Below are 230,686 nucleotides of genomic sequence, written 5' to 3'. Positions count from 1 at the left end.
AGCAAACCGCCGCCGGAGATAAATCCAGAGAGATCCAGCGGCTTGAGACCGCTGTCCTCCATGCTCTTTTTAAACGATGCGACCTTGCCACGAATGCCCTTCAGCTCGGCGTCCAGTTTCTTGGCGCCCTGCATCACCACGATCATGTTCACCGTGGCCTGGATATTCGTCTGGCTCATGTTTATCTGTGTATTCGCCATCACTGCACCTGCTGCATCGCATTGATCCGTTGCGCGTGCTCCAGCGATTCGCGGAGCACATCCAGTGGCCTGGCCATCATCTGTTCGGGGTCAACCTTCCAGAACCAGGCCAGGTCATAGGCGACTGCGATCAGGTCGGTGATGGCGCCGACGCCGCACTCATGAAAAAACTGGCGACGGCCCAGCTCAGCGCATTGAGGTCAGCCAGGTCCAACTGGTTGACCGACGACGGCGGGATGCCGGCGCAGATCGCGATGTATTTGGCCGCGACGTCCATGTCCAAGCTCACTTCTTCGCTCTTGTCGATCTTGTACGGCAGCGCCTTTATCGCTCGAACTTCCTGCACCGTCGGACGGCGCAGGTTGAGTTCGGTCAAGGGCTCGCCGTGAGCTTCGATCGCAACTTGAAGCTTCACGGCGTCGCTCATTGCCAGGTCCCCTTGATGCCTTCGAATTTCAGTTCGATGGTGGCGTCATCGCCCTTGGAGGCCGGCTCTTCAACTAGATACGCACCGGCCAGCACGTAGACTTTGCCGTTGCTGAACTCGCAGGTGACGGTCATGTCGGAACCGGCTATCAGCTGTTTGAGCGGGAAGTCCGCGGTGTGCAGCGCTGTGACTTTAAACGACGGTGCGATATCGGTTTCCTTGTAGAAGCCGGGTACGACGGTTTCCCGTTTCACCGCCATCAAAGGCGCTTCGCAGCCGCCGTTGATGGTCAGTTGAGCGCCGTCCACTTTGACGTAGCAGGTGCCTGCAATCAGTTGACCCATGGTGTTTCTCCCTTCAAATAAAAAGCCCACGCGCGGTGGGCTGAAATCACACAGTCTTTACAGTCAGAGAACGGCAGCGATCACGCCGCGTCGTCGTACTGCAGACGGAATTGGTTGAGCAGCGCGAACACGCGCAAGCCGTTGATGTAGTCCGGCGGGAACAGCACATTGACCCGGCTCGGGTCCTGCACGTCGCGCTCGACGATCAGGTGCTGGGCGAACAGCTCGGCGTTTTCGACGTGGCCTTCCAGTTCGAGCTTGGCGTACTGGGCGATCAGCTCACCGCGAATAGTGCTCGGGGTCACAATCGGCTGGCCGGCGCCGAAACGGGTGCCGTCGGAAGCCAGTTTGTGGCGACCGTACTTGCTGGTAATCACGCTTTGCAGGCGCCGCACAATGAACGCCGACTGGTGCATGGTTTCGCTGTCCAGGTAGGAATTGTCGGCTTGGCCGTAGGCATTCTTCTGGTAGGTGGTGATCGAGCGCTGAATGCGCACGTAGCCGCCTTCGTAGTAGGCAGTGGCGATGCCGTAGTTCAGCAGCGACTGACGCTCAGTCAGGGTAAAACGTTCGCTCGCCGGAGCCGGATCGAGACCTGGCAGGCTACCGCTTTGAGTCGGACGACTGGCATCGGCGGAGATGAACACCGACGTGCGTGCAGCCAGTGCAGCGGCCTGAACCCAGAACGGTTGCGGTACGCCCGGTTCCAGCGCCTGAATGGTCATGTGCTGATCGTTACGCGCCTGACCAGCGGCAACCAGTGTTCCGATAGTGCCGCGCTTGGCGCTGTAGACGTGACCGAACAATTGCTTGGCCCAGGACCAACGACCGGTGCTGTCATCCATGACGGCTTGCCAGGTGTTGAGGGTCGACAGGTCCGACCACGGCATGCAGATGAACTCGAACGGCTCATCGCCCAGCGCTGCCACGGCTCCAACCTGATCCGGGACCCCGGCGCCGCCGGTCATGGCGGTGATTGCCGAGGTCAGGCCGGCCGGCGTTTCTTCGCCATTGCTCTTGCCCAGGCGATTGAATTGCAGGCTGATGTCGTTGCCGCTGTCGCCGGTCCACTTGGCACTCAGGGTCACGACACCTTCAGCCGCAGCGGCGGTGACCGGCAGATCGGCAGCTGCGTTGATTTTCAGCGCCAGCGTCGTTGCCGCTTGAGTCGCCGTCGCGCCGTTGACGATGGCCGCTTGAACGCGAACGCCACCCACATAGAGGTTGAGCACACCGCTTTGGGTGGCCGCGCCAGTCAGGGTCAGCACGCCTTTGGCAATGCTGCCTTCTGTGTTGTGCAGCGGCAGACACCAGATCTCGCCGACCGGATCGGTCTTGCGAAACGTCTCGTACATAGAGGCCAGCATCGAGCCTTGGCCACCGACGCTTTTGGCCAGCGCCACGCTGGACACCAGCACCAGCTTGCCGACGTCGGCCGGCGCAATGTTGTCGTTGACCTGGGCGACGATCAGACGGCGCATGGCCGAGGATGCGCTATTGGCCGTCGAGTTATCCATCTCGGCGTAGAACAGCGGAACACGAATGTCCGCGGGGATGTTGCTGAATCCGATCGCCATTATTGGGCTCCCTGTGGTTTTGCCGCTTTCACGGCTTTGGTAGTGATATCGCCATCAGCCAGACGTCGACGCCACCAGGCGTTGTCCGGCACTTCACGGCCCTCGAGGGGCAACAGATCGCCCGCTTCCGGGTCGGGCACGGCACGGCCTGGGGCCGGCAGCACGGTGATGCGTTTGCTCATGGGGTTACGTCTCCAGAGAAAGTCAGTTCCAGGCGCCCGTCGGGCCCCGGGCGTTTCAGATTGGGGTCCGCCGGATCGATCGCATCGACCCGCACCGTGACCCCGGTAAAGGACGACAAGCCGTCCAGTTCACGTTCGTGCCAGCTCTCCGCAGGCTGACCAGGCAGATTGCGGCCGAGCTGGAACTCGGTAAAAAAGCGCAGGCGATACAGCGCACGGCTGCTGTTAATGGAAACCAGTTCGCCACCGTCATACGCGATGGCCTGGTAGTCGCTGCCGGGCTTGAAACCCACCAGCGCACGCCACAGCTCGGCCCGCAGGTCGTGCATCAGATCCAGCGCTTTTGTAGCGTCCGTGGTGTCGAGCACCAGGGTCACTTCAAAGTTGTCGCGGATCGGTTGCAGGTTCAGGTTCTGCGCCACGCTTTTGCTCGCCAGATCGGCGATCGGTACGACGTAGGCGCAAGGGGTTTGCAGTGGGTTGTCGGCTTGCAGTGTGGTGAGGTCGATGCCGGCGGCCACGCGATTGGCGAGGGTTGGGCAGTGATCACGCAGTTGCGAAATCAGTGGAGTGATTTTCATGGGTTTTCACCGGGCATTAAAAACCCGCTGAGGGCGGGTTTGATTCAAAGGTACTGGCCATGGGAAACCCGCGTCCTTGCGGGGCGGATGCCGGTCGGCACCGCTGCTCGCCAATCCATTGGTCTTGGGTTTCAGTGATCCTGGCGAGAATCGCGCGGCGGCACTTCGCAAACGCCAATCCGCTTGGCCGCCCAGCGCTCATAGAGACCAATGGCCACGTCTGCCCCGGCCATCGCCGTTAGGCAGCCAAATGCGCAAGCGGCCCAGATCGACACGCCGGCGGCATACAGCAGCATGATGGCCGAGACCCCGCAGATAACGCAGGCTCCGGAGCGCAAGGCCAGACGCCGCAGCAGTGACCAGCCGCGGGCGCCGTCCTTGTCGGCGCGCCACATTTCGCCGGACACCCCGCCCACCAGGGCGAGGACGATGACAAGCCAGATCGGCATGTCCAGCAACGCTTGTTGCTCGTTTGTCATGTCACGCCTCCCGGGGTGATTGATGTGTGTTTTTTTCAAACGGTGTCTCTTGAGGTGCCTGACGATAGGTAGGCATTCCAAAAAGCCCGGCGCTTGCCGGGCTTTTCAGTAATGCGGTCCTGCGTTGTATTGCGATGTTAGAGCTTGCTTAAGGCTGTACGGGCCAAACGATGGTCAGCGGAAACCCAGGCTGTTTATTCACCTGATTGAAAGCGACGCAATATTCCTTGAAGGCCTGCAGGTAAGCCTCCTCTGCACCCGTGGCCACACCCAGGTCGACTTTGAATTGCAAGGCCGAAGACGCGACGCTGGCGGTGAGTTTGTCGAGCCGTTGAGTTCGTTCATTGCGCAGTTGCTCACCCAACACAGATTGCGGCCAAGGGAAACCGGAGTTGAACGTCCATACACCGTCTGTGTTGACTGCGTTATAGGAGTAGTCGACCTGACTGGTGACGGTGCCGGTCACATCCACCCAGAGTTGATCGGCGGGAAACTCATCTGTGATGGCGTTAACGGTTTCGTAGAGGTTGTCGACTTTTCCATCGACAACGCGGGCGTACTTTTTCATGTTCACATCCTTATTGATCGCCGGCATCCCGGCACGCTTTGATCTGCCTGACGGTAGGTAGGCATTCCAAAAAGCCCGGCGCTTGCCGGGCTTTTCAGTAATGCGGTCCTTCGCGTTGATCTTTCGGCGCTACTGGCGCGGTACGGATCCATTCAGATTGTTTTTCCGACCGCGGTCCCTGCCCGCCGGATAACTGCTTCTGGTGCTTTACGCTGCACACCCGGGTCAGTTGCCAACCCTCTGAACCGTTGAGGCCGGTTCATCGCTGCCTTTTGTGGTGGAACTAAAGAGCTTCGTTTCGAGCTGCTTTGTTGAGCGGCTTGAGACAAAGAATATGCATGGATGCATATACAGTCAATGCGTAAATGCATTTATTTATGCGTTAGAAATGCACTGACGCATGAATGCCCCTGCAAACAAAGGCGCTGACGGTTTGTGGCAGGCGAAAAAAAACCCGCTCGGTGGCGGGTTTTATTGCAGGGCAGTGAGGTTAACGGGCGTACATGCCCCACCAGAAGACGTGACCGAGGATGACGATTTGCTCTTCCTGGACTTCCTGAAAAGTGTAGTCCTCGTCCGGGTGTTCATCCCGATTGAAGCTGCGCAGGCGAATACCGGTCGGCAAGCGATAAAGCTGTTTCACCCGCAATTGGCCGTTGTGATTGATGGCATACAAGTCGCCATCAATGATGTCGCCAATCCCGCACTTGCCCGCATTCACGCCAACGGTGGCGCCATCGCGCAGCACCGGCAGCATACTGTTGCCGCGCACGGTCACGCATTTGGCCTGATCGAATTGCACACCGTTATGGCGCAAGCTGCGCTTGCCGAAGCGCAGGCTAGAGCGTTCGCTTTCTTCGATAACGAATCTTCCTGATCCAGCAGCCAATTCAACCTCGCGAAGAAAGGGGACCGACACCTCGTCATCATCGACGGGCGTGTCGTCGTCCCACAGACTTATGTCCTTGAGTTCGGAATGCAATTGATCGCGCCCGGTATTGGCGATGGCAGCGACATCCGCGCGCCCGCGCAACTGATCGGTGCTCACAGCGAAGTACTCGGCGATCTTCGAAATGTGTTTATCCGAAGGGTCGACGATCTTCCCGCTGAGGATTCGCGAGAGAGTGGATTGAGGCACGCCGGTGCGACGGTGAAGCTCCGTGGGGGAGATCCCGTGCTGATCGAGCAGCGCTCTTAAGACGGTAGAAACATTGCGTTTTTGCATAACGGGCATAGTGCTTGAACTTTTTTCGGAAGACAAATGCTGATTCGCATAAATCATGCATAAACATCAGAAATGTGCGGCAGGGCTTTCATGCCTGCGTCCGGCAGACCGCTCATGTTAACCTTGCGCCCATCGCGGAAAAGCCGGGCTGATGTCCCTCCTTTGCCCTACACCTTTCAACGAATTTGCCTGATATCCGATGAATAAAGCACTGTCCGATCTGTCCTCCCACACGCCAATGATGCAGCAATACTGGCGCCTGAAGAACCAGCACCCCGACCAGCTGATGTTCTACCGCATGGGCGACTTCTACGAGATCTTCTATGAAGACGCGAAGAAGGCCGCCAAGTTGCTGGACATCACCCTGACGGCCCGTGGGCAGTCGGCCGGTCAGGCGATTCCGATGTGTGGGATTCCTTACCACGCCGCCGAAGGCTACCTGGCGAAACTGGTGAAGCTCGGCGAATCGGTGGTGATCTGTGAACAGGTCGGCGATCCGGCCACCAGCAAGGGGCCGGTGGATCGTCAGGTGGTGCGGATCATCACGCCGGGCACGGTCAGTGATGAAGCGCTGCTGGATGAGCGTCGGGACAACCTGATCGCGGCGGTGTTGGGTGACGAACGTCTGTTCGGTCTGGCGGTGCTGGACATCACCAGCGGCAACTTCACCGTGCTGGAAATAAAGGGCTGGGAAAACCTGCTGGCGGAGCTGGAGCGGGTCAATCCGGTGGAGCTGATGATTCCCGATGACTGGCCAAAGGACCTGCCGGCGGAAAAACGTCGCGGGGTTCGTCGCCGTGCGCCGTGGGATTTCGAACGCGACTCGGCACTGAAAAGCCTTTGCCAGCAATTCTCCACCCAGGACCTGAAAGGCTTCGGTTGCGAGAACCTGACCCTGGCCATCGGCGCCGCCGGTTGCCTGCTCAGCTACGCCAAGGAAACCCAGCGCACCGCCCTGCCCCATTTGCGCAGCCTGCGCCATGAACGCCTGGATGAGACCGTGGTGCTGGACGGCGCGAGCCGTCGCAACCTGGAACTGGACACCAACCTGGCCGGAGGCCGCGACAACACGTTGCAGTCGGTGGTAGACCGTTGCCAGACCGCCATGGGCAGCCGCCTGCTGACCCGCTGGCTGAACCGTCCGCTGCGGGATCTGACCGTATTGCTGGCGCGACAGACCTCGATCACCTGCCTGCTCGACGGTTACCGTTTCGAAAAACTGCAACCGCAGCTCAAGGAAATCGGTGACATCGAGCGGATTCTGGCGCGGATCGGCCTGCGCAATGCCCGTCCTCGCGACTTGGCTCGCCTGCGCGATGCGCTCGGTGCATTGCCAGAATTGCAAGTGGCGATGACTGAACTGGAAGCGCCGCACATCATTCAACTGGCGAAGACCACCAGCACCTACCCGGAACTTGCGGCGCTGCTGGAAAAAGCCATCATCGACAACCCGCCGGCGGTGATCCGTGACGGCGGTGTGTTGAAGACCGGTTACGACGCCGAGTTGGACGACTTGCAATCGCTCAGCGAAAACGCCGGGCAGTTCCTGATCGACCTGGAAGCACGGGAGAAGGCTCGCACCGGCCTGTCGCACCTGAAGGTTGGCTACAACCGCATTCACGGTTACTTCATCGAGTTGCCGAGCAAGCAGGCTGAATCGGCCCCGGCCGACTACATCCGCCGCCAGACGCTCAAAGGTGCCGAGCGATTCATCACGCCGGAACTGAAAGCGTTCGAGGACAAGGCGTTGTCAGCCAAGAGCCGCGCCCTGGCCCGCGAGAAGATGCTGTACGAAGCGCTGCTCGAAGACCTGATCGCCCAGTTGCCACCGTTGCAGGACACCGCCGCGGCACTGGCCGAGCTGGACGTGCTGAGCAACCTTGCCGAGCGTGCGCTGAACCTCGACCTGAACTGCCCGCGCTTCGTTGACGAGCCGTGCATGCGCATCTCCCAGGGTCGCCACCCGGTGGTCGAGCAAGTGCTGACCACGCCGTTCGTGGCCAACGACCTGAGCCTCGACGACAACACGCGCATGCTGGTGATCACCGGTCCGAACATGGGCGGTAAATCCACCTACATGCGCCAGACCGCGTTGATCGTGCTGCTGGCGCACATTGGCAGTTTCGTGCCGGCAGCCAGTTGCGAATTGTCTCTGGTGGACCGGATCTTCACCCGGATCGGTTCCAGCGATGACCTGGCGGGCGGGCGATCGACTTTCATGGTCGAAATGAGCGAAACCGCGAACATTCTGCACAACGCCACCGAACGTAGCTTGGTACTGATGGACGAAGTCGGTCGCGGCACCAGCACCTTCGATGGCCTGTCCCTGGCCTGGGCTGCCGCCGAACGTCTGGCGCATCTGCGGGCTTACACGCTGTTTGCCACCCACTACTTTGAGCTGACGGTGTTACCGGAAGCCCAGCCGCTGGTGGCCAACGTTCACCTTAATGCCACCGAGCACAACGAGCGCATCGTGTTCCTGCACCACGTGCTGCCCGGGCCTGCCAGCCAGAGCTACGGCCTGGCAGTTGCGCAGTTGGCCGGTGTGCCGAGTGAAGTGATCGTGCGTGCTCGCGAGCACCTGGGCCGACTGGAAGCGACTGCTCTGCCCCATGAAGTTCCGAAACCAGCCAGAGGCAAACCGGCCGCGCCGCAGCAGAGCGATATGTTCGCCAGCCTGCCGCATCCGGTGCTGGATGAACTGGCTAAACTGGATCTGGATGACATGACACCGCGTCGCGCGTTAGAAATGCTCTATACACTAAAGACACGGATCTAACGCACTTGCCTGCAAGCTGTTAGAATCTCGCGCGGTTTGGGATGCTGCAGGCTAATAGCCTGGCCTGCAGACTATCGCTCCCAAACCTGGCGACCCCAACAAGAAGGGGCTCCGCTGCCGCCGCCTGAGGAGAAAATTAGAAATGACCTTCGTCGTCACCGACAACTGCATCAAGTGCAAGTACACCGACTGCGTAGAAGTCTGTCCGGTGGACTGCTTTTACGAAGGCCCGAACTTCCTGGTGATTCACCCGGATGAGTGCATCGACTGCGCATTGTGCGAACCAGAATGCCCTGCCGTGGCCATCTTCTCTGAAGATGAAGTCCCGGAAGACATGCAGCAGTTCATTCAGCTGAACGTTGAGTTGGCCGAAATCTGGCCCAACATCACCGAGAAGAAAGAATCGCTGCCCGACGCTGAAGAGTGGGATGGCGTCAAAGGCAAGATCAAAGACCTCGAACGCTGATTTCCCCCGCGTTCTCGAAAAGGCCCCTAGGGGGCCTTTTTGCTTTTCTGCAGGAAAAAAAAAGGGGCGGTTTGACCCGCCCACATTTTTTCCCTATTCCCTGTGTTCCTTTTCATCGTCCTGATGAATCGCTTCCCTGCGATGTCCATTCCCCTCATCCTTGAAGGGTGTGTCTGTCCGTTGACACAGTTCAGATACTAGAGAGTTCCCCACCAAGCGCAATCGCTCCCAATCCGCACAACTCTCTGTCATATGCTTTTAATCTTTATTAATAACCATATAAATCAATTAGATAACTCGAGCAGACGTATCAGATGAGCGACTGCCACACTGTAAAAATAACGAACACTTACGAAAGAGTAAGCAAAGACTTACAGCGCGAAACTACAATCCTGAGGCGCTTGCCAGCCATCTCCCAGGCATTAAAAAACCCCGAACCAGTCGAGGTTTTTTAATGCTACTCAAGCGCGTTGCTTACTGAAACAGCGACTCGCTCGACAGGCCGTTCTTCTCGAGAATCTCCCGAAGACGTTTCAGGCCTTCCACCTGAATCTGTCTGACCCGTTCCCGGGTCAGGCCGATCTCCAGGCCCACGTCTTCAAGTGTGCTGCTCTCGTGACCGCGCAGGCCGAAGCGGCGTACCACCACTTCGCGTTGCTTGTCGGTCAGTTCCGAAAGCCATTGATCGATGCTCTGGGACAGGTCGTCATCCTGCAACAGCTCACATGGATCGGTTGGTCGGTCATCTGTAAGGGTGTCCAGCAGGGTTTTATCCGAATCCGGACCCAGCGAGACGTCGACCGAAGAAACCCGCTCGTTCAAGCCGAGCATGCGCTTGACCTCTGCCACTGGTTTTTCCAGCAGGTTGGCGATTTCTTCGGGTGAGGGTTCGTGATCGAGTTTTTGGGTCAGCTCTCGTGCAGCCCGCAGGTACACGTTGAGCTCTTTGACCACATGGATCGGCAACCGGATGGTCCGGGTCTGATTCATGATTGCGCGCTCGATGGTCTGACGAATCCACCAGGTTGCGTAGGTTGAAAAGCGGAAGCCGCGCTCAGGATCGAATTTCTCCACTGCCCGGATCAGTCCGAGGTTGCCCTCTTCGATCAGGTCCAGCAGCGACAACCCACGATTGACGTAACGCCGGGCGATTTTCACCACCAGCCGCAGGTTGCTTTCAATCATGCGTTTGCGCCCGGCCGGATCACCACTTTGCGACAGACGCGCAAAATGAACTTCTTCTTCCGGGGAGAGCAGCGGGGAAAAGCCGATTTCGTTGAGGTACAGTTGCGTGGCATCAAGTGCCCGCGTGTAGTCGATGTACTTGTGTTGCTTTAGCGAAGCGGAGTGTTTGGATTTGGCACGAACGGAAGGTGGAGCAGCCCCTTCATCATTCGACATCGAATCCGTAGCGATGCCGGTCTCCATAAGGAGAACCTCATCGTCGATGTCAAACTCCGGCACTTCTTTACTGAGAGCCATTGTTATAGTCCTTTGGTGAGTTCGACCCCAAGCTCAAGCGGCGCCTTTATCCTTGGCAACGCTGGAGCCTGTCCCCTCTACGTGACGGAACAGGCTGGTAACAAATCAACGACGTGGCAGGAACTGCAGTGGATCTACAGGTTTACCTTGTCGGCGAATCTCAAAATGCAGTTTCACCCGGTCTGTACCCGTTGACCCCATTTCGGCAATTGTCTGTCCGACCTTGACCTGCTGCCCCTCCCGAACCAACAGCCTGCGGTTATGTCCGTAGGCACTGACGTAGGTGTCGCTGTGTTTGATGATGACTAATTCGCCGTAGCCCCTTAAGCCACTCCCGGCGTATACCACCGTCCCATCAGACGCAGCTAAAACAGGCTGTCCCAAATCCCCGGCGATATCAATTCCTTTATTCAAACTACCGTTTGAGGAGAACTTTCCAATCAGAATGCCATTAGATGGCCATCCCCAGCCGGTCGGGGCCGGGCCGGCAGGAGGCATCGGAGCGGGGGTCGGCTTGCTGGCGACGGACGGTGCAACCACCGCTGTGCTGGTGGTTGCGCCATTTGGCTGGCGCCGGATTACCGTGGTTTTCAGCGACGACGAAGGCGTTGAATCGGTAGCACTGGCTACCGCCGCCGACGTTGATCCGGTGCGACCGTCAAAGCGAATTGTCTGACCCGGATGGATCGTATACGGCGTAGGAATATTGTTCCGTGCGGCGAGGGCTTTGTAGTCCCAGCCGTAGCGAAAAGCGATCGAGAACAACGTATCTTTTGGTCGAACGACGTATTGACCCGTGGTCACCGCCGGACGCTGGGCGACGGACTTGTTGCGATCGACGACACGCACGTCACTCGTTTTGGAACTGGAGCAACCGACCAGCAAGGTGCTCAAGACGAGGCCAGTCACCAGGCGCTGAAAGCTCTTTGTACCCATACGCTGCGCAATGACTGTGAGACTCACCCGCCGCTCCCTTTTTGGTGGCTGAAATAGTGGATTGCCGTGTTTCGGCACGAAATGTCGCAAGTATAACGGGCCGAACAGGCTTTACCTTTAATGAAGCGAAATCGCTTCGCGCACACGTTTGCTGCCGGCCGATGAATCCTGTTTAACCCATCTATGCCGCTGTAAGACCCGGGCAATCGAAGAGAATTCAGCGTACTTGAACAAATGCTCAGGCCAGCGGCCCGTTGAGCAGTGGCACGAAGCGAACCGACCCCAGAACACGACGTGAAAAGCCTTGTTCTTCGCGGATGATCAGCATCAGTTGCTGCACCTCACCGGAGCCGACAGGAATCACCAGTCGCCCGCCAGGCGCCAATTGATCCAGCAACGCCTGGGGTACATCGGTCGCCACTGCGGTCACGATAATGCCGTTGTATGGCGCCAGTGCCGGCCAGCCTTCCCAACCATCGCCCCAGCGGAACACCACGTTGCGCAGATTCAGCTCCACCAGGCGTTCCTTGGCCCGGTCCTGCAACACCTTGATGCGCTCCACGGAGAACACCCGTTCAACCAGCTGCGACAGCACCGCCGTCTGGTAACCCGAGCCGGTACCGATTTCCATCACCTTGTCCAAGGGACCGGCCTCCAGCAGCAGCTCGCTCATGCGCGCCACCATATAAGGCTGGGAGATGGTCTGGTTGTGTCCGATCGGCAGGGCCGTGTCTTCGTAGGCGCGATGAGCCAGCGCTTCGTCGACGAACAGGTGACGCGGTGTACGACGGATGACTTCCAGCACCTTGGCGTTGGAAACCCCTTCCTCATACAGACGCTGAATCAGGCGCTCGCGGGTTCGTTGCGAGGTCATTCCGATGCCGCGACGCAGAATATCGTCTTGTTCACGAGCCATTAGCGCAACCCCTCCAACCAGCCATCGAGACTTCTGAAGGCATCATTGAAGGTGCGATCCAGTTGCAGCGGAGTAATCGAGACAAAGCCCTGCATCACCGCATGAAAGTCGGTGCCCGGGCCACCATCCTCGGCGTCCCCGGCGGCGGCGATCCAGTAACCGGACTTGCCGCGCGGGTCGACCACTTTCATCGGTGCCGCAGCACGTGCGCGGTGCCCGAGGCGGGTCAGCTGAATACCGCGAATGTGGTCCAGCGGCAAATTGGGAATATTCACGCTCAGTACCGTACGCGGTGGCAAGTCGAGGTCAGCATGAGCCTCGACCAGTTTGCGCGCAAAGTAAGCGGCCGTGGGAAGGTTCTCCACTTGCCGTGAGACCAACGAAAAGGCGAACGAAGGACGCTCAAGGAAACGGCCCTCGAGTGCCGCCGCAACGGTGCCGGAATACAGCACGTCGTCGCCCAGGTTGGCGCCCAGGTTGATGCCGGAAACCACCATGTCCGGTTCGCGCTCCAGCAAGCCGTTAAGGCCCAGGTGCACGCAATCGGTGGGTGTGCCGTTCAGGCTGATAAAGCCGTTGGCCAGGGTTTGCGGGTGCAACGGACGGTCGAGCGTCAGCGAACTGCTGGCGCCGCTTTTGTCCTGGTCCGGGGCGATAACCACGCACTCGGTGTAATCCGCCAGCGCAGCATAAAGCGCGGCGAGACCGGGTGCGGCTACCCCATCGTCGTTAGAAATCAGAATACGCATGGGCTGTCCGTCTGCCCCACCGGCACCAGATCAACAAGCTCGCGCACCAATACGGTGGCAAAGCATCCGGCCGGGAGGACGAATTCCAGTTGCAGAATGTCAGGCTCCGGATAATGCCACGTCAACCCACCAATGGGCAGCCGCAGGATGCGACGTTCGTGGTTCATTCCGGCGTTAATCAACCAATCGCGCAGATCCGCTTCGCGAGCGGCGATTGCCTGCTCCAGTACATGGACAGCGCCGGTCGCCGGCGAGTCACCTTCGCCCCACTGGGGACCGGTCGGGTGCAGGTCGAGAATTGCCAGGCGCGGGTCGCTGCACTCGGCTTCACCTGCCGGAAAAAAACTGCGGCTGTCGGTGAAGGCCAGCAGATCGCCAACCTGCGCTTGCTGCCAGGTGCCATCGGCCACACGCGCCGCCAATACCTGGTTGAACAGGAAGCTGCGGGCAGTGGAGAGCAGACGCGAACGGACATTGCGCTGCTCAGGCAACGCCTTGCGCGCGGCCCAGGCACGGGCATCGACCACGTTACCGCCATCAAAGCCGAAACGCTGGGCACCGAAATAATTGGGAATACCTTGCTTGGCGATCAGCTGCAGCCGCTCTTCAATCGCGGCTTTGTCGCCAGCGAATTGCGTCAGGCGCAAGGTGAAGCCATTCGCCGAATGGGCACCGCGTTGCAGCTTGCGCTTGTGCCGACCGGTCTTGAGGATTTTCAGCGTGTCGTTTTCGGCCGCCGACAAATCAGGGTCGGCCTTGCCCGGCAGCTGCACGCTGAACCACTGGCGAGTCAGCGCCTGACGATCCTTGAGGCCTGCATAGCTGACGGTGCGCAATGGCACACCCGCCGCCTTGGCAATGCGCCGTGCCGCTTCTTCGGTATTGAGACCGCGCTTTTCCACCCAGATCCACAAGTGTTCGCCATCGCCACTGAGGGGGATATCGAGTACTTCATCGACCTGAAAATCTTCTGCGGTGGCTTTCAGAACCGCCGTACCGAGGGCGTCGCCATAGGCTCGCGGGCCGAGCAATTGCGCTTCGTTCATGCGCGCAGCAACAAGGCAACGGAATGCACGGCAATGCCTTCTTCGCGACCGACAAAGCCAAGCTTTTCGGTGGTGGTAGCTTTCACGTTCACTTGATCCAACTCAACTTGAAGATCCGCGGCAATCAGCGCGCGCATCGATTCGATATACGGGGCCATTTTCGGCGCCTGGGCGACGATGGTGTTATCGACGTTGCCGACTTTCCAGCCTTTGGCGTGGATCAGTGCGACGACGTGACGCAACAGCACGCGGCTGTCGGCGCCCTTGAATGTCGGGTCGGTGTCCGGGAAGTGCTTGCCGATATCACCCAGCGCAGCGGCGCCGAGCAAGGCATCGCTCAAGGCGTGCAGCAGGACGTCACCGTCGGAGTGAGCGAGCAGCCCGAAGCCGTGTGCAATGCGCACACCGCCCAGAGTAATGAAATCGCCTTCAGCGAAACGATGCACATCATAGCCGTGGCCAATACGCATAAAAAAACGCCCCGATTTTTGTCAGGGCGTGATTCTACCTGCATTAGGCGCCTAGAGCGCGTGCGTGATGCTGCAAGTGGTCGTCAATGAAGCTGGCGATGAAGAAATAGCTGTGGTCGTAGCCCGGTTGCAGGCGCAACGTCAGCGGATGACCGGCCAGTTTGGCCGCCTGTTGCAAGGCCTCAGGCTTGAGCTGAGTCGCCAGGAAATCATCACGGTCACCTTGATCGACCAGCAACGGCAACTTTTCGTCGGCCTCGGCGATCAGTGCGCAGGCATCCCATTCGCGCCACTTCGAGCGGTCTTCGCCCAGGTAGCGGGAAAACGCTTTCTGCCCCCACGGGCAATCCATCGGATTGTTGATCGGCGAGAACGCCGACACCGATTGGTAACGCCCCGGATTGCGCAAGGCGCAGACCAGCGCCCCGTGGCCACCCATGGAGTGACCGCTGATGCCGCGCTTGTCCGACGCCGGGAAATGGGCTTCGACCAATGCCGGCAATTCCTGCACGACATAGTCATGCATCCGATAGTGCCGGGACCAGGGTTCCTGCGTGGCATTCAGATAAAACCCGGCACCAAGACCGAAGTCCCAGGCGCCGTCCGGATCACCTGGCACATCGGGTCCGCGAGGGCTGGTGTCCGGCGCAACGATGATCAACCCAAGCTCGGCGGCCATGCGCATCGCGCCGGCCTTGTGCATGAAGTTTTCGTCGGTACAGGTCAGGCCGGACAACCAATACAGCACCGGCAACTTGCCGCCCTGCTCCGCCTGCGGCGGCAGGTACACGGCGAACACCATGTCGCAGCCGAGGACATCGGAGCGGTGCTTGTAGCGTTTGTGCCAGCCACCGAAGCTTTTCTGGCAGGAGATATTTTCCAGGCTCATGACCGACCTCAGAAATGGATGACGCTACGGATGCTTTTGCCTTCGTGCATCAGGTCGAAAGCCTTGTTGATGTCTTCCAGGCCCATGGTGTGGGTGATAAACGTATCCAGCGGGATTTCGCCGGTTTCGGCCATCTCGACGTAGCTTGGCAATTCGGTACGACCGCGCACGCCGCCGAATGCCGAACCGCGCCAGACACGACCGGTCACCAGCTGGAATGGACGGGTTGAGATTTCCTGGCCGGCACCGGCCACCCCGATAATCACCGACTCACCCCAACCCTTGTGGCAGCACTCAAGGGCCGCACGCATCAATTGCACATTGCCGATGCACTCGAAGGAAAAGTCGACGCCGCCGTCAGTCATGTCGACGATGACTTCCTGGATCGGACGGTCGAAATCTTTCGGGTTCACGCAGTCGGTTGCACCGAGCTGCTTGGCGATCTCGAACTTCGCCGGGTTGATGTCGATGGCGATGATGCGACCAGCCTTGGCCTTGACCGCACCGATGATGGCTGACAAACCGATGCCGCCCAGACCGAAAATGGCGACGGTATCACCTGGTTTTACCTTGGCGGTATTGAGGACTGCACCGATACCGGTGGTGACACCGCAGCCCAGCAGGCAGACTTTTTCCAGTGGTGCTTCTTTTGGAATTTTGGCGACGGAGATTTCCGGCAGCACGGTGTACTCGGAGAATGTCGAGGTCCCCATGTAGTGGAAAATTGGCTGGCCCTTGTAGGAAAAGCGCGAAGTGCCATCCGGCATCAGGCCCTTGCCTTGAGTCGCGCGAATCGCCTGACACAGGTTGGTTTTTCCCGACAGACAGAATTTGCACTGACGACATTCCGGGGTGTACAGCGGGATCACATGGTCGCCGACCGCGACGGAGGTCACGCCCTCACCGATCGCCTCAACCACCGCGCCACCTTCGTGACCGAGGATCGACGGGAAGATGCCTTCCGGGTCAGCGCCCGACAGGGTGTAGGCATCGGTATGGCAGACACCGGAGGCCACCACTCGCAACAGAACTTCACCGGCCTTGGGCATGGCGACATCGACTTCGACGATCTCGAGGGGTTTCTTGGCCTCGAAGGCAACGGCAGCGCGCGACTTGATCATGTGGATTCTCCAGTGAATAAAAACGAGACAAGGAGTGTAATACAGCGCGCTACGAGGAATAATCCGGGCAAAAGCAAAACATTATTGCCACACAGGGATAATCCTGGATGTCTGAAAACCGCTGGGAAGGAATCGACGAGTTCGTCGCCGTGGCCGAGTGCAGCCAATTCACGGCGGCGGCGGAACGCCTTGGAGTTTCTTCCTCTCACATCAGCCGACAAATCGCACGCCTCGAAGAGCGCCTTCAGACGCGACTGCTTTACCGCAGCACTCGCCGGGTGACGCTGACCGAAGCCGGGCAAACCTTTTTGCAACATTGCCAGCGCTTGCAGGACGGTCGCGAAGAAGCCTTGCGCGCGGTCGGCGACCTGACCAGCGAGCCTAAGGGCATGCTGCGCATGACCTGCGCCGTGGCGTATGGCGAACGCTTCATCGTGCCATTGGTGACCCGTTTCATGGGCCTTTATCCACAACTGCGCGTCGACATTGAATTGAGCAACCGTCCTCTCGACCTGGTGCACGAAGGGCTGGACCTGGCAATCCGCCTCGGGCGTCTCCAGGATTCGCGACTGGTCGCCACGCGCCTGGCACCACGGCGGATGTATTTGTGCGCGTCGCCGTCCTACGTGGAACGGTATGGTCGCCCACACAGTTTGTCGGAACTCAGCCGCCACAATTGCCTGATCGGCAGTTCGGACATGTGGCAACTGGAGCAGAACGGGCGGGAATTTTCGCAACGGGTGCAGGGAAACTGGCGCTGCAACAGTGGGCAAGCGGTTCTGGATGCGGCACTACAGGGTGTCGGGTTGTGTCAGCTGCCAGACTATTACGTGCTGGAGCACCTGAAAAACGGCGAATTGATTTCATTGCTGGAGGCGCACCAGCCACCGAACACGGCGGTTTGGGCGCTGTATCCACAGCAGCGGCATCTGTCGCCGAAGGTGCGCAAGTTGGTGGATTATTTGAAGCAAGGGTTGGCTGAGCGGCCGGAGTATCGAACTTAGCTCGGATTGCCGCTTTCAGTGACAGTTTTGCTGACTGATAGAACGCCATCGCGAGCAGGCTCACTCCTACAGGGAAATTCATTCCAATGCAGGAGTGAGCCTGCTCGCGATGGCGGTTGAACAGCCAATGAGCAACTCAGCGGCGATTAGCCCAACGCTGACGAAGCCATTCAAGATCTTCAGGGCGAGTAACCTTGAGATTATCGGACCGCCCTTCAATCAGACGCGGCGCCAACCCAGCCCACTCCATGGCCGACGCTTCATCAGTCACCAAGGCATCCGCCACCAGACTGTCCGCTAATGCCCGATGCAACGCGCCGAGGCGAAACATCTGCGGCGTGTACGCCTGCCAGATCACGCTGCGATCCACGGTTTCAACCACACGACCGTGCTTGTCGACCCGTTTGAGCGTATCGCGGGCAGGAACTGCCAGCAGCCCGCCCACTGGATCGTCCGCCAACTCACCCAGCAACTTATCAAGATCATCACGCGAAAGATTCGGCCGTGCAGCATCGTGAACCAGCACCCAGTCTTCATCGTCAGCACCTTGAGCGTGCAGATGCAGCAAGGCATTGAGCACTGACCCGGAACGCTCGTCGCCGCCCTCGACCCGCTGAATACGCGGATCGGCAGCACACGCCAGGTTCGGCCAGTAGGGATCATCAACAGCAAGACTGACCACCAACCCCTTCAGGGCAGGATGATCAAGGAAACAGCCAAGGCTGTGTTCTAGAATAGTGCGCCCGCCCAATTGCAAGTATTGCTTGGGACGGTCTGCGGCCATACGGGCACCGACGCCCGCGGCAGGAATCACGGCCCAGAAGGCCGGTAAAGAGTTATTCATTGAGCCAACTGGTAAAGGGTTTCACCGTCCTTGACCATGCCCAACTCATGACGAGCCCGCTCTTCCACGGTCTCCATGCCTTTTTTCAACTCGCTGACTTCGGCGTCCATGACCCGATTGCGTTCCAGCAACCCTTCGTTCTCAGCGTGTTGATCTGCGATCTGCTGAGTCAGCTCAGCCACTTGCGCCAGACTGCCATTTCCCACCCACAGGCGGTATTGCAGGCCAGCCAGCAGCAAGAGCAAGACGAGGAACAACCAATTGGGACTGCGCATCGAATATCAGGTATCCAGTGAAAAAAGACAGCCATGCCAAAACTTTGAAGCTTCTGATAGCACGAAGCCTGGAAGACCCAGGCTTGTGCTTATAAGGCATCAGATTAGTGGCAAATCCATCGCTGTAGCGATTTTTCCGACACAATCCGGTGTCTTTTTACCAGTTAACGATTAACCGCGGAATTCGCTGCGACCGTTGTACTTGGCTTTGCCATTCAACTGCTCTTCGATACGCAGCAATTGGTTGTACTTGGACACGCGGTCCGAACGGCACAGGGAACCGGTCTTGATCTGGCCAGCCGCAGTGCCCACCGCCAGGTCGGCAATGGTCGAGTCTTCGGTTTCGCCGGAGCGGTGCGAGATCACGGCGGTGTAACCAGCGGCCTTGGCCATCTGGATGGCTTCCAGGGTTTCGGTCAGGGTGCCGATCTGGTTGAACTTGATCAGGATCGAGTTGGCGATCTTTTTATCGATGCCTTCTTTCAGGATCTTGGTGTTGGTCACGAACAGGTCGTCGCCCACCAGCTGGGTCTTCTCGCCGATCTTGTCGGTGAGGATTTTCCAGCCAGCCCAGTCGGACTCGTCCAGGCCGTCTTCGATCGAGATGATCGGATAACGCTCGGTCAGGCCTTTCAGGTAGTCAGCGAAACCTTCGGCGGTGAACACCTGGCCTTCGCCGGACAGGTTGTATTTACCGTCTTCATAGAATTCGCTGGCCGCGCAGTCCAGTGCCAGGGTCACGTCGGTGCCCAGCTTGTAACCGGCGTTGGCCACGGCCTCGGAGATCACTTTCAACGCGTCTTCGTTGGAAGCCAGGTTCGGTGCGAAACCACCTTCGTCACCCACTGCGGTGCTCAGGCCACGGGCCTTCAGAACAGCTTTGAGGTGATGGAAAATCTCGGTGCCCATGCGCAGACCTTCCGAGAAAGACTTGGCGCCAACCGGCTGAACCATGAATTCCTGGATGTCGACGTTGTTATCGGCGTGCTCGCCACCGTTGATGATGTTCATCATCGGAACCGGCATCGAGTAGACACCCGGGGTGCCGTTCAGGTTGGCGATGTGCGCGTACAGCGGCAGGTCCTGGTCCTGTGCGGCGGCCTTGGCGGCGGCCAGGGAAACGGCGAGGATCGCGTTGGCGCCCAGGGAGCCTTTGTTTTCGGTGCCATCAAGCTTGATCATCGCGTGATCCAGTGCTTTCTGGTCGCTTGGGTCTGTACCCAGCAACAGATCGCGGATCGGACCGTTGATGTTGGCAACGGCTTTGAGTACGCCTTTGCCCAGGTAACGGCTCTTGTCGCCATCACGCAGCTCGAGCGCTTCACGCGAGCCAGTGGAAGCACCGGACGGCGCGCACGCGCTACCGATGATGCCGTTATCGAGAAGCACGTCCGCTTCCACGGTGGGATTGCCACGGGAGTCGAGAACTTCACGACCTTTGATGTCGACGATTTTTGCCATTGTTGTAAACACTCCAAAGTTGACGAAAACGACGCAGCTAGAGGAAATCTTTTACCGTCGGCAAGTGGTGTGCAGCAGGCAGACTTGCGGACGATAAGGCTCAGGCCCGAGGGCCTGAGCAACAAATCGTGCGGTACTTTACCGGAGAAATGAGGTTTACGCGGTCTCTACCGTCGGAAAACTCTTCACCAGTTCGTCCAGGGCTTTGAGCTGGGCCAGGAATGGCTCCAGTTTGTCCAGGCGCAAGGCGCAAGGGCCGTCGCACTTGGCGTTGTCCGGGTCCGGGTGGGCTTCGAGGAACAGACCGGCCAGCGACTGGCTCATGCCTGCCTTGGCCAGGTCAGTGACCTGGGCGCGACGACCACCGGCGGAATCGGAGCGACCACCGGGCATTTGCAGCGCGTGGGTCACGTCGAAGAACACCGGGTATTCGAACTGCTTCATGATGCCGAAGCCAAGCATGTCGACGACCAGGTTGTTGTAGCCAAAGCTCGAACCGCGTTCGCAGAGGATCAACTGATCGTTACCCGCTTCCACGCATTTGCTCAGGATGTGTTTCATCTCATGCGGGGCGAGGAACTGGGCTTTCTTGATGTTGATCACCGCGCCGGTCTTGGCCATCGCGACCACGAGGTCAGTCTGGCGCGACAGGAAGGCCGGCAGCTGGATGATGTCGCAGACTTCAGCGACGACCGCGGCCTGGTCAGGCTCGTGGACGTCGGTGATGATCGGCACGCCGAAGGCTTGCTTGATGTCCTGGAAAATCCGCATGCCCTCTTCCAGGCCGGGGCCACGGTAAGAGGCCACGGAGGAACGGTTGGCCTTGTCGAAGCTGGCCTTGAACACGTAAGGGATACCGAGTTTCTCGGTGACCTTTACGTATTCTTCGCAGACCTGCATCGCCATGTCGCGGCTTTCCAGCACGTTCATGCCACCGAAAAGCACCATTGGCTTGTCGTTGGCAATCTCGATATCGCCTACACGGATGATCTTCTGCGCCATCGGATTTACGCCTTCTTCTGGTGTTGAACCAAAGCTGCTTTAACGAAACCGCTGAACAACGGGTGACCGTCGCGTGGTGTCGAGGTGAACTCAGGGTGGAACTGGCAAGCGACGAACCATGGATGATCCGGGGCTTCAACCACTTCGACCAGCGCGCCATCACCGGAACGACCGGAGATTTTCAGGCCGGCTTCCATGATTTGCGGCAGCAGGTTGTTGTTCACTTCGTAGCGATGACGGTGACGCTCGACGATCACGTCCTTGGCGTAGCAATCGTGCACCAGGGAACCCGGTTCCAGCAGGCAATCCTGAGCGCCGAGGCGCATGGTGCCGCCCAGGTCGGACGATTCGGTACGGGTTTCGACGGCGCCGGTGGCATCTTCCCACTCGGTGATCAGACCCACGACCGGATGACCGCTGGCGCGATCGAACTCGGTGGAGTTGGCGTCTTTCCAGCCCAGCACGTTACGAGCGAACTCGATCACGGCCACTTGCATGCCCAGGCAGATGCCGAGGTACGGAACCTTGTTTTCGCGAGCGTATTGAACGGCGGTGATCTTGCCTTCCACGCCACGCAGACCGAAGCCGCCCGGTACGAGGATCGCGTCGACACCTTCCAGCAGCGCGGTGCCCTGGTTTTCGATGTCTTCGGAATCGATGTAGCGCAGGTTGACCTTGGTGCGGTTGCTGATGCCGGCGTGACTCATCGCTTCGATCAGCGACTTGTAGGCGTCCAGCAGCTCCATGTACTTGCCGACCATCGCGATGGTGACTTCGTGTTCCGGGTTCAGCTTGGCGTCAACCACCGCTTCCCACTCGGACAGGTCCGCGCTGCCGCATTGCAGGCCGAAACGCTCGACGACGAAATCGTCCAGGCCTTGAGAGTGCAGGATGCCCGGGATCTTGTAGATGGTGTCGGCATCTTCCAGCGCGATCACCGCACGTTCTTCAACGTTGGTGAACTGCGCGATCTTGCGACGCGACGAGATGTCGATCGGGTGATCGGAACGGCACACCAGCACGTCTGGCTGCAGGCCGATGGAACGCAGTTCCTTGACCGAGTGCTGGGTTGGTTTGGTTTTGGTTTCGCCGGCAGTGGCGATGTACGGCACCAGCGTCAGGTGCATCAGCATCGCGCGCTTGGCGCCGACTTCGAAACGCAATTGACGGATCGCTTCGAGGAACGGTTGCGACTCGATGTCACCCACGGTGCCACCGATCTCGACCATCGCCACGTCAGCATCGCCGGCACCCTTGATGATGCGGCGCTTGATTTCGTCGGTGATGTGCGGGATTACCTGGATGGTTGCACCCAGGTAATCACCACGGCGCTCTTTGCGCAGGACGTGTTCGTAGACACGGCCGGTGGTGAAGTTGTTGTTCTGGGTCATGGTCGTGCGGATGAACCGCTCGTAGTGGCCCAGGTCCAGGTCGGTCTCGGCGCCGTCGTGGGTGACGAACACTTCACCGTGCTGGAACGGGCTCATGGTGCCCGGGTCAACGTTGATGTACGGGTCCAGCTTCAGCATGGTGACCTTAAGTCCCCGCGCCTCCAGGATGGCCGCCAATGAAGCCGAGGCAATGCCTTTCCCCAATGAAGAAACAACACCGCCCGTGACGAATATGTAGCGCGTCATGAAAAACCCTAGAAGTCTGCGTTAAAGCGGTCCGAGCCGCCGGGGAAAGCGAAGGAAGGCCGAAGCCCCCGATCACCTGCATTAATCACAGTGCACCTTTCAAAAAAACCGCCGCGTTGGGACAGACCGGCAGATGAAACACCGGTACGTTGCTCGCTACACATTTTTTGGAATCGCCCAGCAAAGACTGCTTGGTAATCGGCAACTTCTGTAATTCAGGCGAATCCACAGAAGTTGTATCAAGAAGGGAGCGTAGTCTACCGGAAAGCCCCTTTCAGCTCAAACCTTGATCTTCGCTCAGTGGGTCCCAATGCAAATGCCAGCCCTCCTGCTCGTTGCCATCGAGGCCCCGCAGGTTGGCCACCGCCAGCAATTGCGCGTCCCGGTAAAGCAGCGGCAATCTGCCACGGACGAAGCCCGGAACCCCGCGTTCGTTGAGCAAACGCTTGAGATCCCGGTGGCCGCGCTCAGGCAGATTCATGACCTCGCCTCCTTCACGATAGCGGATTTGCAGCGGGCCGGCGGGGATTTGGCCGGTGATCGTAAGCTCGCCGTTTTCCGGTAAAACCAGCGTTGTCGAAGGATCAGTCCAAAGGCCGACTGGGGGGGGAACGCGCAGCCAACGACCCGACAGCCACCAGATACGCCCGCCCGCCCGATGCAATTCGCCCTCCGCCAATCGCCAGACCGGACGGGCATCACCCGTGGCATCGCGCAAATCATTCCAACCCGACCAATGGTCGCTATCCGGCAGCCGCGTCAATGCTGCAAGCCAGTGACTCAATGCGTTGCGCTGGCGCGCGGCAGAAAGCCTGACCAGCGGCACCAACTCCAGGGATGGCAGACCCAGCCAATCGAATTCATTGGCGGTATTGGCGCTGGCCAGATCGATGTGGGCCAGCTCATCGAGCAACCCCTGAGCTTCGCTCAGATGCGCGGCAGTGCGAGCCATGGTTGCCGTCGCTTGCGGCCAGCGCTCGGTCAATACCGGGAACACTTGATGCCGCAGGTAGTTGCGTGAGAACTGGCGGTCCTGGTTCGAAGGGTCCTCGATCCAGCTCAACCGATGCTCGGCCGCATAAGCCTCAAGCTCGGCGCGTGTGACATCGAGCAACGGACGCAAAAGATGCCCGCGACCCAGGACCCGCTCGCGCGGCATGCCCGACAAGCCCCTCACCCCTGCCCCGCGCAACAGCCGAAACAACAGGGTTTCCGCTTGGTCGTCCCGGTGCTGCGCGGTGAGTAGCAGCTCATTGGCTTGAGTGGCTTCAACGAAGGCGCCATAGCGCGCATCCCGGGCGGCACGCTCAAGGCTGGCGCCGGGCTGAACCTGAACGTGAACCACCTGCAGCGGCACACCCAGCGCGTCACAGACCGACTGACAATGTTGCGGCCACGCATCAGCCGCAGCCTGAAGGCCGTGGTGAACATAAATGGCGCTGAGCGCCGGCAGGGATTGGGTTTTTGCGAGGTGGGCAAGGAGGTGCAGCAGGACGGTGGAGTCGAGTCCGCCGGAGAAGGCGACGCGCCAGGTTGTGGCGTTGCGCCACGGCGCGAGATTCAGCAGAAGCCTGGTGGAGAGATCACGCGTTGGCAGACTCATATCGATCACTTCGCACAAATCAAATGTGGGAGCGAGCCTGCTCGCGATGGCGGCTTAACATTCAACTTATCTGTTGGCTGTTATACCGCTTTCGCGAGCAGGCTCGCTCCCACATGGGTGAAGCGCGGTCAGATCAGAGACCGTAGCTCATCAGACGCTCGTAACGACGGGCCAGCAGCGCCTCGTTATCGAACTTCTTCAGCATCGCCAGTTGCGAGCTCAGCTCGGCACGGATCGAAGCCGCCGCCGCTGCCGGATCGCGGTGAGCGCCGCCCAATGGCTCGCCGATCACTTTGTCGACGATGCCCAGGCCTTTCAGGCGCTCGGCGGTGATGCCCATGGCTTCAGCCGCGTCCGGCGCTTTCTCGGCGGTTTTCCACAGAATCGAGGCGCAACCTTCCGGCGAGATCACCGCGTAGGTCGAGTACTGAAGCATGTTCAGTTGATCGCAGACGCCGATCGCCAGCGCGCCACCCGAACCACCTTCACCGATCACGGTGGCGATGATTGGGGTTTTCAGGCGGGCCATGACGCGCAGGTTCCAGGCAATCGCCTCGCTCTGGTTACGCTCCTCAGCATCGATGCCAGGGTAAGCGCCCGGCGTGTCGATGAAGGTCAGGATCGGCATTTTGAAACGTTCGGCCATTTCCATCAGGCGGCACGCCTTGCGGTAGCCTTCAGGACGCGGCATACCGAAGTTGCGGCGCACTTTCTCGCGCACTTCACGGCCTTTCTGGTGGCCGATGATCATCACCGGCTGATCGTCCAGACGGGCAATGCCGCCCACGATCGCAGCGTCGTCGGAGAAGTGACGGTCGCCGTGCAGTTCGTCGAACTCGGTGAAGATGTGTTCGATGTAGTCCAGGGTATACGGACGTTTCGGGTGACGCGCGAGACGTGCGATCTGCCAGCTGGTCAGCTTGCCGAAGATGTCTTCGGTCAGCGTGCTGCTTTTGTCCTGCAGGCGGGAGATCTCATCGCCGATATTCAGCGAATTGTCGTTACCGACCAAGCGCAACTCTTCGATCTTGGCTTGCAGGTCGGCGATCGGCTGTTCGAAATCTAGAAAATTCGGGTTCATAGGCGTCCGTCTTGGGTCGACGTCCAAGAGAGCTTGGGCCGGCCGGTTGTCTATTCGCGCCCTACCTTAAGGGACAGGCGCGTTCAGGTCGAGATTAAAAATTCTGGTCGAGATCGGGGCCTACAGACAGCCCCGACCGTCAACGGTATTGGAGGAAGACGTTGTCTCGCCCGAACTGGTCACGCAAGGCTTGAATCAACGCATCCGCCGGATCGATCCGCCAGGTCTCGCCAAACTGCAGCAAGGCCTTCGCATCGGGGCTCGTGTACTCCATGGTGATCGGGCACGCGCCGCGATGACGCTTGAACAACTCACCCAGCCAGCGTAGCTGATCGCCCTTCAAATCCTTGGTCTGCAGCTTCAGGCGCAGGCTTTCGGCGAGGTTGGTGCGCGCATCTTCCATGCTCATCACCCGCTTGACCCGCAGCCGCAGGCCACCGGAAAAGTCGTCGTTGCTGACTTCGCCTTCGACCACGACCATCGCATCGGTCTGCAACAGCGATTGCGCCGAATGGAACGCTTCGGCAAACAGCGAAGCCTCGATCCGCCCGGAGCGATCGTCGAGAGTGATGAAACCCATCTTGTCGCCCTTTTTGTTCTTCATCACCCGCAGGGCGATGATCATGCCGGCGACGGTTTGCGTATCACGAGCCGGCTTCAGGTCGATGATGCGCTGACGGGCAAAACGGCGGATCTCGCCTTCGTACTCGTCAATCGGGTGACCGGTCAGGTACAGGCCGAGGGTGTCTTTCTCCCCTTTCAGGCGCTCCTTGAGGGTCAGCTCCTTGGCTTTGCGGTGATTGGCGTAGACGTCGGCGTCTTCTTCAACGAACAGACCACCAAACAGGTCGACATGACCGCTGTCATGGGTACGCGCGGTTTGTTCGGCCGCCTTGATCGCCCCTTCCATGGCGTTCAGCAAGACCGCCCGGTTACGGTCGATATTGGCCTGATAGGCTTTCTGCTCGTCATGGAAATAAGGCCCCAGACGATCCAGTGCACCGCTGCGGATCAAACCGTCCAGGGTGCGCTTGTTGATTCGCTTGAGGTCGACACGGGCACAGAAATCGAACAGGTCCTTGAACGGACCGTCCTGACGCGCCTCGGTAATCGCCTCGACCGGGCCTTCGCCCACCCCCTTGATCGCACCGAGGCCGTAAATAATCCGGCCTTCGTCATTCACCGTGAACTTGAACTCGGAAGTATTCACATCCGGCGCGTCGAGACGCAGCTTCATGGTGCGAATTTCTTCGATCAAGGTCACGACCTTGTCGGTGTTGTGCATATCCGCAGACAGTACCGCGGCCATGAACGGCGCCGGGTAGTGCGTTTTCAGCCAAGCGGTCTGGTATGAAACCAGGCCATAAGCGGCGGAGTGGGATTTGTTGAAGCCGTAACCGGCGAATTTTTCTACCAGGTCGAAAATGTTACCGGCCAGGTCGGCGTCGATATTGTTGGTCTTGCAACCGTCAATGAAACCGCCGCGCTGCTTGGCCATTTCTTCCGGCTTTTTCTTACCCATGGCCCGTCGCAGCATGTCCGCGCCGCCGAGGGTGTAACCGGCCATGACCTGGGCAATCTGCATCACCTGTTCCTGATACAGAATGATGCCGTAAGTCGGTGCCAATACGGGCTTGAGGCCTTCGTACTGGTAGTCCGAGTGCGGGTACGCGAGTTCGGCGCGACCGTGCTTACGGTTGATAAAGTCGTCCACCATGCCCGATTGCAAAGGGCCCGGACGGAACAGGGCCACCAGTGCGATCAAGTCTTCCAGGCAGTCGGGCTTGAGCTTTTTGATCAGCTCTTTCATGCCGCGCGACTCAAGCTGGAACACCGCGGTGGTTTCAGCTTTTTGCAGCAGCTGGTAGGTCGGTTTGTCATCCAGCGGGATGAACGCGATATCCAGCGGCGGCTGATCGACCTTGGCGCGGTCGCGGTTGATGGTTTTCAGTGCCCAGTCGATGACCGTCAGGGTCCGCAGGCCGAGGAAGTCGAACTTCACCAGGCCGGCGGCTTCAACGTCGTCCTTGTCGAACTGGGTCACCAGACCGTCGCCGGCCTCATCGCAATAGATTGGCGAGAAGTCAGTCAGCTTGGTCGGCGCGATCACCACACCACCGGCGTGCTTGCCGACGTTACGCACAACGCCTTCAAGCTTGCGCGCCATTTCCCAGATTTCCGCGGCTTCTTCATCGACCTTGATGAAGTCGCGCAGGATTTCTTCCTGCTCGTAGGCTTTTTCCAGGGTCATGCCGACTTCGAACGGAATCATCTTCGACAGACGATCCGCCAGACCGTAGGACTTGCCCTGCACCCGCGCCACGTCTCGGACCACCGCCTTGGCGGCCATGGAACCGAAGGTGATGATCTGGCTCACCGCATTACGGCCGTATTTCTCGGCCACGTAGTCGATCACACGGTCGCGACCGTCCATGCAGAAGTCGACGTCGAAGTCGGGCATGGAAACCCGTTCCGGGTTAAGGAAACGTTCGAACAGCAGGTCATATTCCAGCGGATCGAGGTCGGTGATCTTCTGCACATAGGCCACCAGCGACCCGGCACCCGACCCCCGCCCAGGCCCGACCGGCACGCCGTTGCTCTTGGCCCACTGGATGAAGTCCATCACGATCAGGAAGTAACCGGGGAAGCCCATCTGGATGATGATATCCAGTTCGAAATTCAACCGGTCGACGTAGACCTGACGCTTGGTTTCGTAGTCTTCGGTGGTGTCTCGGGGCAGCAGAACGCTGAGACGCTCTTCCAGGCCATCGAACGAGACCTTGCGGAAATACTCGTCGATGGTCATGCCATCAGGGATCGGGAAGTTGGGCAGGAAGTGAGTGCCCAGCTTCACTTCGATGTTGCAGCGCTTGGCGATCTCGACGGTGTTGGCCAGCGCTTCGGGAATGTCGCTGAACAGCTCGGCCATTTCCTCGGCGCTTTTGAGGTATTGCTGATCGCTGTAATTCTTCGAACGCCGCGGATCGTCGAGGGCGCGGCCCTCACCGATGCAGACGCGGGTTTCGTGAGCGGCAAAGTCTTCCTGCTTGATGAAACGCACGTCGTTGGTGGCGACCAGCGGCGCACCGATCTTCTCGGCCAGCGCCACGGCGCCGTGCAACTGCTCTTCGTCGTTGGGGCGGTTGGTGCGCTGGATCTCCAGATAGAAACGATCCGGGAACACCGCCATCCATTCGCGCGCGAGGTTTTCCGCTTCTGCCGGATTGCCGCTGAGCATGGCCAGGCCGATCTCGCCCTCTTTGGCCGCCGACAGCATGATCAAGCCTTCGCTGGCTTCGGCCACCCACTCGCGCTCGATGATGACCGAGCCATTGCGCTGGCCGTCGATGAAGCCGCGGGAAATCAGTTCGGTGAGGTTGCGATAGCCGACAGCGTTCATCACCAGCAGGCTGATCCGGCTCAGGGCGTTGTCCGGGTCCTTGTTCGACAACCACAGGTCGGCACCGCAGATCGGCTTGATGCCTGCGCCCATGGCGGCTTTATAGAATTTGACCAGGGAACACATGTTGTTCTGGTCGGTGACCGCGACGGCAGGCATGTTCATGCCGACCAGGGTCTTGACCAGCGGTTTGATCCGCACCAGACCGTCGACCAGGGAATATTCAGTGTGCAGGCGTAGATGAACGAATGAAGCCGGCATAGTGATCCTGTCTAGAAACGTGAAGACAACAAGGCCCGGATTGTACCGGGCCTTGAGTAAAACATCAGCCTCGCGACTAACTCTCGATCAGGTTTTCGCGAGCCTCGTAAGCCAGGCGCACCGGGGCGAAAGAACGACGGTGAATCGGCGTTGGCCCCAATCGGGCCAGAGCTTCCAGATGAACGGGGGTCGGGTAGCCTTTGTGGCCGCCGATCCCGTAACCCGGGTAAATCAGTTCGAAAGCGGCCATTTCACGGTCACGGCTGACCTTGGCCAGAATCGACGCCGCAGCGATAGCCGGCACCTTGCCGTCGCCCTGCACCACCGCTTCGGCGCGCATGGACAGTTTCGGGCAGCGGTTGCCGTCGATCATCGCCAGTTTCGGCTGGATGTGCAGCCCTTCGATCGCGCGCTGCATGGCCAACATGGTGGCATGCAGAATATTCAGCTCATCGATTTCTTCAACTTCGGCCCGGGCGATGCACCAGCTCAGGGCTTTTTCGCAAATTTCGTCGTAGAGCTTTTCGCGGCGTGCTTCGGTGAGTTTCTTCGAGTCGTTCAGACCAAGAATCGGCCGATTCGGATCGAGAATTACCGCAGCCGTGACCACGGCGCCGCAGAGCGGGCCGCGACCGACTTCGTCGACACCGGCAACCAGATCTTCCACTTCAGCGACCAAGGTGAAATCCAGCCCCATTTGCATGCTTGTTTTACTCATTGTACTGGGCCAATCAGTTTCAGCACGGCATCCGCCGCCTGGTTGGAGGCATCCAGACGCAAGGTCCGGTGGATTTCGTCGAAGCCACGGGTCTGTTCTTCGCCACCCTCGATCAACGGTGACAAGGTCTGGGCCAGGGCTTCGACCGTTGCGTCGTCTTGCAGCAACTCGGGCACCAAAAGGCGTTGGGCCAGCAAGTTCGGCAACGAGATGTAGGGGCTTTTCACCATGCGCTTGAGAATCCAGAACGTCAGCGGCGCCAGGCGATAAGCGACCACCATCGGCCGCTTGTACAACAGCGCTTCAAGGGTCGCCGTGCCGGAGGCAATCAACACGGCGTCGCAGGCGGCAAGGGCCAGATGGGATTTGCCATCGAGCAGGGTCAGCGGCAGATCGCGACCGGCCAGCAACTCTTCAAGCTGCGCGCGGCGTTCCGGGCTGGCGCAAGGCATGACGAACCGAACGCCGGGGCGCAAGGCCCGCAGGCGTTGGGCGGTATCGAGGAACAACGCACCGAGACGGCCGACTTCGCCGCCACGACTGCCCGGCATCAACGCAACCAGCGGTCCGTCCGGCAAGCCGAGTTCGGCCCGAGCGGCGGCGCGATCGGCTTCAAGCGGGATCGCATCAGCCAGGGAATGCCCGACAAACCGCACCGGCACGCCCTTTTCTTCGTAGAATTTCGCTTCGAATGGAAACAGCGTCAGCATCAGGTCGCAGCCTTCGCGAATCTTCAGCACCCGCTTCTGCCGCCACGCCCACACCGACGGGCTGACGTAATGCACGGTCTTGATCCCGGCCTGACGCAGCTTGAGTTCGATAGTGAGGTTGAAGTCCGGGGCATCGATGCCGATAAATGCGTCCGGCTTTTCGGCGATCAGGTCGGCGATCAGCTTTTTGCGACGCGCCATCAGTTCACGCAATCGACCCAGCACTTCCACCAGGCCCATGACCGAAAGACGTTCCATCGGGAAATACGAAGTCAGGCCTTCGGCCTGCATCAGCGGACCACCGACACCGATGAACTCCACTGCCGGATGCTGAGCCTTGAGTGCGCGCATGATGCCCGCGCCCAGAATGTCACCGGAAGCCTCACCCGCCACCAGCGCAATACGCAGATTAGCCATGATTAACGTGTGATGCCGCGGGTCGAAGACTGGATGGAATCACGGAACACCGCGACTTCCGGGAACTGGTCCGAAGGTTCGGCCAATTCGGTGAGTGCCTGCTCAACCGTCAGGCCTTGGCGGTAAACCACCTTATAGGCACGACGCAGGGCGTGGATCGCGTCTTCGCTGAAACCACGACGGCGCATGCCTTCGAAGTTCATGCTACGGGCTTCGGCCGGGTTGCCGAACACCGTGACGTAGGCTGGAACGTCCTTGCCAATGGCGGTACCCATGCCGGAAAAGCTGTGGGCGCCGATGTGGCAATACTGGTGAACCAGGGTAAAGCCGGACAGGATAGCCCAGTCTTCAACGTGCACATGGCCAGCCAACGCAGTGTTGTTGACGAGGATGCAGTGGTTACCGATGACACTGTCGTGGCCGATGTGGGCATAGGCCATGATCAGGTTGTGATCGCCCAGGGTCGTTTCCGAGCGGTCCTGAACCGTGCCACGGTGAATCGTCACGCCTTCACGGATGATGTTGTGGTCACCGATGACCAGACGTGTTTCTTCGCCTTTGTATTTCAGATCGGGCGTGTCCTCACCTACCGAGGAAAACTGGTAGATGCGGTTGTGCTTACCGATTCGGGTCGGGCCCTTGAGAATCACATGCGGCCCGATCACTGTCCCCTCGCCGATTTCCACACCTGCGCCGACGATCGACCATGGGCCGACCTCGACACCTTCAGCCAGAACGGCCGTCGGATCGATGATTGCGCGAGGGTCAATCAAACTCATAGTTTGCGTTCCGCGCAGATGATTTCAGCGGAGCAGACTGGCTTGCCATCGACCGAAGCCTGGCACTCGAACTTCCAGATCTGACGCTTGCAGCTGATGAAACGGGCTTCGAGGATCAATTGATCGCCTGGAGTGACGGGCTGGCGAAAACGCAGCTTGTCGGAGCCGACGAAGTAGTAGAGCGTGCCGTCGGCAGGCTTCACGTCGAGCATTTTGAAACCAAGGATACCGGCAGCCTGAGCCATCGCTTCGATGATCAGTACGCCCGGCATGATTGGATGCGCGGGGAAGTGACCATTGAAGAACGGTTCGTTGATGCTGACATTCTTGTAGGCGCGAATGCGCTTGCCTTCCACATCCAGATCCACGACCCGGTCCACCAGCAGGAACGGGTAACGGTGAGGCAGGTATTCGCGAATCTCGTTGATGTCCATCATTTCGGGGGGAAGCCTATGTAAAGATTGGGAGCGCGCGACTGACGCGCACCCCTCTAGCAAATCAAGGAGGCAGTCTAGCGGCTGTGCACACTTGATATGGAAATGGTATCAGCCATCTGATGAAGCATTACCGTCAGGGGTCACGTCCCCTACACGCTTTTCCAGCTGTCGCAGACGTCGCGCGATGTCATCGAGCTGACGGATACGGGCCGCGCTTTTGCGCCATTCGGCGGCTGGTTGCATCGCCGTACCGGAAGAATAGGAACCCTTTTCGGTAATCGAATGGGTCACCATGGTCATCCCGGTGATAAAAACGTTGTCGCAAATTTCGATATGCCCCACCAGCCCAACGCCCCCGGCGAGCATGCAATGCTTGCCGATTTTGGTGCTGCCGGAGATCCCCACACACGCGGCCATGGCGGTGTGATCACCAACCTGTACGTTGTGGGCGATCTGAATCTGATTGTCGAGCTTCACACCGTTACCCAGTACGGTATCGGCCAGCGCACCGCGATCGATAGCGGTATTCACGCCAATCTCCACATCATCACCGACCAATACACCGCCGATCTGGGCGATTTTCTGCCAGACACCTTTCTCGTTGGCAAAGCCGAAGCCTTCGCCACCCAGCACGGCACCGGACTGAATCACTACCCGCTTGCCGATGCGCACGTCGTGGTACAGCGTGACCCGCGGGGCCAGCCAGCCGCCTTCGCCGATTTCGCTACGGGCACCGATGAAGCAATGCGCCCCCACGGTCACACCGGCAGCAATACGCGCGCCGCTTTCGATCACCGCAAAGGCACCGATGCTCGCAGCCGGATCAACCACTGCGTCCGCGGCCACTACCGCTGTCGGATGAATACCGGCCGGCGCCTTGGGCTTGGGATCGAACAGATGGGAAATACGCGCATAGGCCAGATACGGATCAGGCACCACCAGCGCATTACCGGCATAACCTTCAGCGTCAGCGGCCTTCAGCAACAGCGCTGCAGCCCGGCAGTCCGCCAGGTATTTTCGGTATTGGGGGTTTGCGAGAAAGCTCAACTGAGCTGGGCCAGCCTCTTGCAAAGTGGCTAGCCCAGTAATTTCTTTCTCCGGGTCGCCACGTAGCGTGGCGCCGAGGAACTCGGCCAACTGGCCGAGCTTTATAGTCGCTGTCATGGATTACTTCAGCTGATTCATGCGCTCGATAACCTGGCGAGTGATGTCGTACTGAGGTTTGACATCAATCACTGCGCCACGCTCGAAGACCAGGTCAAAAGCACCTTTCTTGATGACTTCTTCCACAGCGCTGTCCAGTTTCGGCTTGAGCTGCTTAAGCATTTCACGGTCGGCAACGGCTTTGGCTTCGTTCAGCTCCTTGGACTGGAACTGGAAGTCACGGGCCTTTTGCTTGAACTCGAGCTCAAGGCGTTCACGTTCGCCTTGCTGCATCTTGTCGCCGCCAGCCATCAGACGGTCCTGGATGCCTTTGGCGCTGCTTTCCAGCGTCTTGAGCTTGGACAGTTGCGGACCAAACTTCTTCTCGGCGTCCACGGCGTATTTCTTGGCCGCGTCGGATTCCAGCAGGGCCATCTGATAGTTCAGAACGGCGATTTTCATGTCGGCAAAAGCCGGACCTGCTACCAGTACGGTCGCCAGGAGAACCAATTGAGTCAACTTACGCACGATGTACTCCTACAAAATCCATTGTCGTTATTTTGGGGCAGACGCTTAGAACGTCTGGCCGAGAGAGAATTGGAACACTTGAGTCTCAGCGTCATCCGGTTTCTTGATCGGCATGGCCAACGCGAAGCTCAGAGGACCCAGTGCGGTGACCCAGGTCACGCCGACACCGACGGAACTGGCCATGTTGCTCAGGCTGATGTCGTTGCACTTTGTATTGGACGCCGAACCGTTTGCATTGGTGGTGTCTTTGCACTGCGAGTCAAAAACGTTACCCACATCCCAGAATACCGAGGTACGCAGGGAGCGTTGATCCTTGACGAACGGCAGCGGGAACAGAAGCTCTGCACCACCCTGGATCAGGACGTTACCACCAAATGGCAGCGGATCCTGGTCCGGATCGGCCAATGTACCCGGGTTCGTGCCACGGCTAGGCGTACTGCGCGGGCCCAGGGTGCTGTCCTTGAAGCCACGAACCGAGTTGAAACCACCAGCATAGTAGTTTTCATAGAACGGCAAGCCGTCGGTCGAACCGTAACCGTCGCCATAGCCCAGCTCGGTGTGCAGACGTACGGTGTAGTTATCAGACAATGGCTGGAACAACTGGCCACGGTAATCAAGTTTGAAGAACGACAGGTCGCTACCCGGAGTGGTCGTTTCCAACGTCAGGCTCTGGGAATGACCGCGGGTTGCCAACACACCCTTGTTCAAGGTGGACTCGGACCAACCGGCCGATGCCTTGAAGTTCAGGTAGTTGTCGCCTTCCTTGTTCACGAAGTCGAAAATCTCGTCAACGGTGTACTGACCGGTCTTGATCTTGTCCTGTTGCGCGCTCAGGCCAAAGGTCAGTCGCGACGTCTCGCTGATCGGGTAGCCGACGTTGACGCCAGCACCCAGGCTGTCTACGGCATAGCTGGCTACGTCGACATCAAGGTCTTTGTAGTCAGTGGTGCGATAGAAAGCGTTGTAGCCCAAGCTCACGCCATCAGCAGTCCAGTACGGGTCGACATAACCGAAGTTATAACGGCTCTGGTATTCACTGCGGGTCAAACCGATGCTGACCTTGTTACCGGTACCCAGGAAGTTGTTCTGGGTGATCGAACCACCGAGGATCAGACCGGCGCTCTGAGCGAAACCGACGCTGGCGGTAATGGAACCGGAAGCCTGTTCTTCAACGCTGTAGTTCACGTCAACCTGGTCGTCGACACCCGGTACAGCCGGGGTTTCGACGTTGACCTCTTTAAAGAAGCCCAGACGTTCAAGACGGGTCTTGGATTGGTCGATCAGGTAGGTCGAAGCCCAGCCGCCCTCCATCTGACGCATTTCACGGCGCAACACTTCGTCTTCGGACTTGGTGTTGCCACGGAAGTTGATGCGGTTGACGTAAGCACGCTTGCCCGGATCGACGGCAAAAGTGATGTCGACCGTGTGGTCTTCATCGTTCGGCTGAGGCACGCCGCTGACGTTGGCGAAGGTGTAACCCTCGTTACCCAGGCGACGGGTGATCAGCTCGGACGTGGTGGTCATCAGCTTGCGCGAGAACACCTGGCCTTTCTGAACCAGCAGCAGGGACTTGACCTGGTCCTCAGGGACTTTCAGGTCGCCGCTCAGCTTGACGTCACGAACGGTGTACTTCTCGCCTTCGTTGACGTTGACGGTGATGTAGACGTGTTTCTTGTCTGGAGTAATGGACACCTGGGTCGAAGCGATATCCATGTTGATATAGCCACGGTCCAGGTAGTAGGAGCGCAGACGCTCCAGGTCACCGGACAGTTTTTCACGGGCGTACTTGTCATCGTTCTTGAAGAACGACAGCCAGTTGGTAGTCTTCAATTCAAACAGGTCGATCAGGTCTTCGTCAGGGAAGACCGTGTTACCCACCACGTTGATGTGCTGGATAGCCGCAACGGTGCCTTCGTTGATGTTGACCTTCAGGCCGACGCGGTTACGCGGCTGCGGCACCACTTCGGTGTCGACGGTGGCGGAGTAGCGACCCTGGGCGACATATTGGCGCTGCAGTTCGTTACGCACACCTTCGAGGGTGGCACGCTGGAAGATCTCGCCTTCGGCCAGACCGGATTGTTTGAGTCCCTTCATCAGGTCTTCAGTAGAGATCGCCTTGTTACCTTCGATCTCGATACTGGCGACTGACGGGCGCTCGACTACCGTGATGACAAGGACGTTGCCATCGCGGCCCAGCTGGATATCTTGAAAGAACCCGGTTTTGAACAGCGCACGAGTGGATTCCACCAGGCGACGATCATCCGCCTGTTCACCGACGTTTAACGGCAAAGCACCAAAGACGCTACCCGCGGAGACCCGCTGGAGGCCATTGACGCGAATATCAGAGATAGTGAAGGACTCGGCGTGAACTTCGGCGATCATCAATACGGTGAGAACCGCAGTTAGCAGCAGACGTTTCATGAAGTCCTTTCTTATTCCAACTGGCAATAAACAAACTGCCGCAAAGTGCGGCAGATTCGCAATTCAGCGAAGTGTTACAGACGGCCCAAATCATTGACCAGAGCAAGCAACATCACCCCGACCACCAAACTGATACCGATCTGTATCCCCCAACCCTGCACCCGATCCGACAAGGGACGACCACGCGCCCACTCGATCAGATAAAACAACAAATGTCCCCCATCCAGTACAGGAATGGGCAACAAATTCAGAACCCCCAGGCTAATACTCAGATAAGCAAGGAAATTCAGGAAATCAGCGACACCCGACTGGGCAGAAGCGCCCGCCACTTTAGCAATGGTTATCGGTCCACTCAAGTTTTTTACCGAGAGCTCGCCGAACAACATTTTCTTTAGCGAATCGAGGGTCAGCACGCTCATGGTCCAGGTGCGTCGTGCACCCTCGCCAATTGCGGCCACGGGGCCATAACTGACCTCGCGAATCATCTCTGGTGGCCAATCAACCGCTTTCACCCCCGCGCCCAGATAACCGGTGGGCGCCTTGCTTTCGCCGCGAGCGGCCAAGGTCACAGGGACGTCGATTTGAGCACCATCACGCTCAACGCGCAGCATGATTTTGGTATCCGGATGCATACGGACCGTGTCGACCACCTGCTGCCAGTCATCAAGTGACTTGCCATCAAGTGCCAACAACCGATCACCGGTCTTCAGGCCCGCTGCCTGTGCCGGCCCTTTCGAGTCAAGCTCAGCCAGCACGGGCGGCAACGCCGGACGCCAAGGGCGAATACCCAGCGAACGAATCGGATCCGGTTCGTCAGCACCCTTGAGCCATTTATCCAGCATCAGCTCACGGGGTGAGTCCGCCGTGGAGCCCTGCTCACGCACCAGCAATTGAATAGAACCGCTCTCGCCAAGACGACGGATCAGCTGCAGATTCACTGCGGCCCAGCCAGAAGTTGGCTCGCCATCGATGGCAATAATTTCCTGACCAGCACCCAGACCGGCCTTGGCGGCGATACTGCCGGACTCGACCGCACCGATGACCGGCCGCACCTGCTCGCTGCCGAGCATGGCCAATACCCAGAAAAAAGCCATTGCCAATAAAAAGTTGGCGATCGGTCCGGCAGCCACGATGGCAATGCGCTGGCGGACCGATTTGCGATTGAAGGATTGATCGAGCTGATCGGCTGGCACATCACCTTCGCGCTCGTCGAGCATCTTCACGTAGCCGCCCAACGGAATGGCAGCCACCACGAACTCGGTGCCTTTCTTGTCGTGCCAGCGCAGCAGCGGCATGCCGAAGCCTACGGAGAAACGCAGCACTTTGACCCCACAGCGACGTGCGACCCAGAAATGGCCAAACTCGTGGAAGGTGACCAGCACGCCCAGTGCAACCAGGGTGCCGACAATCATATAGAGCGCGCTCATCTACTTTCTCCGCAATCCTGTCCAATGCCGCATGGGTCAACGTATTGCAGCACTTACCGCCCGTGACGACTCAACCATTGTTCGGCGAGTACCCGCGCTTTCGCGTCGGCGGTAAACACCGCCTCGAGATCATCCACCGCAACGACCGGCTCAAGGTTTAACACTTCCTCGATGATACTCGCGATTTCCGGGTAGCGAACCCGCTCGTCGAGAAACGCCGCGACAGCCACTTCATTCGCCGCATTGAGCATGGCCGGCGCGCTATTGCCGGCTTCGGCAGCCTGACGCGCAAGGCGCAGGCAAGGGAAACGCTCTTCATCGGGCGCCTGGAAGTCCAGTCGCGCGATGGCAAACAGATCCAGTGGCGCCACACCAGAATCGATGCGCTCTGGCCAGGCCAGGGCGTTGGCGATCGGCGTGCGCATGTCAGGATTGCCCAACTGGGCCAGTACCGAGCCATCGATATAGTCGACCAGCGAATGAATCACGCTCTGAGGATGAATCACCACTTCGACCTGGGATGGCTTGGCGTCGAACAGCCAGCAGGCCTCGATCAACTCGAGCCCTTTGTTCATCATGCTGGCCGAATCAACCGAAATCTTACGCCCCATGGACCAGTTCGGATGAGCGCACGCTTGCTCAGGGGAAACATGCACCAGTTCGGCCATCGGTGTCTGTCGGAACGGACCACCAGAAGCTGTCAGCAGAATCCGACGCACGCCCACCGCGCCAAGTCCGCGGGCGAAATCCTGTGGCATGCATTGAAAAATCGCGTTGTGCTCGCTATCGATCGGCAGCAGCACTGAACCGCTTTTGCGCACGGCCTGCATGAACAGCGCACCCGACATGACCAGCGCTTCTTTGTTGGCCAGCAGAATCTTCTTGCCCGCCTCGACTGCCGCCAGGGTCGGACGCAAGCCCGCCGCGCCGACGATGGCCGCCATGACCGCATCGACCTCAGGGTCGGAAGCCACCTGACACAGCCCCTCCTCCCCAACCAGCACGCGGGTCGAGAGGCCTGCGGCGCGCAAGTCGACCTGCAAGGCTCGGGCAGCGCCCACTTCCGGCACGACGGCAAACTGCGGCGTATGACGCACGCACAAAGCCAGCAGCTCACTCAGGCGAGTAAAACCGCTCAAGGCGAACACCTGATAACGCTCGGGATGGCGAGCGATCACGTCCAGGGTGCTCAGACCGATAGAACCGGTCGCCCCCAGAACGGTAATTTGTTGTGGGCGGCTCACGGTGCAGCCATCCACAACAACACGGCAAAGACCGGGATCGCGGCCGTGAGGCTGTCGATGCGATCCAGCACCCCGCCGTGGCCCGGCAGCAAGTTACTGCTGTCCTTGATCCCCGATTGACGCTTGAACATGCTCTCGGTGAGGTCGCCCACGACCGAGATGAAAACGATCACTGCCGCACCGATCAGGCCCATCAGCATTTGCACGAAACTCCAGTCGCGCACAAAACCAACGATCGCCGTGATCACCAGACTCAACAGCAAACCGCCGTACACGCCTTCCCAGCTCTTGCCAGGACTGACCTGCGGCGCCAGCTTGCGCTTGCCAAAGGCCCGGCCGGAAAAATACGCGCCGATATCGGCACCCCAGACCAGGACCATCACCGCCATGATCAACCAGTTACCCAAAGGTTGCTGCTTGATCTGGACCAGCCCCTGCCAGGCCGGCAGCAGGATCAGCAAACCGATCACCAGCTTGCAGGCGGCGCTGGACCAGTGCTCGCTGGAACGCGGGTAGGTCAGCACCAGATACGTCGCCACACCCCACCAGAGCACCGAAGCGCCCAATACCCAGGGCGCGAGCCCCGGCAGGATGTGCATGACAAACAACATCAAGGCGACCACAACCGCGTAGGCCACGCGAATCGGCTGGGCGTTGAAGCCTGCCAGGCGAGCCCATTCCCACGCGCCGAGGGTCACGACCAGCCCGATGAACAGCGCAAAGCCTGTGCCTTCGAGCAGGAAAAACCCGCACAAAGCGATCGGCAGCAGGATCAGCGCGGTGATGATTCGTTGTTTGAGCATTAAACCCGGGCTCCAGCCTCGACCTGCTCGCTCGTTTTACCGAAGCGACGCTGGCGAGAAGCGAAATCGGCCAGCGCGTTACGCATGGCGTCGTGTTTGAAGTCCGGCCAGAACAGGTCGGAGAAGTACAACTCGGCATAAGCCAGTTGCCAGAGCAGGAAGTTACTGATGCGGTGCTCGCCACCGGTGCGGATGCACAAGTCTGGCAACGGCAGATCGCCGGTGGCCAGACAGGTCTGCAACAGCTCCGGAGTGATGTCCTCCGGACGCAGGTGCCCGGCCTGAACCTCCCGCGCCAGACGCTGCGCGGCTTGCGCGATGTCCCACTGGCCGCCGTAGTTGGCGGCAATCTGCAGGACAAAGCGGTTGGCACCAGCAGTCATCGCCTCGGCTTCACGCATGGCCACTTGAAGCTCGGGATGAAAGCGCGAACGATCACCGATGATGCGCAGACTGATGTTGTTGTCATTGAGGCGCTTGGCCTCGCGACGCAACGCCTTGAAGAACAGATCCATCAAGGCACTGACTTCATCGGCCGGGCGCTGCCAGTTCTCACTGGAGAAGGCGAACAGGGTCAATACCTCGACCCCGGCCTCGGCACACACCTCAATCACTGCGCGAACTGCATCCACGCCCGCTTTATGCCCGGCGACACCCGGCATAAAGCGTTTTTTCGCCCAGCGATTATTACCATCCATGATGATCGCGACATGGCGCGGCACCGCGGACGGCGCAGTCTGCTTAGTCTTTTCCATGAAAACGCGACCCTTATACGGCCATCAGGTCTTTTTCTTTCTGTGCCAGATGCGCGTCGATTTCAGCCACATACTTCTTGGTCAAATCGTCGATCTCGCCAGTGGCGCGACGCTCTTCGTCTTCGCTGATTTCTTTTTCCTTGACCAGATCCTTCAGCGAGCTGTTGGCATCGCGACGGATGTTGCGCACGGCAACACGGGCATCTTCAGCGACGTCACGAGCCTGCTTGGTGAAGCCCTTGCGGGTTTCTTCGGTCAGGGCCGGCATGGAGATCAGCAACAACTCGCCCAGGTTGGTCGGGTTGAGGTTCAGACCCGCACTACCGATGGCCTTGTCGACGGCACCCAGCATGTTGCGCTCAAAGGCCACGACTTGCAGGGTACGGGCGTCTTTGACGGTGATGTTCGCCACCTGCTTGATCGGGGTGTCGGAACCGTAATACGGCACCATCACGCCTTCAAGAATGCTTGGGTGCGCCTGGCCGGTACGAATACGGCCGAAGTTGTGCAGCAGCGATTCCACGGATTTTTTCATGCGCTCTTGAGCGTCTTTCTTGATTTCATTGATCATTGTTGGCCTTCCTCGATCAGGGTCCCTTCAGCGCCGCCATGCACGATGTTCAGCAGGGCGCCGGGCTTGTTCATGTTAAAGACGCGCAACGGCATCTTGTGGTCGCGGCACAGGCAAATGGCCGTCAAATCCATCACGCCCAGCTTGCGATCCAGCACTTCATCGTAAGTCAGATGATCGAACTTCTCGGCATGCGGGTCTTTGAATGGGTCAGCGGTGTAGACGCCATCGACCTTGGTCGCCTTGAGCACGACATCGGCGTCGATTTCGATTGCTCGCAAGCAGGCTGCCGAATCCGTAGTGAAGAACGGATTCCCGGTACCGGCGGCGAAAATCACCACTTCCTTGGCGTTCAGGTGACGCATGGCTTTGCGACGATCATAGTGATCAGTCACGCCCACCATGGAAATGGCCGACATCACGATGGCCGAGATATTGGCACGTTCCAGCGCATCGCGCATGGCCAAGGCGTTCATCACAGTGGCCAGCATGCCCATGTGGTCGCCCGTTACCCGATCCATGCCGGCCGCGCTCAGCGCTGCACCGCGGAACAGGTTGCCACCGCCGATCACCAGACCGACCTGAACACCGATGCCGACCAGTTGGCCGACTTCAAGCGCCATGCGATCCAGAACTTTCGGATCGATCCCGAACTCTTCCGAGCCCATCAGGGCCTCGCCGCTAAGCTTGAGTAGAATGCGTTTATAGCGAGCCTGATAACCACTGCCCTGCTGAGCCATTGCGAATCTCTCCTGCGGCGTATTTTTAAAAATTCTTTGCGAGCTGTTTACAGCTGGCGTTCACTCTAGCTTGGCGCTGCTTCAGCGCCATCGGAACATGGCTTTGTAAGCCAGTTCCAAAGGGAAACCAATAAAAATTGGTGCCCCATCTGAAAAGAGGCTGCGCGCGTAAGCGGGCAGCCTCTTCAGGGCGACAGTTAAAAACCGTCTTATTGCTTGGCGGCAGCCAGCTGGGCAGCAACTTCTTCAGCGAAGTTGTCGACCGGCTTCTCGATGCCTTCGCCTACTTTGAAGTAGGTGAAAGAAACGATTTCAGCACCGGCTTTCTTGGCCAGTTCGCCGACCTTGATTTCAGGGTTCTTGACGAACGCCTGTTCAACCAGGCTCGCTTCAGCCAGGAACTTGCTGATACGGCCTTTGACCATGTTTTCAACGATGTTTTCTGGCTTGCCAGCGATCTTGTCAGCGTTGAGGGTCAGGAAAACGCCTTTTTCGCGCTCGACCGCTTCAGCGGAAACTTCCGATGGCAGCAGGAATTCAGGGTTGGTGGCCGCTACGTGCATGGCGATGTCTTTGGCCAGCTCAACGGTGCCGCCTTTGAGAACAACCGCAACACCGATCTTGTTGCCGTGCAGGTAACCACCAACAACATCACCTTCAACGCGAGCCAGGCGACGGATGTTGACGTTTTCGCCAACCTTGCCGACCAGAACCAGGCGATCGGCTTCTTGAGCTTCGATCAGCGGAGCGACATCAGTCAGCTTGTCAGCGAACGCTTTTTCAACGCTGGAAGCAACAAATGCCTTGAAGTCGTCTTGCAGGGCCAGGAAGTCAGTCTGCGAGTTAACTTCCAACAGAACGGCGGTTTTACCGTCTTCTTTAAGAGCGATAGCGCCTTCAGCAGCTACGTTGCCTGCTTTCTTGGCAGCCTTGATGGCGCCGGAAGCACGCATGTCATCAATGGCTTTTTCGATGTCGCCGCCGGCCTTGGTCAAGGCCTTTTTGCAATCCATCATGCCTTCGCCGGTACGCTCACGCAGTTCTTTAACCAACGCTGCAGTAATCTCTGCCATTTCAAAATCCTCTTGGATAGGTTTTCAACCATTCCACCCGATCAAACGGGCGATCAATTCTTCCCGACCCCATTTGTTAGCGGCTGCACGTTACAAAGGCTGTAGCTGCGCTGCCCACAAACGGTTTTCGAGGTGGCAAAAAGGGGGCCAAGCCCCCTTTTTGCTTACTGAGTCAACGCCAGGGCGTCAATTACTCAGCTGCAGCCGCCGGAGCTTCTTCAACGAACTGCTCGGTGCCGCCAGCAACGTGGTTGCGACCGCGGATGACTGCGTCAGCCATCGAACCCATGTACAACTGGATAGCGCGGATTGCGTCATCGTTGCCTGGGATGATGTAGTCAACGCCTTCCGGGCTGCTGTTGGTATCGACTACGCCGATAACCGGGATGCCCAGCTTGTTGGCTTCGGTGATCGCGATGCGCTCGTGATCAACGTCGATAACGAACAGAGCGTCTGGCAGACCGCCCATGTCCTTGATACCACCCAGGGAACGATCGAGCTTCTCAAGATCGCGAGTGCGCATCAGCGCTTCTTTCTTGGTCAGCTTGGCGAAAGTACCGTCTTCGGCTTGCACTTCAAGGTCACGCAGACGCTTGATGGAAGCACGGATGGTTTTGAAGTTGGTCAGCATGCCGCCCAACCAGCGGTGATCGACGTACGGCGAACCGCAACGTGCTGCTTCTTCAGCAACGATCTTGCCAGCGGAACGCTTGGTGCCGACGAACAGGATCTTGTTTTTGCCCTGGGCCAGACGCTCTACGAAAGTCAGAGCTTCGTTGAACATTGGCAGGGTTTTTTCAAGGTTGATAATGTGAATCTTGTTACGCGCGCCGAAAATGTACTTACCCATTTTCGGGTTCCAGTAACGGGTCTGGTGACCGAAGTGCACACCGGCCTTCAGCATATCGCGCATGTTGACTTGGGACATGATAGTTCCTTAATAAGTCGGGTTTGGCCTCCACGTATCCCAATGACCAACCAGCAGCATCAGCTGAAGGCACCCAGGTCATCGTGTCGACACGTGTGTGGATTTAAGCCTTTCGGGGTATCCCCGGAAAGCGGCGCATTTTATATCACAGGGATGCAAAAAACGGAACCCGGATTCTCAATTCCTGATGCGTGACTTCAACCGCGCACTTGGAATCGCCCAAGAATGCGCCAATCTATAGAGAGAAGCGATGCACAGAGGCTCAGATTTGCGCTGATCGTCTGTTAGAATTGCGTTTTTCAGGGCCGCGAAGATCGAACGCGCAATGCCCATTTCGTTTTAGCAAGCGCCATTGAGCGCAGAGAGAGCCTGTATGACCGTCACCCTCAAAACCCCCGAGGACATCGCAAAGATGCGTGTCGCCGGCAAACTGGCCGCCGATGTGCTGGAAATGATTGCCGAACATGTCAAGCCGGGGATCACCACCGAAGAGCTGGACCGCATCTGCCACGACTACATCGTCAACGAGCAGAAAGCCATCCCTGCCCCGCTCAACTACAAAGGCTACCCGAAGTCGATCTGCACCTCGATCAACCACGTGGTCTGCCACGGCATCCCGAACGAGAAGCCGCTGAAGGATGGCGACACCCTGAACATCGACGTCACCGTCATCAAGGACGGTTTCCACGGCGACACCAGCCGCATGTTCCACGTCGGCAGCGTGCCGGTCTGGGCCGAGCGCCTGTCGCAAGTGACTCAGGAATGCATGTACAAGGCCATCGAGATCGTCAAACCCGGCTGCCGCCTGGGCGACATCGGTGAAATCATCCAGAAACACGCTGAAAAGAACGGTTTCTCGGTGGTTCGCGAGTTCTGCGGCCATGGCATCGGCAAGGTGTTTCACGAAGAGCCGCAAATCCTGCATTACGGCCGCGCCGGCACCGGCATGGAGCTGAAAGCGGGCATGACCTTCACCATCGAGCCGATGATCAACCAGGGCAAGGCTGACACCAAGGTATTGGGCGACGGCTGGACCGCGATCACCAAGGACCGCAAGTTGTCGGCCCAGTGGGAGCACACCCTGCTGGTGACCGAGACTGGTTACGAGATCTTCACCTTGCGCGCCGATGACACCATCCCGCGCGTTTCGGCCTGATCCGAACCCAGGCAGCTCCCAGCCTTATAGATAGATAGGAAAGCCAATCGATGCCGCAGGTGGATCCCGAACTCTTCGACCGCGGTCAGTTCCAGGCTGAACTGGCCCTGAAGGCAAGCCCGATCGCGGCCTTCAAGAAGGCGATCCGCCAGGCCCGCGAGGTGCTCGACGGGCGCTTTCGCAGCGGCCGGGACATTCGCCGGCTGATCGAGGATCGCGCCTGGTTCGTCGATAACATCCTGCAAAAAGCCTGGGAGCAGTTCAACTGGAGCGAAGACGCCGACATCGCGCTGGTCGCGGTCGGTGGCTACGGTCGCGGTGAGTTGCACCCTTATTCCGACATCGACCTGCTGATCCTGCTGGACAGCGCCGATCACGAAGTTTTCCGCGATTCCATCGAGCGTTTTCTGACGCTGTTGTGGGACATCGGCCTGGAAGTCGGCCAGAGCGTTCGCTCGGTGGACGAATGCGCCATTGAAGCCCGCGCCGACCTGACGGTGGTCACCAACCTGATGGAAAGCCGCACCATCTGTGGTCCCGAGCGTTTGCGCCAGCGCATGCTTGACGTCACCAGCACCGCGCACATGTGGCCGAGCAAGGAGTTCTTCCTGGCCAAGCGTGCCGAGCAAAAGGCCCGTCACCACAAATACAACGACACCGAATACAACCTGGAACCCAACGTCAAAGGTTCGCCCGGCGGCCTGCGGGACATTCAGACGATTCTGTGGGTGGCCCGTCGCGAATACGGCACCCTGAACCTGCGAGCACTGGCAGGCGAAGGCTTTCTGGTCGAAAGCGAAAACGCCCTGCTCGCCTCGTCCCAGGAGTTTTTGTGGAAGGTCCGGTACGCGCTGCACATGCTCGCCGGTCGTTCCGAAGACCGCTTGCTGTTCGACCACCAGCGCTCGATTGCCGGGCTGCTGGGTTTCGAGGGCGATGACGCCAAGCAAGCCATCGAAAACTTCATGCAGCAGTATTACCGGGTGGTCATGAGCATTGCCCAGCTTAGCGACCTGATCATTCAGCACTTCGAAGAAGTCATCCTCGCCCCGGAAGACGAAGCGCCGCCGCAGCCGATCAACTCGCGGTTCCAGCTACACGATGGCTATATCGAAGCGCGCAACGACAACGTGTTCCGTCGCACGCCGTTCGCCATGCTCGAGATCTTCGTGCTGATGGCCCAGCAACCGGAAATCAAAGGCGTGCGCGCCGACACCATTCGTCTGCTGCGCGAGCACCGTCACCTGATCGACGACGATTTCCGCAACGACATTCGCAACACCAGCCTGTTCATCGAGCTGTTCAAGTGCAAGATCGGTATCCACCGCAACCTGCGCCGGATGAACCGCTACGGCATCCTCGGGCGTTACCTGCCGGAGTTCGGCTTCATTGTCGGGCAGATGCAACACGACCTCTTTCATATCTATACGGTCGACGCCCACACCCTGAATCTGATCAAGCACCTGCGCAAGTTGCAGTACACCCAGGTATCGGAAAAATTCCCGCTGGCCAGCAAGCTCATGGCCAAGCTGCCCAAACCCGAGCTGATTTACCTGGCAGGCCTGTACCACGACATCGGCAAAGGCCGGCATGGCGACCACTCGGAAATCGGCGCGGTGGATGCCGAAGCGTTTTGCCAGCGCCACCAATTGCCGGTATGGGACACTCGCCTGATCGTCTGGCTGGTGCAGAATCACCTGGTGATGTCGACCACCGCCCAGCGCAAGGACTTGTCCGACCCGCAGGTAATCCACGATTTCGCCCAGGCCGTCGGCGACGAAACCCGTCTCGACTACCTGTACGTATTGACCGTGGCCGACATCAACGCCACCAACCCGACCCTGTGGAACTCATGGCGCGCCAGCCTCTTGCGCCAGCTCTACACCGAGACCAAGCGCGCCTTGCGACGCGGCCTGGAAAACCCGGTGGACCGCGAAATGCAGATCCGCCAGACCCAGAGCGCCGCCCTGGACATCCTGGTGCGCGGCGGTACCGACCCGGACGATGTCGAACAGCTGTGGTCGCAACTGGGCGATGACTACTTCCTGCGTCACACCGCCGGCGACGTCGCCTGGCACAGTGACGCGATCCTCCAGCAACCGGCCGATGGCGGGCCGCTGGTGCTGATCAAGGAAACCACCCAGCGTGAATTCGAGGGGGGTACGCAGATCTTCATCTACGCACCTGACCAGCATGACTTCTTCGCCGTGACTGTGGCCGCGATGGACCAGCTCAACCTGAACATTCACGACGCCCGGGTCATCACCTCCAGCAGCCAGTTCACCCTCGACACCTATATCGTGCTCGACACTGACGGCGACTCGATCGGTGATAACCCGGCGCGGGTCAAACAGATCCGCGAGGGTCTGACCGAAGCCCTGCGCAACCCGGACGACTACCCGACCATCATCCAGCGCCGCGTGCCGCGTCAGCTCAAGCATTTCGCGTTTGCGCCACAGGTGACGATCCACAACGACGCTCAGCGTCCGGTGACGGTGCTGGAACTCAGTGCTCCGGACCGTCCGGGTCTGCTGGCGCGGATCGGCACGATCTTCCTCGAGTTCGACCTGTCGCTGCAGAACGCCAAGATTGCGACCTTGGGCGAACGCGTGGAAGACGTGTTCTTTATCACCGACGCGAACAACCAGCCATTGTCCGACCCGCTGCTGTGTACCCGCTTGCAAGATGCGATCGTTGAACAGCTGACCGTCAGTAACGAACCCGATATCAAATTGTCACGCATCAGTATCTGAACTCACAATTTTCCCCTGTGCGAGCGAGCCTGCTCGCGATAGCGGAGGGTCAGTCAACATCATCGTTTCTGACACACCGCCTTCGCGAGCAGGCTCGCTCCCACAATGAACGAGGCCCCCTCATGAACAACGCTCTGAACCAGTTGCAGCCCTATCCGTTCGAGAAGCTCCGCGCCCTGCTCGGCAGCGTCACGCCAAACCCGGAAAAGCGCGCCATCGCGCTGTCCATCGGCGAGCCGAAGCACCGTTCGCCAAGCTTTGTCGCTGAAGCCCTGGCAAGCAATCTGGATCAGATGGCCGTGTACCCGACCACCCTCGGCATTCCCGCCCTGCGTGAAGCCATCGCCGCCTGGTGCGAACGCCGCTTCAGCGTTCCGACCGGCTGGCTCGACCCGGCGCGCAACGTGTTGCCAGTCAATGGCACCCGAGAAGCACTGTTTGCGTTCACCCAGACCGTGGTCAACCGTGGCGAAGACGCGCTGGTGGTCAGCCCGAATCCGTTCTACCAGATCTACGAAGGCGCGGCGTTCCTCGCCGGGGCCAAGCCGCACTATCTGCCGTGCCTGGACGAAAACGGCTTCAACCCGGATTTCGACGCTGTCTCGCCGGACATCTGGAAACGCTGCCAGATCCTGTTCCTGTGCTCGCCAGGCAACCCGACCGGCGCGCTGATTCCGCTCGACACCCTGAAAAAACTGATCGCCCTGGCTGACGAATACGACTTCGTGATCGCCGCTGACGAATGCTACAGCGAGCTGTATTTCGACGAACAGACACCGCCGCCGGGCCTGCTCAGCGCTTGCGTGGAACTGGGCCGCAAGGACTTCAAACGCTGCGTGGTGTTCCACAGCCTGTCCAAGCGCTCCAACCTGCCGGGCCTGCGTTCAGGTTTTGTCGCCGGTGACGCCGACATCCTCAAGGGCTTCCTGCTCTATCGCACCTACCACGGCTGCGCCATGCCCGTTCAAACCCAACTGGCCAGCGTCGCCGCGTGGAATGACGAAGTACATGTGCGCGCCAACCGTGCGCTGTACCGCGAGAAGTACGATGCGGTGCTGGCAATCCTCAGCCCGGTGATGGATGTGCAGCGTCCGGACGGTGGTTTTTACCTGTGGCCGAATGTTGAAGGCGATGACGAGGCGTTCTGCCGTGATCTGTTTGTGGAAGAACACGTGACCGTGGTGCCGGGTTCTTATCTGTCTCGCGCAGTTGATGGCTTCAACCCGGGCGCAGGCCGTGTACGCTTGGCGCTGGTTGCGCCACTGGCAGAATGCATAGAAGCCGCAGAACGCATCCGCGCCTTTATTACGCGCCATAAATAACACTGACACCCCGCGCCATACCTCATGGCGCGGGGCTTGTTTATAAAGCCGAACTCACCCCGTTACAGACATTCAAATTACTTGAATGCACTTCTTACCAGTAGCACTTCTGCATACTCGAAATAAAAGAAACCACCCAGTATATATAGCCACTCCTAAATATATAACCACGCAAAAAACCTTTAGCATTCACAACGCACAACACAACACAACACCTTCAAACCAAAACATACTGAAACACCACAATATTCGCTACTTGTCTTTATATCGATTACTACTTATCGAACGCAGAACACACGTAACTGCCATGCGAGCAGTTTTTTGCGCCTTAAAAACATCAAAATATTTAAACACCCACAAGTAGCAATAATATATGAATATCCCAAAACCCTGCTGCCGCACTTACGGCCTCATCGATGCCGGCTCAACTACTAACACCTCCGAAGCACTCGATCACGAGGCTATTGGCAACTCCCTTTCCCGCACTACACGAAGCGTCGCGGCGCCTGCCAAATTCTGGACCAACGGCCAAACGCTGCGTATTGCTATCACACGCTATGACGAAGCCATGTTCCAGACCGTCGTCGCCGCCATCAACCAATGGGCGCCCCACGTAAACCTGAAATTCGAATTCATCGAGCTGGACGATAACGACGAGTTGTATGACGGGGACATACGAATATTACTGTCTCACTTCAAAGATGGCGCAGGCAGCTCTGTCATTGGGACAGACGCACGAAACATTCTCCCGCACCTGCCCACAATGGTGCTGGGCACCGACTACCAGTCTTCTTTTTTCACGGTAGCTGCCATGCATGAGTTCGGCCATGCACTAGGGGTTGAACATGAACATCAGCATCCCGACGCGCCACTGGACTGGAATTTATCCGCTCTCTATCGCGAATTCAAAGAACACGGCTGGACCGAAGAAGAGATTTACCGGAATGTCCTGAAAAATTTGATTACAGCCACACCCGGCAAACACCCTACGACCCGAAATCAATCATGCACTACGCCTTTCCTGCGAGTGTCATGTGGGACAAGATCGAAGTCCCTCAAAACAACCAACTGTCCGAGCAAGATATCAAGTTCATCAGCTCGGTTTACCCACGCTGAAAACCGTCAGGTCGACCCTTCGCTCACGCCTTCACTTGACCCAGGTTGGCCTCACTCAAATCCAGCTCACCCAACACTTCTCGCAACACGTCATCACCAATCTGGTGATGACGACTGAGTTTGTACAACTCCAGGCGCTGCGCTCGCAGCGCCTTCAACCGCAGACGCCGCTCCAGCAAGTCCATCTGAAATGCCAATGCCTGGGCCTCGGCCGAGTCATTGAAGACCTCCAGTTGATGCCGATATTCGGACATGATCCGCGCTTTGAGTTCGACGGCCAACGCGGCCTCGGCCGCATCCGCAGGCTTGGCTTCCTCGACTTCCAGCGCATGAATCGCCGCTTCAGCGGTTTTGCGCCAGGCATCACGCACTTCATTGCGGCGCTTGTCGTCAGGGCTTTTTTCGATGCCGCGCAGCAACAGCGGCAAAGCGATGCAGGCGGCGATCAGGGACAGCAGAATCACCCCGGCGGCGATGAAGATCAGCAGATCCCGCTCGGGGAATGCGTCGCCGCCCATCAGCAGCGGCACCGAAAGCACGCCTGCCAGTGTCACCGCCCCGCGTACGCCACCGACCGTCAGCAGCCAGCAGGAGCGCGCGGTCGGCACTTGAGTCACTTCGCCTTTACCGCGCAGGCGTCGCAGCAAAACAGACAAGCGCCAGATGCTCTGTACCCAGACAAACCGCAACAACAGCAGCACCAGAAAAATCGCCACTACGTCCAGACAGCGATACAGCAACGTCGGCCATAGCGATGTTTCGTGGCTGACCACCGCCTTGATGATGTCCGGCAGTTGCAATCCCAGCAGCAGGAAGATCAAGCCGTTGAAAGCAAACTCAAGCAACGACCAGACGCTGCGGTTGAGCAATCGAGTGCTGGTCTGGCGCGGGAGCAGGTCGAGCCAGCTCTGCATCATCCCCGCAGCCACGGCGGACAAGATGCCGGAAGCGCCAAGACGCTCAGCCAGCACATAAGCCGCGAACGGCAGCAGCAACATGAACACCACATGCGTCGCCGGATCATCCCAGCCGCGAGCGATCATCCAGGAACGCAGGCGTCCCACCAGCCAGCTCAAGGCCACACCGACGGCCAGGCCGCCGAGCGCCACCAGCACAAAGGTCACACTGGCATTCGCCAGCGAAAACACCCCGGTCACCGCTGCGGCCAACGCAAACTTGAACGTCACCAGGCCCGTGGCATCGTTCATCAACGCCTCGCCTTGCAGCATGTGCATCAGCGGCGTCGGCAAGCGGTTCTGGGAAATCGCCGAGACCGCCACGGCATCCGTCGGCGACAGCACGGCCGCCAGCGCAAAGGCCACCGGCAGTGGAATACTCGGTAACAACCAATGTATGAAATAGCCAGCGCCGACCACCGTAAACAACACCAGCCCCACCGCCAGGGTAAGGATCGGCCCGCGCAGGCGCCACAGTTCACGTTTGGGCATACGCCAGCCGTCGGAGAACAGCAGCGGCGGCAGGAACAGAAAGAGGAACAATTCCGGATCCAGCGCCACATGCAGACCCAAGGTCGGCCAGGCGAGCAACGCACCCGCGGCAATTTGCACCAAGGGCAACGGCAGCGGGATCACCCGTCCGATCAGGCGTGAAAGGCCCACCAGCATCAGCAGGATCAGGACGGTGTAGGCGGTTTGCATAAAGCGCGGTTCCCAGGTAATCGACAGCATTGAAGTGCCATATTAGCCGCTTAGACTGCGGGCTGACCGTTGCACCAATGTCGCATCACCCTGAAACAGCGCAAACCCAGCGGGCTTACGATGACTAAACGACCGCGGCCGCCGCGAAACCGTCCGGTCATGGCATAATCCTTCACCTTTTATTTCCAGCACCTGCAAAGGGGGCAATTCCTTGACCGTTTCAAGCAAAACGTTGCACCTTTTCGGCATCAAAGCCTGCGACACCATGAAAAAGGCGCGCACCTGGCTCGATGAACACGCTGTCAGCTATGACTTCCATGATTACAAGACGGCCGGAATCGACCGTGAACACCTGACCCAATGGTGCGACGAGCACGGCTGGCAAGTGGTGTTGAACCGTGCAGGCACGACCTTTCGCAAGCTCGACGACGAACGCAAAGCCGATCTCGACCAAGCGAAAGCGATCGAACTGATGCTCGCACAACCCTCGATGATCAAGCGCCCGGTGCTCGATCTCGGTGACCGAACCCTGATTGGCTTCAAGCCAGATATCTACGCGGCGGCGCTCAAGTAAGCCTGCCCGTTCAATTTTGTTAGAGGTATTTACATGTCCACTACCCTGTTCAGCCTGGCCTTTGGTGTCGGCACTCAAAACCGTCAAGGCGCATGGCTGGAAGTGTTTTACGCGCAGCCACTGCTTAACCCGTCGGCCGAACTGGTCGCGGCCATCGCGCCGGTTCTGGGCTACACCGAAGGCAATCAGGCCATCGCCTTCACTACCGCTCAGGCCTCGCAACTGGCTGAAGCGTTGAAAGGCGTCGATGCGGCACAAGCCGCCCTGTTGACCCGTCTGGCCGAGAGCCACAAGCCGCTGGTCGCGACCATCCTGGCCGAAGACGCTCAATTGACCTCCACGCCTGAGGCCTACCTCAAGCTGCACCTGCTGTCCCATCGTCTGGTCAAGCCGCACGGCCTGAACCTGGCGGGCGTGTTCCCGCTGCTGCCGAACGTAGCCTGGACCAGCCAGGGTGCCATCGACCTGGCCGAGTTGGCCGAGCATCAACTGGAAGCCCGTCTGCGCGGCGAGCTGCTGGAAGTGTTCTCGGTAGACAAGTTCCCGAAAATGACCGACTACGTGGTTCCGGCCGGCGTGCGTATCGCTGACGCGGCACGAATTCGTCTGGGCGCCTACGTCGGCGAAGGCACCACCGTGATGCACGAAGGTTTCGTCAACTTCAACGCCGGCACCGAAGGCCCGGGCATGATCGAAGGCCGCGTTTCCGCTGGCGTCTTCGTCGGCAAGGGTTCTGACCTGGGTGGCGGTTGCTCGACCATGGGCACCCTGTCGGGCGGCGGCAACATCGTGATCAAGGTGGGCGAAGGCTGCCTGATCGGCGCGAACGCCGGTATCGGCATTCCGTTGGGCGATCGCAACACCGTCGAGTCGGGCCTGTACGTGACCGCCGGTACCAAAGTCGCACTGCTGGACGAAAAAAACCAGCTGGTGAAAGTCGTGAAGGCCCGTGAACTCGCTGGCCAGCCTGACTTGCTGTTCCGTCGCAATTCGGAAACCGGTGCCGTGGAATGCAAAACCCACAAATCGGCGATCGAACTGAACGAAGCGCTGCACGCTCACAACTAAGCGGCGTCACACGGATTACCCTGTAGGATCGAAGCTTGCTCGCGGAGGGGCCCTTGAGGCCGCCAAAAGCTTCGCGAGCAAGCTTCGCGCCTACAGGTTCGGCGTAGACCAGACCATCAGGTCAGGTGTTCACCCGCCCATGTTGACCAGGGCCCGACAGCATGATGATTCTCTCTCCCTGGCGCGCCGACTTTCCGGCTATCGCCGGGCTCCAACGGCAAGACCAGACCTATCTGGATAACGCCGCCACCACGCAAAAACCTCAAGCCTTGCTGGATGCGCTGACGCATTACTACGCCAACGGCGCGGCCAACGTACATCGGGCGCAACACTTGCCCGGCGCCCATGCCACCCAGGCATTCGAGGCCAGCCGCAGCAAAGTCGCGCAATGGCTGAATGCCGGCGATTGCGGGCAGATCATCTTTACCCACGGCGCGACCTCCGCGCTGAACCTCCTGGCCTATGGCCTTGAGCATCTATTCAATCCGGGCGATGAGATTGTCATCAGCGCCCTGGAGCATCACGCCAACCTGCTGCCGTGGCAGCAACTGGCGCACCGGCGCGACTTGAAACTGGTGGTCCTGCCATTGAACGCCGACGGGGTGATCGACCTCGACGCCGCCACGCAGTTGATCGGCCCACGAACCCGTTTGCTGGCGGTCAGTCAGCTGTCGAATGTGCTCGGTGTCTGGCAGCCGTTACCCGCCTTGCTGGCGATGGCCAAGGCGCACGACGCGTTGACCGTGGTCGATGGCGCGCAAGGCGTGGTTCATGGTCGGCATGACGTGCAGGCGCTGGGTTGCGACTTCTATGTATTTTCCAGCCACAAACTCTATGGCCCCGACGGTCTGGGCGTGCTGTTCGGTCGCCATGAGGCGCTGAAACAACTGCGCCATTGGCAGTTCGGCGGTGAAATGGTGCTGGATGCGGATTACCACAGCGCACGCTTTCGCCCCGCGCCTCTGGGTTTCGAGGCCGGTACTCCGCCGATTGCCGGTGTGATCGGCCTGGGGGCGACGCTGGATTATCTCGCGGGGCTTGATCAGGACGCGGTCTCGGCCCATGAGGCGGCGCTGCATGACTATTTATTGAAAGGGCTTGAAGCGCGCAATGGCATTCGACTGCTGGGCAAACCGCAATTGGCGTTGGCCAGTTTTGTCGTCGAGGGTGTGCATAACTCTGACCTGGCGCATTTGCTGACCGAACAGGGCATCGCCGTGCGCGCCGGTCATCACTGTGCGATGCCGTTGCTCAAAAGCTTCGAACTGGCCGGGGCGATCCGAGTGTCGTTGGCGCTGTACAACGACTCCGAAGACCTCGAACGGTTCTTTGAAGCGCTGGATCAGGCGCTGGAGTTGTTGCGATGAGCTTACCGGCTGATGCCGTCATGGCACTCGACACCTTTCAGGCTGCCGCCGGTTGGGAGCAGCGGGCGCGGCTGCTGATGCAATGGGGCGACCGTCTGCCTGCGTTGAGTGATGTGGATAAAGTCGACGCCAACCGCGTGCATGGCTGTGAAAGTCAGGTGTGGCTGGTGGGTTCGTTGAATGACGGTCACTGGCAGTTTGCAGCGAGCAGCGATGCGCGGTTGATTCGCGGGTTGGTGGCGTTGCTGCTGGCGCGGGTCAACGGCTTGTCGGCGGATGAGTTGCGCCAGGTGGATTTGCCGGAGTGGTTCAATCAGCTTGGGCTTTCGCGGCAACTGTCGCCTTCGCGCAGTAATGGCCTCAATGCAGTGCTTCAGCGGATGAATGAGTTGGCTGGTTAATCGCCATCGCGAGCAGGCTCGCTCCCACATTGGAACGCGTTCACCTGTGGGAGCGAGCCTGCTCGCGATGAGGCCGACAGCTGCAACCTTAAACCTCAGGCTTGACCCGATCCGCCGGCCGCCGTACACCCGCCACAATTTTATCCACAGCCTTGGTCGCCGCGACCATGCCGAACGTCGCCGTCACCATCATCACTGCGCCAAACCCGCCGGCGCAGTCGAGCTTCACGCCATCGCCGACAAAACTTTTCTGCAAACAGATGCTGCCATCCGGTTTCGGGTAGCGCAGTTGCTCGGTCGAAAACACGCACGGCACGCTGTAATGACGCGTCACGGTACGCGAGAAGCCGTAGTCACGGCGCAGGGTCGAGCGCACTTTCGATGCCAACGGGTCATTGAAGGTGCGGTTCAAGTCGCAGACCTGGATCAGTGTCGGGTCGATCTGCCCGCCTGCCCCGCCGGTAGTAATGATCTGGATCTTGCGGCGCTTGCACCAGGCGATCAGCGCTGCCTTGGCATTCACGCTGTCGATGCAATCGATCACGCAGTCGATGTTTGGCGTGATGTACTCGGCCATGGTCTCGCGCGTCACAAAATCCGCCACCGCGTGCACCGTGCAGTCCGGGTTGATCCCGCGTAACCGCTCTGCCATCACTTCGACTTTGGGTTTGCCGACAGTGCTGTCCAGCGCGTGCAGTTGGCGGTTGGCGTTGCTGACGCAAACGTCGTCCAGGTCAAACAGCGAAATCTCGCCGACGCCACAACGGGCAATGGCTTCCGCTGCCCAGGAACCGACGCCACCGACACCGACGATGGCCACATGGGCTGCGCGCAGACGCTCCAAGCCGTCGATGCCATACAAACGGGCGATGCCTGCAAACCGCGGATCTTCTGTACTCATGACCATAACCCCAAAAACCGGCGCGCATTATAGGGCCAGACAGCGACAAGATCTAAGTTCCCGCGACAAGTGTAAGAACTTATGCGAAACGGGATTGCCAAACGTAGGGCATTTCCCTGTCAGCTATACGCTCAGGGAATGCCCGGTGTAGGATGCGCGCCCCTTGGCACACGCCGACCGGTCCTTCGTTCCACAGCCTTTGGAACCTGAAATAGCTATGTCATCGCGTAAATTTGGACTCAACCTGGTCGTGGTGCTCGCCATCGCCGCCTTGTTTACCGGCTTCTGGGCGCTGATCAATCGCCCGGTCACCGCCCCCAACTGGCCCGAACAGATCTCCGGCTTCTCGTACTCGCCGTTCCAGCAAGGCCAGTATCCGCAGAAGGAGCAATACCCGACCGACGATGAAATGCGTCGCGACCTGGAGATCATGAGCAAGCTGACGGACAACATCCGTACTTACTCAGTCGACGGCTCCCTGGGAGACATTCCCAAACTGGCGGAAGAATTCGGCTTGCGGGTCACCCTCGGTATCTGGATCAGCCCGGACGAGGAACGCAACGAGCGTGAGATCCTGCGCGCCATCGAACTCGCCAACACCTCCCGCAGCGTGGTTCGCGTGGTTGTAGGCAACGAGGCGATCTTCCGTAAGGAAATTACCGCCGCGGAACTCAGCATCATTCTGGATCGCGTCCGCGCGGCAGTGAAAGTGCCGGTGACCACGTCCGAGCAATGGCACGTATGGGAAGAAAACCCGAGCCTGGCCAAGCACGTCGACCTGATCGCTGCCCACGTCTTGCCGTATTGGGAACATGTGCCGATGGAGCAATCCGGGCAGTTCGTACTCGACCGTGCCCGTGATCTGAAAAAGATGTTCCCGAAAAAACCGCTGTTGCTGTCGGAAGTCGGCTGGCCGAGCAACGGCCGTATGCGCGGAGGCGCCGATGCGTCGCCGGCAGACCAGGCGATTTACCTGCGCACGCTGGTCAACAAGCTCAACCGCCAGGGTTTCAACTACTTCGTGATCGAAGCGTTTGACCAACCCTGGAAGGCCAGCGACGAAGGTTCGGTGGGCGCTTACTGGGGTGTTTTCAACGCCGCGCGCCAGCAGAAATTCAACTTCGAAGGCCCGGTTGTCGCGATTCCGCAATGGCGCGTGCTGGCGGTCGGCTCGGTGGTCCTGGCGCTGCTGTCCCTGACCCTGCTGATGATCGACGGCTCGGCGCTGCGTCAACGCGGCCGTACCTTCCTGACCTTTATCGCCTTCCTCTGCGGATCGGTGCTGGTGTGGATCGGTTACGACTACAGCCTGCAATACAGCACCTGGTTCAGCCTGACGATAGGATTTCTCCTTGCCTTGGGCGCACTCGGGGTCTTTATCGTATTGCTGACCGAAGCGCATGAACTGGCCGAAGCGGTCTGGACCCACAAGCGTCGGCGCGAATTCCTGCCGGTGGTGGGCGAATCGGACTACCGACCGAAAGTGTCGATTCATGTCCCTTGCTACAACGAGCCGCCGGAGATGGTCAAACAGACCCTCAACGCCCTGGCCAACCTCGACTATCCGGACTTTGAAGTCCTGATCATCGACAACAACACCAAGGACCCGGCGGTCTGGGAACCGGTGCGCGATTACTGCGCAACCCTGGGCCCGCGTTTCAAGTTCTTCCACGTCGCGCCACTGGCCGGCTTCAAGGGTGGCGCGCTGAATTACCTGATTCCGCACACCGCCAAGGATGCCGAAGTGATCGCGGTGATCGACTCGGACTACTGTGTTGACCCGAACTGGCTCAAGCACATGGTGCCGCACTTCGCCGACCCGAAAATCGCCGTGGTGCAGTCGCCGCAGGATTACCGCGATCAGAACGAAAGCACGTTCAAGAAGCTCTGCTACGCGGAATACAAAGGCTTCTTCCACATCGGCATGGTCACCCGCAACGACCGTGACGCGATCATCCAGCACGGCACCATGACCATGACCCGACGTTCGGTGCTCGAGGAACTGGGCTGGGCCGACTGGTGCATCTGTGAAGACGACGAGTTGGGTCTGCGGGTGTTCGAAAAAGGCCTGTCGGCGGCGTATTACCACACCAGCTACGGCAAAGGCCTGATGCCCGATACCTTTATCGACTTCAAGAAACAGCGTTTCCGCTGGGCTTACGGTGCGATTCAGATCATCAAGCGTCATACCACCAGCCTGCTGCGCGGCAAAGGCAGCGAGCTGACCCGTGGCCAGCGTTACCACTTCCTTGCGGGCTGGTTGCCGTGGGTGGCGGACGGCATGAACATCTTCTTCACCGTGGGCGCCCTGTTGTGGTCGGCGGCGATGATTATCGTGCCGCAGCGGGTCGATCCGCCGTTGCTGATTTTCGCCATCCCGCCGTTGGCGCTGTTCGTATTCAAGGTGGGCAAGATCATCTTCCTCTACCGTCGTGCGGTGGGGGTCAACCTCAAGGATGCGTTCTGCGCGGCACTGGCCGGGCTGGCGTTGTCGCACACCATCGCCAAAGCAGTGCTGTACGGTTTCTTCACCAGCAGCATTCCGTTTTTCCGCACACCAAAGAACGCCGATAACCACGGCTTCTGGGTGGCGATTTCGGAGGCGCGCGAAGAGGTGTTCATCATGCTGCTGTTGTGGGGCGCGGCGCTGGGGATTTACCTGGTAAACGGCATGCCGAGCAACGACATGCGCTTCTGGGTGACCATGTTGCTGGTGCAGTCGCTGCCGTACCTGGCGGCGCTGATCATGGCGTTCCTGTCTTCGCTGCCGAAACCGGTGGCCGAAGCCGCGACCGCACCGGCTGTCTAAATCAGTACAGATGCACTAAACGGCGGCCAATGGCCGCCGTTTTGCTTTAAGATAACCGCCATTTTGCGCGCCTTGCCTCAATTCCTGTAGGAGCGAGGCTTGCCCGCGAATGAAGCGACTCGGTGTAACAGATACACCTCACTATCGTTCTTCACGGGCAAGCCTCGCTCCTACAAATAAAGCTCCGGAGTCTTACATGACGGCCCACGCCGACCTTTCGCCGACCCTTCAACTCGCCATCGACCTGATCCGCCGTCCGTCCGTGACGCCGGTCGACGCCGATTGCCAGAAGCAGATGATGCAGCGCCTGGGCGATGCCGGTTTCACCCTGGAGCCGATGCGCATCGAAGATGTGGATAACTTCTGGGCGACCCACGGTAAACACGACGGCCCGGTGCTGTGCTTCGCCGGACACACCGACGTGGTGCCGACCGGCCCGGTGTCTGCCTGGCAGATCGACCCGTTCAACGCGCTGATCGACGAACACGGCATGCTCTGCGGTCGTGGCGCGGCCGACATGAAAGGCAGCCTGGCCTCCATGACCGTGGCCGCCGAGCGCTTCGTCGCCGACTACCCGGATCACAAGGGCAAGGTCGCGTTCCTGATCACCAGCGACGAAGAAGGCCCGGCGCACCATGGCACCAAGGCCGTGGTTGAACGCCTCGCCGCGCGCAAGGAACGTCTGGACTGGTGCATCGTCGGCGAACCATCGAGCACAACATTGGTGGGTGACGTGGTCAAGAACGGCCGTCGCGGTTCACTCGGTGCCAAGCTGACCGTTCGCGGTGTGCAAGGTCACGTGGCGTATCCACACCTGGCGAAGAACCCGATCCACCTCGCTGCCCCGGCCCTGGCCGAACTGGCCGCCGAGCATTGGGACCACGGCAACGATTTCTTCCCGCCGACCAGTTTCCAGATTTCCAACGTCAATTCCGGCACCGGCGCGACCAACGTGATTCCGGGCGACCTGGTGGCGGTGTTCAACTTCCGCTTCTCCACCGAGTCCACCGTTGAAGGCCTGCAAAAGCGCGTCGCCGACATCCTCGACAAACATGGCCTGGACTGGCACATCGACTGGGCATTGTCCGGCCTGCCGTTCCTGACCGAGCCGGGTGCATTGCTGGATGCCGTGGCGTCGAGCATCAAGGACATCACCGGGCGCGAAACCAAAGCCTCCACCAGCGGTGGCACCTCCGACGGGCGCTTCATCGCAACCATGGGCACCCAAGTGGTTGAACTGGGCCCGGTCAACGCGACGATTCACCAGGTCAACGAGCGTGTACTGGCCGCCGACCTCGATGTGCTGACCGAAATCTACTACCAGACCCTGATCAAGTTGCTCGCCTGATGCTCGCCTGCCCGATCTGCAGCGAACCGCTCAACGCGGTGGACAACGGCGTGGCCTGCCCCGCCGGGCATCGTTTCGACCGTGCGCGGCAGGGTTACCTGAATCTGCTGCCAGTGCAGCACAAGAACAGCCGCGACCCTGGGGATAACCTCGCCATGGTCGAGGCCCGTCGCGACTTCCTGAACGCCGGCCATTACGCGCCGGTGGCCAAGCGCCTGGCCGAACTGGCCGCGCAGTACGCGCCCCAGCGCTGGCTGGACATCGGTTGCGGCGAGGGTTACTACACCGCGCAAATTGCCGAAGCCCTGCCCAATGCCGATGGCTATGCGCTGGACATCTCCCGGGAAGCGGTCAAACGCGCCTGCAAACGCAATCCGCAGCTGACCTGGTTGATCGCCAGCATGGCCCGGGTGCCGTTGGCCTCGGGGAGCTGCCAGTTTCTCGCCAGCGTCTTCAGTCCGCTGGATTGGGAAGAAGCCAAACGCCTGCTCAGCCCCGGCGGCGGTTTGATGAAAGTCGGGCCGACCAGCGGCCACCTGATGGAATTGCGCGAGCGGCTGTACGACGAAGTCCGTGAATACACCGACGACAAGCATCTGGCCCTGGTGCCGGAAGGCATGGCGCTGCAACACAGCGAGACCCTGGAATTCAGACTGACGCTGGAAAAGGGTCAGGATCGCGCCAACCTGCTGGCCATGACGCCACACGGCTGGCGTGCCAGTGCCGAACGCCGGACGGCGGTCATCGAGCAGGCGGAGCCGTTCGAGGTCACCGTGTCGATGCGCTACGATTATTTCGTACTTCAATAATTTTTGGTCTTGAGCAACAGCTTGAGGCCGGCTAAATCCGCGAATGGATTTTTCAAGACCGCAGTGAGGACATCCATGCGCCAACCCGATATCGAGATTTACCTGAAAGACGCTGACGTCGACTACAAGGCCGTTGCAGACTGGCTTAGCGAAGCGTTGGGCCAGTGCAGTGAATGGGTCAAGAAGGGCCAGACCTACAAGTGCAAGGCCGGCAACGTGTCGGTCACCTGGCTGCCCAAAGCCGTGGGCAAATGGAACAGCCTGTTCCTGGACAGCGACCAGACCCCGTGGGAAGACGACATCGCCTGCGCCCGCGCCGCGTTTGCCGCACTGAATGTCGAAGTGCGTTGCGCACCGGGCAGCTGGGTTGAGGAAGAAGGTGAAGAAACGGCCGATCGCTGGATGCGCATCAGCGCTGACGGTGAAGAAGAAATCATCTGGAAAACCGCGTAATCCACGTTCCCACAAAACCTGTAGGAGCGAGGCTTGCCCGCGAAGCTTTTAGCGCCAGTGATGACGCCTTCGCGGGCAAGCCTCGCTCCCACAGGTTTTTTGTGTGATCTGAGGAGTGGGGTTACAAACCCACCACATCCTCTGCCTGCAAGCCTTTCTCGCCGGTCACCACGGCGTATTCCACCTGCTGACCTTCAGCCAGCGAGCGATGCCCTTCGCCGCGGATCGCGCGGTAGTGCACGAACACGTCCACCCCGTCCTCGCGCTGAATGAAGCCGTAGCCCTTGGCGTCGTTGAACCACTTCACATTGCCGGTTTCGCGCGTAGCCATGAATCGATACCCCCTTCTTTTTATTGTTGAGGCGCCGAGTATATGACAGGCGCCAAAACTCTCAACTCAACTTTACTTACCCGCTTTTTTGCCGATTTTCGACGAATACGGCACACTATCGGCCGCCCGAGCAATTGCTTGGTTTTACTCACTCACGCAGAAGCCGTATGACCCGTTCCCCGTTCCGCCGTCTTGTTTTTGGCACCCTGCGCCGACTGCTCTATCTCTGGGTTCGCTCGGAGACGATCAACCAGTCGTCGTTCACCCTCAACCTCGACCGCAGTCGTCCGGTGTTCTACGTCCTGCAAAACCCTTCGCTGACCGACCTGGCCGTGGTCGACACCGAATGCAGCAAAGCCGGCCTGCCCCGTCCGGTGCTGCCTGTGTCGGTGGGTAATCTGGTGGAACCCGCCGCATTTTTCTACCTGACACCGGAGCCCGACTGGCTCGGCCGACAGGACAAACGTGGTGCGCCGCCCACCCTGACCCGCTTGGTCAGTGCCCTGAGCCAGAACGCCGCCGAAGACGCGCAGATCATTCCGGTCAGCGTGTTCTGGGGGCAGTCACCCGACAGCGAATCGAGCCCGTGGAAATTGCTCTTCGCCGACAGTTGGGCCGTTACCGGTCGCCTGCGTCGATTGCTGAGCGTCATCGTGCTGGGGCGCAAGACCCGCGTGCAGTTCTCGGCACCGATTCACTTGCGAGAGCTGATCGACCACAACAAAGGCCACGAGCGCACGGTGCGCATGGCCCAGCGGATCCTGCGGGTACACTTCCGCAACCTGAAAGCCGCGGTGATCGGCCCAGACATTTCCCACCGTCGCAACCTGGTCAAAGGCCTGCTCAATCAACCGCTGGTCAAGCAAGCAATCCTCGACGAAGCCGAGCGCGAGAACATCTCCCCGGAGAAAGCCAAGGCCCAGGCCCTGCGCTATGGCAACGAGATCGCTTCGGACTACACCTACACCGCGATCCGCTTCCTGGAAGTAGTGCTGAGCTGGTTCTGGAACAAGATCTACGACGGCATCAAGGTCAACCACATCGAAGGCGTGCAGAAAGTTGCCCAAGGCCACGAAGTGATTTACGTGCCGTGCCACCGCAGCCACATCGACTACCTGTTGCTGTCCTATTTACTGTTCCGCAATGGCCTGACCCCGCCGCACATCGCCGCCGGGATCAACCTCAACATGCCGGTGATCGGCAGCCTGCTGCGTCGTGGCGGCGCGTTCTTCATGCGCCGCACCTTCAAGGGCAATCCGCTGTACACCTCGGTATTCAACGAATACCTGCACACTCTGTTCACCAAAGGTTTCCCGGTCGAGTACTTCGTCGAGGGCGGCCGCTCGCGCACCGGGCGCATGCTGCAACCGAAAACCGGGATGCTGGCAATTACCCTGCGCAGCTTCCTGCGTTCATCGCGCATGCCCATCGTGTTCATTCCGGTCTACATCGGCTACGAGCGTGTGCTGGAAGGCCGAACCTACCTCGGCGAACTGCGTGGTGCGAGCAAGAAGAAAGAATCGATCTTCGACATCTTCAAAGTCATCGGTGCGCTCAAGCAGCGTTTCGGCCAGGTGGCGGTGAACTTCGGCGAACCGATCAAACTCGCGGAATTCCTCGACAGCGAACAGCCCGACTGGCGTAAACAGGAACTCGGCCCGCAGTTCAAACCGGCCTGGCTCAACGAAACCACCAACCGTCTCGGCGAAAAAGTCGCACAGCATCTGAACGAGGCGGCGGCGATCAACCCGGTCAACCTGGTGGCCCTGGCGTTGCTGTCCACCACCCGCCTGGCGCTGGATGATCGCGCCATGGCGCGGGTGCTTGATTTGTATCTGGCGCTGTTGCGCAAGGTCCCGTATTCGCCGCACACCACGCTGCCGGACGGCGACGGCCGGGCGTTGATCGAGCATGTGAAGGACATGGACCTGTTGTCCGAGCAAAGCGATGCCCTGGGCAAGATTTTGTATCTGGACGAGCAGAACGCCGTCCTGATGACCTACTACCGCAATAACGTGCTGCACATCTTCGCCCTGCCCGCCTTGCTCGCGAGTTTCTTCCAGAGCGCCTCGCGCATGAGCCGCGAACAGATCCTGCGCTACACCCGGGCGTTGTATCCGTACCTGCAATCGGAGCTGTTCATTCGCTGGTCGCTGGACGAGCTGGATGGCGTGATCGATCAATGGCTCGAAGCGTTCGTCGAGCAAGGTCTGCTGCGTTTCGAGAACGACGTGTACCTGCGCCCGGCGCCAAGCTCGCGACATTTTGTGTTGCTGACGTTGTTGTCGAAGAGCATCGCCCAGACACTGCAACGCTTCTACATGACTGTGTCCCTGCTGCTCAACAGCGGCCAGAACAGCATCAGCGCCGAAGAACTGGAAGATCTGTGCACCGTCATGGCCCAGCGCCTGTCGATCCTGCACGGGCTGAATGCCCCGGAGTTCTTCGACAAGAGCCTGTTCCGCCACTTCATTCAAACCATGCTGGATCTTGACGTGCTCAAACGCGACGAAGCCGGCAAGCTGAGTTATCACGAACTGCTGGGCGAACTGGCCGAAGGCGCGGCGAAAAGGGTGTTGCCGGCGGAGATTCGTTTGTCGATTCGTCAGGTGGCGTTGCATCGCAGCGAAGATGCGGCGGATCAGGTCGCCCCTCAGCCCGAGGCTTAATGTAATCCCTGTGGGAGCGAGCTTGCTCGCGCCCACATTGACCGGAGATCGGCGATGAAAAAACTCTCTTTGTTGGCAATGACCACTTTATTGGGCGCCTGTCAGACGATGCAACCCGCCGCTAAAACCGCCCTCGATGGTGAAGTCTTCTACCTGCAACGCATTGCCCTGCCACCGAGCGCCACCTTAAGCGTCAGCTTGCAGGACGTGTCCCTGGCCGATGCACCTGCCGTGGTCCTCGACGAACAGAAAGGCCCGGTCAAAGGCCAGGTGCCGCTGCCGTTTCATCTGAGTTACGATCCGGCCCAGGTCAAACCCGGCCATCGCTACTCCGTCAGCGCGCGCATCGAAGTCGGCGGCAAACTGATGTTCATCACCACCGAACACCACGCCGTACAGCTGGATGGCAGCGATCCGCAGCCACTGAAAATCCGCGTCGACGCCATTCGCTAATGTCTCTTTTTTGAACAAGGAAGCCGCCATGCTCCGCCCTACCCTTCGCTTCGCCGGCCTGTGTGCAGGCTTGATGATCTCCGCCAGCGCACTGGCGCTGTCGCTCAATGACCTGTCGCAAAAAGACGCCACCGGTGGCCTCAAGGATGCCCTGACCCAAGGCGCGCAACTGGCCGTCAAACAACTCGGCACGCCGGGCGGCTTCAGCAACAACCCGGACGTGAAAATCGAACTGCCGGGCAAACTGGGCAAAGTCGCCAGCAAAATGAAACAGTTCGGCATGGGCGATCAGGTCACTGAGCTGGAAACCAGCATGAACAAAGCGGCCGAAACCGCCGTGACCCAGGCCCAGCCAATACTGGTGGATGCCGTGAAGAAGATGAGCGTCGATGACGCCAAAGGGATTCTCAGCGGCGGCAACGACTCGGCCACCCAGTACCTGAGCAAAACCAGCCGCGAACAGATTCGGGTCAAGTTCCTGCCGATCGTGAAACAAGCCACCGACCAGGTCGGCCTGGCCAAGCAATACAACACCTTCGCAGGCCAGGCAGCGACCATGGGCGTGCTGGATACCAAGAACGCCAACATCGAAAGCTACGTGACCGAGCAGGCACTGAACGGCTTGTTCGAGATGATCGGCAAACAGGAAGAAGCCATTCGCAAGGACCCTGCGGCGGCGGCGACGAGTCTGGCGAAGAAAGTCTTTGGTACGCTTTAATTCCAGGCAATTGAAACTCGCAAAAAAGCCCACTGGTCTTCACAGGTCAGTGGGCTTTTTCCGTTTGCGCTACTGGTGCGGATCAACCTGATCCAGAACGCGATTTACCGATAACTCCGCCAGCGAAATCATCTGTTGAACCGCCAACATAAGATTGCATGTCGGTCCGTTCAGACCGAAGGCTAACTCACTGGCCATCACATTTGCCGAAGCGAGGGTTTCGCAGGCGTGAGCCAAAAGGGTTTCGGAATCAACGTTGGGGGCGATGACGAAAACCGAGCTGGGACGACGGTCAGCTTTAGCCTTTTTTTCGGGTGGTGGCGCCAAATAGTGATCAAGAGCGCGAATTGCCGCGTCGTGGAGTTTTTTGGAATCGAGAAAGGCGTAAGGGGAAACCGGGTCGGTTTCTTTTTCCAGTTCTGCTTCCGTGTCTGGAGGATTTGGGCTGTCTTTAATCATCGTGTAACTCCTGAAGTAGTGGAGCTGTCACCGTTCGCTGCGAAACGAACATAAGGTGGCAGCTGTACGCAGGTTCGCAGACCGGGACTTCAGGAACCCGGCAGACCCGAAGATCTCCCGCGCACAGCCGCCATAACACAGGCATAAAAAAACGCCCGCTTTCGGATGGTGGACGCTGTGCGTCTGAAGTTTAACCGGGCTGCGAAACCCGGTCGCTGCTTTTTGCAGCGACACCCAAAAGCCTAGAGATCGCGCTTCCGACAGACAACCTGAAAATTTCGTGGGAAGGTTCTGATGTTTTGGCAGATCTTTAAACATAGTCGCCTGCCAGATCGCCATCGCGGGCAAGCCCGCTCCCACAGGGTTTTGTGTCGTACACGGTATTTGTATTCAGAAGATTAACTGTGGGAGCGAGCCTGCTCGCGAAAGCGGTCGTCCATTTGCGAAATGTATTGCCTGACACGACGCCATCGCGAGCAGGCTCGCTCCCACAATTTAGAGCGGTGAACGTCAGCAAGAGAGCGGGCGGCCCGAAGGCCGCCGAGATTACACCGACTCTTTCTTGATCCTGAACCACGCCGCATACAACGCTGGCAAAAACAGCAACGTCAGCGCAGTCGCCACGATCAACCCGCCCATGATCGCTACCGCCATTGGCCCAAAGAATACGCTGCGGGACAGCGGAATCATCGCCAGCACCGCCGCGAGCGCGGTCAGCACAATCGGTCGGAAGCGTCGCACCGTGGCTTCGATGATTGCTTGCCACGGTTTGAGCCCGGCGGCGATGTCCTGCTCGATCTGGTCCACGAGAATGACCGAGTTACGCATGATCATCCCGGACAACGCGATGGTCCCGAGCATCGCGACAAAACCGAACGGCTGACGAAACACCATCAGGAACAGCGTCACGCCAATCAGACCCAGCGGTGCAGTCAGGAACACCATCACCGTGCGCGAGAAACTGCGCAGTTGCAGCATCAGCAAGGTCAGCACCACCACAATGAACAGCGGCACGCCGGCCTTCACCGAGTTCTGGCCACGGGCCGAGTCTTCCACCGTGCCGCCGACGTCCAGCAAGTAACCGTCCGGCAATTCGGCGCGGATCGGGTCGAGGGTCGGCAAGATCTGCTGCACCAGCGTCGCCGGCTGTTCCTTGCCGTAGATGTCGGCGCGGATCGTCACGTTCGGCAGGCGATTACGGTGCCAGATGATGCCTTCCTCAAAGCCATATTCCAGCGTCGCGACCTGCGACAGCGCGACGCTGCGGCCGTTGTCGGTCGGCACCGCCAGGCTCGGCAACAACGACAGTTCGGTGCGCTCATGCAGGGTGCCGCGCAGCAGGATCTCGATCAACTCGTTGTCTTCGCGGTACTGGCTGACGCTGGACCCCGTCAGGGAGCTTTGCAGGAACTTCGACAGGTTCGCCGTGCTCACGCCCAAGGCCCGGGCGCGGTCCTGATCGACGTTCAGGTAGACGACTTTGCTCGGTTCTTCCCAGTCCAGATGGACGTTCGCCACGTGCGGGTTCTCGCGAACCTTGGCCGCCACTTTGCGGGCCAATGCGCGGACTTCCTCGATGTGCTCACCGGTCACCCGGAACTGCACCGGATAGCCAACCGGCGGACCGTTTTCAAGGCGTGTGACCCGAGAGCGCAAGGCCGGGAATTGTTCGTTGAGGGTTACGATCAGCCAGGTGCGCAGGGTTTCACGCTCCTCGATGGTCTTGGCCAGGACGACAAACTGAGCAAAGCTGGCCGCCGGCAGTTGCTGATCCAGCGGCAGATAGAAACGCGGCGAACCGGTGCCGACGTAGGCCACGTAGTTGTCGATACCGGCGTGATCCTTCAGCAAGGCTTCAAGGCGTTTGACTTCGTCGGCGGTGTTGCTCAGGGACGCGCCTTCGGCGAGTTTCAGATCGACCATCAATTCAAGCCGACCCGAGGCCGGGAAGAATTGCTGCGGCACAAAGCGGAACAGCACGATCGAGCCGATGAACAACACCACGGTCAGCACGATGACAGTTTTACGCCAGCGCACGCACCACTCCACCAAGCGCCTGACCCGTTGATAGAACGGCGTGCCATAAGGGTCGGGCTGACCCGTGCCATGTTTGGCGGCATGAATCTTCGCCAGGTCCGGCAGGAGTTTTTCCCCCAGGTACGGCACAAACACCACCGCCACAATCCACGAAGCCAGCAACGCGATGGTCACCACCTGGAAGATTGAGCGCGTGTATTCCCCAGTGCCCGATTGCGCCGTGGCTATGGGCAAGAATCCGGCGGCGGTAATCAGGGTGCCGGTAAGCATCGGGAACGCGGTGCTGGTCCAGGCGTAACTGGCGGCCTTGATGCGGTCGAAGCCCTGCTCCATTTTGATCGCCATCATTTCCACGGCGATGATTGCGTCGTCGACCAACAAGCCCAAGGCCAGCACCAACGCGCCGAGGGAAATCTTGTGCAGGCCGATGCCAAGGTAATACATACAGGCGAAGGTCATCGCCAACACCAGCGGAATCGCCAGCGCCACCACCATGCCGGTGCGCACACCGAGGGAGAAAAAACTCACCAGCAACACAATCGCCAGGGCTTCCACCAACACCTGAACGAACTCGCCGACACCGGTTTTCACCGCTGCGGGCTGATCGGAAACCTTGCGCAGCTGCATGCCGGCCGGAAGGTTTTTCTGGATGCGGTCAAACTCGATCTCCAGCGCCTTACCCAACACCAGAATATCGCCGCCGTCCTTCATCGCCACGGCCAGACCGATGGCGTTTTCCGCCATGAAGCGCATTCGCGGCGCCGGTGGATCGTTGAAGCCGCGACGCACGTCCGCCACATCGGAAATACGGAAAGTGCGATCACCGACTCGAATCGGGAAGTTCTTGATCTCATCGACTGTCTGAAAATTCCCCGAGACCCGTAGCTGCAATCGCTCGCTGGTGGTTTCAAAGAACCCGGCCGTGGACACCGCGTTCTGCTCTTCAAGGGCTTGCTGCACGGCGGCCAATGGCAGACCGAGCGTGGCAAGCTTGACGTTGGAGAGTTCGATCCAGATCTTCTCGTCTTGCAGCCCGAGCAGATCGACCTTGCCCACATCCTTCACCCGTTGCAGCTGGATCTGAATGCGGTCGGCGTAATCCTTGAGCACTGCGTAATCAAATCCATCGCCGGTCAGCGCATAGATATTGCCGAAGGTGGTGCCGAATTCATCGTTGAAAAACGGCCCCTGGATGCCCGGCGGCAACGTATGCCGAATGTCACTGACCTTTTTGCGAACCTGATACCAAAGGTCCGGTATTTGCACCGAATGCAGGGAGTCACGAGCAATGAACGTCACCTGGGATTCGCCCGGGCGGGAGAACGACACGATGCGTTCGTATTCCCCGGTTTCCATCAGTTTCTTTTCAATGCGCTCGGTGACCTGGCGCGAGACTTCCTGCGCCGTGGCGCCCGGCCAGTTGGTGCGGATCACCATGGCCTTGAAGGTGAACGGCGGGTCTTCGCTCTGGCCGAGTTTGGTGTAGGAAAGCGCGCCGACGACAGCCAGCAAGAGCATCAGGAACAGTACGATCTGGCGATTGCGCAGCGCCCATTCGGAAAGATTGAAACCCATCGGGGATTACTCCTTGTCCGCCAGATTGACCACGCGGTTGGAGCGATCCACCGGGCGCACTTGCTGCCCTTCAAGCAAAACATGGACGCCAGCGGCCACCACCCAGTCGCTGGCATTCAGGCCTTCGAGCACCGGGACGGTTTTTTCGCCGAAGGCACCGACCCGGACCGGGGTTTTCTTCAAGGTATTGTTGGCACTGACGACCCAGACATAGGTCGCGCCGTTTTCCGCCGTCAGTGCCGATAGCGGTACGGACAGCGGTATCACGTCAGTTGTCTGGACGAACACCCGGGCGCTCTGGCCGAGTTCGGCCGGGACCTTGCCGCCGGTGAATGAAATCCGGGCAGCGAAGGTGCGGGACTTTGGATCGGCAGCCGGCGACAGCTCACGGATACGCCCGGCAAAACGCTGATCGGGCTGGGTCCAGAGTTCTACCGAGACGGGCTGACCAACCTTGAAGCGGCCGAAGCTCTGCTCCGGCAAGCTGATCAACACTTCACGCTCGCCATCGGTGGCGAGGGTGAACACGGTTTGCCCGGCCGCCACCACTTGCCCGACTTCCACCGCACGCTTGGCCACCACGCCATCCTGGGGCGCTCGCAGCACCGCGTAGCTGGCCTGATTGGTCGAGACGTTGAATTCGGCTTTGATTTGCTTGAGGCGTGCTTCACCGGATCGGTAAAGGTTTTCGGCGTTGTCGTACTGCGAACGGCTGACCATCTGACGGTCCATCAGCGTTTTGTAGCGATCACGTTCGGCGCGCACCAGGCTCAGATTGGCCTCGGCGGCGGCCACTTGGGCACGGGTGGCTTCCAGTTGCAGGCGCACGTCCTGGGGATCGAGTTCGGCCAAAGGCTGATCGGCCTTGACCCGCTGCCCTTCTTCTACCAGTCGTCGACTTACCTTGCCGCCGATGCGAAACGCCAGGTCCGGCTCATAACGAGCCCGCACTTCACCCGGATAGCTTTCCATTGCCTGGGCCGAAGGCTCTGGCTGTACCACCATGGCCGGGCGGACAGTGATTTTCGGCGCCTCTTCGTGGCCACACGCAGACAATAGAAACGCCAGACACACTGGCAACGCGAGGGGCAAGGCATAGCGGAACATGGTGAAGGACCTTTCGCTAATGGTGCTTGGAATAATTATACTGGCGAGTATGTTATTAATAGCAAACTCACCAGTCCAGTATTAAAGCGAAGAATGTCGAACAATCTTTCAGCACCCAACGGCCCGGGCCGCCCCAAGGATCTGGCCAAGCGCCAGGCCATCCTCGATGCGGCGAAAATTTTGTTTCTGAGTAATGGTTACGCCAGCACCAGCATGGATGCCGTGGCGGCTGAAGCCGGCGTGTCGAAGTTGACGGTCTACAGCCATTTCAACGACAAGGAGACGCTGTTCTCCGCCGCCGTGATCGCCAAGTGCGAAGAGCAGTTGCCCACACTGTTTTTCGAGTTGCCGGACGGCATTTCGGTAGAAACGGTGCTGCTGAACATCGCACGCGGCTTTCACCAGCTGATCAACAGCGATGAATCGGTGAACCTGCATCGGCTGATAATGGCCTTGGGCAGCCAGGACCCGAAACTCTCACTGATCTTCTTCGAGGCCGGGCCACAACGCATGTTGCATGGCATGGAGCGGTTGCTGACCAAGGTTGATCAGAGCGGCGCGTTGAGCATCGATAAACCGCGCAATGCGGCCGAGCATTTCTTCTGCCTGCTCAAGGGCGCGGGCAATTTCCGCTTGCTGTATGGCTGCGGAGAGCCGGTGACGGGCGATGCGGCCGAGGAACATGTGCAGGAAGTGGTGGGGTTGTTTATGCGGGCTTATCGACCAGAGACAGCCTGATAAGGCTTGGTTGTCTGGTCTGGCGCCTTCGCGGGAAAGCCTCGCTCCGACAGGTTTAACGCAGGCCCTGTAGGAGCGAGGCTTGCCCGCGAATGGTGCAACGCGGTCTTACGGCTTGAGCGCTTTCTTCGGATAAATGTCATACCGACTGGATTTGCCGTCCAGCGCATGACTGGGCTTGGGTCCGGCAATACACGGTGCCTTGCGCGGACGCTTGACCACCACCCGATGGCTGGCCAGTGCCAATGCGGCCTCGAGCAGTGCCGGCGCATCGGGATCATCGCCGACCAACGGCCGGAACAGACGCATTTCCTTCTTCACCAACGCCGTTTTCTCACGGTGCGGAAACATCGGGTCGAGGTAGATCACTTGCGGCGGCTCGCCTTCCCAGTTGCGCATGACCTCGATTGAGTTGCCCTTGAGCAACTTCATCCGCGCCACGATTGGCGCCACGTCGAAATCCTCCGCGCCACGGGCCAGTCCATCCTCAAGCAACGCGCCAATCAGCGGCTGACGCTCGATCAGGCTCATCTCGCAGCCAAGGCTCGCCAGCACGAACGCATCCTTGCCCAGCCCCGCCGTGGCATCCAGCACACGAGGGCGCACGCCCTGGGCGATGCCCACCGCCTTGGCGATCATTTGCCCAGTGCCACCGCCGAACAACCGTCGATGCGCCGCGCCACCCTCGACGAAGTCCACCCGCACCGGCCCCGGTGCGTCCGGCCCCAGTTGTTGCAGCTGCAAACCTTGTTCGCCCACCTGCAACGCAAACTCGCCGTCATCCACGTGCAAAGGCAAGCCCAGGCGTTCGGCCCACTGCTCGGCTTGTGGCTGAAACGCCGGGGCGGAGGCCTCGACATGGATGCGGCAGGCCGCAGGTTGCTCAATCATGGGAAAACACGCTCAAAAAATTAATGATCGGCAAAAACGGCCGATAACAAAACTAACGAGCATTTTGCCAGAGCTGAGCGTCGACCGAGAAAAATGTCAGGCATTCAATCCACATCCGTAGGCTACATATCGCGTCATGGCGATTATGGCCTGCGAAATTCCCAGGCACTGAGCGGCGTCAGTCACCTGTGGCAGGATTTTTTTGCCCAGGCCCTGGCCGAACAGTCGACGGATGTGGTGCCGGCGTGTGGCACGTTTCCTCCGGTTGATCTCGAAAGCCCGGTGGAGCCGACCGTCGGCAGCGAACTGCTGGCGCACATCGTCAGCCAACGCGAATGCGATGTGAAAGAAACCGAAGTCAAACCACCCGAGCCGCTGTTCTTGCCGATTGCCGAGTTCGAAATGGACCTGGCCGACAAGCCTTTCCCGCCGTTCCCGGCTGAAGAAATCGTCGCCCAGCAGAAGCAACAAGACTTTGAAAGTGGCTGGGTGCGGCCGATCGTGCTCACCGCCGGTCAGCCTGCGCCAGAAGCCGGCCCGGCACCACAACCGCGTCCTCTGCACTTGCCGATCGCCGAATTCGAACTCGACCTGCTGGACAAACCGTTCCCGCCGTTCTCCCCCGAAGAATTGGTCGAGCAACAAAAACACTTCGATTTCGATACTGGCTGGGCTCGCCCGATCGTCCTGCAAAATCTGCGCATCGCCGCCTGACCTTCAACAAAAGCCCTCAGCGACACACCCACCACGGCCCGACATCGACATGAAAGTGATTGCGATGGGCGGCGTTGTAGTCCGGGCTCAACACCACACTGAACACGCCACAGGCGCCATCGCGGACCTGGCGCAGAAACTGGGCGTCCTGATTATCCTTGGGCCAATCCTTGAGCACGCTGATGGAGCGACCATCCGCCAGGCGGAAACCGGCGATGTCCAGCGCATCGGCGCTGGCGTGCTGGCTTCGCCTGCCGTTTTCGCGGCCATAGACGTTGCGACAGGCGAAGCTGCCAAGATGATCGACCCGGCTGACAGGCTGCCCATACACCGCTTGCGCGGCGGGTTGCAGGGCGTGGTGCTCGAACAGGGCAAACGACACCGCCAAACGGCAACTGGCGAGAAAACTGCTGCTCAACGCCACATCGCCGCCCTGGACACGCAAGGTGTTGATCAATGGGCACGTCGCGCCGGGGCTGTCGGCCTGATGCGCAACGCGTAAACCGGAGCTGCTCAAGGCCTGATCACACAATTGCGGATCATCGCGCAGGCGCATCAGTTTGTAGCGTGTCAGAAAGTTCGGGGCGGCCTTCACGTCCAGCGGCGCCCAAGGGTTCCACTGGGGTGGCAGCGAGATCCAGCCGCGCCAGACGCTCACGCCCGCCGCACCGATCATTAACAGCATCAACAACAGCCACCACCGAAACCGCATCGTCAGCCTTTGAACAATTGATTGGCCTTGGCATATGGCATCGACCGTGACGTGAACCCAAAGGTGCCCGACGTCTTGATCTCTTCGGCCGCGCGGTAAAACTCGCCGTAGGCCGCCAAGGCCAGGGCCGAGCCGACGCTGATGCGTTTGACGCCCATCTCGCTCAATTGCTCCACCGTCAATTTGAGCCCCCCGGACATCAACACGTTGACCGGTTTCGGCGCCACGGCGCGGACCACCGCCAACACGTCTTCAGCGCTGCGCAGCCCCGGCGCGTACAACACGTCGGCGCCCGCTTCGGCGAACGCCTGCAAACGGCGAATGGTGTCGGCCAGGTCAGGATTGCCGTGCAGAAAATTCTCGGCACGGGCGGTCAGCATAAAAGGGAAAGGAAGGCTGCGAGCCGCTGCGACGGCGGCTTCAATGCGCGCCACGGCATGTTCGAAACAGTAGATCGGCGCGTCTTCATGACCGGTGGCATCTTCGATCGAGCCCCCGACCGCACCGGCCGCCGCGGCCGCCAAAATGCTTTGTGCGCACTCAGCCGGGTCGTCCGCAAAACCGTTTTCCAGATCCACTGCCACCGGCAGATCGGTGGCCGCGACAATCGCTCGCACGTTCGCCAGCGTATCGTCGAGCGTCAACCCTCCATCAGGGCGTGCGTTGGAAAAGGCATAACCGGCACTGGTAGTCGCCAGCGCCTCGAAACCCAGGCTGGCGAGCATCTTCGCCGAGCCGGCGTCCCACGGATTGGGAATGACAAAAGCGCCCTCGCGTTCGTGCAGTGCTTTGAACGCCTGGGCTCGAAGGGTTTGCGCATCCATTGGCAGGCTCCTGGAAAGGGGAACGAATCCGCCTCAGAGCAGGCCAAGTTGCTCGGCGGCGGGTTCTCTGTATAGCTCAGGCAACGGCGGCAAGCCAGGCAAACGCACTATCAGTTTTGCGTGAAAACGTTGCGCCAGTTTGGCCGCCAGCAAGTTATCGGCAGTGTGCAGGAAGATGTAGGGCGTGCGGCCCTCTTCGATCCACATGGCGATTTTCTCGACCCACGGCTCCAGAAACGGATCGTTCGCCTCAAGCTGCGGATGGCCGATGAAACGCACCTGCGGAAACTGGGTAAACGCTGCCGGACGTGGCGGCACCCTGGGCTTTTTCGACTGGGCGTGGAGGACCGAAGGATCGGTCGACGTGCAACTGAACAGGGCTCGCGGATCAAGGCAGATGCGTTCTACGCCCCGATCCAGCAGCAGACGATTGAGCCGGCGCTCGCTATCGCCTTTGGCAAAGAACTCGTCATGCCGCACTTCAACGGCCAGCGGTCGCTCAAGTGCATCGATGAAGCCGGCCAGTTCGGGCAATCGGTGTGGCGTGAAGCTTTTCGACAGTTGCAGCCACAGGGGCGAAACCCGTTCACCGAGCGGGCTGAGCAATTGCAGGAAGGTGTCGGCGGCGGTCAGTTGCTCGCGCAGGTCACCGCCGTGGCTGATGTCGCCGGGAAACTTGGCGGTGAAGCGAAAGTGTTCGGGCATGATTTCGGCCCAGCGCTGCACGGTGCTGGCAGCCGGGCTCGCGTAGAAGGTCGTATTGCCTTCTACGGCGTTGAATACTTGGGAATAGAGATTCAGGAAGTCAGCGGGCTTGGCATCTGGCGGATAAAGATAATCGCGCCAGGCGTTTTCACTCCAGGACGGGCAGCCGAGGTAATAAGGCAGCCGCATCAGATGTACAGGTCGAGGCCCATTACATCGGTATCCCAATCGACAAAACCGGCGGTGCTCAAGTAACTGGCGAGTGCCGTGGCGACGCTTTTGCTCATGGCGCGGTGGTAGATCATGTCTTGCTGACGGGCCGGGAGATTGCTCAGGCGTTGCGCGGAAGCCTTGGCGGCACGGGCGGCCATTTGCTCTTCGGATGGGATTTCCAGCTCGCCGTCGATATCGACGTAGTCGTCATCCGCCACAGGGCCTTTGCGAGGCTTGCGCTTGAGGGGGTAGGACTGGGAGGAAAGGCCGTCTATACGCATAAGTACATGTCCGGTATCAGTAATGGCAGTTTAGTGGCACATAACCCACTTCGCAAACCACCGAGTGATAACTAGAACACAGAAATACGAAAAGGTTTAAAAGCCGGGGGATAAATCGACGATTGGCCGCAGTTGGAATGTTCATTGTGGCGAGGGAGCTTGCTCCCGTTCGGCTGTGCAGCCGTCGCAAAACCTGCCGGCTCGGTGTTGCTGATGGAATCCTGGGGTCGCTTCGCAACCCAACGGGAGCAAGCTCCCTCGCCACAACAGCATTGGGATCAACGCGCTTTCGGCGTCGCCACTTTGTCGCGCAGATAAACCGGCTGAGCCTCGTCCGCCACGATTGCCTCTCCACGCGCCCAGGCAAACCGCGCCAGCGTCAGCAGGTCTTCGGCGTGCGGCAGCATGCCTGCATCCTGCCCACTCAGATTGACAGCGATGCGCTCGGCATACCCCCACCCCGTGCCGGCGCCGAACCATTCACCGCTGGCATCAGCCGGCAATGCGGCCACTTCCGGCGCCAACACCGCTTCATTGCCGACCAGGCGCATCTCCCCCGCCGTTTCGCGGTAGCACCCCCAATACACCTCATCCATGCGCGCATCGATGGCGGCTGCGACCTGGCTGACGCCGTGTTCGCGATAAGCCCGTTGTGCCAGTACCGCCAGGTTGGAGACCGGCAACACCGGGCGATCCAGCGCAAACGCCAGGCCCTGCACCACACCAATGGCGATCCGCACGCCGGTGAATGCGCCCGGCCCACGACCGAAGGCAATGGCATCAACCGCTTGCAGGGTGGTCCCGGCGTCGGCGAGCAACTGCTGGATCATCGGCAACAGCTTTTGCGCATGCAGGCGCGGGATCACCTCGTAATGGCTCGTGACCTTGCCGTCATGCAGCAAGGCAACGGAGCAAGCTTCAGTCGCGGTGTCCAGGGCCAGCAAGGTGCTCATCGATGTTTCCGTAAGAGAGGTCAGAAAAAGTGCGCCAGTATAAACAACTACGGCCCGCAAGCGGGCCGTAGAAGATGAAGCGATTCAGACTTTTCAGTTCAGCGCTTCAAGCACCTTGCCGGTGATCGCTTCAACCGAGCCAACACCTTCGATGTGGCTGTACTTCGGTTTGCCTTGAGCGGTGGACAGCTCCTGGTAAAACTTCACCAAAGGCTCGGTCTGAGCATGGTAGACGGAGAGACGATGACGCACGGTTTCTTCGGTATCGTCCTTGCGCTGTACCAGCTCTTCGCCAGTGATGTCGTCCTTACCGGCAATTTTCGGCGGGTTGTAGACGATGTGGTACACGCGACCTGAAGCCTCATGCACGCGACGACCGGCGATACGCTGGACGATGTCCTCGTCCTTGACGTCGATCTCGACCACGTGATCCAGCTCGACGCCGGCTTTCACCAGGGCTTCAGCCTGGGGAATGGTGCGCGGGAAACCGTCAAACAGAAAACCGTTGGCGCAATCGGCCTGGCTGATGCGTTCCTTGACCAGATTGATGATCAGGTCATCGGACACAAGGCCACCGCTGTCCATGACGCTCTTGGCGATCAGGCCCAGCTCGGTGCCAGCCTTGACCGCGGCACGCAGCATGTCGCCGGTGGAGATTTGCGGGATGCCGAACTTTTCGGTGATGAACTTTGCCTGAGTACCTTTACCGGCCCCGGGAGCTCCCAGCAGAATGACGCGCATCGATGTGCTCCTCAATTTTTTATATAGATAACAACGGATTCGCCTCGTGGGGCCAATCTCAAAAACAGGGTCGTGACCGCCCAAACGGCCAAAGGCTGATCAAGATACACAGCAGGCCCGGACCACACAAGCCGCCGAAAGTCGGAGAAACCCGCGCCTTGCGTGACCTTGGGACGGGGTACTCCTAGTCGCAACCCCGTCATTAACTGTCGCTTGTCAGACCTTTTCAGCCCCTCGTCCACCGGCACCCGAAGCTCGCGCCGGGTGCCTTCCCCCCACGACGAAAACCTTAGCCGGTATTTCGCAAACCGGCAGCAATCCCCGCCACAGACACCAGCAGCGCCTGTTCTACCGGGCTGCCCTGCGCCACTTCCTGTTGCCGCGAACGCGCCAACAGTTCGGCCTGCAATAGATGAAGCGGGTCGAGATAGGTGTTGCGCAAGCGGATGAATTCGAGGGTGTCTGGGCTATGTGCCAGTAGCTGAGACTGACCGGTCAACCCGAGGACCACAGCGCACGCCTGCGACAATAGGTCGCGTAAATGCGCACCCAAAGGGAGCAAATCAGGCTCGACCAGACGCTCATCGTAGGATCGGGCGATGTCAGCGTCCGCTTTAGCCAGGACCATTTCCAGCATGTCGATGCGCGTGCGGAAAAACGGCCACTGTTCGCGCATCTGCCCCAGCAGCTCGCCCTCGCCACGTTCCAGCGCCTTGCTCAGCGCCGCTTCCCAGCCGAGCCAGGCCGGCAACATCAGGCGCGTCTGGGTCCAGCCGAAGATCCATGGAATGGCGCGCAGGCTTTCAATCCCGCCGGCGCGGCGCTTGGCCGGGCGGCTGCCCAACGGCAAGCGACCCAACTCCTGCTCCGGGGTGGATTGGCGGAAGTACTCGACGAACTGCGGATTTTCCCGCACCACGGCGCGGTAAGCCTTGACGCCGTCGGCGGCCAATTCGTCCATCAAATGGCGCCACGCCGGTTCCGGTGGCGGCGGTGGCAACAGTGTCGCTTCCAGCACCGCCGCCAAGTACAGATTGAGGTTCTGCTCTGCGATGTCCGGCAGGCCGAATTTGAAACGAATCATTTCCCCCTGCTCGGTGGTGCGGAAACGTCCCGCCACTGAACCGGGCGGCTGCGACAGAATCGCCGCGTGCGCCGGACCACCACCGCGCCCCACGGTGCCGCCGCGACCGTGGAACAACAGCAGCTCGACTTGCTGCTCGCGGCAGATGTCGACCAAACGCTCCTGCGCCCGATACTGCGCCCAGGCCGCGGCGGTGGTGCCTGCGTCCTTGGCCGAGTCGGAATAGCCGATCATCACTTCCTGCGGCCCTTGCAGGCGCGAGCGATAGCCCGGCAGCAGCAACAGCTTTTCAATCACCGGGCCGGCGTTGTCGAGGTCGGCGAGGGTTTCGAACAGCGGCACCACACGCATCGGCCGCAATACGCCGGACTCTTTGAGCAACAGTTGCACGGCGAGCACGTCGGAAGCGGCACCGGCCATGGAGATCACATAAGAGCCGAGCGAGGCCCCCGGGGCGGCAGCAATTTCCCGGCACGTCGCCAGCACTTCGGCGGTGTCGGCCGACGGCTTGAAGTACGCTGGCAGCAACGGCCGCCGATTGTTCTGCTCACGCACCAGGAAGGCGATGCGCTCTTCCTCGCTCCAGTCTTCGTAGCGACCGAGGCCGAGGTAGTCGGTAATTTCAGTCATCGCCGCCGTGTGACGGGACGAATCCTGGCGCACATCGAGCCGCACCAGGAACAGCCCGAAGGTCACCGCCCGACGCAGGCAATCGAGCAATGGACCGTCAGCGATCACGCCCATGCCGCACTCGTGCAAGGAGTGGTAACACAACTCCAGCGGATCCAGCAGGTCGCGGTTGTTTTGCAGCACATCGGCCGGTGCCGGGGTGGTGGCCGTCAAAGAGGCATGCGCCCAATTACGCGTGGCCCGCAGACGTTCACGCAACTGCTTAAGCACCGCGCGATAAGGTTCGGCGCTGTCCCCTGCCTTGGCTTTCAGTGCATCGCTGGCCTGTTGCATCGACAGTTCAGCGGCGAGGTGATCGATGTCGCGCACGTACAAATCCGCAGCCATCCAGCGCGCCAGCAGCAACACCTCCCGGGTCACGGCGGCCGTCACGTTCGGGTTGCCGTCACGGTCGCCGCCCATCCACGAGGCAAAGCGAATCGGCGCGCTTTCGAGCGGCAGATGCAGGCCGGTGGCGGCGTGCAGGGCTTTATCGGCCTTGCGCATGTAGTTGGGAATCGCCTGCCACAACGAATGCTCGATCACCGCGAAACCCCATTTGGCTTCGTCGACTGGCGTCGGGCGGGTGCGGCGGATTTCTTCGGTGTGCCAGGCTTCGGCGATCAGGCGCTGCAACTTCGCCTGGATCTGCTCGCGTTCGGCTGTCGTCAGGTCGCGATGATCCTGGGCGGCCAGTTGCGCGGCAATGGCGTCGTACTTCTGGATCAGCGTGCGGCGCGCCACTTCGGTCGGGTGCGCGGTGAGGACCAGCTCGATTTCCAGCCGTCCCAGTTGCCGGGCCAGGGATTCGGCGCTATGTCCCTCGGCACGCAGGCGCGCGAGCAGTTCCGGCAACACCCGTGCTTCAAACGGTGCCGGTTGCGACTCTTCCCGGCGGTGAATCAGCTGATACTGCTCGGCGATATTGGCCAGGTTGAGAAACTGGTTGAACGCCCGCGCCACCGGCAACAACTCGTCTTCGCTCAATTGGTTGAGGCTGGCGCTCAGCTCGGCGTCCATCGAACCGCGACGGTCGGCTTTGGCGCCCTTGCGGATCTGCTCGATCTTGTCGAGAAAGCCGTCCCCGTACTGTTCACGAATGGTGTTGCCCAACAGCTCACCCAACAGGTGAACGTCCTCGCGCAAGCGTGCATCAATATCGGTCATCAGCAGTTCTCCAGCGAAAATCCGGGTGTCTATGAATGCCATGCTCTGTTAACAGAGAGTGCCGCTCTAAAGCGCTTCTTACAAGCAGACGACGAAGGGGCGGTAAACCTTATGGGTTCGAGCTAGTCTGAAGAGTAAGCCGTACAACGGCTTGCCGCCGGCCACTGGCGGACACTCACACGCCTGCCACGAGCAGGAGCGAAATGAGGTTTTTATGAAAATCCGCGAACTTGCCCAGCATTGGGAAGAAAACGCCAAGGGTCGCCTGACCGACACCGGTTACAGGATTCATCTGGACATGGAAGCGGCCGCACGGCTGGCGGCGATTACCGAGATGTATCCCAAACGCCAACCCGAAGAACTGCTTGGCGAACTGATCGGCGCCGCGCTGGAAGAGCTCGAAAAGAGCTTTCCATACGTGAAGGGATCGACCGTGGTCGCCACCGATGAAGAAGGTGATCCGCTGTACGAAGACATCGGCCCGACCCCGCGTTTTCTCGCGTTGTCCCGTCGTCACTTACACGATTTGTCATCGAGCGATGACAAGCAGAAACACTGATCCCCTCGCCGAACCCTGTGGGAGCGAGCCTGCTCGCGAATGTGGTTGAACATTCAACGTTCCTGTTGGCTGATACACCGCTAGCGAGCAGGCTCGCTCCTACATTTAGCCTGCGTATCCCTTCGATAATTGCGTGTTCCCGAGCCTTGAAAAGGTCGGGCATACCGCTGCACATCGCCAAAGTTCCCGATTTAGAGCCTTGTCCGTTCGGTCAAAGTATTTTCGGGCGATAGGCCATCTTCTCTGAACTTTTGAAAAACCCCTCGGGTCACAGCCATTAACCACGCCTGGGACGGCCGTTTCAAAACACCCCCGGAAATTGACGGTTACGGCTCCTTGCCCAGCATGGATTTTAAGTTTTTCAGGAGTTACACCAATGGAGTTGAAGACCATGAAGACCCGAACTGCCAAATCCTCGTTCACCCACGTGCGTAGTCTGAAACTGGCTGCCCTGGCAATCGGCAGCAGCTTCGTACTGGCCGGTTGTGCTGGCAATCCGCCGACCGAGCAATTCGCCGTGACCCAATCGGCTGTGAATGGCGCCGTCAGCGCCGGCGGCACCGAGTTCGCCGCCGTGGAAATGAAGTCCGCGCAGGACAAGCTCAAGCAAGCCGAAATCGCCATGCACGACAAAAAGTATGCCGAGGCCAAAGTGCTGGCAGAGCAGGCTGAGTGGGACGCTCGCGTAGCCGAACGCAAAGCTCAGGCGATGAAAGCCGAACAAGCTGTGAAGGACTCTCAGAAAGGGGTTCAGGAACTGCGTCAGGAAAGCCAGCGCACCGTGCAGTAAGCGCGCATCCCGACACCAGACTTGAAGCTCTTATCGATAGAAAGGACGAATTATTATGCGTACACAATTGATGATCCCCGCTCTCTTGGCCGCAAGCGTTGCACTGGCTGCCTGCTCCACACCGCCTAACGCGAACCTGGAACAGGCCCGCACCAACTACAGCGGCCTGCAAGCCAACCCGCAAGCCAGCAAAGTGGCGGCACTGGAAACCAAAGACGCCAGCGATTACCTGGACAAGGCCGACAAGGCCTATATGGACAAGAAAGACCCGAACGAGGTCGACCAACTGGCTTACCTGACCAATCAGCGTGTTGAAGTGGCGAAGCAAACCATCGCCCTGCGCACCGCTGAAGCCAACCTGAAAAATGCTTCGGCGCAACGTGCCCAGGCGCGTCTCGACGCTCGCGATCAGCAGATCAAGCAGCTGCAGGACAGCCTCAACGCCAAGCAGACCGATCGCGGTACGCTGGTGACTTTCGGTGACGTGCTGTTCGCCACCGACAAAGCTGACCTGAAATCCAGTGGTCTGGTGAACATCAACAAACTGGCGCAGTTCCTTCAGGAAAACCCTGATCGCAAAGTGATCGTCGAAGGCTACACCGACAGCACCGGTACGGCTTCGCATAACCAGTCGCTGTCCGAGCGTCGTGCCGGTTCCGTGCGCATGGCGCTGGTGAAGATGGGCGTTGATCCAGCGCGCGTCGTTGCGCAGGGTTATGGCAAGGAATACCCGGTTGCGGAAAACACCAGCACTTCGGGTCGTGCGATGAACCGTCGTGTGGAAGTGACCATTTCCAACGACAACCAGCCCGTGATGCCGCGTTCGGCGATCAGCTCGAACTAAGCTTCACCCGCTTGTCTAGTCCTGAAATAGGTTTACACCTGTTTTCACTCTAACGCCCGATGCACCGCATCGGGCGTTTTGTATTCTAAAGAGAGGTGCGGCCGCTCCTGGTTGTAGATCGTGATGGCCTCTCGCACCATCTGTGTGGCCTGCGCAAAATCCGCAGGTCGGTGGATCAAGAACTCTGTTTTCAAGATGCCGTTGGCCCGCTCTGCCAAGTCGTTTTGGTAGCAGTCGTAGCCGTCGGTCATCGAGCAAGTGATGCCTTGCTTTGCGTGCATATCTTGATAAAGGGCCGAGCAGTACTGGGCGCTTCGATCCGAGTGATGGACTAGTTTCTGAACGCTTCGACGTCGCTTCAAAGCCATTCAAAAGGCTTGCACCACGGAGTTGGTGTGCAGACTTTCATGCACGTGATAGCCGACTATTTTTCTCGAAAAGACATCCGTCACTAAACTCAAATAGGCAACGCCATCACGGGTAGGCAGGTACGTAATATCGGCCACCCAGACCTGTTCTGGGCCGGTAGCGACTATTTGTTCCGGGCTTGATTTCAGCAGATTGGGGTGTCGGTGGAAGCGATGATGGCTGTCGGTCGTCTTGTGATACGCCCGTTTTCTGCGGACCAACTGGCGGCTTTCCCGCAAAACCGCGAACAAACGATCCCGGCCAACATGGAGCTCCTGTTGCTCCCGCTGCGCATGCATCATCGAATGCAGCTTGCGAGTGCCGATGCACGGTTGGCGAGCATGGACCTTCTCTACAAACGTTATGAGCTGCTGATCCTGGTCGGCCCGAGCCCTGTAGACCCGGTTGCGTTTCTAATAGGCCTGACGGCTTATTCCCATAAATTGGCAAGCCCTGCTGACACTCAGGGTTTGGGTTTACGCAACGACTTGCCGGGTCGCTTTTTTACGACAGATACGCCGTAGTCATTTTTCAGAACATCGACCACGGCTTCAAAGAATTGGGCTTTCTGAGTTGCCAGCGCCAGTTGTTCCTCGAGTTATTTGATTCTTTGCTCGGGAGTCAGTGGCAAGGTTGGCTCGTCCATAAGTCTGATCCTCTGGGAGCGAATGGAGGCGCCTTGACTCCAGTCCTGGCGACCATGTTTGCGTAACCAAACCAACACCGTCGACCGACCCTGAATCCCATAGCGCCGCTGAGCCTCTTTATAACTCAACTCGCCTTTTTCGACCTGGTCTACAACCGATAATTTAAAAGCCAGTGTGTAATCACGCTGACTGCGCTTCGTGCCCGTATGCATTGCACCTTCCTGAAAAGAAGTCAGAAGGTGTAAACCTTATTCAGGACGGAACAACTGAAACACAAAAGCCCCGCCTGAGTCGATCAGGCGGGGCCTTTTTTTAGCCTTCAGATTTGGCCACCGCATCACCGCCAACTGTTATTTCTGACAGTAGACATACTTTTCAATACAGCGAATATTAAACCGACCCCCATCCTGTTTCTCGAGAAAAGTGCATGAAGCTCGCTATATGTCTGGTGCTCTGCCTGATTCTATCTCAGACGGTATCCGCGCAAACCAATGTTGGCCCCCTGAAAAACGCCACAGCCAACAACTCGATTAATACGAACAATACTCTCGAAGATAGATTCGGCTATCGAGCGGATGATGCCGTGCCTAACGACAATCCGAAATTAACCGCCACGCCAAACCAATACCCAACGGTAGGTACGAAAAAATACCTGATGGTGGTCGGCCACTGGACTGATGGATACAGGTTCGATACTGAAAAGCTCTGGAAGCAAGCCTTCTCAGATGACCCTCTCTCGTTTCGCTCCTACATCCGGGCAGCATCGAAAGGTAAGCTTCTGGTTGATGGGCAAATGATCACAGCAGAGTTCGGTACACCGGCATGTGGGATTAAATCCATTTCGGAATTAGCAGCTGCAGCGGCAAAAACGCAGAATATTTCCTACGACTATCTCATCAGCTTCGCCGACTGCGGTGGTGGAGCAGTCGCTTGGCGTCCAGGAAACGCGATGGAGGTTTATGGCCAACCCCCCAATGCCCACGTTTTCAATCATGAGATGGGACATAGCTTGGGATTTTCGCACGGCCACACCTATAGCAACTGCCCCGTTGCTGATGATGTTATCCAGGCTCCCGATCAATGCACGGTCATCGGCTTTAGCGATACTGGCGACTCAGTGTCAGGGGGAGAAACACTCTATCCAGCACACAATCGTTGGTTTTCAGGATGGCTGAATAATTCACAGATCGCTGTCATCAACAACACCGGTCTTTACCGCTTGGGAGTGTTGGGTCAGGAAGGACCACAACTTTATCTGATCAATCGCCCGATAGCTCCAAACCAGATCGCCCTCGAATTTCGCCAGCCGACACCATTCGATAACTTCTCACCCGATGACAATCGGATGACGGGAGTCTGGATCAGATATACCTCCATGGAGGGCTCGGTGTTCAACTTTCAGCTAGATGCCACACCGGAGACTTCGACAGCGACAGATTCTGCCTTGCAACCCGCAAGGACACTGGAAGACGCCACGGCAAAGGTCAAAATCAAAGTCTGCGAGACCGACAAGACGGGGGCAACTCTTGCCGTTGCGCTTAATGGCCAAGGACTGCCGGATTGCACTACAACGGTTCCGGCTCCCATTATAGAAGCTCCCGTCTCAGACGCGAAAACAGGGCTTAAACCCGTTATCGGGGGTACCAGTTGGCCCGGGGCGCGTATTGTTGTGTCGAGTACCGAGACACCTGTCCAAACCCTCGGTGAGGCAGTCGCCGATGCGCACGGACAATGGTCGCTTCAGCTCGCCAAAAACCTTGACCAAGCAAGAACCTTTCGCCTCACCGGATATCAAGTTATCGACGGAAAAAGATCCGACTATATTCTCGATCACCCTATTCAAGTCGTCGATACGCCAGCGCCGCCGCAAATCCTGACACCCGCTATGAACATCCAGACTGGTCTGCGTCCGGTCGTGACCGGCACCGGCATCCCCGGGGCGACCGTCACCTTGCTTGAATACAACCAACCCAATTCGCCACTGGCCACAACTGTCGTGGACGGTTATGGAAAATGGTCGGTGCAGATCGACAATCCGCTACCTGCAAGAACCTTTCGCCTCACCGGATATCAAGTTATCGACGGAAAAAGATCCGACTATATTCTCGATCACCCTATTCAAGTTGTTGACACCATTCCGTAACTTTAATGCGACGCTTGCCCTTCCAGCAGGAAGAATTTTGGGGGCAATCCCCCCTTACGGAAAGAGCTTGCTCACGATAGTCCATAACATTCAACATCAACGTTGGCAGTCAAACCGCCTTCGCGAGCAGGCTCGCTCCCACATTGGATTGTTGGTCAGCGCGAGATTGGGTTATTGCTGAAGTTTCTGCGGAGTTTCTTCGCCCATGCAGCGCACGGCTTTTTTCTTGTTGTTGACCAAGACGCCCGTCAGGCCTTTCTGTTCAGTGTCAAACATCACCAGCACGCCATCGATGCACTGGGCCACTTGCGAGGCAGGCTCCAGGGAGACTTTGTAGTCCTCTCCCGGCACGGTCTTGATCATGGTGAAGTCGCTGAGCAGCAGCGCATCTTCCGGTTTGGCGAAGTGCAGGTAGCCGTAGAACCACAGGGCACCCACCGTGCCGAGGATGCTGCAGATACCGGTGATGATCAGCGGGATGGCGTTACGTTCTTCACTCATTGCGGACTCTCTGATGGTTCATCTTCTGAATTCGGGGGTGCCGGGTAGTTGGGGATTTCACCCAAGCGGCGCAGGCCGTTGAAATGCTGCGGGTCGTCGAGATAACGCAGCATGACCTTGCGCCAGACCGGGTCGGCAAATGTCTGCACATGACCACCGCGGGTCAATTGCAGCACGCGTGGCGGCGGCGCAGCTTGATACAGACGGATGCCGTTGGAAAGGGGCACGATCGGATCGTCGATGCTGTGGTAGATCAGTTTCGGTACGTCGTTGAGCTGCGCCATGGAGTTAATCGCGCTGTCACCGTCCGGCACCAGCCACGAGAGCGGCACCTGGAGCGCCCAGGTCAGCCAGGAATTGCTCAGGGCGAACCGGCCGATGCTGCGATAACTGGCGGGCACGCCGTCGAGGACGAAAGCCTTGAGTTGTTTCTGCCGTTCGGGATGTTGGACCAGGTAGTGAACCGCCATGGAACCGCCGAGGCTCTGGCCCAGCAGGATCAACGGCTTGCCTTTGACTTCCGGTGCCTGGTCGAGCCACTTGAACGCGGCGTCAATGTCCTGATATATCGCCGGCAGACTCGGTTCGCCTTCGGACAACCCGTAACCGCGATAATCGATCAACAGCACTTGATAGCCTTCCTCCGGCAACCACCAACTGCCGCCCAGATGCATCGGCAGATTGCCGCCATTGCCGTGCAGATGCAGCACCGTGCCCTTGACCTCGACACCGTTTTTCGCCGGCAGCCACCAGGCGTTCAGCCTGAGGCCATCGGCGGTGATCAGGGTCACTTCGCGGTAGTCGAGCTTGGCTTTTTCCGGGGTGAACAGTTGGCCCGGCTCGGGGTAGAACAGCAGGGAGCTGCAACCGCTCAAGGTCAGAAGAAGGCAAAGGATGCCGAGGATTCTCATCCGTTGAAACCTCGCAAGAATTGGAGTTGAACACATTCCCCTGTAGGAGTGAGCCTGCTCGCGAAGGCGGTGTGTCAGACAACATCAATGTTGAATGTTCGGCCGCTATCGCGAGCAGGCTCACTCCCACAGGGGATTTCGTGATCGTTAGAGAATGTTGGAGTAATCCGCTTCTATCCGGTCCAGGCTCAGGTGGTTGAGGAAGTTGGAGAAGCACATCCACGCCGACAGTGCGTTCAGGTCGCGGAACTGATCCGGCAAATACTTCGGCGGCACCACCAGCCCTTCGTCCACCAACTGACGCAAGGTACGCATGTCTTCCAGCGTGGTCTTGCCGCAAAACAGCAGCGGAATCTGTTCAAGCTTGCCCTTACGCACGGCCAACTGAATGTAGTTGTAAACCATGATGAAGCCCTTGAGGTAGGACAAGTCTTTGGTAAAGGGCAGGCCGGTCGGTATCGAACCACGGAACACCCGGCTGGCATTGCCGTAGCTTTCGGCCATTTCGAAGCCTTGCTCGCGGAAGAATTCGAAGACCTGCAAGAAGTCCGCGCCCTCCTCCACCATGTGAATGGCCCGGGTGCGGTTGGTCAGTTTGCGCAGGCGGCTCGGGTAGGACGCGAAGGTGATGATTTCCATCAGGATCGCCAGCCCTTCCTGGGTCACCGTCGACGACGGCGGGCCTTTGGACAGGAAGGTGCAGATCGGCTGGTTCAGCCCGTTGAGCGTGGTGCCGACGTGGACCAGCCCTTCATGAACTTCCAGGGCGCGCACGTCACGCTCGTTGAACATCGCGTCGGTGCGAATCTTGATGTAGTCGGCGCCGGCCGCCGCATCGGCGACAATACCGTCGGACTCGAACACCCGAATGGTCTCTTCGGCCTCGCCAAACACTTTGCTCAGCCGGGTTTGCAACAAATGCACGGCATCCTTGGCGGTGAGGATTTTCGGCTCGTCCTTCAGGTCACCCCGGCCATCGATGTTGTTCAGGTAATCGGAGAGCATCAGGCCGAGGTCGGACAGGGTCGGGTCACCGGCATGAAACGCGTCGGACGCAGCGCCGTACAACTCCTGGGAAATCAGGCCGAAATCTTCGGTGCCGCGCGCTTCGAGCATGCGCACCACCATCCGGTATTCCTTGCACATGCGCCGCATGATTTGGCCGACCGGGTTGAACTGGCCGAGCTGACGGGTGATGTCACGCTCGATGTTCTGGAACTCCAGCTTCACTTTGCTGGAATCGAACGACAGCGGCCGATTGAGGTAATAATCGCGATCCACAGCCGGCATTTCCTTGCCCTTGGCCTTGAGGAACCCCTTGCGGATGCTGTCGTCCCACTTGACCGCATCGAGGACGCGAATCGGCGTCTGCGCCAGCACAATGCGATCGGACAAAATGCGTATCGTCTGCTGGTAATCGTCCACCCGAAACTCCTGTAGAAAAACCGTTAGGTGCTGGCTTTATTTAACGTTGGCTTTGGCCAGGCGCTGATAGCGCACGGCCTCGACGAAGACATCGGAATTGGCCGGGTCATCCAGGTAGGCAAAGACCTGATCCATGCTGCTATTGATCAATACGCCGTCGCCATCATCGGTCTCGAAACCTTCACCGCTCAGGACTTTTTGTCCGAGGGCTTGATTGATCTGTTCGAGATCGAGGTTGTAGACCACCAATTCGTGCTTATCGGTCAGTTCAAACCCGGCGATGATGAAATGCCCGCCGAACTGCGCCGGCACCTTCGCCGACAGGTACCAGCGGCTGCCGTGGCGCGACACCGTAAAGGGGTAGGCCTCGCGCTCTTTGGGTTTGGCCTTGAGGTAGCTGACCGCCTGGTAACGACTGTCGCCCAGACGGGTCAGCTCCAGGTTCATCGGCTCGCCCCAGGCGTTGGTGCTGGTCCATTTGCCGAGCAGACCTTTGGGCGCGGGGTCGCTGGCGGGCAGTGGGTCCCTGAAGGTCACCAGACAGCCACTGAGCAGCAGGAACGACAAGGCGATCACAACGACACGCCAGGCTTTCATTCAACACTCCCTATGAACACACAGCCCCGAATGGTCACCGACCTTGCAGGAGCGAGTTTTGCCCGCGAAGGCGTTGTGTCAGTCAACACATAGGTTGAATGTTATACCGCCTTCGCGGGCAAGCCTCGCTCCTACAGGGTCGAGCGCCCCGCAGGAATTACACCGACGCCAAAACCAAATGCATGTAGCGGGTCAGGATACCGAGCATTTCGGCTTCGGCGACAGGCTCGGCGTCGTTGAGCAGGCCCTGATATTCCATCCGTCCGATAATCGCCGTCAACACTTTGGCATCCTGTTGTGGTTCGCGCGAACCCAATACCTGGAAAAGCTGGCATGTGCCCTGGAGCAGAATCTGCTGATGTGAACGTACCAGCTCAGCAAGGCGCGGGTTCAGCAGCGCTTCCTGGCGGAACGCCTGTTCGGCCATCAAGTGCTCGCGACGGTTGATCAGTTGCCGGTGAACGTAGTCCGACATCAATCGCGCAATGTCGTCCGCCAGCTGCGAGCGCGACTCGGGGCTGCCGTCGCCGCTGACCACCATCTCGCGCAGCAGGCCCTCGTTATTGATCCACAACTTGGCCATGAACGCGGCGCTGCGTTCCACGTACTGGGCGAAGGTATCGGTGAGCAAGTCATCGATATCCTTGAAGTAATAAGTGGTGGCCGACAGCGGCACACCGGCCTCGGCCGCTACCGCTCGGTGACGCACGGCCCGCACGCCATCGCGCACGACAATGCGCATCGCCGCATCGAGAATGTCCTGTCGACGCTGCTCGCTGCCCTGTCGGCTGGCCTTGCGGCCCTGGTACTGAACGCTTTCAGCGACCGCAGTGGCGACGCCCGCTGCACCTTCTTGAGCAATTGCACGGTTCACGACAGGTATTCCTCTCTAACTTCAAAAGTAACCATTTGATACGTTTGTACCAGACAGGCAATAAAAAGCCGCCTGTTATAGGCGGCTTTTTTATTGAAACACTTACGCTTGTGGCCGCATGTGCGGGAACAGGATCACGTCGCGGATCGACGGTGAGTTGGTCAACAACATCACCAGACGATCGATACCGATCCCTTCACCGGCCGTTGGCGGCATGCCGTACTCCAGCGCGCGAACGAAGTCGGCGTCGTAGTGCATGGCTTCGTCGTCGCCCGCGTCCTTGTCGGCCACCTGCGCCATGAAGCGCTCGGCCTGGTCTTCCGCGTCGTTCAACTCGGAGTAGGCGTTGGCGATTTCGCGGCCGCCGATGAACAGTTCAAAACGGTCGGTGACGCTTGGGTTGTCGTCGTTACGACGGGCCAGCGGCGACACTTCGAACGGGTACTGAGTGATGAAGTGCGGCTGCTCCAGCTTGTGCTCGACCAGTTCTTCGAAAATCATCACCTGCAACTTGCCCAGACCTTCGAAGCCCAGCACCTTGGCGCCGGCCTTCTTGGCGATGGCGCGAGCCTTCTCGATGTCCGTCAGGTCGTCAGCGGTCAGCTCGGGGTTGTACTTGAGGATCGAGTCGAACACCGACAGACGCACGAACGGTTCGCCGAAGTGGAACACTTTGTCGCCATACGGCACGTCGGTGCTGCCCAGGACCAGTTGCGCGAGTTCGCGGAACAGTTCTTCGGTCAGGTCCATGTTGTCTTCGTAGTCGGCGTACGCCTGGTAGAACTCCAACATGGTGAATTCAGGGTTGTGACGCGTCGAAACGCCTTCGTTACGGAAGTTGCGGTTGATCTCGAACACTTTCTCGAAACCGCCAACCACCAGACGCTTGAGGTACAGCTCAGGCGCGATACGCAGGAACATTTCCAGGTCCAGCGCGTTGTGGTGCGTCTCGAACGGCTTGGCTGCTGCGCCACCCGGGATGGTTTGCAGCATCGGCGTTTCGACTTCAAGGAAGTCACGCTTCATCAGGAAGCTGCGGATGTGCGCGATCACTTGGGAACGAACGCGGAACGTCTGGCGCACTTCTTCGTTGACGATCAGGTCAACGTAACGCTGACGGTAGCGCTGTTCGGTGTCGGTCAGGCCGTGGTGCTTGTCCGGCAGTGGGCGCAGCGACTTGGTCAGCAGGCGCACTTCGGTCATTTCAACGTACAGGTCGCCCTTGCCGGAACGGGCCAGGGTACCAACGGCTGCGATGATGTCGCCCATGTCCCAGGTTTTCACCGCGGCCAGGGTGTCTTCGGACAGGGTCTTACGGTTGACGTAGACCTGGATGCGCCCGGTCATGTCCTGGATCACCATGAACGAGCCGCGGTTGAGCATGATGCGACCGGCAACCTTGACCGGGATTGCAGCCTCTGCCAGCTCTTCCTTGGTCTTGTCCGCGTACTGTTTCTGCAAGTCTTCGCAGTAGTTGTCGCGGCGGAAGTCGTTGGGGAAGGCATTGCCCTTGGCGCGCTCGGCAGCAAGCTTTTCCTTGCGCAGGGCGATCAGGGAGTTTTCTTCCTGTTGCAGGGCTTGCGGGTCGAGTTGTAGGTCGCTCATGTCTTTAAATATTCCATCAGGTTCGTTGCCCCCGGCATTCGCCGGGGTTCGCGGGCAAGCCTCGCTCCTACAGGGTCGTATTGACCCCCGCAGGGCGTGCGTTAAAGCCCTTGTTTCAAGCTGGCCACCAGGTATTCGTCGATATCGCCGTCGAGCACCTTGTCGCAGTCACTGCGTTCGATGTTAGTGCGCAAATCCTTGATTCGCGACGCATCGAGCACGTAAGAGCGAATCTGGTGACCCCAGCCGATGTCCGACTTGGTGTCTTCCAGGGCCTGGGAGGCGGCGTTGCGTTTCTGCACTTCCTGCTCGTACAAGCGCGCCCGCAACATTTTCATCGCGGTGTCTTTGTTGGCGTGCTGGGAGCGTTCGTTCTGGCAGCTGACCACGGTGTTCGTCGGTACGTGGGTGATACGTACGGCCGAGTCGGTGGTGTTTACGTGCTGACCACCGGCACCGGAGGAGCGGTAGGTGTCGATGCGCAGGTCCGACGGGTTGATGTCGATTTCGATGTTGTCATCGATTTCCGGCGACACGAACACGGCCGAGAACGAGGTGTGGCGGCGGTTGCCGGAGTCGAACGGGCTCTTGCGCACCAGACGGTGCACGCCGATCTCGGTGCGCAGCCAGCCAAAGGCGTATTCGCCCTTGATGTGGACCGTGGCGCCCTTGATCCCGGCGACTTCACCGGCCGACAGTTCCATGATGGTCGCGTCGAAACCGCGTTTGTCAGCCCAGCGCAGGTACATGCGCAGCAGGATGTTGGCCCAGTCCTGGGCCTCGGTGCCGCCGGAGCCGGCCTGGATGTCCAGGTAGGCGTTGTTGGCGTCCATCTCACCGCTGAACATGCGACGGAATTCGAGTTTTTCCAGCGACTCGCGCAGGCGCTCGACTTCGGCAGCGACGTCATCGACGGCGGCCTGGTCTTCTTCTTCGGCGGACATCAGCAGCAAATCTTTGGCATCGGCCAGACCGCTGTGCATTTCGTCGAGGGTTTCGACGATCTGAGCCAGCAGCGACCGCTCGCGGCCCAGTTCCTGAGCGTACGACGGGTTGTTCCAGACAGCCGGATCTTCAAGCTCGCGATTGACTTCAGTCAGACGCTCATGCTTTTGATCGTAGTCAAAGATACCCCCGAATAGTTTCGGAGCGCTCGGACAGGTCCTTGATACTGTTAAGGATCGGGTTGATTTCCATGGCGGGCAGCACTCGTTGGCGAACTTTTGAAAGCCGGCGAGTATAACGTAATCAAGCTGTCACGGCAGCCCGCCTGGCGGCTTTAGGGGCGAATGATTAAAGCGGACGCCGAGTAATCTGTGGCGAGGCAGCTTGCTCCCGTTGGACTGCGCAGCAGTCCCCTTCTTTTTGCGCAGAAGAGGGGCCGCTTCGTGGCCCAGCGGGGCAAGCTCCCTCCCCCACAGGGGTATTTGCCATCCAAGAGATCAATATTCGCAATCTCGGTCGTCCGCTACTCGATGCCCACCTGATTGCGCCCATTGTTCTTCGCCAGGTAAAGGCCCTTGTCCGCCGCCGAGATCAGTTGCCGGCAATCACTGCCCGGCTGCGGGATCATGGTCGACAGGCCGATGCTGATGGTCAGGCCAGAGCCTTCGCTGGGGACAATGTGCGGAATCTTCAGCGCTTCCACGGTGAGGCGGAGTTTTTCCGCCACCAGCCGCGCCCCGCCCGGCGTGGTGTTGGGCAACACCAAGGCGAACTCTTCCCCGCCGTAACGGGCTGGCAGGTCCGAGGGCCGGGCGCTCGCGTCGCGAATCGCGGTCGCGACTTTACGCAGGGCTTCATCGCCTTCGAGGTGGCCAAAGCTGTCGTTGTAGGACTTGAAGTAGTCGACATCGATCATCAGCAGCGACAGCTGGCTCTGATCACGCAGGGAGCGGCGCCATTCCAGCTCCAGGTATTCGTCGAAGTGCCGGCGGTTCGAGAGCCCGGTCAAGCCGTCGGAGTTCATCAACCGCTGCAACACCAGGTTGGTGTCGAGCAACTGCTGCTGGCTGACCCGCAACGCGCGGTAGGCCGCATCGCGCTGCAACAGCGTCATGTAGGACCGCGAGTGGTAGCGAATTCGCGCCACCAGCTCGATGTTGTCCGGCAGCTTGACCAGGTAATCATTGGCCCCGGCCGCGAACGCCGCGCTCTTGATCAGCGGGTCTTCCTTGGTCGACAGGACAATGATCGGAATGTTCTTGGTCGCCGGATGATTACGGTACTCACGTACCAGGCTCAGGCCGTCCAGCCCGGGCATCACCAGATCCTGCAGGATCACCGTTGGCTTGATGCGGATCGCCTGCGCAATGGCCTGGTGTGGATCGGCGCAGAAGTGGAAGTCGATATTGTCTTCATTCGACAACCCGCGACGCACCGCCTCGCCGATCATCGCCTGATCGTCCACCAGCAACACCATGGCGGCGTTTTCGTCGGTCTTGAAGTCGTCGAGCTGTAGGTCAGTCATGTGCGGTCACCTGAATACTGCTTGGGCCAGGATTGCTGCGAAAAGTCTTCATTTTGGGAAAATCTCCAGCAATCGTGGCGCTATCTTGTCCAGTGGGCGAACTTCCACGGCGGCGTCGATGGCCGCTGCCGCTTTCGGCATTCCGTAAACCGCACTGCTTTGTTGGTCCTGCGCGATGGTCAGGTAGCCCTGTTGGCGCATGAGTTTAAGCCCCTGCGCGCCGTCGCGTCCCATGCCGGTGAGCAATACGCCCACGGCATCGCCATTCCAGTAACTGGCCACGCTCTCGAAAAACACGTCGATCGAGGGCCGATAGATCTCGTTGACCGGTTCGGCGGTATAGGCCAGCGTGCCGTTTTTCAGCAAGCGAATATGGTGGTTGGTGCCCGCCAGCAACACTGTGCCGGCCAAAGGAGGCTCGCCTTCCTGAGCCAGGCGCACCTTCAGGCCGCTGGCGCTGCTGAGCCATTCGGCCATGCCGGCGGCGAACACCTGGTCAACATGTTGCACCAGCACGATCGCGGCCGAAAAATCCCGTGGCAGCCCTTTCAGCAAGACTTCCAGCGCTGCTGGTCCGCCTGCCGACGAGCCGATCGCAATCAGGCGCTGGCGCGAGGCCGAGCTACGCAGCGGGCTGGGGGCCGATCGCTCACGATTGCCCTTGTCACCAATCAGCCAGCCGATGTTCATGATCTTGCGCAACAACGGCGCCGCTGCCTCCTGGGCATTGCCGACACCGAGGGCCGGGGTGTCGACCACGTCCAGCGCACCGTGACCCATGGCCTCGAACACCCGGTGCACGTTCTGCTGACGGTCAACCGTGACAATGACGATGGCGCAGGGAGTGTCGGCCATGATCCGCCGGGTGGCCTCGACGCCGTCCATCACCGGCATGATCAGGTCCATCAGGATCAGGTCCGGGGTATTTTCGGCGCAACGCTGCACCGCCTCCGCGCCATTGCCGGCGACCCAGACCACTTCATGCGCCGGTTCGAATGCCAGGGCGCGGCGCAGGGCCTCAACCGCCATGGGCATGTCGTTGACGATCGCTATTTTCATGCCCGCGCTCCTCCGATGAGCTCAACCACCGCATCAAGCAGGGCGTCGTCATGAAAACTGGCTTTGGCTAGATAATAGTCGGCTCCGGCGTCCAGTCCACGACGACGGTCTTCTTCGCGGTCTTTATAGGACACCACCATAACCGGCAGCGATTGCAGGCGATTATCCTGGCGCAGTAAAGACACCAGTTCGATGCCGTCCATGCGCGGCATATCAATGTCGGTGATCAGCAGATCGAAATCCTCCGAACGCAGGGCGTTCCAGCCATCCATACCGTCGATCGCTACGGCCACGTCGTAGCCGCGATTGAGCAGCAACTTGCGCTGCAACTCGCGAACGGTCAACGAATCGTCGACCACCAGAATCCGTTTGCGGGCCGCTTCGACGGCCTGGCTGCCCTGACGGGCAATCCGCTCCAGACGCCCGGTGTTGAGCAGCTTGTCCACCGAGCGCAGCATGTCTTCGACGTCGACGATCAGCACGACCGACCCGTCGTCGAGCAAGGCCCCGGCGGAAATGTCCTGCACCTTGCCCAGACGTTCGTCCAGCGGCAATACGACCAATGTCCGCTCGCCGATAAACCGCTCGACCGCCACCCCGTAAATCGCCTCGCGCTCGCGGATCACCACGACTTTCAGGGTTTGCTGACTGCTCGCACTCGCCGGACGCTGCAACAGCTGACTGGCAGCGACCAGCCCGACATGCCGGCCTTCGTACCAGAAGTGCTGGCGCCCTTCGACCTGAACAATGTCCGCCGGCTCCAGGTCGCACATGCGCTCGATGTGCGCCAGCGGGAACGCATACGCCTCGTCACCGACTTCCACCACCAGACTGCGCACCACCGACAGCGTCAGCGGCACTTCGAGATGAAAGCGGCTGCCCTCGCCTGCGGTCTGCTCCAGCACCACCGCGCCGCGTAACTGACGGACCATGTGCTGAACCGCGTCCAGGCCGACACCGCGCCCGGACACTTGCGTGACCGTGTCGCGCAGGCTGAAACCCGGCAGGAACAGGAACGTCAGCAACTCTTCTTCACTGAGCTGCGCGGCAGTTTCCGCCGGGGATAATTGCCGCGCGATGATGCTGCGACGGACCTTTTCCAGATCGACGCCGTGACCGTCATCGCTCAATTCCAGCACCAGCAGACCGGCTTGATGAGAGGCGCGCAGACGAATCAGCCCTTCTTCAGGCTTGCCGGCGAGCAAACGCTGCTCGGGGGATTCGATGCCGTGATCGACAGCGTTGCGCAGCAAATGCGTCAGCGGCGCTTCGAGCTTTTCCAGGACGTCGCGATCGACCTGGGTTTTCTCGCCCTCGATCTCCAGCCGCACCTGTTTGCCGAGGCTGCGACCGAGGTCGCGGACCATGCGCACTTGCCCGCTCAATACGTCGGCAAACGGCCGCATGCGACAGGCCAGTGCAGTGTCGTACAAGACCTGCGCCCGCTGACTGGCCTGCCAGGCAAACTCGTCCAGTTCGGCGTTTTTTTCCACCAGCAATTGCTGCGCTTCGGCCAGCAGCCGCCGGGCATCGCCCAGGGCCTCCTGAGCTTCGAGGCTCAAGGCATGTTCCTTGAGGTGGACGTTGAGGTTTTCCAGCGCCCGCAGGCCATTGTTCTGCATGCGCTTGAGGCGCTGCATCGTGGCCAGGTGCGGCTTGAGTCGCTGGGTTTCCACCAGGGACTTGCTCGACAGATCGAGCAGGCTGTTCAGGCGTTCGGCCGTGACGCGCAACACGCGTTCGCCATTTTCAGTGGTGCGCCGGAGCTTTCTCGGCGGTTCGACGGGTGGCGGTTCGGCGACCGGAATCAGTTCCTCGACTTTGGGCGCGAGTGCTTCAGGCTCCGGCTCGGACTCGGACTCGGTCATGAACGGGGCGATCGGCGTGCTGATCGGCGCGGCCAGCGCATTTGGATCCAGCAACCGCGCCATCAGTGCCACATAGGCCTCGATATCCGCCGATTCGGGATTGTTACTCGGCGTCGCAATGCGCATCAGCAAATCAGTGCCTTGCAGCAAGGCGTCAATGTGCTCGGGCCGCAGGTACAGGCGCCCTTCCTGCGCGCTGACCAGGCAATCTTCCATCACATGGGCGACGCTGACGCCGGCATCAACCCCGACAATCCGCGCCGCGCCTTTGAGCGAGTGAGCCGCGCGCATGCACGATTCGAGGTGATCGGCCTGGGTCGGATCGCGTTCCAGCGCCAGAAGACCTGCGCTCAGCACCTGGGTCTGAGCTTCGGCTTCGAGGCTGAACAGCTCCAGTAACGAGGCGTCGCGCAGTTGCTCGGGGGTCATGTGAGGCTCCGGGTCACGGCGGACAATAGCTGTTCTTCATCCAGCCAACGCAGGCTGCGACCCTTGAATTGCAACACGCCCCGGGTGTATCTGGCGCTGGCTTGGGTGCCGGACTGCGAGGCGGCCTCGAGAATGCGTTCGTCGATGGCGTGAATCCCGTCCACTTCGTCCACCGGCACCACCACTGGTCCGCCGTGGGCGGCGATGATCAGCATCCTCGGCATCACGCGCGCGCCTGACGTCACGCTGGCAGTGCCATCGAGACCGAGCAGTTCCACCAGTGACAGGCACGCCACCAACGCGCCGCGCACATTCGCCACGCCGAGCAAGGCCCGAGAGCGCTGGTGCGGCAACGAATGAATCGCTTGCAGCGGTGCCACTTCGACCAGGCTGCGAGTGGCCAGGCCCAGCCATTCTTCGCCAAGTCGAAACATCAGCAGCGAGCGGGTTTTCACGTCGATTTCCACCGCCACCGAGACCTGCTCGCGATCGTCCTGTTGCAAGGCGTAGCGGTCGAGCAAGCGCGTGGCCGCGGCGGAATACACCGCGCAGTTGCGGCAGTGAATGTGTTCGATCAGCAACGGGCAGGACTTGTCGCCGTGGATTCCGATGCGGTTCCAGCAATCATCGATGGCCTGGGCATCTTTATGGGTGAGGTTCAAAGTGTCGGAGGCGTTCATCGTTTACGCTCACTGTCGGCGGCGCGTTCGCTGCGGGCGGCGCGGTCCTGCAATCTTTTCGCACCCGCCGTGTCGCCCTGGGATTGCTGCAAGGCTGCCAGGTGCATCAACGCGTCGGGATGTTGAGGTTCGAGGTACAGGGCCTTGCGATAAAATCCCTGGGCTTCGAGCGCTCGACCAGCGACATCGCTGAGCAGTCCCAGCCAATAAAACACCTGGGCCACAGGCTCGTGGCTGCGCAAATAACCTTCACAGGCGGCGCGGGCTTCGGCACTTTTGCCTTCGTTGGCGAGGGCAGCGATGTTGGCCAGCAAGGCGGCAGCGTCCGAAGCTTTTGGCGTGACGACCGGCGGCGTGTGAGTTGCGAACGGACGATGGCGCACGGGCGGCGGAGTCACGCTACGCACCGGCTGACGCACTGGCAGCGGTGTCGGAACAAAGACTGGCAGAGGCTCGGGCGCGCTCTGACGACTGAAGGCAAACGACTGCGGGATGCCAATCGAGCGCATGCCGAATCGACCGAGCAAACTGCCTTCGGCCGGGCCGATAAACAGCACGCCGTCGACATGGGTCAGGCGCTTGAGCACTTCGAAGACTTGTTGCTGGGTAGGCAGATCGAAATAGATCAGCAGGTTGCGGCAGAACACAAAATCATAGGGTGGCTCGCTGGCCAGCAGCGCCGGATCCAGCAGATTGCCGACTTGCAAACGCACCTGTTCAAGCACTCGCTCGTTGAGGCGGTAGCCGTCTTCTTCGGCGCTGAAATGCCGCTCGCGAAATTCGATGTCCTGGCCACGAAACGAATTCTTGCCGTACAGCGCACGCTTGGCTTTTTCCACCGACAGCGGGCTGACGTCCATGCCTTCGACCTTGAACTGATGCGGCTTGAGTCCGGCATCGAGCAAGGCCATGGCGATGGAGTACGGCTCCTCGCCCGTGGAGCACGGCAGACTGAGAATCCGCAGCGCGCGCATGTAATTGATGTCGGCCAAACGCTGGATGGCCAGTTTCGCCAGGGTTGCGAAGGATTCCGGGTAGCGGAAGAACCAGGTCTCGGGAACGATCACCGCTTCGATCAACGCCTGCTGTTCGTCCTGCGAACCTTGCAATGTGTGCCAATACTCATCGGCCGTCAGCACCCTGGAGGCGGTGCTGCGCTGGCGCACCGCGCGCTCGATGATTGCCGGCCCCACCGACGTCACGTCGAGGCCGATGCGTTCCTTGAGGAAATCGAAGAACCGCTGATCGCTGCTCATGGCCCATCCTCAAGCAGCGCCGTGGCCAGAGGTGGTGAAGGAAACAGCAGCGCGCGCACCTGTTCATCGAGCAGATCGGCCACCCGCACCCATTGCAGCAAGCCTTGGGCATCTTCACGGACCGGCCCCAGGTACGGCGCCTGGCGATTGTCCAGGCCATAGGGCTTAAAGTCCGCCGGATTGCAACGCAAGGTGTCGGTGGCCTGCTCAAGAATCAGTCCGAGCAACTGTGAAGGCGTCTGCTCGTCCGGCCAATAGTGCACCAGCACCAGCCGTGTGCTGGTGCGCGATTGCGCCGGCTCGCCAAAGGTCAGCGCGCTGAGGTCGATCACCGGCACCACCGCGCCGCGATAGGCAAACACCCCGGCGACCCAGTCAGGCGCCTTGGCAATCGGCTTCAATGGCAGACGCGGCAGCACCTCGGCCACCTCGCGCGCCTGCAAGGCATAACGCTCGTTGCCGATGCGAAACAGCAGAAACAACGCGTGTCTGGCCGGCATCACCGTGCTGTGTTTGGCCGCGAGTTCGCTCATCAGACTTTGAATCGCGAGACGCCGCCCCGCAGCCCGACGGCCACCTGGCTCAGCTCGTCAATGGCGAAACTGGCCTGGCGCAGGGACTCGACGGTCTGGCTGCTGGCATCACCCAACTGCACCAGCGCGTGGTTGATCTGTTCGGCGCCGGTGGCTTGCGCCTGCATGCCTTCGTTGACCATCAACACCCGCGGCGCCAGCGCCTGAACCTGGTGGATGATTTGCGACAACTGCTCGCCGACCTGTTGCACTTCGGACATGCCGCGCCGCACTTCTTCGGAGAACTTGTCCATGCCCATGACCCCGGCCGACACCGCCGACTGGATTTCACGGACCATTTGCTCGATGTCATACGTGGCCACGGCGGTCTGGTCCGCCAGACGCCGCACTTCGGTGGCGACCACGGCAAACCCGCGCCCGTATTCACCCGCCTTTTCGGCTTCGATCGCGGCATTCAGAGACAGCAGATTAGTCTGATCGGCGACTTTGACGATGGTCACCACCACCTGGTTAATGTTGCCGGCCTTCTCGTTGAGGATCGCCAGTTTGGCGTTGACCAGATCGGCCGCGCCCATCACCGAGTGCATGGTCTCCTCCATGCGCGCCAGGCCTTGCTGCCCGGACCCGGCCGCGACCGAGGCCTGGTCGGCGGCGGTAGAGACTTCGGTCATGGTGCGCACCAGATCACGAGAGGTGGCCGCGATTTCGCGGGACGTCGCGCCGATTTCGGTGGTGGTGGCGGCGGTTTCGGTGGCGGTGGCTTGTTGTTGCTTGGAGGTGGCGGCGATTTCGGTCACCGACGTGGTGACCTGGACGGAAGAGCGTTGGGCCTGGGACACGAGCGACGTCAGCTCGGTCATCATGTCGTTGAAGCCGGTTTCCACGGCCCCGAATTCGTCTTTGCGTTCCAGGTTCAGACGGCCGCTGAGATCACCAGTGCGCATGATTTCGAGGATCTGCACAATCCGGTTCATCGGCGCCATGATCGCGCGCATCAACAGCAAACCGCAGAGGCCGGCGGCCAATACCGCGACCAACAGGGAAATGCCCATGATGACTTTCGCGGTGATCACGGCGTCATCAATGGCCGCGATGTCCTGGTCGGCGACCGCTTTGTTTTCGCGGATGATGTCATTGAGCTTCATGCGACCTGCGGTCCAGGCCGGGGTCAGTTGCTCGTTGAACAGTTTGATCGCGTCGGCTCCCTGATTGCGCTTGTGCAAGTCGAGCACAGCGGCCAGGACCTTGTTGTAATCGGCATGGAGTTTTTCAAAAACGGCGTATTCGACCTTGTCTTCATCCGTGGTGACGGTGGCCTGGTAGTTCTTCATTTGCTCCTGCAGATGAGCTTCGAAGCTTTTGAAGCTGTCGGCTTCTTCTGCGCTGAAACCCTGCCCCTCTTTCAAACCGAGCATCTCCTGGGTTCGAAGGTACGTGTCGACCCAGGCACTGCGAACCATCGAGCTGTAATACAACCCGGGCAACGCGTCCTCACGCACACTGGCTTCGCTGACCTCAATCTTCAAGAGCCGCGAATAGGAGACAACCACCATCAACAACATGATGGCGATAATCACCGCAAAGCTCGCCAAGATGCGTTGGCGCAACGTCCAGTTCTTCACGGGTCAATCCTCGGGCGATTCAAATGCCGGGGAGTATAGCTGAGGGTGTTTCATTTATAAGACGGGTGTCATGCTTCTATTTCGTCGCGATTAAAGCGAATTGGCAGGCGCGTGCGGTGAATGGATCACGGGATGAGAGAAGCAAACGCCTTCGCAAGCAGGCTCGCTCCATTGACCGGGTTGATCAATCGAACGCGGTCCCTTATGGGAGCGAGCCTGCTCGCGAAAAACGATGACACGGTTTAACTGACCTGACTGCGCAATTAAAGGGAAGCCTGCCGCACCTGCTTTTCCAGCTCCGCCTTCAATCCCGGCTCCAGCTTCAACTGCCGTGCCAGTTCATCCAGGTAGGACTTCTCCATGAAGCTCTCCTCATCCACCAGCATCACGCTGGCGATGTACATCTCAGCCGCCATTTCCGGCGTGCTGGCCGCGCGGGCGACTTCTGTCGGGTCGAGCGGCTTGCTGAGTTCGGCATGCAGCCACTGCTGCAATTCCTGATCGTTGTCGAGCTTGGTGAATTCGCCTTCGATCAATGCACGCTCGCGATCATCAACGTGGCCATCGGCTTTGGCCGCAGCCACCAATGCCTTGAGAATCGCCTGGCTGTGCAACTCAACCTGCGCAGGTGGCAGGCGGTCGAGTGTTTGCGGCTCGGTCTTCGGCGCGGTGCCCTGCTGGGCCTGCCAGTTGCCGTAAGCCTTGTAGGCAATCACGCCGAGCGCCGCGAGACCACCGTAGATGGCGACTTTGCCGCCGACATTGCGGGCCTTTTTGCTGCCGAGCAACAGGCCCATGGCACCAGCCGCCAAGGCACCACCGCCCGCGCCGGAGAGCAAACCGCCGAGGCCGCCCGAACCACCGCTGCCACCGAGCAATCCGCCCAATCCACCGCTGGACGACTTGTTTTGATTTGCGCCGGCCTTGTTCTTCATCAGGTCCTGACCGGACTTGAGTAGTTGATCGAGCAATCCACGCGTATTCATTTTGCCGCCTCCACGAAAGGGGTTAACCGGACACATAAGGCCACCAGCCTAGAACGAAAGTGCCCGGCGACCGGGGACGAGAGTGCTTCTGGATGTTGCCTGAAAAAAACGGGCCATCGATTAAAGCGATATACACTCAAGCGAATCTATAAAAACCGCCCACCGGGTAACTCCCCATGATGACCTTGCGTCAGATCCGTCATTTCATCGCCGTGGCCGAGACCGGATCGATCTCCGCCGCCGCGCAAACCGCGTTCATTTCCCAATCGACCTTGACCCTGGCGATCCAGCAACTGGAAGAGGAGATTGGCGTCGGCCTGTTCAACCGACACGCCAAGGGCATGAGCCTGACCCATCAGGGCCACCAATTCCTGCGCCAGGCGCACCTGATTCTGGCCACGGTGGACAACGCCAAACGCAGCCTGCAACAAAGCACCGATCAGGTCGCCGGGCAGCTGATCATTGGCGTGACCAGCCTGGTGGCCGGTTATTACCTTGCGGATTTGCTCACCCGGTTCCAGCGTGCCTATCCCAACGTCGAAATCCGGGTGATGGAGGACGAACGCCCATACATCGAACATTTGCTGGTCAGCGGTGAGATCGATGTCGGCGTGCTGATCCTGTCCAACCTCGAAGACCGCCATGCCTTGCAGACTGAAGTGCTGACTCATTCGCCACACCGGTTGTGGTTGCCGGCTCAGCATCCGCTGCTGGAACACGACAGCATCAACCTTGCCGATGTGGCCCGCGAACCACTGATTCAGCTCAACGTCGACGAAATGGACCGCAACGCCCACCGCATGTGGAGCGGTGCCGGGCTGCAACCGCGCATCACCCTGAAAACCGCGTCGACAGAAGCCGTTCGGAGCCTGGTGGCCGCAGGTCTGGGTGTATCGATCCAGCCCGACATGACCTACCGCCCCTGGTCACTGGAGGGCGACATCATCGAAGCCCGCCCGATTGCCGACCTGAGCCAGACCCTCGACGTCGGCCTGGCATGGCGTCGTGGCACGGCGCGTCCGGCATTGGTGGACCCGTTTTTGACCGTGGCCCGCGAACAACCCCACGGCGGGCGCAAGCCATCTATTTAATCGAACGCCACCTTCAGTATTTAGAATTTGTCGACCTCGGGCCCGCGCACTAGTCTTGCTCCATCAATAAGACGGCCGGGCCCAGTCACTGGGAGCACCATGGCCACACAAGAAAAGAGAACCCGAAAAATGGCTGGCGCGCAGACCCCGTTGTTCACCGCGTTGTTGATCGATGGCGAGTTGGTCGCGGGTCAGGGTTTTGTCGAACCGATCCTCAACCCCGCCACCGGAGAAGTGCTGACCCACATCGCCGAAGCCAGCACCGAGCAAGTCGAAGCCGCCATCCTTGCCGCCCACCGCGCCTTCGCCGGCTGGTCGCGGACCACACCGCAGCAACGCTCGAACCTGTTGCTGGACATCGCCAACGCCATCGAAAAACAAGCCGACCTCCTCGCCCGACTCGAATCCCTGAACTGCGGCAAACCGTTGCACCTGGCCCGTCAGGACGACTTGAGCGCGACGGTCGATGTGTTCCGCTTCTTCGCCGGCGCCGTGCGGTGCCAGACCGGCCAGCTCAGCGGCGAATACCTGCCGGGCTACACCAGCATGGTCCGGCGCGATCCGATTGGCGTGGTCGCCTCGATTGCGCCGTGGAACTACCCGATCATGATGGCCGCGTGGAAAATCGCCCCGGCCCTCGCCGCCGGCAATACGCTGGTGTTCAAACCGTCCGAACACACGCCGCTGTCGATTCTGGCCCTGGCGCCGGCGCTGGCCGAGATCCTTCCACGCGGCGTGATCAACATCGTCTGCGGCGGCGGTGAAGGCGTCGGCAGCCACTTGGTCAGCCATCCCAAAGTGCGCATGGTGTCGCTGACCGGCGATATCGTCACCGGGCAGAAAATCCTCCAGGCCGCCGCCAAGACGTTGAAACGCACGCACCTTGAGCTCGGCGGCAAAGCGCCGGTGATCGTCTGCAACGATGCCGACATTCAAGCCGTGGTCGAAGGCGTGCGCACTTACGGTTATTACAACGCGGGGCAGGATTGCACCGCGGCTTGCCGGATTTATGCACAGGCCGGGATTCACGACCGCCTGGTGGCGGAACTCGGCGCGGCGGTCAGCAGCCTGCGCTTTGCCGGTAAACGCGACGCCGACAACGAAATCGGCCCGCTGATCAGCACCCGCCAGCGCGACCGCGTGGCCAGTTTCGTCGAGCGCGCCCTCGGCCAGCCGCATATCGAGCGGGTGACCGGCGCGGCGGTGCATTCCGGTGCCGGCTTCTATTACCAGCCGACGCTGCTGGCCGGTTGCAAGCAGAGCGACGAGATCGTCCAGCGCGAAGTATTCGGGCCGGTGGTCACCGTGACCCGTTTCGATCAGCTCGAACAAGCCGTGGACTGGGCCAACGATTCGGAATACGGCCTCGCCTCCTCGGTCTGGACGCAGAACCTCGACAAGGCCATGCAGGTCGCGGCGCGGTTGCAGTACGGCTGCACCTGGATCAACAGCCATTTCATGCTGGTCAGCGAAATGCCCCACGGCGGCCTCAAGCGGTCCGGGTATGGCAAAGACTTATCCAGCGATTCGCTTCAGGACTACAGCGTGGTGCGGCACATCATGGCGCGCCACGGACAGCATCTCTGACTACGCTAATAACAAGCCGCTAACGGCATGCTTCACCACGTTCACAACTGCCCCGACCATAATTAAAGAAGAGGGAATTCCCATGTTCGTGCACAAGACCGCACTGCTCAGTGCAATCACCTCGGCGCTGCTGGCCAGCGCCAGTCTCCAGGCCGCCGAACCGCTGAAAGCCGTCGGTGCCGGCGAAGGCCAGCTGGATATCGTGGCGTGGCCCGGCTACATCGAACGTGGCGAAAGCGACAAGGCCTACGACTGGGTGACCGGTTTCGAGAAGGAAACCGGCTGCAAGGTCAATGTGAAGACTGCGGCGACTTCCGATGAAATGGTCAGCCTGATGGCCAAGGGCGGTTATGACCTGGTGACGGCGTCGGGCGATGCCTCGTTGCGGTTGATCGTCGGCAAGCGTGTGCAGCCGATCAACACGGCGTTGATTGCGAACTGGAAAAGCCTCGACCCACGCCTCAAAGATGCGCCGTGGTACGTGGTCAACAAGCAGACCTACGGCACCCCGTATCAGTGGGGCCCGAACGTGCTGATGTACAACACCAACGTATTCAAAACTGCGCCGACCAGCTGGGGCGTGGTGTTCGATGCGCAGAACCTGCCGGACGGCAAACCGAACAAGGGCCGCGTGCAGGCTTACGACGGCCCGATCTACATCGCCGACGCGGCGCTGTACCTGAAGACCACCAAGCCGGAACTGGGCATCAAGGACCCGTACCAACTCACCGAAGCCCAGTACAAGGCTGTTCTCGATCTGTTGCGCGCCCAACAGCCGTTGATCCATCGCTACTGGCACGACACCACCGTGCAGATGAGTGACTTCAAAAACGAAGGCGTGGTCGCGTCCAGCGCCTGGCCGTATCAGGTCAACGGCCTGATCAACGAGAAACAACCGATCGCCTCGACCATCCCGAAAGAAGGCGCCACCGGTTGGGCCGACACCACGATGTTGCACGCCGAAGCCAAGCACCCGAACTGCGCTTACAAATGGATGGACTGGTCACTGCAACCGAAAGTCCAGGGTGATGTGGCGGCCTGGTTCGGTTCGTTGCCAGCGGTGCCAGCGGCCTGTACCGGCAGTGAATTGCTGGGTGCCGAAGGCTGCAAGACCAACGGCTTCGACCAGTTCGAGAAAATCGCCTTCTGGAAAACCCCGCAGGCTGAAGGGGGCAAGTTCGTGCCTTACAGCCGCTGGACCCAGGACTACATCGCGATTATGGGCGGCCGCTAACACACCGGCCCCTGTGGCAAGGGAGCTTGCTCCCGCTGGGTGGCGAAGCTGCCCCAAAACCAGTTAATGCGGTCTATCAGAGAGGCCGCATCAGTCCTTTTGGGAGTGCTGCGCACTCCAGCGGGAGCAAGCTCCCTCGCCACAATAAGTTTTCCAACCAGAAAGTTGATTCAGATTTTTCAGAAGTCCAGGCAGGGCCGCTGTGACGGCCCTCGCCTTTTTGGAGCACCGCACCATGACGCTTGCAGTCCAGTTCACCAACGTTTCCCGTCAGTTCGGCGAAGTGAAGGCCGTTGACCGGGTTTCCATCGATATCCAGGACGGCGAGTTCTTCTCCATGCTGGGCCCTTCCGGCTCGGGCAAAACCACCTGTTTGCGCCTGATCGCCGGTTTCGAACAACCGAGCGCTGGCTCTATCCGAATTCATGGCGAGGAAGCCGCCGGGCTGCCGCCGTATGAGCGTGACGTCAACACGGTGTTTCAGGATTACGCGCTGTTCCCGCACATGAACGTGCTCGACAACGTCGCCTATGGCTTGAAAGTCAAAGGCGTCGGTAAAGCCGAACGGCAGAAGCGGGCCGAAGAAGCCCTCGACATGGTTGCCCTCGGCGGTTACGGCGAGCGCAAACCGGTGCAACTGTCCGGCGGCCAGCGCCAGCGTGTGGCCCTGGCCCGCGCCCTGGTCAATCGCCCTCGCGTGCTGCTGCTCGACGAGCCGTTGGGCGCTCTCGATCTGAAGCTGCGCGAACAGATGCAGAGCGAGTTGAAGAAGCTGCAACGCCAGCTCGGCATTACCTTTATCTTCGTCACCCACGACCAGACTGAAGCGCTGTCGATGTCCGACCGTGTGGCAGTGTTCAACAAAGGACGCATCGAGCAGGTCGACACCCCGCGTAACCTGTACATGAAACCGGCCACCACGTTCGTCGCGGAATTCGTCGGCACGTCCAACGTGATTCGCGGCGATCTGGCCAAGCAATTGAGTGGCAATCCACAGCCGTTTTCGATTCGCCCGGAACACGTGCGTTTTGCCGAAGGCCCGCTGGCCAGCCACGAGATTGAAGTCAGCGGCTTGCTCCACGACATTCAGTACCAGGGCAGCGCCACGCGCTATGAACTGAAACTGGAAAACGGCCAGACCCTGAACATCAGCCAGGCCAACGTGCAGTGGCTGGACGTCAGCGCCCAGCACCAGACCGGGCAACGCATCAGCGCACGCTGGGCGCGCGAGGCGATGGTCCCGCTGCACGACAACGTTGTCGGTGGGGTGTGAGATGACCAGCGTGGCTATCCCTCAAACCCCGGCCGGCGGTTCGCCGTTGCGCAGGTTTTCCAACCTGCTGTATCGCCGACCGAATTTTTACCTGTCGCTGCTGCTGGTGCCGCCGCTGCTGTGGTTCGGTGCAATTTATCTCGGCTCGCTGCTGGTGCTGCTGTGGCAAGGCTTCTACACCTTCGATGACTTCACCATGGCGGTCACCCCCGACCTGACCCTGGCGAACTTCGCTGCGCTGTTCCAGCCGTCGAACTTCGACATCATCCTGCGCACGCTGAGCATGGCCGTCGCCGTGTCGCTCGCCAGCGCGATCGTCGCGTTCCCGATTGCCTATTACATGGCGCGTTACACCACTGGCAAAACCAAGGCGTTTTTCTACATCGCGGTGATGCTGCCGATGTGGGCCAGTTACATCGTCAAGGCGTATGCCTGGACCTTGCTGCTGGCCAAGGGCGGCGTCGCGCAGTGGTTCGTTCAACACCTGGGGCTGGAGCCGGTGTTGCAATTCGTGCTGGGCATTCCCGGCGTAGGCGGCAGCACTTTATCGACCTCGCACCTGGGCCGTTTCATGGTGTTCGTCTACATCTGGCTGCCGTTCATGATCCTGCCAATCCAGGCTTCGCTGGAACGCCTGCCGCCGTCGTTGTTGCAAGCGTCTGCGGACCTGGGTGCCAAGCCACGCCAGACCTTCATGCAGGTGATTCTGCCGCTGTCGATTCCAGGCATCGCAGCTGGTTCGATCTTCACCTTTTCGCTGACCCTGGGCGACTTCATCGTGCCGCAGCTGGTGGGCCCGCCGGGCTACTTTGTGGGCAGCATGGTTTACGCGCAGCAGGGCGCAATCGGCAACATGCCGATGGCCGCGGCCTTCACATTGGTGCCGATTGTGTTAATCGCCATTTACCTGACTATCGTCAAACGACTGGGGGCCTTCGATGCACTCTGACTCTTCATCACAGGGGCAGGCTTCTATCGGATTAAAAATCGCAGCCTGGGGCGGGTTGGTGTTCCTGCACTTTCCGATCCTGATCATCTTCCTTTACGCCTTCAACACCGAAGAAGCGGCGTTCAGCTTTCCACCCAAGGGCTTCACCCTGCATTGGTTCAGCGTGGCGTTTTCTCGGCCCGATGTACTGGAAGCGATCAAGTTGTCGGCCGAAATCGCCGCCATCGCGACACTGATTGCGATGGTCCTCGGCACCCTCGCGTCGGCGGCGTTGTACCGGCGGGATTTCTTCGGCAAGCAAGGCATCTCGTTGATGCTGATCCTGCCGATTGCGTTGCCCGGGATCATCACCGGGATCGCGTTGCTGGCGACCTTCAAGACACTGGGGATCGAGCCGGGGATGTTCACCATCATCGTCGGCCACGCGACCTTCTGCGTGGTGATCGTCTACAACAACGTCATCGCCCGTTTGCGCCGCACTTCGCACAGTTTGATTGAAGCGTCGATGGACCTCGGCGCCGACGGTTGGCAGACCTTCCGTTACATCGTCCTGCCGAATCTTGGCTCGGCGTTGCTGGCCGGCGGCATGCTCGCGTTTGCGCTGTCGTTCGACGAAATCATCGTCACCACCTTCACCGCCGGCCATGAACGCACCCTGCCGCTGTGGCTGCTCAACCAGCTCAGCCGCCCACGGGACGTGCCAGTGACCAACGTTGTCGCGATGCTGGTGATGATGGTGACCATGCTGCCGATTCTCGGTGCTTATTACCTGACCCGGGGCGGTGAGAGCGTGGCGGGTAGCGGCGGGAAATAACCGAATAACGATTACTCCCTGTCGTAACCGAATCGAATGTGGGAGCGAGCCTGCTCGCGAAAGCGGTGTGTCAGCCAACATCAATGTTGAATGTTAAACCGCATTCGCGAGCAGGCTCGCTCCCACAGTTTGAACCGGTTCCTTCAGAGAAAAACAATAGTTTGAAGAGGACAATGCCATGCAAACCAAACTCTTGATCAACGGCCAATTGATCGACGGCGACGGCCCCGCCCAACCGGTGTTCAACCCGGCCCTCGGCCGTGTGCTGGTGGAAATCAACGAAGCCAGCGAAGCCCAGGTCAATGCCGCCGTACAAGCCGCCGACAGCGCCTTCGAAAGCTGGTCGCAAACCACGCCGAAGGAACGCTCGCTGCTGCTGCTCAAACTCGCCGACGCCATCGAAGCCCACGGCGAAGAGCTGGCCAAGCTGGAGTCGGACAACTGCGGCAAACCCTACAGCGCTGCGCTGAACGATGAGATCCCGGCGATTGCTGACGTGTTCCGTTTCTTCGCCGGCGCCAGCCGTTGCATGAGCGGTTCGGCGGGTGGCGAGTACTTGCCCGGCCACACCTCGATGATCCGCCGCGACCCGGTTGGCGTGATCGCCTCCATCGCGCCGTGGAACTACCCGCTGATGATGGTCGCCTGGAAAATCGCCCCGGCCCTCGCCGCCGGTAATACCGTGGTGCTCAAGCCGTCAGAACAAACCCCGCTGACCGCGCTGCGTCTGGCGGAACTGGCGTCGGAAATCTTCCCGGCCGGCGTGCTCAACCTCGTCTTCGGCCGTGGTCCTACCGTTGGCAGCCCATTGGTCACGCACCCGAAAGTGCGCATGGTCTCGCTGACCGGCTCGATCGCCACCGGATCGAACATCATTTCCAGCACCGCCGACAGCGTCAAACGCATGCACATGGAACTGGGCGGCAAGGCCCCGGTGATCATCTTCGACGACGCCGACATCGACGCCGCCGTGGAAGGCATTCGCACCTTCGGTTTCTACAACGCTGGTCAGGATTGCACCGCAGCTTGCCGCATCTACGCGCAGGAAGGCATCTACGACAAATTCGTCGAGAAGCTTGGCGAAGCGGTCAGCAGCATCAAGTACGGGTTGCAGGATGACCCGTCGACCGAGCTGGGGCCGCTGATCACTGCGCAGCACCGTGACCGCGTGGCCGGCTTTGTCGAACGTGCCGTGGCGCAACCGCATATCCGCCTGGTCACCGGTGGCAAGTCTGTGGAGGGGAATGGTTTCTTCTTCGAGCCGACGGTGCTTGCGGACGCTCAACAGGACGACGAAATCGTCCGTCGCGAAGTGTTCGGGCCCGTGGTGTCGGTGACCAAATTCACCGATGAAGCCCAGGTGCTGGGTTGGGCAAACGATTCGGATTACGGCCTGGCGTCGTCGGTCTGGACCTCTGACGTCGGTCGCGCGCATCGCTTGTCTGCCCGCTTGCAATACGGCTGCACCTGGGTGAATACGCACTTCATGCTGGTCAGCGAAATGCCCCATGGCGGTCAGAAACTGTCTGGCTACGGGAAGGACATGTCCATGTATGGGCTGGAGGATTACACCGTTGTGCGGCATGTGATGTTCAAGCATTAAAAGCTTCGCGGGCACGCCTCGCTCCTACAGGTTCGCCGCAGTACCTGTGGGAGCGAGGCTTGCCCGCGAAGGCATCACCTCGGTTTCAAGGTAGAAACCGGCACCAAGCACCATCAGGCTTCAACGCCAGAAAACCAAAACAATAACCACCGATCCGGGCAGCGCCTCCAAGGCACCGCCACGGTTTCGGACATCCGAAATCTGCCGATTTTCCGGAGCTGACACACCATGAGCGCATCACCCGAACTCTCTGTAGCCGTTGCCGACAGCGACTCCGAGCAGCTACGCAAGCTGGGTTACACCTCGAACTTCAACCGCAGCATGAGCCTGTGGGAAAACTTCGCCCTGGGCTTCACTTACCTCTCCCCGGTCGTCGGGGTTTATACCCTCTTCGGCCTGTGCCTGGCCGCCGGTGGACCGCCGATGTTCTGGGCTTATTTACTGGTCGGTTGCGGCCAGTTGCTGGTGTGCCTGATCTTCGGTGAAGTGGTCTCGCAGTTCCCGATTTCCGGCGGCGTGTACCCCTGGGCTCGTCGCTTGGTGGGCAAGCGCTGGGCGTGGATGGTCGGCTGGATCTACTCCATCGCCCTGTGCGTGACCATCGCTGCCGTTGCCGTCGGTGCCGGTCCGTACCTGGCCGCGATGATGGGCTTTGAACCGAGCAATAACACCAACATCGTCATCGCGCTGTTCCTGACGCTGTTCGCCACCCTGGTCAACCTCAGCGGCACCAAAATGCTGGCGCGGATCGCCATGTTCGGCTTCCTTTGCGAGCTGGTCGGCGCAGTGATCGTTGGCGTCTACCTGCTGATCTTCGAGCGTCACCAGTCGATCAGCGTGTTGTTCAACACCTTCGATATCAGCATTGACGGCTCGTACCTGCCGGCCTTCCTCACCGCCTCGCTGGCGGGGATGTTCCTGTACTACGGCTTCGAGGCCTGCGGCGACGTGGCCGAAGAAACCCCGAACCCAAGCAAGCAGATTCCGGTGGCCATGCGCATGACCATCTACATCGGCGGCATCGCGGCGATGTTCGCCTGCCTGGCGCTGATCCTCGCCGTGCCGGACATGCAAGCGGTAATCAACGGCACCGACAAAGACCCGGTCACCACCATCCTCAACAACGCCTTCGGCCCGGTCGGCTCGAAAGTGGTCATGGGCGTGGTGATGATTTCCTTCATCTCCTGCGTCATCAGCCTGCAAGCGGCGGCGAGTCGTCTGCTGTACTCCTACGCCCGAGATGAAATGGTCATTGGCAGCTCGCTGCTGAAGAAGATCTCGCCTGCGACACAAGTGCCTGTCGCTGCGCTGTTCGTCTCCGGCGTCCTGCCGGCCCTGATCATCATTCTCGGCTTCTTCCTGCAAGATGCGGTGGCCACCATCGTCAGTTTCGCGGCGATCGGCATCTATCTGGCGTTCCAGATGATCGTCCTCGCCGCGCTATACGCACGCCTGAAAGGCTGGAAACCAAGCGGCAAATTCACCCTCGGCGGTTGGGGGTGGGCGGTGAACATCGGCGCGCTGGTTTACGGTGTCGGCGCGATCATCAACATGGCCTGGCCGCGCACACCGGATGCAGCCTGGTATATCAATTATGCGATGGTGTTGAGTACGGCGATCGTTATTGGGTTGGGGTTGTTGTACATGTGGTTGGCCAAGCCGTATGACCACGGGACTGCGCCAGCGGGGGATGCGTGGAAGGTTAGTCGGTAATAGCCAGTGTCCAGCCCGCAGCGATGCCGGCTGGACGCTTGGTGTTAGATCGGCTGAAGTTTGGAGAGGGTTTCGAATTCGTCCATCAGCAAATGGATTTCGGTGCTCGGGTTGGGTTCGCCGCTGATGGCGACATCCTCGATAATCTTTGGCGCTAAAGCTCTCGCCTTTTGAAATGGCTCACCCAGGAGTTGGGCGAAATAATTGACATCTTCGCCCTTGGCGTACTTATCCATGTTGGGCTTTTTTCTGAGGCTCTTGGCGACCAGGTCGCCGGGAGAACGCTTCCCGACTGCACGGAAAGGCTTTCGATTGAATCCGAAGTGCAGAAGCAGCCAAAACTCAAAGCAAGGATACGACGCGATGACTTTGATTTTCGGATGCGGTCTCGCCAGATTGATGGCTCGCTCAAAACACAAATGCGTATCGCGATCCAATGCACAAAACACCTTGTCGAAGCCTTTCTGACGGGCGATAGCTGTTTCAACAATGCCGCTTGGGTGTGTGATGCCGCAGTGGGCAATTTCTACTAGAGCGCTGGCACGAAAATGGAATGCGGCCTCCTCCAGATATCGTTTTCCTGACTTGCTGTCTTCACAGAGAATCAGCACTTTGGGTTGAGGCTTGAACCGGGGTGCCTTCCGATCAAACAGCCGTATTGAACGCGCCATGTTCAACCTCGCCTTATCAACGGTAACCCACGATAACGGCCCTCAAAGTAGCGTTTTTCGACGTTTTCTCCTTCCCTGCCTTCAAAATCGTGAACCGAAAAAAGACAGGTCGCACCCTTAGCATCGCGTTCGGTAATCCAGAACTGATCGCGCCGAAGTGCTTTGGTATTCATTAGATGAGTGTCGTGGGTGGTAAAGATCAGTTGAGTACCTAGCCCACTGTCCAAGTGTTTCTCAATCAGACCATCGACTATTGAGGGATGAAGGCTGCTGTCCAATTCATCGACAGAAAGAATCCCGCTCCCATCGGCGTGATTGATCATGAACCAGGGCAGCCAGAAACCGATCAGGTTTTTTGTACCGCCGGACTCCTCTGAAAAATCGAACTCGGCTTTTCCTAAAAGGCTCGTATGCGTCAGGGTGACTTTGTCTTTTTGGGCCTCCGCAAAGAACTCCTTATGTGTGAGTTTTTTTGTACGGTGAAAAGATTCTGCGTCTTCGGTGTTGAGGTGAATAGCTGACACCGGGATATCCACTTCCTTTAGAAAGTCTCGCAAATTGCCAGTGTGATCCGAGGTCATCTTCAGAAATCTGATGGACGCAGCAGACAGCCCCATCATGTTGTTCTGCTCAATAACCAACAGACCTGATTGAAACCAGCTAAACGGGGCCCGCAACTGGGTCAGCTCTTCGCTACTGTTCGCCACCGCCTGTGAAATAAACAACATTTTGGGGCTCGTCAGGCGCCGCCATGCACTGTGGACTTCTTTACCACCCTCAAGACTTGCCCCAAAGACATATTGCTCCCCCTTCTCCCCAAAACGACGCTGATACAGCCGCGTTTCCTTACCGTTGGGATAGGAAATCAGTTGCTCCTCGATAATCCGCTGAGCCGTCAGGCGTAGAACAAAGCGATATCGGAGCCCGCGCTGAATGAAGTTGTACTCAAAGGAACTGGGTTCGTTTTGAAGTTGCGAGTCAAAACGAAATGGCGAGACCGGTAGCGGTTCATCATTTGAGGAAGGTAATGCGGCGAGCAGCTGTCCGATGATCCCCATCGCCCGGATGAGCGAAGATTTACCGGACGCATTCGGCCCGTAGATCGCAGCCACCTTCAACAAATCCGGTAGTTTTTCTCCATTTAAGGGCGGCGTAAACAGGTTGCGTTTTTTACTCAAGCGCGGCGTCGCAGCCATGGACAGGGTTTGCCTGTCGCGGAAGGAGCGATAGTTGGAAACAGAAAATTCAATCAGCATGCAGCGAACCCGCAGTTCAGTCCTGAAAGGCCAAAAAATAAAGGAAAAAACAGCCGTTCGGCGCAGTCGCACTGCACTTCACGCAAAAACAGGAAATTCCTACAGACCGAGCCTTCCGTTAGAAGCTCCAATTCCTACAACGCGCGGCGCCAGAGTAGACTTGGCGCCGCGAGCGCCTGAACGATAGGCTTTACCTCGTCGCTGCCAAATCAGCGACCCGGTGTCGAAGCCGGTAAATCATCAACATGGCGCATCCGCGCCCCCATATGAACTGGGGCAATTTTTTGCCTTTCAGTTTTGCTTTATGGTGGGCCGTGTGGCGCGGGCCTCTTGGCTTGCATGTTGATCGAGAATGTCCCGACTTCGAACGCCGCACGGTCCGCCACCCATAATCTGTCGAAGGATTAGTGGCGGCTCCCTTTTCAACATGGAGTCGAAAAATGCTCAAGCACCCGCTAAATCCGTCTGAAACCCATCCTCATTTCATCCCTACCGTCTTCACCCGCCACAACCGCTTCCTCCACGCCTTCATGCAGGACAACCAAGCCTGGTTCTGCGTCCAGGACCTCGGTCGCTTGATGGGCCGTCCGCTGGACCAACGTCTCACCCTGAAACTCGATCCCGATCAACGCCGATACGTCTGGTTGCTGAAGGATGGCAAAACCGTCGAATCGTTGATGGTCAGCGAATCGGGAATGTATGCGCTGCTAGTCCACCATTTCATCCCGGAAAACCGAAACCTGCGTCAGTGGCTAAGCAACGAAGTCATCCCGACGCTGCGCGAGTCGAAAGCGGCTGTGGATAACATTCCAAGTCTGAGCTCGTTGCAGTGGGCAGGCATCTCGGTGCCGCTGCTGCACTGGCAGCATCAAGCCTGGATCAAGTGGCGCGACATGCCGGATCTGATGCAGGTACAGCGACCGTTCACGATCGTGGGCACTTGCAGTTGAAGGCAGGGTGAAAAATGAAAAAGGGGCAGACTTTACAGTCCGCCCCTTGGCTTAGCGCTCAAAACCGCGAAACACTCCGCATCGCATCCACCAGATACCGCATCGCAATCCGGTCGTTTTCCGACAACTCGCGATACCGCTCCAGCAGCTTCATTTCGTCCGAACTGAGGCGATGCCTTCGCCGCCCGGTGGCCAGGCAAGGGAAGATTCCCAACATTTCTGTGATGCCTTGTACTTTCGTCATGGACGATGTCCTTCTATAAGCCCGAGAAAACTTCAAAAACCGCATCGCCCTATCCTTTTATTAGCCGCCGGCCTGAAGGGCAGAAACCGGTCATGAACACAGGATAGGAACATTCCCGGCGCTGAAAAGCGGTTTTTAGAGTAATTAGTCAAAAAAAGCAGAAATGCCCTATAAATCAGAAAGTGCTGTCGGAAAAATTCACCGACATGTCTTGTTTCATTGCCGCATCATCAAAGTGCTACCAATCATTTTTTCTCTGCAACCGAACGGTTTAAGCTATTTGTTATCTGTTTAAAGTCCGTTGCGTTTGGCCGAAGGCATGTCCGAACCGATATTTTTGATCCAGCACGTGCCAGGAACGGCGCGGGATTGTTCACGACAGGTTGTACTTATGCATCGCAGGAATTTGCTCAAAGCGTCCATGGCCATCGCTGCCTACACCGGTTTGTCGGCCACCGGCCTGCTCGCCTCCCGTGCCTGGGCGGCCAGCGGCACCGCTGACGGCGCAGCTCAGGCGTTCGATTTCGAGACGCTGAAGATTCAGGCCAAGCAACTCGCCGGCAATCGCTATCAGGACACCAAGCAGGTGCTGCCGCCGACGCTGGCGACCATGACGCCGCAGAATTTCAACGCGATCCGCTACGACGGCAACCACTCGCTGTGGAAAGACTTGAACGGTCAGCTGGACGTGCAGTTCTTCCACGTCGGCATGGGCTTCAAGCAGCCGGTGCGCATGTACAGCGTCGATCCCAAGACCCGCCAGGCCCGGGAAGTGCATTTCCGCCCTTCCCTGTTCAACTATGAAAAAACCACGGTCGACACCAAGCAGCTCACCGGCGACCTGGGGTTTTCCGGGTTCAAGCTGTTCAAGGCCCCGGAACTGGACAGGCACGATGTGTTGTCCTTCCTCGGCGCCAGTTATTTCCGCGCGGTAGACGCCACTGGCCAGTACGGTCTGTCGGCCCGCGGCCTGGCCGTCGATACCTACGCCAAGAAGCGTGAGGAATTCCCGGACTTCACCAAGTTCTGGTTCGAGACGCCGGGCAAGGACAGCACCCGCTTTGTGGTCTACGCGCTGCTGGATTCGCCGAGCGCCACTGGCGCCTATCGATTTGACATCGATTGCCAGGCCGAACGCGTGGTGATGGAGATTGACGCCCACATCAACGCGCGCACCGCCATCGAACAACTGGGCATCGCACCGATGACCAGCATGTTCAGCTGCGGCACCCACGAGCGCCGCATGTGCGACACCATTCACCCGCAAATCCACGACTCGGATCGCTTGGCCATGTGGCGCGGTAACGGCGAGTGGATCTGCCGTCCGCTGAACAACCCGGCGACCCTGCAGTTCAACGCCTTCGCCGACACCGACCCGAAAGGTTTCGGCCTGGTGCAGACCGATCACGAGTTCGCCAACTATCAGGACACCGTTGACTGGTACAGCAAGCGTCCAAGCCTGTGGGTAGAACCTACGACCGCGTGGGGCGAAGGCTCTATCGATCTGTTGGAAATTCCTACAACCGGCGAAACCCTCGATAACATCGTCGCGTTCTGGACTCCGAAGAAGCCGGTCGCGGCCGGTGATTCCCTGAACTACGGCTACAAGCTCTACTGGAGCGCCCTGCCACCGGTGAGCACGCCGCTGGCGCGGGTCAATGCGACCCGTTCGGGCATGGGCGGGTTTATCGAAGGTTGGGCGCCGGGCGAGCATTACCCGGAAGTCTGGGCTCGACGCTTTGCCGTGGACTTCAACGGTGGCGGCCTGGATCGCTTGCCGGAAGGCGCGGGGATCGAGCCCGTGGTGACCTGCTCGAACGGCGAGGTGAAGGATTTCAACGTGCTGGTGCTGGATGACATCAAGGGCTATCGGATTACCTTCGATTGGTACCCGACCAATGACAGCGTGGCGCCGGTTGAGCTGCGGTTGTTCATTCGCACTAATGACCGGACGTTGAGCGAGACCTGGTTGTACCAGTATTTCCCGCCAGCGCCGGATAAGCGTAAGTACACCTGAAAGCAATAGGTTGTCTGGGCTTGCCCCTTCGCGAGCAGGCTCGCTCCCACAGTTGATCTGCGGCGTACACAGAATTGTGCTCCATGGAGCTCCAGTGTGGGAGCGAGCCTGCTCGCGAAGGGGCCGGTCCAGACTTACAAAAATCCCGGCACAGAAACACAAAAGCCCCGATCACAGCGATCGGGGCTTTTTGCTTTTACAGCCGAATTCAGTCACGCAAATCCGACTCATGAATCGGCTGATCCCGATGGGTCGCCCGCTGATACTGCGCCGGCCAGATCGCCTTGCGACCGCCCAGATCATCATCGGCATGCAGCGGCCAATACGGATCGCGCAACAGTTCCCGCGCAAGGAAGATGATGTCCGCCTGGCAGGTGCGCAAGATGTGTTCGGCCTGGGCCGGTTCGGTAATCATTCCGACCGTACCGGTGGCGATGCCTGACTCCTTGCGCACCCGTTCGGCAAATCGGGTCTGGTAACCCGGCCCTGTAGGAATTTCGGCGTTGGCCGCCGTACCGCCCGACGAGACGTCAATCAGGTCCACACCCAGATCTTTCAGGCGCCGCGCCAACTCCACTGTTTCATCAGGGTTCCAGCCATCTTCCACCCAATCGGTGGCCGACACTCGCACAAACACCGGCAACTCTTCCGGCCAGACAGCACGCACCGCCTCGGTGACTTGCAGCACCAGCCGAATCCGGTTCTCGAACGAACCGCCATATTGATCGCGTCGCTGATTGCTCAGGGGCGAAAGAAACTGATGCAGCAGGTAACCGTGAGCGGCATGGACTTCGACCACTTTGAAACCGGCAGTCAGCGCTCGCTTGGCTGAGGCGACAAAGGCCTGAATGACCTCAGCAATCTCGCTTTCATCCAGCTGCTTGGGATGTGTGTGCTGCGGGTCGAAAGCAATCGGCGACGGCCCTACCGGCACCCAGCCGCCGTCTTCGGGTTTGACGCTGCCATGCTTGCCGATCCACGGCCGATGGGTGCTGGCTTTGCGCCCGGCGTGCGCCAGTTGAATACCGGCCACCGCGCCCTGAGCGGCGATGAAGCGCGTGATGCGTTGCAGGGGTTCGATTTGTTCGTCATTCCACAAGCCGAGGTCCTCGGCGGTGATGCGCCCGTCGGCCGTGACCGCCGTGGCTTCAGTAAAAATCAGGCCGGCCCCGCCGACGGCGCGGCTGCCGAGGTGGACCAGGTGCCAGTCATTGGCCAGCCCATCGACGCTGGAGTACTGGCACATCGGTGATACGGCAATGCGGTTGAGCAGGGTCAATTGACGAAGGGTATAGGGTTCAAGCAGCAGACTCATGGGGCACCTCTCGAATCAGTGGGCAGGCTCCAGGGTTCTGTTTGAAAAGTCGACGAGTGACAGGAAAAAGGCGCAGCACCCGCCCCCGCGGGCAAAAATTGGACAAGACGTCACAAGGATAATCAAGCAGTGCTTAGAGCCTAGTCGACATCGGGGGATGAGGGAGGGTTCCGAGGGATTCGGTGTCAGAAAGATCGCTATCGCGAACAGGCTCGCTCCCACAGGTTTTGTGCAAATCCTGTAGGAGTGAGCCTGCTCGCGAAGGGCTCAACGCGGTTCGATGTGGGCAATCATCAGCTGCACCGTCTCGTTCCCGCGAAACTCGTTGAGGTCGAGTTTGTAGGCCAATTCCACCCACTTGATGGTCGGATTCGGCCAAATGTCGCGGTCGATGCCGAAGGCAATGCCATCGAGCTTCACCGAGCCACATTCGCTTCTGAGCACCACTTTGAGGTGTCGCTCGCCGACGACGCGCTGTTCAACCAACTGAAACACGCCATGAAACAAAGGTTCAGGGAAGTGCTGCCCCCAAGGTCCGGCATGGCGTAGCGCACGGGCCAGTTCGAGATGGAATTCTTCGACCGCCAAAACCCCGTCCGACAGCAGACGCCCGGTCAGGTCTTCTTCGCGCAATTGCCGGCGCACTTCAGCGTCGAAGGCCTCGGCGAACAACGGAAAATTTGCTTCCGGCAAGGTCAGACCGGCCGCCATGGCGTGGCCGCCGTACTTGCTGATCAGGTTCGGATGCTGCGCGGCCACCACACTCAAGGCGTCACGAATATGAAAGCCCTGAACCGAACGCCCTGACCCTTTGAGCAAACCATCGCCAGCATCGGCAAAGGCAATGGTCGGACGAAAATAGCGCTCTTTCATACGCGAAGCGAGGATGCCGATGACGCCCTGGTGCCACTCGGGATCAAACAGGCACAGGCCGAACGGCATCGATTCGACCGGCAAATCCTTGAGCTGAGCCAGCGCTTCACGCTGCATGCCCTGCTCAATGGATTTGCGGTCCTGGTTCATGCCGTCAAGCTGCACGGCCATTTCCCGCGCCAACCCGGCGTCGTCGGTGATCAGGCATTCGATGCCCAGGCTCATGTCATCCAGGCGCCCCGCCGCATTCAGGCGCGGGCCGACAATGAAGCCCAGGTCGGTCGAGGTGATGCGTGCCGGTTCGCGCTTGGCGACTTCGAGAATCGCCTTGATGCCCGGACGGGCGCGGCCGGCGCGAATCCGCTCCAGGCCCTGGTGCACCAGAATCCGATTGTTGGCATCCAGCGGCACCACGTCGGCGACGCTGCCCAGCGCCACCAGGTCCAGCAGCTCGCCAATGTTCGGCTGCGGCGTGCTCGCGTACCAGCCGAGGCTACGCAAGCGTGCGCGCAGGGCCATCAATACATAGAAAATCACCCCGACGCCGGCCAGTGCCTTGCTCGGAAATTCGCACCCCGGCTGGTTCGGATTGACGATGGCATCGGCTAACGGCAGTTCGTCGCCGGGCAGGTGGTGGTCGGTGACCAGCACGCTCAGGCCTGCCTTTTTCGCTGCCGCCACGCCTTCGACGCTGGAGATGCCGTTGTCCACCGTAATCAGCAACTGCGGCGTGCGCGTCAGCGCCACCTCAACGATTTCCGGGGTCAGGCCATAGCCATACTCGAAGCGGTTCGGCACCAGATAATCGACATGTGCCGCGCCCAGCAGCCGCAAACCCAACACGCCCACGGTACTGGCGGTCGCGCCATCGGCGTCGAAGTCGCCGACAATCAGAATCCGCTGGCGCTGTTCCAACGCCGTGACCAGCAAATCCACCGCCGCATCCATGCCCTTGAGCTGCTGGAACGGGATCAACCGCGCCAGGCTCTTGTCCAGTTCCGCCTCGGATTGCACGCCACGCGCCGCGTAAAGACGCGTCAGCAGCGGCGGCAGATCGCCGAGGAATGGCAGGGTGTCGGGCAACAGGCGAGGTTCGATGCGCATGGGGTGACAGGTGCTTCTCTTGAATACGTAGGATAAAACCGGATCAAACGGACAAACGGCGAAAAATCAGCCGCGCTCGCCGCTCAGCCACTGCAACTGGACTTCATGCTGACCCCGGTCGTCGGTGACGAAAATCGTCCCTTCGCTGATCATCACGTCCCACTTGATAACGCGGGGCATGTCTTTGGCCAAGGTTTCCAGGATGTCCTGAGGCACGGCTGCGATGTGCACGTTTTTCAGGTTCTTGATCGCGGGGATCACTTTGGTTTCCCAGACGCGCAGACTGCCGTAAGCCAACAGGCTGGTGCGCTCGGTACGGCGCGAGCACCAGGTCAGGCGATCGGCGTCCGGCTGGCCGACTTCGATCCAGTGCAGGACACGGTCGTCCAGGCTCTTTTCCCACAGGGCCGGTTCATCCACGTCTGACAGACCGCGACCGAACGACAGTTGCTCGTTGTACCAGAAGGCGTAGGCCAGCAGCCGCACGGTCATGCGCTCTTCGGTTTCCGAAGGGTGACGGGCGATGGTCTGCTTCACGCTCTCGTAGACGCTGCGGTCGAGGTCGGTGAGGTTCAGTTCAAACTTGTAGGTCGTGGACGGCTGGGCCATGAACGGGCTTCTTGATACGAGGAAAGGCGGCAAGTCTAACCGATGCAGTAGGCAATCAACGAATAGAAGGCGATCAACCTTGGTCCTCTGACGTTGGGCTATGTTAAAAGGCTATATCCGCTCAGCCTTTGTCCTACAGGATCCAGCATGCCGCTCACCGCCAAACCGCTCTCAGGTCTGAAAGTCATCGAATTGGGCACCTTGATCGCCGGCCCGTTTGCCTCGCGCATTTGCGGTGAATTCGGCGCCGAAGTAATCAAGATCGAATCCCCCGACGGCGGCGATCCGCTGCGCAAATGGCGAAAACTCTACGAAGGCACCTCGCTGTGGTGGTTCGTCCAGGCCCGCAACAAAAAATCCCTGACCCTGAACCTGAAACACCCTGACGGCCTGGCAATCCTGAAAAAGCTGCTGGCCGAAGCGGACATCCTGATCGAGAATTTTCGCCCTGGCGTGTTGGAAAAACTCGGCCTGGGCTGGGACGTCTTGCACGCCCTCAACCCGAAACTGGTGATGGTACGGCTGTCGGGCTTCGGCCAGACCGGGCCGATGAAGGATCAACCCGGTTTTGGCGCCGTTGGTGAATCCATGGGCGGCCTGCGCTACATCACCGGTTTCGAAGACCGGCCACCGGTGCGCACCGGGATTTCCATCGGTGACTCGATTGCCGCGCTATGGGGTGTGATTGGCGCACTGATGGCGTTGCGTCACCGCGAGGTCAACGGTGGCCAGGGCCAGGTGGTGGACGTGGCGCTGTATGAAGCAATCTTCGCCATGATGGAAAGCATGGTGCCGGAGTTCGATGTGTTCGGTTTCATTCGCGAGCGCACCGGCAACATCATGCCAGGCATCACGCCCTCCTCGATTCACACCAGCGCCGACGGCAAGCATGTGCAGATAGGCGCCAATGGCGATGCAATCTTCAAACGCTTCATGCTGGTCATCGGTCGCGAAGACCTGGCCAACGACCCGGCGCTGGCCAGCAATGATGGCCGCGACAGCCGCCGTGACGAGATTTACGGGGTGATCGATCGCTGGGTCAATTCGCAGCCGCTGGACACCGTGCTCACGCAGCTGAATCAGGCCGATGTGCCTGTCAGTCGGATCTTCAGCGCCGAAGACATGTTCAGTGATCCGCAGTATCTGGCCCGGGAAATGTTCATGCAGGCCAAGCTGCCGGACGGCAAAGACTTCAAGATGCCGGGGATTGTGCCGAAACTCTCTGAGACACCCGGCGATTGCGCATGGGTCGGGCCGCAGTTAGGCGAGCACAACGCGCAGGTACTCAACGATCTTGGTTACGACCCGCAACAGATTGCCAAGCTGCGCGAAGACGGGGCCATCTAAGCTGAAACGCCTGCTTTCAACAGCCACTCACAACACCCGCAACTGGCGTACAGCGGCGGTATTGGGGCTATTGGCCGCGCTGGCGACACCCGTTTGGGCACAACCCAAAGCGACGCTGATCTGGTTACTCCGCGACTTGCCACCCACGATGATCTTTGAAGGTCCGAAAAAAGGTCAGGGGATTGTCGATCAGATCCTGCCGCTGTTGATAGCCGGGATGCCGCAATACGAGCACACCCTGATGCGAGTCAACCGGGCCCGCGCCATGCAAATGCTCCGCGAAGAATCGTTTACCTGCGATCCGTCACTGGTCTGGACCAAAGAGCGCGAACAATGGATTGCGTTCTCCATTCCGGCCTTCCGCGCGGTGAGCAATGGACTTGTCGTCCGCCGGGAAGACCGCGCGCAGCTGGATCCTTTTCTGATCGACGGCGAAGTCGATCTTGCGGCTCTGCTGGCCAGTGGCCAAAAGAAAATCGGGGTCGTCGCCGAGCGCAGTTACGGCCAAGTCCTCGACACGCTGCTGAAACTGGCGCCACCGGACGCACTGGCTCCCCATTACGGCAACGATGCCCTTGCCAGTCTGTTGCAGATGCAGCGCCTGGGCCGTTTGCAAATGGTTCTGGGGTACTGGCCGGAAATTCGCTATCAGGCTAATCGAGAGCACATCGCCGACGATCAGCTGGAATTTTACCCGGTGAAGGGCACGGGCAAATACCTGTCGGGGCACATTGGCTGCTCCGGTACAGTCCAGGGCCGCAAGGCCATCCAAGAGATCAATGAACTGTTACGCACCCTGCCCCATGAGCGACTGGACCAGCTGTACGCTGAGTGGCTGGACCCCGAAAGACGCAACGACTACCTGAAAGAAGCCAAAGCCTTTTTCGAGAATCAGGCTGGGCAATGACAAATCGCAGGCAAAAGAAACCCCGAGAAGTGGGGAGACGACTCGGGGTTAAACGTGGCCTACATAAAGACCAGTGGCAGCAAGCTACAAGCACCGGAGCACAATGCTTGATCCTGCTGTTACATGGTCTGACGACCTGAGCGCAGGAAGGTTCCCACAAAAGAACAATTCAATTTCGACTGGCCAGGACCTTATCCTGAGCCGCATTGCGCAGCGCCGCGATGACGCAGGGTTCCAGCCGTCCTTCGGCAATCAGCACGTCGCGGTGCAAGCCGTCGACGACATCCGTCAGCAGACGGTAATCGGTTAACTGGGCTTGGTTGAACGCCCGTTCGACCACGATCGCGCCGGTCGCATTCTTCAGTGTCACCAGGCATTCGCCATGGGCGCCCGACGGGGTCAGCTTGACCTGATACGGGCTCAGAGCCTCACCGAGCAATAGACTGATACTTTCCATCTCGATCACCACTCAATAGTCCGAAAACAAAGTGCCTGGGGTGTGTTCACAGTAAATGACCACCGACCCGAGAAGAAAGTTCTGGATTCCAGGTGCAGACGCGTCGGCGTCCCTGGTCGATAGAGCATGCACGGAAAAGATGACAGGGAAAAAACAGCCTGTTCACAGGTGCCTTGTCCGGTGACCGATATCAGTCCATCCCCCCAGCAACCCTCGCAATTGGCCGTCGACGCTGTAGAACGGCACCGTCCATTGGTAGATGTCCCTGACCCCGTTGTTGAACAGCAATTGACGTTCACTGAAGCGTGGCTTTCGAGTCTCCATCTGCGCCATGAATTCGGCATGCAGCAGCGCTGCGGTTTCCGCCGGCAGGACATCGAGCTCAACCAGCCGTCGCCCTTGAACCTGGTCAAAACGGGTGCAGAGGCTCTCCTCATAACTTTTGTTGCACATGATCAACCGCCCTTGCAGATCACGAACAAACATCGGATCGGGCATGGCGTCGATCAATGCATGCTGGAAAGCAAGCTGATCGCCCAGCCCCTTCTCAGCGTCTGCGCGCTGCTTGATGAGTGCCGCGAGCCTGCGATTCCAGAGCAAGGAAAGCAGACCGAACAGGCTGACGATAAACATGCCCCAGCAAAACCAGTGAGTCAGCTGCCGCCAGCGAGAAGGCGACTCGACGGGCGCGATACCGCTGAGCCATTTCAGGCGAATGGCCCGCAAGTCGGCCGCAGGGAAGGCCTCAAGCGCCTTGTTAAGAATGCTCAGCAGCGGCGACTGGCCTTTGCGTACCGCGAGGTGATCAGCCTCCCACTTGCCCTCCACGGCCCGGCCGACCTTGAGTTGCCCCAATGGATAGAGCTGCGCCCCGATTTCATTTTCGATGGTGGCAAAGGCTTCACCACTTTCAACCAGCGCCCTGGCCTCGGCGTAAGTCTTGACCGTGCGCAACTCTATCGCCGGGTAGTCGCGGCGAATCGTGCCTTCGAGTGCGTGCCGGGCCGGCAACACCAGCACTCTTTTAGCCAACTGCGCCAGGGAGTGCACGACCGGTGCGTCTGCCCGTCCGACAAACACCCATCCAGCGCCACCGAACGCATGACTGAAATCCAGGAACGCCTTACGCTCGTCATTCATCGCCAGCGTTGTGCTCATGTCCGCCTCGGCACTTTCCAGACGCCCGAGCAGTTGGTCGGTGGAAAACGACTCCTCGTGAACAAACTGCAAACCCGTCATGGCACTGATGCGATTGAGCAGATCGTTGTTCAGACCGCTCCACTGACCGTGTTCATCCTTGAACAGATAAAGCGGGTATTGCACCGACGAGACGATGACTTGCGGATGCTCGGCAACCCACCTCAGTTCCTGAGCATCCAGTTCGATGATTGCGCCGACGCCCGCCCCCCTGGACTCGGGCGTCGCCAATTGCGCGGCCGTCCCTGCTTGATCCAAGCCCAGGACGCCGATCAAAAACATCCAGCACACGGCTGGTTTGAACCCTCTGAAAAACCGCATTACCACTTCCTTCGCAATCAACTCGCCCATCCTTTCTGGGGCGAAAACACGACAAGTGTGGCATGCAGAAATGAGAAAGCCCGTCAGGAGACGGGCTTCAAAATGTGACAGCTTTGAGTGGTTACAGCGGCTTGCCGCGGTTGCCATGCTGACTGACAAAGGCCTGCACGGCTTTCAAATCATTCGGCAACACGGTGCAACGCTCATTTCGCTCGAACAAATCAGAAAGATGTGCAGGTAGTTCAAGCGCTTTTCCTACGCCGGCTTTCTCCACTGCATCCGGGAATTTGACCGGATGGGCCGTGCCGAGGATCACCATTGGAATATCCAGGCTACGACGGCATTCGCGCGCGGCCTTCACGCCGATGGCGGTGTGCGGATCCAGCAGTTCGCCGGTTTGCTCGTAGACTTCGGCAATGGTTTCGCAGGTTTGCGCGTCATCCACGGCCAGGGAATCGAACAATTTGCGGGCTTCGGTCCAGCGTTCCTGTTCGACGCTGAAACCGCCGCCCTGCTTGAAGCTGTCCATCAAACCGGCAATCGCTGCGCCGTTGCGACCGTGCAGGTCGAACAGCAGACGCTCGAAGTTCGACGACACCATGATGTCCATCGACGGCGACAACGTGGCGTGCAGGGTTTCCTTGACGTACTGGTTGCCGCTCATGAAGCGGTGCAGGATGTCATTGCGGTTGGTGGCGACGATCAACTGGTTGATCGGCAGGCCCATGTTGCGTGCCAGGTAACCGGCGAAGATGTCGCCGAAGTTGCCGGTTGGCACCGAGAACGATACCGAGCGCGCCGGGCCGCCCAACTGCAGGGCTGCGTGGAAGTAGTAAACGATCTGGGCCATGATCCGCGCCCAGTTGATCGAGTTCACCGCCACCAGACGCGTGCCCTTGAGGAAGCTCTGGTCAGCGAAGCTGGCCTTGACCATTTCCTGGCAGTCATCGAAGTTGCCTTCGATGGCGATGTTATGGATGTTCTCGCCGAAGATGGTGGTCATCTGGCGACGCTGCACTTCGGACACGCGGTTATGCGGGTGCAGGATGAAGATGTCGACGTTTTCGCAGTGCTTGCAGCCTTCGATGGCGGCCGAACCGGTGTCACCGGAGGTCGCGCCGACGATGACCACGCGCTCGCCGCGTTTTTCCAGCACGTAGTCGAGCAGACGACCGAGCAGTTGCAGGGCGAAGTCTTTGAACGCCAGGGTCGGGCCGTGGAACAGCTCGAGCACCCATTCGTTGCCATTCAGCTGACGCAACGGTGCCACGGCGCTGTGCGAGAACACACCGTAGGTTTCTTCAAGGATCTTTTTGAAATCGGCATCAGGGATGCTGCCGGTAACGAACGGGCGCATCACCCGGAAGGCCAGCTCGTGATACGGCAAGCCAGCCCAGGAAGCGATTTCTTCCTGGGTGAAACGTGGCAGGTTTTCCGGGACGTACAGACCACCGTCGGTGGCAAGACCGGCCAGCAGGACATCTTCGAAATTCAGGGCCGGTGCCTGGCCGCGGGTACTGATATAACGCATAGGGGCAAACCTTTGGTTTGAGCTTCAAGTCTCAAGCTACAAGCGGCAAGTAAAAGCCAGAGTGCCTTTGACTTGTCGCTTGAAGCTCGCAGCTTGCCGCTGCTTTTGTTTAGTTCAGGTGCTCGACGCGGATCCGGACGACCGGACCGACCACGCCTGCCAGGGCTTCCAGCGCGGCGATCGCGTCGTTCATGTGCAGTTCCAGCACACGGTGAGTCAGCAGGATCATCGGCACCAGACCGTCATGCTCTTCGACTTCTTTCTGCATGATCGATTCGATGTTGATGCCACGCTCCGACAGAATGCTCGCGACCTGGGCCAGTACGCCCGGATGGTCTTTCGCCTGAATGCGCAGGTAGTAAGCACTTTCGCACGCTTCGATCGGCAGGATCGGGTGCGCCGACAACGAATCCGGCTGGAAGGCCAGGTGCGGCACACGGTTTTCCGGGTCGGAGGTCATGGCGCGAACCACGTCCACCAGGTCGGCGATCACCGACGAAGCCGTCGGCTCCATGCCGGCGCCCGCGCCGTAGAACAGGGTCGAACCGGCCGCATCACCGTTGACCATCACCGCGTTCATCACGCCGTTGACGTTGGCGATCAGGCGATCGGCCGGGATCAACGTGGGGTGCACGCGCAACTCGATACCGGACGCGGTGCTGCGAGCGACGCCGAGGTGCTTGATGCGATAACCCAGCGCTTCGGCGTAGTTCACGTCAGCGGTGGTCAGCTTGGTGATGCCTTCGGTGTAAGCCTTGTCGAACTGCAGCGGGATGCCGAAGGCGATGGAGGCCAGGATCGTCAGCTTGTGGGCCGCATCGATGCCTTCAACGTCGAAGGTCGGATCGGCTTCGGCGTAACCCAGGGCTTGCGCCTCGGCGAGTACGTCTTCGAAGGTGCGACCCTTCTCGCGCATTTCGGTGAGGATGAAGTTGCCGGTGCCGTTGATGATCCCGGCGACCCAGTTGATGCGGTTGGCGGACAGGCCTTCACGGATCGCCTTGATCACCGGAATGCCACCGGCCACAGCCGCTTCGAACGCCACGATCACGCCTTTCTCACGTGCCTTGGCGAAAATCTCATTACCGTGAACGGCGATCAGTGCCTTGTTCGCGGTGACCACATGCTTGCCATTCTCGATGGCCTTGAGTACCAGCTCGCGGGCAACGGTGTAGCCGCCCATCAGCTCTATAACGATGTCGATCTCAGGGTTCGTGGCCACTTCGAAGACATCGTTGGTAATCGCAATACCGGTCGTTTGGAACTGAGGCTTTGGCGTGCGCATGGCAATTTGTGCCACTTCGATTCCACGCCCGGCACGACGAGCAATTTCCTCGGCGTTGCGCTGAAGTACGTTGAAGGTACCGCCACCGACGGTCCCTAACCCACAGATGCCTACTTTGACCGGTTTCACTGTGAACTCCCCATAAAACGGCCGACTCAAGGCCGGCCGTGAAAACAGCCGCATGCTCGCGGCTCTCTATTAATGGCCCGGCAAATGGTGCCGCCGGACCATGATCGTCAAAGGCTGGCCGTGACGATGCGAATTATTTCGCGCCCAGCGCCAGTTTGGCGACTTGTGGCGCAGGCTGGTAGCCCGGAATGACCTGACCGTCAGCCAAAACGATGGCCGGTGTGCCGTTCACGCCGATCGACTGACCGAGGGCGAACTGCTTGGAAACCGGGTTATCGCACTTGGCGGCCTTGATTTCCTTGCCGTCGACCATTTTGTCCATGGCAGCTTTCTTGTCTTTCGAGCACCAGACCGCTTGCAATTGTTCGTCACCCGGCGAGCCCAGGCCCTGGCGCGGGAACGCGACGTAACGCACTTCGATGCCGCGCTTGTTCAGCTCAGGCACTTCGGCATGCAGTTTGTGGCAGTACGGGCAGGTGGTGTCGGTGAACACGGTGATGTGCGATTTGGTTTCGCCGATCGCCGGGTAGACCACGGTTTCTGCAACCGGGATGGCGTTGACCAGTTTGGACACGCCCAGGCGTTCGGTCTTCTCGGTCAGGTTGACCGGCTTGCCGTCCTTGAGCTGGAACAGGTAGCCCTGCACCACGTATTGGCCGTCGGCGCTGGCGTAGAGCACGCGGCTGCCTTGCAGTTTGACTTCATACAGGCCCGGCAACGGACTGGCGGAGATGCTTTCTACCGGTACTTCCAGCTGGAGATTTTCCAGGCTTTTACGAATGGCTTTGTCGGCCGCGTCATCGGCGACGGCAAAGGTACTGACCAACGCAATGGCTGCGGCGGCGAAAATCTGGGTCAGACGCATGAGAACTCCTGAAGGCGGACAAATGGGACGATCAGAACGCCCGTGCCGAAACACCGGGTCATAACCGCCCATCGTGCAAACCGGCAAAGCCTACCACATAAGGCTCCTGTGGCCGAATGCGCCTGACGCAACACACATAATGGTGCGCATCTGATAACACGTGTTGTGGCGAGGGAGCTTGCTCCCGCTCGACTGCGCAGCAGTCGTAAGACAGGCACCTCGATTTTCCTGATTAGCCGTGGTCCATAGTTTTGGGTCGCTTCGCGCCCCAGCGGGAGCAAGCGCCCTCGCCACCGGTGATTTGTTCCATCCGTCAGCCGCGCGGGTGGTGTTTGGCGTGCAAGTCCTGCAAGCGTGCGCGGGCGACGTGGGTGTAGATCTGGGTGGTCGACAGGTCGCTGTGGCCGAGCAGCATTTGCACCACCCGAAGGTCGGCGCCGTGGTTGAGCAGGTGCGTGGCGAACGCATGGCGCAAGGTATGCGGCGACAGCGACTTGCCGATCCCGGCGACCTTGGCCTGGTGCTTGATGCGATGCCAGAAGGTCTGGCGAGTCATCTGCTCACCGCGCTGGCTGGGGAACATGACATCGCTGGGACGCCCACCGAGCAGTTCCTGGCGGCCATCGCGCATGTATCGCTCGACCCAGACAATCGCCTCCTCGCCCATCGGAACCAGGCGCTCCTTGCTGCCTTTGCCCATGACCCGCAGCACGCCTTGACGCAGATTGACCTGCTCCAGCGTCAGGCTGATCAACTCCGTCACCCGCAAGCCGCACGCATAAAGCACTTCGAGCATGGCGCGGTCCCGCTGACCGATAGCTTCGCTCAAGTCCGGCGCCTTCAGCAGCGCTTCCACGTCTGCTTCCGACAGAGACTTAGGCAAAGGCCTACCGAGTTGGGGCATATCGACGCGCAAGGTCGGATCGACCGCGATCAGCTTTTCCCTGAGTAGATAACGATAAAACCCACGCACACCGGAGAGGAATCGCGCCGTTGAACGGGGTTTGTAGTTTTGTTCCAGACGCCAGGCCAGGTGATCGAGGATCAACTCGCGGCCGGCGTTGATCAGCTCCAGACCCTTTTCCTGCAACCAGCCATTGAACAAGGCCAGGTCGCTGCGATAGGCATCGCGAGTGTTATCGGAAAGACCTTTTTCCAGCCACAGCGCGTCGAGAAATTGGTCTATCAATGGATGATCGATGGCGGGCATATAAGCTCAGGCAAGACCGACAGTACGGTCACGAAAGATAAATCGCAGGCAACAAAAAAGCAGCCCGTAGGCTGCTTTTTTCTGCATCGGAAGCTGGACTTAAGCCAGTTTTTCCTTGATGCGAGCTGCTTTACCGGACAGGTCACGCAGGTAGTACAGCTTGGCTTTACGTACGTCACCGCGACGTTTAACGGCCATGCTGTCGATTTGCGGGCTGTAGGTCTGGAAAGTACGCTCTACGCCAACACCGTTGGAGATTTTACGAACGGTGAAAGCACTGTTTACGCCGCGGTTACGCTTGGCGATAACAACACCTTCGAACGCTTGCAGACGCGAACGGTCGCCTTCCTTCACTTTCACCTGAACGACAATGGTGTCGCCCGGGGCAAAGGTAGGGATCTCTTTGGTCATCTGCTCTGCTTCGAGTGCAAGGATGATTTTGTTAGTCATGCTGTGCTCCTAAGGTAGATCGTCGGATCTACCATCGATACGTTGTTAACTATCGTCCCGCTCGCGGATGTATTCCTCGAGCAGCTTCTTCTCTTCTCCAGAAAGCGAGCGGCTTTCCAGAAGATCGGCGCGTCGTTCAAAGGTCCTACCAAGGGACTGCTGTAAACGCCAACGCCGGATATGCGCGTGATTGCCACTTAGCAACACGTCGGGAACACGCTGATCCGCATACACCTCCGGTCGGGTGTAGTGCGGGCAATCCAGCAAACCATCCGTAAAGGAATCTTCCTCGGCGGAGTCCGCATGCCCTAAAGCTCCAGGCAGCAGTCGTGTAACCGCATCGATCAGGACCATCGCCGGCAGCTCGCCGCCAGACAGTACATAGTCGCCAATCGACCACTCTTCATCGACATGAGCTTCAATAAAACGCTCGTCAATGCCTTCATAGCGGCCGGCAATCAGGATCAATGCATCCAGATTCGCCAACTCGCGTACCGCCGACTGAGTCAGTTGACGGCCTTGGGGGGACAGGTAAATCACCTTCGCCGCCTCCCCGGCTGCTGCCTTGGCCTGAACCAGAGCATCTTCCAGGGGCTTGATCTTCATCACCATGCCCGGACCACCGCCAAATGGGCGATCGTCCACAGTGTGATGCCGATCCGTCGTGTAGTCTCGCGGATTCCAACAGGTGAGCTGCAACAGCCCCTGTTTCACCGCACGACTGGTGATGCCGTACTCGCTGATGGCGGAGAACATCTCGGGAAACAAACTGATCACTTCTACGCGCAAGTTAGCCACGCTTAGAAGTCCGCATCCCATTCCACCTTCATCTCGCCTGCGGCAAGGTCGACGGCCAACACGCATTGCTCCGTATAGGGCAACAGGCGTTCGCGATCATCCAGGCTGCCAGCGCAAGGCTTGACCACCATTACATCATTGGCGCCGGTTTCCAGAAGATGATCGATTTTCCCGAGCAACTGCCCGAGTTGATCAATAACCTTCAGACCTTCCAGCTGGTACCAGTAGTACTCGCCGTCGGTCAATTCAGGGAACAGGTTGCGCGGCACGCAGATCTCATAACCGGCCAGAAGACGAGCTTCTTCACGATCATCAAGACCCTTGAGCTTTGCGACCAGGAACTTGTCGTTCCCACGTCCGCTGACCAGCTCGACCTGTTTCACATTGCCTTCGCGCTTGAGCGTCCAGGTTTTGTACTGCAACAGGTTTTCAGTCGGATCAGTAAAGGAATAAACCTTCACTTCGCCGCGAACGCCATGAACAGAATAAATCTTGCCGATAACGATCAAATCATCAGCAATGGCAGGCGTCGCGTTCATATTGCTCAGGCCGCAGCCTTAGATGCATCCTTCAACAACTGAGCAACACGCTCAGAAGGTTGTGCACCAACGCTCAGCCAGTAGGCTACGCGCTCTTGGTTCACGGACAGACGGACTTCTTGACCACGAGCAACAGGGTTGAAGAAACCAACCTGTTCCTTGTGCGAACCGTCGCGCGGGTTGCGGCTGTCGGTTACGGTCAAGTGGTAAAACGGGCGCTTTTTGGAGCCGCCAAGGGCAAGACGGATTGTTAGCATGTGAACATCGTTCCTGTAGTCGGTGCTGCAAATCTAAAGGCACAGCGGGCATAGGTGCCCGAAAGGCCGCATATTCTAAGGAATATCCGGACTTTTGCAAATGACTTTTTCCGGCGGCCTTCCGGTCGCCATCAAGATTTGCTATAGAGCCGTCGTTGAAAACGGCCAGTCAGCTCCCGCCAAGTGCGGGTTTGCTGGAGATCCCACTTCCGTGTGGGCTGCGCAAGAGCAAGCCCTTGCGCGAATTCTTTACATTTTCGGCATGCCGCCGCCGGGCAACATACCGCCCATACCGCGCATCATTTTGGCCATTCCGCCTTTGGCGGAGAATTTCTTCATCATCTTCTGCATCTGCTTGTGCTGCTTGATCAAGCGACCGATGTCCTGCACCTGGGTGCCGGAACCCATGGCGATCCGGCGTTTGCGCGAACCGCTGATCAGCTCAGGGTCGCGGCGCTCGGCCGGGGTCATGGAATTGATGATGGCTTCCATCTGCTTGAATTGTTTCTCTGCCGCGCCCTGGGCATTGCCCATCTGCGCCAGATTGACGCCGCCGATGTTCGGCAGTTTGTCCATGAGGCCACCGAGGCCGCCCATGTTCTTCATCTGTTGCAGCTGATCGCGGAAGTCTTCGAGGTCGAAGCCCTTGCCCTTCTTCAGCTTCTTGGCCAGTTTGTCGGCCTTGTCTTTGTCGAGGGTCGCTTCCGCCTGCTCGATCAGACTGAGCACATCGCCCATGCCGAGGATGCGCGAAGCAATACGCTCAGGGTGGAACGGTTCGAGCGCATCGCTCTTCTCGCCCATACCGATGAACTTGATCGGCCTGCCGGTGATGGCGCGAACCGACAGCGCGGCACCGCCACGGGCGTCGCCGTCGACCTTGGTCAGGATCACACCGGTCAGCGGCAAGGCGTCGCCGAAGGCCTTGGCCGTGTTGGCGGCGTCCTGGCCGGTCATGGCGTCGACCACGAACAGGGTTTCGACCGGGTTGATCGCGGCGTGCAAGGCCTTGATCTCGCCCATCATCTCTTCGTCGATGTGCAGACGACCGGCGGTATCGACGATGACCACATCAATGAACTTAAGCTTTGCTTCTTTTATAGCCGCTTGCGCGATGTCGACCGGTTTCTGGCTCAGGTCGGACGGGAAGAAGGTGACGCCGACTTCACCGGCGAGCATTTCCAGCTGCTTGATCGCCGCCGGACGGTAAACGTCCGCGGACACGACCATGACCGACTTCTTCTTGCGCTCCTTAAGGAAACGCGCGAGTTTGCCGGCGGTGGTGGTTTTACCCGCCCCCTGCAAACCGGCCATCAGGACCACGGCCGGTGGAACGGCGCTCAGGTTCAAGTCTTCGTTGGCCGCGCCCATCAGGCTTTCGAGTTCGGCCTGGACGATCTTCACGAAGGCCTGGCCCGGCGTCAGGCTGCGAGACACCTCGGTGCCGACGGCGCGCTCCTTGACCGAATTGACGAAGTCTTTCACCACCGGCAAGGCGACGTCGGCTTCGAGCAACGCCATGCGCACTTCGCGCAGGGTGTCTTTGATGTTGTCCTCGGTCAGCTTGGCCTTGCCGGTGACATGGCGCAGCGTCTGCGAGAGACGGTCGGTTAAGTTTTCAAACATTGCGCGATCCTTTCAGGCCCTGTGTAGACCGGGATAATGGCGGCCCAGACCGGAATAAACATGTGCTCGGCGAGCCTGCGGCGTGGGCAGGCCGCGGATTATAGCGAAGACTGCGTCTGGCGGACACCTCGTCGTCAGGTTGCATGGTCTTTCGTGCTGCGGGGGTTCTATGCCAAACTCAGCGCCTTTCGGGCTTGCCTAACAGGATTTATGCTCCCCTTGTCACCCAGTATGCTGACTACCCTCGCCGCCGCCTGCTTATATGCCGCTGCGACTATCTATCAAGGCACTCGCCTGGCCACTGGTGCCAAGGCGAACAAACGCCTGCTGGTCACGCTTGGCGTGCTTGCCGTGCTGGCTCACAGTGCCAGCCTGTTCGCCCACCTGCTGACCCCGATCGGCCTGGGACTGGACTTTTTCAGCGCCGCCAGCCTGATTGCGGCGGCAGTCATCGCCCTGACCCTGCTGGCCTGTTCGCGGATCCCGGTGGAAAACCTGCTTATATTGCTGTTCCCGCTCGGTGCCGCCACGGTGCTGCTGGCGCAGTTCGCCCCTGCCGGCACGGTACAGGTCATCGACGAAGAGCCGGGCATTCTCGCGCACATCCTGCTGTCGATCCTCGCTTACGGCATGTTCACCATCGCGATGTTTCAAGCCTTGCTGCTGCTGGTGCAAGACCATCAGCTCAAGCACAAACACCCGTCGGGCCTGATCAAGAACTTCCCGCCGCTGCAAACCATGGAAAGCCTGCTGTTCGGCTTCCTTTGGGCCGGCTGGACCCTGCTGTCGTTATCGCTGCTCTCTGGCTGGCTGTTTGTCGACAACCTGTTTGCCCAGCATCTGGTGCACAAAACCTTGCTGGCTTGCCTGGCCTGGATCGTCTTCAGCGTGCTGCTATGGGGACGTAACCGCCTCGGCTGGCGCGGACACAAGGCCATTCGCTGGACCCTCGCCGGTTTCTGCCTGCTGATGCTGGCGTACTTCGGCAGTAAGCTGGTCCGTGAATACATCCTGCACATCTGACGGGCGGCATTAATGGACGACTTGCCCATAGGGCCGATGCTCGCGGTATTGGCCCTGCTGATTTTATGGTCGGGGCTGTTTACCGCCATCGAATCCGCACAACAGCATTTGCTGGCCCAGCGCACCGCCTCGCGTTCCAGCGACAAACCGGTCGCGAAGCTCAGCTTCCCGCTCAACAGCCTGATCTTCTGCAATACCCTGTGCCGCGCACTGGCAGTGGTCATCAGCACCTTGCTGGCGATCTTCATCTGGGCGGAAAACGGCCCGTGGATTGCCTGCCTGGGTGCCGGGATCGCGCTTCTGGTGTTCGCCGACTACCTGCCGCGCGCCCTCGCCGTGCGCTATCCCGACGCCGTCCTGGCCCTGGGCAACACACTGCTCGGTGCGCCGCTGAAAATCATCTACCCGGCCGCCTGGCTGCTCAATGGCTTCACCCGGCTGCTGATGCGACCGTTTGCCCGCAAGGCCAAGGTGGTGCAACAGAGCGAAGACGAGAGCCCCACCGAGCGCAAGGACGATCACGAAGCTGTCTGCCGCCCTCACCCGCTGACGGGCATCCACGCGCTCGACAACATCACGGTCAACGACATTCTGGTGCCGCGAAGTGACGTCGACGGGATCAATCTCGACGACTCCCTCGCAGAGATCGTCGAGCAACTGCGCAACAACAAGCGCACCCGCCTGCCGGTGTTTCACAGCGACATCAATCAGGTCGAAGCCGTGCTCAATACCCGGCAGATCCGTCACTTGCTACCCGATGCGAGCCTGACCCTGGAAGCGTTGCTGGCCGCCAGCCACGAACCGTACTTCGTGCCGGAAAGCACGCCGTTGCAACTGCAACTCTTGAATTTCCACAAACAGCAGCGGCGCCTGGGCATGGTGGTCGACGAGTACGGCGAAGTACTTGGCATCGTGACCCTGGAAGACATTCTCGAAGAAATCGTCGGCGAATTCGAAAGTCAGCACAGCCTGGACAACCCGCACATCCACCCGCAGGCCGATGGCCGACTGATGATCGAAGGTGCGGCGTCGATTCGCGAATTGAACAAGAGCCTGGGCTGGCACCTGCCCAGCGACGGCCCGAAAACCCTGAACGGCTTGGTGACCGAGGCACTGGAGACCATTCCGGACAGTGCGGTATGCCTGAAGATCGGGCGTTATCGGCTGGAAATTCTGGAGACGGAAGACAATCGGGTTACTCAGGTTTTGATCTGGCATACCAGCTCCGTTCCGACAGTGATTTGATGTCGGACACATAACACCGTGGCGAGAGGCTTGTCGGAACGCCCCCTCGCCACAAAGACCTCGCCAATCCCAAGCCCCTTGTTAGATCGTTAGCCACCTTCCTATAATCGAATCCGCTTACCCAAGCCCCGGCCGGACCACGTGCTTACCCCGCACGCAGCAGGTTCCGGCCAGACCATCGGCACTTTCCGCACCACACCGACGACTGTTCCTACCTTGAACAGCGGCCGCGCCTCACTCCCACATCCCTGGGTGTTCGACCATAATAATTCGCTCCACTGGGGCACATGACTGTCAGGGATAACCGCATGACGACCAGCACGACTTATAGCGACGCGCCTACCCAACCGACGAACTCCGCCACCCGCGTGGCCACGGCGAGTTTTATCGGCACCGCCATCGAATTTTACGACTTCTACGTCTATGCCACCGCTGCGGCGCTGGTGATCGGTCCGGTGTTCTTTCCGCAGACCTCCGGCACCGCCCAGATGCTGTCGGCGTTCCTCACCTTCGGCATCGCATTCCTTGCCCGCCCCTTGGGATCGGCGCTGTTTGGGCACTTCGGTGACCGCATCGGGCGCAAATCGACATTGGTCGCTTCGCTGCTATTGATGGGTGTGTGCACCACGTTGATCGGCGTATTGCCGGGTTATGACAGCATCGGAGCCTGGGCGCCGATCCTGCTCTGCGTGCTGCGGTTCGGCCAAGGCCTTGGGCTGGGCGGCGAATGGGGCGGTGCGGCCCTGCTGGCGACGGAGAATGCGCCCAAGGGCAAGCGCGCCTGGTTCGGCATGTTCCCGCAGCTCGGCCCCTCGATTGGCTTTCTGGCGGCTAACGGTCTGTTCCTGACGCTCGCCATGACCCTGAATGACGAGCAGTTCCGCTCTTGGGGCTGGCGGATTCCGTTTCTGCTCAGCGCCGCGCTGGTGATGGTGGGCCTGTATGTGCGCCTCAAACTCCACGAAACCCCGGTGTTTGCCAACGCCATGGCACGTCAGGAGCGAGTGAAGATCCCGCTGGTCGAGCTGTTCAGCCAGTACTGGGTACCGATGTTGCTGGGGGCAGGGTCGATGGTCGTGTGCTACGCGCTGTTCTACATCTCGACGGTGTTTTCATTGAGCTACGGCGTGTCGACACTCGGCTACAGCCGCGAAACCTTCCTTGGGCTGCTGTGCTTCGCCGTCCTGTTCATGGCCGCCGCCACGCCGTTGTCAGCCTGGGCCAGCGACCGCTACGGGCGCAAACCGGTGCTGATCATTGGCGGCGTCTTGGCGATCCTGTCGGGATTCTTGATGGAACCGCTGCTGACCCAAGGCTCGACCTGGGGCGTGGCGCTTTTCCTGTGCATCGAGCTGTTTCTGATGGGCGTGACGTTTGCACCGATGGGCGCGTTGCTGCCGGAGCTGTTTCCAACGCATGTGCGGTATACCGGCGCGTCCGCAGCCTACAACCTGGGCGGAATCGTCGGGGCCTCGGCAGCGCCGTTTTTCGCGCAGAAACTGGTGGCGATGGGCGGTCTGAGTTATGTCGGAGGGTATGTGTCTGGGGCGGCGGTGCTGAGCTTGATTGCGGTGCTGTGCCTGAAGGAGACGCGGCATAACGATTTGAATCGGGTGACCTGAAGCAGAAGCATCGCCAGCAGGCTGGCTCCCCCATGGAAATTGGGTGTACACAAAATCTGTGACCAACCAATAACCCTGTGGGAGCTAGCCTGCCGCGCCTCGGTTTACAGCTCTACCACGACAGCCTGAGAAGCACGGGTTGCCTTGGCACGAGCCGCTTCGATCGACTCATCCCGCGCCAACGCCACGCCCATCCGGCGCTGGCCATTGACCTCTGGTTTGCCAAACAGACGCAGCGCCGTATCCGGTTCGCTCAACGCAGCACCGAGGTTGGCGAACGCAGTCTGGGTCGACTGCCCTTCCACCAGAATCACCGCCGACGCCGATGGCCCGAACTGGCGAATCAACGGAATCGGCAGGCCCAGGATCGCCCGTGCGTGCAGCGCGAACTGCGACAGGTCCTGGGAAATCAGGGTGACCAGACCGGTGTCATGCGGGCGCGGCGACACTTCGCTGAACCACACCTGATCACCTTTGATGAACAGTTCGACGCCAAACAGGCCACGACCGCCCAGTGCTTCGGTGACGGCTTTGGCAACGCGCTCGGATTCGGCCAGGGCAATCGGGCTCATGGCTTGTGGCTGCCAGGATTCCTGATAGTCGCCCTTCTCCTGCCGGTGACCGACGGGTGCGCAGAAGGTCGTGCCGCCGACGTGACGCACGGTCAACAGAGTGATTTCGTAGTCGAAGTCGATAAAGCCTTCGATGATCACGCGACCTTTACCGGCGCGGCCACCTTCCTGAGCGTAATCCCAAGCGGTTTTCACGTCATCGGCGCTGCGCAGCAGGCTCTGGCCTTTGCCCGACGAACTCATCACTGGCTTGACCACGCACGGGAAGCCCAGATCCTGGACGGCCTTGCTGTAGTCCTCGAAAGTGTCGGCGAAATGGTATGGCGAGGTCGGCAGGTCCAGCTCTTCGGCGGCCAGGCGACGGATGCCCTCACGGTTCATGGTCAGCTGCGCGGCGCGAGCGGTCGGGATCACGGTGAAGCCTTCGGCTTCCAGTTCCACGAGGGTCGCGGTGGCGATGGCTTCGATTTCCGGCACGATAAAGTGCGGCTTTTCGGCTTCGATCACGGCACGCAGGGCGGCGCCGTCGAGCATATTGATAACGTGGCTGCGATGCGCAACTTGCATGGCCGGCGCGTTGGCGTAACGGTCGACGGCAATCACTTCAACGCCCAGGCGTTGCAGCTCGATTACCACTTCCTTGCCCAACTCACCACAGCCACACAGCAATACGCGGGTCGCGGTTGGCGACAATGGAGTTCCGATACGGGTCATCTCAGGTCCTCAAGAAGCGGATCATCGAGGGTCGCGGCGCCTGGCGCGCTTCCCATGGGGAGAAAGCGCGGCATTTTACATGAACCGCAAGGTTTGGCTTCAGCTGGCGACAGCCTGTTTGCGCAAGCGCCAGGCCATGATCAGCCACACGACCGTCACGCCGGCGAACTTCGAGCCCATGGCGGTAAGGATTACGGCCGGGGTGAAAGCATCGATCATGCCGAAGAAGATGAAGGTGTCGAGGGGAATGCTCAGGGCCGAACTTATCCACAGGCGATCGTGCAACGGACGCTTGGTGATGCTGAACACCAGCCAGTCGATGCATTCGGACACCGCGAAGGCCGTGGCGCTGGCCAGCGCGATGGACGGATCGGAGGTGACATAGGACAGGACCAACGCTGCGAGCATCGCCGCGATCGCGCCGTGGCCGAAGCGGGTTTGCACCATGTCGCGCAGGACAAACACCAACCCGCCCCAGGCCGACCAGATGATGTCCAGGTGCGGGGCGGTGGAGAAGGCGTAGTTGATCAGCACGACGCTGCTGATATAGGCGATCAGGAAGAGCATGAGGTGGCGGGATACCTGTCAATTTGGCGCACAGATTACCATCTCGGCTTTACAAATAACCTGTGGCGAGGGCGCTTGCTCCCGCTGGGTCGCGCAGCGGCCCTGAAGTCAGGGGGCGCGGTGTGTCAGGTTGAATGTGTTTGTCAGCTATGGGGCTGCTTCGCAGCCCGGCGGGAGCAAGCTCCCTCGCCAAAAAAACCTCATCAGCCACAAAAGCTCACAAGGCTCAGGAATCGGATCTGGAAGGCAACATCCAGATCAACCCGCTCGACTTGGCCCGCTCATGGCACAGCCCCAACACCCTGCGGCGTTCTTCGTTGTCCATGCGACTCCAGCGCGTGATTTCTTCGACCGTGCGCTGACACCCGGTGCAAATATCATCTTCGTCCAACGCGCAGATGTTCACGCATGGCGAGAGGACCGGTCGTTCGGTGGCGTTCATTCTTCCTGCTCGACCAGATCACGGGCGTAACGCTGCGAATTGTGCACATAGTGCGCGGCGCTGGCCTCCAGCATTTTCTTTTGCTGCTCGGTCAGTTCACGGACCACTTTGCCGGGCGAGCCCATGACCAGCGAACCGTCGGGAATCTCCTTGCCCTCGCCGATCAGCGAGTTGGCGCCGATGATGCAGTTCTTGCCGATTTTCGCGCCGTTGAGAATCACTGCATTAATACCGATCAGGCTGTAATCGCCCACGGTGCAGCCGTGAAGCATGGCGTTGTGGCCGATGGTCACGCCGGTGCCGATGGTCAGCGGGTAGCCCATGTCCGTGTGCATCACCGTGCCGTCCTGGACGTTGCTGTTCTTGCCAATCAGGATCAATTCGTTGTCGCCACGCAACACGGCGTTGAACCAGACGTTGGCGCCCTCTTCCAGTTTGACCTTGCCCACCAGCACGGCATTGGGTGCAACCCAGCTCTGCGGATGGGTTTCGACGCGGGCATCGCCCAGGCGATATTTCATCTTGTTGTCCTCAAGGCTCAGGCAGCCGCGGTTCACGCCATACGAACGATGGCTTCAAGTATTGATAAAGCTTTTGGGCGGGTGGTGCAGGCTGATGTCGGCGTCATAGAGCAGGTTGATCAACTCGACAATCATGATTGCCGTCAGGCCCCAGATTTTATATTCGCCGTAACGATAACTCGGCACGTACCAACTGCGCCCCTGGTAATCGATGCGGTGGGTGTGCTCCCTTGGGTCCTCACGGAAAAACTCCAGAGGCACACTGAACACGGCGGCGATCTCGGCATCGTTGGCCAGGTACTCGACAAAACCCGGAATCACTCCGACATACGGCGTGACCTTGATGCCATGCAGGGAGATCAACGGGCTCAGCGGGCCGATCACCTCGACCAGCCCCGGTGGCAAGCCGATTTCTTCTTCAGCCTCCCGTAGCGCGGTGAAAATAAGATCCGGGTCTTCGGGGTCGCGCCGCCCACCCGGAAAGGCGACTTCACCGCCATGGGTCGAGAGCCCGCTGGCGCGCAGGGTCAGAACCAGCTCCGGTTCGTCACTACGGGTGATGGGTACCAATACCGCGGCTTCGGGGAAACGTTTGTCGGTTTCCATTGTGCGTGGGGTGTGGTTGCTTACTCGATGCAGTAGCTCGTCCAGCATGAGTCTTCTCGATCTGTTGGCCGTAGGGTCTGTTGACGTTTGCTGACAACCGCGTTGCGCGCCAACGCAGTTCGTCAGCAAACGTCAACAGACCCTATGCATCATGCACCAATCGAACCGGCCGCCCAACCCCATAACCACTGCATGTCGCTAAACGACAACTTGCCGACAGACACCGCCGCACGCCAAGATAGGCGCAGCATTCAGGAACCCCAGCATGAAATTTTGCAGTCAGTGCGGTAACCCGGTCACCCAACGCATTCCCGAAGGCGACTCGCGCCTGCGTTTTGTCTGTGACAGCTGTCAGGCGATTCACTATCAGAACCCCAATATCGTCGCCGGCTGCGTGGCGACCTGGGGCTCGAAAGTGTTGCTGTGCCGACGCGCCATCGAGCCTCGGCTCGGTTACTGGACCCTGCCCGCCGGTTTCATGGAAAACGGTGAAACCATCGAGCAGGCGGCCATTCGCGAGACCGCCGAGGAAGCCTGTGCGCGGGTGCGCAACCTGAGCATCTATACGTTGATCGACGTGCCGCACATCAGTCAGGTGCATGTGTTCTTTCGCGCGGAGCTGGTGGACCCGGATTTTTCTGCCGGCCCCGAGAGCCTGGAAGTGCAGCTTTTCGACGAAGCCGACATCCCGTGGTCCGAGTTGGCTTTCCGCACGGTGGGTCGTACCTTAGAATGCTTCTTCGCTGACCGGCGGACCGAGGTCTACCCCGTGCGGTCCGAGTCGATCCCGCCGCTTGCTCAGCCTGCCATCACCTAAAGCTCCTGGCTCCAGAATCACCTATAACTAAATAGTCGCGACACCTTTCAGGGATATCGTTTCAATGCGCTGGTTGCTTGCCGTGGTTTGCTTGTCGTTCGTCACTCTGTCACAGGCTTCCGTTGCGGAAACCCTGAACGGCAAAGTCATCGAAAAAGTTTTGGTGCTCAAATCCGCCCACCAATTGCAATTGATCAATGACGGCAAGCCGCTCAAGACCTACCGCATTTCCCTGGGCAGAAATCCGAAAGGCCAAAAGCTGATGGAAGGCGATAGACGCACGCCTGAAGGTTTTTACTGGCTGGACTGGCGCAAGGTCAGCGATAAATTCAATCTGTCGATGCACATCTCCTACCCCAACATCAGCGACGCTGTCCGCGCCCGGCGTGAAGGCGTCGATCCGGGGAGCATGATCATGATCCATGGCACACCAGATACCGAAGAAAACCCGGAAGACCTGTTCCACACCCTGGACTGGACCGACGGCTGCATTGCCATGCGCAACATGGACATGCGTGAGGTCTGGGGCCTGGTGCCGGATGGCACGATGATCGAGATTCGCCCGTAACCCCTTTACCTGTGGCGAGGGAGCTTGCTCCCGCTGGGCTGCGAAGCGGCCCCAAAAAATGACCTGACACCGCATTTGCTGATTTCAGGACTGCTTCGCAGCCCAGCGGGAGCAAGCTCCCTCGCCACAAAAGCACCGAGTCCTTCTTCTTAGCGCTACCTTCGGTCGCTCCTCGAAAAATAAATTCAAAAGATCGCCGCCTGCAGTAATGACTGCCGGGAAGATACCAATCTCCCCGGCAAGCGTTACCCCAGGCTGCGATCTTTGCGCTCAAAACCCCCACCTCTAATACCACTTGATACCAAACCCCATTTCCCGCACTCAACAGGGCCGCCTTTCCCACGCCAACGGCAAAATACTGGCATTGACATGGTATTCAAGTGGTATTAATTTTCGGCCATTCGCGGAACACAACACTCCAATATCCGCATCGGACATCCCTGACATGAATGACCTCCAGGCCCTACGCCCTGACGACACCCAGCCCACGCCCCTCTACCTGCAACTGGCGCGCAATCTGGAAGCGGCGATCCATGCCGGGCAGTGGAAAGCCGAGCAGGCCATGCCTTCGGAGCGCAACCTCAGCGAGCTGCTGGGCATCTCCCGCGTCACTGCCCGCAAGGCACTGGAAGTCTTGTTCGAACAGGGTCTGATCCGCCGCAACCAAGGCTCCGGCACGTTCATCACGCCGCGCCTGGAACAACCGCTGTCGCGCCTCTCGGGTTTCAGCGAGATGCTGCGCCTCAAGGGCTTCGTTCCCGGCTCGCAATGGCTGGAACGCGAGATCACCCCGCCGACCCACGAAGAACTGATCCGCCTCGGCCTCTCGCCCAACGACAAGGTCGCGCGGCTCAAACGTCTGCGCAAAGCCGACGACACGGTGATGGCGATCGAGATGAGCACCCTGCCCGCCTCGATCATTCCCAAGCCGCAAGCGGTGGGTGATTCGCTCTACGAATACCTCGACGGCATCGGCAAACCGATCGTCCGCGCCTTGCAGCACATTCAGGCGATCAACGCCTCGGACGAATTCGCCGCCCTCGTCGGCATCGCCCCTGGCACCGCCATGCTGCTGATGACCCGGGTCGGCTACCTGGAAGACAACACGCCAATCGAAGTCACCGACACCTACTGCCGCAACGACTACTACGACTTTGTTGCAGAGCTTCGTCGCTAACCCGCTTCGCCGCTAAAACCGAGAACCGATCATGTCCGAAGACAACATCCTCACCGCCCACGGCTGGGTTCGCGGCCGGCTGATTCACGAACACGGCAAGGTCATGTCCATCGAAGGCGTGCCGTGCGATCCGGCCGACAACGACTTGCCCTATCTGCTGCCCGGCTTCATCGACCTGCACGTCCATGGCGGCGGCGGCAAGGACATCATGGAAGGCGCAACCGCCTTCGAAACCATCAGCAAGACCCACGTGCGTTTCGGCACCACGTCGCTGCTGGCGACCACCATGACGGCGCCGCCGGAGGAGATTTCCAGCGTGCTCAAAGCCGTCGGCGAGTTCTGCGAGCAGCGGCCGGAAGGCTGTGCCCGGGTGCTCGGCGTGCACCTGGAAGGCCCGTACATCAACCCCGGCAAACTCGGCGCCCAGCCGAACTTTGCCCATACCGCGCTGATGGCCGAAGTCGAGGACTACCTCACGCTGGCACCGATCCGCGTGATCACCATCGCCCCGGAAATCGCCGGCCACGACGCCTTGATCCGCACCCTCAGTGCGCGTGGCATTCGCATGCAGATCGGTCACACGCTTGGCAGTTACGAGGAAGGCGTCGCCGCGCTCGCGGCCGGCGCCAGCAGTTTCACTCACCTCTACAACGCCATGAGCCCGTTGCATCACCGCGAGCCGGGCATCGTCGGTGCGGCGCTGGCCCACGCCAAATACGCGGAGCTGATCCCGGATTTGCTGCACGTGCACCCCGGCGCCATGCGGGTCGCCCTGCGCGCGATCCCGTGCCTGTATTGCGTCACCGATTCCACCGCCGCCGCCGGCATGCCGGACGGCGAATACAAGCTCGGCAGCCACACGGTCACCAAGTGCCTGGGCGGCGTGCGCTTGCCCGACGGCACCCTGGCCGGCAGCACACTGACCATGGATCAGGCCCTGCGCAACCTGGTGAAAATCGGTCTGCCGATCGCCGAGGCGTCGCAACGTCTTTCGCAATTCCCCGCCGATTACCTCGGCCTCGAAGAACGCGGCCGCCTGCAACCCGGCAGCTGGGCCGACTGCGTGCGGCTGGATCGCTCACTCACACTCACCGCCGTCATGGTCGAAGGAGAAGACATTGACTTCAAAAATGCTTGAAGAGGCGCTGTCCTCGTTCGAGGCCGTGCAAGCCCAACTGCAGCAACTCGACCCGCAGATGATCGAGATCGCCGGGCGCCTGCGCCGTCAGCCGCCGCAAGTCGTGATGACCGTCGCTCGCGGCAGTTCAGACCACGCCGCCAGTTACTTCGCCTACCTGACCATGCAGCAACTGGGCTACCCGGTGGCGTCGCTGCCGATGTCGGTGGTGACCATGCTGCAAGCACCATTGAAGGTCAGCGGCCAAGTGGCGTTCGCGTTCTCGCAGTCGGGGCAAAGTCCGGATCTGGTGAACAGCCTGCGCCTGTTACGCAAACGCGGGGCCCTGAGCATTGCCCTGGTCAACGCCGAAAGCTCGCCGCTGGAAGCCGCGTGCGAATTCAGCCTGCCGCTGTGCGCGGGAACAGAAAGCAGCGTTGCCGCCACCAAGAGTTTCATCGCCACCCTCAGCGCCAGCGCCCGTCTGATCGCCCACTGGAAAGAAGACGTGGAATTGCTCGAAGCCGGCAACGCCTTGCCGGAAGGTCTGCGCGAGGCGGCGCAACAGGATTGGAGCCTGGCCATCGACGCCCTGCGCGATTGCCAACGCTTGATGGTAATCGGCCGCGGTGCCGGTTTTGCCATCGCTCAGGAAGCAGCCCTCAAGTTCAAGGAAACCTCGGCGATTCAAGCCGAAGCCTTCAGCAGCGCCGAAGTGCGTCACGGCCCGATGGCATTGATCGACGAGAATTATCCCTTGCTGATCTTCGCTCCACGGGGTGCCGAGCAGGCCGGTTTGCTGAGCCTTGCTGCCGACATGCGCCAGCGCGGCGCGCGCGTTCTGCTGGCGGCACCGGACGACATTGCCGAACGTGACCTCACGCTGACCCGCGCCGAACACCCGGCCCTGGACCCGATTCTGGCGATCCAGAGTTTCTACGTCATGGCCGCCGGTTTGGCCGTGGCCCGCGGCATGGACCCGGACCAGCCGCGGCATTTGAGCAAAGTGACGCGCACGCACTAAGTCCGCCCCGAACGATTTCCTGATGAGACCGAGCCATGCATAACAACAATAAAGAGCTGACCCTCAGCGCCCCGCTCAGCGGTCCGGTGCTCACGCTCGCCAAAGTCCCGGACCCGGTGTTCGCCAGCGGCGCGATGGGCGACGGTATCGCGATCGATCCACTGAACGACACCCTTCACGCCCCCTGCGCCGGCGTCGTGGTGCACGTAGCCCGTAGCGGTCACGCCGTCACCTTGCGTGCCGACAACGGTGCCGAATTGCTCCTGCACCTGGGCCTCGACACCGTCGAGTTGCAGGGCGAAGGCTTCTCTATGCTGGTCAAGGAAGGCGCCCGCGTCAGCAATGGCCAACCGTTGCTGCGCTATGACCTGGACAAGGTCGCGCAGCAGTGCAAAAGCCTGGTCAGCCTGATGATCCTGACCAACAGCCAGGAGTTTCAGGCGCGGCCCATCACGCTGAAATCGGTCAAAGTCGGCGACCCGCTGCTGCACATCATTCGCCGGGCGGCGCCGGGCGCCCAGGCAGAGGCGGACCTTTCGGCTGAAGCGCATTTCGGCCACGTGCGCATCGCTCATCGTGGCGGTCTGCATGCTCGCCCTGCTGCGCTGATTCGTCAGACCGCACAAGGGTTCAAGAGCAAATCGCAGCTGCATTTCGCTGGCAAATCGGCGACCTGTGACAGCTTGATCGGGCTCATGAGCCTGGCCGTCGGCGAGCAGGATGAGGTTCAGGTCAGCTGCCAGGGCCCGGACGCCGAGGCGGCATTGCAAGCGTTGCTGATCGCCTTGTCCACGGCGTTGGCCGAAGACAGCCATGCCGCTGCGCCTGCGCCGATCACCCGACGCACTCGGACTGCCGAAGCGGGTGTGCTGCACGGCGTTTGCGCCGCGCCCGGCCTGGTCGCTGGCCCCTTGTTTCGCTTGAATACCATCAGCCTGCCGGTGGATGCCGGCCACCACGCTCCCGAGCCACAGCTGCACGCCCTCGATACCGCGCTGACCTCCGTGCGCGGCGAAATCGAGCACACCCTGGCCCAGGCCAGGAAACACAAAAACACTGACGAAGAAGCGATTTTCACCGCGCACCTCGCCTTGCTCGAAGACCCGGCGCTACTGGACGCGGCCAACGCCTGCATCGCTCAAGGCATGGCCGCGACGCACGCCTGGAGCCAATCGATCGACGTGCAGTGCGACGTCCTTCAACAACTCGGCAGCGCGTTGCTGGCCGAACGCGCCAACGATCTGCGCGATCTCAAGCAACGGGTGCTGCGCGCCTTGCTCGGCGAAGCCTGGCACTACGACGTGCCGGCCGGCGCCATCGTCGCCGCCCATGAGCTGACGCCGTCGGACTTGCTGCAACTGAGCGAGCAAGGGGTCGCCGGGTTGTGCATGGCCGAGGGTGGCGCGACGTCCCACGTCGCGATTCTGGCGCGGGGTAAAGGTTTGCCGTGCCTGGTGGCGCTGGGTTCGGCGCTGCTGGATCAGGCACAAGGCCAGGCGGTGGTGCTGGACGCCGACGGTGGTCGGCTCGAATGGGCGCCGACGGCCGAACGCCTGGCCGACGTGCATCAGGCGCAACGCGATCATCAGCAACGCCGTGCGCTTCAACAATCGCAGGCTCATACCCCGGCACTGACACGCGATGGCGTGCACATCGAAATCGCCGCCAATGTCGCGTCCAGCGCAGAAGCCGCAGACGCGCTGGCCAACGGCGCGGATGGCGTCGGTCTGCTGCGCACCGAGTTTCTGTTTGTCGACCGCAACACCGCGCCGGACGAACAGGAGCAACGCCTCGCCTATCAAGCCGTGCTCGACGCCATGGGTGACAAGTCGGTGATCATCCGAACCATCGACGTTGGCGGCGACAAGCAACTCGACTACCTGCCATTGCCGGTCGAAGCCAATCCGGTGCTCGGCTTGCGCGGCATTCGCCTGGCTCAGGTGCGGCCGGAATTACTCGATCAGCAACTGCGCGCACTGTTGCACGTCAGCCCGCTGTCGCGCTGCCGGATCCTGTTGCCGATGGTGACCGAGGTCGATGAGTTGCTGCACATCCGCCAGCGCCTCGATGCGTTGTGCCTTGAACTCGGGGTAAATGAACGCCCGGAGCTGGGGGTGATGATCGAAGTCCCGGCCGCTGCGCTGCTGGCCGAGCAGCTTGCAGAGCATGCGGACTTCCTGTCCATCGGCACCAACGATCTGTCGCAATACACCCTGGCGATGGACCGCGACCACGCAGGCCTCGCCTCGCGCGTCGACGCCATGCACCCGGCCCTGCTGCGGCTGATCGCCCAGACCTGCGCCGGTGCGGCGGTGCATAACCGTTGGGTCGGCGTCTGCGGCGCACTCGCGTCCGATCCGCTGGCCACGCCGGTCCTGATCGGCCTGGGCGTCAGCGAGCTGTCGGTCAGCCCGGTGCAGATCGGTGAAATCAAGGATCGCGTGCGCCACCTCGACGCCGCGCAATGCCGAAGCGTCAGCCACGACCTGCTCAAGCTGAGCAGCGCCGGGGCGGTGCGTCACGCCTGTCACCAGCAATGGCCTCTGAGCTGAACAACTACAACACCTCTCAAACAAAAAGAGCACAGGGAGAACCGCCATGTACCAATATTTCATCGAGGGCCTGCAACGTCTCGGCCGCGCGTTGATGCTGCCGATCGCGATCCTGCCGATTGCCGGCCTGTTGCTGCGTCTGGGCGACACCGACCTGCTGAACATCGCCATCATCCATGACGCCGGCCAGGTGATCTTCGCCAACCTGGCGATGATCTTCGCCATCGGCATCGCGGTCGGTTTCGCCAAGGACAACAACGGCACCGCAGGCCTCGCCGGGGTGATTGGTTACCTGGTGATGATCTCCACGCTCAAGGTGTTGGATGCGAGCATCAACATGGGCATGCTCGCCGGGATCGTCAGCGGCTTGATGGCCGGCGCGCTCTACAACCGCTTCAAGGACATCAAGCTGCCGGAGTACCTGGCGTTCTTCGGCGGACGGCGCTTCGTGCCGATTGTCACCGGCTTCGCCGCCGTCGGCCTGGGCGTGATCTTCGGTTTGATCTGGCCGCCGATCCAACACGGCATCAACGGTTTCGGCGCACTGATGATGGAGAGCGGCAGCATCGGCGCCTTCGTCTTCGGCGTGTTCAACCGGTTGCTGATCGTCACTGGCCTGCACCACATCCTCAACAACATGGCGTGGTTCGTCTTCGGCAACTTCACCGACCCGACCACGGGCGCCATGGTCACAGGCGACCTGTCGCGCTACTTCGCCGGTGATCCGAAGGGCGGCCAATTCATGACCGGCATGTTCCCGGTGATGATCTTCGGCCTGCCCGCCGCCTGCCTGGCGATGTACCGCAACGCCCTGCCGGAACGCCGCAAAGTCATGGGCGGGATCTTCCTGTCGATGGCGCTGACTTCCTTCCTGACCGGCGTCACCGAACCCATCGAATTTGCGTTCATGTTCCTCGCACCGTTTCTGTTTTTGCTCCATGCGCTGCTGACGGGGTTGTCGATGGCGATCACCAATGCGCTGAACATCCACCTGGGTTTCACCTTCTCGGGCGGCTTCATCGACATGGTGCTCGGATGGGGGAAATCCACCAACGGCTGGCTAGTGGTGCCGGTAGGCTTGGCGTATGCGGTGGTCTATTACGGGGTGTTTGATTTCTGCATTCGCCGCTTCAACCTCAAGACGCCAGGGCGTGAAGAGGTGCCGACGGGTGACAAGATTGTGGTCACCGAGAATGAACGAGCCGGGGCATACATCAAGGCACTGGGTGGGGCGCAGAATCTGATTACCGTGGGCGCGTGTACGACGCGGTTGCGGCTGGACATGGTGGATCGCAACAAGGCCAACGATGCCGAGTTGAAAGCACTGGGGGCGATGGCGGTCGTGCGTCCCGGCAAGGGCGGGAGCTTGCAGGTGGTGGTCGGGCCGATGGCGGATAGCATTGCCGATGAAATTCGTCTGGCGATGCCGGCGCTGGGTCGTGCGCTGGTGTCCTCTCCTCCCGCGGTGATCGATGCACCGAAACCTGCGGCGGTGGCAAATGCAGAAGCGCAGCAATGGCTGGATGCCTTGGGCGGTGGGGACAACGTGCTGCAGATGGATTGCGTGGCCATGACCCGGATTCGACTGCACCTGGCGGATGGCAAAGCGTTGTCAGAGAGTGATTTGAAGGCGCTGGGTTGTCAGGGAGTCAGTCAGCTGGAAGGCGGCATCTGGCACCTGCTGGTTGGTGACAAGGCGCCGAGTTTGAATGGCGCGTTGGAGGCGTTGGTCAATCGCAGTGAGGTGAGTGCCAAGGTTTAATTTGATAGGGCGTCATTCCCGCTACACATAAAAAACCCGCTGATCTGCATCAGCGGGTTTCTTTTACAGCGGCCAGAAAGATCAGAAATCCTCCAACCGCCACACTTCATAAGCCGGCGTCTCATAGGGATGGCTGAGTTTCAGCGCGGCCACCACGGCCACGATCAACTCATCCGCCACCACCAGCTCAACCTTCCATTCCTCAACCTGCTCGACCTGCCCCGCTTCCCCGATAAACGGCTGACTGCCGTCCAAAGGCCGAAACTGGCCGAACCCAAGCACCTGCCACGCGCAATGATCATAAGCCCCGATCCGCCCGCCACCGGCAGCGAATACAGCGCTCTTGACCAACTCGACATGACTGGCCGGAACAAAAAAGCTGAGCTTGTACACAGCCCTTAGTTCACCCAGACGCGCGCATTACGGAACATACGCATCCAAGGAGCGTCTTCGTTCCAGTCTTCCGAACGCCACGAGTTCTGCACAGCGCGGAACACGCGTTCCGGGTGCGGCATCATGATCGTTACGCGACCGTCGCGGCTGGTCAAACCGGTGATCCCGCGCGGCGAGCCGTTCGGGTTGGCCGGGTAGTTTTCGGTGACCTTGCCGTGGTTGTCGACGAAACGCATCGCCACGCAACCCGACAGATCGGCTTCCAGCAACGCTTCTTCGCTGGCGAACTCGGCATGACCTTCACCGTGAGCGATGGCGATCGGCATGCGCGAACCGGCCATGCCTTGCAGGAAGATCGAGTTCGACTCCTGGACCTGAACCATCGCCACGCGCGCTTCGAACTGCTCGGAGCGGTTACGCACGAAGTGCGGCCAGAACTCGCTGCCCGGGATCAGCTCGTGCAGGTTGGACATCATCTGGCAACCGTTGCACACGCCGAGGGTGAAGCTGTCGTTGCGTTCGAAGAAGCCCTGGAACGCATCGCGAGCACGGCTGTTGAACAGCGCGGACTTGGCCCAGCCTTCACCGGCACCCAATACGTCGCCGTAGGAGAAACCGCCGCAAGCCACCAGACCCTTGAACTCGTTCAGGTCGACACGGCCGGCCAGAATGTCGCTCATGTGCACGTCGATCGCGTTGAAACCGGCGCGGTCGAACGCGGCCGCCATTTCCACCTGACCGTTGACGCCCTGCTCACGCAGCACGGCAACCTGTGGGCGGATGCCTTTCTTGATGTAAGGCGCGGCGACGTCCTGGTTGACGTCGTAGCTCAGCTTGACGCTCAGGCCCGGGTTGTCTTCTTCCAGCAGCACGTCGAACTCTTGCTCGGCGCAGTCGGCGTTATCACGCAGACGCTGGATCTGGTAGCTGGTTTCAGCCCACTGACGTTGCAGCAGACGACGCTGACCTTCGAACACGGTTTCGCCGTTGAAGGTGATGTTGATCTGGCCGTTGTTCATCGGCTGACCAATCACCGACACGCACTCGCCCAGACCGGCAGCGCTGAACTGCGCGAGGATGTCCGGCGTGGCGTCCTGGCGAACCTGGATCACGGCGCCCAGTTCTTCGTTGAACAGGATCGCGGCGATGTCGGCGGAGGTTTCAGCCAGACCGTCGAGGTTCAGGCTCAGGCCACAGTGACCGGCGAACGCCATTTCCACGGTGCTGGTCAGCAGACCACCGTCGGAACGGTCGTGGTAGGCCAGCAGGTGACCGTCGGCATTGAGGCCTTGGATCACGGCGAAGAAAGCTTTCAGGTCTTCGGCATCATCGACGTCCGGCGCTTGCGAACCGAGCTTGCCGTGAACCTGGGCCAGGATCGAGGCGCCCATGCGGTTCTGGCCACGGCCCAGGTCGATCAGGATCAGGTCGGTAGTGCCCTTGTCCATGCGCAGTTCCGGGGTCAGGGTCTGACGGATGTCAGCCACTGGCGCGAAACCGGTTACGATCAGGGACATCGGCGAGGTCACGGTCTTGTCGACGCCTTCGTCGTTCCAGCGCGTGGCCATGGACATGGAGTCCTTGCCCACCGGAATGGTAATGCCCAGGTCCGGGCACAACTCCATGCCAACCGCTTTCACGGTGTCGTACAGACGCGCGTCTTCACCCGGGTGACCGGCAGCGGACATCCAGTTCGCCGACAGTTTGATGTCGGAGATCTTGTTGATGCGCGAAGCGGCAATGTTGGTCAGGGTTTCGCCGATGGCCATGCGGCCCGACGCCGGAGCGTCCAGCAGTGCCAGCGGAGTACGCTCGCCCATGGCCATGGCTTCACCGGTGTAGACGTCGAAGCTGGTGGCGGTGACGGCAACGTCAGCCACCGGAACCTGCCACGGGCCGACCATTTGGTCACGGGCCACGAGGCCGGTGATGGTGCGGTCGCCGATGGTGATCAGGAAGCTTTTGCTCGCCACGGCCGGGTGATGCAGCACGCGCTCGACGCAGTCGGCAATGTCGAGGGTCGACGGATCAAAATCGTCGCCCAGTTCGTTTTCACGAACGGCCGAACGGTGCATGCGCGGGGCTTTGCCCAGCAGCACTTCGAGCGGCATGTCCACCGGGCTGTTGCCGAAGTGACTGTCGGTGACCGTCAGTTGCGGCTCAGCAGTGGCTTCGCCAACCACGGCGAACGGGCAACGCTCACGTTCGCAGATCGCCTGGAAGCGTTCGAAGTCGGCCGGGCCGACCGCCAGAACGTAGCGCTCCTGGGATTCGTTACTCCAGATTTCGTGCGGGGCCATGCCCGGCTCGTCGTTTGGAATGTTGCGCAGTTCGAAGCGGCCACCACGGTCGCCATCGTTGACCAGTTCCGGGAAGGCGTTGGACAGACCACCCGCGCCGACGTCGTGGATGAAGCTGATCGGGTTTTTGTCGCCCAGTTGCCAGCAACGGTCGATGACTTCCTGGCAGCGACGTTCCATCTCAGGGTTTTCGCGCTGTACGGAAGCGAAGTCCAGGTCTGCCGAGCTGGTGCCGGTGGCCATGGAGGAAGCGGCGCCGCCGCCCAGGCCGATGAGCATTGCCGGGCCGCCGAGGACGATCAGCTTGGAGCCAACGGTGATCTCGCCTTTCTGTACGTGTTCGGCACGGATGTTACCCATACCGCCGGCCAGCATGATCGGCTTGTGGTAACCGCGAACTTCGTCGCCACGCGGGGTGGTGATCGACTGTTCGAAGGTACGGAAGTAACCGGTCAGGGCTGGACGGCCGAATTCGTTGTTGAACGCGGCGCCACCCAGTGGGCCTTCGATCATGATGTCCAGCGCAGTAACGATGCGCTCAGGCTTGCCATACGGCACTTCCCACGGCTGTTCGAAGCCCGGGATCTGCAAGTTGGAGACGGTGAAACCGGTCAGGCCGGCCTTTGGCTTGGCGCCACGACCGGTAGCACCTTCGTCGCGAATCTCGCCGCCACTGCCGGTGGACGCGCCCGGAAACGGGGCAATCGCGGTCGGGTGGTTGTGGGTTTCGACTTTCATCAAGATGTGCACCGGTTCCTGCACCGCACCGTACTGGCGGGTTTCAGGGTCCGGGAAGAAACGGCCGGCGACGTTACCGACGATCACCGAAGCGTTGTCCTTATAAGCCGACAGAACGCCTTCGCTGTGCATCACGTAGGTATTCTTGATCATGCCGAACAGGCTTTTTTCCTGGCTCTGACCGTCGATGTCCCAACTGGCGTTGAAGATCTTGTGACGGCAGTGCTCGGAGTTCGCCTGGGCGAACATCATCAGTTCGATGTCGTGAGGATTGCGCTTCAAGCCGACGAAGGCGTTGACCAGGTAGTCGATCTCGTCTTCGGCCAGGGCCAGGCCCAGCTCGGTGTTGGCTTTTTCCAGCGCGGCGCGGCCGCCACCCAGCACGTCAATCGCGGTCAGCGGTTTCGGCTCGGCGTGGCTGAACAGGCCGGCGGCTTGTTCGAGGTTGCCCAACACGATTTGAGTCATGCGGTCGTGCAGACCGTCCGCAATCAGTTGCGCGTCGGCGTCACTGAACTGACCGGCCACGTAAAACGCGATGCCGCGTTCCAGGCGCTGGATCTTGCTCAGGCCGCAGTTGCGAGCGATGTCGCTGGCCTTGCTGGACCATGGCGAGATGGTGCCGAAACGTGGCAACACCAGGAACAGACGACCGGTCGGCTCTTGTACCGGAACACTTGGGCCGTACTTCAGAAGGCGCGCGAGCACCTGCTGTTCGTCGCCGGTCAGGACGCCGGTGACTTCGGCGAAGTGAGCGAATTCAGCATACAAGCCGCTGACAGCCGGGACCTTCTGGCTCAGTTGCTCAAGGAGTTTGCTGTGGCGAAAGGCAGAAAGGGCAGGAGCGCCGCGCAGGATCAACATCTTCGGGACAGCCTCGGGAAGGGGTGTGCTTTGAGGCCGTGCATTCTAGCCTAAACCGCCCGCGACATCACCCGAAACGGTGCGCGCGGGTGCACCCGAACGTCGGGCCGGGCATTTGGACCTTAAACAGCGGTTCGCCGAGGGTTATTTTTTATGTCACAAATTACCGTTCGGGCCCATTCCTGCGGGCTCCAAGCGGGTTTTACGCTGCCTAGCAGACAAGCCCTTCGCTGTCGAGATATGGCGCTCGTGGTCCTTTGCGTATACTGCGCAGATGTTTTCCCCAACGGCTTTGCGTCCGCGGTTCGCCAAATGGCTGATCGCAACCGGACTCTTCCTGATGCTCAGTGGCTGTGTTGATAAACCCAACACGCTGGAGCGCGTAAAGGAGGATGGTGTGCTGCGGGTGGTTACCCGAAACAGCCCCGCCACCTACTTTCAGGATCGCAACGGTGAAACCGGCTTCGAATACGAGCTGGTGAAGCGCTTCGCCGACGATCTGGGGGTGGAACTCAAGATCGAGACCGCCGACAACCTCGACGACCTGTTCAATCAGGTGGGCAAGCCTAACGGCCCGGTGCTGGCTGCTGCCGGTCTGGTCAGCAGCGAGAAACGCAAACAACAGGTGCGGTTTTCCCACTCCTATCTCGAAGTCACCCCGCAGGTCATCTACCGCAACGGCCAATCGCGGCCAACCGATGCTGGCGACCTGGTCGGCAAGAAGATCATGGTGCTCAAGGGCAGCACCCACGCCGAGCAATTGGCGGAGCTGAAAAAGAAATACCCCGGCATTGAATACGAAGAGTCCGACGCCGTTGAAGTCGTCGACTTGCTGCGGATGGTCGATGAAGATCAGATCGACCTGACCCTGGTCGATTCAAACGAAGTCGCGATGAACCAGGTCTACTTCCCCAACGTGCGAGTAGCCTTCGACCTCGGTGACTCCAGCAACCAGAGCTGGGCGGTGGCCGCTGGCGACGACAACAGCTTGCTCAACGAGATCAATGCCTACCTCGACAAGGTGAAGAAAAACGGCACCTTGCAACGCCTGAAGGACCGCTATTACGGGCACGTCGACGTACTGGGTTACGTGGGCGCCACCACCTTCGCACAACACTTGCAGCAACGCCTGCCCAAGTACGAGCAACACTTCAAGGCCTACGCCAAGAAAGAGAAAGTCGACTGGCGCCTGTTGGCGGCCGTCGGTTATCAGGAGTCGTTATGGCAAGCCGCGGTCACGTCCAAGACCGGCGTTCGCGGGCTGATGATGCTGACCCAGAACACCGCGCAGGCCATGGGCGTATCCAATCGCCTCGACCCCAAGCAAAGCATCATGGGCGGCGCCAAATACCTGGCCTACATGAAGGATCAGCTGGACGAATCGATCCAGGAGCCGGATCGCACCTGGTTTGCACTGGCGGCCTATAACGTCGGCAGCGGCCATCTGGATGACGCGCGCAAACTGGCGGCGAAAGAAGGCCTGAACCCGGACAAGTGGCTGGACGTGAAGAAGATCCTGCCGCGCCTGTCAGAGAAGAAGTGGTACAGCAAGACGCGTTATGGCTACGCCCGGGGCGGCGAGCCGGTGCACTTCGTGGCGAACATCCGTCGTTACTACGACATCCTGACGTGGGTCACGCAGCCACAGCTTGAAGGCAATCAGGTGGCTGAAGGCAACCTGCATGTGCCGGGGGTCGACAAGACCAAGCCGAATCAGGAAACCCCGCAGCTTTAAATCTGGGTTGCTTTTGAGGACGCCTTCGCGGGCAAGCCTCGCTCCTACAGGGCCGGTGTCGTATGCAAAGTTGCGGCACAACACGGACCTGTAGGAGCGAGGCTTGCCCGCGAAGGCAGCACCTCGGTCTCAGCCCTTCAAGGCCGCAGCCAAGATCAATGCTTTCATCTCGGACACCGCCGACTTGAACCCGACAAACAACGCATGCGCCACCAGCGCATGGCCGATGTTCAGTTCGTTGATGCCCTTGATCGCGGCCACCGCTTCAACGTTGTGATAATGCAGGCCGTGGCCGGCATTGACGATCAGCCCCTGAGCCAGGCCAAACGCTACGCCATCCGCCACACGCTTCAGCTCTTGCGCCACGTCGGTCGGTGTCTCGGCATCGGCATAACGACCGGTGTGCAACTCGATAGCCGGCGCCCCCACACGACGGGACGCTTCGATCTGCCGCTCGTCTGCATCGATGAACAGCGACACCTCACAGCCAATCTTCGACAGGCGATCCACCGCCGCCTTGATCCGCGCCTCTTGCCCTGCCACGTCCAGGCCGCCTTCGGTGGTCAGTTCCTGACGGGTTTCCGGGACCAGGCAAATGTGCGCCGGGCGGATGCGCTCGGCGAACACCATCATTTCTTCGGTGACGCCCATTTCGAAATTCATGCGGGTTTGCAGTACATCCTTGAGCAACAGCACGTCGCGCTCCTGGATGTGTCGACGGTCTTCGCGCAGGTGCACGGTGATGCCGTCAGCCCCCGCCTCTTCCGCGTCCAGCGCTGCCTTGACCGGATCCGGGTAACGAGTGCCCCGGGCCTGACGCAGAGTGGCAACGTGGTCGATGTTCACGCCAAGAAGAATGCGATTGCTGGTGGTCACGGAAGCGCTCCTGAATTTAAAGATTCGGCGCACAGCATACGGGGAGACTACGGCTTGCGAAACAGCTCGCGACTGACCAGCGGACGACCGCCCAAGTGAACAGCCAATGCCTGACGCATCAGACGCTTGGCGGCGGACAGCGCACCGGGTGCGGTCCAGTCAGCCTCAGCCATGGCCAACAGCTCGGTGCCGTTGAACAGACCGGGTTGCAGCAGATAGACCTGCTCCAGGCCAGCATCCACTTGCAAACGATACAGACCGTCCGGAGCAATGGGCTCGCCGTGGATGTCGGTGGTCAGGGCAAAACCGTAACCGAGATCGTCGAGCAGGCGCCACTCGAAGGATCGCAGCAACGGCTCCAGCGGTCGGCCTTCGGCCAGCGCCAGCAACGTCGCAGCGTAGTGATCAAACACGCCTGGGTGCGGGTCTTCGGCGGGCAGCAAGCGGATCAGCAGTTCGTTGAGGTAGAGGCCGCTGAACAGCGCCTCGCCGTTGAGCCAGGTTGAAACACCGGCGGCTTCCATTCGCCCAACGTTCTTCAGCTCACCCCGCCCGCGAAACTCCACTTCCAGCGACACGAAGGGCCGCGCCAATGTCCCGGCCTTGCCCCGCGCGCTGCGCAACACCGCCCGTAGCCGACCTTGCGGCGTGAGGAAGTCCACCAACGCACTGCTTTCGCGGTAGGCGCGGGAGTGGAGGACGTAGGCGGGTTGGCCAATGGGCTGGGACATGGAGTTCTCAATGATGAAACGCGATCTTATAAACAACCAGAAACCAATGTGGGAGCGAGCCTGCTCGCGATTGCGGTCTGCCAGTCAACAGTGATGTTGAATTTCAGGTCCTCATCGCGAGCAGGCTCGCTCCCACAGGGGTTCTTCGGTGTATCTGGATCCGGTGTTACAGGTCGCCGTAGCCCAGCGAACGCAATGCGCGCTCGTCGTCGGACCAGCCGCCTTTCACTTTCACCCACAGGTTAAGCATGATCTTGGAGTCGAACAGCAATTCCATATCCTTGCGCGCCTCGGTGCCGATGCGCTTGATGCGCTCGCCCTTGTCGCCAATGATGATTTTCTTCTGGCCGTCACGCTCGACAAGGATCAAGGCATGGATGTGCAGGGTTTTGCCCTGCTGCTTGAACTCTTCGATTTCGACGGTGATCTGGTACGGCAGCTCGGCGCCCATCTGGCGCATGATTTTCTCGCGCACCAGTTCTGCGGCGAGGAAACGGCTGCTGCGGTCGGTGATCTGGTCTTCCGGGAAGAAGTGATCGTTTTCCGGCAGGTAACCGGCAATCACCCGCTCCAGCGCTTCAAGGTTGTGCCCGTGCTGGGCCGAGATCGGCATGATCTGCGCGTTCGGCAGCTGCTCCTGCAACCAGCTCAGGTGCGGCATCAGTTCGGCTTTGTCTTCGATGCGATCGGTCTTGTTCAGCGCCACGATCAGCGGGCCGGTCACGTACTGGACGCGCTCGAGGACCATCTGGTCTTCGTCGGTCCACTTGGTGCGATCCACCACGAAGATCACCACGTCGACGTCTTTCAACGCCGCCGAGGCGGTCTTGTTCATGTAGCGGTTCAGGGCCTTTTCGCCGCCCTTGTGCATGCCCGGGGTGTCGACGTAGACAGCCTGGATGGCGCCTTCGGTCTTGATGCCCAGCATGTTATGGCGGGTGGTTTGCGGCTTGCGCGAGGTGATCGCCAGTTTCTGACCCAGGATGTGGTTCAGCAGCGTGGACTTGCCCACGTTGGGACGGCCGACGATGGCAACATAGCCACAGCGAGTTGCAGTTGAATCAGTCATTGCCATTCTCCACACCCAGGGCAATCAGTGCTGCGGCGGCCGCTACCTGTTCGGCAATACGACGACTCACACCCTGACCTCGGCTTTTTTCATTCAGTAAGGTGATTTCACATTCGACGAAGAACGTCCGGCAATGCGGCTCACCCTGGATATCCACCACTTCGTAACGCGGCAGCTCGCACCCACGCGATTGCAGGAATTCCTGCAGGCGGGTTTTTGGATCTTTGTTGGTGTCGACCAGCGTCAGGCCTTCGAACTCACCGGCCAGCCAGGCCAGCACGCGTTCGCGCGCCATGTCCATGCCAGCGTCCAGGTAGATCGCACCGATCAACGCTTCGAGGGCATCGGCCAGAATCGACTCGCGACGGAACCCGCCGCTTTTCAACTCACCGGAGCCCAGGCGCAGGTATTCGCCCAGATCGAAACCGCGGGCCAGTACGGCCAGCGTCTCACCTTTCACCAGACGTGCGCGCAAACGCGACAACTGGCCTTCACGGGCCAGCGGGAAGCGATCGAACAGCGCCTCGCCAGCGACGAAGTTGAGGATGGCATCACCGAGGAATTCCAGGCGTTCGTTGTTGCGCCCGGCAAAACTGCGGTGAGTCAGGGCCAGGACCATCAGCTCCTGATCCTTGAAGGTGTAGCCGAGCTGACGCTCTAGACGGCTTAAGGAGACGCTCACGGTTTACCCACGCTGAGTTCGTGGCTGGATTCCACCGCCATGGCCGTGATACGACGCAGGCTTGGGACAATTAACGCTGTGTTCAAAAATTACGTCCTGAATATCGTTGTTTTCATGCCTCTGGCGCCGATTGTGCCGACTCCAGAAATGCATTCGGCGCTGTGTTCAACAGCGCCGTGTGTGATTACTTGATCAGGCCAACCCGCGAGAAATTCGGCAGGTGACTGAGTTTGGGTTCCGGCCAGCTCATCCAGACTGCGAAGGCCTTGCCGACGATATTCTTGTCGGGAACCATGCCCAGCAGATCCTTGGGAATGCTCGGATCGTCCCAGTAGCGACTGTCGTTGGAGTTGTCGCGGTTGTCGCCCATCATGAAGTAGTGCCCGGCCGGCACGGTCCATGAACGGTCCGGCGATGCGCGATAGCGGCTCATCTCCTTGCGAATCAGGTGCTCGGCGACACCGAGTTTTTCCTTGTAGAGCTCGGCACTGCCCAACGTGCCCGGCTCGGAGCCGACCAGTTGTTCGGCAATCGATTCACCGTTGACGAACAGACGCTTGTCGGCGGTGTAGCGAATCTGGTCGCCCGGCAGGCCCACCACACGCTTGATGTAGTTGACGTTCGGATCGCTCGGGTAGCGGAACACCATCACATCGCCGCGCTGCGGATCACCGACTTCGATGACTTTCTTGTCGATCACCGGCAAGCGGATCCCGTAAGAAAACTTGTTCACCAGAATGAAGTCGCCTACGTCCAGGGTCGGTTTCATCGAGCCGGAAGGAATCTGGAACGGCTCCACCAGGAACGAACGCAGCACCAGCACGATGAACAACACCGGGAAGAACGACTTGCCGTATTCGACCAGCAGCGGCTCTTTGTTCAGTTTCTCGACGACCACCATGTCAGCCTGGCTGACACTCCCCTGATAGGAGTTGATGGCAGCCCGGCGCCGAGGCGCCAGGAACAGCAGATCGAGCAACGCCAACAGGCCGCAGACGAACACGGCGATGACCAGCAACAGCGGGAAATTTAGTGACATAGGACCTAACTATCCAACCTGAGCACCGCAAGGAAGGCTTCTTGTGGAATTTCCACGTTGCCGACTTGCTTCATGCGTTTCTTACCGGCCTTTTGCTTTTCAAGCAGTTTTTTCTTACGGCTAACGTCACCGCCGTAGCATTTGGCCAATACGTTCTTTCTGAGTGCCTTGACGGAGGTCCGCGCAATGATCTGCCCGCCAATGGCGGCCTGGATCGCGACGTCGAACATCTGGCGCGGAATCAGTTCTTTCATTTTCTCGGTCAACTGGCGACCTTTGTAGTGCGCGTTATCCTTGTGCACGATCAGCGCCAGGGCGTCGACCTTGTCACCGTTGATCAGCACATCCAGTTTCACCAGATTAGCCGACTGGTAACGATCGAAATGATAATCCAGCGAAGCATAGCCGCGACTGGTGGACTTCAGACGGTCGAAGAAGTCGAGGACCACTTCGTTCATCGGCAAATCGTAGGTCACCTGGACCTGCGTACCGAGGAACAGCATGTCGTGCTGCACGCCACGCTTTTCGATGCACAGGGTAATGACGTTGCCCAGGTGCTCTTGCGGCACAAGAATATTGGCCCGCACGATCGGTTCACGCATGTCTTCGATCGAGGACAGGTCTGGAAGCTTCGACGGGTTATCGACGTAAATCGTTTCACCGGTTTTCAGCAACAGCTCGAAAATTACGGTCGGCGCCGTGGTGATCAGGTCCAGGTCGTACTCGCGCTCCAGGCGCTCCTGGATGATTTCCATGTGCAGCATGCCGAGGAACCCGCAACGGAAGCCAAAGCCCAGGGCGTCGGAGCTTTCCGGGGTGTACTGCAGGGACGAATCGTTGAGCGTGAGCTTTTGCAGGGCTTCACGGAAATCTTCGAAGTCGTCGGAGCTGACCGGGAACAGGCCGGCATAGACCTGCGGCTGGATACGTTTGAAGCCTGGCAGCACGTCAACGTCCGGCGTGGAGCTCAGGGTCAGGGTGTCACCGACTGGTGCACCGTGAATGTCCTTGATGCCGGCAATGATGAAGCCCACTTCGCCGGCTTTCAGGTCAACGGTGGCGGTGTGTTTCGGGTTGAAGACACCGACGCTGTCCACCAGGTGGATCTTGCCGGTGGACTTGACCAGGATCTTGTCGCCCTTCTTCACGCGACCGTGACGCACGCGGACCAGGGAAACGACGCCCAGGTAGTTGTCGAACCAGGAGTCGATGATCAACGCTTGCAGCGGATCTTCGTAGTTGCCGGTCGGCGCAGGAATGGTGTGAACCAGGCGTTCGAGCACTTCGTCGACGCCCAGGCCGGTCTTGGCACTGCACTCGACCGCATCGGTGGCATCGATGCCGATGATTTTTTCGATTTCTTCTTTGACGCGGTCCGGATCAGCCTGCGGCAGGTCGATCTTGTTCAGGACCGGCATGACTTCCAGGCCCTGCTCGATCGCCGTGTAGCAGTTGGCTACAGACTGCGCTTCAACGCCCTGACCGGCATCGACCACCAGCAACGCGCCTTCACAGGCCGCCAGCGACCGGCTGACTTCGTAGGTGAAGTCAACGTGGCCCGGGGTGTCAATGAAGTTCAGTTGGTACTTGATGCCATCGCGAGCGGTGTAATACAGGGTGACGCTGTGGGCCTTGATGGTGATCCCGCGTTCACGTTCCAGGTCCATGGAGTCCAGCACCTGGGCTTCCATTTCGCGCTCGGCAAGGCCGCCGCACATCTGGATGAAACGATCGGCCAGCGTCGACTTGCCATGGTCAATGTGGGCGATGATGGAGAAATTGCGGATATGACTCAAATCACTCACGGATCAACACTCAAAAAGGCTGCAGGCATAGCCCGCCGAAAAATAGCCGGGAATTGTACCTGATCCACGGCGCAAGCGTCACGTTCGCAGGTCAGACGGCACCTACAAAAACGCCCCGGTCTTGCGACAGGGGCGTTTTTTATCACCAGCGAGGTCGGGGAAACGCCCTGATCAGCCGGCTCGGCGCAACAGCCAGACACCGGCCAGGGCACAGACACCCGCCGGAACCAGCACCGCAAACAGCGGCGAAAAACCGAACACCAGGCTCGAAGGCCCCAGCAAATCCTGGACGATGCGGAAGGTGAAGCCGACCAGCACGCCAGTGAAGACCCGCTGACCAAGGGTCACCGAGCGCAATGGCCCGAAGATGAAGGAAATCGCCATCAGTACCAGCGCGGCGGTCACCAGCGGCTGTAACACCTTGACCCAAAATGCCAGCCAGTAACGGCCGTTGCTCAGGCCCTGGTCAGCCAGGTAGTGGATGTAACCCCACAGACCGCTGATCGACAGCGTGTCAGGCGACATCACCACCGTGCTCAGCAGTTGCGGACTCAAGGCAACATCCCAACGCTCTTCCGGTGCCGTGACCACTTCGGTGCTCTTTTCATGGAACAGCGTGGTGGTGACGTCGCTCAACTGCCAGTGATCCTGATCGAACTTCGCCCGCTTGGCGAAGCTGGACGACAGCATATGACGCTCATTGTCGAAACGATAACGGGTGACGCCGTACAGCAGACCGTTCGGCTGCACAGAGTTGACGTGAATGAACTCGTCACCCTGGCGATGCCACAAGCCATGCTTGGCGCTCTGTGCATCGCCGCCACCCTGAGCCAGGGAACGGTTGGCCTGAGCGGTGACTTCGGTGGCCGGCGCGACGTACTCGCCGATCAGCACCCCCGCCACCATCAGCACCAGCATCGGCTTCATGACGGCCCAGACGATCCGGCCGACCGACACACCGGCGGCGCGCATGATCGTCAGTTCGCTGTGGCTGGCCAGGCTACCAAGGCCGATCAGGCAACCGATCAGTGCCGCCATCGGCAACATGTCGTACAAACGACGGGGCGCGGTCAGCAAGACGTAGCTCAAGACGTCCACCAAGGTGTAGGTGTCGCTGACCTCACTCATCTCATCGATGAAGGCAAACAGGGTCGCCAGGCCAAGGATAATCCCCAGCACCGCCAGGATGGCTACGAATACGCTGCTACCAATGTAGCGATCGAGCTTAACCACGAGCCACCTCCAGCGCACTGCGGCGACTCGCCATCTTCAAGCGCAACGGCTCCCAGTAGAGCAAGCCCAGGCCAATGGCCAGGAAGATGCCGTGAACCCACCACAACCCCAGCGCCGGCGGGATCTTGCCTTTTTCGAGGGCGCCGCGCGCGGCAATCAGGATGCTCAGGTAAGCCATATAAAGAAGAATCGCCGGCAGCAGCTTGAGGAAACGGCCTTGACGTGGATTGACCCGCGATAGCGGCACCGCCATCAAGGTCACGATGAACACCAGCAACGGCAGGGACAGACGCCATTGCAGCTCAGTGCGCGAACGAATGTCATCGCTGCCGATCAAGGAACGGGTGGTCATTGCATCGCGGTCGGTGACTTCGTCGCTGACGTCCGGCTTGGGCAGCAATACGCCGTATTCCTCGTACTTGATCGCCCGGTAGTCGGCCTGCCCCGGGTTACCGTCGTAGCGATAGCCGTTGTCGAGAATCAGGTAGCGATTGCCGTCAGGGCGGATTTCCTGACGACCCTTCTCGGCCACCAGCACGGAGATCCCGCGATCCTTCTTATCGGACGAGACGTTCTTTTGCGAAATAAACACGCCACCGAGGTTGATGCGATCATCCGACAGCGTTTCGGTGTAGGTCACCCGAGTCCCGTCACGTAGCGCCTGGAAGCGACCCGGCTCAAGGGTATCGAACTCGGTCAGCGCATCCTGCTTGTTCAGCAGCAACTGGAACTGATTGGCACCTTGTGGCGCCAGGCTCAGACTCAGCCAGGCCACGACCAGCGCAACCAGCGTGGCCGGAAACAGCGTCATGGCAAACAGACGTTGCTGGCTCATGCCGGTGGCCGACAACACGGTCATTTCGCTTTCAAGGTACAGGCGACCGTAGGCCAGCAGGATCCCGAGAAACAGGCCCAACGGCAGGATCAGTTGCAGGAAACCTGGCAGACGAAAGCCCATGATCAGGAACAGGGAGCCCGGATCCAGCAGGCCCGAGGCCGCCTGGGCAAGGTATTTGATGAAGCGCCCACTCATGATGATGACCAGCAGCACGGCGCTGACGGCGCTCAAGGTCAACAGGACTTCGCGGGACAGATAACGGAAGACAATCAAACCAGACACTCCAGGGTTGTCAGGCTAAGGCGGCCAAACAAGCAAACGTATCAGACAGCCCGCAGGGCAGAGCCGCCGAAAAAGTTGGCGCATTATCCTGTGATTGGGTGCGCCTGTCACTGCGCATGCTCAAGCAGGCGGGTAATGCGTTGAAGATCGTACAACCGAGGGTTGTCAGGCGCAGGGAGCGAGGTTCAAACTGCGGCCTTTGTCGCGGGCCGTGACCTGCGTCTTTCTATCTATAAGCAAGCGTCTGTGCGCCGCCGTTTTGCCCGCGCACGTTGACCATTCATTCAGGGACCCGGACATGGAACTGGTTGTAAAGAGCGTTAGCCCAGAAACGTTGAAGACCGCCACTCTGGTGGTCGCCGTCGGCGAAGGCCGCAAGCTCGGCGCCGCTGCCAGACAACTCGACGAACTGAGCGGCGGCGCCCTCAGCGCTGTACTCAAGCGCGGCGACCTGGCCGGCAAAGTCGGCCAGAGCCTGCTGCTGCACAGCCTGCCGAACCTCAAGGCCGAACGCGTTCTGCTGGTCGGCGTGGGCAAGGACGAAGAGCTGGGCGACCGCCCGTTCCGTAAAATCATCGCCGGCGTCCTCAATACCCTTAAAGGCCTGGGCGGCACCGACGCCGTTCTGGCGCTGGACGAAATCGTGGTCAAGGGCCGCGACAGCTACGGCAAGACCCGCCTGCTGGCCGAAACCCTGGTGGATGGCGAATACACCTTCGACCAGTTCAAGAGCCAGAAAGCCGAACCTCGCTCCCTGAAGAAAATCACCCTGGTGACCATCAAGGCGGCACAGGCCGAAGTCGAGCGCGCTGTGGCCCACGCCACTGCGATTGCCAACGGCATGGCGTTCACCCGCAACCTGGGCAACCTGCCGCCGAACATCTGCCACCCGACCTTCCTTGGCGAACAAGCCAAGAACCTGGGCAAGGAATTCAAGAGCCTGAAAGTCGAAGTCCTCGATGAGAAGAAGATCAAGGACCTGGGCATGGGCTCGTTCTACGCCGTGGGCCAGGGCAGCGCCCAGCCACCGCGCCTGATCGTCATGCAATACAACGGCGGCAAGAAATCCGAAAAACCTTACGCACTGGTCGGTAAAGGCATCACCTTTGACACCGGCGGCATCAGCCTCAAGCCTGGCTTGGGCATGGATGAAATGAAGTACGACATGGGCGGCGCAGCCAGCGTGTTCGGCACCCTGCGTGCCGTGCTCGAGCTGAAACTGCCGATCAACCTGGTGTGCATCCTGGCGTGCGCCGAGAACATGCCGAGCGGCAATGCCTCGCGCCCGGGCGACATCGTCACCACCATGAGCGGTCAGACCGTGGAAATCCTCAACACCGACGCCGAAGGCCGTCTGGTGCTGTGCGATGCCCTGACCTACTCCGAGCGCTTCAAGCCGCAAGCCGTGATCGACATCGCGACCCTGACCGGCGCTTGCGTCGTTGCACTGGGCGCGCACACCTCCGGCCTGCTGGGCAACAACGACGAACTGATCGCTCAACTGCTGAGCGCTGGCAAGTCCGCCGACGACCGCGCCTGGCAACTGCCGCTGTTCGATGAGTACCAAGAGCAGCTGGACAGCCCGTTCGCCGACATCGCCAACATTGGCGGCCCGAAAGCCGGCACCATCACCGCCGCCTGCTTCCTGTCGCGCTTCACCAAGAACCTGAACTGGGCGCACCTGGACATCGCCGGCACCGCATGGACCAGCGGCGGCAAGGACAAGGGCGCCACTGGCCGTCCGGTTCCGTTGCTGACCCAATACCTGCTGGACCGCGCCAAAGCCTGAAACCGATGACCTCGGGCTGCGTTGCTTTCGAGTGACGCAGCCCCGGGCTCAGGAACCGCAATGACCAAAGTCGACTTCTATGTCCTGCCCAGCGCCGATCCGTCGGCACGGCTGGATTTCGCCTGCAAGCTCACCGAAAAAGCCTGGCGCATGGGCCACCGCATTTACCTGCATTGCAGCGATGCCGCCCAACGCGAGGATCTCGACGCGCGTTTGTGGGCCTTCAAGGGCGAAAGCTTCGTGCCTCACGGTCCTGCCGAAAGCGAGCCGGATAGCTTGATTGTCCTGGGTCTTGGCGATGACTGCGGTCAACATCAGGATCTGCTGGTCAACCTTGCCCTGAAAGTCCCGGCCTTTGCCAGCAAGTTCGCCCGTGTAGCGGAAGTGGTCGTGGAGGATCCGACGATTCGTGCGGCCGCGCGGGAGAGTTTCCGTTTCTATCGCGAACAGGGCTATCCTCTGCAAGATCACCGTTTACAGCGACTCTGAGCATTCCGATGGACACTCCAAAACCGCAACAAAAGTCCGCGCACCTGCTGGATGACCTTGAGTCGATCCGCCAACTGCTCGGCGATGACAACCTGCAACCGCCGCTGCTGACCGACACGGTCATCGAAGGTGACCAGGAACAGATTCCCATGCTGTTCGACTCCGTCAGCGCTGCGCCGCAGACCGTCGAACCGACACCGCCCGCCCCTGCCGCGCAACCGGCACCCGCGGCCAGCAAAGGCCCCGACGCCTTGCTGCACCTGGACAGCGAACTGCGTGCGGCAGCACTGTTGATCATGCAAGACGTGATCGACGACTTCGCACCGCATATCGAAACCGAGATCAAGCGCCGGCTGGATGCGCGGATGGAACGGTTGCTCAGCCAGTACGAATAACACTGAGTCGAGCGGGCGTCTGTGGCGAGGGAGCTTGCTCCCGCTCGGTTGCAAAGCAACCGCAAAACCTGAACACACGGTGTACCTGACACAACTCACTTGTTGTTGTCGGGGCCGCTTCGCGCCCCAGCGGGAGCAAGCTCCCTCGCCACAGGATCATTCCACATTTGATCTGCGCCCGGTCTGCCCCTGCTCGCCCTCTGCCCCATGCCCCGCTATACTTGCCGGCTTTTCCTGAATAAATGCCAATAGGGTCCCGCCGCGCATGGATAAGACCTACCAGCCGCACGCCATTGAAACTTCCTGGTACAACACTTGGGAGTCAGAGAGTTACTTCGCCCCGCAAGGCGCGGGCGAGTCCTACACCATCATGATCCCGCCGCCGAACGTCACCGGCAGCCTGCACATGGGTCACGGCTTCAACAACGCGATCATGGACGCCCTGATCCGTTTCCGCCGCATGCAGGGTCGCAACACCCTGTGGCAGCCGGGTACTGACCACGCCGGTATCGCCACGCAGATGCTGGTGGAACGCCAACTCGAAGCCCAGGGCCAGAATCGTCACGATCTGGGCCGGGAAAAATTCCTCGAGAAAGTCTGGGAGTGGAAGGATCAGTCCGGCGGCAACATCAGCCGTCAGATCCGCCGCCTCGGCTCGTCCGTCGACTGGAGCCGCGAGCGCTTCACCATGGACGACGGCCTCTCGGAAGCCGTTAAAGAAGCGTTCGTGCGTTTGCACGAAGACGGCCTGATCTATCGCGGCAAGCGCCTGGTCAACTGGGACACCAAGTTGCACACGGCGATTTCCGACCTCGAAGTGGAAAACCACGACGAGAAAGGTTTCCTGTGGAACCTGAAATACCCGCTGGCCGATGGCGCCAAGACGGCCGAAGGCAAGGACTACCTGATCGTCGCGACCACTCGCCCGGAAACCATGCTCGGCGACGCCGCCGTCGCGGTTAACCCGAACGACGAACGCTACCAGGCCCTGATCGGTAAATTTGTCGAGTTGCCGCTGGTCGGCCGCTGCATCCCGATCATCGCCGACGATTACTGCGATCCTGAATTCGGCACCGGTTGCGTGAAAATCACCCCGGCCCACGATTTCAACGACTACGAAGTCGGCAAGCGCCACAACCTGCCGCTGCTGAACATCTTCGACAAGAACGCCGCTGTACTGCCGGCCTGTCAGGTGTTCAACCTCGACGGCACGCTCAACGAAAGCATCGACGGTACGCTTCCGGCCGAATACGCCGGTCTGGACCGTTTCGAAGCGCGCAAGCAGATTGTGGCCGCCTTCGATGCCGCTGGTTTGCTGGTCAGCGTCGACGATCATGCCCTGAAAGTACCGAAAGGCGACCGCTCCGGCACCATCATCGAGCCGTGGCTGACCGACCAGTGGTACGTCTCTACCAAGCCATTGGCCGAGCCGGCCATCGCTGCGGTTGAAGACGGCCGCATTCAGTTCGTGCCGAAACAATACGAAAACATGTATTTCTCGTGGATGCGCGACATCCAGGATTGGTGCATCAGCCGTCAGCTGTGGTGGGGCCACCGGATTCCGGCCTGGTACGACGAGTCGGGCAAGGTCTATGTCGGTCGCGACGAAGCCGAAGTGCGTGCCAAGAACAACCTCGGCCCGGACGTTGCGCTGCAACAGGACAACGACGTTCTGGATACCTGGTTCAGTTCGGGCCTGTGGACTTTCTCCACGCTCGGCTGGCCTGAGCAGACCGAGTTCCTGAAGAAATTCCATTCCACCGATGTGCTGGTGACTGGCTTCGACATCATTTTCTTCTGGGTCGCCCGGATGATCATGCTCACCATGCACCTGGTGAAGAACGAAGACGGTACGCCGCAGGTTCCGTTCAAGACCGTTTATGTTCACGGTCTGGTCCGCGATGGCCAGGGCCAGAAGATGTCCAAGTCCAAGGGCAACGTCCTGGACCCGCTGGACATCATCGACGGTATCGAGCTCGAAGAGCTGGTGCAGAAACGCACCTCCGGCATGATGCAGCCGAAACTGGCGAAGAAGATCGAGAAGCAGACCCGCGAAGAGTTCGCCGACGGCATCGCCAGCTACGGCACCGACGCCCTGCGCTTCACCTTCTGCTCGCTGGCGTCCACCGGTCGCGACATCAAGTTCGACATGGGCCGCGTAGAAGGCTATCGCAACTTCTGCAACAAAATCTGGAACGCCGCGCGTTATGTTCTGGACAAGGGCGAAGACTGCGGCCAGAACGGCGAGGCTTACGAACTCTCCCTGGCGGATCGCTGGATTATCTCGCAGCTGCAACGCACCGAAGCCGAAGTAACCCGTCAGCTCGACCAGTTCCGCTTCGACCTGGCCGCACAAGCCTTGTACGAGTTCATCTGGAACCAGTATTGCGACTGGTACCTGGAACTGTCCAAGCCTGTGCTGTGGGACGAAAATGCCCCGGTCGAACGTCAGCGCGGCACCCGCCGCACCCTGGTTCGAGTGCTGGAAGTTGCCCTGCGCCTGGCGCACCCGTTCATGCCGTTCATCACCGAAGAAATCTGGCAGCGCGTCGCGCCGCTGGCCGGTATCGAAGGCAAGACGATCATGCTGCAACCTTGGCCCGTGGCCAATGAAGCGCGCATCGATCAGGGTGCCGAAGATGACATCGAGTGGCTGAAGACGCTGATGCTCGGCACGCGCAACATTCGCGCCGAGATGAACATCGGCCCGGGCAAGCCGCTGAACCTGTTCCTGAAGAACGTTAGCGCCGAAGACCAGCGTCGTCTCACCGAGAACGAAGCCCTGCTGAAGAAGCTGGCTCGCCTCGAATCGATCACGGTGTTGGCTGCCGGCGAAGAAGCACCGCTGTCCGCCACCGCACTGGTGGGCGAGATGGAAGTGCTGGTGCCGATGGCCGGCCTGATCGACAAGGACGCCGAACTGGCACGCCTGGACAAGGAAATCCTGCGTCTGCAGGGCGAAGTTCAGCGGGTGGGCGGCAAGCTGTCCAATGCCGGTTTCGTCGACAAGGCTCCGGCCGAAGTCATCGAGAAAGAACGCGCCAAACTGGCTGAGGCTGAACAGGCTTTGGGCAAGTTGGCCGAGCAGCATGCGCGGATTGCCAGCCTGTAACGGTCAATCGCGATGAAAAAGGGAGGCCAAGCGGCCTCCCTTTTTTATGCCCGCCACATTCCCCCCATACACCGCAAACCGCTTCCTGTAGGAGCGAGGCTTGCCCGCGAAGGGGCCGTCATGTCTGGCATTGAGGTGGCAGACAGATCGCTTTCGCGGGCAAGCCTCGCTCCTACAGGATCCCCACGCGGCTATCGACTGTGGGACAATACCCGCCACTTTTAGCCATACCCGAATCGACCACGCCCATGAACGCCCCCCGCACTCCAAGACCTGCGCGCAAGAAGCCCGACACCGCGACACCGGCCAAAGCCGTTGAGCCGCGCGAAAAGGCCAGCCTGCACCCGCGCAACCGCCATCAGGGTCGCTACGACTTCCCGGCGCTGATCAAAACCACGCCGGAACTGGCGAAGTTCGTGATCATCAACCCCTATGGCAAGGAAAGCATCGACTTCGCCAGCCCGGATGCGGTGCGGGTGTTCAACCGGGCGCTGCTCAAGTCGTTCTACGGTATCGCCCATTGGGATATCCCGGCCGATTACCTCTGCCCACCAGTTCCGGGCCGTGCCGATTACGTGCACTTCCTGGCCGACCTGCTGGCCAGCGTCAACGACGGCGAAATCCCTCGTGGCGCACCGGTCAAAGTGCTCGATATCGGCATGGGCGCCAACTGCGTCTATCCGTTGATCGGCTACAGCGACTACCGCTGGCACTTCCTCGGTTCGGAAATCGACCCGACTGCGGTGGCTGCGGCCAAAGCCATCGTGCAATCCAACGGACTGAACAAAGCCATCCAGTTGCGTCAGCAAAGCAATCCCAAGCACATTCTGCTGGGCTTGCTGGAACCCGGCGAACGCTTTGACCTGACCATGTGCAACCCGCCGTTCCATGCTTCGATGGACGAAGCGACCAAAGGCAGCGAGCGTAAATGGCGCGCTTTGGGCCGCGCCGATCCTAAACGCAAACTGCCGGTGCTGAACTTTGGCGGTCAATCGGCAGAATTGTGGTGTGAGGGTGGCGAAGCACGGTTTGTGACACAACTGATCGCCGAGAGTGCGCACTTCCAGCACAAGGTCTTGTGGTTCAGCACGTTGGTGTCAAAGGCTTCTAACCTGCCTTCGATCCAGACGGCGCTGAAAAAGGCCGGTGTTCTGGAAAGCCAGGTCGTGGAAATGTCCCAGGGGCAGAAGCAAAGCCGCTTCGTCGCCTGGACCTTCCAGACCAAGTCCGAGCAGCAGGTCTGGCGCGAACGTTGGGCTCGCAAGAGCTGAGTCTGAGTTACACAAGTAAAAATGTGGGAGCGAGCCTGCTCGCGAAAGCGGTTTCACATTCAACAGCGATGCTGAATGTTATGACCCCTTCGCGAGCAGGCTCGCTCCCACAATTGTTTTAGCGGTGTGTCCGGAAGCGCCGCCAAATCACAGACACAAAAAAGCCGTGCCCGGATTGCTCCGGAGCACGGCTTTTTTTACTGCGTCTTACTTGTTAACAGCGTCGGTCAGGCCTTTGGCCACAACCAGCTTGATAACTTTCTTGGCAGCGATTTCGATGGCTGCGCCAGTCGAAGGGTTACGGCCGGTACGGGCTGGACGCTCAGTCACTTTCAGTTTGCCGATACCTGGCAGAGTGATTTCGCCGCCGTTTTCCAGCTGATCGGCAACGATTTGGCCCAGTTGGTCCAGAGCGTTACGCGCGGTGGTTTTTGGCGCGTCGATAGCTTCAGCGATGTCGGCGATCAGTTGGTCTTTAGTAAGAGCCATGTAGTGTTCCTTCCCTATCAAATTCATATGGATTGCAGAGTGCAGTGTCAGCCATCGAGCCCGATCTTCTGGATCTGGCACCCTCGGCCAATAACCACTGGATCGGGGTTATAGATACCGAAATCAGGGTTTGGTTCGACCTGACAAATGCTGAATGCACGCTTAACGCAGTGACTTCGCGTAAGACGGGGCAAAACTAGCACAGAGACGGGGAAATATCCGCCTCTAGCTACCCATTTGGTCAGCTTTATTGCTCTAAAACGGGAAAAAACTGCATAAGGGCAGTCGCACGGCTGCGAATTACCCTACGAACCGCGCCAAAACCAGTGGTTGCGGTACACTTGGCACTTTTTGGGGGAGCACGCCCTCCTCTCTTCAATCAGCCGAGAAGCCCATGCCGATCCGTCATTGCATCGTCCACCTGATCGACAAAAAACCCGACGGCACACCCGCAGTTCTCCACGCCCGCGACTCGGAACTGGCCGAATCGAGCGCCATCGAGAACATGCTTGCCGACCTCAACGAGAGCTACAACGCCAAACAAGGCAAGGCCTGGGGATTCTTCCATGCCGAGTCCGGGGCGCATCCGTTCAGCGGCTGGCTGAAGGAGTACCTCGAGGGCGGCAAGGATTTCACGGCGTTCAGCCGGGTGGCGGTGGAACACCTGCAAAAGCTGATGGAAGAGTCGAACCTCTCCGTGGGCGGCCACGTGCTGTTTGCGCATTACCAGCAGGGCATGACCGATTACCTGGCGATCGCCCTGTTGCACCACAGCGAAGGCGTTGCAGTGACCGATCAGCTGGACGTGACCCCGTCCCGTCACCTGGATCTGGGCCAGTTGCACCTGGCCGCGCGGATCAACGTGTCCGAGTGGCAGAACAACAAGCAGTCCAAGCAGTACATTTCATTCATCAAAGGCAAGAACGGGAAAAAGGTGTCGGAGTATTTCCGCGACTTTATCGGTTGCCAGGAAGGCGTCGACGGCCCCGGCGAAACCCGTACCTTGCTCAAGGCCTTCAGTGATTTCGTTGAAAGCGAAGATTTGCCGGAAGAATCCGCCCGCGAGAAAACCAAGACCCTGGTCGATTACGCCAGCAGCCAGGCCAAGCTCGGCGAACCGATGGGCCTGGAAGAACTCTCCGAACTGATCGACGAAGAGCGCCCGAAAGCCTTCTACGATCACATCCGCAACAAGGATTACGGCTTGTCTCCGGAGATCCCGGCGGATAAACGCACGTTGAACCAGTTCCGCCGCTTCACCGGCCGCGCCGAGGGCCTGTCCATCAGCTTCGAAGCGCACCTGCTGGGCTCGAAGATCGAATACGACGAAGAGGCCGGCACACTGATTATCAAGGGCCTGCCCACGCAGCTGACCGATCAGCTGAAGCGACGCAACTGATGCTGAACGGCGTGCTGAAGAAATTCCTGCTGATCCTGCTGGTGGTCGTGGTTTACCAGAACTGGGGCAAGATCGAGCGGGTGTTCAGTCCCAGCCAAGTGGTGTCCGAGCAGACCCAGGCCAAGGCCAACGTCGTGCTCTACGCGACCGAATGGTGTGGCTACTGCAAGCTGACCCGACGCTTTCTCGATCAGAAAGGCATTCCGTACAAGGAATTTGATATCGAAAAGGATGCCGAGGCACGCAAGGCATATGAAGCGCTGGGTGGACGCGGGATTCCGCTGATCGATGTGAACGGGACGTTGATTCGCGGGTATGACCCGGATGAAATCCTCGCCGCGTTGAAGTAACCCATTGGCTCACTCAACCCCTGTGGCGAGGGGGCGGCGTTCCGACGAACCCCTCGCCACAGGTCGGTGTATCAGTGTTTTTCGAGGCGGAACCCAAACCGCGGAAAGTGCACATGCACCACTCCGCCCCGCTCGTCTTCACGACGCAGAATCAATTCCTCTCTGCCCGCAAACAACAACTCACCCGCCACCGGATCAACGCCGTAATCCGTTGCCGCGATGACCACCTGCTGGCCAGGCTCAAACCCGTTCGGCTCATCGAACTGCTCGTCCGGTAACGCGGCGGGTGTGGCATTACGCGCAACCTCCAGCGCGGCCTCGGAGGTCATCTCGCTGAACGCGCCATGCCCGAACCCCATCACGCGACCCAACCACGCCGACACCGCCGGATATGCATCAACCAACGGCGAGGTCACGGGCGTGGCCTTGAGGAACCACATCGGATGGGCCAGCGCGAAGTCGGCAATCGATGGCTCGCCGAACAGAAAGTCGCCCTGCTCGCGCTGAAGCTGCTGCTCCAGGCGCGCCATGATTGTCGGCCATTGATGCCGGGCTTGCTCGGCGGACAACTTTGTCGCGCTGCCGCCACTGAAGAGTCCGGCGCGATCAGCCAGAAACGCCTTGATCGCTTCCGGCGGCAGATTGCCGAAACGCACCGCGATCGATTCCGGTTGAAACACCAGGCTCACGGCATGCTGGAATACCACCGAATCGGCCCAGGCGGCGAACGTCGCGGCGATCATTTCCTGGCCTTCCGGGAAGAAGGCCGGCAAGGCTTTCTCCTGCTCCAGTCGACGGGCGATCAGCGATGTGTCGCAGTAAATATCTGCGCCAACCTGCAGCACTGGCGTCTTGCGGTAGCCACCGGTCAGGGCGGTCAGATCAGGTTTTGGCATGACCGGCGCGATCTTTACCGAGCGCCAGGACAACCCCTTGAAACCCAGCAGCAAGCGGGCCTTTTCGGCAAAAGGGGACGTCGGGTAATGATGAAGAATCAACTCGGACATGCTCGGCTCCGCCGCACGGATTAGGAATCCGCAGCTTAGCGCGCAATTCGGGAGCAGCCTACAGGTCTGCCTGATGGGCACTTATCAGTCAGGTTGATAAGCCCGCGACGGCGCTTGCGACCAGACATTCCTTGGCGCTTTTCCTGAGTTTTTTGATCAAGCGTTCCTGTCGCAAGGCTTCGCTTTTGTCGCGGCAGACTTCTGTGTAGACCAAGGCAACGGCAGGGCTGGAGAGGAAGAAGCGTGCGCCCTTGCCACTTTGGTGGGTAGCGAAGCGGCGCACAGGATCGTCGCTGATCCCGCAGTACAGCGAACCATTGGCCGCGCGAACGAGGTAGACGAACCAGGGTTTACTCACCGGTGTGTCGGCGTCGACGGGGATTTCGCTGAGGGTAGTCACGTCACGATCAAGGCTTGAAAGGAAACAAGCCGCGATCTTATCAGCGACTGGCCTGGAATGCCTTCAGCCCCTTCAACGCCTGAGCGCGAACGGCATTTCTTACCGCCGGAGTCCAGCCCAGCAGCAGGCCTTTGAAACCCAGCGCCTGGCGCGACCAGGCCCACATATCGAAGCTGTCATGGTGCTCGCAGATCTTGCCGTCACGAAACACGAACTGCGCCTGAATATCATTGACCACCGTGTTGCCGGTCTGGCTGAACAGATAGGTCGCGACCCAATGCGCGCCGCCCGTGCGGTCCTCGGCGCGAACGTTGTCGAACGTCAGGGAAAAATCCTTCGCCCGCGTCGTCAGCATGCGCCACATGTCCCCGGCATCGCGTCCGCGCAATTCGCCGAATGCCGGATCGCTGAACAGCACATCGTCGGTATAGCAGGCGCTCATGGCCTCGGCATCCAGCCGCTGGAAGGCTTGGTAGAACTGGGTGATCAATGCGCGGTTGGCATCACTCATGGGCAGGCTCCGGACGTTTGAAGGATTGCCTGCACGATAGTCAACAAATGTGCGGAACACTATCGGCATTCGTGGCGGGAATACCCTGGGGTGCGCTGTCGCCTAGTGCACCATGCCGTTGTCCCGGGCATAAGCGAAGAGATCCACATCCGTGGAAATGCCCAGCCGCTGCATGGCCATGCTTTTTTGTTTACTGATGGTCGACACACTGCGTTTGAAATAGCTCGCGATCTCACTGACGGTCATGCCGCTGGCGAGCATTCTCACCACTTCATGTTCTTTGGCCGACAGCGAAGGGGAATGCGAATGAGCCTCGACGTCTGCCTGAGCCAGCGCGGTACGCAAGGACTCGCTGATGAAACGCCGCCCTTCACCCACTGATTTGATTGCCAGAGGGAGCTCCGTCGCCGAGGCATCCTTGGCCACGATCGCCATCACGCCTTGCGCGAATGCCACTCTGAGCGTCGCAACGTTGGCAAACATGGTGACCAGAATGATCGGCGTCGAAGCGTAGTGACGTCGAACCGTGCTCAGCATCTTCAGTCCGTCGGCCTGTTGGTTGCCCGGCATGGAGAAGTCCGTGATCAACAGATCGCACGGCGTGGTCGAGAGCAGGCTCAACAGGCTGTCCGGGCCATCAGCCTCACCCACGATCACACACGTCCGGCTTAGATCGATGAGCATCCGTAACCCGATGCGGACGACAGGATGGTCGTCAGCAATAATTACGCGCATTGTCGGATTTATCCTGTGTGGTGACTGGAATACGCGAAAAGTAACGCCGTCCTATTCCGACCACAACGACCAATCTCGACCGCTCAACCACCGTCCTCAACGGATCCGGGCCCCTGTCCTTTCTCTGATAAAACAAAAGGAACCGCCCTACGTTTTAAAGCTACGCAGCTCACACCAAAAGACTACAGACAACAGGTCGAACGATGACGATCTGTAGGCCGCCCTGATCTTTCATACACTCGCCCCGCCTTTTTCGTATTAGTTGCATTTCGTCCGGCGACCTCGACCGATAGATTGCGCCCTGCCCGCTCCGGGCAAACTCCTCAATCATCTTTCATCAAGGAAGCGTCGACGCATGAACAAATACATAACCCTCCTGACGGCTACTTTGCTGCTGACTGGCGCATCGTCCGTTATTGCCGCCTCCAGCACGGACCTGACCGTGAAGGGTCTGATCACGCCAAATGCATGCACACCAGCACTGGCCGGCGGCGGTATTGCCGATCACGGCAAGTTTTCCGTACAAGACCTCAATCCCGACAAGCACACTTACTTGCCTGAAATAATCATGCAAATGACAGTGAACTGCGATGCGGCTACGCCGTTTGCGATCAGCCCGATTGATAACCGTGCAGGCACAGGCACGTCGGGCAATTACTTTGGTCTGGGGCTGATCAATACCCACGAAAAGCTGGGCCACTTTCGCGTTGCTCCGCGCAATGTGATGGCGGACGCCACCCAAGCTCAAGCCATTCTCTCCACTGATGGCGGCAAGACCTGGCTTAAGGAAGGGTCGACAGCATTCTGGGGGGTCGACAACATCTGGAGTGTCGGTGCTCAGGGGACCGTCATTGCTCCCATCGCGATGAAGGAGTTGAGCCTTGATCTGTATGTGCGTACCGGCATCGCCCCCACCAACGGCCTGACCCTGACCGACGAAGTGACGCTCGACGGCTCCGCAACCCTACAGATCAAGTACCTGTAACCCTCCGTCATCAACGAGCAACGCCCGGCCCACGGCAATGCCCGCTCACTCAAAGGACGAACCATCATGGAAAGATGCTCCCTCGCTCGATTGGCGCCCCTGTTGCTCATCTGTGCCCCCGCAGCCCTGGCCGCCAGCAGCACCGAGCTGAGCGTTACCGGCCTGATTACACCCGGCGCCTGCACGCCCAGCCTGTCCGGCGGCGGCATCGTCGACCACGGCAAAGTGACGGTGAAAGATCTGAGACCTGACCAGCCCACGGCCCTGGAAAACGGCACGCTGTATCTGGAGGTGAATTGTGATGCCGCCACGCGGTTTACCCTGACGACGATCGACAATCGCGAAGGCTCTTCCGTCTTTCACCCTAACAGTCACGGGCTGGGCGTCGTCAATGACGACCAAAACCTGGGCAGTGTTGCGTTCGGCCTGTTCGATACGGTGGCCGATGGGGCGGCGGTGAAAACCATCATGTCCTTGAACGACGGTGCCTCCTGGCGAGTGTCTTCCTACCTGGGACACGCCGGCCGGACCGCGTTCGCGGCGTTGAATAACCTGGGTACACCGATCGCCATCAAGAATTTGCGCGCGCGGCTCACGGCGTTTACCACCATCGTTCGCGCGAACGACCTGACGCTGACCGACGAAATCCCCATCGACGGGCATGTCACCGTGCAGCTGAATTATCGATAGGCCGGTAATCCAGGCTCCTTTTTTAAAACATTCAACGAGACACGTCATGACGATGTTTTCCAGTGTCACCCGTCATCTGTTCCATTCGGGCATCGGCGCATTCGCCCTGCTGCTGACCGCACACGCCCAGGCCGACGGCATGGTGCCGAACACTTCGGTGGTCATCGTCAACGAGGCTGACGGTGAAGCGTCCGTGTCGGTGACCAACACCGATGCCAACCTGGCGTTGATGCACGTCACCCTCGAAGACATTGCCGAAGACAGCGAATCGCTGGTGTTCGTGACGCCCCCCCTGGCGCGCGTCGAAGCGGGCAAAACCCAATTGGTGCGGTTCATTCTGCAAACGGACAAACCGCTGCTCACTCAGCGCTTGAAGCGGGTGATCTTCGAAGGCATCCCCCAAGGCAAAGCGCCTGCCGAGGCAGGTCAGGCCCGTGTCGGCGTGACGGTGCGCCAGAACTTGCCGGTGATCCTGCACCCCAAAGGCCTGGCGCCCAATCGCACGCCGTGGACCGACCTGCAATGGTCGCTGAAAGACGGTCAACTGACCGTGCGCAACGACACGCCTTACGTGGTGCGTCTGGGCCAGGAAGTGCAATTGTTGCCGGCCGCGGGCAACGCGATGCTGCCGAAAACCTACGTGCTGCCCGGTGAGCACATCAGCATTAAGGTGCCCGAAGGCGCCGCCACGCAGGTGCGTTTTCAACCGGCGACGGTCTACGGCTTTGCCGTGCCGCATTACGAGGCGCCCATCCAGTCCTGAACCACCCTGACGGCGTCATCAAGGAACGATGAGCGCCCATGTTTCAAGGCGACGGCCCCTTGGCCGTTGCCACAGGCGTGCCTGTAACCGCACGCCGCAATAACCCAAGTGATCCTGATGAACACAGTATCGAATTACCGTGATGGCGAAGCCGTGCCCGTTATTCGCGACGGCGCTCGCCCTCATCCATGGCAGCGAACCACCTTGGCGGTGCTGCTGAGCAACGCGCTGATGATGCTCGATGCCTACGGTGGGGTGTCGATGCCAGCGTCGTTCGACAAAGATACGTTACGGCAGCGCGGCATCGATCCGACGCTGGCGACGCTGCTGATGCAGGCGCCGCAGTTCACGGCCGGCCGCCACCCGGTCACGCTCACCGTCAACGGCCAGCGTCATGGCCGGGTCGACGTCACGTTCGATCGCGAAGGGGCGTTGTGCTTCGATCGCACGCTGCTCGATGCGGCGAACCTTACGGTGCCCGCGCTTACGCTGGACGATGGCCCATGCCACGACTTTCTAGGCCGCGCGCCGCAGACCGTCATCGAACCGGACCCCGCTGGCCTGGCCCTGTCGCTGATCGTGCCCACCGATGCGATACGCCCCACTGCCCGGGATTTTTCCGGCTATCAAACCGGTGGTGTCGCCGGCTTGATCAACTACGACGTCACCGGTTTGCACAGCCGTTCCGGCGACAGCACCAGCCGCTACGCCTCGGCCAACACCGAACTCGGCTTCAATGCCGGTGACTGGATCGTGCGCAGCCGCCAGGTGCAGACCTGGCAGGACGACGTGTCCACAACGACTCATATTGCGGCCTACGCCCAGCGGACTTTCGCCAGCCAGGAAGCGGTGTTGCAGGCGGGTCAGATCAACCTCTACAACCCGGTGCTCGCCGGTGCGCAGATCACCGGCGTGCAAGTGCTGAATGAACAAGCCCTGCAGGTCGTAGGGCAAAGCGCGGTCATTGAAGGGATCGCCAACAGTCAGGCCCAGGTCGAGGTCCGGCAAAACGGTTCGCTGATCCATTCCACGGTGGTACCCGCCGGCCCGTTCGTGCTCACCAACGTGCGGCGGCTCAACACGCGTTCCGACGTGGAAGTCACGATCAAGGAGACCGATGGCAGCGAGCGCCGTTTTACCGTGCCGGCCGCGATGTTGGGGGTCAGTCTGCCAGCGCCCGGTTATTCGCTGGGCGCCGGTCAGGTGCGCAGTGTCGGCGACGCTCAGGGAGGCGATCCCTGGGTCATCAGCGGCGGCTGGAGCGGTGCGCTCGCCCCGCAACTATTGCTCAGCGCCGGCCTCACCGGCGCCGCCGACTATCGCGCGGCGGGTGCCAGCGTCGGCCTGTTGCCCTCGCCTTTCACTCAGGTGCAAGCCTCGCTGACCGGCGCGGACGCCAGCGGCAGACACGCCAGCCAGGGGCTTCAAGCCGACCTGAGCGTCTCGCATCGGTTGAACGAGCAGTGGGCGCTCAGTGCCGGCAGTTCTTACCGAACCCTGGGCTACCGGGAACTGGAGGAGGCGGTGTTCGCCAACACGTCCGACAACAGCCAGTCACGTTACCGCGATCAGCAAAGCGCGGCCCTGTCATGGTCGCATCCATGGCTCGGCGCCTTCAGCAGCGGCTTCAGCCGGTCCAGTTCGTTCGACGGCCAAAGCAGCAGCCGCGCCCTCGCATCCTGGGGCACCAGCATCGCGGGCGTATCCGTCTCGGCGACCGCCGAATGGCAGCTCAGCGGTTCGAACGGCAACGATGACAGCATCTACCTGAACCTCAGCATTCCGCTGGGCGAGAACCGCCGGGCACGCAGCTGGGTACGCCGTTCCGCCGGCGAATACCGCAGCGGCGTGGGCTTGAGTGAACGTGTCAACGATCAGCTGGGTTACCGGGTTGGCGTCGAACACGACACGCGCGACAAACAGGTGCAATCCACGGCCGGCGTGTCGCTGCTACCGCGCTACACCCAGCTCGATCTCAATTACACCCGCGCCGATGCCGAGCGCTCCAGCTATCAGGCCAGCGCTCGCGGTGGCGCCGTGCTGCATGGCGGTGGCGTGACACTGTCGCCATACCCGGTGAGCGACACCTTTGCGTTGCTGTCGGTCGGTGACATGGGTTCCATCAAAGTGTCGACGCCCAGCGGTCCGGTCTGGACCGACTGGCAAGGTCAGGCGGTGATCCCGCAAGTGACGGCTTATGGCAAAAGCCCGGTGGAAGTCGACACCAAAACCCTGCCGCGCAACGCCGACATTCACAACGGGCTGGCGGTGATTTCGGCCGGGCGCGGCGCCGTCGACAACGTTGAATTCGGCATCACGATGACCCGCCGGGCCTTACTCAAGGCCACCACCGCCAACGGCGCGCCCCTGCCGCGCGGTGCCTCCGTGAACACCGAGGATGGCGAGTTCGTGACCCTGGTGCAGGACGGCGGCCTGGTGTTCTTGCCCAACGCGCTCGACCGCCGTGCGTTGTGGATCAGCGCGCCGGAGCTGGAGCGCTGCGAACTGCGCTTCGAGCTGCCCACCGACGCCGACGCCGACGCGTACTACGAAACCGCCCCCGCCAAGTGCCGAGCCCTCTGAGGATGACTTCATGAACCTGTTGCACTTTCTGCTATTGACCCTCGCGCTCCTGGCACTGAGTGGATTCACGCCAGTGGCCTCGGCGTCCATGGACGACTGCCAGTTCAACCTGAGCCAGCCGGTGCTCGATTACGGGCTGATGAACCGGGCGATACGGCCTGATGCCGCACCGGAGCGCAACCTCGGTGAACGCCAGCTCAGCCTGACCTTGAGCTGTGCGCAGCCCATCGACATGAGCCTGTTCTACCGGGCGATGGCCGCGACCGCCGAACGCTTTCACTTTGCCGAACGCGGCAGCTATCAGATGCGTATTCGCGATGCCGTGCTCGATGGCCAATCGGTCGAGATCGGGTTGATTGCCGGGGTCGGTCAGCCGCCGGCAGAAATGGCGTCGAGCCTGATCTGGCGACCGGAGCACGGGATCGTCCCGGTGCAGGCCGGCGTGGCGGTGCAAGGGCGCAGTTTCTCGGCCCAGCTTCAGCTGACGGCCTGGGTTCAAGAGCAAGGCATGCAGGTGCGTGACGCGGTGACCTGGGAAGCCTTCGGGGTGTTCGACGCCGTCGCCGCCGGACGCACCCGCGAGGCGACCTTGCGCGCCCGCTTCGCTCCGGCGGCCTGCGAGCCGGTGCTGTCCAACGGCGGCGTGGTCGACTTCGGCACCCTGTCGAAAAAAGACCTGCACGCAGACCAGGACACACGCCTGCCGCCCAAGTCCTTGACGCTGAGGGTCGGCTGCGACGCGCCGACGTCCTTCGCCTTGATCATGCACGACAACCGCTCAGGCTCGGCGATGCTCGACAGCGAGATCGACTACGGCCTGGGCAAGGACGGCAGCGGCAACAGGATTGGCCGTTTTTCACTGCACGTCGACCCGGCCGACGCCAATGCCGACGGCTTCGCCCGCCTTTATCAAACCCACTCCAGCATCGCCGGCACAGCCTGGAACACCGGCAGCGCCAACCCGATCGCTATCGGCAAAAGCCGTTACCTGGCGTTCACCGACAACGACGGCAGCAGTGCCGGCCCGGTGCTGATCCAGAACCTCAGCACCACAGTGACCGTCGACGCCGTTATCGCCCCCACCCACAGCCTGGACCTGAGCCGCGCCATCGAGCTCGACGGCGCGGGGACGATCGAGATTATTTACCTGTAACACCCAGCCCGATCCTGCTGGTTTCGCGGCGCACTTGAACGGCCCGGAGCAGTCAGGACACAACCCTAGAAGTGAGCAAATAATGATCAAAAAGTACTTTGCAGCACTCTCCGCCACCGCACTGATTGGCGTTGCGCCTTATGCAGTGGCGGCTTCGAGCATTGACCTGACTGTCACAGGTCTCATCACGCCGAGAGCTTGCACTCCTTCGTTGTCCGATGGAGGAACGGTCGACGTCGGCCAGGTGCAGGCAAAAGACCTCAACCTGACAAGTGACACGATAGTAGGCAGTCATCCGATACAGCTGACGGTCGCGTGTGACGCGTCAACGCCATTTGCACTTAACGGTATTGATAACAAAGCCGGAACATCATCGTCCAACCTGTATTTCGGATTGGGCCTGACCAGCAATAACGAAAAAATAGGTTATTTCACGCCATCGATCCAAAGCGCGCTTGCGGACGGACAACCTGTGCACTCGATCAGATCAACTGATAACGGTGCGAGTTGGACGCGCATCTATCAGATCCTGAAGGATAACCTCACATCGGTGAGCGCTGTCGGCACTCTCACGCCAATCTCCGTGAAAGACCTCACGATGGAACTGATGATCTACACCTTCATTGCCCGCGCCGATAGCCTCACCTTAACCGACGATGTCACTATCGACGGTTCAGCCACATTTGAAATGAAGTACCTGTAAGCCGTGCATCTTGCCCGAGGTCCTGCTTCGGGCAAGGACTGATTCCGCTCACCACACACAGCGAAACCTGTCCCATGAAAAAGACTCCACACGCGCTGACGATGGCGATCTTCGTCCTGACGTCGCCGCTCACCTTGGCCACCTCATCGACAGACCTGAGGGTCACAGGCCTCATCACCCCACTTGCCTGCACCCCGATGCTGTCCAACAGCGGCCTCGTCGATTACGGAAAAATCTCCCGGCAAGACCTGAACGTCGACAAACGCACTCGACTGCGCGACCAGACACTCGACCTCAACATTCAGTGCAATGCGCTCACGCGTTTTGCTCTGCTGATGCGCGACAACCGCGACGGCTCGGCCATCGTCAACAGCGAGATTTACTACGGCCTGAACCACGACCACAGCCACAATAAAATCGGCTTGTATTCGCTGAACTTCGATCCTGCCAGCACGGTGGTGGACGACCTGACGCAGGTCTATCGAACCGACTCGACCACGGGGGGCAAAGCCTGGAGCCCGTCGAACAGCCAGCCCATCCCGATGGGCTCCCGAAGCTATCTCGGCTTTACCGACAGCGCAGGCAGCAGCGCCGGCCCGATAGCCATCCGCAACCTGACCAGCCGGGTGACGGTCGAAACGGTCATCGCGCCCACCTCCGAACTGGACCTGAGTGCCGAAGTGCAACTCGACGGCTCGGCGACCCTGGACGTTGTTTACCTGTAGTTCAGACCTTTTCGCTGACGACCTGAACGTACAGCGAACGCCCGGCGCCGAGGCCGGTAACGATGGCGCCGAGGCCGATCACGCCAAAGATCCAGCCCAACGCGGTCCAGCCGCCCGTCCAGTCATGCACGATCCCGACCGCGAACGGCCCCATCGACGCCAGGGTGTAACCGAAGCCCTGGGCCATGCTCGACAGGTTGGCCGCCACATGGGCATCGCGCGAGCGCAGCACGATCAGGGTCAACGCGAGACTGAATGCACCGCCCTGCCCCAGGCCGAGCAGGATCGCCCAGCCCCACAGGCCTTCGATCGGTGCATAGAGACAGCCGAACAGGCCGCCGAGGGTCAGCAGCATGACCACCACAATCGCCAGCCGCTGATCCTTGCCGCGCGTCGCCAGCCAGGGCGCCGCCAGAGAACTGGCCAACTGGACGATCACCGAACCCGAGAGCACCAGACCGGCCTGGGTCGGGGTCAGGCCGCGACCGATCAGGATCGAGGGCAACCAGCCAAAGACGATGTACGCCAGGGATGATTGCAGGCCCATATACAACGTGACTTGCCAGGCCAGCGGATCACGCAACAGGCCGCGAACCCGATACGCGACGTTATGTGCGCCGTGTTTCTGCCCCACTTGCGGCAACCAGAAAACCGCCGCGACCAGCGCAGGCACTACCCAGAAGCCGAGGCCCAAGGCCCAGCTGTTATCGAAATGCTCGCTCAGCGGCACGGTCGCCCCTGCCGCCATCGCCGCGCCCAGACACAGGGCCATGGTGTACACGCCGGTCATGGTGCCGGCCTGTTTCGGGAAGTCGCGCTTGACGATGCCCGGTAACAAAACGCCAATCACACCGATGCTCGCGCCGCCCAGCACACTGCCGGCGAACAGGCCGATCTCACCGAAGGAACTGCGCAGGATGATTCCGCCGGCCAGCATCAACAGAATGCCCAACACCACGCGCTCGGCGCCAAAACGTCGCGCCAGCAAGGGCGCTAGCGGAGCAAACAAGCCGAGACAGAGCACCGGCAACGTCGTCAGCAACCCGGCCTGGGCCGCCGACAGGCCGAGGGTCTTCGACACTTCGCTGAGCATCGGCGCCATGCTCGACAACGCCGGACGCAGGTTCAGCGCCACCAGGATCAGCCCCAGCAGCAACAGCCATGGGCGACGCAGGACGGGATGACGCTGCTGGACCTCTTCGTCATCGGCCTCGGCGTCGATCAGCAGCTCTTCGAGTTCTGCCGTGCGCTTGGGTTGAGTGATGTTGCTGTTGCGGCTCGACATGGAGTTCTCGGTTTCAAGGTTCATTGATCAACTGCCTAGACAGGGCTTTGGCCCGTTCCGGGTCGCGTTGCTCGACGGCATCAAGCAGTTCGATATGCAGGTCGAACACCTCTTGGCGTCGCGGGGTGATGTTCAGGGTCTGGCGCAAATGCGCGCCGACGATGCTGGAGAAATAGCGATACAGCTCGCTGAGGGTCGGGTTGTGCGCGGCGTCCACCAGACGGCGGTGGAACACCAGATCGCAGGCAATGTAGCTGTCGAGATCGCCGTGATAGTGGCTGCCGCTGACACCCAATGCTTCGCGCAAGGCCACCAGATCCTCATCCGTTCGGCGCAGAGCAGCGAGACCGATGGCTTCGACTTCAAGGATGTGCCGGGTCTCGCGGGCCTGTTCATGGGAGCAGCGCGACAAGGCTTTCATGGTGTCCAGTGGATCGATCACCGCCCGCAAATAGCTACCGTCGCCCTGACGGATTTCGATCAAACCGGAAAACGCCAATACACGCATGGCTTCGCGCACGGTGTTGCGGCTGATGCCCAACTCGGCGGACAGCTCTGGCTCTGTGGGTAAACGCTGGCCGACCTGCCAGGCGCCAGCGTTGATGCGTTGGCGCAGTTGATCCAGAGCCTGGTCGACCAGGGACCGCTTAACGAGTGGAGAAATGTCTGACATAGGATTCGCCCTTTCATCCAATCATAGGATGAATTTTCTGACATGTTAGTCAGCTACGCGTAGGACGGCAACCGCCTAAGTTCAAAGGGCAGGAGAGGAAGCGGGATTTTCGATTAGTAAGAATTACCCTTTGCTTGATCGGCATCCAGAATTACTGGGCGACGTGCAAATACTTCAAGAGGGTGCAGACTTGCAACGTCTATTGGTGGACCTCGATCGATCATCCCCCCTCCGCGCTCGCATCCTGACTGCAAACCGCAGACAAAAATAAACCCGGAACACTGTCCGGGTTTATTTCACTGCCAAGTGCCGATCAATGCAGAATCTGGCTCAGGAACATCTTCGTCCGATCGTTCTGCGGGTTGTCGAAGAAGTCGTTCGGTGCAGCCTGCTCGACGATTTCACCCTTGTCCATGAAGATCACGCGATTGGCCACGGTGCGCGCGAAGCCCATTTCGTGGGTCACGCAGAGCATGGTCATGCCGTCTTCGGCGAGGCCGATCATGGTGTCGAGCACCTCTTTCACCATTTCCGGGTCGAGTGCCGAAGTCGGTTCGTCGAACAGCATGATTTTCGGTTTCATGCACAAAGCACGGGCAATCGCCACACGCTGCTGCTGACCACCGGACAGTTGTCCCGGGAATTTATGCGCCTGTTCCGGAATGCGGACGCGCTCCAGGTAATGCATGGCGATTTCTTCGGCCTGGCGCTTGGGCATCTTGCGCACCCACATCGGTGCCAGCGTGCAGTTCTGCAGGATGGTCAGGTGCGGGAACAGGTTGAAGTGCTGGAACACCATGCCGACTTCACGACGGACCGTTTCGATCTGCTTGAGGTCGTTGGTCAATTCCACGCCATCGACCACGATGCGCCCCTGCTGGTGTTCTTCCAGACGGTTGAGGCAGCGGATGGTGGTCGACTTGCCGGAACCCGACGGGCCGCACAGGACGATTCGCTCGCCCTGCTTGACGTTCAGGTTGATATCTTTCAGCACGTGGAACTGGCCGTACCACTTGTTCACGCCCTGCATCTGAATAATGCCTTCAGGGCTCACAGGCTTTTTGATTGCTTCGCTCATTACAGAACTCCTAACGCTTGTGGCCAGTGTCGAGCTTGCGTTCCAGATGCATGGAATAGCGCGACATACCGAAACAGAAAATCCAGAACACCAGGGCCGCGAACACATAGCCTTCGGTGGCCATGCCCAACCATTTCGGGTCGGCGGCAGCTTGTTTGACGCTGTTGAGCAGGTCGAACAGGCCGATGATGATCACCAGGCTGGTGTCCTTGAACAGCGCAATGAAGGTGTTGACGATGCCAGGAATCACCAACTTCAGGGCTTGCGGCAGAATCACCAGCCCCATGCTGCGCCAGTAACCGAGGCCCATCGCTGCGGCTGCTTCGTACTGACCTTTGGGAATCGCTTGCAGACCGCCACGCACCACTTCGGCGACATAGGCCGACTGGAACAGGATCACGCCGATCAGCGCCCGCAGCAGTTTGTCGAAGTTCATGCCTTCAGGCAGGAACAACGGCAGCATCACCGAGGACATGAACAGCACCGTAATCAACGGCACGCCGCGCCAGAATTCGATGAAGGTCACGCAGACCACTCGAATCGCCGGCATGTTCGAACGACGGCCCAGCGCCAGCACGATCCCCAGCGGCAACGCACCGGCAATACCGACGGTGGCGATCACCAGGGTCAGCATCAGGCCGCCCCATTGGCTGGTCGCCACCTGGGTCAGGCCGAAAACGCCGCCATGCAACAGGCACCAGGCAATGATCGGGTACAGCACCAGGAAGCTCAGGCCGTAAACCGCTTTACGCGGGAAGCGCGAGATGAACAACGGTGCCACGCCGATGACTGCCAGCCACACGGTCAGGTCTACGCGCCAGCGCAGTGCCGGCGGGTAATAGCCGTACATGAACTGGCCGAAGCGCTGCTGGATGAACACCCAGCAGGCGCCTTCCTTGGTGCAGTCGGCCTGGGACGTGCCGACCCAGTTGGCGTCCAGGATCGCCCAATGCAGGATCGGCGGCACCACCAGGTAAATCAGGTAGAACGCGAACAGGGTCAGCGCGGTGTTCAGCCAGCTGGAGAACATGTTCGCGCGCATCCACGCCATCGGCCCGAAGACTTTGCTCGGTGGTGGCATGTCGGGTTTGAAAGTATGAGTACTCATGCGCTTTTCCTTACCGCTCGATCAGCGCAATGCGCTTGTTGTACCAGTTCATCAGCAGGGAAATGCTGATACTGATCGCCAGGTACACGCTCATGGTGATGGCAATCACCTCGATCGCCTGCCCGGTCTGGTTCAGCACCGTACCGGCAAACAAGGACACCATTTCCGGATAACCGATACCGGCCGCCAGCGAGGAGTTCTTCGCCAGGTTCAGGTATTGGCTGGTCAGCGGTGGAATGATCACGCGCATGGCTTGCGGGATGATCACCTTGCGCAGGGTCGGACCGTTGCGCAGGCCCAACGAGTGCGCCGCTTCGGTCTGGCCGTGGCTGACCGACTTGATACCCGAACGCACGATCTCGGCGATGAACGCCGCGGTGTACACGGTCAGGGCCAGGGTCAGCGCCAGCAGTTCCGGGATCAGCACCCAGCCACCAACGAAGTTGAAACCTTGCAGCTTCGGCATTTCCCAGTGCACTGGCGCGCCGAAGATCAATGCGCACAGCGCCGGGATCACCAGGAACAGCGCCAGGCCGACCCAGAATTTATGGAACGGTACGCCGGTCGCTTCGAAGCGTTTGGTCGCCCAGCGGCTCATCAGCACGATGGCGACAATGGCCACGACGATGCTGACCACAAACGGCCAGAAACCATCCGCCGTCAACGCGGCCGGCATGTTCAGGCCGCGGCTGCTGACGAAGAAGGTGTCGCCGAAGTTATGGCTGTTGCGTGGCCCTGGCATGGTCAGGAACACCGCGAAGTACCAGAACAGGATTTGCAGCAGCGGCGGAATGTTGCGGAAGACTTCCACATAAACAGTCGCCAGCTTGGCAATGATCCAGTTCTTCGACAGGCGTGAAACGCCGACGATGAAACCGAGGAGCGTCGCCAGGATGACCCCGATGAAGGTCACTAGCAGCGTATTGAGCAGGCCGATGACAAACACTCGGGCATAGCTGTCCGATTCGGTGTAGTCGATCAGGGTTTGAGCGATGCCGAAACCGGCACTGCGCTCCAGAAAGCTGAAGCCGGAAGTAATGCCCCGGTGTTGCAAGTTGGTCTGGGTGTTATCGAACAGATACCAGCCCATGGAGACCACCGCCACAATGGTGATGATCTGAAATAGCCACGCACGCACTTTGGGATCGCTGAGGCTGAGCCTCTGCTTTGGTGCGCCGATTGAATTTTGCATGAAGTGCCCCGGATGTAATGGAACAGAACATCACCCGGTGGTTGGCCCACCGGGTGATAGAACCATCAGCGCACTGGTGGTGCGTATTGAATGCCGCCAGCGTTCCACAAGGCGTTCAGCCCGCGGTCGATTTCCAGCGGAGTGCCTTTGCCGAGGTTTTTCTCGAACACTTCGCCATAGTTACCCACTTGCTTGACGATCTGGACGACCCAGTCCTTCTTCACTTTCAAGTCTTTGCCGTATTCACCGTCGGTACCCAGCATACGTGCGACGTCCGGATTCTTGGTGGACTTGGCTTCGGCTTCGACGTTCTTCGAAGTGACACCAGCCTCTTCAGCGTTGAGCATGGCGTAGCCTACCCAGCGAACAATGGCCAGCCACTCGTCGTCGCCGTTACGCACGACCGGGCCCAGCGGTTCCTTGGAAATGGTTTCCGGCAGAACCACGTAGTCCTTTGGCGAAGCCAGCTTGCTGCGCTGAGCGAACAGTTGGGACTTGTCGGAGGTCAGTACGTCGCAACGACCGGATTCCAGCGACTTGGCGCTTTCATCGGAGGTGTCGAAGGTGATCGGGGTGTATTTCAGACCGTTGCCGCGGAAGTAGTCGGAAACGTTCAGCTCAGTGGTGGTACCGGCCTGGATGCAGATGGTCGCACCGTCGAGCTCTTTGGCACTCTTGACGCCCAGCTTGCTATTTACCAGGAAGCCAATGCCGTCGTAGTAGGTGATGAAGCCTGGGAACTTCAGGCCCATGCCCGCGTCACGGGAGCTGGTCATGGTGGTGTTGCGCGACAGAATGTCAATTTCGCCAGACTGCAGCGCGGTGAAGCGCTCTTTGGCGTTCAACTGGCTGAACTTGACCTTGGTCGCATCGCCGAAAACGGCAGCGGCCACAGCGCGGCAGAAGTCAGCATCGATACCGATGATCTTGCCAGTGGAGTCCGGAACCGAGAAACCCGGCAGACCGTCACTGACACCGCACTGTACGAAACCTTTCTTCTGCACTGCATCCAGGGTTGCACCCGCCTGAGCGAACCCGCTGACACCGAGCACTGCAGCTGCAGTCACGATGGCCAGGGTGGATTTCAACATCTTCATTCAAACCTCCAGTTTTGCTCTTGTTGTGTCGGAGCGTGAGTCCCGTCGCACCCTTATGAGGCGTAGTCGACCCGTGTTGGCTTTTTTTGGGGTCAACCGACGTAAAGACCTTAGCTATGAGTCTAGTAAGAGAAAATCCACATCATGGACAACTCACTTCTCACCAATCGGCCGAACGGGCTGTAGCCCTTTCACGTTCGCGAAGCCCGTAGCGGCCACTGGCGAACATCCATCACCGGATTCTTTGCTATCCCGCTGCCAGCAGTACACTGATAGTGTTACCGCAAGGCGCGAGATGGGTTGCACCGCTTTCACATAGCAAAGCCCGTACCAGACCGCTTGCCGATGCGGTTAAGGGACAGGTCAATAGCAAAACTTGTAACCTTGCGACATCTTCTTAACGGATCAACCCGACGCGCACTCACATCACGCACTTAATGAGAGCGCACGCACAAAATTGGAGCAACCATGACCGAGCCCTTGATTCTTCAACCCGTAAAGCCCGCAGACGCCTGCGTTATATGGCTGCACGGCCTGGGCGCCGACCGCTACGACTTTCTGCCGGTTGCCGAAGCCTTGCAGGAAACCCTGTTGACCACCCGCTTCGTTCTACCCCAGGCACCGACCCGCGCCGTGACCATCAACGGCGGTTACGAGATGCCGAGCTGGTACGACATATTGGCCATGAGCCCGGCGCGCGCGATCAGTCGTGAGCAGCTGGAAACGTCGGCGCAGCGAGTCTTTGATTTGATTGAAGAGCAGCGCGCCAGCGGAATAGACGCCTCGCGTATCTTTCTGGCAGGTTTTTCCCAGGGTGGCGCCGTGGTCTTGCACACCGCTTTCCTGAAGTGGCAGGGGCCGCTGGGTGGCGTACTTGCCCTCTCGACTTACGCACCGACCTTCAGCGATGAAATGGAGCTTTCGGCCAGCCAGCAACGCATTCCCGTGCTGTCGTTGCATGGCCAGTACGATGACGTCGTTCAAAACTCGATGGGCCGCACCGCCTACGAGTTTTTAAAGCAGCATGGTGTCACCGTGACATGGCAGGAATACCCAATGGGCCACGAAGTGTTACCCGAAGAAATTCGCGACATCGGCGTCTGGCTGGCCGAGCGTTTACGCTAAAAGCTACCCATTGATCCATCCCACTACGCCGCGCCCGATTCTTGCATTACACTGGCCGGCGTATATTCCTTAACCAATTGATGAGATGACCGTGCTCAAAGCACTCAAGAAAATGTTCGGTAAAAGCGAGACTGAGCAGCTCGCGCCAGTTCCCAGCGCTCCGTCTCATATCCCCAGCCACCGCACCGACGGTAATCAGCCTGGCCGGACCGCAACCGTAGCGGCACCGAAACACGAGCCTGTGACCACACCGGCCGCCCCACCTGTCGAGATTGTCGCCGCCGAGCCACCGCGCAGCGAATCGCCGAAACCGGCAAAACCGCGTCGCGAACCGAAACCGAAAGCGCCGGTCATTCCCTGGAAACTCGAAGACTTCGCCGTTGAACCCCAGGAAGGCAAAACCCGTTTCCACGATTTCAAACTCGCCCCGGAATTGATGCACGCCATCCAGGACCTGGGCTTCCCGTACTGCACGCCGATCCAGGCGCAAGTGCTGGGCTTCACCCTCGCGGGCAAAGACGCCATCGGTCGCGCCCAGACCGGCACCGGCAAAACCGCCGCGTTCCTGATTTCGATCATCACGCAACTGCTGGAAACCCCGCCACCCAAGGAACGCTACATGGGTGAACCGCGGGCGCTGATCATCGCGCCGACCCGCGAGCTGGTGGTGCAGATCGCCAAGGACGCCGCCGACCTGACCAAGTACACCGGCCTCAACGTCATGACGTTTGTCGGCGGCATGGACTTCGACAAGCAGCTCAAGCACCTCGAAGCCCGTCACTGCGACATCCTCGTGGCCACCCCGGGCCGCCTGCTCGACTTCAACCAGCGCGGTGACGTGCATCTGGACATGGTCGAAGTCATGGTGCTGGACGAAGCCGACCGCATGCTCGACATGGGTTTCATCCCGCAAGTGCGCCAGATCATTCGCCAGACGCCGCCGAAGAACGAACGTCAGACGCTGCTGTTCTCCGCAACCTTCACCGAAGACGTCATGAATCTCGCCAAGCAATGGACCACCGACCCGTCGATCGTCGAGATCGAATCGCAGAACGTGGCCAGCGAAAACGTCGAGCAACACATCTACGCCGTCGCCGGTGCCGACAAATACAAACTGCTCTACAACCTGGTCAACGACAACGGCTGGGAGCGGGTGATGGTGTTTGCCAACCGCAAGGATGAAGTGCGGCGCATTGAAGAGCGCCTGGTCCGTGACGGCGTCAACGCCGCGCAACTGTCCGGCGACGTGCCGCAGCACAAGCGCATCAAGACCCTGGAAGGATTCCGCGAAGGCAAGATCCGCGTGCTGGTCGCCACTGATGTGGCCGGTCGCGGCATCCACATCGACGGCATCAGCCACGTGATCAACTTCACCCTGCCGGAAGTCCCGGACGACTACGTGCACCGCATCGGCCGTACCGGTCGTGCTGGCGCGGAGGGCGTGTCCATCAGCTTCGCCGGTGAAGATGACTCCTACCAGCTACCGTCCATCGAGGCATTGCTGGGTCGGAAAATCAGCTGTGAAACACCGCCGACGCATCTACTGCGGGCGGTTGAGCGCAAGCGTCCGTAACTCGGCCCTTGCTGAAAGAGGCGCAGTCGGAAACGGACTGCGCTTTTTTTTCGTCCCGATGTTGCTCGAAACAACTAAAAGTCCATAATGGACAAATTAGTTTACTTTCAGCGCCCGGAGCCGACCATGTCCAGTACGCCTTATGTGATCACCCAACCCCAGGCCCGCGAACTGCTGGCGCAGGTCGACGTGCCGCAGATCCTGCGCAAGCTGTTTCGCGACCTGGCGGCCGGGCTAGCGGTGCAACCGGCGCAACAGCTGGTGGAGTTCCCTCAGGGTGCCGGCGACTTCATCAACTATCTGGGCGTGCTGGCTGAAGACGGCGTCTACGGGGTCAAGACTTCGCCGTACATCGTGCGCGAACAAGGTCCGCTGGTGACTGCCTGGACATTGTTGATGTCGATGCAGACCGGCCAACCGTTACTGCTGTGCGATGCCGGCGAACTGACCACCGCACGCACGGCCGCGACCACCGCCGTCGCCGTCGATGCCCTCGCTCCGCTGAAGGCGCAGCGCCTGGCGATTATCGGCAGCGGCAAGGTGGCTCAGGCACACCTGCATTACGTTAAAGATCTGCGTGACTGGCAAAGCATCAGCCTCTATTCCCCGAGCCTGAGCGATAAGAACCCTGAAACGCTGGCACAGCTAAAACGCCTTGATCCACGCCTGACCATCGCCGACAGTCGCGAAGCGGCGATTGAAGATGCCGACGTGATCATGCTGTGCACCTCGTCCGCCGGCCCGGTGATCGATCCCTCGAACCTGAGCAAACCGGCGCTGATCACCTCCATCAGCACCAACGCCCCGCGCGCCCATGAAGTCCCGCCGCAGAGCCTCAATGACATGCAGGTGTTCTGCGACTATCGTCTGACTACCCCGGGCTCGGCGGGCGAAATGCTGATTGCGGGGGAACAACATGGCTGGGACAAGTGCTTGATTGTCGGCGACCTGCCTGATTTGCTCAGCGAAAAGGTCCCGCGTCCCGACTACGACCGTCATGTGTTCTTTCGTTCGATCGGCCTGGGCCTGGAAGACATCGCACTGGCCAATGCCATCTACCGCCTACAACCCTGACATCACAATCCCCTGTGGGAGCGAGCCTGCTCTCGATAGCGGTTAATCAGTCAACATTGGTATCGACTGACCCAACGCTATCGCGAGCAAGCTCGCTCCCACAGGGGACTTCCACAATTTCGGCATTTGCGCTCGACAGGAGACGTTCATGAGCCAGGCAGATTTCATCATCATCGGCGGCGGGATTGCCGGCGCTTCCACCGGTTTCTGGCTGTCGCAGCACGCTCGGGTGATTGTGCTCGAACGAGAATCCCATCCGGCTTATCACTCCACCGGACGCTCCGCTGCGCTCTACACCGCCGCGTATGGCACACCGCAGGTTCGCGCGCTGACCCAGGCCAGCCGCGAATTCTTCGACGCCCCGCCAGTCGGTTTCTGCGAACACCCGCTGCTGACCCCGCGTGGCGAGATGACCGTGGACTTCACCGGCGACCCGGCCGAGCTGAACAATCAATACCTGAGCGCCAAGGCTACGGTGGCGGAAATGCAACTGCTCAGTGCCGACGAAGCCTGCGCGCGCCTGCCGATCCTGCGCCGTGAAAAAGTCCATGGTGCGATCTACGACCCGACTGCCAGCGACATCGACACCGATGCCCTGCACCAGGGCTACTTGCGCGGTATCCGTCGCAATAAAGGCGAAGTCCACACCGACAGCGAAGTGCTGAGCCTGACCCGCAATGCAGAAGGCATGTGGCAGGTTCAAACCAACAACCAGACTTTCAGCGCACCGATCATCATCAACGCGGCAGGCGCGTGGGCCGACAAGATCGGCGAGCTGGCTGGCGCCAAGTCGTTGGGCCTGCAACCGAAGCGGCGCGCGGCGTTCATCTTCGCCGGCCCCGAGGGCGTGGACATCCACCATTGGCCGATGCTGGTCAGCCTCGACGAATCGTTCTACATGAAACCCGACGCCGGAATGTTCCTCGGCTCGCCAGCCAACGCCGACCCGGTGGAGCCGCACGACGTGCAGCCCGAAGAGCTGGACATCGCGATGGGCATCTACCAGATAGAAGAAGCCACCACGCTGACCATCCGCCGTCCGACCCGCACCTGGGCCGGTCTGCGCAGCTTCGTAACGGACGGAGACCTGATCTGCGGCTTCGATCAACATGTGCCAGGGCTGTTCTGGGTCGCGGCGCAAGGCGGCTACGGCATCCAGACATCACCTGCCATGGGCCAGGCCAGCGCAGCGCTGGTACGCGGTGAAGCCTTGCCCGAACAGCTCAGCCGTTTCGGCCTGGACGCCGAGATGCTCTCCCCTGACCGCCTGGGTTGATTTTCGTCCTCAGGTGACGTGTCGACCCGATTGCGGCAAACTTCCAGCGCCCTTTTTGCAGGGCGCTGACGCTGCCTGGAGTTCCACCGTATGAACGCACCTGAAAAAGACCCGGCCATGGACAACTACCGGGCGATCGCCGATGCGATCGCTACGTTGTTCTTCCCTCATGCCGAGGTGGTGCTGCACGATCTGCGCACGCAAAAAATCGATTACATCGCCAACAATCTGTCCAAGCGGGAAGTGGGCGATGACGCGGCACTGGAGGACATGCTCAGCGACGATGTCAGCGAACGGAACATCGGGCCCTACGAAAAGCTCAATTGGGATGGCCAGAAGATTCGCAGCCTGAGCAGTGTCTTGCGCGACAGCGACGGTCACCCGCTGGCGGTGCTGTGCATCAACCTGAACATCTCGCTGTTCGAAAATGCCAAGGCCGCGCTCGACCTGTTCCTGTCACCAAGCAAACTGATTCCGCAGCCGGACTCTCTGTTTCGTGATGACTGGCAGGAGCGCATCAATACCTTCCTGCACGCCTGGCTGCGCGAACGTCAGCTGAGCCTGAACCTGCTGACGCGCGACCACAAACGTGAACTGGTGCTGGCGTTGCACGCCGAAGGGGCCTTCAAGGGCAAAAGCGCTTCGAACTATGTGGCCAATGTGCTGAACATGGGGCGGGCGACTGTTTACAAGCATTTGAAGGAATTGAAGGGCTGAGCCCTGAGGTGTTTGTTGCCTGTCTGACGCCATCGCAGGAACGCCGCCCGGCGGCGTTCCTGCGATGCGGTTGATCAATCGCCGTAAATGTCAGCCTTGAAGTACTTCTCGGAAATCTTCTGATACTCGCCACTCGCACGAATGCCATCAATGGCAGTATTCAACTGGCTCACCAGCTCGGTGTTGCCCTTGCGCACCGCAATCCCGGCACCCTCGCCCACGTACTTCGGATCCTTCAACTCCGGCCCGACAAAGGCATAGCCCTTGCCACGCGGCATCGCCAGGAAGTCACTCAACGGGATGGTGTCGGCAAAAATGGCGTCGAGGCGACCGGCTGCCAGGTCCATGTAGATTTCTTCGTTGTTGCCGTAGCGCTTGACGTTGATGCCCTTCGGTTCAAACACCTCGGTGGCGTAACGGTCGGTGGTGGTGGCACGCTGCACACCGACGGTCTTGCCCTTGAGGCTGGCGTATTGGTCATCCACGGACGCGCCTTCCTTCATCACCAGACGCGATGAAGTGAAGTAGTACTTGTGGGAGAAATCCACCGACTTCTTGCGGTCTTCGTTGATGGTCATGGACGACAGCGCCATGTCGATTTTCTTCACTTTCAGGGAAGGAATCAGACCGTCGAACTCGCCTTCGACCCACACGCACTTGACCTTCATTTGCGCACACAGGGCATTGCCGATGTCGTAGTCGAAACCGACGATCTCGCCCTTGTCGGTTTTCGACGCGAAGGGCGGATAAGCGGCTTCGATGCCGATGCGCAGGGTTTTTTCAGCGGCGAACAGCGTGCTGCACGCGAACAGGCTCAGCGCCAGACCGGTGATGAGGGGGAATTTCTTCATGTTCGTTCTCTCGCGGGTTGTTGTTGGTTTGGCAAGACAGAAGAAAGAGCTGGAAACGGGGAAATACCTTTTTTGTACTTATAATTCCATACTGGACTTTTATGTATTAGCCGTCAATTGGGGAGAATGGAGATGTGCCGGCCGGTGGTCGGGCGAGGGTCATTGGGATTTTTGGTGTTGCTGATGGCCTCTTCGCGGGCAAGCCTCGCTCCTACAGGTTTTGTGTTGTTCACAAAATGTGCGCACGACACAAAACCTGTAGGAGCGAGGCTTGCCCGCGAAGGCATACTGGCAGACACCGCAGAAATCACTGCTTCCAGCGATCCGCCGCCGTATGATCGCTGTCACGCCCTTCCACCCAACGCGGTCCGTCTCGGGTGTTTTCCTTCTTCCAGAACGGCGCACGGGTTTTCAGGTAGTCCATGACAAAGGCGCAGGCGTCGAACGCCGCCTGGCGATGGGCGCTGGCGGCGCCGACGAAGACGATCGGTTCGCCCGGTTCAAGGGCGCCGATCCGGTGCAGCACTTCAAGCTTGAGCAGCGGCCAACGCTGTTCAGCCTCCAGGGCGATTTTGCCGAGGGCCTTTTCGGTCATGCCCGGATAGTGCTCGAGAAACATCCCGGACACATCGAGCCCGTCATTGAAGTCGCGCACATAGCCGACAAAACTCACCACCGCCCCGACGCCGACATTGGCGGCGTGCATGGCATTGACTTCCGCACCCGGATCGAAGGCCGTGGACTGCACGCGAATCGCCATGTCAGCCCCCGGTCACGGTCGGAAAGAACGCCACTTCGTCACCGTCAGTCACCGGTTCGTCGAGCTGGCAGAGGTCCTCGTTGCGGGCGCACATCAAGTTCTGCTCGCTCAGCACCTCGGCACCGTCACGCTGAGCCAGCAATGCACGGACGTCGTCGACCGTGGCAAAATCGCCTTCAACCTTGATTGAGTCCACGCCAAGCGCTTCGCGGTAGCGGGCAAAAAACTTCACGGTGACGTTCATGGTTGATCTGCCTGGAAATGGCCGCTCTTGCCACCGAGTTTTTCCAGCAGCCGCACGCTTTCGATGGTCATGCCACGGTCCACGGCCTTGCACATGTCGTAGATCGTCAGCGCGGCGACACTGGCGGCGGTCAGGGCTTCCATCTCGACGCCGGTCTGCCCGGACAACTTGCAGCGCGCGACGATGCGCACGGTGTCATCGCCTTCGGCACTCAGCTCGACCTTGACGCCGGTGAGCATCAGCGGATGGCACAGGGGAATCAGATCGCTGGTCTTCTTCGCAGCCTGAATGCCGGCGATGCGCGCCACGGCGAACACATCACCCTTGGGGTGACCGCCGCTGACGATCATCTGCAGGGTTTCGGGGAGCATGCGCACCAGCGCTTGAGCGGTTGCCTCACGGAACGTCACGGCTTTTTCGGTGACGTCGACCATATTGGCGCGACCTTGGGAATCGAGATGAGTCAGCACAGGTTTACTCCTGATCAGGAGCGTCGATTGTAAACCTGTGGGTCAAATTTCCGCACGTTTGATTATTGGATGAATGGCCCTTGCAGGAGCGAGGCTTGCCCGCGAAGGCGGCGTGTCAGACAGATTGATGTTGAATGTGCGGTCGTCTTCGCGGGCAAGCCTCGCTCCTGCAAGGGGATTTGTGTTGGGCATAAAAAAACCGGGCGGCTTTTGGGGCCGCCCGGTTCTGGTGAGGTAGTTACAAATGCGTTTCGGCGTATTCGGCCAGTATCGAACGTGGCACCCCTTGCAGGGTGATGTGTACACCGTTGGGGAAATCCTTGAAGCGTTCGGTCAGGTATGTCAATCCGGAGCTGGTCGCGGACAGGTAAGGGGTGTCGATCTGCGCCAGGTTGCCCAGGCACACCACTTTGGAACCGGCGCCGGCACGGGTGATGATGGTTTTCATCTGGTGCGGTGTCAGGTTCTGGCATTCATCAATCAGGATCAGACTCTGCTGGAAGCTGCGGCCTCGAATGTAGTTGAGGGATTTGAACTGCAACGGCACTTTGCTGAGGATGTAATCGACGCTGCCATGGGTGTTTTCGTCATCCATGTGCAAGGCTTCAAGGTTGTCGGTGATGGCGCCCAGCCAAGGCTCCATTTTTTCCGCTTCGGTGCCGGGCAGGAAACCGATTTCCTGGTCCAGGCCCTGCACGCTGCGCGTCGCGATGATCCGGCGGTAGCGCTTGCTGACCATGGTCTGCTCGATCGCCGCCGCCAGGGCCAGGATGGTTTTACCGGAGCCGGCAGCACCCGACAGGTTGACCAGGTGGATGTCCGGGTCAAGCAAGGCGTATAGCGCCAGGCTCTGATAGATGTCACGGGGTTTAAGGCCCCACGCTTCCTGGTGCAGCAGCGGTTCCTGGTGCAGGTCAAGGATCAGCAGCCGGTCTTCCTCTATCTCCTTGATCCAGCCGACAAAGCCCTGTTCGTCAATGATGAACTCATTGATGTGGACGGCCGGCAGGTTGTCGATCAATTGCACCTGATGCCAGGTGCGACCGTGGTCCTGACGGGTTTCGACATTCCTCACCCGGTCCCAGAAGGAGCCGGTCATGTTGTGGTAACCGTTGGGCAGCAACGAAACGTCATCGACCAGTTGGTCGGTGCTGTAGTCCTCGGCCGCGATCCCGCACGCCCGGGCCTTGAGGCGCATGTTGATGTCTTTGGTGACCAGCACCACGGGCAGTTTCGGCTCGCGCGCGTGCAGGTCAATCAACTGGTTGATGATGATGTTGTCGTTCAGGTGTTCGGGAAGAATGATGTTCGGTTCGGCACGCTTGCTCATCAGAATTGACAGCAAACCCTTGGGCCCACTCTTGCCGCGCTGGATCGGCACACCGAGCTCGACGTCTTCGGGGCTGGCATCGCCCAGGGTCTTGTCGATCAGGCGAATCGCCTGACGGCATTCTGCGGCCACGCTGTGATGCCCGCTCTTGAGCTTGTCCAGCTCCTCAAGCACGGTCATCGGGATGGCGACGTGGTGTTCTTCGAAATTAAGCAGGGCGTTTGGATCGTGAATCAATACGTTGGTATCGAGTACATAAAGGATTGGCTGGTTGGAGGAAGAACTACGTCCGTGATCATCCATACTCGGTCACCTTTGTGGGAGCCATTCGACGCAATACCGTGACAGTGCTGCGCCTCGAAGTGGCCACCGAATTCACCTGCGAGGATTCAAGTGAACTGCGAACAAGTAGGGTCTTGGAAGACGCCACCTGTGTTGCAGGTTTCGGCGGTCTGTCTTCGTAATACTCCAAAACCCATGACAGAAAAAAGTACTTTGACGTTTTTTTGAAGTTTATTTTTCAGAGTGACCAATAGCACTAGGCGGATGGCCATCACCCCGTTAAAGTCGGAAGTCCGCCTGCATCGAAATCTGCTCGAAAATCACCCCGCCGCGCCCTCCTCCCCAATGATTCCGGGCTTTTTACGGTTTCAGCGAAACGCGTCCTGACAGTCCTCCCAACCGATCCCGCTTTGCGCCGTTTGCGTGATGAGCCAGGGCATCGCCGTTTTCACCGCATCCTGCTTCACATTGAAGTTGATCACCCCATGTCGCCATAGCAGCATCAGCGTCAACACGCGCTGGGCGCTCGGGTTGCCCTTGAGCTTGCCGGCGCCATCCTGGGCATCGATGTCCCACAGTGCCACCTGCAAGCCCTGAGCCTTGAAGAAGCCTTCGGCGTCAGAACGACGCTGGCCATCGGGCGGACGGAACAGCGGCACGTAATTCTCCGGCAGTTTGCTTTTGACCAGCTCGACGCTGCGGCGCACCGAGTCCTGCCAGTCCTGCCAGTGGCTGTGGGAGCGAAACTCCCAGCCTTGCACGCCAATGCACTGCGTTGAATAGGTCGCTTGCAGACTGGCCACCGAGCGCTCGGCCAGACGCGCCTGAATGTCTTTGCCCAGGACGAAGAAGGTGCCGCTCATGTTCGATTTGCGCAGGTACTCGGTGACCCAGCCGGTGTTGTCCGGCGTGATATTGGCGGCGCTGTCGAACGTCAGCAAAAACAGCCGGTCATGCATCTCTTCGCCGTTGCGCTCATAGTCACCAAAACGATCGACTTCGCTGCTGCTCTGCGGAAACAGGGCCGCCTTGCGCAGTTGCTCGTCCAGATACTGGGCGTGGAACAACCGGCTCGGCTCCGACCACTTGATGTAATAGCTGTCGTCGCTGACCTGAAACTTGGCCGCTTGCTGGCGCAGGGTGTCCATGTCCTCGACGAGGAAACAGAAGGAGGCATCCTGATCGCAGCTCTGCTGGGCGAAGTTGTAGTTGGTCAGCAGTCGCTGCCACAGGCGCTGGCGCAGGTTGTTGACGGCCTCCAGATTAATCTTGCGCAGGCCCAGACGCTGGGCCAGGCTCGCTTCATCCAGCGACTCGCTCGCCAGCAGCACCCGCGAAAACATGAGGATTTCGGCGCGTGATGCCACGTCGAACAGCGTCGGGCTGCTGAGCTTTTCCGGCCAGGTGCTGCGATCAAGCGTCGCCACATCGCCCGGCGCCGCCATGGCACCAAAGCTCAATAGCCAGGCCGATAATAGAAAAACGATACGCAATGGGATGTCTCCATAACAAAACCCGCGCGGCACTATAGCTGATCCTGCCCACATTCCCGCAGCCGCACTGACCCTCGCTCCTGCAGGGTTTGTGCAACACCACCGATCACCTATGGACTTGATAGCTGGAGTCAACCGGTCCAACCCCCTAGAATCGCCCCCACGATTAAAGGAGACGACTTCATGCTGATGGTGATTTCCCCCGCCAAGACCCTCGACTACGAAACACCGCCGGCGACCCAGCGCTTCACCCAGCCGCAATACCTGGACCACTCCCAGGAACTGATCATGCAACTGCGCGACCTGACGCCCGCGCAGATCAGTGAGTTGATGCACGTCTCCGACAAGATCGGCGGCCTCAACGCCGCGCGTTTCGGCAGTTGGACGCCAGCGTTCACACCGGAAAACGCCAAGCAGGCATTGCTCGCCTTCAAGGGCGACGTTTACACCGGCCTCAACGCACAAACTTTCAGCGAAGCCGATTTCGATTACGCGCAACAGCACTTGCGCATGCTCTCAGGCCTGTACGGCCTGCTGCGCCCTCTGGACCTGATGCAACCGTATCGTCTGGAGATGGGCACCAAACTGGCGAATGTCCGTGGCAAGGACCTGTATGCGTTCTGGGGCACCCGGATCAGCGAATGGCTGAACGAAGCCCTGGCCGATCAGGGCGACGACGTGTTGTTGAACCTGGCCTCCAACGAGTACTTCTCGGCGGTCAAACGCAGTGCCCTTAACGCACGCATTATTAATACCGACTTCAAGGACCTTAAGAACGGCCAATACAAGATCATCAGCTTCTACGCGAAAAAAGCGCGCGGAATGATGAGTCGTTTTGTCATTGAAGAGCGCGTCAACGACCCGGCAGACCTCAAAAACTTTGACGTTCAAGGCTATCGCTACAGCGCCGAACAGTCTAAACCGGACCATCTGGTGTTCCTGCGCGATCACGCGCCAGAGTAAGCACCTGACCGGCGCACGACGGCAAAAAATCGTCGTGCGTCGACGTCTGATCGTCCAACAATTCCCCGCCTTGTTCGCCGACTTATTGGCGCCATAAATCCATCGCCTGATTTTCTAACTTTAGTTTCACTCGACTTTGATGTTTTTTTTCAGTAGTGGCACTGAAATTTTTTATCAGTAGTGGCACAAAACTATCTGACTCGATAATAAGCCTATATATAAAGGGCCAAACGGCAAGTGCTATCAATCTGAGAGCAGTGCCATCTTTCCCAATATTTCAAGAAATTTCAGAATCGGCGATGGGCGGGCAGGAACTATGTCCAAATGCGTAGCTCATACCACCGGTAACGATTTTCTCGATGCATGTACGAGATAACTTACGCAGAGAAGAGCGTCACATAGCGAAGTTGTCACATTAACTTCTGCAGACCGGACCTCTAATTTGGGCAACACATACAGGACAGGAGATACGCTTATCAATATCCCCTTCAAGGCCAAGGCTGCGCCCCTATAAACGTGCTCACCTGAGCACCCAACCGCTTGATTTACGGGCTTATTGCCTGGCATTGAGCGCGCAAGACCTTTGCACACGGTCCTCTGATTAGAAGATCGGCTGCATAACAGGGCATATCAGAATAATAAGGCCTAGTTGCGCACATCTTGAGTGCACTTATTTAGACACTCGGAACTTTGTATGCCTGCACGCGGCACTGCGGCGCCCGTAAGGCCGCACTTGCGAGTGCACTATAACGATGAACACCATTAACTCCGGCCATGTAATGGCTTGATAAACACAGAGGTAATTGCGATGCGCATCAGCATATTTGGTTTGGGTTACGTCGGCGCAGTATGTGCCGGTTGCCTGTCTGCACGGGGCCATGACGTCGTTGGCGTCGATGTTGCCAAAGACAAAATCGATATGATCAACGCCGGCCGTTCGCCGATCGTTGAACCGGGTCTGGGCGAACTGCTGAAGAAGGGTATCGAGACGGGCAAATTGCGCGGCACGACCAACTTCGCCGAAGCGATTCGCGACACCGACCTGTCGATGATCTGCGTCGGTACGCCGAGCAAGAAGAACGGCGACCTGGAACTGAACTACATCGAAGCGGTATGCCGCGAGATCGGTTTTGTCCTGCGTGACAAGACCACCCGTCACACCATCGTGGTTCGCAGCACCGTGCTGCCGGGCACTGTCGCAAACGTTGTCATCCCGATCCTCGAAGACTGCTCCGGCAAGAAAGCCGGTGTCGACTTCGGCGTTGCAGTGAACCCTGAGTTCCTGCGTGAAAGCACCGCGATCGCCGATTACGACCTGCCGCCAATGACCGTCATCGGCGAGTTCGACAAGGCCTCGGGCGACGTTCTGCAATCGCTGTACGAAGAGCTCGACGCACCGATCATCCGCAAGGACATCGCTGTCGCCGAGATGATCAAGTACACCTGCAACGTGTGGCACGCCACCAAGGTGACCTTCGCCAACGAGATCGGCAACATCGCCAAGGCTGTCGGCGTCGATGGCCGTGAAGTGATGGAGGTGGTCTGCCAGGACAAGACGCTGAACCTGTCCCAGTACTACATGCGTCCTGGCTTCGCGTTCGGCGGCTCTTGCCTGCCGAAGGACGTTCGCGCCCTGACCTACCGCGCCGGCTCGCTGGACGTGGAAGCGCCGCTGCTGAACTCGCTGATGCGCAGTAACGAGTCCCAGGTGCAGAACGCCTTCGACATCGTTTCCAGCCACGACAAACGCAAAGTCGCCCTGCTGGGCCTGAGCTTCAAGGCCGGCACCGATGACCTGCGCGAAAGCCCGCTGGTAGATCTGGCGGAAATGCTGATCGGCAAGGGCTACGACCTGAGCATCTACGACAGCAACGTCGAATACGCCCGTGTCCACGGCGCGAACAAGGATTACATCGAGTCGAAGATCCCTCACGTCTCGTCCTTGCTCAACGCTGACTTTGACGACGTGATCGCCAACTCCGACGTGATCATCCTCGGCAACCGTGACGAGAAATTCCGCGCCCTGGCGCAGAACGCTCCACACGGCAAGCAAGTCGTCGACCTGGTTGGCTTCATGTCCAAAGCCACCAGCGTCAGCGGTCGTACCGAAGGCATCTGCTGGTAACAAGCCGTTCCCTGTAGGAGCCAGGCTTGCCGGCGAACCAGACGACTTGATGTGTCAGGTAAACCGCCTCGCTCCTGTAGGAGCCAGGCTTGCCGGCGAACCAGGCAACGCGGTGTGTCAAGCACACCGCCTTCGCGGGCAAGCCTCGCTCCTACGGTTTTTTATGCCTGCCTTAACCCCATCGGGCCACCCCACAGGCTCGCCCGAGATAGAGACGGATGCAGATTATGCACAGGCTAAAGCACGGCCTACTTCAGGCCGCCGGTTGGCTGTTTTACCTAAGTTTATTGATGGGCATCGCCATGGCGTTGCCTGCGTCCACATTCGATTCCGATTCGAAGGATTTTATCTTCCTCATCGGTTTCATCGGCATCTGGCGCTACTCGATGGGCGCCACGCACTTTGTGCGCGGGATGCTGTTTCTGTACGTGGTCTACCCGCACCTGCGGCGCAAAGTGCGCAAGCTGGGTGACGCGGCAAACCCGTCCCATGTTTTCTTGATGGTCACCAGCTTCCGTATCGACGCGCTGACCACCGCCCAGGTCTACGCCTCCGTCATTCGCGAAGCGATCGACTGCGGCCTGCCGACCACCATGGTCTGCTCCATCGTCGAAATGTCCGACGAGAAGCTGGTGAAAAGCCTTTGGACGAAGATGAATCCGCCGGATCGGGTCAAGCTCGACTTCGTGCGCATTCCCGGCACCGGCAAGCGTGATGGCCTGGCCTACGGTTTCCGCGCCATCTCCCGCCACCTGCCGGACGACCGCGCAGTGGTTGCAGTGATCGATGGCGACACCGTGCTCGCCGAGGGCACCGTGCTCAAGACCGTGCCGTGGTTCCAGCTGTTCGGCAATGTCGGCGGCCTGACCACCAACGAGTTCTGCGAAGTGCGCGGCGGCTACATCATGAGCGAATGGCACAAACTGCGATTCGCCCAGCGCCACATCAACATGTGCTCGATGGCCTTGTCCAAGCGCGTACTGACCATGACCGGCCGGATGTCGGTGTTTCGCGCAACCGTGGTCACCAACCCGGACTTCATCGCCGACGTGGAAAGCGACTCGCTGCAACACTGGCGCCTGGGCCGCTTCAAGTTCCTGACCGGTGACGACAAGTCGAGCTGGTTCAGCCTGATGCGCCTGGGCTACGACACGTTCTACGTGCCGGACGCCGCGATCCACACCGTGGAGCATCCGCCGGAAAAAAGCTTCATCAAGGCCAGTCGCAAACTGATGTTCCGCTGGTACGGCAACAACCTGCGCCAGAACGCCCGCGCCCTGGGCCTGGGGGTTAAACGCCTCGGCCTGTTCACCTCGGTGGTGCTGTTCGATCAGCGCGTGTCGATGTGGACCTCGTTGCTGGGCTTGACGGTCGCGCTGATCGCCAGCTTCAAGTACGGCACCGCGTTCATCCTGGTGTACCTGCTGTGGATCGGCATTACCCGCCTGATCCTGACCGTGCTGCTGTCGTTGTCCGGTCACCGGATCGGCCCGGCCTACCCGGCGATTCTCTATTACAACCAGATCGTCGGCGCGCTGGTGAAGATCTACGTGTTCTTCCGCCTCGACCAACAGTCCTGGACTCGCCAGCCCACTTCCCTGACCCGTGACCTCGCCAGCTTTCAACGTTGGTTCAACACCTGGTCGTCTCGGACCATGACCTTCTCCGCCGGCAGCATCTTTGTTGCCGTGCTGCTGATGATGGTCTGACCGCCCCCTTATTGAATTAACCAGGAAAACGCCCCTATGAATACCGCCGTCAACGCCAACGTAGTGCATGAGTCAGAAGCCCAGCGCCAACACGCCCGAGTGAAAATCCCGGCCAAGCTGCGTTTCTTCGGTCCCGACCGGACCCCGGTGGAAGCTCGAGTGATCGACCTCTCCGCTGGCGGCCTGGCCTTCAACGCCGGTCAGCTGCCGCTGAAAACCGGCGATGTGTACAAGGCGCGCCTGCAATTCGTCATCGATAACCTCGGTCTGGCCATGGACGTGGAATTGCTGATCCGCTCCGTCGACCGCCAGACCGGCCGCATCGGTTGTCAGTTCCAGAACCTGGAACCCCAGGATATTTCCACCCTGCGTCACCTGATCACCTCGCACCTGGCCGGCGACATCGTCAGCATGGGTGAAGTGCTGGCGACCCTGCAGCGCGACAACTTCACCAAGGCGCGCAAGATGAAGGACGGCGGCCACGGCATGACCGCGTTCGGTCGTCTGCGCGCCGTGACCTTCAGCCTGGCGATTTTCATCGTCGGCCTCGCGGCGTTCGGTTTCATCTTCAAGTCGGTGTATGGCATGTACTTCGTCAGCCACGCCCAGGCAGGCCTGGTCAGCGTGGCTGGCATGAACATCACCATGCCCCGCGACGGCACCGTACAGAGCCTGATCAAGGCTGACGGCGTTGCTGCCAAAGGCGCGCCGCTCGCAACGTTCAGCACCAGCATGCTCGACGTACTCAAGGGCCATCTGGACGACAACCAACTGCAACCGGCCAAGGTTGAAGAACTGTTCGGCAAGCAAATGACCGGCACCCTGACCTCGCCGTGCGATTGCACCGTGGCCCAGCAACTGGTCGCCGACGGTCAGTACGCCAGCAAAGGCGACGTGATCTTCCAACTGGTGCCGCGCAACAGCGAAGCCAATGTTGAAGCGCGCTTCTCCTATCGCCAGTTCGGCGATGTGCTGCCAGGCAACACGGTCAGCTTCCAGATCGCCGGTGAAGACAAAACCCGCAGCGGCAAGATCGTCAGCAGCACCAGCCTGAAAAGCGCCGACCTTTCCTCGGACATCCGCGTGCTGATCCAGCCTGACGAGCCACTCGACAGCAAGTTCGCCGGTCGCCCGGTTGAAGTGAACAGCACCCGTGGTCCGAACCTGAACTGGCTGATCGACAAAGCCATGGCCGCCGGTATTTAAGCAGAGGACATGCCCGTGACTAGCCCACTCAGAATCCTGCCGGTCCCGCTGACCCTGGCCATGGCAATTGCTCTGGCCGGTTGTGCCGGCCTTCCAGACCAACGTCTGGCTAACGAAGCCCTCAAGCGCGGTGACACCGCGCTGGCGGCGCAGAATTACCAGCAACTGGCAGACCTGGGCTACAGCGAAGCACAGGTTGGCCTGGCCGATATCCAGGTCGATAGCCGTGACCCGGCGCAGATCAAACAGGCCGAGGCGACTTATCGCGCCGCAGCCAGCGTCTCGCCGCGGGCCCAGGCTCGCCTGGGTCGTCTGCTGGTGGCCAAACCCGGCTCCACCGAAGCCGAACAGCACGAAGCCGAAGGCCTGTTGAAAAAAGCCTCGGCCGCTGGTGAAGGCAACACCCTGATCCCGCTGGCGATGCTGTACCTGCAATACCCGCACAGTTTCCCCAACGTCAACGCCCAGCAGCAGATCAGCCAATGGCGCGCCGAGGGCAAACCGGAAGCGGGCCTGGCTCAAGTGCTGCTCTATCGCACCCAGGGCACTTACGACCAGCACCTGGACGAAGTGGAAACCATCTGCAAAGCGGCGTTGAACACCACCGACATCTGCTACGTCGAACTGGCCACGGTCTATCAGAAACAGGCCAAGCCTGAGCAACAGGCCGAGCTGATCAAGCAGATGCAAGCCGCTCACGCTCGCGGCACGGTCACCGCTCAACGCGTGGACAGTGTGGCTCGCGTATTGGGCGATGCGAGCCTGGGCAAGACAGACGAGAAAACCGCTCAGTCGCTGCTCGAAGGCATCGCTCCGGGCTACCCCGCTTCCTGGGTCAGCCTCGCACAATTGCTCTACGACTTCCCGGAACTGGGCGACGTCGACACGATGATGAAGTATCTGGACAACGGCCGCGCCGCCGACCAGCCGCGCGCCGAACTGTTGCTGGGTAAGCTCTATTACGAAGGCAAAATGGTGCCGGCCGACGCGAAGGCTGCCGAAGAACACTTCAAGAAAGCCGTCGACCGAGAAGTGGCCGCCGATTACTACCTCGGCCAGATCTACCGTCGCGGTTACCTGGGCCAGGTCTATTCGCAGAAAGCGCTGGACCACCTGCTCAAGGCTGCGCGCAACGGCCAGAACAGCGCCGACTTCGCCATTGCCCAACTGTTTTCCCAAGGCAAGGGCACCAAGCCCGACCCGCTTAACGCTTACGTCTTCAGCCAATTGGCCAAGACGCAGAACACCCCGCAAGCCACCGAGCTTGCGCAAACACTCGAAGCCCAACTGCCGCCTGCCCAGCTCGCCGAGGCCAAACGCCTGTTGAAACAAGAACAGGACGTTCGTGGTGCCTTGAGCCAGAACACGCTGGAACTGCATGCCCTGCAAGAAGAAGACGGCGAGGAATCCCTATGAAGCTGAATCCATTCGTGAAGGCCGGTATTGGCCTGTCGTTCGCCCTGTTGTGGTCGTGCCCGACCCTGGCGGCCCTGACTGAAAGCAAAAACTACGGCCTTGATGTGAAAATCACCGGCCAGTCCCAAGACGACACCGATCTGGGCACCGCAAGCGGCGGCGACGTCAACGGCGTCGGCCTCGACCTGCGTCCATGGATCTACGGCGAAAGCGGCGCGTGGAGCGGCTACGCCATGGGTCAGGCCGTGACGTCCACCGACATCATCGAGACCGACACGCTGCAGCAGTCCGACAGCGACGGCACCCAGACCACCGACAACGGTGACCGCAAGAGCAAGAAAAACTACCTGGCGATGCGCGAGTTCTGGGTCGGCTACAGCGGCCTGACGCCGTACCCTGGCGAGATCCTCAAGCTCGGTCGCCAGCGCCTGCGCAACGACGACGGCCAATGGCGCGACACCAACATCGAAGCCCTGAACTGGACCTTCGACACCACCCTGTTGCGTGCCAACGCCGGTGTGGCCGAACGCTTCAGCGAATACCGCACCGACCTCACCGAGCTGGCTCCGAAAGACAAGGATCGCCTGCATGCTTACGCCGATGCGGCGTATCAGTGGACGCCGGGCAACTGGGTCGGCATTCGTGGTCATCACACCCACGATGACGGCAAGCTTGACTATCCGCAACCTGGTGTTCCGGCCGATTCTCTGGACAAGAAAGAGAACGGCGACATCAGCTGGATCGGCCTGACCGCCGACAGCGATGCCTACAACTGGCGCAACACCAACACCGTCAATTACTGGGGCAGCGTCACCGGCATGAGCGGCGACCGCGACACGGTCAATCCGCTGAACGCCGACGGCACTCCGCCGGCACAAGCCAAGACCAGCGGCAACGTCGATGGCTGGGCCACTGACCTGGGCGTGCGTCTGCGCCTCGATCCGCAATGGCAAGTCGGTGCAGCCTATGCCCGCGCCAGCGCCGATTACGAACAGAACGGCCTGGAAAGCAATCGCTCGAACTACACCGGTACCCGTTCGCGGGTTCACCGTTTCGGCGAAGCCTTCCGTGGCGAAATGAACAACATGCAGACCGCTACGCTGTTCGGTTCGTGGATGCTCAACGACGAATACGACGCCAGCTTGATCTACCACAAATTCTGGCGTGTCGACGGCAACAAGCCGGTCGGCAGCAACGGCATCAACGCCGTGCAGAACGACACCGACGACGTGACCGGCGCCGTGCTCTCCAGCACGTCCCTGCCGCTGGAAGATGGCAACAAAGACCTCGGCCAGGAAATGGACGTGGTCGTCACCAAGTACTTCAAGCAAGGCCTGCTGCCGGCCTCCCTGAGTCAGTCGATCGATGAGCCTTCGGCCCTCGTGCGCTTGCGTGGCGGTGTGTTCAAGCCGGGCGATGCGTATGGCAAAGGCGTCGACTCGTACATGCACCGCGCGTTTATCGACGTGATCTGGCGCTTCTGATGCGAACCGCGAAGGGAGTTCCTGACATGAACAGTCCGAAGAGAGGCTCGTTGACCTTGCTGGCCGGCGCGATGCTGCTGGCCAGCTCGGCGGCCTTCGCCACTGCGGAGCCGGTAGCGCCCGCGCAGAAAGGGCAGCCGGCGACCATTGCCAAGGGGCTGCAACAGGCCAAGACCTACACCGTCAACAGCGCGCCGACCGAGCCGCTGGAACTGGCTGCGCCGAAACTGCCGGACACCTCCGGCTACACCGCCGAAGCCATCGCCGCGAAAGTCGTGCGCACCAAGGCCGGCAAAATCAGCGTGCGCCGGATGATGCAGGAGAACGCCCTGAAGGACTTCATCGGCGGCGATAACAAGATGGCCGAGTGGGTGGTGCGTCAGCACGGCATCCCACAGGCGATCTTCGTCGACGACGGCTACATGAACCTCAAGGATCTGGCCAAGAAACTGCCCAAGCAGTACTTCAGCGAAACCTCGCCGGGTGTGTTCCTGGCGAAGTTGCCGATCGTGGTAGGTGAGAAAGGCATCCTGGAAATCGACAAGCAGACCCAGGAACTGCGCCTGTCCCAAGAGTCCGGTTCGTTCCTGGTCAACGACGGCCAGCTGTTTGTGCGTGATACCAAAATCACTGGCTGGAGCGAGAAGGCAAACGCCCCGGCGGCCTTCAAGTCGCCGAAGGAATTCCGTCCGTTCCTGCTGTCCTGGGGCGGCACCCAGACCTACATCGCCAACAGCAAGATCGCCAGTTTCGGCTACGCCAACAGTAAGTCTTACGGCGTGAGTATTTCCCAGTACACGCCGAACATGGCCAAGGTGCTCAAGCGTCCTGAACCGACCGGCTGGATCGTCGGCTCCGAGTTCTCGGACATGTGGTACGGCTTCTACTGCTACGAGACCCGCGACTTCGTGGTCAAGGGCAACACTTACAAAGACAACATCGTCTACGGCATTGACCCGCATGACCGTTCCCACGGACTGATCATCGCGGACAACACCGTATTCGGGACCAAGAAGAAGCACGGGATCATTATTTCCCGTGAGGTCAACGACAGTTTCATCTTCAACAACCGCAGCTACGACAACAAGTTGTCAGGCATGGTGATTGACCGTAACAGCGTGAACAACGTCATCGCCTACAACGAGATCTACAAGAACCACACCGACGGCATCACCCTCTACGAGAGTGCTGACAACCTGCTGTGGGGCAACAAGGTGATCAGCAATCGCCGCCACGGCATCCGTATTCGTAACAGCGTGAACATCCGTCTCTACGAAAACCTCGCCATGGCCAACGGCCTGACGGGCGTCTACGGCCACATCAAAGACCTGAGCGACACCGACCGGGACATCAAGCTCGACCCGTTCGACGCCCAGGTGTCGCTGATCATCGTCGGTGGCGAACTGGCCGGCAACGGCAGCGGACCGCTGTCCATCGACTCGCCGCTGAGCGTCGAGTTGTATCGCGTGTCCATGCTCGCCCCGACCAAATCCAGCGGCATCAGCTTCAACGGGATTCTTGGCGAGCGCCAGGATGAAATTCTCGACTTGCTGGTGCGCCAGCAGAAAGCCGTGCTGATCGACCCTGTCGAACGCCAGACCGAAATGCAGGACTGAGGATAATTTTATGCACCCACACTTGATCAAATTACTCAGCCTGTCGGCCCTGACCGCCGGCATTCTCGCGGCCAGCGCCGGCGTCCGTGCCGATGAAGCTGCCAGTAAAGTAAGTCCGCCGAGCTTCAGCGCCGAACCGTGCTGCAACCTGTGCCCCGAAGCCCATGACGCGAAGAACTACACCACGCGTTATCAGCAGAACTTCACCACGCTGGTGCAGGCTCAGGGCGACTGGCTGTTCCGGACCCAGGAAGACTTGCGCACCGAATTCGACACCACCCCCGCCGGCTACAAACGCATGAAAGAGCTGCACGATGCGTTCAAGAGCAAAGGCGTGGAACTGGTCATCGTTTACCAGCCCACCCGTGGTCTGGTGAACCGCAACAAACTGAATCCGGAAGAAAAAGCCAAATACGATTTCGACAAGGCGCTGAAGAACTACAAGACCATGCTCGGCCGTTTCGCCGCCATGGGCTACGTGGTTCCGGACCTGTCGCCGCTGACCAACGAATCGCTGCCCGACACCCTGCCGGCCCACGACTTCTACTTCCGCGGCGACCAACACTGGACGCCGTATGGCGCCCAGCGCACGGCGAAAATCGTCGCCGAGAAAATCAAGCAACTGCCTGAGTTCGCTGACATTCCCAAGCGCGAATTCGAGAGCCATAAGTCGGGTCGCATGGGCAAGACCGGAACATTACACAACATGGCCGGTCAACTCTGTGGCACCAGCTACGCGATCCAGTACATGGATCAGTTCACCACCGAGCCCAAGGGCGAAGCGGCCGACGGCGACCTGTTCAGTGACTCCGGCAATCCCGAGATCACCCTGGTCGGCACCAGCCACAGTGGCAAGAACTACAACTTCGCCGGTTTCCTCGAAGAGGCCATCGGCGCCGACATCCTCAACGTGGCGTTCCCCGGCGGTGGCCTGGAAGGTTCGATGCTGCAGTACCTGGGCAGCGAAGAGTTCCAGACCAAGCCGCCGAAGATTCTGATCTGGGAATTCTCGCCGCTCTATCGCCTCGACCAGGAAACCATCTACCGCCAGATGATGGCGCTGCTGGACAACGGTTGCGAAGGAAAGGATGCACAGATGACCGGCAGCACCACGTTGAAACCGGGCAAGAACGAATTAATGGTCAACAGCAAGAACCTGAACCTGCAAAACGGCAGTCACCAGGTCGACATCCGCTTCGCCGATCCATCGGTGAAAACTTTGCAAGCCACCCTCTGGTACATGAACGGTCGCCACGAGGACATCAAAATCGAAAAACCGGAAACTTCCGACACCGACGGGCGCTTTGCCTTTGAGTTGCGCACGGACGAAGACTGGGCCACGCAGAATCTGCTGGCCGTCGAAATCCAGGGCCCTGAAGCAGGTGCCACGCCACAGAAAGTCGAAGCGAAAATCTGCAAACGCAATGTATTCCCTGGCGCTGGGCAGCGTACCGCTCAAGCCGGGCAATGAGGCAACCTCTTATGACATGCATGCAAACCCGAACTTTGAAAAAGTTACTCGCGCCCTCCCTGCTGACGTTGGCGATGTTCGCCGGCGCCACCCAGGCCGCCGCGCCACTGCGCCCGCCACAGGGTTACTTCGCGCCGATTGAAAAAGTCAAAACCGGCGACAAGAGCGAAGGCTGTGATGCAATGCCGACGCCGTACACCGGCTCACTGCAATTTCGCAGCAAGTATGAAGGCTCCGACAAGGCCCGTTCGACCCTGAACGAGGCCTCGGAAAAAGCCTTCCGCGACACCACCGCCGACATCACCAAGATGGAGCGCGGCACCAGCAAGCGCGTGATGCAGTACATGCGTGACGGTCGTCCGGAACAACTGGAATGCACCCTGAATTGGTTGACCGCCTGGGCCAAGTCCGATGCGTTGATGTCCAAGGACTTCAACCACACCGGCAAGTCCATGCGCAAATGGGCATTGGGCAGCATGGCGTCGGCTTACATTCGCCTGAAGTTCTCCGATTCGCAACCGCTGGCCAACCATCAGCAAGAGTCGCAGTTGATCGAAGCCTGGTTCAGCAAAATGGCGGATCAGGTGGTCAGCGATTGGGACAACCTGCCGCTGGAAAAAACCAACAACCACTCGTACTGGTCCGCCTGGTCGGTGATGGCAACGTCCATCGCCACCAACCGTCGCGACCTGTTCGACTGGGCAGTGAAGGAATACAAAGTCGGCGCCAATCAGATTGACGCCCAGGGCTTCCTGCCCAACGAACTCAAGCGCCAGCAACGCGCCCTCGCCTACCACAACTACGCCCTGCCGCCGCTCGCGATGATCGCCAGTTTCGCTCAGGTCAACGGTGTGGACTTGCGTCAGGAAAACAACGGCGCGCTGAAACGCCTGGGTGACCGGGTGTTGTCGGGGATTAAAGACCCGGACGAGTTCGAGAAAAAGAACGGCAAGGAACAGGACATGACCGACCTCAAGGTCGACTCGAAATTCGCCTGGCTCGAACCGTTCTGCACGCTCTACACCTGCTCGCCGGATGTGCTCGAGAAAAAACACGAGATGCAGCCGTTCAAGACCTTCCGCCTCGGGGGTGACCTGACCAAGGTCTACGACCCGGCCAACGAGAAAGGCAAAAAAGGCTCCTAGAGCCAAACGCAAAACCCCTGTGGGAGCGAGCCTGCTCGCGAATGCGGCCTGACATTCACTAAAGATGTCGACTGATACACCGCTTTCGCGAGCAGGCTCGCTCCCACAATGAAGTGATGTTGCCCTCTGGATTTTGATGGGGGGTTTGGGGGGGCCGTTGGCCCTTGACTGTTGGTTAAACATGGAGAGACCGGGATGGTATTTTCATCCAACGTGTTCCTGTTTTTGTTCCTGCCGATCTTTCTCGGCATGTACTACTTGAGCGGAATACGCTATCGCAACCTGCTGCTGCTGCTCGCCAGCTACGTGTTCTATGCCTGGTGGCGTGTGGACTTCCTTGCGCTGTTCGCGGCCGTCACGTTGTGGAACTACTGGATCGGCCTCAAAGTCGGTGCCGCAGGCGTTCGGACCAAACCGGCACAACGCTGGTTGCTGCTGGGCGTGGCCGTCGACCTGTGTATCCTCGGCTACTTCAAGTACGCCAACTTCGGCGTCGACAGCATCAACGCGATGATGACGTCGGTCGGTCTGTCGCCGTTCATCCTGACCCACGTGCTGTTGCCGATCGGGATCTCGTTCTACATCTTCGAGTCCATCAGCTACATCATCGACGTCTATCGGGGAGACACCCCGGCGACCCGCAACCTGATCGACTTTGCCGCATTCGTGGCGATCTTCCCGCACTTGATCGCCGGCCCGGTGTTGCGTTTTCGCGACCTCGCCGACCAGTTCAACAACCGCACCCACACCCTCGACAAGTTCTCCGAAGGTGCCACGCGGTTCATGCAGGGTTTCATCAAAAAGGTCTTTATCGCCGACACCCTCGCGGTGGTGGCCGACCATTGCTTTGCCTTGCAGAACCCGACCACGGGCGACGCCTGGCTGGGCGCCCTCGCCTACACCGCGCAGTTGTATTTCGACTTCTCCGGCTACAGCGACATGGCCATCGGCCTGGGCTTGATGATGGGTTTCCGCTTCATGGAAAACTTCAAGCAGCCGTACATCAGCCAGTCGATCACCGAGTTCTGGCGTCGCTGGCACATCAGCCTGTCGACCTGGTTGCGTGACTATCTGTACATCACCCTCGGCGGTAACCGTAAAGGCACGCTGATGACCTATCGCAACCTGTTCCTGACCATGCTGCTCGGTGGTCTGTGGCACGGCGCGAACATCACCTACATCATCTGGGGTGCGTGGCACGGCATGTGGCTGGCGATCGAAAAGGCCCTGGGCCTGAACACCTCGCCACGCAGCATCAACCCGATCCGCTGGGCCCTGACTTTCCTGCTCGTGGTCATGGGCTGGGTGATCTTCCGTTCGGAAAACCTGCACGTCGCCGGTCGCATGTACGGCGCGATGTTCAGCTTCGGCGAATGGTCGTTGTCGGAACTCAACGCGGCCAGCCTCACCGGCCTGCAAGTGGCGACCCTGGTGGTGGCTTACATGACCCTGGCGTTCTTCGGCATCCGCGATTTCTACAGCAACCTGCCGCCTGAGAAGACCAAGCCTGTGGTCAACGTCGAGGCCGACGGCCCGGCCGCTGCCACGCCTGGAATGATCAAAGCCGTACCGGGCGACAACCCGACCAGCATCCACGAGCCTGGCTACACCGTTGGCGTTGAAGCCACCGTGCAACCGGCCTACTGGACCGCGGACTGGTCCCGCTACGTGATGCGCACGCTGGTACTGGTGCTGTTCATCGCCTCGATTTTCAAACTCTCGGCGCAAAGCTTCTCGCCGTTCCTTTACTTCCAGTTCTGAGGGATCTGACCATGACCCGCTCATTACGTATCTTCTACATCGCCCTGTTCATGGTGACCCTGCTGGTGCTGGGCCTGTGGTCGACGCGCAGCTTCTTCGGCTTCAGCACCAACGCCGATGCGACGGTGCTCAATGGCCGCTGGGCCAAGGCTGTGGAAACGCACTACGACGAGGAGTTCCCGATCAAGCGCCTGGGCACCAACCTTTGGGCCGCGCTGGATTTCAAACTGTTCAACGAAGGTCGTCCGGGCGTTGTGCTCGGCCGCGATCAATGGCTGTACAGCGATGAAGAATTCAACCCGATCGTCAACGAAGAGTTGAACCTGCAAGGCAACTACGCGCTCGTAGAAGGCGTACGCCAGGAACTCAAGGCCAAAGGCGTGAAACTGGTGATGGCGATTGTGCCGGCCAAAACTCGCCTGTACCCGGAACACCTGGGCGCAGTGAAACCTTCGAGCATTCACGCCAACCTCTATGAAGACTTCCACGCTCGCGTGGCAGCCAACAAGATCATCGCGCCTGACCTGTTCGGCCCGATGCTCAAAGCCAAGCTGGACGGCGAGCAAGTGTTCCTGCGCACCGACACCCACTGGACCCCGGAAGGCGCACAAATCGCCGCCGAGACCCTGGCCAAGACCATTGCCGAGAAAACCCCGCTCAGCGGCGAGCCGCAACGCTTCGTCACCGAACCTGCGGAGAAGGTCACGCACAAGGGCGACCTGCGGTTGTTCCTGCCGCTGGACCCGCTGTTCGAAAACCTGATGCCGAAGACCGAGCCGTTGCAAAAGCGCAACACCGTGGTCGCGCAAGACCAGCCTGCCGGTGATGACGCGCTGTTCGCCAACACCGAAGTGCCGGTGGCCCTGATCGGCACCAGCTACAGCGCCAACCCTAACTGGAACTTCGTCGGGGCGCTGAAACAAGCGCTGAACAGCGACGTGGTCAATTACGCCGAAGACGGCCACGGCCCGATTCTGCCGATGCTCAGCTACCTGAAAAGTGATGCTTTCAAGAACAGCCCGCCACAGGTGCTGATCTGGGAGTTCCCTGAACGTTATCTGCCTGTGAACAACGAAATAGGCGACGCCGACCCGCAGTGGGTCGCAGAGCTCAAAGAAGCCGGCGCCCGCCAACAAAACGTAGCCGCAAACACTAAATCCGAGACGCCCGACCGGGCGCAAAACTGAAAGAGAGAGGTACTACCATGACTTTCACTACTACTCCTCGCCGTCTCGCCAAGACCTTCGCACTTGTTGCTGGCATGAGCGTGTTGTCGATGTCCGCCTTTGCTGGTGACGCTGCACTCTACGGCCCGACTGCACCGAAAGGTTCGAGCTTCGTCCGTGTCTACAACGCCGGTAACGCTGAAGTCAGCGCCACCGTCGGCAGCACCAACCTGGCCGAAGTCGCGCCGCTGTCCAGCACCGACTTCAGCTTCATGCCGGGCGGCGACTACAGCGCCAAGGTCGGCAGCCAGACCCTGCCGGTGAAACTGGCCGGTGATCACTATTACACCCTGGTCAACAACGCCAGCGGCGCGCCGCAACTGATCGAAGAGCCGCCGTTCAAGAACAAGCAGAAATCCCTGGTTCGCGTGCAGAACCTCAGCGACAAGGCCCTGACCCTGAAAACCGCTGATGGCAAGACCGAAGTGGTGCCTTCCGTAGCGGCCAAGGGCCGTGGCGAACGTGAAATCAACCCGGTCAAAGTCAGCCTGGCCCTGTACGACGGCGCGACCAAAGTCGGCGACGTGAAACCGGTTGCCCTGGAACGCGGTGAAGCCGCCGTGCTGTACGTCACCGGTAAAGGCAGCAGCCTGTCGCCAGTCTGGGTAAAACGCCCGGTTTCGACGCGCTAAACATTTTGCCTGACTGACGCTGTTCCCTTGTGGGATCGAGCCTGCTCGCGATAGCGGTCTGACATTCAACATTGATGTCGACTGATACGCCGCCTTCGCGAGCAGGCTCGCTCCCACATTGAACCGCAGTGCCAGTCGGGACACGGAATAAGAACAAGAGTGAAACGACAGAACGCAGTAGCTCTGACCCATACGATTTTCAAGGAGTAACAACATGATTCCGGTGATCTTGTCAGGTGGTAGCGGCTCACGTCTTTGGCCGCTTTCGCGTAAGCAATTCCCTAAACAGTTCCTCGCCCTGACCGGCGAACACACGCTGTTCCAGCAAACCCTGGAACGCCTGGTGTTTGAAGGCATGGACACCCCGATCGTGGTCTGCAACAAAGACCACCGCTTCATCGTCAACGAGCAGCTGAGCAACCGTAAACTGGAAACCCAGCGCATCCTGATGGAACCGTTCGGCCGCAACACGGCGCCGGCCGTGGCCCTGACCGCGATGATGCTGGTCAATGAAGGTCGCGACGAGTTGATGCTGGTGCTGCCGGCCGACCACGTGCTGGACGACCAGAAAGCCTTGCAACGTGCGCTGGCCCTGGCCACCGTCGCTGCCGAAAACGGCGAAATGGTGCTGTTCGGCGTTCCGGCCACCAAACCGGAAACCGGCTACGGCTATATCAAATCGACCGCTGACTCCCTGCTGCCCGAAGGCGTCAGCCGCGTCTCGCACTTCGTCGAAAAACCGGACGTCAAGCGCGCCACCGAGTTCGTCCAGTCCGGCGGTTACTTCTGGAACAGCGGCATGTTCCTGTTCCGTGCCAGCCGCTTCCTGGAAGAGCTGAAAAAACACGATCCAGACATCTACGACACCTGCCTGCTGACGCTTGAACGCAGCGAACAGGATGCCGACACCGTCACCATCGACGAAGCGACTTTCGCCTGCTGCCCGGACAATTCCATCGATTACTCGGTCATGGAAAAAACCCAGCGCGCCTGCGTCGTACCGCTGACCGCCGGCTGGAGCGATGTCGGTTGCTGGTCGTCGCTGTGGGAAGTGAACGAAAAAGACGCCAACGGTAACGTCACCAAAGGCGACGTGGTCATTCAGGACAGCAAGAACTGCATGATCCACGGCAACGGCAAACTGGTGTCGGTGATCGGCCTGGAAAACATCGTGGTCGTCGAAACCAAGGACGCCATGATGATCGCCCACAAGGACAAGGTCCAAGGCGTGAAACAGATGGTCAACACCCTCAACGAGCAGGGCCGCAGCGAGACCCAGAACCACTGCGAAGTCTATCGTCCGTGGGGCTCCTATGACTCGGTGGACATGGGCGGCCGTTTCCAGGTCAAGCACATCTCGGTCAAGCCGGGCGCGTGCCTGTCCCTGCAAATGCACCATCACCGCGCCGAACACTGGATCGTGGTCAGCGGCACGGCGGAAGTGACCTGCGACGAAAACGTGTTCCTGCTCTGCGAGAACCAGTCAACCTACATCCCGATCGCCTCGGTTCACCGCCTGCGCAACCCGGGCAAGATTCCACTCGAGATCATCGAAGTGCAATCGGGCAGCTACCTGGGTGAAGACGATATCGAGCGGTTCGAAGATATCTACGGTCGCTCCACCCCGATCGAACGCGGCGTGTCGGTGAAAACCATCGCGCAGTAAGCGTTCAGTAAAACAAAAGCCCCCGTCCAGTCCGCTGCGTTTTCCCTATCCGCAGCGGGTTGGTCGGGGGCTTTTTTGTTCGTTCCCACGCTCTGCGTGGGAGTTCAGCCCGGGATGCTCCGCGTCCCATTGGAACGCGCAATGTCCATTCCCTCAGCCCTTCGGTAGGATGGTGGCCATGAGTTCAAGGAGCGTTCAAACATGTTCATCGGCGTTTTGCTGGTTATTACCTGGCTGATCCTGTTGCTACGCTACCCGGCCAAGGCCTTGCCCGTCTCGGTAGCGGCCGCCATCGGCCTGGGTCTGGTGGCCACGTGGGTGATCTGGATGGACAACCGCGAGGTCAAGCAACTGGCGCGCCTGGAGTTGCGCATCACCTACGCGCCGGAACACTGCCCGGCAGACCGGCCGTTGAAACTGACCATGAACAACGGCAACGACGTGCCGCTGACCGAGTTGCGCTGGCGTGTCGCCGCGTATGCGCCGGGCGATACGGTCAATCTGGCCGACAATCAATACACCGCCCCGCGCTATCGCGGCCCCGGCGAACTGCAAGCCGGCGCCACCTGGGAAGACTGCTTGCCCCTGCCGCCGCTGCGCCCTGGCTATCGCCCGCAAACCCTGGAGTTTCGCGCCGAGCGTTTGCAGGGTAGTTTCTCCGACTGATCCCCCTACTTCTTTTTGCACAAGGACCGCGCCATGCCCGTTGCGTTGATTACCGGTTGCTCCAGCGGCATCGGCCGCGCCCTCGCCGATGTGTTCAAAGGGGCCGGATACGAAGTCTGGGCCAGCGCCCGCAAGGCTGAAGATGTGGCCGCGTTGGCCGCCGCCGGATTCACGGCCGTACAGCTGGACGTCAACGACGGCGCGGCGCTGGAACAGTTGAGCGAGCGGATCAACCAGCAACATGGCGGCCTCGATGTGCTGATCAACAACGCCGGCTATGGCGCCATGGGGCCGCTGCTCGACGGCGGTGTGCCGGCGATGCAGCGCCAATTCGAAACCAATGTGTTCGCGATTGTTGGCGTGACCCGCGCGCTGTTCCCGGTGTTGCGTCGGGCCAAAGGGATCGTGGTAAACATCGGCAGCGTTTCCGGGGTGTTGGTCACACCGTTTGCCGGCGCGTATTGCGCCTCGAAAGCCGCTGTCCATGCCTTGAGCGATGCATTGCGCATGGAGTTGGCGCCGTTCGGTGTGCGCGTGATGGAAGTACAGCCGGGCGCCATCGAATCCAGCTTCGCCAAGAATGCCGGGCATGAGGCGGAGCAGTTGATCACCGAGCAATCGCCGTGGTTTCCCTTGCGCGAAGGTATTCGTGCGCGGGCCAAGGCCTCTCAGGATAAACCGACCCCGGCCAAGGAGTTTGCCGGTGGTTTGCTCAAGGCTGTGCAGCAGCGCAAACCTCCGCGCCTGATTCGTCTGGGCAACGGCAGCCGGGCGTTGCCGTTGTTGGCGGGGTTGCTGCCTAAAGGGTTGCTGGAGGCGGGGTTGATGAAGCGGTTCGGGCTGAAGGGGCAACTGTAGGACTGCGTTATCGTTTTTCGCGGGCAAGCCTCGCTCCTACAGGCTCGCGTCGTTCGCAATATTTGCCCAGGCTTGCCCGCGAAGACGTCAGACCAGACGCTGCAAAAACTCAGGAAACAACCATGACCGACTACACCGACTACTTCGACGAAGTCATCCAGGCCCACGTCGCCATCGAACAATGGCTGGCCGAAGAGCGAGACGACTCGGCACTTGAACAACTGCTGAGCCGGTTTTCACCACAGTTTTCCATGATCTCGCCCCTCGGCCGGGTGCTGGATTTCGAAGCGTTGAGCGAGTTGTTCTTGCTGGCCGGCGGGAAGAAGCTTGGCTTCAGGATCGAGCTCAGCGAGTTGCGAGGTATTGCACTGTACGACGGTGGCGCGGTGGTGGGTTATCGCGAGCAGCAGACCGATGCGACGGGCCTGCACTCGGATCGCCGCTCGACAGTAGTGTTTGAGAAACAGGCCGGTGGCAAGGTGGTTTGGCGACATTTGCATGAGACGTTTTGCAAGGGCTGAGCCTTTGTCTTATGCCTGACGGACCGAGTCAGTTAACCACGACCGTGCACGTAATCCCCGCCGCCAAAAGAACACCTTCCGGCACTTCATCAATGTGAATCCGCACCGGCACTCGCTGCGCCAGGCGCACCCAGTTGAACGTCGGGTTCACATCCGCAATCAGCTCGCGGCTCTCCGGGTTGTCCCGGTCGTAGATGCCACGGGAGATGCTTTCCACATGCCCCTTCAACACCTCGCCGCTCATCAACTGCATGTCGGCCTTGTCGCCCACCCGCACATGCGGCAGTTTGGTTTCTTCGAAGAAGCCATACACCCAGAATGAGTTCATATCGACCACAGCCATTTTCGCTTCGCCGATGCGCGCGTAGTCACCGCGATGCACGTTGAGGTTGGTGACATAGCCGTCCACCGCGGCACGGACCTCGGTGCGTTTGAGGTTCAGTTCAGCCGCTTCCAGTTGTGCCTGGGCATGCTGGTAATCGGCCAGGGCCGAGTCGGCGATGTTGCTGGCGTCGTCGCGGTTTTCCTTCGAGATCACCAAGGCGTCCATGTCGGCGCGGCGATGGGCGTTGACCTTGCGCATCTCCCACGTCGACTTGCGCGAGGCCACCAGGGCCTGCGCCTGTTTGACCGCGATGCGGTAGTGCTCGGGGTCGATGCGCATCAGCAGATCGCCCTTCTTCACTTGCTGGTTGTCGCGCACCGGCACGTCCACCACTTCCCCGGTGACGTCGGCGGCGACGTTGATAATGTCGGCGCGCACCCGGCCGTCGCGGGTCCACGGCGTGTCCATGTAATGCACCCAAAGGGTCCGGCCGATCCATATCGCGAGGGCCAGTACCAGCAACGTGGCGAGCAGGCTGAAAAGCTTTTTCATCAGGGCCTTCTTCAGAAATAGAGAGTCAACGGTAGACCGTCAGCGCCAGAGCGCCGAACAGACAGGTAAACAGGCTCAGGCGCAGCAGCGCCGGGTGCCAGAAGAAGCGGTACAGATCGAACCCGGACAGGAACCGGTCCAGCGCCCAGGCCAGCGCCGCGGCGATGAAAAACATCAGCGTCATGGTGGGCATGTACACGCCGTGGAAGGCGATTTCACGAGGCATGTTCAAGTCCTTGGGGCCGGGTCCCGGCGTAGGCGGCGAGCGGTGATTGCGGGTCCAGCAGCGAGGTGCGGATGAAGTGCAAATAGCTCTTCACCCGCCGCAACGCGGAGGTGTCGAAGTGCGGTGCGAACGGTTCGTCGGTGGCTTGCACGCGGCTGATGGCATGGTCGACCGCGATCAGGCCGCGTTCCAGATTGCTCGGGCTCGGTTGCAGAAATAGCCGCACCAGCGAGCGCCCCATCACGCGGATCGCCTGGCGCCACGGCTGGGATTCGGCGTAGGCCGGATGCACCGGCAGAATCGCCTGTTCCTTGCGCAACTCGATGATCGCGTGGCCGACTTCCAGCACCACGAACATCCAGCGCAGCAAGTCCCGTTGCACCTGCGGCTGACCCACCGCGAGGCCGTAAGCCTGATGCAGCAAGTCCCGGGTCCGGCTTTCGAAACTCGAAGCCAGGCCCTTGAGCTTGCCGCTGATCGCATACACCACTTGCCCACGCAAATCCTGCTCGAGCCGGCGCCACAACCAGCGGCTGTTCGGCGGCAGAATGATCGCCCCGGCCGCCGCGCACACCAGCATGCCGAGCACCATGGCGATGTAGTCGTTGATGAACGCGTAAGGGTTGTAGACGGTGAGGTTGTCCGGCACCGAACCGGTGCTGAAGAAGATCAGCAAGCCGAGGCCGACACCGGCGTATTGCGGCCGCGACGTGAGGAACGAACCGAGCACGATCACCGGCGCGAGCATCACGCACAGCAAGGGAAAACCGTCGATCCACGGGAAGATGAAAAACATCTCGACGAAGCCGATCAGTGCCCCGAGGAATGTGCCGCAGGCCATCTGGAACGCCATGCGTTTCGGGTTCGGTGTCGCCGCGGACAGGCCGACGGTGGCCGCAGCGATCAGCGTCATGGTCGCCCCGCTCGGCCACGCCGTCGCCACCCAATAACTGCCCAGCACCACCAGAATGAACGCCGCCCGTATCCCCGACGCCGCCGAGGCCATCCAGTTGGTTTGCGGGGTGAATGGCTCGTCCCATTGCTCGCGCGCATGGCTGTGATCGGCCAGTGAAGCGTGGGTCTGTGCATAACTGTGCAACTCGTCGACGAAGCGATAGAGCAGTTCGTAGGCGGTATGAAAATCGAGCTGCTCGGCGTCGCTCGGACCACTTTCCTGAAAGGTCGCCCGCAGGCTGCGAACCCGCGCCGGCAGGTTTTCCTTGTACGTCGCCAAGGCGCTGGCCAGGCGTGCGGCATCGGGGCTGGTCAAGGCGCGACCGCTGAAGCCATCGAGCAATTCCGCAAGATCCTGCAGCCCCGGTTTGATCGCCGCCACCACGTGATCAGCGCCGCTGCTGCGCAAGCGTTCGAGCAATTGGTGCAAGGCGTTGAAGCGCGTAGTGATGCCCATGAATTCGCTGTTCAAGCGACTCAGTCGTCCGTTGCGTCGACGCATGTGCGGGTCTTCGAACACGGTGACGCTGCGCAGCCCTTCCAGCCCGACGGCCTCGGCAATAAAGCGCACGTTACTGGCTTCGAAAGCCTCGGGTTTGCTGCGACCGCGCAAGCCATCGGTGACGAACAACGCGAACACACCAAAGCGCTGATACAAGGCGTTGCGCATCGCCGCGCTGGCGGTTTGCGGCAGGATCGCGGCGCTGACCACGGTGGCGCAAAGAATCCCCAGCGAGATCTCCAACACCCGCCAGACCGCGGCCATGAACGCGCCGTCCGGGTGGGCCAACGCGGGCAAACCGACCATCGCGGCGGTGTACCCGGCGAGCACGAAACCGTAGGCGCGAAAATTGCGATAACGCGCCGCACCGGCCGAGCAGAGGCCGACCCAGATCGCCAGCGAGCCGAGGAACAGTTCGGTGTTCTGGGCGAACAAGGCAATCAACGCGACCATCACCGCTGACCCGGCCAGCGTGCCGAGAAAGCGGTAAAAACTCTTGGCGAACACTTGGCCGCTTTGCGGTTGCATGACGATGAACACGGTGATCATCGCCGTGCGCGGTTGCGGCAACTCCAGGCGCATCGCCAGCCACAGGGTGAGGAACGCGGCGAACAGCACTTTGAAAATGTAGACCCAGGTCACGCCGTCGCTGCGTGCCCAGTCGAAGAAACCCCGGCGCCATTCAAGGGAATACAGCCAGCGCAGAGGTGCGGGCGAGGGAGTCATGAGTATCCTGGAAGCACGTGAGGCAAAAGAGATTCTGTGGCGAGCGAGCTTGCTCGCGCCGGGCTGCGTAGCGGCCCCAATATTCGGGCAGCCACCTCACATGTTGTGAGTGCTGCGCACTCAAGCGGGAGCAAGCTCCCTCGCCACAAATGCGGATGTACCTGGAACATCGTGTTCAATTCGAGAGGCTCTTTAAAAGGGCCGGGGTTTTCGGTGCCTGGGTCTGGCTGTCCTTCGGCACATCATTTCCTGCACCCAGCCCGCCACCCAGCGCTGTCACCAATTCGGCGTGGGCACTCAGGCGTGCGGCCTGAACCTGCTGCTGGACCTGCTGCTGCTTGAACAACAAGGTTTGGGCATTGAGCACGTTGAGGTAGTCGGTGAGCCCGCGCTGCCAGGCGACCATCGCGATGTCATAAGTCTTCTGCGCAGCGGCCACCGACTCGGCGGCGAAGGTTTGCTGCTTGTCCATGGACTCGCGGCGGATCAACTGGTCGGAGATGTTTTTCAGCGCGTTGACCAGCGTCTGGTTGTACTTGGCCACGGCGATGTCATACCCGGCCGAGGCTTCGCCCAGCTCCGAACGCAAGCGCCCGCCGTCGAAGATCGGCAACGAGATCGCCGGGCCGACGCTGTAGTTGAGTTTCTTGCCGGTCAAAAACTCCATCGCCCCACCGCCAGTGGCCATGTAGCCGAGGCTGCCGACCAGATCGACGTTGGGGTAGAAACCGGCGTGGGCGACATCGATGCCCCGCGCCTGGGCCGCCACTTGCCAGCGGCTGGCGACCACGTCCGGACGTTGACCGAGCAATTGCGCGGGCAATGACGACGGCAGTTTCAGCGGCGCGGCCAACGACAGCGTGGGCCGTTGCAACTGCGCGCCCTCGCCTGGACCTTTCCCCGCCAGAGCGGCCAGTTGGTTACGGCTCAGGGCGATTTCCTCGTCCAGCGCGTCGATCTGGCGATGGGTTTCCGGCAGCGGCGTTTCAGCCTGACTGACATCGAAATGGGTGCCGATGCCGCCGTTCAGACGTTTTTGCGCCAGATCGAGAATTTGCTGCTGCTGTTTCAGGGTCGCCTCGACAATGTCCCGCTGCGCGTAGTGCAGCGACAGTTCGATGTAGGCGCGCACGATATTGTTCTGCAATTCGAGTTGGGCCAGACGCGCTTCGGCGGCCGTCATGTGCGCCATGTCCACGGCGCGCTCGGTGGCGTTGCTTTCGCGGCCCCAAAGGTCGAGGGCGTAGCTGAAACCCAGTGCAGCGTTGTTGTCCCAGGTGGTCGTGTTGGCCAACTCGCCCGGCCCGTAAAACTGATCGGTCGGCCAGTTGTGGCGCTTGAGGGTGGATTCGCCATTGATCTGCAACGACTCGGCAGACTCGGCGATGCCGGCCATGGACCTGGCCTGTCGCACCCGCGCGGCGGCCATGGCCATGGTCGGGCTTCCTTGTACGGCGAGGTCGATCCAGCGGTTCAATTGCGGGTCGCCATAGGCCTGCCACCATTGCGCGGCGGGCCAGTGAGCGTCCTGCGCGGCGCTCTGGATGGCGTCGTCGGTGGCCAGTGAATTGGCCTCCAGTGCCTTGCCCTGCGGGGCAATTCCTCCGGTTCCGATGCAGCCGCCGAGGGTCAGGGATAAAGCCAGAACACTGAGCGTCTGAAGCGCTCTGTTGATGCGACGCGGCACTGCTGCGATTTCCTGAGAGAAGGGGCGTACGAAGTCCTGTAGGAGCGAGGCTTGCCCGCGAAGGCGGCGTATCAGTCGACATCGTTGGTGACTGTCACGCCGCCTTCGCGGGCAAGCCTCGCTCCTACAATGACCGGCGCAATTCTAGGGGGCGGTCTGTACGGCGATAAGCTGGGAATCCTGTGAATCTTTGTTACCGTTAACGCGATAATCCCTTGGTCGGGGTCTCAGACTCTGAAACCTTGTGTCACAATTTGCCATCGCACCCGAGAGCACCCCATGGACACTTTGCAAAACATGCGCGCCTTCAGTTACGTGGCCGAGGCCGGCAGCTTCACCGCCGCCGCCGTGCAACTGGACACCACCACGGCCAACGTCTCGCGCGCGGTCTCCAACCTGGAAGCCCACCTGCAAACCCGCCTGCTCAACCGCACCACCCGTCGCATCGCCCTGACCGAGGCCGGCAAACGCTATCTATTGCGTTGTGAGCAGATCCTGGCCTACGTCGAAGAGGCTGAAGCCGAGGCCAGCGACGCCCACGCGCGCCCGGCCGGGCAGCTCAAAGTGCACACCATGACCGGCATCGGTCAGCACTTCGTGATCGACGCCATCGCCCGTTATCGCAAGACCCACCCCGACGTGACCTTCGACCTGACCATGGCCAACCGCGTGCCGGACCTGCTCGACGAGGGCTACGACGTGTCCATCGTGCTCGCCAGCGAACTGCCGGACTCAGGGTTCGTCTCCCAGCGCCTGGGCATCACCTACAGCATCGTCTGCGCCTCGCCGGCGTATGTGAAAGCCAACGGCTGCGCGCACAAGCCCAGCGACTTGCTTAACCACGCGTGCCTGCGCCTGGTGAGCCCGGTGATCCCGCTGGAGAAATGGACTTTTGACGGCCCGGAAGGCCAGGAAATGGTCACCATCAACAGCTCGCCGTTCCTGGTGAACTCGGCTGACGCGATGAAAACCGCAATCATCAGCGGCATGGGCGTCGGCGTGTTGCCGGTGTACGCGGCGATTGAAGGCCTGCGCAACGGCACACTGGTGCGGGTGATGCCGAACTACCGCTCGCAAGAACTGAACCTTTATGCGATCTACCCGTCGCGCCAGTACCTGGACGCGAAGATCAAGACCTGGGTCGAGTACTTGCGCGGGTCGTTGCCGGAGATATTGGCGGCGCATCAGGCGGAATTGGTGGCGTATGAATTGAGTGGGAGTCTGGGTGGGGCTCGGGTGGCGAACTGATTTCACGGTCCTACAGACGCAGTGATTTTGGGGAATGTTTCCGACGGGTTCTGTCGGTTGTTGGGTCAGACGGGAAATGGGTAGGCTTTGTGGGTCGCTGCAAAATCAGCGGCCAGGTCTGGAAAACCTGGCGAACACTTACCAAACCCCATGGCATACTGCGGCGCTTTTTTCTGCACGCAAATCCTTGTTATGGCGGCTGTGCGCGGGAGACCTTCGGGTCTACCGGGTTTTGGTGGGTGTCCCGGTTTTTCCAGTCCGCGCATGGCTGCCACCCTTTCGTCTGGAAAACGAAAGATGGCAGTTCCACTTCATCTGCCAATGAGTAACTTCCGCATGATCAAAGAAACACCGAACCCTCCGGAAACCGACGACGTTTCCCCCTACGAATCCCTCGATTCCAAAAAACTCAACGAAGCCGCCGAACGCGCGTTGGATCACTACCTCAACCCCGCCGCCCTCAAATCCCCAGCCATCCGCAAACCCAGCACCATGTTTGTGATCGCACCGGACATCAAAGACGAAGACCTGCTGGCCCACACCTGCGAGTCATTGGCCCAGGCCAGCGTGATGGCGAGCGACTTCGCGGACCATCTGGAAGGCCCGTACCGGCACAAGGCGATGGCCATTCAACAGATCGTCATGCTGGCCGAACTGGCCGCAAACCGGATGCTCGATAACGTCGCCGTACCCAACCCTGCGCCACATAGCTGATCCTCCGGTGTGAACTGTTTCCCTGTGGGAGCGAGCCTGCTCGCGAAAGCGGTGAGTCAGACGACTTCAATGTCGAATGTTAAACAGCCTTCGCGAGCAGGCTCGCTCCCACATTGGATTGGTGTGTACCTGCAAAAGAGATTGGCCGGCTGTCAGGCCGCCTTCGCGGGCAAGCCTCGCTCCTACAAGAATTCGGCGTACAGCTTTTGATTCTCACCACTCATCAGGCCGAGCGTTAGCTCGCCTGCAGCTCTTGATCTTGATCCACCCGCCCCTTCGGGAGGCTGAGTGG

206 protein-coding genes and 1 pseudogene (1 of these 207 cut by a window edge) are annotated in these 230,686 nt (G+C 59.8%); 84 read left to right on the top strand and 123 right to left on the bottom strand.

The annotated features are described in order from the left end of the window. The 9 genes from FHL16_RS12305 to FHL16_RS12265 form a co-directional block, all read right to left on the bottom strand. Positions 1 to 200 carry the start of a hypothetical protein gene (locus tag FHL16_RS12305; protein ID WP_077748340.1) on the bottom strand. The gene continues 1,678 nt to the left of window position 1, outside the view, so the window shows 200 of its 1,878 coding nt (coding positions 1-200); its start codon is at positions 198 to 200; its stop codon lies beyond the left edge, outside the window. Positions 201 to 330: 130 nt separating this feature from the next. Then, positions 331 to 627 carry a phage tail assembly protein gene (locus FHL16_RS12300; protein ID WP_010462752.1) on the bottom strand — a complete coding sequence of 99 codons (297 nt, stop codon included), beginning with the start codon at positions 625 to 627 and terminating at the stop codon, positions 331 to 333. Continuing rightward, positions 624 to 971, bottom strand: coding sequence for a phage tail tube protein (locus FHL16_RS12295; RefSeq protein ID WP_010462754.1), 348 nt, complete (start codon positions 969 to 971; stop codon positions 624 to 626). The genes FHL16_RS12300 and FHL16_RS12295 overlap by 4 nt, the downstream gene beginning before the upstream one ends. Positions 972 to 1,051: 80 nt before the next feature. Continuing rightward, positions 1,052 to 2,548 (bottom strand): phage tail sheath subtilisin-like domain-containing protein, encoded by a 1,497-nt coding sequence (locus tag FHL16_RS12290; RefSeq protein WP_077748339.1) that lies wholly within the window; start codon positions 2,546 to 2,548, stop codon positions 1,052 to 1,054. Continuing rightward, positions 2,548 to 2,730 carry a DUF2635 domain-containing protein gene (locus tag FHL16_RS12285; protein ID WP_010462758.1) on the bottom strand — a complete coding sequence of 61 codons (183 nt, stop codon included), beginning with the start codon at positions 2,728 to 2,730 and terminating at the stop codon, positions 2,548 to 2,550. Before FHL16_RS12285 ends, FHL16_RS12290 begins: the two co-directional genes overlap by 1 nt. Further along, positions 2,727 to 3,311 (bottom strand): phage tail terminator protein, encoded by a 585-nt coding sequence (locus FHL16_RS12280; protein WP_010462760.1) that lies wholly within the window; start codon positions 3,309 to 3,311, stop codon positions 2,727 to 2,729. Before FHL16_RS12280 ends, FHL16_RS12285 begins: the two co-directional genes overlap by 4 nt. A 131-nt stretch (positions 3,312 to 3,442) precedes the next feature. Next, the gene (locus tag FHL16_RS12275) at positions 3,443 to 3,790 is read right to left on the bottom strand and encodes a phage holin family protein (protein ID WP_010462762.1); all 348 of its coding nucleotides are present in this window, start codon (positions 3,788 to 3,790) and stop codon (positions 3,443 to 3,445) included. A 148-nt stretch (positions 3,791 to 3,938) separates the two neighbouring features. Beyond that, positions 3,939 to 4,358 carry a tail fiber assembly protein gene (locus FHL16_RS12270; protein ID WP_077748357.1) on the bottom strand — a complete coding sequence of 140 codons (420 nt, stop codon included), beginning with the start codon at positions 4,356 to 4,358 and terminating at the stop codon, positions 3,939 to 3,941. A gap of 490 nt (positions 4,359 to 4,848) precedes the next feature. Continuing rightward, positions 4,849 to 5,583 (bottom strand): LexA family transcriptional regulator, encoded by a 735-nt coding sequence (locus FHL16_RS12265; RefSeq protein ID WP_077748338.1) that lies wholly within the window; start codon positions 5,581 to 5,583, stop codon positions 4,849 to 4,851. Between the two features lie 211 nt (positions 5,584 to 5,794). Here FHL16_RS12265 and mutS point away from each other — a divergent pair, with 211 nt between their 5' ends. Together mutS and fdxA are read left to right on the top strand one after the other, a co-directional pair. Next, the gene (mutS, locus tag FHL16_RS12260) at positions 5,795 to 8,362 is read left to right on the top strand and encodes a DNA mismatch repair protein MutS (protein ID WP_177346233.1); all 2,568 of its coding nucleotides are present in this window, start codon (positions 5,795 to 5,797) and stop codon (positions 8,360 to 8,362) included. A gap of 142 nt (positions 8,363 to 8,504) precedes the next feature. Further along, positions 8,505 to 8,828 carry a ferredoxin FdxA gene (gene fdxA / locus FHL16_RS12255; RefSeq protein WP_008154011.1) on the top strand — a complete coding sequence of 108 codons (324 nt, stop codon included), beginning with the start codon at positions 8,505 to 8,507 and terminating at the stop codon, positions 8,826 to 8,828. Positions 8,829 to 9,302: 474 nt separating this feature from the next. Here the strand turns inward: fdxA and rpoS are convergent, their stop codons facing one another. The 8 genes from rpoS to FHL16_RS12215 all read right to left on the bottom strand — a co-directional run bounded on the left by rpoS (position 9,303) and on the right by FHL16_RS12215 (position 16,437). Next, on the bottom strand, positions 9,303 to 10,310 hold the full coding sequence (gene rpoS / locus FHL16_RS12250) for an RNA polymerase sigma factor RpoS (RefSeq protein ID WP_010462770.1): 1,008 nt from the start codon (positions 10,308 to 10,310) through the stop codon (positions 9,303 to 9,305). Positions 10,311 to 10,415: 105 nt separating this feature from the next. After that, positions 10,416 to 11,273, bottom strand: coding sequence for a peptidoglycan DD-metalloendopeptidase family protein (locus FHL16_RS12245; RefSeq protein WP_077748336.1), 858 nt, complete (start codon positions 11,271 to 11,273; stop codon positions 10,416 to 10,418). 211 nt (positions 11,274 to 11,484) lie between these two features. Next, positions 11,485 to 12,120, bottom strand: a complete 636-nt coding sequence (locus tag FHL16_RS12240; protein ID WP_010462773.1) for a protein-L-isoaspartate(D-aspartate) O-methyltransferase — start codon at positions 12,118 to 12,120, stop codon at positions 11,485 to 11,487. Positions 12,121 to 12,161: 41 nt separating this feature from the next. Continuing rightward, a complete protein-coding gene (gene surE, locus FHL16_RS12235; RefSeq protein WP_077748335.1) occupies positions 12,162 to 12,911 on the bottom strand; it encodes a 5'/3'-nucleotidase SurE in 750 nt (249 codons plus the stop codon). Further along, positions 12,899 to 13,957, bottom strand: coding sequence for a tRNA pseudouridine(13) synthase TruD (gene truD / locus FHL16_RS12230; RefSeq protein WP_077748334.1), 1,059 nt, complete (start codon positions 13,955 to 13,957; stop codon positions 12,899 to 12,901). The genes surE and truD overlap by 13 nt, the downstream gene beginning before the upstream one ends. Continuing rightward, positions 13,954 to 14,427, bottom strand: coding sequence for a 2-C-methyl-D-erythritol 2,4-cyclodiphosphate synthase (ispF, locus tag FHL16_RS12225; RefSeq protein WP_077748333.1), 474 nt, complete (start codon positions 14,425 to 14,427; stop codon positions 13,954 to 13,956). The genes truD and ispF overlap by 4 nt, the downstream gene beginning before the upstream one ends. 43 nt (positions 14,428 to 14,470) lie before the next feature. Beyond that, a complete protein-coding gene (fghA, locus tag FHL16_RS12220) occupies positions 14,471 to 15,316 on the bottom strand; it encodes an S-formylglutathione hydrolase (RefSeq protein ID WP_010462782.1) in 846 nt (281 codons plus the stop codon). A gap of 8 nt (positions 15,317 to 15,324) precedes the next feature. Further along, on the bottom strand, positions 15,325 to 16,437 hold the full coding sequence (locus FHL16_RS12215; RefSeq protein WP_010462785.1) for an S-(hydroxymethyl)glutathione dehydrogenase/class III alcohol dehydrogenase: 1,113 nt from the start codon (positions 16,435 to 16,437) through the stop codon (positions 15,325 to 15,327). A 107-nt stretch (positions 16,438 to 16,544) separates the two neighbouring features. Here FHL16_RS12215 and FHL16_RS12210 point away from each other — a divergent pair, with 107 nt between their 5' ends. Then, on the top strand, positions 16,545 to 17,441 hold the full coding sequence (locus FHL16_RS12210) for a LysR substrate-binding domain-containing protein (protein ID WP_010462786.1): 897 nt from the start codon (positions 16,545 to 16,547) through the stop codon (positions 17,439 to 17,441). 136 nt (positions 17,442 to 17,577) lie between these two features. On the opposite strand, the gene ispD is transcribed toward FHL16_RS12210, so the two are convergent. The 23 genes from ispD to rpsB all read right to left on the bottom strand — a co-directional run bounded on the left by ispD (position 17,578) and on the right by rpsB (position 43,699). Then, positions 17,578 to 18,285 (bottom strand): 2-C-methyl-D-erythritol 4-phosphate cytidylyltransferase, encoded by a 708-nt coding sequence (gene ispD, locus FHL16_RS12205; protein ID WP_010462788.1) that lies wholly within the window; start codon positions 18,283 to 18,285, stop codon positions 17,578 to 17,580. After that, a complete protein-coding gene (ftsB, locus tag FHL16_RS12200) occupies positions 18,282 to 18,560 on the bottom strand; it encodes a cell division protein FtsB (RefSeq protein WP_008028992.1) in 279 nt (92 codons plus the stop codon). Before ftsB ends, ispD begins: the two co-directional genes overlap by 4 nt. 171 nt (positions 18,561 to 18,731) lie before the next feature. Continuing rightward, on the bottom strand, positions 18,732 to 20,021 hold the full coding sequence (eno, locus tag FHL16_RS12195) for a phosphopyruvate hydratase (protein WP_010462792.1): 1,290 nt from the start codon (positions 20,019 to 20,021) through the stop codon (positions 18,732 to 18,734). Positions 20,022 to 20,177: 156 nt separating this feature from the next. After that, the gene (kdsA, locus tag FHL16_RS12190) at positions 20,178 to 21,023 is read right to left on the bottom strand and encodes a 3-deoxy-8-phosphooctulonate synthase (protein ID WP_010462794.1); all 846 of its coding nucleotides are present in this window, start codon (positions 21,021 to 21,023) and stop codon (positions 20,178 to 20,180) included. 5 nt (positions 21,024 to 21,028) lie between these two features. Continuing rightward, positions 21,029 to 22,660, bottom strand: a complete 1,632-nt coding sequence (locus tag FHL16_RS12185) for a CTP synthase (protein WP_010462795.1) — start codon at positions 22,658 to 22,660, stop codon at positions 21,029 to 21,031. 274 nt (positions 22,661 to 22,934) lie between these two features. After that, positions 22,935 to 24,263 carry a tRNA lysidine(34) synthetase TilS gene (tilS, locus tag FHL16_RS12180; protein ID WP_077748332.1) on the bottom strand — a complete coding sequence of 443 codons (1,329 nt, stop codon included), beginning with the start codon at positions 24,261 to 24,263 and terminating at the stop codon, positions 22,935 to 22,937. A 133-nt stretch (positions 24,264 to 24,396) separates the two neighbouring features. Beyond that, entirely contained in the window at positions 24,397 to 25,344 is a 948-nt protein-coding gene (locus FHL16_RS12175) for an acetyl-CoA carboxylase carboxyltransferase subunit alpha (RefSeq protein WP_010462799.1), read from the bottom strand. A 139-nt stretch (positions 25,345 to 25,483) separates the two neighbouring features. Then, the gene (dnaE, locus tag FHL16_RS12170) at positions 25,484 to 29,005 is read right to left on the bottom strand and encodes a DNA polymerase III subunit alpha (protein ID WP_010462801.1); all 3,522 of its coding nucleotides are present in this window, start codon (positions 29,003 to 29,005) and stop codon (positions 25,484 to 25,486) included. Between the two features lie 76 nt (positions 29,006 to 29,081). Continuing rightward, positions 29,082 to 29,708, bottom strand: coding sequence for a ribonuclease HII (rnhB, locus tag FHL16_RS12165; RefSeq protein ID WP_010462803.1), 627 nt, complete (start codon positions 29,706 to 29,708; stop codon positions 29,082 to 29,084). Positions 29,709 to 29,719: 11 nt separating this feature from the next. Then, on the bottom strand, positions 29,720 to 30,850 hold the full coding sequence (gene lpxB, locus FHL16_RS12160) for a lipid-A-disaccharide synthase (protein ID WP_077748331.1): 1,131 nt from the start codon (positions 30,848 to 30,850) through the stop codon (positions 29,720 to 29,722). A 2-nt stretch (positions 30,851 to 30,852) separates the two neighbouring features. Beyond that, positions 30,853 to 31,629, bottom strand: coding sequence for an acyl-ACP--UDP-N-acetylglucosamine O-acyltransferase (gene lpxA / locus FHL16_RS12155; RefSeq protein WP_010462807.1), 777 nt, complete (start codon positions 31,627 to 31,629; stop codon positions 30,853 to 30,855). After that, positions 31,626 to 32,066, bottom strand: a complete 441-nt coding sequence (gene fabZ / locus FHL16_RS12150) for a 3-hydroxyacyl-ACP dehydratase FabZ (RefSeq protein WP_008154051.1) — start codon at positions 32,064 to 32,066, stop codon at positions 31,626 to 31,628. Before fabZ ends, lpxA begins: the two co-directional genes overlap by 4 nt. Positions 32,067 to 32,174: 108 nt before the next feature. Next, entirely contained in the window at positions 32,175 to 33,230 is a 1,056-nt protein-coding gene (gene lpxD, locus FHL16_RS12145; RefSeq protein WP_077748330.1) for a UDP-3-O-(3-hydroxymyristoyl)glucosamine N-acyltransferase, read from the bottom strand. A 3-nt stretch (positions 33,231 to 33,233) separates the two neighbouring features. Continuing rightward, positions 33,234 to 33,737 carry an OmpH family outer membrane protein gene (locus tag FHL16_RS12140; RefSeq protein ID WP_010462812.1) on the bottom strand — a complete coding sequence of 168 codons (504 nt, stop codon included), beginning with the start codon at positions 33,735 to 33,737 and terminating at the stop codon, positions 33,234 to 33,236. A gap of 45 nt (positions 33,738 to 33,782) precedes the next feature. Beyond that, a complete protein-coding gene (gene bamA / locus FHL16_RS12135; RefSeq protein ID WP_077748329.1) occupies positions 33,783 to 36,158 on the bottom strand; it encodes an outer membrane protein assembly factor BamA in 2,376 nt (791 codons plus the stop codon). A gap of 74 nt (positions 36,159 to 36,232) precedes the next feature. Then, complete coding sequence (gene rseP / locus FHL16_RS12130) at positions 36,233 to 37,585, bottom strand: sigma E protease regulator RseP (RefSeq protein ID WP_010462816.1); 1,353 nt, start codon at positions 37,583 to 37,585, stop codon at positions 36,233 to 36,235. A 53-nt stretch (positions 37,586 to 37,638) separates the two neighbouring features. Further along, positions 37,639 to 38,829, bottom strand: a complete 1,191-nt coding sequence (ispC, locus tag FHL16_RS12125; RefSeq protein WP_077748328.1) for a 1-deoxy-D-xylulose-5-phosphate reductoisomerase — start codon at positions 38,827 to 38,829, stop codon at positions 37,639 to 37,641. Continuing rightward, entirely contained in the window at positions 38,826 to 39,632 is an 807-nt protein-coding gene (locus FHL16_RS12120; protein ID WP_010462821.1) for a phosphatidate cytidylyltransferase, read from the bottom strand. The genes ispC and FHL16_RS12120 overlap by 4 nt, the downstream gene beginning before the upstream one ends. Then, complete coding sequence (gene uppS, locus FHL16_RS12115; RefSeq protein ID WP_010462822.1) at positions 39,632 to 40,387, bottom strand: polyprenyl diphosphate synthase; 756 nt, start codon at positions 40,385 to 40,387, stop codon at positions 39,632 to 39,634. The genes FHL16_RS12120 and uppS overlap by 1 nt, the downstream gene beginning before the upstream one ends. Before the next feature lie 13 nt (positions 40,388 to 40,400). Then, positions 40,401 to 40,958: a ribosome recycling factor gene (gene frr, locus FHL16_RS12110; RefSeq protein ID WP_010462824.1), complete on the bottom strand. Its 558-nt coding sequence runs from the start codon at positions 40,956 to 40,958 to the stop codon at positions 40,401 to 40,403. Continuing rightward, positions 40,955 to 41,698: a UMP kinase gene (gene pyrH / locus FHL16_RS12105; protein WP_003172271.1), complete on the bottom strand. Its 744-nt coding sequence runs from the start codon at positions 41,696 to 41,698 to the stop codon at positions 40,955 to 40,957. Before pyrH ends, frr begins: the two co-directional genes overlap by 4 nt. Before the next feature lie 209 nt (positions 41,699 to 41,907). Then, a complete protein-coding gene (gene tsf, locus FHL16_RS12100) occupies positions 41,908 to 42,771 on the bottom strand; it encodes a translation elongation factor Ts (protein WP_010462832.1) in 864 nt (287 codons plus the stop codon). Positions 42,772 to 42,961: 190 nt separating this feature from the next. Next, entirely contained in the window at positions 42,962 to 43,699 is a 738-nt protein-coding gene (gene rpsB, locus FHL16_RS12095; protein ID WP_007907989.1) for a 30S ribosomal protein S2, read from the bottom strand. Between the two features lie 373 nt (positions 43,700 to 44,072). Here rpsB and map point away from each other — a divergent pair, with 373 nt between their 5' ends. The 4 genes from map (at position 44,073) to FHL16_RS12075 (ending at position 50,164) form a co-directional block, all read left to right on the top strand. Continuing rightward, the gene (gene map / locus FHL16_RS12090; protein ID WP_010462836.1) at positions 44,073 to 44,855 is read left to right on the top strand and encodes a type I methionyl aminopeptidase; all 783 of its coding nucleotides are present in this window, start codon (positions 44,073 to 44,075) and stop codon (positions 44,853 to 44,855) included. Between the two features lie 50 nt (positions 44,856 to 44,905). Continuing rightward, a complete protein-coding gene (locus FHL16_RS12085; RefSeq protein ID WP_010462838.1) occupies positions 44,906 to 47,608 on the top strand; it encodes a [protein-PII] uridylyltransferase in 2,703 nt (900 codons plus the stop codon). Between the two features lie 122 nt (positions 47,609 to 47,730). Beyond that, positions 47,731 to 48,930, top strand: coding sequence for a succinyldiaminopimelate transaminase (gene dapC / locus FHL16_RS12080; protein ID WP_077748327.1), 1,200 nt, complete (start codon positions 47,731 to 47,733; stop codon positions 48,928 to 48,930). Between the two features lie 373 nt (positions 48,931 to 49,303). Further along, positions 49,304 to 50,164: a hypothetical protein gene (locus FHL16_RS12075; RefSeq protein ID WP_138739035.1), complete on the top strand. Its 861-nt coding sequence runs from the start codon at positions 49,304 to 49,306 to the stop codon at positions 50,162 to 50,164. Here the strand turns inward: FHL16_RS12075 and FHL16_RS12070 are convergent. Continuing rightward, entirely contained in the window at positions 50,070 to 51,704 is a 1,635-nt protein-coding gene (locus FHL16_RS12070) for a Na+/H+ antiporter (protein ID WP_010462844.1), read from the bottom strand. The genes FHL16_RS12075 and FHL16_RS12070 overlap by 95 nt on opposite strands. A gap of 211 nt (positions 51,705 to 51,915) precedes the next feature. On the opposite strand from FHL16_RS12070, the gene FHL16_RS12065 reads away from it, so the two are divergent. The 4 genes from FHL16_RS12065 to FHL16_RS12050 all read left to right on the top strand — a co-directional run bounded on the left by FHL16_RS12065 (position 51,916) and on the right by FHL16_RS12050 (position 55,114). Then, entirely contained in the window at positions 51,916 to 52,278 is a 363-nt protein-coding gene (locus tag FHL16_RS12065) for an ArsC family reductase (RefSeq protein ID WP_010462846.1), read from the top strand. 33 nt (positions 52,279 to 52,311) lie between these two features. After that, positions 52,312 to 53,346, top strand: coding sequence for a 2,3,4,5-tetrahydropyridine-2,6-dicarboxylate N-succinyltransferase (gene dapD, locus FHL16_RS12060; RefSeq protein WP_077748325.1), 1,035 nt, complete (start codon positions 52,312 to 52,314; stop codon positions 53,344 to 53,346). A 161-nt stretch (positions 53,347 to 53,507) separates the two neighbouring features. Further along, entirely contained in the window at positions 53,508 to 54,713 is a 1,206-nt protein-coding gene (locus FHL16_RS12055; protein ID WP_077748324.1) for an aminotransferase class V-fold PLP-dependent enzyme, read from the top strand. Next, the gene (locus FHL16_RS12050; protein ID WP_010462851.1) at positions 54,710 to 55,114 is read left to right on the top strand and encodes a SufE family protein; all 405 of its coding nucleotides are present in this window, start codon (positions 54,710 to 54,712) and stop codon (positions 55,112 to 55,114) included. Before FHL16_RS12055 ends, FHL16_RS12050 begins: the two co-directional genes overlap by 4 nt. Positions 55,115 to 55,202: 88 nt before the next feature. On the opposite strand, the gene tcdA is transcribed toward FHL16_RS12050, so the two are convergent. Continuing rightward, entirely contained in the window at positions 55,203 to 56,015 is an 813-nt protein-coding gene (tcdA, locus tag FHL16_RS12045) for a tRNA cyclic N6-threonylcarbamoyladenosine(37) synthase TcdA (protein ID WP_371917147.1), read from the bottom strand. Between the two features lie 217 nt (positions 56,016 to 56,232). On the opposite strand from tcdA, the gene FHL16_RS12040 reads away from it, so the two are divergent. The 4 genes from FHL16_RS12040 (at position 56,233) to FHL16_RS12025 (ending at position 61,434) form a co-directional block, all read left to right on the top strand. Then, on the top strand, positions 56,233 to 58,824 hold the full coding sequence (locus FHL16_RS12040; protein ID WP_077748322.1) for a glycosyltransferase: 2,592 nt from the start codon (positions 56,233 to 56,235) through the stop codon (positions 58,822 to 58,824). Between the two features lie 196 nt (positions 58,825 to 59,020). Further along, complete coding sequence (gene dapE, locus FHL16_RS12035; protein ID WP_010462857.1) at positions 59,021 to 60,172, top strand: succinyl-diaminopimelate desuccinylase; 1,152 nt, start codon at positions 59,021 to 59,023, stop codon at positions 60,170 to 60,172. Continuing rightward, positions 60,172 to 60,981: a putative RNA methyltransferase gene (locus FHL16_RS12030; RefSeq protein WP_077748321.1), complete on the top strand. Its 810-nt coding sequence runs from the start codon at positions 60,172 to 60,174 to the stop codon at positions 60,979 to 60,981. Before dapE ends, FHL16_RS12030 begins: the two co-directional genes overlap by 1 nt. A gap of 75 nt (positions 60,982 to 61,056) precedes the next feature. Continuing rightward, positions 61,057 to 61,434 carry a hypothetical protein gene (locus FHL16_RS12025; RefSeq protein ID WP_010462860.1) on the top strand — a complete coding sequence of 126 codons (378 nt, stop codon included), beginning with the start codon at positions 61,057 to 61,059 and terminating at the stop codon, positions 61,432 to 61,434. Between the two features lie 121 nt (positions 61,435 to 61,555). Here FHL16_RS12025 and FHL16_RS12020 read toward each other — a convergent pair whose 3' ends face one another. Continuing rightward, the gene (locus FHL16_RS12020; RefSeq protein ID WP_010462862.1) at positions 61,556 to 61,765 is read right to left on the bottom strand and encodes a cold-shock protein; all 210 of its coding nucleotides are present in this window, start codon (positions 61,763 to 61,765) and stop codon (positions 61,556 to 61,558) included. A 167-nt stretch (positions 61,766 to 61,932) separates the two neighbouring features. Between FHL16_RS12020 and plsB the strand changes: the two genes are divergently transcribed. From plsB to FHL16_RS12005, 3 genes are read left to right on the top strand one after another with little or no spacing between them, the layout of a single operon-like run. Next, positions 61,933 to 64,434 (top strand): glycerol-3-phosphate 1-O-acyltransferase PlsB, encoded by a 2,502-nt coding sequence (gene plsB, locus FHL16_RS12015; RefSeq protein ID WP_077748320.1) that lies wholly within the window; start codon positions 61,933 to 61,935, stop codon positions 64,432 to 64,434. Positions 64,435 to 64,488: 54 nt separating this feature from the next. Continuing rightward, complete coding sequence (locus FHL16_RS12010; RefSeq protein ID WP_010462866.1) at positions 64,489 to 64,887, top strand: YbaY family lipoprotein; 399 nt, start codon at positions 64,489 to 64,491, stop codon at positions 64,885 to 64,887. Positions 64,888 to 64,915: 28 nt separating this feature from the next. After that, positions 64,916 to 65,605, top strand: a complete 690-nt coding sequence (locus tag FHL16_RS12005; RefSeq protein WP_077748319.1) for a DUF4197 domain-containing protein — start codon at positions 64,916 to 64,918, stop codon at positions 65,603 to 65,605. A 69-nt stretch (positions 65,606 to 65,674) separates the two neighbouring features. On the opposite strand, the gene FHL16_RS12000 is transcribed toward FHL16_RS12005, so the two are convergent. The 3 genes from FHL16_RS12000 to FHL16_RS11985 form a co-directional block, all read right to left on the bottom strand. Then, positions 65,675 to 66,064: a DUF6124 family protein gene (locus FHL16_RS12000; protein ID WP_077748318.1), complete on the bottom strand. Its 390-nt coding sequence runs from the start codon at positions 66,062 to 66,064 to the stop codon at positions 65,675 to 65,677. Between the two features lie 546 nt (positions 66,065 to 66,610). Beyond that, entirely contained in the window at positions 66,611 to 69,676 is a 3,066-nt protein-coding gene (locus FHL16_RS11990; protein WP_077748317.1) for an efflux RND transporter permease subunit, read from the bottom strand. Between the two features lie 6 nt (positions 69,677 to 69,682). Continuing rightward, positions 69,683 to 70,783 carry an efflux RND transporter periplasmic adaptor subunit gene (locus FHL16_RS11985; protein WP_077748316.1) on the bottom strand — a complete coding sequence of 367 codons (1,101 nt, stop codon included), beginning with the start codon at positions 70,781 to 70,783 and terminating at the stop codon, positions 69,683 to 69,685. A gap of 93 nt (positions 70,784 to 70,876) precedes the next feature. Here FHL16_RS11985 and FHL16_RS11980 point away from each other — a divergent pair, with 93 nt between their 5' ends. Further along, positions 70,877 to 71,521: a TetR/AcrR family transcriptional regulator gene (locus FHL16_RS11980; RefSeq protein ID WP_010462876.1), complete on the top strand. Its 645-nt coding sequence runs from the start codon at positions 70,877 to 70,879 to the stop codon at positions 71,519 to 71,521. A gap of 108 nt (positions 71,522 to 71,629) precedes the next feature. Here the strand turns inward: FHL16_RS11980 and FHL16_RS11975 are convergent, their stop codons facing one another. Next, a complete protein-coding gene (locus FHL16_RS11975) occupies positions 71,630 to 72,412 on the bottom strand; it encodes a class I SAM-dependent methyltransferase (protein WP_010462878.1) in 783 nt (260 codons plus the stop codon). A gap of 93 nt (positions 72,413 to 72,505) precedes the next feature. On the opposite strand from FHL16_RS11975, the gene FHL16_RS11970 reads away from it, so the two are divergent. Then, the gene (locus FHL16_RS11970; protein ID WP_077748315.1) at positions 72,506 to 73,126 is read left to right on the top strand and encodes an energy transducer TonB; all 621 of its coding nucleotides are present in this window, start codon (positions 72,506 to 72,508) and stop codon (positions 73,124 to 73,126) included. 16 nt (positions 73,127 to 73,142) lie between these two features. Here FHL16_RS11970 and FHL16_RS11965 read toward each other — a convergent pair whose 3' ends face one another. From FHL16_RS11965 to ppc, 7 genes are all read right to left on the bottom strand, one after another. Further along, on the bottom strand, positions 73,143 to 73,838 hold the full coding sequence (locus FHL16_RS11965) for an extensin-like domain-containing protein (protein WP_077748314.1): 696 nt from the start codon (positions 73,836 to 73,838) through the stop codon (positions 73,143 to 73,145). Between the two features lie 2 nt (positions 73,839 to 73,840). Continuing rightward, positions 73,841 to 74,662 (bottom strand): isocitrate lyase/PEP mutase family protein, encoded by an 822-nt coding sequence (locus FHL16_RS11960; protein WP_077748313.1) that lies wholly within the window; start codon positions 74,660 to 74,662, stop codon positions 73,841 to 73,843. Between the two features lie 33 nt (positions 74,663 to 74,695). After that, a complete protein-coding gene (locus tag FHL16_RS11955; protein ID WP_010462887.1) occupies positions 74,696 to 75,556 on the bottom strand; it encodes a DUF72 domain-containing protein in 861 nt (286 codons plus the stop codon). Further along, positions 75,556 to 75,861 (bottom strand): hypothetical protein, encoded by a 306-nt coding sequence (locus FHL16_RS11950; RefSeq protein WP_010462890.1) that lies wholly within the window; start codon positions 75,859 to 75,861, stop codon positions 75,556 to 75,558. Before FHL16_RS11950 ends, FHL16_RS11955 begins: the two co-directional genes overlap by 1 nt. A gap of 278 nt (positions 75,862 to 76,139) precedes the next feature. Continuing rightward, positions 76,140 to 76,814: a tRNA (adenosine(37)-N6)-threonylcarbamoyltransferase complex dimerization subunit type 1 TsaB gene (gene tsaB / locus FHL16_RS11945; protein WP_010462892.1), complete on the bottom strand. Its 675-nt coding sequence runs from the start codon at positions 76,812 to 76,814 to the stop codon at positions 76,140 to 76,142. A 93-nt stretch (positions 76,815 to 76,907) separates the two neighbouring features. After that, on the bottom strand, positions 76,908 to 77,555 hold the full coding sequence (gene adk, locus FHL16_RS11940) for an adenylate kinase (protein WP_010462894.1): 648 nt from the start codon (positions 77,553 to 77,555) through the stop codon (positions 76,908 to 76,910). Positions 77,556 to 77,844: 289 nt separating this feature from the next. Then, positions 77,845 to 80,475 (bottom strand): phosphoenolpyruvate carboxylase, encoded by a 2,631-nt coding sequence (gene ppc, locus FHL16_RS11935; protein WP_077748312.1) that lies wholly within the window; start codon positions 80,473 to 80,475, stop codon positions 77,845 to 77,847. A 214-nt stretch (positions 80,476 to 80,689) separates the two neighbouring features. Between ppc and FHL16_RS11930 the strand changes: the two genes are divergently transcribed. From FHL16_RS11930 to FHL16_RS11920, 3 genes are all read left to right on the top strand, one after another. After that, complete coding sequence (locus tag FHL16_RS11930) at positions 80,690 to 81,034, top strand: hypothetical protein (protein ID WP_010462899.1); 345 nt, start codon at positions 80,690 to 80,692, stop codon at positions 81,032 to 81,034. Positions 81,035 to 81,410: 376 nt separating this feature from the next. Beyond that, on the top strand, positions 81,411 to 81,824 hold the full coding sequence (locus FHL16_RS11925; protein ID WP_077748311.1) for a DUF4398 domain-containing protein: 414 nt from the start codon (positions 81,411 to 81,413) through the stop codon (positions 81,822 to 81,824). Between the two features lie 55 nt (positions 81,825 to 81,879). Next, entirely contained in the window at positions 81,880 to 82,668 is a 789-nt protein-coding gene (locus FHL16_RS11920; protein WP_077748310.1) for an OmpA family protein, read from the top strand. A gap of 44 nt (positions 82,669 to 82,712) precedes the next feature. Here FHL16_RS11920 and FHL16_RS11915 read toward each other — a convergent pair. Beyond that, a pseudogene (locus tag FHL16_RS11915) lies at positions 82,713 to 83,935 on the bottom strand (IS3 family transposase). A 215-nt stretch (positions 83,936 to 84,150) separates the two neighbouring features. On the opposite strand from FHL16_RS11915, the gene FHL16_RS11910 reads away from it, so the two are divergent. Further along, complete coding sequence (locus tag FHL16_RS11910) at positions 84,151 to 85,866, top strand: hypothetical protein (protein WP_077748309.1); 1,716 nt, start codon at positions 84,151 to 84,153, stop codon at positions 85,864 to 85,866. Between the two features lie 171 nt (positions 85,867 to 86,037). Here the strand turns inward: FHL16_RS11910 and FHL16_RS11905 are convergent, their stop codons facing one another. The 15 genes from FHL16_RS11905 to FHL16_RS11835 all read right to left on the bottom strand — a co-directional run bounded on the left by FHL16_RS11905 (position 86,038) and on the right by FHL16_RS11835 (position 102,682). Further along, the gene (locus FHL16_RS11905) at positions 86,038 to 86,367 is read right to left on the bottom strand and encodes a hypothetical protein (protein ID WP_077748308.1); all 330 of its coding nucleotides are present in this window, start codon (positions 86,365 to 86,367) and stop codon (positions 86,038 to 86,040) included. After that, positions 86,364 to 87,278, bottom strand: a complete 915-nt coding sequence (locus tag FHL16_RS11900) for an alpha/beta hydrolase (RefSeq protein ID WP_010462907.1) — start codon at positions 87,276 to 87,278, stop codon at positions 86,364 to 86,366. Before FHL16_RS11900 ends, FHL16_RS11905 begins: the two co-directional genes overlap by 4 nt. 147 nt (positions 87,279 to 87,425) lie before the next feature. Then, a complete protein-coding gene (locus FHL16_RS11895; protein WP_010462909.1) occupies positions 87,426 to 88,703 on the bottom strand; it encodes a flavohemoglobin expression-modulating QEGLA motif protein in 1,278 nt (425 codons plus the stop codon). A 36-nt stretch (positions 88,704 to 88,739) separates the two neighbouring features. After that, the gene (locus FHL16_RS11890; RefSeq protein WP_077748307.1) at positions 88,740 to 89,300 is read right to left on the bottom strand and encodes a hypothetical protein; all 561 of its coding nucleotides are present in this window, start codon (positions 89,298 to 89,300) and stop codon (positions 88,740 to 88,742) included. A 157-nt stretch (positions 89,301 to 89,457) separates the two neighbouring features. Continuing rightward, complete coding sequence (locus FHL16_RS11885) at positions 89,458 to 90,174, bottom strand: TetR/AcrR family transcriptional regulator (RefSeq protein ID WP_010462913.1); 717 nt, start codon at positions 90,172 to 90,174, stop codon at positions 89,458 to 89,460. Between the two features lie 102 nt (positions 90,175 to 90,276). Beyond that, positions 90,277 to 91,779, bottom strand: a complete 1,503-nt coding sequence (gene lysS, locus FHL16_RS11880) for a lysine--tRNA ligase (RefSeq protein ID WP_010462916.1) — start codon at positions 91,777 to 91,779, stop codon at positions 90,277 to 90,279. A gap of 101 nt (positions 91,780 to 91,880) precedes the next feature. Next, positions 91,881 to 92,976 (bottom strand): peptide chain release factor 2 gene (gene prfB / locus FHL16_RS11875; protein ID WP_102593528.1). Its coding sequence is split into 2 segments (ribosomal slippage): positions 91,881 to 92,903 and positions 92,905 to 92,976, totalling 1,095 coding nucleotides; the frame shifts between segments, so codons are not numbered across the junction. Positions 92,977 to 93,247: 271 nt separating this feature from the next. Further along, a complete protein-coding gene (locus FHL16_RS11870; RefSeq protein WP_010462924.1) occupies positions 93,248 to 94,249 on the bottom strand; it encodes a diguanylate cyclase domain-containing protein in 1,002 nt (333 codons plus the stop codon). Between the two features lie 48 nt (positions 94,250 to 94,297). Then, positions 94,298 to 95,308, bottom strand: coding sequence for a chemotaxis response regulator protein-glutamate methylesterase (gene cheB / locus FHL16_RS11865; RefSeq protein ID WP_077748306.1), 1,011 nt, complete (start codon positions 95,306 to 95,308; stop codon positions 94,298 to 94,300). Further along, positions 95,305 to 97,605, bottom strand: a complete 2,301-nt coding sequence (locus FHL16_RS11860) for a hybrid sensor histidine kinase/response regulator (RefSeq protein ID WP_077748305.1) — start codon at positions 97,603 to 97,605, stop codon at positions 95,305 to 95,307. The genes cheB and FHL16_RS11860 overlap by 4 nt, the downstream gene beginning before the upstream one ends. After that, positions 97,602 to 98,285, bottom strand: coding sequence for a chemotaxis protein CheW (locus FHL16_RS11855; RefSeq protein ID WP_010462930.1), 684 nt, complete (start codon positions 98,283 to 98,285; stop codon positions 97,602 to 97,604). Before FHL16_RS11855 ends, FHL16_RS11860 begins: the two co-directional genes overlap by 4 nt. Then, positions 98,282 to 99,541, bottom strand: a complete 1,260-nt coding sequence (locus tag FHL16_RS11850) for a CheR family methyltransferase (protein WP_077748304.1) — start codon at positions 99,539 to 99,541, stop codon at positions 98,282 to 98,284. Before FHL16_RS11850 ends, FHL16_RS11855 begins: the two co-directional genes overlap by 4 nt. Beyond that, positions 99,538 to 100,074 carry a chemotaxis protein CheW gene (locus tag FHL16_RS11845; protein WP_077748303.1) on the bottom strand — a complete coding sequence of 179 codons (537 nt, stop codon included), beginning with the start codon at positions 100,072 to 100,074 and terminating at the stop codon, positions 99,538 to 99,540. The genes FHL16_RS11850 and FHL16_RS11845 overlap by 4 nt, the downstream gene beginning before the upstream one ends. Beyond that, positions 100,074 to 101,696: a methyl-accepting chemotaxis protein gene (locus tag FHL16_RS11840; RefSeq protein ID WP_010462936.1), complete on the bottom strand. Its 1,623-nt coding sequence runs from the start codon at positions 101,694 to 101,696 to the stop codon at positions 100,074 to 100,076. The genes FHL16_RS11845 and FHL16_RS11840 overlap by 1 nt, the downstream gene beginning before the upstream one ends. 263 nt (positions 101,697 to 101,959) lie before the next feature. Next, positions 101,960 to 102,682 carry a tellurite resistance TerB family protein gene (locus FHL16_RS11835; protein WP_010462938.1) on the bottom strand — a complete coding sequence of 241 codons (723 nt, stop codon included), beginning with the start codon at positions 102,680 to 102,682 and terminating at the stop codon, positions 101,960 to 101,962. Positions 102,683 to 102,858: 176 nt separating this feature from the next. Between FHL16_RS11835 and FHL16_RS11830 the strand changes: the two genes are divergently transcribed. From FHL16_RS11830 to FHL16_RS11790, 8 genes are all read left to right on the top strand, one after another. Further along, a complete protein-coding gene (locus FHL16_RS11830; protein ID WP_010462940.1) occupies positions 102,859 to 103,773 on the top strand; it encodes a LysR family transcriptional regulator in 915 nt (304 codons plus the stop codon). A 99-nt stretch (positions 103,774 to 103,872) separates the two neighbouring features. Further along, positions 103,873 to 105,360 (top strand): gamma-aminobutyraldehyde dehydrogenase, encoded by a 1,488-nt coding sequence (locus FHL16_RS11825; protein WP_077748302.1) that lies wholly within the window; start codon positions 103,873 to 103,875, stop codon positions 105,358 to 105,360. 82 nt (positions 105,361 to 105,442) lie between these two features. Further along, complete coding sequence (gene ydcS, locus FHL16_RS11820) at positions 105,443 to 106,594, top strand: putative ABC transporter substrate-binding protein YdcS (protein WP_077748301.1); 1,152 nt, start codon at positions 105,443 to 105,445, stop codon at positions 106,592 to 106,594. A 235-nt stretch (positions 106,595 to 106,829) separates the two neighbouring features. Further along, on the top strand, positions 106,830 to 107,867 hold the full coding sequence (locus FHL16_RS11810) for an ABC transporter ATP-binding protein (protein ID WP_010462946.1): 1,038 nt from the start codon (positions 106,830 to 106,832) through the stop codon (positions 107,865 to 107,867). 1 nt (position 107,868) lies between these two features. Next, the gene (locus FHL16_RS11805) at positions 107,869 to 108,816 is read left to right on the top strand and encodes an ABC transporter permease (protein WP_077748299.1); all 948 of its coding nucleotides are present in this window, start codon (positions 107,869 to 107,871) and stop codon (positions 108,814 to 108,816) included. Continuing rightward, entirely contained in the window at positions 108,806 to 109,630 is an 825-nt protein-coding gene (locus FHL16_RS11800; RefSeq protein ID WP_042932340.1) for an ABC transporter permease, read from the top strand. Before FHL16_RS11805 ends, FHL16_RS11800 begins: the two co-directional genes overlap by 11 nt. A 178-nt stretch (positions 109,631 to 109,808) precedes the next feature. Beyond that, the gene (locus FHL16_RS11795) at positions 109,809 to 111,233 is read left to right on the top strand and encodes a gamma-aminobutyraldehyde dehydrogenase (RefSeq protein WP_077748298.1); all 1,425 of its coding nucleotides are present in this window, start codon (positions 109,809 to 109,811) and stop codon (positions 111,231 to 111,233) included. A gap of 228 nt (positions 111,234 to 111,461) precedes the next feature. Beyond that, complete coding sequence (locus FHL16_RS11790) at positions 111,462 to 112,946, top strand: APC family permease (RefSeq protein ID WP_077748297.1); 1,485 nt, start codon at positions 111,462 to 111,464, stop codon at positions 112,944 to 112,946. A 44-nt stretch (positions 112,947 to 112,990) separates the two neighbouring features. Here the strand turns inward: FHL16_RS11790 and FHL16_RS11785 are convergent, their stop codons facing one another. Beyond that, on the bottom strand, positions 112,991 to 113,617 hold the full coding sequence (locus tag FHL16_RS11785; RefSeq protein WP_077748296.1) for an RloB family protein: 627 nt from the start codon (positions 113,615 to 113,617) through the stop codon (positions 112,991 to 112,993). 2 nt (positions 113,618 to 113,619) lie between these two features. After that, positions 113,620 to 114,873 carry an AAA family ATPase gene (locus FHL16_RS11780; protein WP_077748295.1) on the bottom strand — a complete coding sequence of 418 codons (1,254 nt, stop codon included), beginning with the start codon at positions 114,871 to 114,873 and terminating at the stop codon, positions 113,620 to 113,622. A gap of 440 nt (positions 114,874 to 115,313) precedes the next feature. Between FHL16_RS11780 and FHL16_RS11775 the strand changes: the two genes are divergently transcribed. After that, positions 115,314 to 115,823: a BRO-N domain-containing protein gene (locus FHL16_RS11775; RefSeq protein ID WP_077748294.1), complete on the top strand. Its 510-nt coding sequence runs from the start codon at positions 115,314 to 115,316 to the stop codon at positions 115,821 to 115,823. Positions 115,824 to 115,881: 58 nt separating this feature from the next. Here FHL16_RS11775 and FHL16_RS11770 read toward each other — a convergent pair whose 3' ends face one another. Further along, positions 115,882 to 116,067: a hypothetical protein gene (locus tag FHL16_RS11770; RefSeq protein ID WP_010462962.1), complete on the bottom strand. Its 186-nt coding sequence runs from the start codon at positions 116,065 to 116,067 to the stop codon at positions 115,882 to 115,884. 391 nt (positions 116,068 to 116,458) lie between these two features. Here FHL16_RS11770 and FHL16_RS11765 point away from each other — a divergent pair, with 391 nt between their 5' ends. Continuing rightward, positions 116,459 to 118,084: a glucan biosynthesis protein D gene (locus tag FHL16_RS11765; RefSeq protein ID WP_077748293.1), complete on the top strand. Its 1,626-nt coding sequence runs from the start codon at positions 116,459 to 116,461 to the stop codon at positions 118,082 to 118,084. A gap of 208 nt (positions 118,085 to 118,292) precedes the next feature. Here FHL16_RS11765 and FHL16_RS11760 read toward each other — a convergent pair whose 3' ends face one another. From FHL16_RS11760 to FHL16_RS11750, 3 genes are all read right to left on the bottom strand, one after another. Then, entirely contained in the window at positions 118,293 to 119,399 is a 1,107-nt protein-coding gene (locus FHL16_RS11760; RefSeq protein ID WP_010462966.1) for an NADH:flavin oxidoreductase/NADH oxidase, read from the bottom strand. Between the two features lie 267 nt (positions 119,400 to 119,666). Continuing rightward, positions 119,667 to 121,376: a single-stranded-DNA-specific exonuclease RecJ gene (gene recJ, locus FHL16_RS11755; RefSeq protein ID WP_077748292.1), complete on the bottom strand. Its 1,710-nt coding sequence runs from the start codon at positions 121,374 to 121,376 to the stop codon at positions 119,667 to 119,669. Between the two features lie 66 nt (positions 121,377 to 121,442). Then, positions 121,443 to 121,985, bottom strand: coding sequence for a YaeQ family protein (locus FHL16_RS11750; protein WP_010462971.1), 543 nt, complete (start codon positions 121,983 to 121,985; stop codon positions 121,443 to 121,445). A 147-nt stretch (positions 121,986 to 122,132) separates the two neighbouring features. Here FHL16_RS11750 and FHL16_RS11745 point away from each other — a divergent pair, with 147 nt between their 5' ends. Together FHL16_RS11745 and FHL16_RS11740 are read left to right on the top strand one after the other, a co-directional pair. Further along, positions 122,133 to 123,332 (top strand): CaiB/BaiF CoA transferase family protein, encoded by a 1,200-nt coding sequence (locus FHL16_RS11745; protein ID WP_077748291.1) that lies wholly within the window; start codon positions 122,133 to 122,135, stop codon positions 123,330 to 123,332. After that, positions 123,280 to 124,239 carry a TIGR02285 family protein gene (locus FHL16_RS11740; RefSeq protein WP_049870738.1) on the top strand — a complete coding sequence of 320 codons (960 nt, stop codon included), beginning with the start codon at positions 123,280 to 123,282 and terminating at the stop codon, positions 124,237 to 124,239. The genes FHL16_RS11745 and FHL16_RS11740 overlap by 53 nt, the downstream gene beginning before the upstream one ends. Before the next feature lie 169 nt (positions 124,240 to 124,408). Here FHL16_RS11740 and FHL16_RS11735 read toward each other — a convergent pair whose 3' ends face one another. From FHL16_RS11735 to ffh, 11 genes are all read right to left on the bottom strand, one after another. Then, positions 124,409 to 124,696: a DUF3509 domain-containing protein gene (locus FHL16_RS11735; protein ID WP_010462977.1), complete on the bottom strand. Its 288-nt coding sequence runs from the start codon at positions 124,694 to 124,696 to the stop codon at positions 124,409 to 124,411. Positions 124,697 to 124,858: 162 nt separating this feature from the next. Next, positions 124,859 to 126,214 carry a transporter substrate-binding domain-containing protein gene (locus FHL16_RS11730; RefSeq protein ID WP_077748290.1) on the bottom strand — a complete coding sequence of 452 codons (1,356 nt, stop codon included), beginning with the start codon at positions 126,212 to 126,214 and terminating at the stop codon, positions 124,859 to 124,861. Between the two features lie 121 nt (positions 126,215 to 126,335). Further along, a complete protein-coding gene (thrC, locus tag FHL16_RS11725) occupies positions 126,336 to 127,745 on the bottom strand; it encodes a threonine synthase (protein ID WP_010462981.1) in 1,410 nt (469 codons plus the stop codon). 109 nt (positions 127,746 to 127,854) lie between these two features. Beyond that, positions 127,855 to 129,159, bottom strand: a complete 1,305-nt coding sequence (locus FHL16_RS11720) for a homoserine dehydrogenase (RefSeq protein ID WP_077748356.1) — start codon at positions 129,157 to 129,159, stop codon at positions 127,855 to 127,857. 133 nt (positions 129,160 to 129,292) lie between these two features. Continuing rightward, on the bottom strand, positions 129,293 to 130,024 hold the full coding sequence (gene dsbC / locus FHL16_RS11715; RefSeq protein ID WP_010462985.1) for a bifunctional protein-disulfide isomerase/oxidoreductase DsbC: 732 nt from the start codon (positions 130,022 to 130,024) through the stop codon (positions 129,293 to 129,295). Between the two features lie 313 nt (positions 130,025 to 130,337). Further along, the gene (xerD, locus tag FHL16_RS11710; protein WP_010462986.1) at positions 130,338 to 131,234 is read right to left on the bottom strand and encodes a site-specific tyrosine recombinase XerD; all 897 of its coding nucleotides are present in this window, start codon (positions 131,232 to 131,234) and stop codon (positions 130,338 to 130,340) included. A gap of 99 nt (positions 131,235 to 131,333) precedes the next feature. After that, positions 131,334 to 131,684, bottom strand: coding sequence for a 50S ribosomal protein L19 (rplS, locus tag FHL16_RS11705; protein ID WP_003175895.1), 351 nt, complete (start codon positions 131,682 to 131,684; stop codon positions 131,334 to 131,336). Between the two features lie 45 nt (positions 131,685 to 131,729). Continuing rightward, entirely contained in the window at positions 131,730 to 132,503 is a 774-nt protein-coding gene (gene trmD / locus FHL16_RS11700) for a tRNA (guanosine(37)-N1)-methyltransferase TrmD (protein ID WP_154503229.1), read from the bottom strand. After that, positions 132,485 to 133,021, bottom strand: a complete 537-nt coding sequence (gene rimM, locus FHL16_RS11695; protein WP_010463008.1) for a ribosome maturation factor RimM — start codon at positions 133,019 to 133,021, stop codon at positions 132,485 to 132,487. Before rimM ends, trmD begins: the two co-directional genes overlap by 19 nt. 5 nt (positions 133,022 to 133,026) lie before the next feature. Then, positions 133,027 to 133,278 carry a 30S ribosomal protein S16 gene (gene rpsP / locus FHL16_RS11690; RefSeq protein ID WP_010463010.1) on the bottom strand — a complete coding sequence of 84 codons (252 nt, stop codon included), beginning with the start codon at positions 133,276 to 133,278 and terminating at the stop codon, positions 133,027 to 133,029. Between the two features lie 249 nt (positions 133,279 to 133,527). After that, complete coding sequence (gene ffh / locus FHL16_RS11685; RefSeq protein ID WP_077748289.1) at positions 133,528 to 134,904, bottom strand: signal recognition particle protein; 1,377 nt, start codon at positions 134,902 to 134,904, stop codon at positions 133,528 to 133,530. A gap of 210 nt (positions 134,905 to 135,114) precedes the next feature. Here ffh and FHL16_RS11680 point away from each other — a divergent pair, with 210 nt between their 5' ends. From FHL16_RS11680 to FHL16_RS11670, 3 genes are all read left to right on the top strand, one after another. After that, positions 135,115 to 135,927: a cytochrome C assembly family protein gene (locus FHL16_RS11680; RefSeq protein ID WP_042932342.1), complete on the top strand. Its 813-nt coding sequence runs from the start codon at positions 135,115 to 135,117 to the stop codon at positions 135,925 to 135,927. Positions 135,928 to 135,939: 12 nt separating this feature from the next. Then, a complete protein-coding gene (locus FHL16_RS11675) occupies positions 135,940 to 137,172 on the top strand; it encodes a transporter associated domain-containing protein (protein ID WP_077748288.1) in 1,233 nt (410 codons plus the stop codon). Between the two features lie 308 nt (positions 137,173 to 137,480). Next, a complete protein-coding gene (locus tag FHL16_RS11670; RefSeq protein WP_010463018.1) occupies positions 137,481 to 138,794 on the top strand; it encodes an MFS transporter in 1,314 nt (437 codons plus the stop codon). Between the two features lie 104 nt (positions 138,795 to 138,898). Here the strand turns inward: FHL16_RS11670 and purT are convergent, their stop codons facing one another. From purT to FHL16_RS11645, 5 genes are all read right to left on the bottom strand, one after another. After that, on the bottom strand, positions 138,899 to 140,080 hold the full coding sequence (gene purT, locus FHL16_RS11665) for a formate-dependent phosphoribosylglycinamide formyltransferase (protein ID WP_010463020.1): 1,182 nt from the start codon (positions 140,078 to 140,080) through the stop codon (positions 138,899 to 138,901). Positions 140,081 to 140,179: 99 nt separating this feature from the next. Further along, positions 140,180 to 140,647: a VUT family protein gene (locus FHL16_RS11660; protein ID WP_077748287.1), complete on the bottom strand. Its 468-nt coding sequence runs from the start codon at positions 140,645 to 140,647 to the stop codon at positions 140,180 to 140,182. 226 nt (positions 140,648 to 140,873) lie between these two features. After that, positions 140,874 to 141,089: a DUF1289 domain-containing protein gene (locus FHL16_RS11655; RefSeq protein ID WP_010463023.1), complete on the bottom strand. Its 216-nt coding sequence runs from the start codon at positions 141,087 to 141,089 to the stop codon at positions 140,874 to 140,876. After that, the gene (locus FHL16_RS11650; protein WP_007944857.1) at positions 141,086 to 141,610 is read right to left on the bottom strand and encodes a gamma carbonic anhydrase family protein; all 525 of its coding nucleotides are present in this window, start codon (positions 141,608 to 141,610) and stop codon (positions 141,086 to 141,088) included. Before FHL16_RS11650 ends, FHL16_RS11655 begins: the two co-directional genes overlap by 4 nt. A gap of 54 nt (positions 141,611 to 141,664) precedes the next feature. After that, a complete protein-coding gene (locus FHL16_RS11645) occupies positions 141,665 to 142,264 on the bottom strand; it encodes a CoA pyrophosphatase (protein ID WP_010463027.1) in 600 nt (199 codons plus the stop codon). A 217-nt stretch (positions 142,265 to 142,481) separates the two neighbouring features. Between FHL16_RS11645 and FHL16_RS11640 the strand changes: the two genes are divergently transcribed. The 7 genes from FHL16_RS11640 (at position 142,482) to nagE (ending at position 151,233) form a co-directional block, all read left to right on the top strand. Then, positions 142,482 to 143,033, top strand: a complete 552-nt coding sequence (locus FHL16_RS11640) for an NUDIX hydrolase (RefSeq protein WP_010463029.1) — start codon at positions 142,482 to 142,484, stop codon at positions 143,031 to 143,033. Between the two features lie 64 nt (positions 143,034 to 143,097). After that, positions 143,098 to 143,601 (top strand): L,D-transpeptidase family protein, encoded by a 504-nt coding sequence (locus tag FHL16_RS11635; RefSeq protein ID WP_077748286.1) that lies wholly within the window; start codon positions 143,098 to 143,100, stop codon positions 143,599 to 143,601. A gap of 445 nt (positions 143,602 to 144,046) precedes the next feature. Continuing rightward, positions 144,047 to 144,778 (top strand): GntR family transcriptional regulator, encoded by a 732-nt coding sequence (locus FHL16_RS11630; protein WP_010463034.1) that lies wholly within the window; start codon positions 144,047 to 144,049, stop codon positions 144,776 to 144,778. Between the two features lie 31 nt (positions 144,779 to 144,809). Beyond that, positions 144,810 to 145,916, top strand: coding sequence for an N-acetylglucosamine-6-phosphate deacetylase (gene nagA / locus FHL16_RS11625; RefSeq protein WP_077748285.1), 1,107 nt, complete (start codon positions 144,810 to 144,812; stop codon positions 145,914 to 145,916). Further along, positions 145,909 to 146,919: an SIS domain-containing protein gene (locus FHL16_RS11620; RefSeq protein ID WP_010463037.1), complete on the top strand. Its 1,011-nt coding sequence runs from the start codon at positions 145,909 to 145,911 to the stop codon at positions 146,917 to 146,919. The genes nagA and FHL16_RS11620 overlap by 8 nt, the downstream gene beginning before the upstream one ends. A 35-nt stretch (positions 146,920 to 146,954) precedes the next feature. Then, on the top strand, positions 146,955 to 149,471 hold the full coding sequence (gene ptsP, locus FHL16_RS11615) for a phosphoenolpyruvate--protein phosphotransferase (RefSeq protein WP_077748284.1): 2,517 nt from the start codon (positions 146,955 to 146,957) through the stop codon (positions 149,469 to 149,471). A 46-nt stretch (positions 149,472 to 149,517) separates the two neighbouring features. Continuing rightward, positions 149,518 to 151,233: an N-acetylglucosamine-specific PTS transporter subunit IIBC gene (gene nagE / locus FHL16_RS11610; protein ID WP_010463041.1), complete on the top strand. Its 1,716-nt coding sequence runs from the start codon at positions 149,518 to 149,520 to the stop codon at positions 151,231 to 151,233. An 81-nt stretch (positions 151,234 to 151,314) separates the two neighbouring features. Here nagE and FHL16_RS11605 read toward each other — a convergent pair whose 3' ends face one another. After that, on the bottom strand, positions 151,315 to 151,626 hold the full coding sequence (locus FHL16_RS11605; protein ID WP_010463043.1) for a Nif3-like dinuclear metal center hexameric protein: 312 nt from the start codon (positions 151,624 to 151,626) through the stop codon (positions 151,315 to 151,317). Between the two features lie 5 nt (positions 151,627 to 151,631). Further along, positions 151,632 to 155,528 (bottom strand): phosphoribosylformylglycinamidine synthase, encoded by a 3,897-nt coding sequence (gene purL, locus FHL16_RS11600; protein WP_077748283.1) that lies wholly within the window; start codon positions 155,526 to 155,528, stop codon positions 151,632 to 151,634. A gap of 274 nt (positions 155,529 to 155,802) precedes the next feature. Between purL and mltF the strand changes: the two genes are divergently transcribed. Next, on the top strand, positions 155,803 to 157,263 hold the full coding sequence (gene mltF, locus FHL16_RS11595) for a membrane-bound lytic murein transglycosylase MltF (protein ID WP_010463047.1): 1,461 nt from the start codon (positions 155,803 to 155,805) through the stop codon (positions 157,261 to 157,263). Positions 157,264 to 157,392: 129 nt separating this feature from the next. Here mltF and pdxJ read toward each other — a convergent pair whose 3' ends face one another. The 8 genes from pdxJ to lptF form a co-directional block, all read right to left on the bottom strand. Further along, a complete protein-coding gene (pdxJ, locus tag FHL16_RS11590) occupies positions 157,393 to 158,139 on the bottom strand; it encodes a pyridoxine 5'-phosphate synthase (RefSeq protein WP_077748282.1) in 747 nt (248 codons plus the stop codon). Positions 158,140 to 158,186: 47 nt separating this feature from the next. Further along, positions 158,187 to 158,870, bottom strand: coding sequence for a DNA repair protein RecO (recO, locus tag FHL16_RS11585; protein WP_077748281.1), 684 nt, complete (start codon positions 158,868 to 158,870; stop codon positions 158,187 to 158,189). Positions 158,871 to 159,036: 166 nt separating this feature from the next. Next, positions 159,037 to 159,939: a GTPase Era gene (gene era, locus FHL16_RS11575; RefSeq protein ID WP_010463054.1), complete on the bottom strand. Its 903-nt coding sequence runs from the start codon at positions 159,937 to 159,939 to the stop codon at positions 159,037 to 159,039. Further along, positions 159,932 to 160,621 (bottom strand): ribonuclease III, encoded by a 690-nt coding sequence (gene rnc / locus FHL16_RS11570; protein ID WP_010463056.1) that lies wholly within the window; start codon positions 160,619 to 160,621, stop codon positions 159,932 to 159,934. Before rnc ends, era begins: the two co-directional genes overlap by 8 nt. Before the next feature lie 184 nt (positions 160,622 to 160,805). Continuing rightward, entirely contained in the window at positions 160,806 to 161,660 is an 855-nt protein-coding gene (lepB, locus tag FHL16_RS11565; RefSeq protein WP_010463058.1) for a signal peptidase I, read from the bottom strand. Between the two features lie 5 nt (positions 161,661 to 161,665). Continuing rightward, positions 161,666 to 163,465 carry a translation elongation factor 4 gene (lepA, locus tag FHL16_RS11560; protein ID WP_042932348.1) on the bottom strand — a complete coding sequence of 600 codons (1,800 nt, stop codon included), beginning with the start codon at positions 163,463 to 163,465 and terminating at the stop codon, positions 161,666 to 161,668. 171 nt (positions 163,466 to 163,636) lie between these two features. After that, entirely contained in the window at positions 163,637 to 164,698 is a 1,062-nt protein-coding gene (gene lptG / locus FHL16_RS11555; protein ID WP_077748280.1) for an LPS export ABC transporter permease LptG, read from the bottom strand. Further along, positions 164,691 to 165,809: an LPS export ABC transporter permease LptF gene (gene lptF, locus FHL16_RS11550; protein WP_077748279.1), complete on the bottom strand. Its 1,119-nt coding sequence runs from the start codon at positions 165,807 to 165,809 to the stop codon at positions 164,691 to 164,693. Before lptF ends, lptG begins: the two co-directional genes overlap by 8 nt. 307 nt (positions 165,810 to 166,116) lie before the next feature. Here lptF and FHL16_RS11545 point away from each other — a divergent pair, with 307 nt between their 5' ends. The 5 genes from FHL16_RS11545 to rlmF all read left to right on the top strand — a co-directional run bounded on the left by FHL16_RS11545 (position 166,117) and on the right by rlmF (position 172,874). Further along, complete coding sequence (locus FHL16_RS11545) at positions 166,117 to 167,607, top strand: leucyl aminopeptidase (protein WP_077748278.1); 1,491 nt, start codon at positions 166,117 to 166,119, stop codon at positions 167,605 to 167,607. A gap of 60 nt (positions 167,608 to 167,667) precedes the next feature. Further along, complete coding sequence (locus tag FHL16_RS11540) at positions 167,668 to 168,096, top strand: DNA polymerase III subunit chi (protein ID WP_010463068.1); 429 nt, start codon at positions 167,668 to 167,670, stop codon at positions 168,094 to 168,096. An 8-nt stretch (positions 168,097 to 168,104) separates the two neighbouring features. After that, on the top strand, positions 168,105 to 168,491 hold the full coding sequence (locus FHL16_RS11535) for a hypothetical protein (RefSeq protein ID WP_010463070.1): 387 nt from the start codon (positions 168,105 to 168,107) through the stop codon (positions 168,489 to 168,491). A 265-nt stretch (positions 168,492 to 168,756) separates the two neighbouring features. Beyond that, a complete protein-coding gene (locus FHL16_RS11530; RefSeq protein ID WP_077748277.1) occupies positions 168,757 to 171,603 on the top strand; it encodes a valine--tRNA ligase in 2,847 nt (948 codons plus the stop codon). Positions 171,604 to 171,851: 248 nt separating this feature from the next. Further along, positions 171,852 to 172,874, top strand: coding sequence for a 23S rRNA (adenine(1618)-N(6))-methyltransferase RlmF (gene rlmF, locus FHL16_RS11520; RefSeq protein ID WP_010463074.1), 1,023 nt, complete (start codon positions 171,852 to 171,854; stop codon positions 172,872 to 172,874). A 207-nt stretch (positions 172,875 to 173,081) separates the two neighbouring features. On the opposite strand, the gene FHL16_RS11515 is transcribed toward rlmF, so the two are convergent. Then, positions 173,082 to 173,363 carry an HU family DNA-binding protein gene (locus FHL16_RS11515; RefSeq protein WP_007905514.1) on the bottom strand — a complete coding sequence of 94 codons (282 nt, stop codon included), beginning with the start codon at positions 173,361 to 173,363 and terminating at the stop codon, positions 173,082 to 173,084. A gap of 394 nt (positions 173,364 to 173,757) precedes the next feature. Here FHL16_RS11515 and yejK point away from each other — a divergent pair, with 394 nt between their 5' ends. Then, a complete protein-coding gene (gene yejK, locus FHL16_RS11510) occupies positions 173,758 to 174,762 on the top strand; it encodes a nucleoid-associated protein YejK (protein ID WP_010463075.1) in 1,005 nt (334 codons plus the stop codon). Continuing rightward, positions 174,762 to 175,112 (top strand): glutaredoxin family protein, encoded by a 351-nt coding sequence (locus FHL16_RS11505; RefSeq protein WP_010463076.1) that lies wholly within the window; start codon positions 174,762 to 174,764, stop codon positions 175,110 to 175,112. The genes yejK and FHL16_RS11505 overlap by 1 nt, the downstream gene beginning before the upstream one ends. A gap of 71 nt (positions 175,113 to 175,183) precedes the next feature. On the opposite strand, the gene FHL16_RS11500 is transcribed toward FHL16_RS11505, so the two are convergent. The 4 genes from FHL16_RS11500 to FHL16_RS11485 form a co-directional block, all read right to left on the bottom strand. Next, positions 175,184 to 176,119, bottom strand: coding sequence for a glutathione S-transferase family protein (locus FHL16_RS11500; RefSeq protein ID WP_077748276.1), 936 nt, complete (start codon positions 176,117 to 176,119; stop codon positions 175,184 to 175,186). 88 nt (positions 176,120 to 176,207) lie between these two features. Continuing rightward, entirely contained in the window at positions 176,208 to 176,519 is a 312-nt protein-coding gene (locus FHL16_RS11495) for a GIY-YIG nuclease family protein (RefSeq protein ID WP_010463078.1), read from the bottom strand. A 40-nt stretch (positions 176,520 to 176,559) separates the two neighbouring features. Then, positions 176,560 to 177,030: a nuclear transport factor 2 family protein gene (locus FHL16_RS11490; RefSeq protein ID WP_010463079.1), complete on the bottom strand. Its 471-nt coding sequence runs from the start codon at positions 177,028 to 177,030 to the stop codon at positions 176,560 to 176,562. Between the two features lie 102 nt (positions 177,031 to 177,132). Beyond that, positions 177,133 to 177,765, bottom strand: coding sequence for a response regulator transcription factor (locus tag FHL16_RS11485; RefSeq protein ID WP_077748275.1), 633 nt, complete (start codon positions 177,763 to 177,765; stop codon positions 177,133 to 177,135). A 355-nt stretch (positions 177,766 to 178,120) separates the two neighbouring features. Between FHL16_RS11485 and FHL16_RS11480 the strand changes: the two genes are divergently transcribed. The 7 genes from FHL16_RS11480 to FHL16_RS11450 all read left to right on the top strand — a co-directional run bounded on the left by FHL16_RS11480 (position 178,121) and on the right by FHL16_RS11450 (position 185,367). Beyond that, complete coding sequence (locus tag FHL16_RS11480; protein WP_077748274.1) at positions 178,121 to 178,750, top strand: DUF1120 domain-containing protein; 630 nt, start codon at positions 178,121 to 178,123, stop codon at positions 178,748 to 178,750. Positions 178,751 to 178,816: 66 nt separating this feature from the next. Then, the gene (locus FHL16_RS11475) at positions 178,817 to 179,440 is read left to right on the top strand and encodes a DUF1120 domain-containing protein (RefSeq protein WP_077748273.1); all 624 of its coding nucleotides are present in this window, start codon (positions 178,817 to 178,819) and stop codon (positions 179,438 to 179,440) included. Between the two features lie 46 nt (positions 179,441 to 179,486). Then, entirely contained in the window at positions 179,487 to 180,203 is a 717-nt protein-coding gene (locus FHL16_RS11470) for a fimbria/pilus chaperone family protein (protein ID WP_010463083.1), read from the top strand. 117 nt (positions 180,204 to 180,320) lie between these two features. After that, on the top strand, positions 180,321 to 182,786 hold the full coding sequence (locus FHL16_RS11465; protein WP_077748272.1) for a fimbria/pilus outer membrane usher protein: 2,466 nt from the start codon (positions 180,321 to 180,323) through the stop codon (positions 182,784 to 182,786). 10 nt (positions 182,787 to 182,796) lie between these two features. Then, positions 182,797 to 183,939, top strand: a complete 1,143-nt coding sequence (locus tag FHL16_RS11460; RefSeq protein WP_077748271.1) for a DUF1120 domain-containing protein — start codon at positions 182,797 to 182,799, stop codon at positions 183,937 to 183,939. Between the two features lie 82 nt (positions 183,940 to 184,021). Beyond that, positions 184,022 to 184,642 carry a DUF1120 domain-containing protein gene (locus FHL16_RS11455; protein WP_010463086.1) on the top strand — a complete coding sequence of 207 codons (621 nt, stop codon included), beginning with the start codon at positions 184,022 to 184,024 and terminating at the stop codon, positions 184,640 to 184,642. Positions 184,643 to 184,716: 74 nt separating this feature from the next. After that, positions 184,717 to 185,367 (top strand): DUF1120 domain-containing protein, encoded by a 651-nt coding sequence (locus tag FHL16_RS11450; protein WP_010463087.1) that lies wholly within the window; start codon positions 184,717 to 184,719, stop codon positions 185,365 to 185,367. Position 185,368: 1 nt separating this feature from the next. Here FHL16_RS11450 and FHL16_RS11445 read toward each other — a convergent pair whose 3' ends face one another. The 6 genes from FHL16_RS11445 to FHL16_RS11420 all read right to left on the bottom strand — a co-directional run bounded on the left by FHL16_RS11445 (position 185,369) and on the right by FHL16_RS11420 (position 191,800). Continuing rightward, entirely contained in the window at positions 185,369 to 186,676 is a 1,308-nt protein-coding gene (locus FHL16_RS11445) for a CynX/NimT family MFS transporter (RefSeq protein ID WP_077748270.1), read from the bottom strand. After that, positions 186,666 to 187,325, bottom strand: coding sequence for a FadR/GntR family transcriptional regulator (locus tag FHL16_RS11440; RefSeq protein ID WP_010463089.1), 660 nt, complete (start codon positions 187,323 to 187,325; stop codon positions 186,666 to 186,668). The genes FHL16_RS11445 and FHL16_RS11440 overlap by 11 nt, the downstream gene beginning before the upstream one ends. A 313-nt stretch (positions 187,326 to 187,638) precedes the next feature. Next, complete coding sequence (locus FHL16_RS11435) at positions 187,639 to 188,403, bottom strand: amino acid ABC transporter ATP-binding protein (protein ID WP_010463090.1); 765 nt, start codon at positions 188,401 to 188,403, stop codon at positions 187,639 to 187,641. A gap of 10 nt (positions 188,404 to 188,413) precedes the next feature. After that, positions 188,414 to 189,511: an amino acid ABC transporter permease gene (locus FHL16_RS11430; RefSeq protein ID WP_010463091.1), complete on the bottom strand. Its 1,098-nt coding sequence runs from the start codon at positions 189,509 to 189,511 to the stop codon at positions 188,414 to 188,416. A gap of 10 nt (positions 189,512 to 189,521) precedes the next feature. Beyond that, positions 189,522 to 190,703, bottom strand: coding sequence for an amino acid ABC transporter permease (locus FHL16_RS11425; RefSeq protein ID WP_010463092.1), 1,182 nt, complete (start codon positions 190,701 to 190,703; stop codon positions 189,522 to 189,524). Between the two features lie 65 nt (positions 190,704 to 190,768). Next, complete coding sequence (locus tag FHL16_RS11420) at positions 190,769 to 191,800, bottom strand: amino acid ABC transporter substrate-binding protein (protein ID WP_010463093.1); 1,032 nt, start codon at positions 191,798 to 191,800, stop codon at positions 190,769 to 190,771. Between the two features lie 468 nt (positions 191,801 to 192,268). Between FHL16_RS11420 and FHL16_RS11415 the strand changes: the two genes are divergently transcribed. The 5 genes from FHL16_RS11415 to FHL16_RS11395 all read left to right on the top strand — a co-directional run bounded on the left by FHL16_RS11415 (position 192,269) and on the right by FHL16_RS11395 (position 197,565). Next, positions 192,269 to 192,925, top strand: a complete 657-nt coding sequence (locus FHL16_RS11415; RefSeq protein ID WP_010463094.1) for an alpha/beta hydrolase — start codon at positions 192,269 to 192,271, stop codon at positions 192,923 to 192,925. An 85-nt stretch (positions 192,926 to 193,010) separates the two neighbouring features. Next, positions 193,011 to 194,498: an ATP-dependent RNA helicase RhlB gene (gene rhlB, locus FHL16_RS11410; RefSeq protein ID WP_042932351.1), complete on the top strand. Its 1,488-nt coding sequence runs from the start codon at positions 193,011 to 193,013 to the stop codon at positions 194,496 to 194,498. 126 nt (positions 194,499 to 194,624) lie between these two features. Then, positions 194,625 to 195,572, top strand: coding sequence for an ornithine cyclodeaminase family protein (locus tag FHL16_RS11405; RefSeq protein ID WP_172962135.1), 948 nt, complete (start codon positions 194,625 to 194,627; stop codon positions 195,570 to 195,572). 148 nt (positions 195,573 to 195,720) lie between these two features. Beyond that, positions 195,721 to 196,848, top strand: coding sequence for an NAD(P)/FAD-dependent oxidoreductase (locus FHL16_RS11400; protein ID WP_077748268.1), 1,128 nt, complete (start codon positions 195,721 to 195,723; stop codon positions 196,846 to 196,848). Positions 196,849 to 196,938: 90 nt separating this feature from the next. Continuing rightward, positions 196,939 to 197,565, top strand: a complete 627-nt coding sequence (locus FHL16_RS11395; protein ID WP_010463098.1) for a helix-turn-helix transcriptional regulator — start codon at positions 196,939 to 196,941, stop codon at positions 197,563 to 197,565. Between the two features lie 74 nt (positions 197,566 to 197,639). Here FHL16_RS11395 and FHL16_RS11390 read toward each other — a convergent pair whose 3' ends face one another. The 6 genes from FHL16_RS11390 to FHL16_RS11365 all read right to left on the bottom strand — a co-directional run bounded on the left by FHL16_RS11390 (position 197,640) and on the right by FHL16_RS11365 (position 202,995). After that, a complete protein-coding gene (locus FHL16_RS11390) occupies positions 197,640 to 198,416 on the bottom strand; it encodes an ABC transporter substrate-binding protein (protein ID WP_010463099.1) in 777 nt (258 codons plus the stop codon). A 307-nt stretch (positions 198,417 to 198,723) separates the two neighbouring features. Next, the gene (moaE, locus tag FHL16_RS11385; RefSeq protein ID WP_010463100.1) at positions 198,724 to 199,176 is read right to left on the bottom strand and encodes a molybdopterin synthase catalytic subunit MoaE; all 453 of its coding nucleotides are present in this window, start codon (positions 199,174 to 199,176) and stop codon (positions 198,724 to 198,726) included. 1 nt (position 199,177) lies between these two features. Continuing rightward, positions 199,178 to 199,420: a molybdopterin converting factor subunit 1 gene (gene moaD / locus FHL16_RS11380; protein ID WP_010463101.1), complete on the bottom strand. Its 243-nt coding sequence runs from the start codon at positions 199,418 to 199,420 to the stop codon at positions 199,178 to 199,180. Then, on the bottom strand, positions 199,417 to 199,890 hold the full coding sequence (moaC, locus tag FHL16_RS11375; RefSeq protein WP_059406245.1) for a cyclic pyranopterin monophosphate synthase MoaC: 474 nt from the start codon (positions 199,888 to 199,890) through the stop codon (positions 199,417 to 199,419). Before moaC ends, moaD begins: the two co-directional genes overlap by 4 nt. Positions 199,891 to 200,128: 238 nt before the next feature. Next, on the bottom strand, positions 200,129 to 201,523 hold the full coding sequence (locus FHL16_RS11370; protein ID WP_010463104.1) for a PhoH family protein: 1,395 nt from the start codon (positions 201,521 to 201,523) through the stop codon (positions 200,129 to 200,131). Between the two features lie 347 nt (positions 201,524 to 201,870). Then, positions 201,871 to 202,995, bottom strand: a complete 1,125-nt coding sequence (locus FHL16_RS11365) for a polysaccharide deacetylase family protein (protein ID WP_042932353.1) — start codon at positions 202,993 to 202,995, stop codon at positions 201,871 to 201,873. 183 nt (positions 202,996 to 203,178) lie between these two features. Between FHL16_RS11365 and yaaA the strand changes: the two genes are divergently transcribed. The 16 genes from yaaA (at position 203,179) to FHL16_RS11280 (ending at position 223,460) form a co-directional block, all read left to right on the top strand. Continuing rightward, positions 203,179 to 203,958 carry a peroxide stress protein YaaA gene (gene yaaA / locus FHL16_RS11360; protein WP_077748267.1) on the top strand — a complete coding sequence of 260 codons (780 nt, stop codon included), beginning with the start codon at positions 203,179 to 203,181 and terminating at the stop codon, positions 203,956 to 203,958. Positions 203,959 to 204,766: 808 nt separating this feature from the next. Continuing rightward, positions 204,767 to 206,083, top strand: coding sequence for a nucleotide sugar dehydrogenase (locus tag FHL16_RS11355; RefSeq protein ID WP_010463110.1), 1,317 nt, complete (start codon positions 204,767 to 204,769; stop codon positions 206,081 to 206,083). Positions 206,084 to 206,310: 227 nt separating this feature from the next. Then, positions 206,311 to 207,792: a mannuronan synthase gene (alg8, locus tag FHL16_RS11350; RefSeq protein WP_370654476.1), complete on the top strand. Its 1,482-nt coding sequence runs from the start codon at positions 206,311 to 206,313 to the stop codon at positions 207,790 to 207,792. Positions 207,793 to 207,828: 36 nt separating this feature from the next. Next, positions 207,829 to 208,998, top strand: a complete 1,170-nt coding sequence (locus tag FHL16_RS11345; protein WP_077748266.1) for an alginate biosynthesis protein Alg44 — start codon at positions 207,829 to 207,831, stop codon at positions 208,996 to 208,998. A 9-nt stretch (positions 208,999 to 209,007) separates the two neighbouring features. Next, entirely contained in the window at positions 209,008 to 210,414 is a 1,407-nt protein-coding gene (algK, locus tag FHL16_RS11340) for an alginate biosynthesis TPR repeat lipoprotein AlgK (protein ID WP_010463115.1), read from the top strand. Further along, complete coding sequence (locus FHL16_RS11335; protein ID WP_077748265.1) at positions 210,411 to 211,898, top strand: alginate export family protein; 1,488 nt, start codon at positions 210,411 to 210,413, stop codon at positions 211,896 to 211,898. The genes algK and FHL16_RS11335 overlap by 4 nt, the downstream gene beginning before the upstream one ends. A gap of 26 nt (positions 211,899 to 211,924) precedes the next feature. Then, a complete protein-coding gene (gene algG, locus FHL16_RS11330) occupies positions 211,925 to 213,514 on the top strand; it encodes a mannuronan 5-epimerase AlgG (RefSeq protein ID WP_077748264.1) in 1,590 nt (529 codons plus the stop codon). A 10-nt stretch (positions 213,515 to 213,524) separates the two neighbouring features. Beyond that, positions 213,525 to 214,985, top strand: a complete 1,461-nt coding sequence (locus FHL16_RS11325; protein ID WP_077748263.1) for an alginate O-acetyltransferase — start codon at positions 213,525 to 213,527, stop codon at positions 214,983 to 214,985. Between the two features lie 11 nt (positions 214,986 to 214,996). Further along, positions 214,997 to 216,130 (top strand): mannuronate-specific alginate lyase, encoded by a 1,134-nt coding sequence (locus FHL16_RS11320; protein ID WP_077748262.1) that lies wholly within the window; start codon positions 214,997 to 214,999, stop codon positions 216,128 to 216,130. Between the two features lie 195 nt (positions 216,131 to 216,325). Next, on the top strand, positions 216,326 to 217,891 hold the full coding sequence (locus FHL16_RS11310) for an MBOAT family O-acyltransferase (protein WP_077748261.1): 1,566 nt from the start codon (positions 216,326 to 216,328) through the stop codon (positions 217,889 to 217,891). An 11-nt stretch (positions 217,892 to 217,902) separates the two neighbouring features. Then, positions 217,903 to 219,078, top strand: coding sequence for an alginate O-acetyltransferase (locus FHL16_RS11305; RefSeq protein WP_010463127.1), 1,176 nt, complete (start codon positions 217,903 to 217,905; stop codon positions 219,076 to 219,078). A gap of 17 nt (positions 219,079 to 219,095) precedes the next feature. Continuing rightward, the gene (locus FHL16_RS11300) at positions 219,096 to 219,749 is read left to right on the top strand and encodes an alginate O-acetyltransferase AlgF (protein WP_042932354.1); all 654 of its coding nucleotides are present in this window, start codon (positions 219,096 to 219,098) and stop codon (positions 219,747 to 219,749) included. A gap of 214 nt (positions 219,750 to 219,963) precedes the next feature. Further along, positions 219,964 to 221,415, top strand: a complete 1,452-nt coding sequence (locus FHL16_RS11295; protein ID WP_010463132.1) for a mannose-1-phosphate guanylyltransferase/mannose-6-phosphate isomerase — start codon at positions 219,964 to 219,966, stop codon at positions 221,413 to 221,415. A 201-nt stretch (positions 221,416 to 221,616) separates the two neighbouring features. Continuing rightward, positions 221,617 to 222,081 (top strand): hypothetical protein, encoded by a 465-nt coding sequence (locus FHL16_RS11290; RefSeq protein ID WP_010463133.1) that lies wholly within the window; start codon positions 221,617 to 221,619, stop codon positions 222,079 to 222,081. Positions 222,082 to 222,114: 33 nt separating this feature from the next. Continuing rightward, positions 222,115 to 222,939 carry an SDR family oxidoreductase gene (locus FHL16_RS11285; protein WP_077748260.1) on the top strand — a complete coding sequence of 275 codons (825 nt, stop codon included), beginning with the start codon at positions 222,115 to 222,117 and terminating at the stop codon, positions 222,937 to 222,939. A gap of 122 nt (positions 222,940 to 223,061) precedes the next feature. After that, entirely contained in the window at positions 223,062 to 223,460 is a 399-nt protein-coding gene (locus FHL16_RS11280; RefSeq protein WP_010463136.1) for a hypothetical protein, read from the top strand. 28 nt (positions 223,461 to 223,488) lie between these two features. On the opposite strand, the gene FHL16_RS11275 is transcribed toward FHL16_RS11280, so the two are convergent. The 4 genes from FHL16_RS11275 to FHL16_RS11255 all read right to left on the bottom strand — a co-directional run bounded on the left by FHL16_RS11275 (position 223,489) and on the right by FHL16_RS11255 (position 228,432). After that, entirely contained in the window at positions 223,489 to 224,337 is an 849-nt protein-coding gene (locus FHL16_RS11275) for an efflux RND transporter periplasmic adaptor subunit (protein WP_010463139.1), read from the bottom strand. A 25-nt stretch (positions 224,338 to 224,362) separates the two neighbouring features. Beyond that, positions 224,363 to 224,563: a DUF1656 domain-containing protein gene (locus FHL16_RS11270; RefSeq protein WP_007896379.1), complete on the bottom strand. Its 201-nt coding sequence runs from the start codon at positions 224,561 to 224,563 to the stop codon at positions 224,363 to 224,365. After that, positions 224,553 to 226,745: an FUSC family protein gene (locus tag FHL16_RS11265; protein ID WP_010463144.1), complete on the bottom strand. Its 2,193-nt coding sequence runs from the start codon at positions 226,743 to 226,745 to the stop codon at positions 224,553 to 224,555. The genes FHL16_RS11270 and FHL16_RS11265 overlap by 11 nt, the downstream gene beginning before the upstream one ends. Before the next feature lie 175 nt (positions 226,746 to 226,920). Continuing rightward, positions 226,921 to 228,432 (bottom strand): efflux transporter outer membrane subunit, encoded by a 1,512-nt coding sequence (locus tag FHL16_RS11255; protein ID WP_077748259.1) that lies wholly within the window; start codon positions 228,430 to 228,432, stop codon positions 226,921 to 226,923. 279 nt (positions 228,433 to 228,711) lie between these two features. On the opposite strand from FHL16_RS11255, the gene FHL16_RS11250 reads away from it, so the two are divergent. Both FHL16_RS11250 and FHL16_RS11245 read left to right on the top strand, forming a co-directional pair. Continuing rightward, entirely contained in the window at positions 228,712 to 229,680 is a 969-nt protein-coding gene (locus tag FHL16_RS11250; RefSeq protein WP_077748258.1) for a LysR family transcriptional regulator, read from the top strand. Positions 229,681 to 230,016: 336 nt separating this feature from the next. After that, entirely contained in the window at positions 230,017 to 230,394 is a 378-nt protein-coding gene (locus FHL16_RS11245; protein WP_077748257.1) for a DUF6124 family protein, read from the top strand. The last annotated feature ends 292 nt before the right edge of the window (positions 230,395 to 230,686 follow it).

It is taken from the genome of Pseudomonas sp. FSL W5-0299 (genome assembly GCF_005930655.1).
GTDB classification, from domain to species: domain Bacteria; phylum Pseudomonadota; class Gammaproteobacteria; order Pseudomonadales; family Pseudomonadaceae; genus Aquipseudomonas; species Aquipseudomonas mandelii.
This window is presented reverse-complemented; position numbering and strand designations above follow the sequence as displayed.

Excerpts from the sequence above, each read along its gene's own strand:
- FHL16_RS11405 (WP_172962135.1), top strand. The coding sequence starts at position 194,625 with ATGTCCAGTACGCCTTATGTGATCACCCAACCCCAGGCCCGCGAACTG.
- FHL16_RS11455 (WP_010463086.1), top strand. The coding sequence starts at position 184,022 with ATGATCAAAAAGTACTTTGCAGCACTCTCCGCCACCGCACTGATTGGC.
- FHL16_RS12120 (WP_010462821.1), bottom strand. The coding sequence starts at position 39,632 with ATGCTCAAACAACGAATCATCACCGCGCTGATCCTGCTGCCGATCGCT.
- surE (WP_077748335.1), bottom strand. The coding sequence starts at position 12,911 with ATGCGTATTCTGATTTCTAACGACGATGGGGTAGCCGCACCCGGTCTC.
- FHL16_RS11775 (WP_077748294.1), top strand. The coding sequence starts at position 115,314 with ATGCTCAAGCACCCGCTAAATCCGTCTGAAACCCATCCTCATTTCATC.
- FHL16_RS11855 (WP_010462930.1), bottom strand. The coding sequence starts at position 98,285 with ATGAACGCCTCCGACACTTTGAACCTCACCCATAAAGATGCCCAGGCC.
- FHL16_RS12210 (WP_010462786.1), top strand. The coding sequence starts at position 16,545 with ATGTCTGAAAACCGCTGGGAAGGAATCGACGAGTTCGTCGCCGTGGCC.
- FHL16_RS11435 (WP_010463090.1), bottom strand. The coding sequence starts at position 188,403 with ATGAGCGAAGCAATCAAAAAGCCTGTGAGCCCTGAAGGCATTATTCAG.
- lpxD (WP_077748330.1), bottom strand. The coding sequence starts at position 33,230 with ATGACAGCGACTATAAAGCTCGGCCAGTTGGCCGAGTTCCTCGGCGCC.
- FHL16_RS11420 (WP_010463093.1), bottom strand. The coding sequence starts at position 191,800 with ATGAAGATGTTGAAATCCACCCTGGCCATCGTGACTGCAGCTGCAGTG.
- rimM (WP_010463008.1), bottom strand. The coding sequence starts at position 133,021 with ATGAACGCGACGCCTGCCATTGCTGATGATTTGATCGTTATCGGCAAG.
- map (WP_010462836.1), top strand. The coding sequence starts at position 44,073 with ATGACCGTCACCCTCAAAACCCCCGAGGACATCGCAAAGATGCGTGTC.
- FHL16_RS11835 (WP_010462938.1), bottom strand. The coding sequence starts at position 102,682 with ATGAATACGCGTGGATTGCTCGATCAACTACTCAAGTCCGGTCAGGAC.
- FHL16_RS11265 (WP_010463144.1), bottom strand. The coding sequence starts at position 226,745 with ATGACTCCCTCGCCCGCACCTCTGCGCTGGCTGTATTCCCTTGAATGG.
- FHL16_RS12285 (WP_010462758.1), bottom strand. The coding sequence starts at position 2,730 with ATGAGCAAACGCATCACCGTGCTGCCGGCCCCAGGCCGTGCCGTGCCC.
- tsf (WP_010462832.1), bottom strand. The coding sequence starts at position 42,771 with ATGGCAGAGATTACTGCAGCGTTGGTTAAAGAACTGCGTGAGCGTACC.
- alg8 (WP_370654476.1), top strand. The coding sequence starts at position 206,311 with ATGCACAGGCTAAAGCACGGCCTACTTCAGGCCGCCGGTTGGCTGTTT.
- FHL16_RS11975 (WP_010462878.1), bottom strand. The coding sequence starts at position 72,412 with ATGATTGAGCAACCTGCGGCCTGCCGCATCCATGTCGAGGCCTCCGCC.
- dapE (WP_010462857.1), top strand. The coding sequence starts at position 59,021 with ATGACGGCCCACGCCGACCTTTCGCCGACCCTTCAACTCGCCATCGAC.
- FHL16_RS11470 (WP_010463083.1), top strand. The coding sequence starts at position 179,487 with ATGACGATGTTTTCCAGTGTCACCCGTCATCTGTTCCATTCGGGCATC.
- yejK (WP_010463075.1), top strand. The coding sequence starts at position 173,758 with ATGCCGATCCGTCATTGCATCGTCCACCTGATCGACAAAAAACCCGAC.
- rseP (WP_010462816.1), bottom strand. The coding sequence starts at position 37,585 with ATGAGCGCGCTCTATATGATTGTCGGCACCCTGGTTGCACTGGGCGTG.
- FHL16_RS11745 (WP_077748291.1), top strand. The coding sequence starts at position 122,133 with ATGCCGCTCACCGCCAAACCGCTCTCAGGTCTGAAAGTCATCGAATTG.
- lpxB (WP_077748331.1), bottom strand. The coding sequence starts at position 30,850 with ATGGCTAATCTGCGTATTGCGCTGGTGGCGGGTGAGGCTTCCGGTGAC.
- FHL16_RS11290 (WP_010463133.1), top strand. The coding sequence starts at position 221,617 with ATGTTCATCGGCGTTTTGCTGGTTATTACCTGGCTGATCCTGTTGCTA.
- FHL16_RS11505 (WP_010463076.1), top strand. The coding sequence starts at position 174,762 with ATGCTGAACGGCGTGCTGAAGAAATTCCTGCTGATCCTGCTGGTGGTC.
- rplS (WP_003175895.1), bottom strand. The coding sequence starts at position 131,684 with ATGACTAACAAAATCATCCTTGCACTCGAAGCAGAGCAGATGACCAAA.
- FHL16_RS11640 (WP_010463029.1), top strand. The coding sequence starts at position 142,482 with ATGAAATTTTGCAGTCAGTGCGGTAACCCGGTCACCCAACGCATTCCC.
- ffh (WP_077748289.1), bottom strand. The coding sequence starts at position 134,904 with ATGTTTGAAAACTTAACCGACCGTCTCTCGCAGACGCTGCGCCATGTC.
- FHL16_RS11660 (WP_077748287.1), bottom strand. The coding sequence starts at position 140,647 with ATGCTCTTCCTGATCGCCTATATCAGCAGCGTCGTGCTGATCAACTAC.
- FHL16_RS11825 (WP_077748302.1), top strand. The coding sequence starts at position 103,873 with ATGGCCACACAAGAAAAGAGAACCCGAAAAATGGCTGGCGCGCAGACC.
- FHL16_RS12185 (WP_010462795.1), bottom strand. The coding sequence starts at position 22,660 with ATGACGCGCTACATATTCGTCACGGGCGGTGTTGTTTCTTCATTGGGG.
- era (WP_010463054.1), bottom strand. The coding sequence starts at position 159,939 with ATGACTGATTCAACTGCAACTCGCTGTGGCTATGTTGCCATCGTCGGC.
- FHL16_RS12000 (WP_077748318.1), bottom strand. The coding sequence starts at position 66,064 with ATGATTAAAGACAGCCCAAATCCTCCAGACACGGAAGCAGAACTGGAA.
- FHL16_RS11655 (WP_010463023.1), bottom strand. The coding sequence starts at position 141,089 with ATGAACGCCACCGAACGACCGGTCCTCTCGCCATGCGTGAACATCTGC.
- FHL16_RS12175 (WP_010462799.1), bottom strand. The coding sequence starts at position 25,344 with ATGAACCCGAATTTTCTAGATTTCGAACAGCCGATCGCCGACCTGCAA.
- rnhB (WP_010462803.1), bottom strand. The coding sequence starts at position 29,708 with ATGCAAATGGGGCTGGATTTCACCTTGGTCGCTGAAGTGGAAGATCTG.
- dapD (WP_077748325.1), top strand. The coding sequence starts at position 52,312 with ATGTCCACTACCCTGTTCAGCCTGGCCTTTGGTGTCGGCACTCAAAAC.
- ptsP (WP_077748284.1), top strand. The coding sequence starts at position 146,955 with ATGCATAACAACAATAAAGAGCTGACCCTCAGCGCCCCGCTCAGCGGT.
- FHL16_RS11890 (WP_077748307.1), bottom strand. The coding sequence starts at position 89,300 with ATGAAAGCCTGGCGTGTCGTTGTGATCGCCTTGTCGTTCCTGCTGCTC.
- FHL16_RS11960 (WP_077748313.1), bottom strand. The coding sequence starts at position 74,662 with ATGGATGCGCAAACCCTTCGAGCCCAGGCGTTCAAAGCACTGCACGAA.
- FHL16_RS11675 (WP_077748288.1), top strand. The coding sequence starts at position 135,940 with ATGGACGACTTGCCCATAGGGCCGATGCTCGCGGTATTGGCCCTGCTG.
- FHL16_RS11250 (WP_077748258.1), top strand. The coding sequence starts at position 228,712 with ATGGACACTTTGCAAAACATGCGCGCCTTCAGTTACGTGGCCGAGGCC.
- FHL16_RS11790 (WP_077748297.1), top strand. The coding sequence starts at position 111,462 with ATGAGCGCATCACCCGAACTCTCTGTAGCCGTTGCCGACAGCGACTCC.
- FHL16_RS11800 (WP_042932340.1), top strand. The coding sequence starts at position 108,806 with ATGCACTCTGACTCTTCATCACAGGGGCAGGCTTCTATCGGATTAAAA.
- FHL16_RS11780 (WP_077748295.1), bottom strand. The coding sequence starts at position 114,873 with ATGCTGATTGAATTTTCTGTTTCCAACTATCGCTCCTTCCGCGACAGG.
- fabZ (WP_008154051.1), bottom strand. The coding sequence starts at position 32,066 with ATGATGGACATCAACGAGATTCGCGAATACCTGCCTCACCGTTACCCG.
- FHL16_RS11345 (WP_077748266.1), top strand. The coding sequence starts at position 207,829 with ATGAATACCGCCGTCAACGCCAACGTAGTGCATGAGTCAGAAGCCCAG.
- recJ (WP_077748292.1), bottom strand. The coding sequence starts at position 121,376 with ATGCGCATCGAACCTCGCCTGTTGCCCGACACCCTGCCATTCCTCGGC.
- FHL16_RS11765 (WP_077748293.1), top strand. The coding sequence starts at position 116,459 with ATGCATCGCAGGAATTTGCTCAAAGCGTCCATGGCCATCGCTGCCTAC.
- truD (WP_077748334.1), bottom strand. The coding sequence starts at position 13,957 with ATGAACGAAGCGCAATTGCTCGGCCCGCGAGCCTATGGCGACGCCCTC.
- FHL16_RS11300 (WP_042932354.1), top strand. The coding sequence starts at position 219,096 with ATGACTTTCACTACTACTCCTCGCCGTCTCGCCAAGACCTTCGCACTT.
- FHL16_RS11620 (WP_010463037.1), top strand. The coding sequence starts at position 145,909 with ATGCTTGAAGAGGCGCTGTCCTCGTTCGAGGCCGTGCAAGCCCAACTG.
- FHL16_RS11810 (WP_010462946.1), top strand. The coding sequence starts at position 106,830 with ATGACGCTTGCAGTCCAGTTCACCAACGTTTCCCGTCAGTTCGGCGAA.
- xerD (WP_010462986.1), bottom strand. The coding sequence starts at position 131,234 with ATGCCCGCCATCGATCATCCATTGATAGACCAATTTCTCGACGCGCTG.
- dapC (WP_077748327.1), top strand. The coding sequence starts at position 47,731 with ATGAACAACGCTCTGAACCAGTTGCAGCCCTATCCGTTCGAGAAGCTC.
- FHL16_RS11680 (WP_042932342.1), top strand. The coding sequence starts at position 135,115 with ATGCTCCCCTTGTCACCCAGTATGCTGACTACCCTCGCCGCCGCCTGC.
- FHL16_RS12020 (WP_010462862.1), bottom strand. The coding sequence starts at position 61,765 with ATGGCTACGCGCGAAACCGGCAATGTGAAGTGGTTCAACGACGCCAAG.
- FHL16_RS12270 (WP_077748357.1), bottom strand. The coding sequence starts at position 4,358 with ATGAAAAAGTACGCCCGCGTTGTCGATGGAAAAGTCGACAACCTCTAC.
- trmD (WP_154503229.1), bottom strand. The coding sequence starts at position 132,503 with ATGGGATGCGGACTTCTAAGCGTGGCTAACTTGCGCGTAGAAGTGATC.
- FHL16_RS11530 (WP_077748277.1), top strand. The coding sequence starts at position 168,757 with ATGGATAAGACCTACCAGCCGCACGCCATTGAAACTTCCTGGTACAAC.
- FHL16_RS11770 (WP_010462962.1), bottom strand. The coding sequence starts at position 116,067 with ATGACGAAAGTACAAGGCATCACAGAAATGTTGGGAATCTTCCCTTGC.
- FHL16_RS11930 (WP_010462899.1), top strand. The coding sequence starts at position 80,690 with ATGAAAATCCGCGAACTTGCCCAGCATTGGGAAGAAAACGCCAAGGGT.
- FHL16_RS11460 (WP_077748271.1), top strand. The coding sequence starts at position 182,797 with ATGAACCTGTTGCACTTTCTGCTATTGACCCTCGCGCTCCTGGCACTG.
- FHL16_RS11500 (WP_077748276.1), bottom strand. The coding sequence starts at position 176,119 with ATGTCCGAGTTGATTCTTCATCATTACCCGACGTCCCCTTTTGCCGAA.
- FHL16_RS11355 (WP_010463110.1), top strand. The coding sequence starts at position 204,767 with ATGCGCATCAGCATATTTGGTTTGGGTTACGTCGGCGCAGTATGTGCC.
- FHL16_RS11845 (WP_077748303.1), bottom strand. The coding sequence starts at position 100,074 with ATGAGCGAACTCGCGGCCAAACACAGCACGGTGATGCCGGCCAGACAC.
- ispF (WP_077748333.1), bottom strand. The coding sequence starts at position 14,427 with ATGCGTATTGGCCACGGCTATGATGTGCATCGTTTCGCTGAAGGCGAT.
- FHL16_RS11950 (WP_010462890.1), bottom strand. The coding sequence starts at position 75,861 with ATGCGTATAGACGGCCTTTCCTCCCAGTCCTACCCCCTCAAGCGCAAG.
- FHL16_RS11990 (WP_077748317.1), bottom strand. The coding sequence starts at position 69,676 with ATGGGTTTCAATCTTTCCGAATGGGCGCTGCGCAATCGCCAGATCGTA.
- FHL16_RS11275 (WP_010463139.1), bottom strand. The coding sequence starts at position 224,337 with ATGAAAAAGCTTTTCAGCCTGCTCGCCACGTTGCTGGTACTGGCCCTC.
- FHL16_RS12300 (WP_010462752.1), bottom strand. The coding sequence starts at position 627 with ATGAGCGACGCCGTGAAGCTTCAAGTTGCGATCGAAGCTCACGGCGAG.
- FHL16_RS11870 (WP_010462924.1), bottom strand. The coding sequence starts at position 94,249 with ATGACTGACCTACAGCTCGACGACTTCAAGACCGACGAAAACGCCGCC.
- FHL16_RS12010 (WP_010462866.1), top strand. The coding sequence starts at position 64,489 with ATGAAAAAACTCTCTTTGTTGGCAATGACCACTTTATTGGGCGCCTGT.
- FHL16_RS11305 (WP_010463127.1), top strand. The coding sequence starts at position 217,903 with ATGACCCGCTCATTACGTATCTTCTACATCGCCCTGTTCATGGTGACC.
- tsaB (WP_010462892.1), bottom strand. The coding sequence starts at position 76,814 with ATGAGCACCTTGCTGGCCCTGGACACCGCGACTGAAGCTTGCTCCGTT.
- FHL16_RS12040 (WP_077748322.1), top strand. The coding sequence starts at position 56,233 with ATGTCATCGCGTAAATTTGGACTCAACCTGGTCGTGGTGCTCGCCATC.
- FHL16_RS12215 (WP_010462785.1), bottom strand. The coding sequence starts at position 16,437 with ATGATCAAGTCGCGCGCTGCCGTTGCCTTCGAGGCCAAGAAACCCCTC.
- moaE (WP_010463100.1), bottom strand. The coding sequence starts at position 199,176 with ATGGCGATTCGCGTGCAGTCCACGGCCTTCGATCCGGGTGCGGAAGTC.
- moaD (WP_010463101.1), bottom strand. The coding sequence starts at position 199,420 with ATGAACGTCACCGTGAAGTTTTTTGCCCGCTACCGCGAAGCGCTTGGC.
- rpsB (WP_007907989.1), bottom strand. The coding sequence starts at position 43,699 with ATGTCCCAAGTCAACATGCGCGATATGCTGAAGGCCGGTGTGCACTTC.
- algK (WP_010463115.1), top strand. The coding sequence starts at position 209,008 with ATGCCCGTGACTAGCCCACTCAGAATCCTGCCGGTCCCGCTGACCCTG.
- FHL16_RS12240 (WP_010462773.1), bottom strand. The coding sequence starts at position 12,120 with ATGACCTCGCAACGAACCCGCGAGCGCCTGATTCAGCGTCTGTATGAG.
- FHL16_RS11970 (WP_077748315.1), top strand. The coding sequence starts at position 72,506 with ATGTCAGGCATTCAATCCACATCCGTAGGCTACATATCGCGTCATGGC.
- FHL16_RS11325 (WP_077748263.1), top strand. The coding sequence starts at position 213,525 with ATGCACCCACACTTGATCAAATTACTCAGCCTGTCGGCCCTGACCGCC.
- FHL16_RS11465 (WP_077748272.1), top strand. The coding sequence starts at position 180,321 with ATGAACACAGTATCGAATTACCGTGATGGCGAAGCCGTGCCCGTTATT.
- ispD (WP_010462788.1), bottom strand. The coding sequence starts at position 18,285 with ATGAATAACTCTTTACCGGCCTTCTGGGCCGTGATTCCTGCCGCGGGC.
- ydcS (WP_077748301.1), top strand. The coding sequence starts at position 105,443 with ATGTTCGTGCACAAGACCGCACTGCTCAGTGCAATCACCTCGGCGCTG.
- FHL16_RS11445 (WP_077748270.1), bottom strand. The coding sequence starts at position 186,676 with ATGAACCTTGAAACCGAGAACTCCATGTCGAGCCGCAACAGCAACATC.
- fghA (WP_010462782.1), bottom strand. The coding sequence starts at position 15,316 with ATGAGCCTGGAAAATATCTCCTGCCAGAAAAGCTTCGGTGGCTGGCAC.
- FHL16_RS11310 (WP_077748261.1), top strand. The coding sequence starts at position 216,326 with ATGGTATTTTCATCCAACGTGTTCCTGTTTTTGTTCCTGCCGATCTTT.
- rhlB (WP_042932351.1), top strand. The coding sequence starts at position 193,011 with ATGACCGTGCTCAAAGCACTCAAGAAAATGTTCGGTAAAAGCGAGACT.
- FHL16_RS11635 (WP_077748286.1), top strand. The coding sequence starts at position 143,098 with ATGCGCTGGTTGCTTGCCGTGGTTTGCTTGTCGTTCGTCACTCTGTCA.
- FHL16_RS11730 (WP_077748290.1), bottom strand. The coding sequence starts at position 126,214 with ATGCGGTTTTTCAGAGGGTTCAAACCAGCCGTGTGCTGGATGTTTTTG.
- algG (WP_077748264.1), top strand. The coding sequence starts at position 211,925 with ATGAACAGTCCGAAGAGAGGCTCGTTGACCTTGCTGGCCGGCGCGATG.
- FHL16_RS12005 (WP_077748319.1), top strand. The coding sequence starts at position 64,916 with ATGCTCCGCCCTACCCTTCGCTTCGCCGGCCTGTGTGCAGGCTTGATG.
- FHL16_RS11320 (WP_077748262.1), top strand. The coding sequence starts at position 214,997 with ATGACATGCATGCAAACCCGAACTTTGAAAAAGTTACTCGCGCCCTCC.
- FHL16_RS11295 (WP_010463132.1), top strand. The coding sequence starts at position 219,964 with ATGATTCCGGTGATCTTGTCAGGTGGTAGCGGCTCACGTCTTTGGCCG.
- FHL16_RS11390 (WP_010463099.1), bottom strand. The coding sequence starts at position 198,416 with ATGAAGAAATTCCCCCTCATCACCGGTCTGGCGCTGAGCCTGTTCGCG.
- FHL16_RS11985 (WP_077748316.1), bottom strand. The coding sequence starts at position 70,783 with ATGTTCCGCTATGCCTTGCCCCTCGCGTTGCCAGTGTGTCTGGCGTTT.
- FHL16_RS11805 (WP_077748299.1), top strand. The coding sequence starts at position 107,869 with ATGACCAGCGTGGCTATCCCTCAAACCCCGGCCGGCGGTTCGCCGTTG.
- dsbC (WP_010462985.1), bottom strand. The coding sequence starts at position 130,024 with ATGCGTCTGACCCAGATTTTCGCCGCCGCAGCCATTGCGTTGGTCAGT.
- rpoS (WP_010462770.1), bottom strand. The coding sequence starts at position 10,310 with ATGGCTCTCAGTAAAGAAGTGCCGGAGTTTGACATCGACGATGAGGTT.
- FHL16_RS11830 (WP_010462940.1), top strand. The coding sequence starts at position 102,859 with ATGATGACCTTGCGTCAGATCCGTCATTTCATCGCCGTGGCCGAGACC.
- FHL16_RS12280 (WP_010462760.1), bottom strand. The coding sequence starts at position 3,311 with ATGAAAATCACTCCACTGATTTCGCAACTGCGTGATCACTGCCCAACC.
- rpsP (WP_010463010.1), bottom strand. The coding sequence starts at position 133,278 with ATGCTAACAATCCGTCTTGCCCTTGGCGGCTCCAAAAAGCGCCCGTTT.
- FHL16_RS11370 (WP_010463104.1), bottom strand. The coding sequence starts at position 201,523 with ATGGATGATCACGGACGTAGTTCTTCCTCCAACCAGCCAATCCTTTAT.
- FHL16_RS11475 (WP_077748273.1), top strand. The coding sequence starts at position 178,817 with ATGGAAAGATGCTCCCTCGCTCGATTGGCGCCCCTGTTGCTCATCTGT.
- purT (WP_010463020.1), bottom strand. The coding sequence starts at position 140,080 with ATGACCCGTATCGGAACTCCATTGTCGCCAACCGCGACCCGCGTATTG.
- FHL16_RS12025 (WP_010462860.1), top strand. The coding sequence starts at position 61,057 with ATGCGCCAACCCGATATCGAGATTTACCTGAAAGACGCTGACGTCGAC.
- recO (WP_077748281.1), bottom strand. The coding sequence starts at position 158,870 with ATGTCCCAGCCCATTGGCCAACCCGCCTACGTCCTCCACTCCCGCGCC.
- kdsA (WP_010462794.1), bottom strand. The coding sequence starts at position 21,023 with ATGGCGCAGAAGATCATCCGTGTAGGCGATATCGAGATTGCCAACGAC.
- FHL16_RS11285 (WP_077748260.1), top strand. The coding sequence starts at position 222,115 with ATGCCCGTTGCGTTGATTACCGGTTGCTCCAGCGGCATCGGCCGCGCC.
- adk (WP_010462894.1), bottom strand. The coding sequence starts at position 77,555 with ATGCGCGTCATTCTGCTGGGAGCTCCCGGGGCCGGTAAAGGTACTCAG.
- FHL16_RS11480 (WP_077748274.1), top strand. The coding sequence starts at position 178,121 with ATGAACAAATACATAACCCTCCTGACGGCTACTTTGCTGCTGACTGGC.
- nagA (WP_077748285.1), top strand. The coding sequence starts at position 144,810 with ATGTCCGAAGACAACATCCTCACCGCCCACGGCTGGGTTCGCGGCCGG.
- FHL16_RS11545 (WP_077748278.1), top strand. The coding sequence starts at position 166,117 with ATGGAACTGGTTGTAAAGAGCGTTAGCCCAGAAACGTTGAAGACCGCC.
- purL (WP_077748283.1), bottom strand. The coding sequence starts at position 155,528 with ATGTTGATCCTGCGCGGCGCTCCTGCCCTTTCTGCCTTTCGCCACAGC.
- tilS (WP_077748332.1), bottom strand. The coding sequence starts at position 24,263 with ATGAGTCTGCCAACGCGTGATCTCTCCACCAGGCTTCTGCTGAATCTC.
- FHL16_RS11980 (WP_010462876.1), top strand. The coding sequence starts at position 70,877 with ATGTCGAACAATCTTTCAGCACCCAACGGCCCGGGCCGCCCCAAGGAT.
- thrC (WP_010462981.1), bottom strand. The coding sequence starts at position 127,745 with ATGCGTTATATCAGTACCCGCGGCCAGGCACCGGCCCTGAATTTCGAA.
- rlmF (WP_010463074.1), top strand. The coding sequence starts at position 171,852 with ATGAACGCCCCCCGCACTCCAAGACCTGCGCGCAAGAAGCCCGACACC.
- FHL16_RS12295 (WP_010462754.1), bottom strand. The coding sequence starts at position 971 with ATGGGTCAACTGATTGCAGGCACCTGCTACGTCAAAGTGGACGGCGCT.
- mltF (WP_010463047.1), top strand. The coding sequence starts at position 155,803 with ATGTTTTCCCCAACGGCTTTGCGTCCGCGGTTCGCCAAATGGCTGATC.
- FHL16_RS11335 (WP_077748265.1), top strand. The coding sequence starts at position 210,411 with ATGAAGCTGAATCCATTCGTGAAGGCCGGTATTGGCCTGTCGTTCGCC.
- FHL16_RS12070 (WP_010462844.1), bottom strand. The coding sequence starts at position 51,704 with ATGCAAACCGCCTACACCGTCCTGATCCTGCTGATGCTGGTGGGCCTT.
- FHL16_RS11440 (WP_010463089.1), bottom strand. The coding sequence starts at position 187,325 with ATGTCAGACATTTCTCCACTCGTTAAGCGGTCCCTGGTCGACCAGGCT.
- FHL16_RS11955 (WP_010462887.1), bottom strand. The coding sequence starts at position 75,556 with ATGCGGCTGCCTTATTACCTCGGCTGCCCGTCCTGGAGTGAAAACGCC.
- FHL16_RS11415 (WP_010463094.1), top strand. The coding sequence starts at position 192,269 with ATGACCGAGCCCTTGATTCTTCAACCCGTAAAGCCCGCAGACGCCTGC.
- FHL16_RS11425 (WP_010463092.1), bottom strand. The coding sequence starts at position 190,703 with ATGCAAAATTCAATCGGCGCACCAAAGCAGAGGCTCAGCCTCAGCGAT.
- FHL16_RS11280 (WP_010463136.1), top strand. The coding sequence starts at position 223,062 with ATGACCGACTACACCGACTACTTCGACGAAGTCATCCAGGCCCACGTC.
- FHL16_RS11645 (WP_010463027.1), bottom strand. The coding sequence starts at position 142,264 with ATGCTGGACGAGCTACTGCATCGAGTAAGCAACCACACCCCACGCACA.
- FHL16_RS11450 (WP_010463087.1), top strand. The coding sequence starts at position 184,717 with ATGAAAAAGACTCCACACGCGCTGACGATGGCGATCTTCGTCCTGACG.
- bamA (WP_077748329.1), bottom strand. The coding sequence starts at position 36,158 with ATGAAACGTCTGCTGCTAACTGCGGTTCTCACCGTATTGATGATCGCC.
- uppS (WP_010462822.1), bottom strand. The coding sequence starts at position 40,387 with ATGGAAAAGACTAAGCAGACTGCGCCGTCCGCGGTGCCGCGCCATGTC.
- FHL16_RS12085 (WP_010462838.1), top strand. The coding sequence starts at position 44,906 with ATGCCGCAGGTGGATCCCGAACTCTTCGACCGCGGTCAGTTCCAGGCT.
- FHL16_RS11910 (WP_077748309.1), top strand. The coding sequence starts at position 84,151 with ATGAAGCTCGCTATATGTCTGGTGCTCTGCCTGATTCTATCTCAGACG.
- yaaA (WP_077748267.1), top strand. The coding sequence starts at position 203,179 with ATGCTGATGGTGATTTCCCCCGCCAAGACCCTCGACTACGAAACACCG.
- tcdA (WP_371917147.1), bottom strand. The coding sequence starts at position 56,015 with ATGAGTACAGAAGATCCGCGGTTTGCAGGCATCGCCCGTTTGTATGGC.
- plsB (WP_077748320.1), top strand. The coding sequence starts at position 61,933 with ATGACCCGTTCCCCGTTCCGCCGTCTTGTTTTTGGCACCCTGCGCCGA.
- FHL16_RS11515 (WP_007905514.1), bottom strand. The coding sequence starts at position 173,363 with ATGGCTCTTACTAAAGACCAACTGATCGCCGACATCGCTGAAGCTATC.
- FHL16_RS11925 (WP_077748311.1), top strand. The coding sequence starts at position 81,411 with ATGGAGTTGAAGACCATGAAGACCCGAACTGCCAAATCCTCGTTCACC.
- FHL16_RS12075 (WP_138739035.1), top strand. The coding sequence starts at position 49,304 with ATGAATATCCCAAAACCCTGCTGCCGCACTTACGGCCTCATCGATGCC.
- FHL16_RS11795 (WP_077748298.1), top strand. The coding sequence starts at position 109,809 with ATGCAAACCAAACTCTTGATCAACGGCCAATTGATCGACGGCGACGGC.
- FHL16_RS12055 (WP_077748324.1), top strand. The coding sequence starts at position 53,508 with ATGATGATTCTCTCTCCCTGGCGCGCCGACTTTCCGGCTATCGCCGGG.
- lysS (WP_010462916.1), bottom strand. The coding sequence starts at position 91,779 with ATGAGCGACCTACAACTCGACCCGCAAGCCCTGCAACAGGAAGAAAAC.
- FHL16_RS11430 (WP_010463091.1), bottom strand. The coding sequence starts at position 189,511 with ATGAGTACTCATACTTTCAAACCCGACATGCCACCACCGAGCAAAGTC.
- FHL16_RS11650 (WP_007944857.1), bottom strand. The coding sequence starts at position 141,610 with ATGAAATATCGCCTGGGCGATGCCCGCGTCGAAACCCATCCGCAGAGC.
- lpxA (WP_010462807.1), bottom strand. The coding sequence starts at position 31,629 with ATGAGTTTGATTGACCCTCGCGCAATCATCGATCCGACGGCCGTTCTG.
- FHL16_RS11535 (WP_010463070.1), top strand. The coding sequence starts at position 168,105 with ATGGACACTCCAAAACCGCAACAAAAGTCCGCGCACCTGCTGGATGAC.
- FHL16_RS12050 (WP_010462851.1), top strand. The coding sequence starts at position 54,710 with ATGAGCTTACCGGCTGATGCCGTCATGGCACTCGACACCTTTCAGGCT.
- FHL16_RS11905 (WP_077748308.1), bottom strand. The coding sequence starts at position 86,367 with ATGAGTGAAGAACGTAACGCCATCCCGCTGATCATCACCGGTATCTGC.
- FHL16_RS11245 (WP_077748257.1), top strand. The coding sequence starts at position 230,017 with ATGATCAAAGAAACACCGAACCCTCCGGAAACCGACGACGTTTCCCCC.
- FHL16_RS11400 (WP_077748268.1), top strand. The coding sequence starts at position 195,721 with ATGAGCCAGGCAGATTTCATCATCATCGGCGGCGGGATTGCCGGCGCT.
- FHL16_RS12275 (WP_010462762.1), bottom strand. The coding sequence starts at position 3,790 with ATGACAAACGAGCAACAAGCGTTGCTGGACATGCCGATCTGGCTTGTC.
- ftsB (WP_008028992.1), bottom strand. The coding sequence starts at position 18,560 with ATGCGCAGTCCCAATTGGTTGTTCCTCGTCTTGCTCTTGCTGCTGGCT.
- FHL16_RS11485 (WP_077748275.1), bottom strand. The coding sequence starts at position 177,765 with ATGCGCGTAATTATTGCTGACGACCATCCTGTCGTCCGCATCGGGTTA.
- FHL16_RS12265 (WP_077748338.1), bottom strand. The coding sequence starts at position 5,583 with ATGCAAAAACGCAATGTTTCTACCGTCTTAAGAGCGCTGCTCGATCAG.
- FHL16_RS11735 (WP_010462977.1), bottom strand. The coding sequence starts at position 124,696 with ATGGAAAGTATCAGTCTATTGCTCGGTGAGGCTCTGAGCCCGTATCAG.
- fdxA (WP_008154011.1), top strand. The coding sequence starts at position 8,505 with ATGACCTTCGTCGTCACCGACAACTGCATCAAGTGCAAGTACACCGAC.
- FHL16_RS11270 (WP_007896379.1), bottom strand. The coding sequence starts at position 224,563 with ATGCCTCGTGAAATCGCCTTCCACGGCGTGTACATGCCCACCATGACG.
- FHL16_RS11540 (WP_010463068.1), top strand. The coding sequence starts at position 167,668 with ATGACCAAAGTCGACTTCTATGTCCTGCCCAGCGCCGATCCGTCGGCA.
- FHL16_RS11750 (WP_010462971.1), bottom strand. The coding sequence starts at position 121,985 with ATGGCCCAGCCGTCCACGACCTACAAGTTTGAACTGAACCTCACCGAC.
- frr (WP_010462824.1), bottom strand. The coding sequence starts at position 40,958 with ATGATCAATGAAATCAAGAAAGACGCTCAAGAGCGCATGAAAAAATCC.
- FHL16_RS12030 (WP_077748321.1), top strand. The coding sequence starts at position 60,172 with ATGCTCGCCTGCCCGATCTGCAGCGAACCGCTCAACGCGGTGGACAAC.
- FHL16_RS11965 (WP_077748314.1), bottom strand. The coding sequence starts at position 73,838 with ATGCGGTTTCGGTGGTGGCTGTTGTTGATGCTGTTAATGATCGGTGCG.
- FHL16_RS11850 (WP_077748304.1), bottom strand. The coding sequence starts at position 99,541 with ATGAGCAGCGATCAGCGGTTCTTCGATTTCCTCAAGGAACGCATCGGC.
- FHL16_RS11860 (WP_077748305.1), bottom strand. The coding sequence starts at position 97,605 with ATGACCCCCGAGCAACTGCGCGACGCCTCGTTACTGGAGCTGTTCAGC.
- lepB (WP_010463058.1), bottom strand. The coding sequence starts at position 161,660 with ATGTCACTAAATTTCCCGCTGTTGCTGGTCATCGCCGTGTTCGTCTGC.
- eno (WP_010462792.1), bottom strand. The coding sequence starts at position 20,021 with ATGGCAAAAATCGTCGACATCAAAGGTCGTGAAGTTCTCGACTCCCGT.
- nagE (WP_010463041.1), top strand. The coding sequence starts at position 149,518 with ATGTACCAATATTTCATCGAGGGCCTGCAACGTCTCGGCCGCGCGTTG.
- FHL16_RS11900 (WP_010462907.1), bottom strand. The coding sequence starts at position 87,278 with ATGAGAATCCTCGGCATCCTTTGCCTTCTTCTGACCTTGAGCGGTTGC.
- FHL16_RS11630 (WP_010463034.1), top strand. The coding sequence starts at position 144,047 with ATGAATGACCTCCAGGCCCTACGCCCTGACGACACCCAGCCCACGCCC.
- FHL16_RS11760 (WP_010462966.1), bottom strand. The coding sequence starts at position 119,399 with ATGAGTCTGCTGCTTGAACCCTATACCCTTCGTCAATTGACCCTGCTC.
- FHL16_RS11920 (WP_077748310.1), top strand. The coding sequence starts at position 81,880 with ATGCGTACACAATTGATGATCCCCGCTCTCTTGGCCGCAAGCGTTGCA.
- ppc (WP_077748312.1), bottom strand. The coding sequence starts at position 80,475 with ATGACCGATATTGATGCACGCTTGCGCGAGGACGTTCACCTGTTGGGT.
- FHL16_RS11490 (WP_010463079.1), bottom strand. The coding sequence starts at position 177,030 with ATGAGTGATGCCAACCGCGCATTGATCACCCAGTTCTACCAAGCCTTC.
- FHL16_RS11395 (WP_010463098.1), top strand. The coding sequence starts at position 196,939 with ATGAACGCACCTGAAAAAGACCCGGCCATGGACAACTACCGGGCGATC.
- cheB (WP_077748306.1), bottom strand. The coding sequence starts at position 95,308 with ATGAAAATAGCGATCGTCAACGACATGCCCATGGCGGTTGAGGCCCTG.
- dnaE (WP_010462801.1), bottom strand. The coding sequence starts at position 29,005 with ATGCCGGCTTCATTCGTTCATCTACGCCTGCACACTGAATATTCCCTG.
- pyrH (WP_003172271.1), bottom strand. The coding sequence starts at position 41,698 with ATGGCTCAGCAGGGCAGTGGTTATCAGGCTCGCTATAAACGCATTCTA.
- FHL16_RS11785 (WP_077748296.1), bottom strand. The coding sequence starts at position 113,617 with ATGGCGCGTTCAATACGGCTGTTTGATCGGAAGGCACCCCGGTTCAAG.
- FHL16_RS11670 (WP_010463018.1), top strand. The coding sequence starts at position 137,481 with ATGACGACCAGCACGACTTATAGCGACGCGCCTACCCAACCGACGAAC.
- FHL16_RS12290 (WP_077748339.1), bottom strand. The coding sequence starts at position 2,548 with ATGGCGATCGGATTCAGCAACATCCCCGCGGACATTCGTGTTCCGCTG.